We start from the raw sequence: 224269 nt of genomic DNA, 5'->3' as shown, positions 1-224269 counted from the left end.
GACCAAGAACATTCTCTCGCGGGCCAACCTGATGAAGACCAAGAAGGGCGTGCGCATCGTCAACTGCGCCCGTGGCGGCCTGGTCGACGAGCTGGCCGTCCGCGACTTGCTGGTCTCGGGCCATATCGCGGGCGCGGGCTTCGACGTGTTCGTGGAGGAGCCGGCCAAGGAGAACGTGCTGTTCGGTGCGCCGAACCTGGTCTGCACGCCGCACCTCGGCGCCTCGACGGTCGAGGCGCAGGAGAACGTGGCCCTTCAGGTCGCCGAGCAGATGGCCGACTACCTGCTGACGGGCGCCGTCACCAACTCGCTCAACATGCCGAACGTCTCGGCTGAGGACGCGCCGAAGCTGGCGCCGTTCCTCGACCTCGCCGAGAAGCTGGGCTCCTTCGCGGGCCAGCTGACCGACACGGACATCAAGGCCGTCTCGATCGAGTTCGAAGGCCAGGTGGCGAAGCTCAACGTCAAGCCGCTGACCCAGGTGGCGCTGATGGGCGTGCTGCGGCCGCAGCTCACGTCGGTCAACATGGTCAACGCCCCGGTGATCGCCCGCGAGCGCGGCATCGAGGTGGCGGAGGTCAAGCATGAGCGTGAGACCGATTACAATTCGATGATCCGCCTCTCGGTCACGACCGAGAAGTACACGCGCTCGGTCACGGGCACGCTTTTCGGCGGCAAGCATCCGCGCATCGTCGAGATCAAGGGCATCGAGATCGACGCCGAGTTCGCGCCGCACATGCTCTACATCACCAACGACGACAAGCCGGGCTTCATCGGCCGCCTCGGCACGCTGCTGGGCGAAGGCAAGGTCAACATCGCGACCTTCCATCTCGGCCGCGACAAGCCGGGCGGATCGGCCATCGCTCTTGTCCAGGTCGACCAGCCAATCTCGAGCGAGTTGATGGCCAAGATCAGCGGTATCGAAGGTGTGGTGCAGGCCAAGGCGCTGGGCTTCTAGCACTCGATTTCGGGACTATCCGGGATCAAGATGTGGCCGGACCGGCGATGAGCGGGTCCGGCCTTTTCTTTGGAGACGTCATGTCGTCTGCGCGCAACCGGGCCTATCGCACCGTGGGGGGATTTCTCGTCGCCCCGATGATGCCGGCGCTGATCCTTGCCGCGGTCGTCCTGGTTACCGGCGGCGATTCGCAGACCTTGGGCTACGCCGCCTTCGCCGGCTACATCTCCTATCCGTTTGCGCTGGTGGTCGGCCTGCCGTCGTTCCTGGTCATGCGCCGCAAGCACTGGGATGGCTGGCGCGCCTATGCAGCCGCCGGTTTCGTGCTGGGCTTCGTCTTCATTGCGCTGTTCGCTGCTCTGGTGGGCGCGGATGGCGAGAAGGCCGATTCGGCCTGGCTGGCGCTGCTGGCCAATCTGGCCTTTCTTCTGCCGTTCGTCCTGGCCTGTGCGCTCGCCTCGTCGATGGTCTTCTGGCTGTTGGTCCGGCCGGATCTCCATCGTCTCTAGTCCCGGGCTCCCGCCCTGGCCATCGGCGATTTCATCCGGACATGAGAAGATGTCCATCGTGGGACGGCCAACCGCGGCGCTAACGTCCGTTTCCCTGAAACGGAGAGGTGCTCCATGGCGCGGGTCAGCGAGATCGAGGAAGACGGTGGCGATCCCATCCTGAAGGCCACCTTCGAAAAGCAGCGCGAGATGTTCGGCGGCCTGCTCAATCCGACCAAGGTGATGGCGCACTGCCCGCCGATCCTGCGCGCCGCCGGCATGCTCGGCCAGTCAATCGAGCAGTCCGGTCTGCTGCCCAAGGGCCTGCCGGCGCTGCTCTATGTCCGCGTCGCGACGATCAACGGCTGCCCGTTTTGAATTGATATCAATTCCAGCCGTGTGCTGGAAACGACGGAAGGCGGGATGGAGAAGCTGGCGGACGTCACGACGTGGCGCGACAGCGCGCTTTTCAGCGAAGCCGAGCGGCTGGCGCTCGAGTACGCCGAACGGATCACCTATACGGACCGGAAAGTCGACGACGCGCTCGTCGAGCAACTCAAGCGGCACTACACCGAGGCCCAGATCGTCGAGCTGACGGCGGCCATCGCGATGGAGAATTTCCGCTCCAAGTTCAATCCAGCGCTCGGCATAGAGGCGCAGGGCTTCTGCATCGTGCCGAAGCGCGGTTAGACTGGCCGCAAGAAGAAGGCTGCCAAGGGGGGAGACGATGACCGAGACTGTCCGCTACATGGAGCGCACGAGGGATTACTACCGGGCGCTCGGCTATCCATCGGACTATGTCTGGGCCCACTTCGACGACGTAACGTTCGCACGCCTCGACAAGCCGCTGTCGCAGGCGCGGATTGGGCTTGTGACGACGGCAAGCCCACCTGACCTTGGGAATCGCGATGCCTCTGGCCAGCGTCGGGTCTGGTCGGAAGCGATCTCTGCCGCGCCTGCCAAACTCTTCACAGACAACCTCGCTTGGGACAAGGAATCGACCCACACAGACGACCGGGCCAGTTTCCTGCCGGTCGAGGCCCTGCAGGAGCGGATGGCGGAAGGTATGGTCGGTGGGCTGGCCGAGCGGTTTCATGGCGTACCGACCGAATACAGCCAGCGCAAGACGATGGAGATCGACGCGCCGCAGGTGCTCGAGAGACTGCGCGCCGACGGCGCCGACGCGGCCCTGCTCAGTCCCCTTTGACCCGTCTGCCACCAAACCGTGAGTTTGGTCGCCCGTCATCTCGAAGCCAACGGCATGCCGACGGTGATCGTCGGCTCCGCCCGCGACATCGTCGAATATTGCGGCGTGCCGCGTTTCCTGTTCACGGACTTTCCGCTCGGTAATCCGTGCGGTCCGCCGGGGCGCCGGGACCTCCAGCGCGTGATCGCCGGCCAGGCGCTCGATCTACTCGGGAGCGCACGGGCGCCGCGCACGATCAAGCGCTCCGAGGTCGTCTGGCCGTCCGACGACGACTGGCGGCCACGCTACGGGCGCGTGAAGCCGGAAGAGATCGAGCGCCTGAGGAAGCTGGGTGAGGAGAGGCGCGAAAGGCAGGCGCAATCGAAAAAGCCCGGGTAGGGGCCTCCTCGACGGCAGGATGATGGGCTGGGGGCGCCACCCCGGTGGCGCGTCTTCGCTGGCTGAGGAATGACGCGCGACCGGGGCTGTGCGCGCCCAGCGCTACTCCATCTGGATGTTGAGCTTCTTCAGGGTCGTCCCCCAGAAGGCATGTTCCTCGCCCACGAACTTGGCGAACTGCGCGCGCGTCCGTTCCGGCGGCATTTCCAGCCCGTCGCGGGCGAGGGCCTCTTCGTATTTCGGGTTCTTCATCCCTTCCTTGGCCGCCTTCTCGATCTTGTCGAGGATGTCGGGCGGGGTCTTGGCCGGGGCGAACAGGCCCTGCCAACTGGTGACCACCACGTCGATCCCCTGTTCCTTCAGGGTCGGCACGTCGGGCAGCGAGCTCACGCGCTTGTTGCCGGTCACCGCCAGCGCCTTGAGGTTGCCGCCCTTGACCTGGGAGACCGCCGGTGGCAGCGACGAGAAGTTCATGGTGATCTGGCCGCTGATCACATCGGCGACGGCCGGCCCTGTGCCCTTGTACGGCACGTGGGTGATCTTGATGCCGGCAGCATCCGCGAACAGCGCTCCCGCGAGGTGATTGTTGCCGCCCACGCCCGACGACGAATAGGTGAGCTTTTCCGGGTCCTTCTTCGCGAGGGCCACGAGTTCCGCCGCGTTCTTCACCGGAACCGTATTCCCGACCACCAGCACGTACTGGTAGTCGGTGATCTGGCAAATGGGCGCAAGGGCCGCGAGCGTGTCGATCATGCCCTTCTGGACATGCGGGTTGATGATCACGTTCGTGCCGACGGCGACGAACAGCGTCTGGCCGTCCGGCTTGGCGTTGGCGACGGCACGCAGGCCGATCGACCCTGCGGCGCCGCCCTTGTTGTCGATGATGATCTGCTGCCCGATGACCGGCGTCATGACGTGCGCCAGCTCGCGGGCGTTGATGTCGGTGCTGCCGCCGGCGGCATAGCCGACGACGAAGGTGACCGGGCCGGCCGGCCAGTTGGCCTGGGCGCGCACGGCCGACGGCAGCAACAGGGACGAGCCGCCGAGAGCCAGGGCGTGACGTCGGGTTACCTTGGACATCTTCTTCCTCCTGAGGCGCGCGCAGTTCCTCCGCGTCGCGCGAACTTCCCGGACCTTGAAGCCAATCCGGCTTTGCAGCAAGTGTGCTGCGAGTTGTTCAGCCTAGTTCTTGCCAGCGACGTACTTGCCGGCCCCGTCGCCCGCGAGCTTGCCCAGCACGGCGCCGGACACGAGGCCCGTCCCGCCGGGATAGTTGTGATAGAACAGCCCGCCGACGAGCTCGCCCGCGGCGAAAAGGCCGGGGATCGGCTGGCCGTCCGTATTCTCGACCTCGCCCTCGTTGGTGATCTTGAGGCCGCCGAACGTGAACGTAAGGCCGCAGGTCACGGCATAGGCCTCGAACGGAGCCTGGTCGATCGTGTTGGCCCAGTTGCTCTTCGGCACGGCGAGACCGCGCGTGCCTCGGCCATCCTTGACCGCCGGGTTGAACGGCACGTCTGTCATGACCGCGGCATTCCATTCCTTGATGGTCTTGAGGAACTGCTCCTGGTTCACGCCTTCGAGCTTTGTCGCCAGCTCCTCGATGGTGTCGGCGCGAACCTTGGTCATGCGCTTGATGCGATACTCGTCGCGCAGCTTGTCGAGCACCTTCGAATCGAAGATCTGCCACGCAAACTGCTGCGGCTGGGCGAGGATAACCGCCCCGTACTTGGCGTAGGTGTAGTTGCGGAAATCGGCGCCCTCGTCGACGAAGCGCAGTCCGTTGGCGTTGACCATGATGCCGAGCGGGTAGGAGTGCTTCTGGAAGTTGTCGCCGACATCGAGGTCGCCGAACTCAGGTGCATTCATGTCCCAGCCGACGGCATGGCCGCCCGACCAATTGCCGTGCGGCTTGGCGCCGATCGCCAGCGCCATGTTGATGCCGGCGCCGGTATTGAAGCGGGTGCCACGGACCTTGGCGAGATCCCAGGTCGGGCCGAGATAGCGCGTGCGCATCTCGGCGTTGCTCTCGAAGCCCCCGCAAGCCAGCACGACCGCCTTGGCGCCGATCCTGATCTTGCGGCCCTTGTGCCGGGCGATGACGCCGCGCACGACGCCATCCTCCTCGATCAGCGACACCGCTGCGGTCTCGTAGTGGATCGGGATGCCGGCCTTGATCGCAGCCTTGTGCTCGAGGTCGACGAGACCCGGTCCGCCACCCCACGCTTCGACGGCGAGGCCGCCCCAGAACTTGTATTTGCCGTTCACCTTGAAGGCCTGGCGGCCATAGGACGGCTGGAAGCGCACGCCCTTGGAGCGCATCCACTTCATCGTCTCGAAGCTGCGGCCGATCAGGATGTCGGTCAGCTCGGGGTCGCAGCGGTAGTTGGTCACGCGGCCCATGTCATCGAGATACTCGTCGGCCGTGTAGCTGCCGAAATCGACGTCGCGCTTCTCGTCCTCGGTCAGGTCGTAGAGCTGCACCAGATCGTCGACGCCGTGGAAGACGACGCGCATGGCGCCCGCTGTGTACGTGCTGTTGCCGCCGCGCTCGGCTTCCGGGGCCGCTTCCAGCATGGCGACCGAGGCGCCCGTCTCGCGAGCCGCCAGAGCCGCACAGGCTGCCGCGTTTCCGGCACCGACCACCAACACATCGACCTGAAAATCGTCCACGCCTCGCTCCTCGATTCCGGCATTAATTTTGCGGTACAATAGGCGCAATGGGTGATCGTTTCGACCGTCTTGCGACCCGGCACGCCAATGTCGAGGTCCTGCTACGCCGTCCCGGCATCGGGCACAACAACGGACCGACCTTCGACATGTCGTGGGAGGCTTGGGTGTGGCGTCGTGCCGCCGCCAAGGCGTGGAAGACGCCGAAGCCGGAAGTCGCGTTGATGCGCCTGAAGCGGGCCGAGCGGCTGGGCATCACCTATCGTGAACTCACCTCGGCCTTCATGGACTCGGGCTCCTATCTCAGCGCCGCGGTGATCCCGCTGTCGCTGGCAGCCCGCGTGCGCCGCGGTCCGAACCGCGAAATCATCGTCGAGCCGCGCAATTCGACCGCTGAGCTTGTGGCCAAGTTCCGGGGACGCCTGTTCGTCCTGGGCGACATCGACGCCGTTCCGGGGCTTTCCGAGGAGGAGCGCGCGGAATTCCTGTCCATCCTCAACCGTGCTTTCGACGGCAAGGTCGAGGCGGTGGGTTGGGGACACGACGGTGGGACGATCCGCTCGATGTTGAAGACCAACGCACTGCCGCATCAGGAGGCGTTCATGGTCGGGGCCGGCATGGGGCATCGCGTCCTCGCCGAGACGGCAGGCCTGCCGCTGACCAAGGACATCGACACGTGGCTCACCCCGGCGAGGTGAGGTATTGCATGAGGCATGACCTCATCCTTTGAACCGCCTCTCAAGGGCATCCGCGTCGTCGAACTCACGCACACCATCCTCGGCCCGTCCTGCGGCATGATCCTGGCCGACCTCGGCGCCGAGGTGATCAAGGTCGAGCCGGCCGACGGCGACCGCACGCGCAAGCTGCGCGGCTTCGGGGCCGGCTTTTTCGGCTACTTCAATCGCAACAAGAAGAGCCTGGCGCTCGATGCGGACTCGCCTGAGGGCCGCAAGGTGCTGGTGAAGCTGCTCGAGAAGGCCGACGTGCTGATCGAGAACTTCGCGCCGGGCTCGATGGCCAAGCGCAAGCTGGGACCCGCGGACCTGGAGAAGATCAACCCACGCCTCGTCTATTGCGCGCTCAAGGGTTTCCTGCCGGGCCCCTATGAGAAGCGGCCGGCGCTTGACGAGGTGGTGCAGATGATGGGCGGGCTTGCCTACATGACGGGCCCGAGCGGCCGGCCTCTGCGCGCCGGCACTTCCGTGATCGACATCGTCGGCGGCATGTTCGGCGCGTTCGGGACAGTGCTGGCGCTGAAGCAGCGCGACCGGACGGGGAAGGGCGGTCTGGTCGAGAGCGCGCTGTTCGAATCGGTCGTCTTTCTGATGGGGCAGCACCTCGCCATCACCGCGATCAACGGCGCCGCGCCGCCGCCGATGCCCGAACGCGTGAGCTCCTGGGCGGTCTACGAGATCTTCAATACCGCTGACGACCTGCAGGTCTTCGTCGGTATCACCAGCGACGGCCAGTGGAAGCGCTTCTGCGAGTTCTTCAATCAGCCCGAGCTGGCGGCCGATCCGAAGCTCGCGACCAACAACCAGCGCATCGAGGCGCGCCCGTGGCTGGTGCCGAGGGTCGCCAGCGTGTTCAAGGCCTACACCAAGGAGGCGCTGGAGAAGATGTGCCTGGAGGCCGACATCTCGTTCGCGCCGGTCGCGCGGCCGCAGGACCTGTTCGACCATCCGCACCTGCTGGCCAACGGCTCTCTGGCACCGACCACCCTGCCGGGAGGCGTGCAGACGCGCCTGCCGCTGCTGCCCTTCCAGATGATGGGCTGGCGGCCGCCACTGACGTCGAACCCGCCGGCAATCGGCGAGCACAATGACGAGGTGCTGGCGGAGATCGGTTACGACCCGGCGGGCATCGCGGGTTTGAAGACGGCCGGAGTTCTGGGACCACGGCACGGATGACGCTGCGGGCGTTCCGCCGGAGCGAGGTCGCCGATCAGTTGCGCGCGCTGGGCGTCCGGCGCGGCGGCGTTCTGCTGGTGCACACCTCGTTCCGGGCGGTGCGGCCGATCGAGGGCGGGCCCGAGGGCCTCATCGACGCTCTATGCGCCGCGCTCGGCCCGGCAGGGACGCTGGTCATGCCGTCATGGACCGGAGACGACGAGGCGCCGTTCGAGCCCGCGGCGACCGCCGCTGCCGAGGATCTCGGCGTGACGGCCGACCGCTTCTGGCGCCGGCCCGGCGTCGTGCGCTCCGACCATCTGCAGGCCTTCGCCGCCCTCGGACCGCGCGCCGAGGCGATCGTGAAGACGGCTCTGCCCTTGCCGCCGCATACGCCGGACAGTCCGGTGGGCCGCGTCCACGACCTCGACGGCCAGGTCCTGTTGTTGGGCGTGGGGCACGATGCCGACACCTCGCTCCATCTCGCCGAGCTGATGGCGAAGGTACCCTACGGTATCCCGAGGCATTGCTTCGTCCAACAGGGTGGCCATCGCGTGCGGATCGACTATCGCGAGAACGATCATTGCTGCCGGCGCTTCGCCCTGGCCGACGACTGGCTGCGGGCGAGGGGAGTGCAGGCGGAGGGACCCGTGGGCCACGGCACCGCTCGGCTGGCGCGGGCCCGGGACATCGTCGGTCTGGCGGTCGACGCGTTGCTGCGGCAGCCGACGCTTTTCCTGCACGACCCTGCCGAGGGCTGTGCCGACTGCGACGAGGCGAGGGCAAGCATGCGCGGAATTATCCCGAATTCGGGATAATCCACCGGGAACGTATCTAGAACTTGTGTCAAGAACATTAGTTCTTTCAGCAGCTTAATTGTTCCGTTGCCGAGTGGAACAAAATGGGTACATTGGCGCTCTCGGACGTTCCGACCCGCTGCGGACTTATCCGCATTGCCGCTCCTGACAGGGGCATGGGAAGAAGGAGAAAGCCAATGTCGGCGATGCTCAAGGTGGTCGAAAAAGAAGGCATGGAAAGCAAGAACAAGGCACTGGACGCCGCTCTCGCCCAGATCGAGCGCGCCTTCGGCAAGGGCTCCATCATGAAGCTGGGCCAGCGCGAGGCGCTGGAAATCGAGGCGATCTCGACCGGCTCGCTGGGCCTCGATATCGCGCTGGGCATCGGCGGCTTGCCCAAGGGCCGCATCGTCGAAATCTACGGGCCGGAAAGCTCGGGCAAGACGACGCTTGCGCTGCACGTCATCGCCGAGGCGCAGAAGAAGGGCGGTTCCTGCGCCTTCGTCGACGCCGAGCATGCGCTCGATCCGGGCTACGCCAAGAAGCTGGGCGTCGACATCGGCAACCTGCTGATCTCCCAGCCCGATGCCGGCGAGCAGGCGCTCGAGATCGCCGACACGCTGGTGCGTTCCGGCGCCATCGACGTGCTGGTGGTCGATTCGGTCGCCGCCCTGGTGCCGCGCGCCGAACTCGAAGGCGAGATGGGCGATTCGCTGCCGGGCCTGCATGCCCGCCTGATGAGCCAGGCGCTGCGCAAGCTCACCGCCTCGATCTCCAAGTCGAACACGCTGGTGATCTTCATCAACCAGATCCGCATGAAGATCGGCGTCATGTTCGGCAGCCCCGAGACGACGACGGGCGGCAACGCGCTGAAGTTCTACGCTTCGGTCCGCCTCGACATCCGCCGCATCGGCGCGCTCAAGGACAAGGACGAGGTCGTGGGCAATGCCACGCGCGTCAAGGTCGTGAAGAACAAGGTGGCGCCGCCGTTCAAGGTCGTCGAGTTCGACATCATGTACGGCGAGGGCGTCTCCAAGAGCGGCGAACTGATCGACCTGGGCGAGAAGGCCGGCGTCGTCGAGAAATCGGGCTCCTGGTACTCCTACGACGGCACCCGCATCGGCCAGGGCCGCGAGAACGCCAAGAACTACCTCAAGGAGCACCCCGAGGTCGCCAATGCGATCGAGAACAAGGTGCGCGCCAACGCCGGCATCCTCGCCAACGCGCTGATGGATGGCGGCAAGGAAGATGACGAGGACGACGAATAGGGAACCCCGATCCCCTGTCTCCGGGTCCCTAAGGGCGGTACCGCATCCCACGCGCGGTACCGCCCATTTTCTTTGCGCGAAGCGCAAAGAAAATGGGCGGGGCGGGCGGCAGCGTATTCGCGGCTACGCGAATGCGCGAGAGCCCGCAGGGTTCAGAAAGGATCCGGGCGTCGACCAAGGGCCTCTCACTTCGTTCGGGATGACAACGTTGCCGGGGATGGCGCAGTGCGCTCATCCGAAAACCGATGTCATCCCGAACGAAGGGAGGGCCCTTTCGCCCCCGTCGGATGGCCATCCTCAGCCTTTCCGCGACATCCCCTTCAGGAACTTCTGTATCCACTCCGGCCCCGTCCGCCGCGCGCCTCCCTTGGGGCGCGTCTTCGCCCAGTCCATCAGTAGGGCGAGCGGGAACCAGTCCTCGCTCTCGTCCTGCAGCCCGCGCGCGGCCAGCGAGATCTTAGGCACCGGCACCGGCGTCACACCCTCCTGTGCGGGGCCGGCACAGAGGTCGGCGGGCGAGGTGACCAAGTATTCCCGGCAGACCAGCGGCCGGTCGGGATGGATCGAGCAGCTTTCGTCCTCGAGGAACGGGCAGGGAATCCCGAGCCCGAAGTAGGCGGTTGACAGTTCCCGGTCGGGCCGGCCCTTGCGCTCCTTGAGGTCGGCGGCGGCCAGCGCGGCCTCGGCGGCTGCGAAACGGGCTTCGAGGACGGCGCGCCGTTCCGCCGGCAGGGCCGCCACGGTCTCGAGCAGGCGTTCAGCCTCCGTGCGCGAGATCGGAACGAGCTGGCGGCAGCAGGCGCCGCAGCCTTTGCGGCAGGATATCGCCTTGCCGGCTTCCGCGGCGGCGACCACCGCGTTCACCAGCCCCTGCAGCGCCGGGACGACGTCCGCGGCGGCCACCGGGCCGGTCGGAACGGTGATCGGATGGACGATCCGGAGGTCGCCCACGGAGAGGCGAAGAGTGGCGGTAGAATGGGCCTCGGCGGCCATTTCCCTTGGGTTCCCTGTTCTGGACTTGGCGGGCTGGCGCACGCTACAAGGCCGGCATGCAAAGCGTCAGCGAAATCCGTCGTACCTTCCTAGAGTACTTCCGCAAGAACGGCCACGAAGTCGTTGAGTCGAGCCCTCTGGTGCCTCGTAACGACCCGACGCTGATGTTCACCAACGCCGGCATGGTCCAGTTCAAGAACGTCTTCACCGGTCTGGAGACGCGTTCCTATTCGCGAGCCGCGACGTCGCAGAAGTGCGTGCGCGCGGGCGGCAAGCACAACGATCTCGAGAACGTGGGTTACACGGCCCGCCACCACACCTTCTTCGAGATGCTGGGCAATTTCTCGTTTGGTGACTACTTCAAGGAACACGCGATCGAGCTGGCCTGGAACCTCCTGACCAAGGACTACGGCCTCCCTAAGGAGAAGTTGCTGGTCACGGTGTTCCACACCGACGACGAGGCGGCCGGCCACTGGAAGAAGATCGCCGGCCTCTCCGACGACAGGATCATTCGCATCCCGACCTCGGACAATTTCTGGGCGATGGGCGACACCGGCCCCTGCGGCCCGTGTTCAGAGATTTTCTACGACCACGGCGAGGGCATCCCCGGCGGGCCGCCGGGCAGCGCCGACCAGGACGGCGACCGGTTCATCGAGATCTGGAACCTGGTCTTCATGCAGTTCGAGCAGGTGACCAAGGAAGAGCGCATCGCGCTGCCCAAGCCCTCGATCGACACCGGCATGGGCCTGGAGCGCCTCGCGGCCGTCCTGCAGCACAAGCACAACAACTACGACATCGACCTGTTCCGGGCCCTGATCGAGGCCACGGCACACGAGATCAACGTCGATCCCGACGGCAAGCAGAGCGCCTCGCTCAAGGTGATCGCCGACCATCTGCGCGCGACTTCCTTCCTGATCGCCGACGGCGTGCTGCCGTCGAACGAAGGCCGTGGCTATGTCCTCCGCCGCATCATGCGCCGGGCCATGCGTCACGCTCATATCCTTGGCGCGCAGGATCCGGTGATCTTCAAGCTGGTGCCGACGCTGGTGCGCGAGATGGGCGATGCCTATCCCGAACTGTCGCGCGCCCAGCCGCTGATCACCGAGACGCTGAAGCTCGAGGAGACGCGGTTCAAGAAGACGCTGGGCACCGGCCTCAAGCTGCTCGAGGACGAGACGAAGGACCTCGGCGCCGGCGGCACACTGAAGGGCGAGGTCGCGTTCAAGCTCTACGATACCTACGGGTTCCCGCTCGACCTCACGCAGGACGTGTTGCGTGCGCGCGACATCAAGGTCGACACGGCGGGCTTCGAGACCTCGATGGAGGAGCAGCGTGCCAAGGCGCGCGCGGCCTGGGCGGGCTCGGGCGAGACCGCCGACCAGGCGATCTGGTTCGACGTGCGTCAGAAGGCCGGCGCCACCGAGTTCCTGGGCTACGACACCGAGCGCGCTGAGGGGCAGATCAAGGCGATCCTGCTCGACGGCAAGGAAGTCTCTTCGCTCAAGGCCGGCCAGACCGGCTGGATCGTCACCAACCAGACTCCATTCTACGCCGAGTCGGGCGGCCAGCAGGGCGACGCGGGCAAGCTGGTGAGCGGTGTGAACGAGGCCGAGGTCAGCGACGTCCAGAAGATGGTGGGCGACCTTCATGCGCATCACGCGAAGGTCGCGAAAGGCGAGTTGAAGGTCGGCGACGACCTGGTCATGACCATCGACCCGGTCCGCCGCGCCCAGCTGCGCGCCCATCATTCCGCGACCCACCTGCTGCACGAGGCGCTGCGCCGTCATCTCGGCAAGCACGTGACGCAGAAGGGCTCGCTGGTCGCGCCCGACCGGCTGCGCTTCGACATCAGCCACACCAAGGCGATCTCGGCCGACGAGCTGCGCCGCATCGAGGATGAGGTGAACGATCGCATCCGCCACAATTCGGCGGTCGAGACGCGCCTCATGACTCCGGACGAGGCAATTGCCGCCGGCGCCATGGCGCTGTTCGGCGAGAAGTACGGCGACGAGGTGCGCGTGCTCTCGATGGGCGGCGACTCTGAGGTTCCGGGTAGCGAGCGGTATTCGGTCGAACTCTGCGGCGGCACGCATGCGCGCCGGACCGGCGACATCGGCCTGTTCAAGATCATCGGCGAGGGCGCGGTCGCGGCCGGCGTTCGCCGCATCGAGGCGCTGGCGGGACATGCCGCCGAGGCCCATGTCCGCCACCAGGCCGACTTGCTCGTCGAGGCGGCGGCGGCGCTCAAGGTGCGGCCCGAGGATCTGCCGGCGCGTCTGGCGGCGCTGGTCGAGGGCCAGAAGAAGATCGAGCGCGAACTGTCGGATGCCCGCAAGGCGCTGGCCCTGGCGGGCGGCGGCTCTGCCGGCGGTTCCGCGGCAGATGAGGTTCGCGACGTCGGTGGCGTCAAACTGATCGGCCGCGTGCTGAATGGTGTGCCGGGCAAGGACCTCAAGGGCATGGCCGACGAGTTCAAGAAGAAGCTGGGCTCGGGCGTCGTGGCGCTGATCGGTGTCGAGGACGGCAAGGCCTCGGCCGTGGTCGGCGTGACCGACGACCTGGCGAAGACCCACAGCGCGGTCGAGCTGGTTAAGGCGGGTGTCGCGGCGCTGGGCGGCAAGGGCGGCGGCGGACGGCCCGACATGGCGCAGGGTGGCGGCCCGGACGGGTCGAAGGCACCGGACGCCCTGAAGGCCATCGAGACGGCGCTGGCAGGCGGCCGATGAAGCCCGCCATCGCCCTCGTGATCGCGGCGGCGGCGATGTCGGCGTGTGCGCCCAAGGATTTCACCAAGGACGGCGCGACGGCCGATCAGTTCACCCGCGACGAGTCGCTGTGCCGCACCCAGGTGCGAGCCCAGGCCCAACAGGAACGCAACATCGACGATCAGCGTCGCGCCACCTTTTCGGCCGAACGCGAACGGTACGGCCAGCAGGGGCTGTACACCGACATGGCCAACCAGGGATACAAGTTCAGCTTCGAGCGCTCGATGGCCAGCTGCATGGAAGCGCGCGGCTGGGCGCCCAAGCAGAATGGGCCCATTCCCATGCCCAAGCTGACCTGGTGACGAAAGGGTATCTGACATGGGCGTGCTCAAGGTCGTCCTGCTCTACCTCGCCTGCGGGGCTGCGACCTTCCCGCTGACGCTGACGGCGGTGCGGGCCGCCGTTTCCGTGGCCGCGCCAGCGCGCGCCACGCCCGAGTTCCACAAGCGGCTGGACAGCGCCATGAGCTGGTCGATCACGGCCTGGATCCTCGGCGTGTTCGTCTTCTACTGGTCGGCGGTATTGATCGAGCGCCAGAAGCCGTGCAACGACCAGCGCACCAACCAACTCACGACCGAGTGCAAGATCGCGCTGGGCGCCATCCGCTAGAGCGGCAGCGCAGGCCGTGATGGTGCTCACCCGAAATCTCGCGGCCATTGCGTTCTCGATCCTCGCCATGGCGACGCTCGTGGGATGCGAGACGCGCGCGGAGCGCGAGGCCGCCTTCGACAGCCAGCTGCGCGCGATGTCGGGCGCCTCGGAGGCCGGGCTGCTGCGGAGCATGGGCCGCATTCCTGACAATACCTACCAGCTCGAGGACGGCACCCGGATCCTGCAATGGAAATGGGACACGTCCTACATCGATCCGGGCATGCCGCCCATTTACCAGCGCTTCGGCGGCTGGGGTTGGGGATGGGGCGGCGGTCTGTGGATCCCGATGGGAGGCTTCCCGCCGACGCTGGTGCGCCAGGGCTGCATCGTGGAGTGGACCATGGTCGGCGGAGCGGCGCAGGGCTATCGCTGGCAGGGAGCGGGCTGCCAGAAGGTCACGCCCTGAGAAAGGCGGCCGGCCGCCTCTTTCGGGGCGGCCGGCCGGTTTCTCCGGGCCCTCGGCGGGCTCTTACCAGTAGCTCGGCGCGTTGTAGTACCGGTCGACCTGACGGCCATAGTCCGGCGTCCAGCTGAAGGTCTCGGAATCGTCGAAGGTCGGTGCATCCTCCAGGACCTTCTTGTCGAGTGCCACGACGTATCCGCCCTGGCGCTCGTCGTACTTCAGGGTCGACCAGGGCAGCGGATGATGCTTCTCGCCGATGCCGAGGAAGCCGCCGAACGACATGACGGCATAGATCGCGCGTCCGCTTACCTTGTCGATCATGATGTCGGCGACGGTGCCGAGTTTGTCGCCCTGCAGATTGTAGACGTCGGTGCCGTTCACACGCTCGGCGGCGATCAGGTTTCGGGGCGTGATGGACAGATCGGTCATCGCTTTCTCCGTTCGATGGTGGGGGTGCCTCTGGAACGCGCGGCTCGCCCGGCCAGTTGCCGCGGATCGCGAAAAGGGATGCCGCAGAAGCGGCTAATCGGCGGTCTTGCCCGCCGTCTTGCGAAGTCGCTCGCCGACCGCCGCGATCATCGTCTCGTAGGAAGAGACGTCGTTGATGCTGCCGGCGCGGGGCAGGGACCTATAGCGCTGGCGGCCGACTTCGGTGAGGCGGGCGATGCCGGCGTCGATCTCGACCAGGGACAGCGCGATAAGTCGCGTGAGGTCGCGCGGGGCAAGGTCCTTCATCGGCGAAATCCCGAGCGCAACACGGCGCAACGTCACCTCTTCGTTCGGACTGAGTGGAGCATCCAGACTGCGTGACATCGTCGTCCCCCGGCACCACTAGACCCGCATTCGCGACCGATCGGCAAGGTCAACAGACCGCATCCGCGATGCGGTAACAGTCCGCGTTCGTCGGCGAACATATGCGGCTTGCGCTTATCTGGTTGTGACCAACCTGCGACTGACCTCATCGACGACGTGAGCGACGAGGCGCGGCGGCAGCGGGAAATTTGCGTGGACAAGGCGCAGACGGAAATCGGCAATGCGTTCGATCGTGAAGCCCTGTCGGCATCGCATCGGCCGTTGAGCGGGGGGAAGGCGACGTTCCGCGGTCATCGACTCGATCCGACGGGCCGTCGCGCTTCCGGCCCGTCGCCTATTTGCGGGGGGGGGGGGGGCCGCGTCACTCGGCGGCGCGCATACCTTGTGTCGCAGGCCGCTTTCCGGGCGCAATGCCCTTCATCGTGCCGCCGTACCGGTCGGTGAAGGCGGTGGTGTCGATCTCCTCCAGCTCGACCTCGCGGTTGAGCACGCGCTCCTTCCACTTCAGCAGCTCGGGGTGTGCGCCCTGGAACTCGGGCATCACCTCCTTCGCGAACAGCTCCAGCGATTCGCAGATATCCTCGTGGCGGTTCTTGCCGGCCTGGTTCAGCAGCACCACCTGGTCGATGTTGGAGGCCTGGAACTTCTTCAGCTTGCGCCGGATCGTGTCGGGCGAACCGATCAGGCCGCCGCGCAGCGCCGCGGCATGCTGCTCGGGATTGGCCTTCTTCCACTTCTGGTACTCGTCCCACATGTTGACCGTGCCGGCGGCCGGGCGCCGCCGGTCGGCCGACTGCCCGTAGAAGCGCAGCGCGAACTGGAAGAACGTGTCGCCGTCGGCACGCTCGCGCGCCTCTTCGTCCGTCTTGGCGCACATGAAGAAGCTGACCAGCGCGATGTTGGGATTGGTCTTGTAGTCGGCGAGCTTCTTCTGCCGCTTCACGAAGGCGTTGTAGTAGGCATGCACCCAGGCATGCGCGGCGTCGGCCGAAACGAACTGGAAGCCGAGCGCCCCCATGCCCCATTCGCCGGCCTTGGTCAGCGTCTGCAGCTGCGAGCAGGCGACCCAGAGCGGCGGGTGCGGCTTCTGCAGCGGCTTCGGCACGACCATGCGCAGCGGGATGTTCCAGACCTTGCCCGCGTGCTCGCTGGGCCCGTCCTTGAACATCGGCATGATGGCGCGGACCGCTTCCTCGAAGATCTCGCGCTTGTTCTCCATGGTGACACCAAACGGTTCGAGCTCGGTGATCGAGGCGCTCTCGCCCATGCCGAACTCGCAGCGCCCGTTCGACAGCAGGTCGAGCGTCGCGACCCGCTCGGCCACGCGCGTCGGATGGTTGGTCGTCACCTGGAAGATGCCGTGGCCCAGGCGGATGTTCTTGGTCCGCTGGCTCGCCGCCGCGAGGAAGGACTCAGGGGAGGGCGAGTGGGAATATTCTTCGAGGAAGTGATGCTCGACCTGCCACGCATGGTCGTAGCCCAGCCGGTCCGCCAACTCGACCTGGTCGAGCGCGTTCTGATAGAGACGATGCTCGTCGCCGGGCGCCCACGGGCGGGGCAGCTGCAGCTCGTAGAAGATGCCGAATTTCATGGCGTTCCCTCCTTTTGGGAGAGCATGACGCACAATGTCCCGACCGCAAGAGGCGCGGGATACCCATTCCGCTTGATGAGCGGACGGCTGGAGCGTTACTCAGCCGCCGCCTTCATCGCCTCCGGGTTGCGCCACTGGTGGAGCAGGTCGGCTTCCTTCTTTTTGGCCTTCGCCAGGTGCGCGTCCTTCACGTGGCCGTAGCCGCGGATGTCGTCGGGGATGGAGGCGAGCTTGATCGCCAGCGCGTGGTTTTGGGCGGACAGGCCCGCCAGCAGCTCCGCGATCAGCGCCTCGTAGTCGGCGATCAGGCGGCGCTCGGTCTTGCGCTCCTCGGTGTAGCCGAACACGTCAAAAGCGGTGCCGCGCAGGCCCTTGAGCTTGGCCAGCATCCGGAAGGCCGGGAGCATCCAGGCGCCGAACTCCTGCTTGATGAGCTGGCCGGTCTGCGGGTCGCGGCTGGAGAAGAGCGGCGGGGCGAGGTGGAACTTGAGCTTGTAGTCGCCCTCGAACTGCTTGCTGAGGCCGGCCTGGAAGGCGGCCTCGCTGTAGAGGCGAGCGACCTCGTATTCGTCCTTGTACGCCAGCAGCTTGGCGTAATAGAGCGCGACGGCTTCCGCGAGGCCGGTCTGGCCGATCTTCTGCTCGGCGGCGCGCACTTTGTCGACCAGCGCCTTGTAGCGCTGGGCCAGTGCCGCGTTCTGGTAGCCGGTCAGGTGCTTCGTGCGCGAGGCCACGATCTCGTCGAGCGTCTTGGGCTGGCTGCGCGTGAAGGCGACGACGTTGTCTTTCGTCGCCTTGGGTGCGACCAGCTTCTCGACGGCGGCGCGGTCGGCGGCGGCGCGGCGGCCCCAGCGGAAGGCGGCGAGGTTCATCGGCACAGCGGCGCCGTTCAGCTCGATGGCGCGCTCGATCGACTCATGGGCGAGGGGGATCAGGCCCTTTTGATAGGCGTAGCCCAGGACGAACATGTTGGTGGCGATCGAATCGCCCATCAGCGCCGTGGCGATGCCGGTCGCGTCGAGGAACTCGACCGCATCGGCGCCGGCCGCGGCTTCGACCGAGAGCTTCAAGGTGTTGGCCGGGAAGGCGAGGTCGGGATGGCGGGTGAACTCGCCGGTGATGGTCTCGTGCGTGTTGACGACGGCGCGCGAGACGCCGGGCTCGAGGCTCGCCAGCGCGTTGGGGCTGGCGCTGACGACCAGGTCGCAGCCTAAAAGCACGTTGGCGCCGCCGGCGGCCAGGCGCACGGCGTGCAGCGCCTCGGGGGTGGCGCCGATGCGCACGTGGCTGATCACCGCGCCGCCCTTCTGCGCCATGCCGAGTTGGTCGAGCACGGTCGCGCCCTTGCCCTCGATATGGGCGGCCATGCCCATGATGGCGCCGATGGTGACGACGCCGGTGCCGCCGATGCCGGTGATGAGGACGCCATAGGGCCTGTCCTCGACCGACGGCAGCGCCGGCGCGGCCGGCATCTCGGGTTCGGCAGGCTTGGCCGCGGCATCGGTCTTCTTCGCCGTGACCGCCTTGCCCTTGCGCAGCGATCCGCCCTCGACACTCACGAAGGAGGGGCAGAAGCCGTTCTGGCAGGAGAAGTCCTTGTTGCAGGAGGACTGGTCGATGGCGCGCTTGCGGCCGAACTCGGTCTCGACCGGCACGACCGAGAGGCAGTTCGACTTCACCGAGCAGTCGCCGCAGCCCTCGCACACCGCCTCGTTGATGAAGAGGCGCTTGTTGGGATCGGGGAAGGTGCCGCGCTTGCGGCGGCGGCGCTTCTCGGCGGCGCAGGTCTGGTCGTAGATCAGGACCGAGACGCCCTTGTAGTCGCGCAGCTCGCGCTGGACCTCGTCGAGCTGGTCGCGGTGATGGAAGCTGACATGCGGCGCCCATTCGGTGCCGAGCGGGTACTTGTCGGGCTCGTCGCTGACCAGCGCGATGCGGCGCACGCCCTCGGCGTAGACCTGCTGGCTGATGGTCCAGGGATGTACGTTTCCGTCGTGCGGCTGGCCGCCGGTCATGGCGACGGCGTCGTTGTAGAGGATCTTGTAGGTGATGTTGGTGTTGGTCGCGACCGCGTGCCGGATCGCGAGATAGCCCGAATGGAAATAGGTGCCGTCGCCCAGGTTCTGGAAGACGTGCGGCATGTCGGTGAAGTGGCTGGCGCCGACCCACGGCGCGCCCTCGGCGCCCATGTGGGTGAAGGTCTTGGTGTTGCGCTCCATGCCGATGGCCAGCGTATGGCAGCCGATGCCGGCCATGGCCATCGAGCCGTCCGGCACCTTGGTCGAGCTGTTGTGCGGGCAGCCGGAGCAGAAATAGGGGACGCGGGCGAGGCCGGCCTCGTTGCGCACCTGGCGGCCGGCGCGGCGCTTCAGCGCCTCGAAGCGCTCCTTCGTGCGGCCGCTGAAGGACTCGAGACCGAAGCGCGCGACGATCGCCGAGGCGATCTCGAACGGCGTGAGCTCGCCGTCGGTCCTGAGCAGCTTCTGGCCGCGCTCGTCGGTCTTGCCGACCACGACGGGGCGGCGGTCGGCCGGGGCGTTGAACAGCGCTTCCTTGAGCTGCTGCTCGATCAGGTTGCGCTTCTCCTCGATCACGAGGATCTCGCGCTTGCCCGTGGCGAAGGCGGTGGCGCCCTCGGTCTCGAGCGGCCAGACCATGCCGACCTTGTAGATGGCGAGGCCGAGCGCCTCGGCTTCCGCGTCGGCGATGCCCAGCTCGTCGAGCGCCTGGCGCACGTCGAGATAGGACTTGCCGACGGTGACGATGCCGAACCGGGCGTCGGGGCGGCCCAGCATCAGCCGGTCGAGCCGGTTGGCGCGCCAGTAGGCGAGCGCCGCGGGCTGCTTCACCGTGACGACGCGGCGCTCCTGGCCCAGCCAGTCGTCGGGCCAGCGGATATGCACGCCGTCGGGCGGCAGGACGAAGTCGGTAGGGGTGTGGATCTCGACCCGGTGCGGATCGATGTAGACCGAGGCCGAGCTGTCGACCGTCTCACTCAGCACCTTGAAGGCGACCCACAGGCCCGAATAGCGCGACATCGCGAAGGCGTGCAGGCCCCAGTCGAGATATTCCTGGACGCTGGCGGGGTGGATGACCGGCATGCCGGCCGACATGAAGGCCGGCTCGCTCTGATGGGCCACGGTCGAAGATTTCGCCATGTGGTCGTCGCCCGCGAGGGCCACGATGCCGCCATGCTTGGAGGTGCCGGCATAGTTGGCGTGCTTGAACACGTCGCCCGAGCGGTCGACGCCGGGGCCCTTGCCGTACCAGATGCCGAACACGCCATCGTAACGCGCGCCGGGGTAGAGGTGGATCTGCTGGGTGCCCCACAGGGCGGTGGCGGCCAGGTCCTCGTTGGTGCCCGGCTGAAACTCGATATGGCTTTTCTTGATGAATTTCTTGGCCTGCCACAGGGCCTGGTCGAAGCCGCCGAGCGGCGAACCGCGATAGCCGGAAATGTAGCCGCCTGTATTCAGCCCGGCGGCAACGTCCCGCTGGCGCTGCATCATGGGGAGGCGCACCAGCGCCTGCGTCCCGGTCAGGTAAACGCGACCTTTTTCAAGGATGTACTTGTCGTCCAGGGTCACCGCGAGGGGCATGGCAACCTCCCTGACATTTCAATATGGGGACGGTAGCGACGTTTGCACGCTGCGGGCAATGCGGAACGGAGCGGCGATCGAAAAACGACGTTTTACGTCCGCCCACCAGGGCCGAAGTGGCCTTGCCGTTTCACGGTGTCTCCTCCGGGTGAAATGTTGTAATCGTCCGCCGGCATGAGTTCAGTCCTCGTCACCGGCGTCGCCGGCTTCATCGGCTCGCATGTCGCCCGCGCCCTGCTCGCGCGAGGCGAGACCGTGATCGGCGTGGACAATTTCAGCGACTACTACGACCCGATCCTCAAGTTCGCCCGGCTGAAACCGCTGCGGGAGACGCCGGGATTCACTTTCCTCGAAGCGGATGTGTCGGACCGTGCGGCGATGGAGGGCCTGTCCGCCCGGCACGACGACATCGACCGGATCGTGCACCTCGCCGCGCAGCCCGGTGTCCGGCACTCCAAGGTCGATCCCTACATCTATGTCCAGACCAACCTGATGGGGCAGGTGATCCTGCTCGAACTGGCGCGCCGGCTGGGGCCCCGGCTCAGGCACTTGGTCTATGCCTCGTCTTCCTCGGTGTATGGCGGCAACACCAAAATCCCCTTCGCGGTGGAGGATCCGGTGGACCGTCCGGTCTCGCTCTATGCGGCGACCAAGCGGGCCGACGAGTTGATTACCGAGACCTACGTCCACCAGTACGGCCTGAAGGCCACCGGGCTGCGCTATTTCACGGTCTACGGGCCGTGGGGCCGGCCTGACATGTCGCCCTACATCTTCGCGCGGGCGATCCACGATGGCCGAAAGATCGACCTCTATCACCAAGGCAAGGTGAGGCGGGATTTCAGCTACATCGACGACATCGTCTCCGGGACGCTGGCGGCGCTCGACAGACCTCCCGGGGCAGCCGGCCACCGGCTCTACAATCTCGGCGCGTCGCGCAGCGAGGAGATCCTGCACGTCATCGGCCTGTTCGAGGCGGCGCTGGGCCGCAAGGCCACGATCGAGCTGAAGCCCGGCGAGCCGGGCGACATGCAGGAAACCGCGGCCGACATCGGAAGCACCGTGCGCGATCTCGGCTGGTCGCCCCAGGTGACCGTCGACCGGGGCATTCCGCTCTTCGTCGACTGGTTCAAGGCCTACAACCGGCTCTGATGCGCCGCTTCATCCTCACCGGCGCGCCGGGAGCGGGGAAGACGGCCCTGCTGCGGCAGCTCGAGGTCGACGGAATCGGGGTGGTGGAAGAGGCGGTGACCGACGTCATCGCCCTCGAACAGGCCAGGGGCGTTCCCGAGCCCTGGACCGATGCCGACTTCATCGACCGGATCGTGACCCTCCAGCGGCAAAGGCGGCGGCTCGCGGCGGGACTGACGCAGGTCCATGACCGGTCTGCCTTCTGCACCGAGGCACTGGCGGTCTTTCTCGGCCACGCTCCGTCAGCCCTGCTGCTGCAGGAGATCCAGGAACTGAAGCGCACGGGATTTTACGAGCGTCAGGTGTTCTTCGTGCGCCTCATGGGATTCATTCAGCCCACGGCGGCGCGGCGGATCGCCCTGGAAGACGCCCGGCGCTTCGAGGCGGTGCACGAGCGTGTCTACCGTGAGCATGGCTTCGAACTGGTGTCCGTCGAGCCGGCCAGCGTGATAGATCGGGCCGGCCTGGTCCGGCGCTGCCTCTAGGCACGTGGCCGGTCGCGCCCCATATCGGGAAGCGATGCAAGGAGTCAGTCGATGAACGTTGTGTTGGGCGACCTGCCGACCTGGAACCTGGGCGACCTTTATTCCAGCCCGACGGGGACGGACCTGGGCGCCGACCTGAAGCGCGCCGCCTCCGAGGCGGATGCGTTTTCGAAGGATTACGAGGGCCGGCTCGCCGGCCTCGACGGCAAGGGGCTGGGCGGGGCGATCGCCCGTCTCGAAACGATGAGCGACCTGCTGGGCCGCATCGGGTCCTATGCGCAGCTCTACTCGGCGCAGGACCAGTCCGACCCCGAGCGCAACCGCTTCGCGCAGGACATTTCCGAGAAGCTGAACGACATCGGCTCGAAGCTCCTGTTCTTCCGGCTGGAGATCAACAAGATCGAGGATGCCGATCTCGCCGAGAAACTGAAGGCGCCCGAGCTTGCCAAGTACGCGCCGTGGCTGCGCGACGCGCGCCTGTTCCGCCCGCATCAGCTGTCCGACGAACTGGAGAAGTTCCAGCACGACCAGTCGGTGGTCGGCAGCAGTGCCTGGTCGCGCCTGTTCGACGAGACGATCGCCCGGCTGCGCTATCCGTTCCGCAACGAAATGCTGAGCGAGCCGCAGATCCTCGACAAGCTGTCGAACAAGGACGCCACGGTGCGCAAGGAAGCCGCCAAGTCGTTCGGCAAGGTCCAGGGCGACAACATCGCGATCTTCTCGCTGATCACCAACACGCTGATCAAGGACAAGGAGATCGACGATCGCTGGCGCAGGTACGCGCGGCCGCAATCCTTCCGCAACCTGGCCAACGTGGTCGAGGACGAGGTGGTCGATGCGCTCGCGGAGTCGGTGAAGGCCGCTTATCCGAAACTCGCGCATCGCTACTACAAGCTCAAGGCGAAGTGGTTCGGCGTGGAGACGATGCCCTATTGGGACCGCAACGCGCCGCTGCCGGAGCACGACGACCGCACGATTCCCTGGCCCGAGGCCGAGAAGATCGTGCTCGACGCCTACAATGCCTTCTCTCCCGAGCTGGCCGATGTCGGCCGGAAGTTTTTCGGCACCGGCTGGATCGACGCGCCGGCGCGGCCCGGCAAGTCGCCCGGCGCCTTCGCCCATCCGACGGTGCCGTCGGCGCATCCCTATCTCCTGCTGAACTACCAGGGGAAGGTGCGGGATGTGATGACGCTCGCCCATGAGTTGGGCCATGGCGTGCATCAGGTCCTCGCGGCCAAGCAGGGCCCGCTGATGGCCGACACGCCGCTCACCCTGGCGGAGACGGCTTCGGTGTTCGGGGAGATGCTGACCTTCCAGTCGCTGCTCAAGACCGCGCCCGACAAGGCCACGCGCAAGGCGATGCTGGCGGGCAAGGTCGAGGACATGCTGAACACCGTCGTTCGCCAGATCGCCTTCTACGACTTCGAATCGCGCCTGCACATGGCGCGTCGCGAGGGCGAACTGACGCCCGACGCGATCGGCGAGATCTGGATGGCGGTGCAAAAGGAGAGCCTCGGTCCGGCGTTCACCTTCGACGACGAGTACAAGTACTATTGGTCCTACATCGGCCACTTCATCCATTCGCCGTTCTATGTGTACGCCTACGCGTTCGGCGACTGTCTGGTGAACTCGCTCTATGCGGCCTACCAGGCCAAGCCCGACGGCTTCCAGGAGAAGTATCTCGACATGCTGCGCTCAGGCGGCGTGAAGCGGCACAAGGAGCTGCTGGCGCCGTTCGGCCTCGACGCCTCGGATCCGGCTTTCTGGGACAGGGGCCTCGACGTGATCTCGGGCTTCATCGACGAGCTGGAGAAGCTGTAGGCAGCCATGGCGGATGAAGGCGACTCCCTGGGCGGAAGGCTCGGCCGCTACGCGCGCGTGGGCACCTCGGTTGGCGGACTGGCCGTCAAGCTGGCGGGCCAGCGCTATCTCGGCTTCGGTCTCGACCGCGACAAGCACGCCGGCGAACTGAAGGCGGCGCTGGGCGGGCTGAAGGGTCCGCTGATGAAAGCGGCGCAGTTGCTCGCGACCATCCCCGATGCGCTGCCGCCGGAATATGCGCGCGAGCTGGCGCAACTCCAGGCCAACGCGCCGGCCATGGGCTGGGCCTTCGTGCGCCGCCGCATGGCTTCGGAGCTGGGGCCCGACTGGCAGGCGAAGTTCGCGCGGTTCGACAAGGAGGCGTCATTCGCCGCCTCTTTGGGCCAGGTACACCGCGCGACGTTGCTCGACGGACGGGAGGTCGCCGCCAAGCTGCAGTATCCGGACATGTCCTCGGCGCTGGAGGCCGATCTCAACCAGCTGAAGGTGGTGTTTGCGATCGGCCAGCGCTTCGATCCCGCGATCCGCACCGACGAGATCCATGCCGAGATCGCCAACCGTTTGCGCGAGGAACTCGACTATCGCCGCGAGGCGCGGCACGCGGCGCTCTATCGCCACATGCTGCGCGACGAGAACCAGGTGCATGTGCCGGGTGTCATCGACTCCCACTCGACCGAGCGCCTCCTCACCATGGACTGGCTGAGCGGCGAGCCTCTGCTCAACTGGAAGAGCCGTTCGCAGGAAGAGCGTGACGCACTCGCCATCGCCATGTTCCGCGCCTGGTACGTGCCGTTTTATTTCTACGGCACCATCCACGGCGATCCGCATCTCGGGAACTACTCGGTGCGACCGGACGGTTCGGTGAACCTGATGGATTTCGGCTGCATCCGCATTTTCCCGCCGCGCTTCGTGCGCGGCTCCATCGAGCTCTATCGCGCGCTGATGACGGACGATGAGGCGCGCGCCGTGGCGGCCTACGAGGATTGGGGATTCACCGGCCTCAGCAGGGAGATGATCGCGATCCTCAACCGCTGGGCCGCGTTCCTCTACGGCCCGCTGATGGACGACCGGCCGCGTCGCCTGACCGAAGGCATGGCCGACGGCTACGGCCGTGAGATGGCGCAGAACGTCTTCGGCGAGTTGCGCAAGATGGGCGGCGTGCGGCCGCCGCGCGAGTTCGTCTTCATGGATCGCGCCGCGATCGGCCTCGGCTCGGTGTTCATCCACCTCCGGGCTTCGATCAACTGGCATCAGCTTTTCGAGACCTTGATCGACGGCTTCGACGCCGAGGCGCTGGCCGCGCGTCAGGAGGCGGCCCTGGCGGCGGCGGGCCTGAAGGACGCCAGCCGTCAGTGAAAGTCCTCGTCACCGGATCGTCGGGCTGGCTCGGCCGCAGCCTGGTCCCGAGGCTCGCACGTGAAGGTCACGAGGTGGTGGGGCTCGACCCGGAGCCGGGTGCGACGACCAGCGTGGTCGGCTCGGTGGTCGATCGTGCCCTGGTCCGGCGGGTGATCCGCGATGAGGGCATCACGGCCATCGTTCATGCGGCCGCGCGCCACAAGCCTCACATCGGGACCCATGACAATTCCGAGTTCGTCGCCGTCAACGTGCAGGGCACGCTGAACTTGCTCGAGGAAGCGGCAGCGCCGGGCTCGACCGTCGACCGGTTCGTCTTCACCTCCACGACCTCGCTCATGATCTCGCAGAAGATTCGCGACGGGAAGGCGGGCGGAGCGGACGAGGCGGTCTGGATCGACGAGACGATGGCACCATTCAGGCCGCGCAACATATACGGCGTCACCAAGCTTGCTGCCGAGGAGCTATGCCGCCTGTTCAATGACCTGCACCGGCTACCGGTCGTGGTGCTGCGCACCTCACGCTTCTTCCCGGAGGAAGACGACATGGCGCACGCCATCGCCCAGTCGGGGGAAAACACCAAGGCCAACGAGTTCCTGTTCCGCCGGCTCACCGTCGAGGATGCCGCTGAAGCGCATGTCGTGGCGCTGGCCAAGGCCACGGAGATTGGCTTCGACACCTTCATCGTCTCGGCGCCGACACCCTTCCGGCGCGAGGATTGCCGCGGGCTGATCGCGGACGCGCCCACCGTCGTGGACCGGCTGTTCCCAGAGTATCGGGCGCTCTATGCGAAGCGCGGCTGGACGATGTTCGACTCCATCGACCGTGTGTATGACGCGGGGCGGGCGGCGCGTGTGCTAGGTTTCACCTGTCGCACAGGCTTTCGAGAAGTCCTCGAGGCGCTGCGGTAGAGGGCAACTATTGCGGCGCGCGGGCGTTTTACCGCCATGATGACCTGCTTTCTTTCTCCCAGGCGCCTCGTGGCTGCCGCGATGCTCATGGGCGTCGCGACCGCTCTCTCCGGGTGTGGCGTCGCAGCATTCCCGGTCCGGGTGACCAGCGCCACGGCGAAGCTCGTACCGGTGGCCGGAGACGTCGTCGCCTACCCGCTCGACAAGACCGCGGACGCGATCGACTAGCGATCGCTGTCGTTCCCACGGGCTCCCGCGTGATAGATCATCTTCTGTCAGCGGCTCCTTGCGGAGCGGGGAGTGCGGTCGGGACGATGACATGCGTTTGATGCTCTACGCGGTGCTGGCCCTCGGCGCGCTTGCCCTGGTGCTTTCTCTTCTGTCCTGGGTGGCGGAGCGTCGTCTAGAGGCGCTCGCGGCTCCCTACATCGCCTCAGATCCGGCCCGCCTGCCCGAGATTCCGGTGGCCCTCGTGCTGGGCGCGGCGCCGATCGGTCCCGAAGGCGGTCCCAACCGCTACTTCGTGTATCGCCTGGACGCGGCCGCCGCCCTCTACAAGGCCGGCAGGGTGAAGTACCTGCTGGTGAGCGGCGACAACAGCCGCGCCGGCTATGACGAGCCGACAGCGATGCGCGCCGGGCTGATAGAGCGCGGCGTGCCGGCGGAAGCCATCTACCGGGACTTCGCGGGCCTTCGCACGCTGGACTCCGTGCTGCGGGCGGAATCGGTGTTCGGCCAGACTCGGCTGATCATCGTGTCGCAGCGCTTCCACCTGTCGCGGGCGATCTTCCTTGCTCGCGAGCAGGGCATCGAGGCCTGGGGCTTCGAAGCGCGGGACGTTGCGCGGGCTTACAGCCTCATCACCGAATTGCGGCGCTACCCCTCTGCCCTTCGTGCGTTTTTCGATGTCTGGTTCGACACTCCGGCGCGATATTTAGGCAAGCCCATCGTTGTCGGCACGGATCCGCCGAACTAAGGACGGTTTTCTATCGGGTAGGACTGTCTTCACCGGGACAGCGCCTTGCCGAGGATCTGCGGCAGCTCGGCGCCCCAGAAATCCATGAACCGCTCATAAGACAGCACCGGGCGTGGCTGCGCGCCGTCGAAGTATTCGAGGTGGCCGACGAGGGCGAAGACCATCAGCAGGCCGGCAACCGCCAGCACGACCGGCGCCGGCGAGGGCCTTGCGACGAACAGGAGAACGAAGAGGCCGGACAGCAGGGACAGGAAGACCCAGCGGAAGACGTCCCAGCCGAAGAACCCGAGAAGCAGAGGCGCCAGACACGCGCCGAGCACGCACAGGACGTTCAGCAGGCCGAACCAGCGATCGGAACGACGGTAGCAGGCCGCCGCCACCACGACCGATACGCAGCCTGCCAGCAGCAGCGACCGGGTCAGGTAGCGGGCCGGGGGCATGTAATAGTTGCGCATTCGCTCGCCGACGAAGTCGTTCCGGAACAGCTGGTAGTAGCTCTCGTCGATGGTGTAGCGGGCGACGGCGCGCACCCGTGCCAGCAGCGCCTCGATGGCCTCGGGCGGTACCGTCTGGAGGAACAGGTAGATAACGGCGAAAACCGCGACCAGGGCGGCGCCGTGCACGACGGCCCTTCCGAATTCACGGCGCAGAACGAGGCTCGTGATGTAGAGCGGGATGACGGTGAACGCCGCCAGCTCCTGGACGAAGAGCGTGGCCCCCATGATCAGGAGGGCTGGCAGGGGCGGCACGTGGATTGCTGCCAGCAGCGCCAGGTAGAGGACGTCCTCGGGATAGCCGGCGGTGTGAAAGAGATAGCCGCCGGTCGGTGCGACGAGGAAGGCGATCACCACCAGTTTCAGCGGGAGCGACGAATGCCACGCGCGCCAGAACAGGATCGCAATCAGCGTGTAGCGGACGGCCATCTGGAGCGCTGCCACGAAAACATACTCGAAGCGCAGGGGACCGAACGGGTAGAGCAGCGTCCCCACAAGACTGCGCCGGCCGAAGCCGTCGAAGAAGCTCGGGATGTAGTAGTTGATGGCCCAGAGGATCGGCACACCGAAGCCGACGTAGAATGCCAGGATCAGCGCGACGATCAGACCGGCATTGGCGGCCCGTTCGACGCCCTGCGGATACCCCGCGGTGCTTGTTCCCACCAGTCTGCCCGCTACGTCCAAGGGGCCGTCAGCGCGGCCGGGGAGCGTCAGGGGCGTTCGCCCATTCGCGCAGTTCCGGTACCGGCGAGACGACCGGCCTGCCGGAAAAGTGATTGTCGAGATTGCGGCAGACCAGATCGGTCATGCGGCGTTGGGCATGCTCCGTGCCGCCGCCGAAATGGGGCGTCATGACCAGCTTGTCGAGTTCCAGCAGTTCGGTGCCGGTGTAGGGCTCCTCGTCGAACACGTCGAGCGCCGCGCCTTCGATGACGTCGTTGCGCAGGGCGTCGGCCAGCGCCGCCTCGTCGACCGCCCAGCCGCGCGAGATGTTGACCAGGTGGCCGCGCGGACCCAGTGCCTTCAGTACCTCGGCGTTGATTATGTGCCGGTTCGAGGCATCGGAGCGCAGGCAGACGATCAGGTAGTCGCACCAGGTGGCGAGCGCCATCACGTTCGAAAAGTACCGGAAGTCGACATCGCTGCGCCGGTTACGATTGCAGTAGGCGACTTCGACGTCGAAACCCTTGAGGCGCCTGGCCACTTCCAGGCCGATGGCGCCGAGGCCCAGGATGCCCACCTTGCCGCCGCTCAGGCCGGCGATAGGGCCGAAGCGGTTGGGGATGCGCTGCTTCCACTCGCCGCGCCGGATCATCTTGTCGGCGCGGACCAGTCGGCGCGTCGAGGCGAGCAGGATGCCGACGGCCAGTTCCGCCACGTCGGGCGCATTCGCGTCGGCCCCGTGGGTGACCATGATGCCGCGCCGGCGGGCCGCTTCGAGGTCGACCCGTTCGTAGCCGGTGCCGTAGCAGCAGAACAGGGAGAGCCTTGGCAGAGCGGCCATCATGGCATCGGAAATGCCGACGCTGCCGGTGCTGACGATCGCCTGCACGGCACGGGCGACGCCCGGCGGGATGTCGGCGACCGTGGGCGTCGGACTGTCCATGTGGCCAACGATGTCGCCTCGCTCGGAGAAGGCGGCCAGTGTGGGCTTGGTGAAGTGAAAACCGGTGAGGAGGGCGGGACGGGAGCGAACGGGAGCGGCCATGGCCGCAAGTATGACGTGCGTTGCACCGCAGATAAATCGCCATGTCCGGCGCGGCGAAAAACCGGCTTGGCAAAGAACGGAACGCTGTGCAAGGTGGTTAACACGAAGCGTCCCGCCGCGTTCAAACGGATCTGAAGCGCTCCATGAAAATCGCCATTGTCAAAGAACGCAGGCCCCACGAAACCCGTGTGGCCGCCACGCCCGAGACCGTCAAGAAGCTGAAGGCGCTGGGTGCCGAGATCACGATTGAAGCTGGAGCGGGAACGGCGGCCGCCTACACCGACCAGGCCTACCAGGAGGCCGGTGCGACCATCGTGCCCGACGCGGCCTCGGCCGTCGCCGGCAGCGATATCGTCTTCAAGATCCAGCGGCCGATGTCGGCGGAAGAGGGGCTCGACGAACTCGGCCTGCTGCGGCAGGGCCAGACGCTCATGGCGCCGCTCGGAGCGCTCACCAACAAGGAGCTGGTGCAGGCCCTCGCGTCGCGCGGCGTGACCTCCTTCGCCCTCGAGCTCATTCCCCGCATTACGCGGGCCCAGTCGATGGACATTCTGTCCTCGCAGGCCAATCTCGCCGGTTACAAGGCCGTGTTGTTGGCCGCAAACAACTACGGTCGCATCTTCCCGCAGATGATGACACCGGGCGGCACGCTGGCGCCCTCGCGCAGCTTCATCATGGGTGTGGGCGTCGCCGGCCTTCAGGCGATCGCCACGGCCCGCCGTCTCGGCTCTGTCGTGACCGCGACCGACGTGCGTCCGGCCACCAAGGAGCAGGTCCAGTCTCTGGGCGCCAAGTTCGTGGCGGTCGAGGACGACGAGTTCAAGGCTGCCGAGACGGCCGGTGGCTATGCCAAGCAGATGAGCCCGGAGTACCAGGCCAAGCAGGCGGCGCTCGTGGCGGACCACATCCGGCAGCAGGACATCGTGATCACCACAGCCCTGATCCCCGGCCGCAAGGCGCCGGTGCTGGTCAGCGAGGAGATGGTGAAGACCATGAAGCCCGGCTCGGTGATCGTCGACATGGCGGTCGAGCAGGGCGGCAACTGCCCGCTGTCCGAATTCGGCAAGGTGGTCGAGAAGTACGGCGTGAAGATCGTCGGGCCGGCCAATCTGCCGGGCGAGCTGCCGACCGATGCCTCGGCGCTGTTCTCGCGCAACCTGCTCAACTTCATCACGCCGATGGTCGACAAGGAGACCAAGGCGCTCACGATCAATCTCGAGGATGAGGTCGTGAAGGGCACGCTGGTCACCCGCGACGGGCAGATCGTGCATCCCTCGCTGACCCAGGCTTAGGAGCGGCCCCATGGACGACAAGATCGCAGGCGAAGCCTCCAAGCTCGCGACCCAGGCACAGGACGTCGCGAGCCAGCTGAAGGCCCTGGCGCAGCAGATCACCGATGCGGCGGCGGCGAGCCCGGTCGCGGTGCCGGACGGTCACATGCCGTTCGTGGCGCTGCTGACAATCTTCGCGCTCTCGTGCTTCGTGGGCTACTACGTGGTCTGGCGGGTGACGCCGGCGCTGCATTCGCCGCTGATGGCCGTCACCAACGCCGTCTCCTCCGTCATCATCGTCGGCGCACTGCTGGCGGCCGGCCTCAAGGGGCTGGGCGCCGCCCAGCTCTTCGGCTTCATCGCGGTGGCGCTGGCCGCCGTGAACATCTTCGGCGGGTTCATCGTCACGCACCGCATGCTGTCGATGTTCAAGAAGAAGCCGGTCAAGAAGTAGGCGGGAGCAGCAGGGATGTTCACCCAGGAACTGGCCGCCTATGGCTATCTGATCGCCGCCATCTGCTTCATCATGGCGCTGCGCGGCCTGTCCTCGCCGACGACCTCGCGGCAGGGCAACCTGTTCGGCATCGTCGGAATGGTGATTGCCATCGGCGTCACCGTTCTGTCGCCGGGCGTCCTCTCGCCCTGGCTGATCATGGCCGGCCTGGTGATCGGCGGTGCGATCGGCACCTTCGTCGCCCTGCGCATCCAGATGACGGCCCTGCCGCAGCTCGTGGCGGCCTTCCATTCGCTGGTCGGCCTCGCTGCGGTGTTCGTGGCGGCGGCGGCCTTCATCTCGCCCGAAGCCTTCGGCCTCGGCGTCCCCGGCAAGATCAAGGTGCAGAGCCTGATCGAGATGGGCCTGGGCACTGCGATCGGCGCGATCACCTTCACCGGCTCGGTCGTGGCCTTCGCCAAGCTGCAGGGCCTGGTCTCGGGCTCGCCGCTGGTCTTCAAGGGCCAGCATCCGCTGAACGCGCTGCTGGGCATCGCGCTGGTCGTGCTGCTGGTCTGGTTCGCCATGCGCGGCCACACCTCGACCTTCGTCCTGCTGGTGGTGCTGTCGCTGGCGCTGGGCTTCCTGCTGATCCTGCCGATCGGCGGCGCCGATATGCCCGTCGTGGTGTCGATGCTCAATTCCTATTCGGGCTGGGCGGCGGCCGGCATCGGCTTCACCCTGGGCAACACGGCGCTGATCGTCACCGGCGCGCTGGTCGGCTCCTCGGGCGCGATCCTGAGCTACATCATGTGCAAGGGCATGAACCGCTCGATCTTCAACGTGATCCTGGGCGGCTTCGGCACTGACAGCGCGGCGGCCGGTGGCCCGGCGGCGAAGAACGACAAGCCGGTCAAGGCGGGGTCGGCCGAGGACGCGGCCTTCCTGATGAAGAACGCGCAGTCGGTCATCATCGTGCCGGGCTACGGCATGGCGGTGGCGCAGGCCCAGCACGCGCTGCGCGAGATGGCCGACCTGCTGAAGAAGGAGGGCGTGCAGGTTCGCTACGCCATTCATCCGGTGGCCGGCCGCATGCCGGGCCACATGAACGTGCTGCTGGCCGAGGCCAACGTGCCCTATGACGAGGTCTTCGAGCTCGACGACATCAACCGCGACTTCGCCTCGACCGACGTGGCCTTCGTGATCGGCGCCAACGACGTCACCAACCCGGCCGCCAAGACCGACCCCAAGAGCGCGATCTACGGCATGCCGATCCTCGACGTCGAGAAGGCCCAGACCGTTCTGTTCGTGAAGCGCGGCATGGCCTCGGGCTATGCCGGCGTCGACAACGAACTGTTCTTCCGCGACAACACGATGATGCTCTTCGCCGACGCCAAGGTGATGTGCGAGAACATCGTGAAGGCGCTCGAAGGCTCCGCGCACTGAGCCGCTATCGCGCCGTCATCTTCGACATCGGCGGCGCGGTCGATCTCGAATTCGCCTGGGAGATGGCGCTCGACGGCGCCATTGCCGCGGCCTGCGGACTGGAAGGCATCCGCGTCGATCCGACGACGGTCGAGGAAGCGTCCGAGCTGGCGGTGGCCGCCTTCGCGCCCGATATCGTACGCCACATGATCGAGACGCTGTGCGGCGGCGAGCCCGCAACGGTGGCGCGCGTGGCGCGTCGGGTCGAGGCGATGACGGGACAACTCGATGCCTTCCAGATCCGGCCCGAGATTGAGGGCTTGCTGGAGCGCCTCAAGGCGCGCGGGCTGACGCTCGGAGCGCGGGAGCCGCGCTGGGAACGGCTTGAGCGGGCCGGAATCGCCGACCTGTTCACGCGCGATCACGGCATACCGCCGGCTGACTGTGTTTTCGTCGGCGACCGGATCGACGCCGACGTCGCACCCGCCAAAGCGGCGGGCATGGCCACCATCCAGTTCCGCTCCGGCCGCTGGCGCCGGCAGCGGCCACGTTCGGCGGCTGAAACGCCCGATGCCGTCGTTACCGATGTGGCCGAGTTGGAAGCGGCAATCGCAGCGCTCATGGCTTGAAGCAGCGCGACGCCAGCCCTAGTATGACAGTGTCATATCATTGGGAGGAATATCCGTGCCCCGTGCGAGTCGTCCCATTACTGTCACGCTCGGCGAACTTCATGAGAGTGTCGAGAGTCGCGTGACATCCGGCGCGTACGCCTCGGCGAGCGAGGTGGTGCGTGCGGCTCTGCGGGCACTGGATCGGGAAGAGTCGGCTGTCGACGGCTGGTTACGACAGAAAGTGGAAGAAGCGTTCGCTGATCCGGCGCCGAGCGTCCCGGCCCACGAAGTTTTCCGTCGTTTGCGCGACCATCATGCGGCAGCAAGCAAGAGCCGCCGCCGCCGTGAAAAAATTTGAGGTCGTCTTTCGTCCTGCCGCAGAGGCCGATCTCCTTGCGTTGCACCGGCATATCGCTGAGGACGCGGGCTTGGAAATTGCCGGGGACTACATCGGCCGGATCGAAGAAGTGTGTCTCTCTCTGGAAACCTCTCCCAAGCGCGGAACGACGAGGGACGATATCCGGGGCGGACTTCGGATCATGGGCTTCGAGCGTCGGGTGACGATTGTCTTCCAAGTTGGAAAAGCGGAGGTGACGATCGTCCGGATTTTCTATGGTGGGCAGGATTATGAGCGGGCGTTGCGTGCACGCCGTTAGGCATTCGATACATAGGGCTATCGTTGTTGCCATGGTGGCGGCTCTTGGCTGGCCGTCTCATGCGGTGGCCCAGCCCGCGGCTCAGGAGATGCTGGGCACATGGGCCAAGAGCGGAAGGTGCTCGGTTCCAACGGAGCGGCTGGTCGTCACGCCGACGACGGTAGCGATGGGTGAGGGCAAGCCTGCGGCGATTGTCTTCTACACCCACGAAGTAAGTGGCCGGCCGACGTTACGCTGGGCCGCCCAAGGCGAGGTCGCAAACGTCCAGTATGTCGAGCCGGATACTTTGGCCTTCTACGGCATGGGCTGGGGCATGGGCGGGCCGACCGCTGCCTATCGTCGTTGTTCGCCTTGAACCAAACAAAAACCCCCGGGGATGCCGGGGGTTGTCGTCTCGTGCGAGGAGAGAGGACTAGTAGCCCTCGCGCTCCATGCGCTTGCGCATCAGCTTGCGGGTGCGGCGGATGGCCTCGGCGCGCTCACGGGCGCGGCGCTCGGAGGGCTTCTCGTAATTACGGCGGAGCTTCATCTCGCGGAAGATACCTTCGCGCTGCATCTTCTTCTTCAGGACGCGCAGCGCCTGATCGACGTTGTTTTCACGAACGAGAACCTGCACTTCGATCGCTTCCTTCCAATGCGGCTTGCCCCGCGGATTGACCGGGGCCTGAATTCAGAGGCGGCGTAGGTATCACAGGGCGATACCCTTGGGAACCCCCCGATTGACCCCTATATTCCACGTCATGGATGAGCAGAAAACCCCCGATTTTGCGGGAAATGACCCGGATGCCCTGCTGAGGGACCGCCTGGCCGACGCTCTTGCCTCCGAGGCGAGCTTCGACGGCTGGACGCGGGCGGCCCTCGCCAGCGCCGCGCGGGGCCTCGATCTGCCGGCCGGCGAGGGGGAGAGGCTGTTTCCCGGCGGGCCTCTCGATGTCCTCGCCTATCTCAGCCGGCGATCGGACATGCGCATGGTCGAGGATATGGAGAAGGAGGGCGTCATCGCCCTCAAGATCCGCGATCGCATCAAGGCCGCCGTCCGCATCCGCCTGGAGCGTCATGCCGGACAGCGCGAAGCGGCACGGCGGGCGCTTTCCCTGCTGTCGCTGCCCTTCAATGCCCCGCTGGCCATGAAGCTGCTCTACGGGACTGTGGACGCCATGTGGTACGCGGCGGGCGACACCAGCACCGACTTCAATTTCTACACCAAGCGCGCGACCCTGGCCGGCGTCTATTCCTCGACCCTGCTCTACTGGCTGAACGACCGCTCGCCCGACGCCGAGGCCACCTGGGCCTTCCTCGACCGACGCATCGACGACGTGATGCGGATCGAGAAGCTCAAGGGGCAGGTCAGGTCCTGGACGAACCCGAAGAGGGCGGCAGCACGCCCGGCAGCACGTAGGTGACGTGTCCCATCTTGCGGCCGGGGCGGGCTTCCGCCTTGCCGTAGAGATGCAGCCGGGCCGTCGGCTCGGCGAGGTAGCGGGGCCAGCCGTTGGCCTCGTCGCCGATCAGGTTCTCCATGCGCGACGGCGCCAGCACGTCGACCGGCCCCAGCGGCAGGCCGCAGATGGCGCGGACCAGCTGCTCGAACTGGCTGGTGGCGCAGGCGTCCATGGTCCAGTGACCGGAGTTGTGCGGCCGCGGCGCCATCTCGTTGGCCAGCACGCGTCCATCCTTCGTCACGAACATTTCCAGCGCCACCAGACCCACGAGATTGAGGCCCTGCGCCAGTTCGATTCCGAAGCGCTCGGCCGTGGCGAGCGTTGCCGCCGGCAGGCCTGACGGCACGGTGGTGGTGCGCAGGATCCCGTCGCGATGGCCGTTGATGCCGATCGGGAAGCAGCGCGTGGCGCCGTCGAGCCCCCGGGCGACGATGGCGGAGACCTCGCACTCGAAATCGACCATGGCTTCGAGGATGCATTCCCGCCGGCCGAGCTTGTCCCAGGCGGCGGCCAGTCCCGCCCTGTCCGTCACGCGCGCCTGGCCCTTGCCGTCATACCCCTCGGTGCAGGTCTTGAGGATGCCGGGCAGTGCGGTGGCGGCGGCGATGTCGGCCTCGGAGCGGATGGGCTGGTAGTCGGCCGTGCCGATCCCGAGCTTGCGCAGGAAATCCTTCTCACGGAGGCGATGCTGGGCGAAATGGATGGGCTTAACGCCCGGCCGGACCGGCTTCAGCTTCTCGCATTCCAGCACGGCGCCTTCGGGGACGTTCTCGAACTCATAGGTGACGACGTCCACCTGGGCCGCGAACCGGGCTAGGGCCTCGACGTCGTCGTAGGCCCCACGGACATGGCCGGCGCAGACCAGCGCGGCGATCGGATCTTCGTCCGGGGCATAGACGATGCAGCGGTAGCCCAGGCGGGCCGCGGCAAGCGCCGTCATGCGCCCCAACTGGCCGCCGCCCAGGATGCCGATGGTCGATCCCGGCGGGAGAGGAGGAGCGGCCGCCATCAGCGGTGGGCCGGGGAGTCGTCTGTGGGAAGCTTCGCGACAGCTGCCGTCTGGCGGGTCCGCCACGCTTCGACAGCGGCCATGATTTTGGCGTTGCCAAGACCGACGATGGAGGCTGCCAGAAGAGCCGAATTGATCGCTCCCGCGCGGCCGATGGCGAGTGTTCCGACCGGTATGCCCGCAGGCATCTGGACAATAGAAAGAAGGCTGTCCTGCCCCTTCAGGGCGGCGCTTTCCACCGGGACGCCCAGAACGGGCAGAGGAGTCATGGCGGCCGTCATGCCGGGAAGGTGGGCGGCACCGCCCGCGCCCGCGATGATGACCTGCAAGCCGCGCCCCTTGGCGCTGGCAGAGTAGTCCATCATGCGTTTCGGGGTCCGGTGCGCGGAAATAATGCGCGCTTCGAACGGGACGCCCAGCGCCTCCAGCGTCTCGGCGGCGTGACGCATGGTCGACCAGTCGGACTGGCTGCCCATGATGAGGCCGACCGCCGGCCTGGCGGCAGGGCGGCGTTTTGTTGTTTTCGTGGCCATGCTCTTCTCAGGCGATGATATCGGGAATGAGCCGGCTTTCCAGCCGCAGGATCTGGTCCTTCAGGCCGAGCTTGCGCTTCTTGAGCCGCTGGAGCTGCAGCTGGTCGAACGGCGGCTTTTCGATCAGGCGATCGATCACCTCGTCGAGGTCGCGATGCTCGCTCTTCAGGGCCTCCAGCTTGGCCTTGATGGTCTCGGCGTCCGGCGGGTCCGACGACGTCAGGTCATTCATGCGGGGCGCACTCGTCCAGGCAGGCTAGCCACGTCGCTCCCGGCCGTGTACCCCGTAGCCCGCGCAAAGGGAAGCGCCCAAAGGCCAACCAACCGTGTCGGACTTTCTCCCCCATCCGTTCTGGAACTTCTCGCTCGAGCTCTACGCCGGCGAGGGCGTGGCGGAAGCGTGCCTCGATCTGCAGGAGCGGCGCGGCTGCGACGTCAACGTCCTGCTGTTCTGCTGCTGGCTGGGCGCCTCGGGGCGGCCGACGCTGACGGCCGAGCGGCTGCGCTCGATCCTCGCCGCCAGCGATGCCTGGCAGTCGGAGGTCGTGAAGCCGCTGCGCGAGATGCGGCGCCGACTCAAGGACCGGAGCTGGCCGGGTGCCTTGCCCGAAACGGTGGATGCCGTGCGCCGGCGCGTTGCCGACGCGGAACTGGCGGCCGAGCACGCGGAGCAACTCAAGCTCGCCGGGCTGCACACGCCGCCGGCCGATCGCGATCGTTCGCCAGAGAAGCGCCTGCGGGCGGCCGTCGGCAATCTCGGCGTCTACGCCGTTTGTCTCGGCGTCATACCCGACGAGAAGGATCGCAAGGCTGTCGCGACCTTGATGCGCGCGACCTTTCCCGCGCTTGCGGCGCCCGAGGTGGCGGAGGCCGTGGGCCTCGCGGCCTGAGTTGCGGATCGTTGGCGGTCGCTGACCGAAGCGACGGTTATGCACAATCTTCGCCGGCCGGTCGCTTCACGGGTTGATTCGACGTGACTCCGCCCAATGTCAGAGTCAGACTTCTGCTGTCCTCGCAAACAAACTCGGAGGTATCCGACTATGAGCACCGTGGACCACATCGAAGCACTGAAGAACAAGCACGCTGTTCTCGAGCAGGCGATTCACAAGGAAAACGCGAGGCCGCATCCCGACGACGATGCAATCTGCAGCCTCAAGAAGCGGAAGCTCATGATCAAGGACGAGATTGTCCGTCTCAGCGAGCCCGACACGTCGCACTGACGTCCGTCGTCATCCAGCAGTTCAGGCGAGGCCCGCCCAGCGGGCCAGCGCCACGGCGCCGACGCCACCGAACAGGCCGGGGGTAAACCCTCCGACCTTGCGGGTGAGCACGGCGGCGACGACGGCTCCCACCACGAACGCGCCGCCCGTTTGTGCCAGCGGCACGACGGCGGCCGACACCAGCACCGCGCCCGGGGCGTGATCGAGCAGGGCGGTCACGAAGCGATGGCGGCCGAGCCATCGCATGGCGATGAAGCCGCCGCCCTTCGCCGCCATCGCCGCGAGGGCCATGACGAAGATGGCGATCAGGTTCTCAGGACTGGCGGACATCGTCTTTCCCGAGATCGCGCAGTGCGCCGAACACCCCGCCGGCCAGGCCGCCGATCACGATGTACCAGTTGCCGCCGATCAGCCATCTGGCGGCGAAGGCCGCGGCGATCGCCACCATCCACGGTGCAATGTCGCGCTTGCCGCGGAACAGGATCGTCGCCACCACGACGAACACGGCCACGCCCACGAAGTCGAGGCCCAGCCGCTTGGCCATCGTGGGATCGGAAAGGATACCGCCCGCGGCGAGATGGCCTGCGAGAGTCGAGCCCGACCAGATGCAGGCCATCACGCAACCGCCGCCGAGGAATTTGCCGAGGTCGCCGTGGCCGCGTCGATACTCCGCGATGTTGACCGCCCAGTTCTGGTCGACTGTCACGTACCAGACCGGCGGCTGCAGCCACCACGGAAGATGCGGAAGGTGAGGCTGCAGCGCGGCGCCCATCACGAAGTAGCGCAGGTTGGCCACGAACACCGAAACCGCGAGGGCCATCAGCGGCAGGGGCTGGGCCCAGATATCGAGCGCCACCATCTGGCTGGTGCCGGCCATGACGGTGAAGCTCATCAGCGTGGTCTCGAAGGCGCTGAGGCCCTTCTGCGCGGCGGCGACGCCGAAGCCAATTCCGAAAGGCAGGGATGCGAGGCCCGGCAGGATCATGCGCAGGGCGCCGGCCTGGAAACTGCGCCACGTCACGCGCGCGGAAAGGGACACTGAAACTGCCACCGGGTAATGAGGAAACGGCGCGCAATCTAGGGCAGGGGCGCTGCGGCAGGAACCGAGTTTAACTCAGTCGCGCATGAACTGGGTCAGTTCAGCTTGTGCAGGTTGACCGACCAGGTCACGGGCGCCCCGTAGGCATTGCGCGACTGGCCGCTGCACACGGCGACGTTGTCGGAGCCGCGATGGCAGACGAGCTGGTCCGAAAACCAGCGAGACCCGTCGTTGCAGGTCGAATCGGCGTCGCGCAGACGCAGCACCGTCCCCTCGAAGCGGGCCTGGGCGCGTGTCCGGCAGGCGGTGCGGCCGCGCCGCCATTCGAGCTGGCCCGCGCCGCTCGCATCGAAGCAGTAGGACGAGACTCCCGGCTGCAGCTGCAATGCCTCGTGACGGAAAGGGTCGGTTCGCCAGCAGCCCTGCATGAAGGAGTAGTCGTTTGTCGGAGCGTTCGGCAGGCGCAGACGATCGTCGCCGGGATTGCGCGGCTGCGGCGCGGGTTGGGGCGTGGCCTTGGGCGGCGCGGGCTTCGGGGCCGGCGGGATCATCGGCGGCGGCGCGGCGGCGACCTGCGGCGGCTTGGGCGGTTCCGGCGGCTTGCAGTCGGCGATGCGCTTCTTCAGTTCCGCCTCGGCTAGTGCGAGTTCCACCTTCAGCACCCGTTCGCGCGACTGCTCGGTCGAATAGGCGGCCTTCAGGGCCGGCACCGGATCCGGCGGCGCCTCGAGCGGCGGCGGCGCCGGCGGTCCCTCGCGCGTGGCGATGGCGACGTCGGGTGCCACCGGCAGCAGCCCGCGCAGCAACCAGGCTCCACCCAGCAGCAGGAGCAGCAGCGGCAGCGCCACGGCGAGGGTTCGCCACCATGGCACGCTGGCGGGAACGATGGCCGGGACGGTGCGGGGTGCCACCTGCGCGGCTTCCAGCACCGGGCGTCGCTCGGGTGCTCTCAACTCCGGTGCGGGTCGGTCGGGTACGCGCGGCAGCGCCAGCGGCAACAGCGCGCTGGCCGCTTCCTTTTCGTAGCCCCAGGCGACGATCACCGGACGGTCGCCGACCAGGAAAACAAAGGCCGGAGAAGGTGCGCGGGCCGCGAGCTTCAGGGAAAGGCCGACGACGCCGGTCTCTTCCTTCGGTCCATGCCCCGCCAGCATGTCGCCCAGGCGCCGGATCTCCGCGAGCGTGGCCTCGATCTTCGCTAGCACCGAGTCACGCTCGGCCGCGGGCAGCTCGGTGACGGGGCGGACGGGGCCGGACCAGTCCGCATACCAGTCGATGCCCTGATCGCTTTCATGGAGCTGCGGATCGGCCAGCAGGTCTGCAGCGGCATCGCCCAGCCGGCGGCGGACCACGCGTCGCAATTGCGGTGCCGCATTGTGCAGGGGCTCGCCGCGCACGCCGAGCGGGCGCACGCCGCTGCGGGTCGTCACGATGAGCGTTGCTTCGCCGGCCATGGGAACCAGAAACTAGCCCGCCGATTGTGGCGGCGCGATGGTTTGCGATGGCCGGCGCGAGTGCGGCGTCAGGCGGCCTTGGCCCATTCGCGCAGGACGAATTTCTGCACCTTGCCGGTCGATGTCATCGGCAGGTCGCGGAAGACGACATGACGGGGGCACTTGTAGCCGGCGAGATGGGCGCGGCAGTGGGCGATGATGTCCTGGACCGTCGCCGTCGCACCCGGCTTCAGCATGACGAAGGCGCAGGGCGTCTCGCCCCATTTCTCGTCGGGCTTGGCGACCACGGCGGCGTTGGCCACGGCGGGATGGGCGATGATCGCGCTCTCGACCTCGATGGTCGAGATGTTCTCACCGCCCGAGATGATGATGTCCTTCGAACGGTCGCGCAGTTCGATGTAGCCGTCCTCATGCAGGACGCCGAGGTCGCCTGAATGGAACCAGCCCTTGTCGAAGGCCTCCTTCGTGGCCGCCGGGTTCTTGAGATAGCCCTTCATCACCAGATTGCCGCGGAACATCACCTCGCCCATCGTGGTGCCGTCGCGCGGCACCTCCTTCATGGTCTTCGGGTTCATTACGGTGACGCCGTCCTCGGCCGTGTAGCGCACGCCTTGGCGCGCCTTGAGCCGTGCCCGCTCGTGCGACGGCAGCGAGTCCCAGGCCTCGTGCCACGCACAGATCGTCGCCGGGCCATAGACCTCGGTGAGGCCGTAGACATGGGTGACCCTGAAGTTTTCCTTCTCCAGCGCCTCGAGGACGGCGGCTGGCGGCGGGGCGGCGGCGGTCATGAACTCGACCCGCTGCTTCAACGTCCGCCGTTCGGCCGGCGTGGCGCCGATGATGAACTGCATGATGATCGGCGCGCCGCACATGTGGGTAACGCCGCTGTCGGCCAGGGCATCGAAGATCGTCTTGGCCGAAGCGCGGCGCAGGCAGACGCTGGTGCCCGCGACCAGCGCCAGCGTCCAGGGAAAGCACCAGCCGTTGCAGTGGAACATCGGCAGGGTCCAGAGATAGACCGGGTGCAGGCCGATGGGCCATTGCGTGGCGTTTCCGTAGGCCGACAGCGTGGCGCCGCGATGGCTGAAGACGACGCCCTTGGGATTGCCGGTGGTGCCCGACGTGTAGTTGAGCGTGATCGCGTTCCACTCGTCCGACGGATAGGCCCAGGCGAAATCGGGATCGCCGTCGGCGATGAACTCTTCCCAGGTCGTATCGCCGATCTGGGCGCGGTCGTCGCAAGCGGGATCGTCGATGTCGACGACCAGCGGCTGAACCTTGGCGATCGCCAGCGCCTCGGTGACGACGCGATGGTATTCGCGATCGACCAGCAGCACCTTGGTCTCGCTGTGGTCGAGGATGAAGGCGACCATCGCCGCATCGAGGCGGGTGTTCAGGGAGTTGAGCACGGCGCCCGTCATCGGCACGCCGAAATGCGCCTCGTACATCTCCGGGATGTTCGGTGCCATGATCGCGACCGTGTCGCCGATGCCAATGCCGACCTTGACCAGCGCCGAGGCGAGGCGGCGACAGCGTCCATAGGTCTCGGCCCAGCTCTGGCGACGCTCGCCGTGAACCAGGGCGACATGGTCGGGATAGACGCTCGCCGTGCGCTCGATGAACTGCAATGGCGTCAGTGCGGCGAAGTTCGCCGGCGTCCTGTCGAGGTCTCGCTCGTAGATGTTGTGCGCGGCAAGCGCGGTCCTGTGAGACACCGGACGGGGCGGCGCGAGGCGCGTGACGGAGGTCCGGCTCTTCACCGGCCGCCGCTGGCCGGGCCGGGCAAGGGGCTTCGGTGCGACGGCCTTCTTCGGGGAGGCGGCCTTCTTGGGAGCTGCCTTCTTCGCGACACGCCCGGCCGGCTTCTTCGCCTTGGCGGCGACCTTGCGCTTGGCCTGAGCCTTGGACTTGCCGTTGCCTTTTCCCGTCTTGCGCTTGGCCATGATCTTCCGTCTGTCTCCTGATACCGGCACTCTCTCACAGGGCGCCGCAGCTACTCCAGCCTGATATCGAGGTCCTTCAGCAGATTGGCGAAGTAGACCTGATCGTCCCGCACCTGACGCGCGAAGTCCGTGTAGGACTGATACTCCACGTTCTGCGCCACGAGGAGCAGTTTCTCCTTCATCTCGGGCAGGGCGGCAGCTTGGGCGGCAGCATCCGAGAGACGCTTGAGCACGGGCTCCGGCGTTCCCTTCGGCGCAAACAGGCCGAACCAGCTGCGCGCGCGGAAGCCCTTGAGGTCGAGCCCGACCTCTATTGCGGTTGGCGTGTCCGGCAGGTCCGCCATGCGCGTCGGCTGGTCGACGAATGCGGCGCGCACCTTGCCGGCCTTGGCATACGGTACGAAGGACGGATCGAAGACCATCTGGATGCGGCCGTCGAACACGTCGCCCGTCGCATCGACGATGGTCTTGTAGGGCGAATGCTGCATCTGGATTCCGGCCGCGCGCGTCAGCACTTCCCCTGTGAGATGGGTGATGGTTCCGAGGCCAGAGGAGCCGAACCAGTACTTACCGGGATTGGCCTCGGCCAGCGCCACGAATTCGGCCCAGCTCTTAGCGCCGAGCGCATTCGTGATCGTGACCACGAGGATTGGCGTCGAAAGCCGCGCGACAGCGACGAGTTCCTCCGGATTGTACGGCACCTTCCGCGCGGCCGGCGTGATCGCCATGATCGCGGTCGGCGAGAGCAGGAGCGTATAGCCGTCGGGTGGGGCCGTCGCGACCATCTGTGCGCCGACGCCGCCGGAGGCCCCCGGCTTGTCCTCGACGATGATCTGCTGGCCGAGAGAAGCGCTCATCTTTTCGGCGTAGAGGCGGGCGACCTGGTCGGCCGAGCCGCCGGGGCCGTAGGGCACGATCAGTCTGATCGGCTTGGCGGGCCAACTGGCAGTTTGAGCCTGCACACGCGTCGACGCCAGCGCGGCGAGCCCGCCCAGCGCCACCTCACGGCGACCGACCATCGTTCCCTCCCAGGAACATCTTCGTTGTCGGGAGGATAGCGGTCTGCGGCCGCCGGCGACAGCCGTTCCTAGATAAGAGCGAAGGAGTCGAGGAAATGGCGCGTCGCCGGCTGGTTCTCGATGCCGGCTTGACCGTCGACCACGAGCTGGAACAGCCGGCCGCGCGACCAGTAGATCCGGCTGACGGCAATGGTGCCGCCGGGCTGCACGACCGTGAACTCGCGGCCCTCGACACGACCGATCTGGAGCTTTTTCTCGTCGCGATGGGAGCCGCCGGATGCCGCGCCGTTGCGCACGGTGTTCAGGATCACGTCCGCGGCCGCACCCTTCGTCACGTTGGCGGGATAGTCGACATAGGAGGCGATGTAGGCGACCCGGGCAACGACGGCGGTCGCCTCCGTCATCGGCACCGTGTTGCCGTTCCCGATGGGCATCTGGACGATGGCGATCTTCGGGAGGGCGGGGAAGTCGACCCGGAAGCGTCCACCTTCGGGCTTGTATTCGATCCAGCCCTGGGCGCGGGCGGCGTCCGGCAGGAAAACCGCCACACCGAATGAACCGAGAAGGGCCGGCAGGGAACGTCTGCGCATCGAAATACTCCGTGAGACAACATGCTCCTGTATCCGGATACATCCGGATTGCCGCCGTCCATGCCGGGCGTTAATCCTGACTGTCAAAAGGGAGAAGAAACCTCATGACCGTCGGGAACAAGTACCGCGCCGTGCATGCACGCTCGCTGAGCGACCCGGAAGGTTTTTGGGCCGAGCAGGCTGCCTCCATCGACTGGAGCAAGCGCTGGGACAAGGTGCTCGATGGCACCAATCCGCCGTTCTACCGCTGGTTTGCGGGGGGCGAACTGAATGCGTGCCACAACGCGCTCGACCGGCATGTGGACGGCGGGCGCGCGGAGCAGGTGGCTCTGATCTACGATTCGCCGCTCACCGACACCAAGAAGAAATTCACCTATCGTGAACTGCGCGACCAGGTCGCGCGCATCGCCGGCATGATCGCCGCGCAGGGCGTGGGCAAGGGCGATCGCGTCATCCTCTACATGCCGATGATCCCCGAAGCGGTGATGGGGATGCTCGCCTGCGCGCGGCTGGGCGCCATCCATTCGGTGGTGTTCGGCGGCTTCGCGGCCAAGGAACTGTCGAGCCGCATCGACGACTGCGCACCCAAGCTGATCCTCACCGCTTCCTGCGGCATCGAGCCGACGCGCATCGTTCACTACAAGCCGCTGGTCGACCAGGCGATCGAGCAGGCGAAGCACAAGGTGCCACGGGTCGTCCTGCTGCAGCGGTCGCAAAGCGCGGCGACGATGGTGCCCGGCCGCGACCTCGACTGGAACGAGGCGCTTGCCAAGGCGCAGCCTGCTGCGTGCGTGCCCGTGAAGGCCACCGATCCGCTTTACATCCTTTATACGTCCGGCACGACAGGCCAGCCGAAGGGCGTGGTGCGCGACACCGGCGGCTACTGCGTGGCGCTCTCCTGGTCGATGAAGAACCTCTACGGCGTCGAGCCGGGCGAAGTGTACTGGTGCGCCTCGGACGTGGGCTGGGTCGTGGGCCACAGCTACATCGTCTACGGGCCACTTATCCATGGCGCGACCACGATCCTTTATGAAGGCAAGCCGGTGGGCACGCCCGACGCCGGCGCCTTCTGGCGCGTGATCTCCGAGCACAAGGCGATGGCGCTTTTCACAGCGCCGACGGCCTTCCGAGCGATCAAGCGCGAGGATCCCGACGGCAAGCTGCTGAAGAATTACGACCTGTCGAAGTTCCGCACGCTGTTCCTCGCCGGCGAACGCGGCGATCCGCCAACGGTCGAATGGGCGCAGAAGCTGCTGGGCGTGCCAGTGGTCGATCACTGGTGGCAGACCGAAACCGGCTGGGCGATCTGCGGCAACTTCCAGGGCCTCGAACCGATGCCAGTGAAGCTCGGCTCGACCTCGGTGCCGTCGCCGGGCTGGCATCTCGACGTGCTCGACGAGAACGGCCATCCGATGAAGCCGGGTGAAGTCGGTGCCCTGGCCGGCAAGCTGCCGCTGCCGCCGGGAACCTTCCCGACCCTGTGGAACGCCGACGAGCGCTACAGGCAGAGCTACATGAGCGAGTTCCCCGGCTACTACAAGACCGGCGACGCGGGCTTCATCGACGAGGACGGTTACGTTTCGGTCATGACGCGTGTCGACGACGTGATCAACGTCGCCGGCCATCGCCTGTCGACGGGCCAGATCGAGGAGGTGCTGGGCGCGCACAACGATGTCGCCGAGTGCGCCGTGATCGGCATTGCCGACGAGCTGAAGGGGCAGGTGCCGCTCGGTTTCCTGGTGCTGAAGGCCGGTGTCAACCGGCCGCCGCAGGAGATCACCGCTGAGGTCGTGCAGATGGTGCGCGACCGCATCGGCCCCGTCGCCTTCTTCAAGAGCGCGCTGGTCGTGCAGCGGCTGCCCAAGACGCGCTCCGGCAAAATCCTGCGCGGCACCATGCAGAAGATGGCCGACAGCCAGCCGTGGACGCTGCCGGCGACGATCGAGGATCCGGCGGTGCTGGATGAAATCAAGGACGGCCTGAAGACGGCCGGGTTCGCAAACAAGTAGGAGTTAAGATGAGTCTCGACATCAACCGTCCCGATCTGACCGTCGGCGTCGTGGGAACCGGCGCCATGGGCCGTGGCATCGCTCAGGTCACCGCACAGGGCGGCATGAAGGCCATCATGTTCGATGCCGCGCCGGGTGGAGCCGCAAAGGCGAAGGCTGCGATCCTCGAGACGCTGAAGGGTCTGGTCACGAAGGGCCGTCTGACCGATGCGGATCTCGCCAAGGCCGACGCCAATCTCGGCGTCGCGGAGAAGATCGAGGACCTGAAGGGCTGCCACGTCGTCGTCGAGGCGGTGTTCGAGAATCTCGAGGTGAAGCAGAAGCTGTTCGGCGAACTGGAAGCCGTGGTGTCGCCGGAGGCGATCCTGGCGTCCAACACCTCGTCGATCCGCATCGCCTCGATCGCGCGCTCGCTCAAGCACCGCAACCGCGTCTGCGGCATGCATTATTTCAACCCCGTGCCGCTGATGAAGCTGGTCGAGGTCATCCGCGCCGCCGACACCGCGCAGTGGGTGGTCGACGCCATGGTGGCGCTCGGCAAGCGCCAGACGCGCGTGCCCGTGGTGGTGGGCGACACGCCGGGCTTCCTCGTCAATCTCGGAGGCACCGCCATCGGCACCGAGGGCCTGCGCATCATGCAGGAGGGGCGGGCGACGCCGTCGCAGGTCGACGCCGTCATGCGCGACACCTGCGGCTTCCGCATGGGGCCCTTCGAGCTGATGGACCTGACGGGCATCGACGTGAACTTCCCGGCGCGCAAGATCATCTACGAGGGCTTCTTCCACGACCGGCGCATGACCCCCAGCCCCTATCACGAGAGCCTCTATGCGGCGGGCAAGCTCGGCCGCAAGACCGGCGGTGGCTGGTACGCCTACGACGAGAAGGGCACGAAGATCGACGCGGGCGCCGATCACCCGACCTCGCACGTGCCGGCGTCGAGCGTCGTCATCATGGACACGCACAATACCAAGCTGATGAGCCTGGTGAACGCGGACGGTGCAAAGATGCTGGCGGCCGACGACGGCAAGAGCCCGATCCTGGTGGCGCCGATCGGCAAGGACTGCACCACGACGGCGGTCGAACTGGGTCTCGACCCGAAGCGCACCGTCGCGGTCGACCTGACGGGCGACGTCTCCAAGCGCATCACCATCATGATGGCGCCGGGCTTCGATCCCGCCATCCGCGACGCGACTGTGGCGCTGCTCGCCAAGTCCGGCACCAAGGTGACCGTGATCAAGGACTCGCCCGGCTTCATCGCTCAACGCATGTGTTCGATGATCGCCAACCTCGGCTGCGAGATGGCGATGATCGGCATAGCTTCCGCCGCCGACGTCGACACGGCGATGACGCTCGGCCTCAACTATCCGCGCGGCCCGCTGGCGCTGGCCGACTGGCTGGGCGTCAAGGAGTGCCACGAGATACTGGTGCAGATCCAGGCGATCACCGGCGACGACCGCTACCGCCCCAGCCAGTGGCTGCGCCGCCGCGCGATGCTGGGCCTCAGCGCGACGACGGTCGAGTAGCGATCGCCAGGGAACAGGGCCACCGAACCGTCGTTCAATCCCCTGCAACCTTCTTGCAGGGGAATGCGATGACGAAGCGGAGCAAATGGATGGCGGCCGGTGGGGCCGTCCTATTTTGCCTGACCGCCGCTGGCGGGCAGGCACAACAATTGAAGAACGAAAACCTGCTCGTCGGCATGCCGCAGGGCTTCAAGGTTGGCTTCAAGGACTCCAAGAACGGCATGAACATGCAGGAGTTCGTGCCGGCCGCGGAGACAGTGCAGAACTGGACGGAGATGGTCACGGTCCAGGTCTTCCTGAGCCGCAAGGATCTCCAGCCGGGCCCGTTCCTCGCGGCGATGCAGAAGCAATGGTCGGATGGCTGCAAGGGCAGCACCTCCACCGCGGTCGCGACCGGCAAGGTGAAGGGCTACGAGTCCGCCTCGGTCCTGCTGAGCTGCCCGTTGCTTGCCTCGACGGGCAAACCCGAGACGGCGATGATCAAGGCCATCAAGGGCAACGACAGCTTCTACGTCGTGCAGCGCGCCGTGCGCTCGGTACCCACTCCCGAACGCCTGGAGAAGCTGAAGAAGTACGTCGAGGAGGTCAGCGTCTGCGATTCGCGTCTGACCAGCGTGCCTTGTCCCACCGTGCGGTAGCGCTCAGGCGAGCGTCAGGATCAACGGCCCGCGACGGGTCGCCACGAGCGTGTGCTCGTACTGCACGGTGGCTTCCTGGTGCGGGGGGCGCAGCGTCCAGCCATCGTCCATTTCCTCGACCCATTCCGCGCCAAGCGACAGGAATGGTTCGATCGTGAAGACGAGACCTTCGGTAATCCTGCGGCGATCGTTCTTCTCGTACCAGGTCGGGATCTCCGACGGCTCATCATGCAGCGACCGTCCGACACCGTGGCTCGCGAGATTGCGGACGAGGCTGTAGCCGTTCTTGTTTGCGAACGTCTCGATCGACCGGCCGACCTCGTTCAATCGGGCGCCCGGCTTCACGGCGCGGATACCAGCCCACATGGCCTTGCGGCCATCCTCGCACAGGCGCTGTATCCGCGGGCGGGTCGGGGGCACGGCGAAGCTGGCGCCGGTGTCGCCGAAGTAGCCGTCCAGTTCGGCCGAGACGTCGATGTTGATCAGGTCGCCCGCCTTGATGACGGTGTCGTCCGGAATGCCGTGAGCGCAGTCGGGGCCGATCGAAATGCAGGTTGCGCCGGGAAAGTCGTAGGTGAGTTCGGGGGCCGAGCGGGCGCCGGCCTGCTCCAGCAGGCCGCGGCCGAGATCGTCCAGTTCCCGGGTGGTCATGCCCGGTTCGAGCGCTTCGCCCATGGCGGTGAGGGTACGGGCCACGAGCTTGCCCACGATGCGCAGCTTTTCGAGCTGCTCTTCATTTTCGATGGTCATGGCCTGCTGCGTAACCGCCATGGCGCGGTGGCGCACCAAAAACTTCCGCGCACAATCGGGGCCGTAGGTTGACGTTTACGTAAAGGTAAACTACATCCGAAGCGCTGGCGCGTGGTTCGCAGCCGGCCCACAGTCCCTTCAAGAAGACTGACTGACCTGTTCGTTGGAGGACGACGCTCGTGACTGCTTTGGCCGCGCACTACACGCCCGAACACCAGATGTTCCGCGACACCTGCCGGCGCTTTTTCGAGAAGGAAGTGACGCCCTTCCACATGAAGTGGGAGGAGGAGGGGATCGTGCCGCGCGACCTGTGGCGCAAGGCCGGCGAGCAGGGCCTGCTGGGCATGACGATGCCGGAGGCCTATGGCGGCGTGGGCGCCGATTTCCTCTACAGCGCCATCATGATCGAGGAGCAGGGACGCGCGCTGGCCTCCGGTCCCGCCTTCTCGCTGCACAACGACATCGTGGTCCCCTACCTGCTCCACTACGGCACCGAGGAGCAGAAGAAGAAGTGGATTCCCAAGGCCTGCTCCGGCGAACTGGTCACGGCCATCGCCATGACCGAGCCGGGTACGGGCTCCGACCTGCAGGCGATCAAGACCACGGCCGTGATGGACGGCAACCATTGGGTCATCAACGGCTCCAAAACCTTCATCTCGAACGGCCAGCTCGCCGATCTCGTGATCGTGGTCGCCAAGACCGATCCCGCGCTCGGCGCCAAGGGCACCTCGCTGATCGCCGTCGAGACGAAGAGCGAAGGTTTCAAGCGCGGCCGCAATCTCGAGAAGATCGGCATGAAGGCGCAGGACACGTCGGAGCTGTTCTTCCAGGACGTGCGCGTGCCGGCCGATCATCTGCTGGGCGGGCCGGGCATGGGCTTCGTCCAGCTGATGCAGCAGCTGCCGCAGGAGCGGCTGGTGATCGCCATCCAGGCGGTGGCGGCCATCGAGGCGGCGCTGGAGCATACGCTGGCCTACGTGAAGGAGCGCAAGGCGTTCGGAAAACAGATCATCGATTTCCAGAACACGCGCTTCAAGCTGGCGGAACTCAAGACCAAGGCCCATATCGCCCGCGTCTTCGTTGATGATTGCGTGGCGAAGCATCTGAAAGGCGAGCTCGACGTCGCGACCGCGGCGATGGCCAAGTACTGGACCACGGAGCTGCAATGCGAGCTGATCGACGAATGCCTGCAGTTCCACGGCGGCTATGGCTACATGTGGGAATACCCGATCGCCCGCCTCTACGCCGACGCCCGTGTGCAGAAGATCTACGGCGGCACCAACGAGATCATGAAGGAACTCATTGGGCGAACGCTCTGATTCCTCTCCCCCGCCAGGGGCAGAGGTTAGGTGAGGGGGCTGAAGGGGTGTGCGCTACCCCCTCACCCATCCTCTCCCCCTAGCGGGGGAGAGGAGAATGAGAATTCGAGACGAAGGAGAAGACCATGACCGACGCATACATCTACGACGCCGTCCGCACGCCGCGTGGCAAGGGCCGCAAGGATGGCTCGCTGCACGAAGTGACGCCGGTTCGCCTGGCTGTCACCGCACTGCAGGCCGTGCGTGACCGCAACAATCTCGATACGCACCTGGTCGACGACATCGTGCTGGGCTGCGTCATGCCGATCGGCGAGCAGGGCGCCGACATCGCGCGCACCGCGTCGGTGATGGCGGGCTATGCCGAGACCGTCTCGGGCGTGCAGATCAACCGCTTCTGCGCGTCGGGCCTCGAAGCCACCAACATGGCGGCGGCGCAGGTCATGTCGGGCCAGAGCCAGGCCGCGATCGGCGGCGGTGTCGAGAGCATGAGCCGTGTGCCCATGGGCTCGGACGGCGGCGCCTGGGCGGTCGATCCGGCCGTGGCGATCCCGATGTACTTCGTGCCGCAGGGCGTTTCGGCCGACCTGATCGCGACCAAGTACGGCATGAGCCGCGACGACGTCGACAGCTATGCCGTCGAATCGCAGAGGCGTGCCAAGGCCGCCTGGGATGCCGGCTACTTCAAGAAGTCGATCGTCCCCGTCCGTGACCAGAACGGCGTCGAGCTGCTGGCGCACGACGAGTTCCTGCGCCCGACCACGACCATGCAGACGCTGGCGGCGCTGGAGCCCAGCTTCAAGATGCAGGGCGAGATGATGCCCGGCTTCAACGCGGTGGCGCAGCAGCGCTATCCGGAAGTCGAGAAGATCCATCACGTGCACCATGCCGGCAACTCGTCGGGTATCGTCGACGGCGCTGCCGCGATCCTGGTGGGGTCCAAGGAGTTCGGCGAGAAGGCGGGGCTCAAGCCGCGCGCCCGCATCCGCTCCTTCGCCTCGATCGGCTCGGAGCCGGCGATCATGCTGACCGGCCCGGCGCCGGCTTCGGAGAAGGCGCTGAAGCGCGCCGGCATGTCGGTGAGCGACATCGACCTGTTCGAGCTGAACGAGGCCTTCGCCGCCGTCGTGCTGCGCTACATGCAGGTTCTCAAGATGCCGCACGACAAGATTAACGTGAACGGCGGTGCGATTGCCATGGGCCATCCGCTGGGCGCCACCGGCGCGATGATCCTGGGCACGCTGCTCGACGAGCTCGAGCGCCGCAACCTCTCGACCGGCCTCGCCACGCTGTGCGTCGGCGGCGGCATGGGCACCGCCACCATCATCGAGCGCGTCTGATCATTGCTGGGAGCGCGCCACTCCAGTGGCGCATCTTCCCTGGCATTTCGACACACATGAGCGCCACTGGAGTGGCGCGCTCCCAGCGAAGAGGGATTGAAACATGATCAACTACAACGTCGACAGCGACGGCATCGCGACCATCACCTGGGACATGCCCAACCGCGCGATGAACGTGCTGAACGAGGCCTCGATGACGGCCTATGCCGGCGCGCTCGAGACCGCGCTGAAGGACGATAAGGTCAAGGGCATCATCATCACGTCGGGCAAGGACAGCTTCATTGCCGGCGCCGACCTGGAGATGATCCTCGCCCTCGACACGTCCGATGCGTCAAAGCTGATGGAACAATTCAGCCAGCTCCAGAAGATGTTTCGCCGGCAGGAGACCGGCGGTAAGCCGATCGTGGCCGCGATCAACGGCACGGCGCTGGGCGGCGGCTTCGAGATCTGCCTCGCCACGCACTACCGCATCGCCGCGGCCAACCCGAAGACCAAGGTCGGCCAGCCCGAGGTCAAGATCGGTCTGCTGCCGGGCGGTGGCGGTACGCAGCGCATTCCGCGCCTGATCGGCGTGCAGAATGCCGCGCCGATCCTGCTCGAAGGCAAGGACCTCACGGTCGATGCCGCCAAGGGTCTCGGCCTGATCCACGAGGTCGTGCCGGCCGGCGAGTTGCTGGCGAAGGCCAAGGCCTGGCTGATGGCGCCGGCGACCGAGCAGGTCGTGCCGGAATACGCTGGCAAGGGCGCCAAGGCGATCGACGGGCGCGCCGTGCAGCCGTGGGACCGCAAGGGCTTCAAGATCCCGGGCTTCCCCGGCGGCCAGGTGTGGAGCCCGCCGGGCGTCATGACCTTCATCGGTGGCAGCGCCATGGTGCGCGGCAAGACCAACGGCGTCTATCCGGCGCCGAAGGCGATCATGAGCTGCGTATATGAGGGCCTGCAGCTGCCGTTCGATGCCGGCCTCCGGGTCGAGACCCGTTACTTCGTCTCGCTGCTGCGCGACCCGGTCGCCAAGAGCATGATCCGCACGCTGTTCTTTGGCCTGCAGGAAGCCAACAAGCTGGTCCGCCGGCCAAAGGGCGTGCCGAAGCAGGAGTACAAGAAGATCGGCGTGCTGGGCGCCGGCCTGATGGGCGCGGGCATCGCCACCGTCTCGGTGCAGGCCGGGCTCGACATCGTGCTGATCGACCGCGACCAGACGGCGGCCGACAAGGGCAAGGCGCACATCGCCGACGAGCTGGCTAAGCTGGTGAAGCGCAAGCGCCTCGACCAGGCGAAGGCGGATGCGATGTTGGCCAAGGTCACGGCGACTCCGGACTTCGGCGCGCTCAAGGACTGCGACCTCGTGATCGAGGCGGTGTTCGAGAATCGCGAAGTGAAGGCCGAGGCCACCAAGAAGGCCGAGGCCGCGCTGCCGAAGACCGCGGTGTTCGCATCGAACACCTCGACCCTGCCGATCACCGGCCTCGCCGAGGCCTCGTCACGGCCCGACCAGTTCATCGGTCTCCATTTCTTCTCGCCGGTCGAGAAGATGCCGCTGGTCGAGATCATTGTCGGCCAGAAGACCTCGCAGGAGACGCTCGCGCGGGCGCTGGACTACGTGCAGAAGATCCGCAAGACGCCGATCGTCGTGAACGACAGCCGCGGCTTCTTCACCTCTCGCGTCTGCGGCGCCTTCATCAGCGAGGGCCATCGCATGCTGAAGGAGGGCATCCCGGCCGCCATGATCGAGAACTGCGCGCGTTACGCCGGCATGCCGGTGGGCCCGCTGTCGCTCAACGACGAGGTCGCCATCGACCTCAGCTGGAAGATCATGGACCAGACCCGGCGCGACGCCGAGGCCGCGGGCCAGAAGTTCGAGGGCGGCGGCACCGAGGACATCCTCGAGCTGATGGTCAAGAAGCTGGAGCGCTTCGGCCGCAAGAACGGCAAGGGCTTCTACGAGTATCCGGCCGACGGCAAGAAGCGCCTGTGGCCCGAGCTGGAGAAGTACTTCCCCGCCGATCCCAAGCTCCTCTATGGCGAGGGCGAGGACAAGCGCGCCAAGGAGGACGAGATCAAGAAGCGCCTGCTCTACGTGCAGGCGGTCGACACCGCCCGCTGCCTGGAAAGCAACGTGCTGACCAACCCGCAGGACGGCGACGTGGGCTCGATCATGGGCCTGGGTTTCGCGCCGCAGACCGGCGGGGCGATCAGCCTGATCGACCAGGTCGGGATCAAGAAGTTCGTCGCCGAGTGCGACGAGTTCGCCAAGAAGTACGGCCCTCAGTTCGAGGTACCGAAGCTGCTGCGCGACATGGCCGCGAAGGGCGAAAGCTTCTACGGCAAGTATCATCCGGCAAAGGCCGCCTAGTCAGGCCTGCACCTGAAGTCCTCTCCGCCCGCGAAGCGGGGGGAGAGGAAGGGGCCCCGCGCGCCAGCGTGGGGTAGGTGAGGTGGGTGTCTTCAGCCGGCGCACCTCGCCTCGGAATTCCGCATGACCCACTTCTCCTGGCCCCTCCCTCCGCTCGCGCGGGCGGAGAGGAACATGAGCTTTGAACTTGTGTCGCGGGGCAGTAAAAAGCCCGACGCCAGATCAAAGGGAGAAATGCCGTGGACGCCAAGGAAATCGCCGCACTCGCCGACCGTATCGTCGAAGGTCGCCGTTCGAAGACGACGATGGACTGGCTCGCCGACGCCACGGCCGGCCTCTCGGAAGCCGATGCCTACAAGGTCCAGTTCGCCGTCCACGACAAGCTCGAGGCCGCGGGCTGGAAGCTCGCCGGCTGGAAGGTCGCCTTCGCGGTCCCGGCGCAGTACGAGCCGCTGAAGCTGTCGGGCCCGGCCTTCGCCGGCCTCTACACCAGCGGCATCAAGCAGAGCGGCGTGGTGTTCGAGAAGGGCTGGCCGCTGAAGGCCGGCGTCGAATGCGAGATGGTGGCCCGCATGGGCAAGGACGTGCCGGCCGGGACCGAATACACCGCCCAGTCGATCATGGAATTCGTGTCGAATCTCTATTGCGGCATGGAGGTCGTCGAGAACCGCTATGGCGACGTCTCCAAGCTGGGTGGCCCGGGCCGCATCGTCGACGACGTGCTGCAGGCCGCCTGCGTCGTCGGCACCGAGATCAAGGACTGGCAGAAGACCGACTTCGTCAACGTGAAGGGCCGATCGGAATTCGAGGGCAAGGAGATCGGCGCCGGCCCCGGCAGCAACGTGATGGGCGGCGCGATGATCTCGCTCGCCTGGCTGGCCAACAAGCTGATCGCCAACGGAAAGCACCTCAAGGCCGGCGACATGATCCTGACCGGCTCGGTGCACCCGCCGCAGTTCCTGCCGGGCCCCGGCGTCGCGAAGACCGAGTTCGTCGGGCTGGGCGGCGCCGAGATCACCGTCAAGTAAGCTGCTGGCTCGCAACTTGCCCTGACCTGGCGGCACGGCAATTATCCGTCATCGATTCAGGAGGAATTGCCGTGGATGCCAGGGAAATCGCTGCGCTCGCCGAAAGGATCGCTGAGGGCCGGCGCGCGCTCAAGCCGATGGACATCATCGCGGAGACGGTCAACCTCTCCGAGGCCGATGCCTACAAGGTTCAGTTTGCCGTTCACGATCTCTACGCCGCCGCCGGGGACAGGTTCGCCGGCTGGAAAATCGCGCTGACTCTGCCGACGCAGTACGAGCCGTTGAAGCTCTCCGGGCCGGTTTTCGCCGGCGTCTATCAGAGTGGGCTGCGCCAGAGCGGCGCGGTGTTCGAAAAGGGATGGCCGCTGAAGCCCGGCATCGAGCCCGAGCTGGTGGCGCGTATCTCCACAGACGCGCCGGCCGGCGGTTCGCCCCACACCGCCGAGAGCATCCGCACCCATGTCGGCGCCCTCCATTGCGGCATGGAATTGGTCGACAACCGCTACCTTGACGTCACCAGGATGGGCGGCCCCGCGCGCATCGCCGACAACGTGCTGCAGGCGGCGCTGGTCGTCGGCACCGAGATCGAGGACTGGCAGAAGCTCGACTTCGCCAACCTGAAGGGCCGCTCCACGCTCGACGGCAAGGAGCTCGCGTCCGGCTCCGGCAGCGCCGTCATGGGCGGCGCGATGATCTCGCTCGCCTGGCTCGCCAATGCGCTGAACAAGCACGGACGCCACCTCAAGGCCGGCGACCTCGTGCTGACCGGCTCGGTCCATCCGCCGGCGTTCCTGCCGGGTCCGGGTGTCGCGAAGACCGAGTTCGAAGGGCTCGGCTCGACCGAGATCACGATCAAGTAGAGGCGCTGGATGCCCCGACGGATCTGGCAGGCGCTCGGTTGGCTGACAGCCATCGCGCTTGCCAGCTTTGTGCCGGCTTTTGCTTTCTGGTCCGCAATGGGCGGGGGCGTGGCCCTAAAGGCATTGAACGTGACCGCCTATCTCGCGCTCTACACTACGGTGGTCTTTGTTTTTCCAATTGTGATTGTCGCTGGCCTTCCGTTGATACTGCTTTGCAGGCGGTTCGGATGGACGGGGCCGATCGCGGCTGTCGTGGTGAGCTCGCTTGTCGGGGCCACGGGATTTTTTGTGTTCGGTCCGTTCTTCGGCGATGCCCCCATAAGGCACAGTTTGTCGGCGGACATGATCGAGAGCGTTATCCGCGCCGGGGCCTATGGGGCGCTTGGCGGTTTGGCCTTCTGGGCTACTTTGCGGTTCTGGCCGAAAGTCGCATTGAAATCGTAGGCCGTGGTGCTGGCCGCAACTTGGGAGCCTTAGATGAAGCAGTTTGGAGTTTTGCTCGCTGTCGCTGCCTTGTCGTTCGCACTCCCCGTGGCAGCGCAGACTCCGCCGCCGGCGGCGGCCGTACCCGGACCGGCGGCGACGCCGGCCGACTACATCCTGCTCACGGTCATCATGCGGCATGACCAGACGATGAACCTGGACGAGATCAACAGGATCCAGGCCGAGCAGGGCTTCTGGGGGAAGTTCCCGCCCGAGGGCATCCAGGTCGAGTCCTGGTACATCGCCATGGGCCTTGGCTACATCGTGACCCTGCGCGTGCCGCCGGCCCGCCTGCGCGAGGTCAATCGCGCGGTGGAGCAGGGCGCGTGGAAGGCATTCCGCACCGAGTTCTATCCGACCTACGACGCCAAGAAGATCGCCGAGACGCTGCGCGAGCAGGCGACGAAGAAGTAGCTCTCAGCCGGCGTCGCCCTGGAGAAGCAGGCGGTCGAGATGCGCCGTCTCGCCTGACCAACCGCCCGGCGGCCATGGCTCGTCTCCGGGGAGGGGCTCGCGCAGCGGCGCGGTCGGCAAGGCATCGCCCTCCAGCATCTCGACGTCGACCCTGAAATCCTCGTCCTGCTCGAAGCCGTGCCAGTGCAGGAACTCGGCATAGGCGTGGCGCCCGTCGCGCAGCTTCAGCACGAACCCGGCCGAGCTGTCATGCATGTCGCCGAAGGTCCAGAACCGGTCGACATGGGCGACGTCCGACGGCGCGAAGCCGTGGCTCTCGGCGTCGAGCACGTCGAGCGTATGGCCGAATTCATAGAAGCCGCGAATCTGCATGCTCCCATCGTATCAAATGTATCGGCCAGGGTCGGCGGTATTGCTTTATCCCCGACTGGAACATATCATGAACATATAGTTGAGGAGGCAAGCCGTGGCTGCACTTTTCGGATCGACCATCGAGGGTCTTGCAGGCCGCCATTCGCCGGCACTGCGGCCGGAGCAGGGGCTCTCCCGCCTCGCCGTCGACCGCCTGCGCCGGCGCCATGCCAGCCTGCGCCGGACCGGGCCGCGCTTTACCGACAGGTTGTTCTTCGCGGCGTTGCCGGACGCCGAGACGGCCGAGCGGATCGCGGAGCGCGCCGCTGCCTGGCGTGCCCGGTATGGCCTCACGGGCCGGCTGCTCAAGGCCGGGTACTTCCATGTCACGCTGTCGACGGTGCACGAATGCCACCGCCTGCCGGATGCCGAGGAGATCGATGGCTGGATGGCGCGCGCCGGCGGACTCTCGATGCCCTCGTTCCAGGTCGGCTTCGACCGGCTTATGAGCTTCGCCAATGGCGCGCTGGTCCTGACGGGCGACGATTCGACCGTCGGCCTGGAAGTACTGCAGCAACGCCTTTGCGATTCGCTCGACGACACGCCGCGGCCGGCCCGCCGCTACACGCCGCACGTGACTCTGCTCTACGACGGTCGCCACATCGAGGCCGAGCCGGTCGAACCCATCGCCTGGACGGTGCGGGAAGTCGTGCTGGTGCACAGTCGGGTCGGCCAGACGACGCATCGGCACATCGCGCGCATACCGCTCGGCTGAGCTCCACACCGCGCGAGGCTTTCGGGCAGACATGATTTCGGTGCGGGCGACCGATCGGCTGTTCTTCGCGCTGATCCCTGACGAGACGACGGTGGAAGCGATCTGCGAGGCGCGCCGCAAGCTCTGCAAGATGATGGGTTTGGTCGGCACGGGCGTTCTGCCGCACCATCTCCATGTCACGCTCTGGCATGTCGGTGACTACATCGTTCCGCCGACCGCCGGGGATATCGAGGCGATCCTCCGGCGCGCCAGCACAGTCGACATGCCGCCCGTGCGCGTCTCGTTCAGAAGTGCAAGGTCGCTCATCGGAGGCGCTTTCGTGTTGCATGGCGGCAGGACCGCCACCGATCTGGAAAGGCTCTCTGCCAGGCTTCGTGACGCTCTGTCTGAGCCCGGTGCCGAAGAGAAACGTCCGGTCATGCCGCACATGACGCTTCTCCGGAGTCCGACGATCGTGCCGTCGCGGAACGTCAGGCCCATCACGTGGACGGCGCGTGAGATTGTGCTCGTTCATGGCCGGCTCGGCCCGGCGACGCAGCATCAGGTCGGGCGGCTGCCGCTTCGGCCAGGCCCGCAACTATGGCTGCCGGGATTTGATCCCTGATCTGTCACGTTGGGCTATGATGGGCCCATGAAACCCTACGTCCTCTGCCATATGGTCTGCAGCGTCGATGGCCGCATCTGGGGCAGCCGCTGGCGGCCGAAGGCCAACGTCGTGCCCAACCTTTTCGAGCGGTTGCACGACCAAATGGGCGGGGGCTCGTGGCTGTGCGGGCGGGTGACGGCGCAAGAGTTCGCCAAGGCCAAGGAACCGCATTATCCCGACACCGATCAGACCTTCCCGCGAGAGAACTGGTTTGCGCAGCGCGAGGCGAAGGCGTGGGGGATCTTCCTCGACGGCAAAGGCAAAGCCGTCTGGGCGCGCCGCGACATCGGCGGCGATCCGATCCTCGTCATCCTGACCGAATCCGTGCCCGACCGACATCTGGCTGGCCTGCGCGCCGATGGCGTTTCATACGTCTTCGCCGGCAAGACCGAGATCGATCTCGCGGCGGCGCTGGAAACCCTGAACCGCGAGCTGGGCATCGAGCGGATCATGCTGGAAGGCGGAGGCGGGGCGAACGGTGCGCTGCTGCGGGCAGGGTTGATCGACGAGTTGAGTCTGGTGATCTGCCCGGTGATCGATGGCAGCACGGGGGGACCGATCGTGTTCAATTCCGGCGACACCGATCTTGGGCCGGCGCCGATCGAGAGCATGACGCTGGTAAGCCACGACGTGCTGGAGGGCGGGACGATGTGGCTACGCTATCGGCTGCGTTCGACACCGACCCAAGAACGGCCCGCATAAGCCATTGAATTAGAAGAGAAGCAGGCGGAGCTTGCGCTTGGTGGCAAAGAGAACATATAGAGAACAACGCTCTCGCGTTTCATGGAGGCGTTGTTGGACGAAAAACTCACCACCAAGCTCCGCATTCTCTCGGACGCCGCCAAGTACGACGCGTCGTGCGCCTCGTCGGGCGCCCCGAAACGCGCGGCCGGGCTCGACGGGATCGGCTCGACCAGCAACGGCATCTGCCATGCCTACACGCCGGACGGGCGCTGCGTGTCGCTGCTCAAGATCCTGCTGACCAACTATTGCCTGTTCGATTGCGCCTATTGCATCAACCGTCGTTCCTCGAACGTAGAGCGCGCGCGCTTTACGGTCGAAGAGGTCGTCTCGCTGACGCTCAACTTCTACAAGCGCAACTACATCGAGGGGCTGTTTCTTTCCTCGGGCATCATCCGCAATCCCGATCACACGATGGAACAGCTCGTGCTGGCGGCGAAGACGCTGCGGCGCGAGCACGGGTTCGCGGGCTACATCCATCTCAAGACGATCCCCGAAGCCAATCCCTGGCTGATCGAGCAGGCGGGCCTGTTCGCCGACCGGCTTTCGATCAACATCGAGCTTCCTTCCGCCGACAGCCTCGCGCGCTTCGCGCCGGAGAAGAAGGCCGCCTCGATCACCGGCGCCATGAGCCAGATGAAAGAGCGGATCGACGAGGCCAAGGAAGACCGCCGCAAGTTCTCGCCGGCCGGCCAGAGCACGCAGGTCATCGTCGGCGCCGATGCGACCACCGATGCGGCGCTCCTGAACACCAGCGCCGTGCTCTACAAGGACTACGCGCTGCGCCGCGTCTATCATTCCGCCTTCAGCCCGATTCCTTCGCCGAGTGCGGTGCTGCCGATGAAGGCGCCGCCGCTTCAGCGCGAGAACCGGCTCTATCAGGCGGACTGGCTGCTGCGCTTCTATGGCTTCACCGCCGACGAGGTCGCGAGCGCCAGCCGCGACGGCATGCTCGCGCTCGACATCGACCCCAAGGCCGCCTGGGCGTTGCAGAACCGCGAGCGCTTTCCGCTCGACGTGAACACGGCCGACCGCGAGATGCTGTTGCGCGTGCCAGGGCTGGGCGTGCGCTCGGTCAACAAGATCGTCGCGGCGCGGCGGCATACGCGCCTGCGTCTCGCCGACATCGGCCGGCTGGCGCGCAGCGTGAAGCGCCTGCTGCCATTCCTGATCACGGCCGACTATCGACCGACAAGGATCTCCGATCGCGCCAACCTTCGCCCCAACCTCGCGGACGCGCCGGTGCAGGGAAGTCTCTTTTGATCCGCGTTGGGCTGGGCGAAGGCGCCGACCTCGATGGCTTTCGTGCCGCCGTGCGCGGGCTCGTCGCGCGCCGGGCGCCGCCGGCGGAGGTTTCATGGTGTCCGGCCGGCCAGGCCGATCTGTTCGGGGAGGGTGAGCGGGGCGAGGAAAGCGCCGCACCGGTTGGCCTCCCGCGTGCGCTGAGTGAGTTGATCCGGCTGGTGGTCTGCCATTCCGATTGCGAGCGTTACGCTCTGCTCTATGCCGCGATCTGGCGGGTCTTGAACGGCGAGCGTGCGTTACTGGACATCCAGAGCGATCCGCTGGTGCACCGGCTCGAAGCCATGGCGAAATCGGTGCGCCGCGACCTGCACAAGATGCACGCCTTCGTGCGCTTCCGCGAGACTCGCGATCCCGACGGTACGGAGCGGTTCGTCTCCTGGTTCGAGCCGCAGCACTTCATCGTCGAGGCGTCCGCCGGTTTCTTCGTCGAGCGCTTTCGCAGCCTGGTCTGGTCGATCCTGACGCCGGTGGGCTCGCTGCACTGGGATTGTACGGCGTTGACCATCGGGCCGGCCGCGCAGCGCGGCGACGCGCCCGAGTCCGACGCCTTCGAGGATGCGTGGCGCTGCTACTACGAGAACGTCTTCAATCCGGCGCGGCTCAATCCCAAGGTCATGCGGCAGCACATGCCTGAGAAGTATTGGCGAAACCTGCCGGAAGCGGCGTCGATCGCCGGTCTGGTGCAGCAGGCGCCGAAACGGGCGCGCGAGATGATCGCGCGCGAGGCGGCCGAAAGGGAGAAGCGCGATCCGCTGAAGGCCGTGGCGGCGATGGCCGGGCAGGGACCGCAGACGCTGGAGGAACTGAACCGGCTGATCGCGGCCTCGGAGCCGCTGACACCGGGGGCCAATCGCGCCGTGCTGGGCGAGGGGCCGATGGAACCCGCGGTTGCCTTCATCGGCGAGCAGCCCGGCGATCAGGAAGAACGGGAAGGGCGGCCGTTCATCGGGCCGGCAGGGCAGCTCTTCGACAAGGCGCTGGGAGAGGCGGGAATCGACCGCTCAAGCGTCTATGTCACCAACGCGGTGAAGCATTTCAAGTACGAGCCACGGGGCAAGAAGCGCCTGCACAAGCGGCCCAATCCCGGCGAGGTGAAGCGCTATCGTTGGTGGTTGCAGAGGGAATTGTCGTTCGTGCGGCCCAAGCTCGTGGTCGCGATGGGGGGCACGGCGTTGTTAGGTCTGACCGGCAAGCCGCCGTCGGTTCTGAAAACGCGAGGTCCGATCGCCTTCGACGGCCAGCCGGGCTATGCTACGGTGCATCCGTCCTATCTGCTGCGCCTGCCGGACGACGCGGCACAACAAGAAGCCTATGCTGCGTTCCGAGAGGACCTCATCGCCGTCCGCCGCCTGATGGGCGGGAGCAGCTAGGCGCGCCCCCGTGACAAATCAGTCCGCGGCCTTCTGATCGAGGAATTCGAGCGTGCCGTCGCTGCGCTCGCCCTTCAGGTAACGGAAAGTGCCGGCGCCGGTGGCGAGCAACTCGTTCGCCTGGTTGTAGATCTCGGTCTCGGCGGCGAAGGTGCTCTGGCTGGTCGAGGGACGCCACGCGCCGAGGATCGTCAGTAGATCGCCCTCGCGGCCGGCCTTGATGAACTGGGTGGTGAAAGCCAATGTCACGGAAAGCCGCCGCGCCGTCGCCGTCTCGTTGAAGGTGCAGGCGAAGCCACTGGCGGAATCGAGCAGCGTCATCAGAACGCCGCCGTGCAGCAGGCCATTGGCATTGCACAGTTCCGGCCGCACCTTGAGTTGCATCTCGACGAAGCCGGGGCGCCACGCCACGACCTGGTGGCCGATCACGCCGTTGAAGCCGCGGAACTCATAAGGAGCGACCGGCCGAGCGTCGGCCGGTCGTTGGATCGCCATGTCTGGAAAGCCCTTGGGAGAAGGTGCGCCTAGCGGCGCACCATCGCCGACATCTGCGGCCGGTGGCCGTTGCCGTTCGCCATCATCGGCCGCAGGGCCGAGCCGGTCTGGGCGGTGACGGCGGGCTGGGCGGCCATGCCAGTACGAATGTCGCGCGCGACCTTGACCAGGCGCGGGCCCCAGTCGGCTTCGAGGCGGTCGCGGCTGATCTGGTAGATCGGCGCCGAGGCGTTGATCGCATAGGCGGCCGTACCGTCGGAGTTGCGCAGCGGGGCGCCGACGCCGCAGAGTTCCGGCAGCCACTCGCCCCAGGTGACGCAGAAGCCACGGTCGGTCAGTTCCTTGAACGAGCGCTCGAGACCGGTCTTCACCTTGGCCCAGTCGTCGCGCCAGCGGCGGCGGATGGCGTCGATCTGCTTGTTGCGGTCGACGTCGGGCAGCGAGAACAGGTAGGCGCGGCCCATCGCGGTGCTGGCCATCGGCACGCGGGTGCCGACATCGTGGGTGATGGCCACGACCGAGGGACCGCGGCAGGCTTCGAGATAGATCATCGAATGGCGGTCGCGGCCGCCCAGCGCCGTCGAGGCGTTCAAGGCATGAGCGAGCTGCTCCAGCGGCTGACGCGAGGCACGGCGGACGTCCATGCTCGAGATGGCGGCGTAGCCCAGCGCCAGGACCGAGGCGCCCAGCTCGTATTTGCGGAAACGGCGGATGTAGTTGAGGTAGCCCAGCTCGGTCAGCGTGTGGGTGAGGCGGGCGACCGTCGGCTTCGGCAGGCCTGTCCGGTGCGCGATTTCCTGGTTGCCCAGCATGCCTTCGCCGGCATGGAAGGCGCGCAGGATGTCGAGGCCACGCGCGAGCGCCGTGACGAACTGGCGGTCCTTGCTGCTCGACCCTTCTGCGAGGCCACTGTCGACCGAGCTCTGGAAGGCGGCGGTTCGCGTGACGAGATGGCTAACGTTACCCATAGGCGTCTGCTCCTGGTGAATGGCCGTTTATTTCTTTGCGGAGCGGAACCTGCCATTGGCTTAACCTTATCGCAATGCACGTCAGCGGATTTTGTCCTGCGAACATGCAAAGCGGCCATGTCATGGTTGCGTGTTTTGATTATCGATAGTTGCAGACGCGCTGCTCTGCTCTCGATTCGGGAATAACCGGCCTATTTTGATGACGCGAGCGGCATCTTTCGACATGTTCGCCGCGGCCGGCTACCATCCGGACCGACCCCTTCAAGAGGCAAAAATTGGCTAAAGAACCCACTCTGCCCAAGGATATTGCAGCGCTCTCGTTCGAGGACGCCCTCAAGGAATTGGAGGGCATCGTCCAGCAGCTCGAACGCGGTCAGGTGAAGCTCGACGAGGCGATTTCGGCTTACGAACGCGGTGCGCTGCTGAAGCGCCACTGTGAGCAACGGCTGGCCGAGGCCAAGATGAAGGTGGAAAAGATCGTCTTCTCCGCCGACGGCTCGGTTGCGACGCAACCCGCCGACCTGGGCTGAACGCCGCCTCATGCCCCTGTCGTCCCACAGACAGTTCGACACCGCGCTCGCGTTCGCCGCCGAATCGGTCGAGCGCACCATGGACCGCCTGCTGCCGTCCGGGACGGTGGGCGAGGCGCGCGTCTTCGAGGCGATGCGCTATTCGAGCCTGGGCGGCGGCAAGAGGCTGCGCGCCTTCTTCGTGCTGGCCGGCGCGACCCTGTTCAGGGTGGGGACGCTGTCCGCATTGCGAACGGCCTCGGCTATCGAGTTCGTGCACGCCTATTCACTGATCCATGACGATCTGCCCGCCATGGACGACGACGATCTGCGGCGCGGCAAGCCGACCTGTCACAAGCAGTTCGACGAGGCGACGGCGATCCTGGCGGGCGATGCGCTTCAGGCGCTGGCCTTCGAGGTCCTGGCACACGAGGATACGCATGGCGACCCGGCGGTGCGAACAGCGCTGGTGAGCGAACTGGCGAAGGCGGCCGGTGCGCGGGGCATGGTGGGCGGCCAGATGCTCGACCTGCTGGCCGAGCAGGAAGGCTCCGACCAGTCGATCGGCGCCATTACCCACCTGCAACGCCTGAAGACGGGGGCGCTGATCTCGTTCTCGTGCACGGCCGGCGCCATCCTCGGCAAGGCGAGCGATTCGTTGCGCATGGCGCTCGCGGGGTATGCGCACGATCTCGGCCTCGCCTTCCAGATCGTCGACGACCTGCTCGACATCGAGGGCAACGCCGCGGAACTGGGCAAGGCCACGCGCAAGGACGAAGCCGCCGGCAAGGCGACCTTCGTGTCAATCCTGGGCGTCGAACGAGCGAGGGCGCAGGCCGGCATGCTGGCGCGACAGGCGGCCGCGCATCTGGAGCCCTTCGGAGAAGCGGCGGATTTGCTAAGGCAAGCCACAGAATTCGTCGTGGCGCGCCGCACCTGAAGTTGGGGCGGAAGGCGCTGCCCAGGAGTATGATCGTTCAATGACCGGCCATAGTACGACGCCGCTGCTCGATACCGTCGACGTCCCCGCAGACATTCGCCGCCTGCGTGCAGAACAGCTGCGCCAGTTGGCCGACGAACTGCGCCAGGAGACGATCTCGGCCGTTTCTGTCACTGGCGGCCATCTCGGGGCCGGATTGGGCGTCGTCGAGCTCACCGTCGCGTTGCATTACGTGTTCGACACGCCGAACGATCGGTTGATCTGGGATGTGGGCCATCAGGCCTATCCGCACAAGATCGTCACCGGCCGGCGCAGCCGCATACGCACCCTGCGGCAGGAGGGCGGGCTGTCCGGGTTCACGCGCCGGTCGGAGAGCGAATACGACCCGTTCGGCGCGGCTCACTCCTCGACCTCGATCTCGGCCGGGCTCGGCATGGCCGTGGCGCGCGATCTGGCGGGTGGCTCCAACAACGTGATCGCCGTGATCGGCGACGGCGCGCTCAGCGCCGGCATGGCCTATGAGGCGATGAACAATGCGGGTGCCCTGCGCTCGCGCCTGATCGTGGTGCTGAACGACAACGACATGTCGATCGCGCCGCCCGTCGGGGCGCTGTCGGGCCATCTCTCGCGGCTTCTGTCGGGCCGCCCCTACGTCACCCTGCGCAACCTCGGGCGCACCTTTGCCGAGAACCTGCCCAAGCCGCTCGAACTCGCGGCCAAGCGTGCCGAGGAATTCGCGCGCGGCTTCGTGGCCGGCGGCACCCTGTTCGACGAGTTGGGCTTCTACTATGTCGGCCCGGTCGACGGTCACAATCTCGACCACCTGCTCCCGGTGCTGAAGAACGCGCGCGACAGCCAGCTCGACAAGCCCATCCTGGTCCATGTCGTCACCAAGAAGGGCAAGGGCTACGCGCCGGCCGAGGCGAGCGCGGACAAGTACCACGGCGTCGTCAAGTTCGACGTGATCACCGGCAAGCAGGCGAAGCCCATCGCCAACGCGCCGCAGTACACCGCGGTCTTCGCCAAGGCGCTGATCGCGGAGGCTGAAGCCGACAAGAAGATCGTGGCGGTCACGGCGGCGATGCCCTCGGGCACCGGGCTCGACAAGTTCGCCGAGCGTTTCCCGGAGCGTACCTTCGACGTGGCGATCGCCGAGCAGCATGGCGTCACCTTCGCCGCCGGCCTCGCGACCGAAGGTTTCAAGCCGTTCACGGCGATCTACTCGACCTTCCTGCAGCGCGCCTTCGACCAGGTCGTGCACGACGTCGCCCTGCAGAAGCTGCCGGTGCGCTTCGCCATCGACCGCGCCGGCCTGGTCGGCGCAGACGGTGCCACCCATGCCGGCTCCTTCGACGTGGCCTATCTCGGCTGCCTGCCGGACTTCGTCATCATGGCGGCGGCAGACGAGCTCGAACTGATGAACATGGTGGCCACCGCCGCGGCGATCGACGACCGTCCCTCCGCCTTCCGCTATCCCCGCGGCGAGGGCGTCGGTGTGGAATTGCCGGCCAAGGGCACGCCACTCGAGATCGGCAAGGGCCGGATCGTGCGCGAAGGCACCAAGATCGCCATCCTGAACTTCGGGGCACGCCTTCAGGAATGCCTGGTGGCGGCGGAGGATCTCGGTGCCAAGGGCCTGAGCACCACGGTCGCCGATGCCCGCTTCGCCAAGCCACTCGATACCGACCTGATCCGCCGACTGGCGCGGGAGCACGAAGTGCTCATCACCATCGAGGAGGGCTCGGTGGGAGGCTTCTCGAGCTTCGTGCTGCAGTATCTTGCGACCGCAGGCCTGCTCGACGGCGGGCTGAAGGTGCGGCCGATGGTTCTGCCCGACCGCTTCATCGATCACGCCTCGCCGGCCCGCCAGTACGAATGGGCCGGCCTCAATGCGCCGCAGATCGTGTCGACCGCGCTCGCCGCGCTCGGCCAGCAATCCGAACGCGCGCGCGGTTAGTCGCGAGGGTCGATGGGGGTGAGGCGCGGAGAATGCGCCTCGACAATCTCCGCCGCGTCGAGGCACAGGTCCTCGCGGAAGCGCCCTGAGATCACCTGAACGCCGACCGGGGTGCCGTCGGCAAGACCCGTCGGCACCGACACCGAGGGATAGCCGAGCACGGGCGTGGCAAGCAGGCAGTGCTGGGCCGCCATCATGCGATCGATTAGCGGCTGGTCCTGCAGGTCGAGCCCGTCGGGGAAGGGGAGCACGTGCGACACCGGCACGATCGCGACCGCATACTCCGCAAAGAATAGCGACCAGGCGCGCATGAGCGCGAGCCGTGAGCCGAACGTGTCGAGCAGACCGTCGGCATCGATCGCGGGCACGTAGCCGAGATGTCCCTCCACGTTGCGTTTGGCCGCTGCATCGCCCAGTGCCCGCACCGTGCCGACGAAGCCACGCCGCTCGTCGTTGACCACCATGCGATGCCACAGTTCGGCCGCCTCGCCGAGCCGCGGCGGCGCGACATGCTCGACCAGGTAGCCTGCCGACGCGAGGGCGCGACCTGCCTGCTCGACGGCGGCGCGAACCTCCGGGACCACGTCGTCGAACGGAGCGGGCGCTATGGCGGCGCGTAGCGGACGCGACGACGCGGCATGAGCGAAGGCGGCCGGCACCCAGTTGGGATCGCGGGCGTCGCCCACGGCCATGGCGGCGAAGGCGACGCGCAGATCGGCGACAGTACGGGCGAGCGGGCCCTGCACCGACATGAGCTGTGCGGTGATCGGCCGCTCGGCGGTGGCGGAGGGATTGAAGGCCGGCACACGACCGGGCGTCGGCCGCAATCCGGCAACGCCGCAGGCGTAGGCCGGGTAGCGGATCGATCCGCCATAGTCGTTGCCGTGCGCGATTGCACCCATGCCGGCGGCGAGCGCTGCAGCGGCGCCGCCGCTCGATCCGCCGGGTGTCAGACCCTTGCCCCAAGGGTTGCGCGTCGCCCCGTGAAGCTCGTTGTCGGTGAACCAGCGATGCGAGAAGGCCGGCGTGTTGGTGCGGCCGACGATGATCGCGCCCGCCTTGCGCAGGTTGGCGACGACCGGACTGTCCTCTTTCGCGATCAGATCGCGAAAGGCGACGACCCCATTGGTGGTGGCGCGGCCTTTCGTATCGACGTTGACCTTCACCGTGACCGGCACGCCGTGCAGCGGACCGCAGACTTCACCACCGCGTCGCGCCGCATCGGCCCGTCGTGCGGCCTGCAGCGCCTCGTCGGCCATGACGTCGACGACGGCATTGATCCTCGGATTCACCGCCTCGATGCGATTGAGGACGGAGCGCGTGGCGTCTTCGCTGGAGACGGCGCCATGCGTGATCGCCTGTGCCAGATCGGCGGCTGACCAGCGCCAGAGTTCGTTCGTCATCCACATCTCCCGCGATCCAACCAGCATAGGACAGCGAGGATAGAGCGGGATGAGGTTCGACGTCCGAATCTTTTGCCTCCCCCGTCTGAACGGGGGAGGGAGACTTGAACTGGGGCGCCCACGAGTGGGGCGTGTCTCCTTAGTCCTTGGGCTGGGGCACGATGCGCAGGTACGGTTTCGGCGCCTTCCAGCCGTTCGGGTACTTGGCCTTGGCGGCCTCGTCGGAAACGGCTGGGACGATGATCACGTCCTCGCCCTTCTTCCAGTTCACCGGCGTCGCCACCTGGTGTTTGGCCGTGAGCTGGCAGGATTCGAGAAGACGCAGCACCTCGTCGAAGTTGCGGCCGGTGCTCATCGGGTAAGTGAGCATCGCCTTGATCTTCTTGTCCGGGCCGATGATGAAAACCGAGCGCACGGTGGCATTGTCGGCGGCGCTGCGGCCTTCCGACGTCGTGCCCGCGCCTTCCGGCAACATGTCGTAGGCGGTCGCGACCTTCAGCTCCGGATCGCCGATCATCGGATAGGTGACGGCGTGACCCTGGGTCTCCTCGATGTCCTTCGCCCACTTCGAATGGTTGGCTACCGGGTCGACCGAGAGGCCGATGATCTTGGTGTTGAGCTTGTCGAACTGCGGCTTGAGGCCGGCCATGTAGCCGAGCTCGGTGGTGCAGACCGGGGTAAAGTCCTTCGGGTGGGAGAACAGGATCGCCCAGCCATCGCCGATCCACTTGTGGAACTCGATCGGTCCCTGGGTCGTCTCGGCCTTGAAGTCGGGGGCGGTCGAATTGATGCGAAGCGTCATAGGTGAAGTCCTCCTTTTGCGGACCGCACCTCAACCTTTCCGCCATTCGAGGTCAAGCCTTGGCAGGAATCCAGCTTGTGAGGCCCAATCCACCATCAACTTCTACGGTCGTACCCACCACATAGCGGCCAAATCTTTCCGACAGGATGGCGACGGCCACCTGCGCGATGTCGTCTGGCGTGCCGGCGCGACCCAGAGGGATCTGGGCCACGAGCGCGTCGAGGTTGCCGGCGACGAAACCGCCGCCCGGAATGGCACCCGGCGCGATGGCGTTGACGCGGATGCCGTCGGGCGCCAGAACGCGGGCCAGTTCCTTCATCACCATCGTCATGCCGGCCTTGGAGGCACTGTAGTGCGGCAGGTTGCGCGGCATCTCGCGATGCTGCGACGTGACGAGGATCATGCGGCCCTTGATGCGGTTGTCGCGCATGTGGCGGCCGACCTCGCGGCCGAGGAAGAAGCCGGAGCGCAGGTTGATGTCGGTCATTAGGTCCCATGTCTCCTCGCTGACCGACAGCGGCGTGTCGGCCTCCAACCGGCGCGGGCTGGCGGCGTGGACGAACAGCGAGATCGTTCCGAGTTTCTTGACGGCGCCGTCGAGGAGCTTCTTCCAGCCGTCGCGCTTCGAGAGATCGGCCGCAAGGAAGCCGATGCCGTCCTCGGCTGGCGGGGCGGCGATGTCGCTGCCGAGCACGATCGCGCCCTCGGCCTTGAGTGCGCGGGCGATGCCGCGGCCGATGCCGCCGGCGCAACCGGTGATCAGGGCGCGCTCGCCCTCCAGAAGTTTCATGCTCATGCCTGCCATGCTAGCAGGACAATCGAAGGGAGACAGTATTGGCGAAGATGCGGCTTGACGTGGCGCTGGTCGAACGCGGGCTCGTGGAAACACGCGCCGCCGCGCAACGGCTGGTCATGGCCGGGCTGGTCTTCTCGAACGACCGGCGCCTCGACAAGGCGGGGCAAGGGGTGTCGGCCGACACGCCGCTGGAGGTTCGCGGCCAGCTCCATCCCTATGTTTCCCGCGGCGGGCTGAAGCTCGAGAAGGCGCTCGACCACTTCGCGATTCCCGTTGAGGGTCGCATCGCCCTCGATGTCGGCTCCTCGACTGGCGGCTTCACCGACTGCCTGCTGCAGCGGGGAGCGGCCAGGGTTTACGCTGTCGACGTCGGCACGAACCAGCTGGCCTGGAAACTGCGCACCGATCCGCGGGTCGTGTCGATGGAGAAGACCAACATTCGCGACGTGACGCGCGCGGAAATCCCCGAGCCCGTCGATCTCGTGGTTTGCGACGCCTCCTTCGTTGGCCTTCGGCTGGTCCTGCCGGCGGCGCTCGCGCTGGCGGCGCCGGGCGCGTATCTCGCCGCGCTGATCAAGCCTCAGTTCGAGGTCGGCAAGGGCCGCGTCGGCAAGGGCGGCATCGTGCGCGAGCCGGATCTTCACGTGGAAATCGTGGAGACGATCTCGTCCTGGCTCGCGGGACAGGCCGGCTGGCAGGTGCTCGGTGTCACGGAAAGTCCGATCACGGGGGCGGAAGGCAACAAGGAGTTCCTGATTGCGGCCGTGTTCAGCGTCGCGCCAGCGTAACTCTGAACTTGTTGTTGTCGGCCAGCGTCTCGAACGACGTGAAGTTCGCCTTCAGCAGCGGCTCGTAGGGCAGACCGCGATTGGAAACCATGTAGAAGCGGCCGCCAGGCTTCAGCGCGCGGGCAGCGACGGCGATGAAGCCCTGGCCCAGCGCCGGCTCCGCGGCACGGCCGGCATGGAAGGGCGGATTGCAGACGATGGCGTCGTAGGTCGCGGGGGCAGCCTCGTTGATCAGGTCGAGCCAGTGGAAGCTCGCGCGCGGGTCGGTGACGTTCGCGCGGCTCGCCTCGACGGCGCGGTGCTCGGCATCGATGCCATCGAGCTTCGTGACGGCAGGACAGGTGGCGAGAACGTGACGCGTCAGGAAGCCCCAGCCGCAGCCGAAATCGGCGACGTGGCCTGCGAGGTCATCGGGGAGGAGCGCCGCCAGCAAGGCGGAGCCGTCGTCGATGTGATCCCACGAGAAGACGCCAGGCTGGCTCAGCCACGAACCGTCGCCGACCGGCTGCAGGGTCGCGAGCTGCCGCCAATAGTCGGGCGGCGTTCGCCCGGCCTTGGCGAACCAGAAGACCCGGCTGTGGAACTTCGAGAGCGTGTCGACGCCGCCGAAGGCCTTGCCGACATGCTTTTCGAGGCTCGCGGCACCGTCGTCGTTGGCGCCGGCGCAGACCAATGTGCCGCCGGGAGCCAGCAGGTCCCAGCCGCGGGCGATGTTGGCGAAGTTTTCTTCCTTGTGCTTGGTCAGCAAGATGAGGCCGAGCTCGTGCCCGCCGGTTCCCAGCCGCGGCACGGCCCGTTTCAGGCGCAGGAAGGCCGGCCTGAACGACTGCTCCGCATCGATCTCCGCGAAGGGCGGCTCTTCGGCGCGCAGGAAGAACGCCCGCCTTGCGGCGAGCGTTCCGGTGTCGAAGGCGTGGGCGAGGGCGCGTGTCGCCTGGCTCACGGAACGAGGACGGCCCGCCCCATGATCAGGCCCTTGCGCAGTTCCTGGAGCGTGGCGTCGGCCTCGTCGAGCTTGCGCGTGACGATCGGCACCGGCGTCACCTTGCCGGCCGTGACGAGGTCCATCATCTCTTTCATCTCGCCGGGGCTGCCGGTGACGGAGCCCACGATCTGGCAGCCGGTGAAGGCGAACATCGGCATCGGCAGCGAGAACGTGCCGCCGAACAGGCCGACGACGACAAGACGGCCACCGCGGGCCAGGGCCTTGACGCCGAACTGGGCGGTGCTGTCGGCGCCCACGAAGTCGATCGCGGCGCCGACGCCGGTGCCGTCGGTCAGTTCGAAGACCTTCTTGCGGGCGTCCTTGTCGCGCGGATCGATGGCGGCGATGGCGCCGTTGTCGAGCGCCAGCTTGCGCTTGCCCTCGTCGATGTCGGCCACGATCGGCGCGCGGCCCAGGACCGATTGGGCGAACTTCACGCCCATCAGACCGACGCCGCCGGCGCCGATCACCAGGATCGGCTTGCCGCCGTCCTCGCCGACCGTCTTCTTCACGGCGCTGAAGGCGGTGATGCCGGAGCAGGCGTACAGGCAGGCCAGATCGGTCGGGATGTCGCCGTAGGGATAGAGATACTTCGCGTCGGGCACGAGGACATGATCGGCGTAGCCGCCGTCCTTGTTGACCCCGAGCGCACGCGGGGCGGGGCAGAGGTGCTCGCGCCCGTTCGTGCAGTACCAGCAGGTGCCGCAGCCGATCCACGGATAGACGACGGCCTTGTCGCCGACCTTCGCGCCCTTGACGTCGGGACCCAGCGCCACGACTTCGCCGACAATCTCATGGCCCATGGTGCGCGGCGGGTTCATCGTCTTCTGTGTCGAGACCTTGTTGCCGCCGCCCATGTCGAAGAAGCCTTCCCACAGATGGACGTCGCTGTGGCAGACGCCGGCGGCCGTGACCTTCACCAGGACTTCGGCGCCCTGCGGCGCGGGATTGCTTTCCTCCACCTTCTGCAGCGGCTGGCCGAATTCGACGACCTTGTAGCTCTTCATTGGGACTCTCTCCGTTACGAAACCCGGGCGCAGAATAGGCCGAAAGACGCGCCGCGTCTGCGTTGCCGGCGACGCATGCAGAGGCGGAGAGGGTCTTATTCAATATTTTCGAAAGTTTCGAAAATCCCGTTTACTTACGAGGATCGATCCTCCACCATCGCGGGCAACGACGTTCAAAATCAAACAAGCGTCGAAGGAGGAAACGGATGCGCGAGCGCATGGGCTCATGGCGTCGTCGCCATGTCTTGGCGGGATTGTTGGGTTCGACGGCCGTGCTTGCGGCGCCGGCCATTCTGCGCGCGGCGCCTTCGGGCAAGCCAGTGCGGGTCGGCGGGACGCTTTCGCTGACGGGGTTCCTCGCGCAGACCGCGGTCATCCACAAGATCGCATCCGAGATCATGGTCGAGGACATCAACAGCCGGGACGGCTTCCTCGGCCGGCCGGTCGAGTATGTGCTGCTCGACGACCAGTCCAAGCCCGATGTAGCGCGCAGCCTCTACGAGAAGCTGATCACCGTCGACAAGGTCGATCTGATCCAGGGGCCCTATGCGACGGCGCCCATCCTGGCGGCGATGGGCGTGGCCCAGCGCTACGGCAAGGTAATCATACAGAGCAGCATGGGCATTCCCAAGCTGCAGACCTACGATATGGCCTTCCCCGCGACGCCCTTCGGTCCGGAGCCCGACAAGACCTATCCCAACGTGATCCTGGACGCGATGGCGAGCCTGCCGACGCCGCCCAAGAGCATGGTCATCCTCACCAGCAAGTTCCCGTCGGCGCAGTTCATGGCGCAGGGCATGAAGGTCGAGGCCGAGAAGCGCGGCGTGAAGGTGCCGCTCTATCTGGAATATGAGGCCGGCAACCGCGACTTTGGCGCCATCGCCGCACGGGTGAAGGAGGCGAACGCCGATTTCCTCTGGGTCGGTTCGCTGGGGCTGGAGAGCAACCAGATACTCGAAGCGCTGCGCAAGCTCGACTACACGCCGAAGGGCAGCTTTCACCTCTATCCGGCGCCGGGGCCGCTGGCGCTGTCGCCCGACGGCAACCTCGCCTGGTCGTCCACCTTCCTCGAGCCGGACGAGCCTTTCATGAGCCGTCCCGGGGTCGCCAAGATCGCTGCGGCCTACAAGGAGAGGGCCACCAAGGCGAACCTGCCATATCCCCTGATCGATGCCCAGGCCGCCGGCATGGTTTCGGAATGGCAAATACTCGAGCAGGGCGTGAACGGCGCCAAGAGCCTGGAGGACAAGCAGATCGCGGCGTTCCTGAAGAAGAACGTCGTGAACACGATCTATGGGCCGCTGAAGTTCGACGGACTCTACAATCACGGCGCCCCGGCCCAGCTCATCCGCCAGGTGCAGAACAAGGAGTGGAAGGTCGTCTGGCCCAAGGAGTTCGCGGCGCCCGGCGTGAAGCTGCTGCCTTAAGCGACGGATGCCGAGCGCAACACTACTTGGCCAGGCGCTGATCTCGGGCGTCCTGGCCGGCGGGATGTACGGATTGCTGGCGCTGGGGCTCAGCCTGAGCTGGGGCCTGTTGCGACTGGTCAATCTCAGCCATTTCGCACTGGCTTTCCTCGCGGCCTACCTGACCTACGAGCTGGGTACGACCTATCACGTCGCGCCATGGTGGTCGGTGCTGCTCATCGTGCCGTCGATGTTCGTGATCGGCCTCGCCCAGCACTGGATATTCGTGCGCTTCAAGGTGAACGAACTGGGCTCGCTGCTGATCACCTTCAGTTTCGCGGTCATGCTCGAGGTCGGCATCCAGCTCTACTGGACCGCGGACTATCGCCGCTTCGAGACCCACTATGCGACCTGGTCGCTGAAGGCGGGACCGTTCTACATCCCGGTACTGGAACTGATCCTCTGCCTGGTCGCGGGCGTGCTAGCGTGGGGCACCTGGCTCTGGTTGCGCAAGACCTATGTCGGCAAGGCCCTGCGCGCGAGCGCCGAGGATGCGGATATCGCCGCGGCGTACGGCGTCGATCACCGCAAACTTGCCTACCTGCTCTCTGGCGTCGGCGCCGCGTATGCCGGCGTGGCGGGGACCTTCATCGCCCTGATCGCGACCCTGGCGCCGGCCCAGATCTGGGCCTGGCTGGGAGTCGTGTTCGCGGTGGTGATCATCGGCCGGCTTGGCAATCCGCTGGGTGCTCTGGCTGCCGGCATGCTGATCGGCGCCAGCGAGTCCATCGCCATGGCGATCCTCAGTCCGGCCTGGGCGCCGGTCGTGTCGTTCTCTGTGCTGATCGCGATCCTCCTATGGGATCCGGAGTGGTCATGACGGTCGGGCGCACACTTCCCAAGGCCGCGGCTGCGCTCGGGATCCTGGCCTTCGCCATCCTGCCGACGGCCGGACTGCCGGCCTTCTACGATTCGTTCTTCTATCTGGTCTTCTTCTGGGTTTCGCTATCGACCAGCTGGGCGCTGCTCTCGGGCTTCGCAGGCTACTTCAGCCTCGGGCATGCGGCGTTCTTCGGCGTCGGCATGTACACGACCGCCACGCTGACCACGAAGGCGGGCGTGCCGTTCCTCGCGACGGTTCCGGTCGCCGCGGCGATGGCGGCCCTGCTGGGCGTCGGCATCGGAGCGGTCGTGTTCCGCATGAAGCGGCTGCGCGGCGAACTGTTCGCCCTGCTGACCCTTGCCGTTACCTTCGTCATTGCCACGATCATCCTCAACACACCGATCGACGGCGGCGCCGGCGTGTTCATGAGCGCCGTGCCAGTGCCGAACCTGATGCCGACGCAGACCGGCACGATATACATGCTGGGATTCGCGATGTGCGTGCTGACGCTGGGCATCGCCTGGTGGGTGGCGCATTCGCGTCTCGGCCTCGGCCTGTTCGCCATCCACGATGACGAGGATGTCGCCGAAGCCAAGGGCGTGCCGACATTCCGCTACAAGCTGATCGCCTTTGCCCTGTCGGCCGGCATTGCCGGCGCCGTCGGCGGCATCCACGCGATGTATGTCGGCTTTCTCACGGTGGCCGGGACGTTCGAACTCACCGTGCCACTCTACGTCGTTCTGATGAGCGTGCTGGGCGGCGCGCGCAGCTGGTTCGGCCCGGCGATCGGCGCCACCGTGATCACGGCTTTGCTCTATGCATTCATCAGCGGCGGCGAGGCGATGGTGGGCCGGGCGGTCGTCGGGCTGATTCTGGTCCTCGCGATCCTGTGGTTGCCCGACGGCGTAGTGCCGGCGATCCAGGCATGGCTGAAGCGCCGCCGGCCGGTCGAGGAGAGGGCACAGGCTGCCGTGGTGCCGGTGGTTCCAGCGACGCCGCACCGGATCGGGACCCGCAACATCCTGGAAGCCAAGGGCGCGGCCAAACGGTTCGGCGGCCTGCAGGCCCTGGCCGGCGTCGATCTCGACGTGCGCGAGGGCGAGATCCTGGGGCTGGTCGGGCCGAACGGCTCGGGAAAGACGACCCTCATCAACGTCATCTCGGGCTTCTATCCGTTGAGCGGCGGCACGATCACCGTCGACGGCGTGGAGATTGGCCATCTGCCGGCACACGAGATCGCCCGCCGCGGGGTGGCCCGCACCTATCAGATTCCAAGACCGTTCGTGAACATGACCGTGCTCGACAACGTGTCCATGGCCGCGACCTTCGGCGGATCTACACGCACGACCGCCGAGATCCGCGATGAGGCGTTGCACTGGATCGGCTTCACCGGCCTTGGCGGCAAGGAGGAGGCGCTTCCCTCGGAACTCAACCTGCATGAGCGCAAGTTCCTCGAACTGGCACGCGCGCTGGCGGCGAAACCGAAACTGCTCCTGCTCGACGAGGTCCTGTCGGGCCTCAATCCGACGGAAGTCGACAATGCCATTCGCCTGGTGCGGGCCATCCGCGCACAGGGCGCGACCATCGTCTTCGTGGAACACTTGATGCGGGCGGTGGTCGAACTTTCCGACCGGGTCGCCGTGCTCAACGAAGGCAAGCTCTTTGCCCTGGGCGAGCCGCGCGAGGTCATGCGCGACCCCCGCGTCGTCAGCATCTATCTCGGCAAGGCCTATGCTGCTTGAGATCCGCAACCTGCATGTCGGCTATGGCGACGCGCCCGCCGTCTGGGACGTCTCCATCGACGTCGATGCCGGGGAGATCGTTTCGGTCATCGGCCCCAACGGCGCCGGCAAGACAACGCTCATCAACGCGATCGCCGGGATGCTGCGCGCGCGGCAGGGACAGCTTCGCTTCGATGGCGCCGACATGACGCGCGTGCGCCCGCACGGGTTCTGTGAACGGGGGATCGCCCTGGTGCCCGAGGGACGCCGGCTTTTCACCAAGATGACTGTCGAGGAGAACCTGGAACTGGGCTGCTACCTGCCCCGGCCGCGGGCGGCGCGGGCCCAGTCGCTGGAGAGGGTCTACGAGCTGTTTCCGATCCTGCGCCAGAAGCGGGCGCAGGCGGCGGGGGAATTGTCCGGCGGACAGCAGCAGATGGTGGCGATCGGCCGGGCGCTGATGGCGCAGCCGCGGATTGTTCTGTTCGACGAGCCGTCGCTCGGTCTCGCGCCGACCATTGTCGACGACATGTTCGATATCATCGTCCGGGTGCGCGACGGCGGCGCCGCCGTGCTACTGGTCGAGCAGAACGTCATCAAGGCGCTGAGCGTGGCGGACCGGGCTTACGTGCTGGAACAGGGGCGCATCGTGGCGACCGGCCTTCCGGACGAACTCATGAAGCAGTCCCACATACGCGAAGCCTATCTGGGAGTTTGAGCCCGCATGCCCAAGACCCTGCCGACCGCCCCGTTCGAGGGCGCCAACGAGAACCTGTCGGCGACGACGGCGCCCCAGGACGTGAGCCGCGAGGACGCCGCCACGTTCGACGTCCTGCGCAAGATGCGCGAGGACATCCTCTGCTGCGTGCTGAAGCCCGACCAGAAGCTGAAATTCGGCGAACTGCGCCTGCGCTACGACACCAGCGTCGGTACCCTGCGGGAGGCGCTGTCGCATCTCGTATCGGAGGGGCTGGCGCGCACTGAGGCCGGCCGCGGCTTCCAGGTCGCGCCGATCTCGCTGGCGGACTTCCTCGATCTCTCGGAACTGCGCGTCTATCTGGAGACGAAGACGCTTGCCGACGCGATACGCCACGGCACCGACGCGTGGGAGGCGGAAATCGTGAGCTCCTACTTCCTGCTGAGCAAGCTGGCGGCGCCGCGCCCAGACGATCCGCTGTCCGTGAAGCAGGAATGGGGCAAGCGGCACAAGCGCTATCACGATGCGCTGGTGGCAACCTGCCGCTCGCCGTGGTCGCTGCACTATCGCAGCGAGCTGTTCGACCAAGCGCGCCGCTACCACTGGCTGACCATGATCCATAGCCGGCTGCATCGCCGCAACGAGCACCTGGAAATCCGCGACGCCGTGCTGGCGCGCGATTCCGATCTGGCTTGCTCGCTCATGGAGAAGCACATCCGCACGACCGTCGAGCAGGCCGTGTCAGACGTTCCGGGATTGATCCGCGGCAATGCCAGGGCCTTGAGGCCCGCCGGGCGCCGCAAGAGCTGAAGGGGAGAAGACCATGGACACGATTCAAAGACCGGCGACCTACGACGTCGGCGGCGTTCGCTATCCGCGGCCGTTCAAGATCCGGCGTCTTGGGCATTTCGGCTTCAACGTCGCGGACATGGGCAAGGGGCTCGACTTCTACTCCCGTCTCCTCGGGTTCCGGGTCACCGACACGCGCGACTTCTCCAAGGTGCCGGGCCGCGAGGAGATGGCGAAGCGCCTCCAGGATCCGCGCATCGTCTTCATGAGCCACAATGCCGACCACCATGCCTTCCTGCTGGCGCACAAGTCGCTGGGCGCCATCTTCGGAGACGACGCGGTCTCGCGCGATGTCACGGTGAACCAGATCACCTGGCAGGTCGGAACGATGGACGAGGTGTTCGCGGCGGCCGACTATTTCCGCCAGCACGACGTCGAGATCCGCCGGGTCGGGCGCGACATGCCGGGCAGCAACTGGCACACCTACATTCGCGATCCCGACGGCCATACGGTCGAACTCTATTACGGCATGGAACAGATCGGCTGGGACGGCCGCTCGAAGCCCGAGTCGATGTACTACCGCGCCTTCCGGGAGACGCCGGAACTGCCGCAGATTTCCGAGGAACAGGAAGTGCGCGACGCCATCGCAAAGGGCATCGACATCAATGCCGGCAACGTGATCCGGGACGAGACCGGCGAGGAATACGTCGTTGCCGGAACGCGCCTGCCGCGGCCGTTCAAGGTCACCAGCATCGGCCCGATGAGCCTGTTCGTCGCCGATGTCGGCGCGTCGGAAGCCTTCTACACGCAGACGATGGGCTTCATCCGCACCGAGGTCGTGACCTGGAAGGGCCATCGCTGCGTCTTCCTGCGCAACGGCAGCGAGCACCATTCGCTCTCGCTGTTCCCGAAGGCGCTGAGGGGCGAACTCGGGCTCAATCCCGATACGAGCTGCGCCTCCATGGGCATCGAGGTCGGCAGCTACCAGCAGCTTCGCGATGCAGTGAGCTACCTGAAGAAGAAGGGCGTGCCGTTCACCGACGTCATTCCGCCGGAGCTCTATCCCGGTGTGGATTATGCCGCGCACATTCTCGATCCGGCCGGCCACTGCCTGATGCTGCACTACTACATGGAGCGCATCGGCTGGGACGGCAAGCCGCGCCCGGCCGAGCTGCGCCGCAAGGTCGGCAAGGACTGGCCGGAGGCGATCGAGCCGCTGTCGGACACCTACGCCGATCAGACGTTCATGGGACCGTTGGGATAACGACGGCCCGAACAATGAAGAACAGGAGGAGGAAACATGAGACGCAGGACCTTGCTGATGTCTGCCGCGGCGGCGGCGGTTGGCGCACCCGCGATTGCGCGTGCGCAGGCCTATCCGTCGCAGACCATCAGGCTCATTCACGGCTACGACGCCGGTTCGAACCCTGACACCATCGCGCGCCATCTCAGCGGGCCGCTGACGGAGATTCTCGGTCAGCAGATCGTCATCGAGCCGCGGCCGGGTGCGGCAGAGCGGCTTGCCGCCAGCCAGGTCGCGCGCATGAAGCCCGATGGCTACGCGCTCTACCTCATGACGGGCGGGCAGGCCGTCGTCTCCGCAACCGACCGCAGCCTGAGCTACGATCTGCTCAAGGACTTCGACTTCATCTCGATCGTCACGCGCTTCCCCTTCGTTCTCACCGTCGGCCCCGATTCGCGCTTCAAGACGCTCCAGGCCTACATCGAGGAAGGCAAGCGCGATCCGGGTAAGCTGACCTACGGCACGTCTGGTGTCGGATCCACGCTCCATATGGCGATGGAGCTGATGCTCGAGAAGACCGGCGCGAAGATGACCCATGTACCCTACAAGGGCGGCATCGGGCAGCCTTACAACGATCTGGTCGCGGGCCGCCTCGACATGCATGTGGCGACCTTTTCGAGCGCGCAGCCGTTGATGAAGACCGACAAGCTTCGGGCGCTGGCCGTCACCTCCAAGGAGCGGCATCCGGGCTTTCCGGCCGTTCCCACGGTTTCGGAGACGGTGGTGCCGGATTACGACGTCGTGTCCTGGCTCGGCTTCACGTCGCCCGCCGGGCTGCCGCCCGCAATCCGCGACCGGCTGTATGCCGCGTTCCAGCAGGCAATGGCGCGGCCCGACGTCAAGGCCAAGCTGGAAGAGCTGGGCAACGACACGCGTGTCACGAGCCCGGCCGAGTTCCGGGCGCGGGTGGAAGCCGACATGGCTCGCTGGCGCCCGCTCGCCCACGTGGTCAACCAGTCCTAGAGTCAGATCGAGCGTTTGCAGGGGAGAGAGGGTGTCATGAGCAAGTACGGAATCGGCCAGCCGGTGTTGCGCTTCGAGGATCCGCGCCTGTTGCGGGGGCAGGGCCGCTTCGTCAACGACATCAATCTGCACGGGCAGACCTATGCGGTGTTCGTCCGCTCGCCGCATGCCCATGCGCATATCCGCTCGATCGATACCAAGACGGCGGCGGCGGCGCCCGGAGTCCTGGCTGTCTATACCGGCCACGACGTGGTGGCGGACGGGCTCGGCATGCCCAAGGCCAACATGCCGAGGAAGCGGCCTGACGGTAAGCCGATGTTCGCGCCGCAGCGGCCCGCTTTGGTCGTCGACCGCGTGCGCTATGTCGGCGACCCGGTGGCGATGGTGGTGGCCGAGACGCTGGCACAGGCCAAGGATGCCGCCGAACTGGTCGAGATCGACTATGAGCCGATCCCCTCGGTGACTCTCACCGAGGATACGGTGAAGCCCGGGGCGCCGGCCGTCTGGGACGACTGCCCCGACAACATTTCCAACTTCGTCGAGCGCGGCAACAAGGCGGCGACCGACGAAGCGATCAAGGGAGCGGCCAAGGTCATCAAGCGTCGCTACGTCATCACGCGCGTACATGCCCAGTACATGGAGCCGCGCGGCACGCTGGGCGTCTACGACCAGGGCGAAGACCGGATGACGCTCTACGCCGACGTGCAGTATCCCCACCGGGTCCGCAACATGCTGGCGCAGAACGTCTTCAAGGTGCCTGAAAGCAAGTTGCGGGTGATCACGGGCGATGTCGGAGGCGGTTTCGGCACCAAGGGATGGCAGTATGTCGAGCATCGTCTGACCCTTTGGGCGGCGCGAAAGCTGCTGCGGCCGGTCAAATGGTGCTGCGAGCGTTCCGAGGCGGTGATGGCCGACGAACACGGGCGCGACAACGTCGGCGAACTCGAGTTGGCGCTCGACGCCGACAACAGGTTCGTGGCGCTGCGCCTCAACATGCTGGCCAATATCGGCGCCTATGTCGGCTCCGACCGCAACCTGCTGTCGCCCTTCGGCATGATCGGCACGGTGCTGGGCGTCTATCTGATCCCGAAGGCCTACATCAACGTGGTGGGGGTTTTGTCCAACACCAATCCCACCGCGCCCTATCGCGGTGCGGGGCGGCCCGAGGCCATCTACCTTATCGAGCGACTGATCGACGATGCGGCGCGCGAACTGGGCATCGACCGGGTCGAACTGCGGCGCAAGAACATGCTGGGCGAGGCGGCGTTGCCGTACCAGAGCCCGGTCGGGCCGTTCTATGACTGCGGCGAGTTCGAGAAGAACATGGACATGGCCCTGAAGCTCGCCGATGTGGCGGGCTACCAGGCGCGCGCCGAAGAGTCGAAGAAGCGCGGCAAGCTGCGCGGGCTCGGCATCATCAATGCCATCGAGCAGGCCGCGGGGACGGCCCAGCCGGAGTACGCCGAGATCCGCTTCAATCCGGCCGGCACGGCGGCCCTGCTGATGGGCACGAAAGCCCAGGGGCAGGGACACGAGACCATGTTCAAGCAGATCCTGAACGAGCGTCTGGGCATCGATCCGCACGACGTGCAGTTCATCGATGGCGACACCGACCGCGTGGCCTTCGGCATGGGAACCAACGGCTCGCGTTCGACGGTGCTGGGAGGATCGGCGCTGTTCATGGCGGCCGAGAAGGTGATCGCCAAGGGCAAGCGGCTGGCCGGTCACCTGCTCGAAGCGGGCGAGCAGGACATCGAATTCGCCGAGGGCATCTTCAAGGTGAAGGGCACCGACAAGACGGTGTCTCTGAAGGCGGTCGCGATGGCGGCCTTCAATCCGACCAAGTGGCCCAAGAGCGGCTTCGAGGGCGGTCTCTACGAGAACGCGACCTATCTCGGCGAGAAGGACACCTATCCCAACGGCTGCCACATCTGCGAGGTCGAGGTCGATCCCGAGACCGGCGAGGTGAAGCTGGAGCGGTATGCCGTGGTCGACGATGTCGGCACCGTGATGAATCCGATCGGGTTGAAAGGCCAGATCCACGGCGGTGTGGCGCAGGGCGTCGGCCAGATCCTGGGCGAGCAGGTGGTTTGGGATCGCGAGAGTGGCCAGCTCCTGACCGCGAGCTTCCTCGATTACACGATGCCGCGCGCCGACATGATGTGCAGCATGGAGGTGAAGTCCAATCCGGTGCCGACCAAGTACAATCCGCTGGGCGCCAAGGGCGCGGGCGAGGCCGGTACGGTGGGCGCGATGCCCGTGCTGATGAACGCCGTGATCGATGCGCTGGCGCCGCTTGGCGTGCGCGATATGGTCATGCCCGCCACGGCGGAGAACGTCTGGCGAGCCATCCAGGCAGCGAAGGGAGCCTAGACCCATGGGACAGATTGTCGGCGCGGCCGTGGTCTCGCACCACCCCGGCCTGGTGCAACCCAAGGAAATTCGCGTGCAGCGCGGCAACGGCCGCGACTCCGACCTGGTCGAGGGCTTCGAGCGCGTGCGCGCGAAGATCGACGCGGTGAAGCCCGATACGTTCGTGCTCTTCGACACGCACTGGCTCACCACGTCGCTGCACCTCGTGGCCGGCGCCGCCCACTACAAGGGCAGCTACACGTCCGACGAACTGCCGTTCTCGATGACGCGATTTCCCTACGATCATGCCGGCGCCCCGGCGCTCGCCGCCGAGGTTGAGAAGGTGGCGCAGGAGAGGAAGGTCGCGGCGCGCAACGTCGTCGAGGAGACGTTGCCGCTGCACTACCCGACGATCAACGTCATCCACTATCTCGGCCGTGGCGAAAAGGTGCTGAGCGTCGGCACCTGCCAGACGGCCAGGTTCAAGCATTTCTTGGAGATGGGCGAGGTCGTGGGCGAGGCGATCCGCCGCTCCGATGCCCGCGTCGTGCTGCTGGCATCCGGCGCGATGAGCCACAAGTTCTACGACCTAGATCACGTCCCGCCCAATCCGCGCGTCTGGCATCCCGACAACGTCTCGGAGCCGAAGAACCGTGCGCTCGACATGGAGGTGCTGGAACTCTGGAAGCAGGGCCGGCACGACATCGTGCTCGACCGCTTCCCGGAACTGGAAGAAGCCAAGTACGAGGGTCGGGGCGCACACTACGCGCAGATGATGGGGGCGCTGGGCGGCAGGAGTTGCCGGGCCCGCGGCACGCAGCTCTCGGAATACGAGAACGCGGCCGGCACCGGCAATGTTCATGTCTGGTTCGATCTTCAGTAGGGGGAGTTGTTGAGATGAGCGTACTCGAGGGATCGCGCAAGGAAATCCGTCACGTCATCAAGGACGGCAGCGCCTATTGGGTGGAGTTCAAGGATGGAAAGATCGTCTTCGCCGACGGGCGCACGGCCGAGGAGAAGGACGTCGTTCATCTGCCACCCTGCAATCCGACCAAGATCCTGTGTGTCCACGTGAACTACATCTCGCGCTACTACGAGTTCAACAACACGCATACGCCACCCAAGACGCCGACTTATTTCCAGAAGCCCTTGACGGCCCTCAACGCTCACAAGGGCGAGCTGGTAAAGCCCAAGGGCTACAAGTACGTGAACTACGAGGGCGAGATGGCCGTGGTCTTCTCCAAGGTGACGAAGAACGTGACCCGGGAGGAGGCGTGGGCATGCATCGCGGGCTTCGCGCCGGCCAACGATTTCGGCTGCCATGATTTCCGCGACACCGATGCGGGCTCGATGCTGCGGGTGAAGGGCATGGACGGCTTCTGCCCGATCGGCCCTGGGCTCGTCTCCGGCGTCGATGTGCGGCAGTCGACGCTGCGCAGCTACAAGAATGGCAAGATGGTGCAGGAAGGTGCGGTCAGCGAGCAGATCTTCGACTGCGGCTACCTGATCGCCGACCTCGCGCGCCACATCACCTTCCTGCCGGGGGACATCCTGCTCACGGGCACACCGGCGAACTCCCGTCCGCTCGAGGCCGGCGACACGATCGACATCGAGGTCACGGGTGTCGGCCGTCTCTCCAACACCGTCGTGGAGACGCCCGCGCCGCGCGCGTCCGAGGGCTTCCCGCCCAGCCCCGACAGCGAGGGTGTGCGCCGGGTGGCGCTCGGCAATGAGGAGCGCCTGCCGGACAAGTTCAAGACGAAGTAGGTGACGGTCTCAGGGGCTGGCGTGGCCCAGGAAACGGTCGGGCGGCCGGTCGCCCCATTGCGACTGGAAGCCTTCCTCGGCACTGAGCAGGTTGCCGCCATTGGCTGCATTCAGCCGGTCGGTATCCGCCCAGCGTTCGTGGACGCGGCCCCACGGATCGCACCAGTAGTCGTAGACCTGGCTGCCCAGCAGGTGTCGGCCGATGCCCCACATGTGGTCGTACTTGCCCAGCCGCTTGATGTACTCGTGATCCTGGAAGACGCAGTCGATGTCCTGCACCTCGTAGGACACGTGGTTCAAGCCGGCCCGCGTGTTGTGATTGCAGAAGAAGACATGGTGATCGACATAGGCATCGCCGCGGTCGAGCCGGTTGAACGAGCCGATGATGTTGTCTTTTTCACCGACATAGACGTCGTCGGAGCGGATCATGCCCAGCGTTTCGCGAAACCAGGCCACGGTTTCGATCACCTTGGGCGAGGAAAGCACGCCGTGCCCGATGCGCTGGATCGACGTGGGCGACTTGCCGAGACGCATCACGCGCCCCACGCGGCGCCCCGGCTCGCGGGCCGTGTTGTGCTCGTCGCGGGCGACCTTGATCGGCTCGACGCGTTTCTGCCCGGCGACCACTTCGATCTGGTAGCCGTTGGGTTCGGTGAGGCGCACGCGCTTGCCACCGCCAGGCTCGTCCATCGTCTCGATCGCGGAAGCGCCCGGCAGCTTCGCCAGGCGCTTGAGGTCGTCTTCGTCGGCGGCGTGATAGGCGAAGCCGATGAACTTGGTGCCGCCTTTGTGCACGACATGCAGATGGTGGTGGTCGTCGGTGCCGCGCATGTAGAGCGCGTTGGGTGTGCGCTCCGCACGGATCAGACCGAAATGGGTGAGGAACTCCTCCATTCGGTCGAGATCGGGGGCCTCCATGCGGGGCCAGGCAAATTCCGCAGCCTTGATTACGGCCATTGTTTCCTCCGCTCTTTGGAGGAACGCTAGCCCGACCATGCGACCCTGAAAAGGAAAGAAACCATGTCCAAGCCGCCGGCTGCCAATCCACGCGACGCGCTGCGGTCCCTGGCCCCCAAATTGATCGAACTCACGGACGATGTCCTGTTCGGTGACGTTTGGGAGCGGCCGGGCCTCTCCAAGCGCGACCGCAGCCTCATAACGTGTGCAGCCCTGGTCGCGATGAATCGCACGGAGCAGCAGACGGGACACTTCGCCCGTGCCATCAACAATGGAGTGACCAAGGACGAGCTGATCGAGCTCATCACGCATCTCGCATTCTATTCCGGCTGGCCGACCGCCATGTCGGCCGCCAACGTCGCCAGGAAAGTGTTTGAAGAGGGAGAGAAGAAGTGAAGCTTTGCTATTTCAACGACTACCGGCTGGGCGTCATCAAGGGCGACCAGGTCGTCGACGTCACCGATGCCGTGAAGGACATCCCGCACCTGGAGGCGCGGGACCTCATGATCGGCCTGATCGCCCGCTGGGACGAGTACAAGGGCAAGGTCGAGAAGGCCGCCGCTGCGGGCAAGGGAGTGCCGGTCTCCGGAGTCAAGCTGCGCCCGCCAGTCCCGAAGCCGGGCAACATCGTCTGCATGGCCGTGAACTACATGGAAGACGGCACGCTGCCGGAGAAGCCCGCCATCAACGCCTTCCACAAGGCGGCGACAGCCGTGATCGGCGACGGCGACACGATGGTGCTGCCGGATGCCCCGGCCACCATCTTCGAGGGCGAGGCCGAGATGGCGCTGGTCATCGGCAAGCGGGCCACGAGGGCGACGCAGGCCGACGCGTTCAAGCACATCTTCGGCTATACCTGCTTCATCGACGGCTCGGCCCGTGGCCTGCCGCCGCCGGGCAACGTCTTTTTCCAGATGAAGTCGCGAGACACGTTCGCGCCGATCGGCCCCTGCATCGTCACCGCCGACGAGATCGCCGATCCGCAGAACCTGAACATCACGCTGACCAACAACGGTGAGGTCATGCAGAAGTTCAACACGTCCGACATGGCGCATCACATCCCGCGCATCATCGAGTGGGTCAGCTCGATCCATACGCTGGAGCCCGGCGACATCGTCGCCACCGGCACCAACCATCGCGGCCTCCACTCCTTCATGGACGGAGACAAGATCGAGCTGACGGTGGAGAAAATCGGCACGCTGAAGTTCAACGTGAAGGACGACCTGAAGCGCACCTGGGCTCGCACCACGCGCCTGCAGCACAAGGAGAAGGGCGGGGAGGGCCCGCACACGCCACAGCTCACCGGCAAGTACGCCAAGTAGTGTCTCTTACGGTCGCTCCGTCTCGGCGGAGCGACCCCCGCCATGGAGAGGAAGCCGTGACTCGATCGATTCAGGTGCCGGCCGGCCTCTTCGACAGTCGGGACTATGGCTTTGCCCAGGTAACGATAACGCAGACACCGACAGGCCGGGCCGTCCACGTGTCCGGTCAGGTTGCCTGGGATGCCGATCGCAATGTCGTCGGCCGCGACGATATCGGCCGCCAGCTCGAGAAGAGCCTCGAGAATCTGGCGACGGCGCTGGCGTCGGTCGGCGCCAGCCTCGATCAGGTCGGCGCATTGCGGCTCTACATCAAGCAAAGCCACATGCACGAAGGCAAAGCCATCGGTGGCGTTCTGAAGGCCATGTTCGGCGACAATCCGCCGTGTACGACCTGGATCGGCGTTCCGGCCCTGGCAGACGAGGCGTTTCTCGTCGAGGTCGAACCCTCAACCGTGTTCCTGACGCGTGCCTGAGACAAAGAAAGGGCGTCGCGGTTTCCCGCGGCGCCCCTCCGAGACAGCAGGCTGCTACCTGCTTAGTGGGTGAGGGCCGGCTGGCCCGCCTGGACGGGGATCGCGCGGGGCTTCTTCTCCTCCGGGATCTCGCGCTGCAGCTCGATCGTCAGCAGGCCGTTGGCGAGCTTCGCGCCGGTGACCTTCACATGATCGGCGAGCTGGAAGCGGCGCTCGAAGTTGCGGCCCGCGATGCCACGGTAGAGATACTGCTTCTCTTCCTGGCCTTCGCTCGGGGCGGCCTGGCCGGTGACCAGCAGCTCGTTTTCCTTCTGGGTCACGTTCAGCTCGGCTTCGGCGAAGCCCGCGACCGCCATCACGATCCGGTAGGCATTATCGCCGGCCTTCTCGATATTGTACGGCGGGTAGCCATTGGCGCCGGACTGGCTGGCCACCGAGTCGAGCAGGTCGAAGACCCGGTCGAAGCCGACGGTGGCACGATAGAACGGGGAATAGTCGACGGTACGCATTTGATCATCCTCTCCTGAGCGATGTTGGACGTTCCCGCCCCGGATGGGCGCGGGGAACGACGAGGATTTGGGGAGGGAAGGGCCGGCTTCAAGGGCAATAAAAATTTCCTTCGGAGCCTCTTGAACGGCAGGAATTGCTCCTCCGGCAACAACCTTCGGGAATTCACTTCGTGGCGGATGTGCGAGGAATCGCCAGATCAACGGCGGTTAGCAGCATGTCCAAGTTTCTTCCCAAGTCCGAAACGTCCCTCTGGGTCCTGTCGATCTCGCAGGCGGTCGGCATGCTCGCCCTCAACGTCGTGCTGCGCGCGGCCGTGTCGTGAAGCACCTGCCGCTTTTCTTCGATCTGGCCGGCCGACAGGTCGTGGTGGTCGGCGAAGGGCCGAAGGCCGACCTGCGCGCCGCTCTAGCCAACTCCGCGGGCGCGCACGTTCGGCGGCTCGACGCCAGGTCGCTTCGGCCAGACGACTTTGCAGGCGCAATCGCGGCGTTCGTGGCCACGGACAACGAGGGTAGCGACGCGGCGGCCCATCGCGTGGCCAAGGCCGCCGGCATACCTGTGAACGTGATGGACCGTCCCGCGCTTTGCGACTTCATCATGCCCGCGATCGTCGAGCGCGATGGTGTGTTGGTCGCGATCTCGACCGGTGGTGCTTCGCCCACGCTCGCCAGCGTGTTGCGTGCCCGGGTCGAGGCCGCTCTGCCGGAGCGCATCGGGGCGCTCGTCCGCTTGGCCGCCGGCTTTCGTGGCCGGGTGAACGATCTGATCGCCGACCCAGCTCGCCGCCGTGCATTTCTCCGCCGCCTGGTCGAAGGGCCAGCGTCGCGTCTCGCGCTTGCGGGGGACGAGGCCGGCGCCCGGCGTTTCGCGCTGGATGAACTTGATGCGCTTCGACGGCAGGCCACCTCCGCCGGCATCGCCCACATCGTGGGCGCCGGTCCCGGCGATCCCGACCTTCTCGCCCTGAGGGCCGCCCAGCTGCTGCAGGAAGCCGATGCGATCCTTCACGACGACCTTGTGCCGCAGGCGGTGCTGGCGCGGGCGCGTCGCGATGCCGAGGTCGTTTGCGTCGGCAAGCGCAAGGGCCGCCCGAGCTGGGCGCAGGCGGACATCGACGCCGAACTGGTGGGCCGCGTCCGTGCCGGCCAGACCGTGGTGCGGCTCAAGGCAGGGGACCCGTTCGTGTTCGGCCGCGGCGGCGAGGAAATCGACGCTCTACGGGCGGCGGGCCTTGCCTACACGATCGTGCCCGGCATCACGGCGGCGCTGGGTTGCGCCGCCGCCGCCGGTATCCCGCTCACCCATCGCCGGCATGCCTCCACCCTGACCTTCGTCAGCGGCCACAGCGCCGCCGACGGCAGGCCCGTGGCATGGCCGGCACTCTCCGCGCAGGGTCATACGCTGGCCGTCTACATGGGCACGACCGAAGCGCCCGCCGTACGGGATCGTCTGCTGGAGGCAGGGACTCCGCCGCACACGCCGGTGGCAATCATCGAGAATGGCACTCGGGCTGACCAGATCGTGACCACGGGCCGGCTCGTCGACCTGGCGCGGCTCGCGGCCGCGCATGCCCAGGCCGGTGGCCCCAGTCTCATCATCATCGGGGACGTGGCAGCCTACGCAGCCGCGGTCGAAACCCCGCCGCTCGTAAAGGTGTCCTGATGGCCAAGAATCTCATCGGCGACCTGCAGGTCGCGTCCGCCAATCGCCTGGTCGATGGCATGGTCGTCTGGCTCGACGAAGCCGGCCAGTGGACCGACCGGCTGGAGCGCGCGGCCGTGGCGCGCGACGCGCGGGGCGCGGAGATACTGCTTGAGCGTGCGCGAGCCGAGGGCTTTGCCGTGATCGATCCGTTCCTGGTGGCGGTGACGGAGGGCGAGGACGGCACGATCGAGCCGCTTTCCTTGCGCGAGAAGATCCGTGCCTCGGGGCTGACCTTCGATGCCATTGCGGCCGACGCGGTGCGTTATGCCTGATACCCATTTCTACCGGTACGACGACTACGACCGGACGCTCGTCTCGGAGCGCGTCGACCAGTTTCGCGACCAGGTGCGGCGTCGCCTCGCCGGCGAGCTCACCGAAGAACAGTTCAAGCCGCTGCGCCTGACCAACGGCCTGTATCTGCAGCTTCACGCCTACATGCTGCGAATCGCCATTCCCTATGGCACCCTGTCGTCGCGGCAACTGCGCAAGCTGGCGGACATCTCGCGCAGGTACGATCGCGGCTATGGCCACTTCACGACGCGCCAGAACCTGCAGCTGAACTGGATCAAGCTCGAAGATGCGCCGGATGCGCTCGCGGCGCTGGCCGAAGTCGACATGCATGCGATGCAGACGTCGGGGAACTGCATTCGCAACGTGACCGCCGATCACTATGCCGGCGCTGCCGTCGACGAAATCGAGGATCCGCGCATCTGGGCCGAGATCGTGCGGCAGTGGTCGACGCTGCATCCGGAATTCACCTTCCTGCCGCGCAAGTTCAAGATCGCCATCACGGGCTCGCCCAACGACCGCGCTGCCGTGCGGGTGCACGACATCGGATTGCGCCTTTGGCGCAACGAGAGGGGCGAGGAAGGTTTCGAGGTGATCGTCGGTGGCGGCCTCGGGCGCACCCCGATGATCGGCAAGACCCTGCGGGAATTCCTGCCGAAGGAAGAGCTTCTCGCTTATCTCCAGGCGACCTTGCGGGTCTACAACCGCTACGGTCGACGCGACAATCTCTACAAGGCGCGCATCAAGATCCTCGTGCACGAGGTGGGCGCCGAGAAGATGCGCGAGGAGGTGGAGGCCGAGTACGCCGCCATGCGTGACGATGCGCTGACCCTGCCGGCCGAGACGATCGAGGCGATCGCGCGCCAGTTCGCGCCGCCCGACCTGCCGGTGCGGCCGGCGATTTCCGGCGCGGTGGAAGCCCGGCGCCTCGAAGATCCGGACTTCGCGCTGTGGCTCAAGTCCAACGTCGCGCCGCATCGCGTGCCGGGCTATGCGATCGTCACTGCGTCCCTGAAGCCCGCCGGTGCGCCGCCGGGCGACGCGAGCGCCACCCAGATGGACGGTGTGGCCGACATCGCCGAGACCTACAGCCAGGCCGAACTGCGGGTCAGCCACGAGCAGAACCTTATCTTCCCGTACGTCGCGATCGAGGACCTGCCGCGCGTTTACGCTGCGCTCGCGGCCCTGGGCTTCGCGGAAGCCAACGTCGGCAAGATCACCGACATCATCGCCTGCCCGGGACTCGACTATTGCGCGCTGGCCAATGCGCGCTCAATCCCCGTGGCGCAGCGGATATCGGAGCATTTCGCGAGTCTCGCGCGCCAGCACGACATCGGCGACCTGAAGATCAAGATCTCGGGCTGCATCAACGCCTGCGGCCATCACCATGTCGGCCACATCGGCATCCTCGGCGTCGACAAGAACGGCGTCGAGCTCTACCAGATCAGCCTCGGCGGCGACGTCGACTTCGGCAGGACCGCCATCGGCGCGATCCTCGGGCCTGCGATCCCGGCCGACAGGGTTGTCGAGGCGGTCGATGCCCTGGTCGGCACGTATCTGGACGCCCGTCAGCCCGGCGAGCGCTTCGTCGAGACATACCGGCGCGTCGGCGCCGAGCCCTTCAAGGAGAGAGTCTATGGCTCTGTATAGCGAGTCCGGTCTGCCGGCATCCTACGTCACACTGCCATTCAAGGAGTGGCAGTCGCGTCCCGAATGGCCGGCGGTCTCGCTGGCCAATACCGATCCGGTCGAGGACCTTGCGCCGCAAGTCGGGCGCCTGCGTCTGATCGTGCTGGAGTTCCCGAAGTTCAGCGACGGACGCGCCTACAGCCAGGCCCGCCTCCTGCGCGGCCGCCTCGGCTATCGTGGCGAACTGCGTGCGACGGGCGGCGTGCTCCAGGACCAGCTGCCGTTCATGCTGCGCTGCGGGTTCGACTCGTTCGAAAGCGAGCAGAAGGGGTTCGGCGAGGCGCTCGCGAGGGCGCGGAAACTGTTCAGTGTCGTCTACCAGCCCGCCGAGGACGACAAGGTCCCGGCATCGCGGCGCAGGCTCGAGCGCGCGGTCCTCTGATCAGGTCTCCGAGGCGGGGGGCTTCGCCTGAGCCTCGAGCCATGCCAGGGCTTCGTCGGCGCCGTCGAAGATGCGGGCCTCGCCCGTGAACTTGCCGAGATTGATGTAGCGCTTGGCGAGTTCCGCTCCCACACCGGGACGGGGAATGAGCGCGAGGGGGCCGCGCTTGGCGAGCGTTGCGTAGGCTGCCGCGCGGGCGGCAAGCGCCATCACGTCCTCGTCGGTGTAGGTGCCGTCGCCCTTGCTCGCGTCGAAGAGCTTGCGATAGGTGAGCGCATCCTGCGCGACCACCCTGTCGGTGAACTCCTCGATGTCCTTCAGGGTGATCACGCCCAGGACCCGGGCGTGGACGAAGCGCTTTTCGTGATCGATCGTGAACTCGATGGGCATGACCGGACTTTAAGCAAACGCCACGGCGGCCGTCGAGGCGCTTGGCGGCTCTCTCAACCGGGGATAGGCTCTCTCCGCAGCCGGGAACACACCGGTGGGAGGAAGCGACATGATCAAGGGAGCAACGAGCGCCGTGCTGGCGCTCGCGCTGGGTTGGTGCGCGCTCGCGATCCCGGCTTCGGCACAAGTCTTCGTGAACATCCGCTCACAGGATGCTCCGAAGTACGACCCGCACAACAACACCTCGAGCGGCATGGGCCATCCCATGTTCATGATGGGCGACACGCTGGTCGCGCTCGACTGGGACCTGAAGAAGGTCCATCCGCTGCTCGCCAAGTCCTGGACGGTATCGGACGACCGGCTGACCTATACGTTCGCGCTTCGTGACGACGTCACCTTCTGCAGCGGCAAGAAATTTACCGCCGCCGACGTCATTTATTCCTTCACCCGCCTGGCCGATCCCTCGGCGCGCTGGCCCTTCTACTGGCGCCTGGGCGAGATCGACAGCCTGACCGCGCCCGATCCGTACACGCTCGTCTACAAGCTGAAGCGGCCGCATTCCGAACTGCTGGTCGACCTCGCGAACTTCGCCGCGACCATCATCAACAAGGACAATGTCGAGGCGCTCGGGGCGGATTTCGGAGTCAAAGGCTTCGACGGCACCGGCCCTCTCTGCTGGGAGAGCTGGCAGCCGCGCAAGGAACTCGTGCTGAAGCGGCACGATGCCTACAAGTGGGGGCCGACCGGCGTCTACGCCAACAAGGGCCCGGTGAAATACGAGAAGATGATCTGGCGCATCGTCCCGGAGGAAACGACGCGCATTGCCACGATGCTCTCGGGCCAGGCCGACTTCTGCCACTGGAACCCGCTGCAGGCGATCGAGAGCTTCAAGAAGGCGCCCAACCTCGCCGTCTACGAGCCGACGGCCGATTTCGCGATGTTCTACTGGGGCCTGAAGAGCACGCGCGAGAACCTGCAGGACAAGCGGGTCCGCCAGGCGCTCGCCCATCTCGTCGATCGTGAGGAGATCAACAAGGCGATCTTCTTCGGACAGGCGGAGACGGCGAGATCGCTGGTCCATCCCAAGGCGCTCGATTTCGAGCCGGCGACGCTCGACGTGCTGACCCGTCGGGATCCGGAGAGGTCCAGAAAGCTGCTCGACGAAGCAGGGTGGCTCATGGGATCGGATGGCTTCCGCCACAAGGACGGAAAGAAGCTCGAACTGCTGATGTACTCCTACACGGTGGGACAGAACCCCAAGCTGTCGGAGGTCCTGCAGGGCGCCGCGCGCACGGTCGGCATCGACATCAAGATCCAGACCTGGGATCCCACGGTCTTCTTCCAGAAGATCGCGCAGCAGGACTACGACATCTGGACACTCTCGGTGCCCTACACCTCGGCTGGAGACCAGATGTATCTCTACTACCATTCCAAGAACCGGCCGGTACCGAACCGCATGATGTGGAACGACGCGGAGACCGACCGGATCCTCGATGCCGGACGCACGGCAACGAACGACGCCGACCGCGAGAAGTACTTCAAGGAGATCCAGCGCCGCATGCACGACGAGGCGCTGATGATCCCGGCGGCGCATTCGAGGCTCTTCCTCGTGGCGAAGAAGAGCATCAAGAACGTCCGGGCTCACGGCATCTACAGCGCCGCCCTCTACAAGGGGCTGGACGTCCAGCCCTGACTTCGGGATCGTGGCCGCATGACCACGATCTACGGAATCAAGAACTGCGACACGATGAAAAAGGCGCGCGCCTGGCTCGAGGAGAGGGGCGTGGCCTACGACTTCCATGACTACAAGAAGGCGGGGATCGACCGCGGCCGGCTCGAGCGCTGGGTCGGTCAGGTCGGGTGGGAAGCGCTGCTGAACCGCTCCGGCACCACCTTCCGGAAGCTGGCGGATGCCGACAAGGAGGGACTGACCGAGGACAAGGCAATTGCCCTCATGCTCGCGCAACCTTCGATGATCAGGCGGCCCGTACTGGAGTGGAAGGGAAAGGTGATCGTCGGCTTCAAGCCGGGAAGTTATGAAGATCAGATAAAAATATAGTTAAATCAATATATTACACTAGATATTTGACAAATTGGACAAGATGGTCAAAGGTCACCGCATTAACGTCTCGAATCACTAACAAAATTGATTTCTGGCGGCGCGTTGCCTGCCCCTCTCAAGAGGCTGACCATGAAGACCACGTTCATTGCTGTCGTTCTTCTTCCGCTCGCCTTGTCGGTTTCTGCCTGTGGCGACACGTGGGGCGAGCGCGCCGTGACCGGCGGCGGCATCGGCGCCGGCACCGGCCTGGCCGTCGGCGCGATTGCCGGCTGGCCGTTGGTGGCGCCCGTGCTGGTCGGTACGGCGGTTGGCGCCGGCATCGGCGCGGCGACGACCCCGAAAAAGTAGCGTCACCCCAGCAGCAGCTTGAGCTTGCGCTCGAAGACGCGAAGCACGTCCTCGAGCGTCTCGCCGTGGGCGAGTTTGCGCGGGCCGTTGTAGACGATGTAGCCGCTGCCGCTCCCGCCCCCCGGGACCTTGGCAATGGCGAACAGCGGCTGTTCGGCGGTGTGGCGGAAAATGGAGAAAACCGCCATGCCTGGCCGGAAGTCGATGGCGTAGTCGCGCCATTCTCCGGAAGCCACACGCATGCTGTAGAGACCCAGGAGCCGCGACAGTTCCCGCTTGTCGAACGAGACAATCCGGCGCCGAGCCCGCTGATCGGCCAGACGGTACAAGTTGTTCATGCCACCGTGACTTCAAACATGTCGGTGATGTGAATACTTGCAGAACCGCCGGTGGGGGTAAAGCGTCGCCCCGACCCCATTCCGTTGTTTGCCAAAGCGAGGGTGGGGGGCTATGAACCGCCGCTGAAGCTGTTGATATTCCGCGATATTCCGGGAGCACCCTGTGTCCGACTCCGCCGCGTTCCATGAGATCGACGAGGCCGTCCGCAAGGACGAGATGAAGGAGTGGTGGAGCCGCTACGGGACTTGGGTCGTCGCGGGCGCCGTCGCCGTCGTCGTCGCAGTTACCGGATTCGTCGGCTGGCGCCAGTATGACCAGGCGCAGCGCGCAGCAGCGAGTGCGGCTTATTCGGCGGCTTTGGCCCAGATCGCGACGGATCCGGCGGCCGCGCGCGCCGAACTGGAGAAGCAGGGCGCGAACGCGCTCCAGCCCTACCGTTCTCTCGCCGCGATGGCGGCGGCCCAGCTGCTGCCGACGCTGGAGGAGCAGGTCGCCGCTCTTTCCGCCGTGGCGCCGAAACTTTCGGCCTCCGAACTCAGCGACCTCGCCATGGTGATCGCTGCCTTCAAGAGCATCGACACGCCGAAGGCCGAGGAGATGGTGGCGAAGCTAGAGCCGCTGGCGGGGGCAGACCGCCCATTCCGCCTGAGCGTTCGTGAACTCCAGGCGATGCTGGCAGCTCGCAAGGGCGACACCAAGCGTGCGAAGGAACTCTGGAACGAGATCGCCAAGGATCCCGCCGTACCGCAGGGTACGTCCCAGCGAGTCTCGGCGATGCTCAATCTCCACGGCGGCGCGGAGGCGAAGTAATCCGATGTCGAGCGTTATGCGTGCCGCCAACCCGCGTCTTCTTCTCGCCGCCGTCCTGATGGTGAGCGCCCTGTCGGGCTGCGATATCTTCGACAAGAAGAAAACCCCGCTTCCGGGCGAACGGGTTTCCGTGCTGGGCGACCGGAGGGATCTCGAGCCCGACAGCGACGTCGCCGGCTTGCAGGTCGTCCTGCCGCCGCCGACGGTCAACGACTCCTGGCCGCAGTCGGGAGGGTTCCCGAACAACGCCATGCACAATCTGGCGATCGGCGACTCGCCCCAGGTCATCTGGACGGCGGATGTGGGATCGGGCAGCGGCAGCACCCGCATCCTCACCACGCCTCCCGTCGTCGCCGAGGGCAAGGTGTTCGCCAAGGATGCCCAGGGAACGGTCTCGGCGTTCAATGCCGACACCGGCGCCCTGCTGTGGCGGGTTTCGCTCGCCCCGGAGAAAGCGCGCGATTCGGACGAGTTCGGTGGCGGCTTGGCCTATTATGGCGGCCGGCTGTTCGTCACGACCGGGTTCGCCGTGGTCTATTCGCTCGATCCGGCCACCGGCAAGGAAGACTGGAAGTCGACCGTCAGCGCGCCGGTGCGAGGCTCGCCGCTGGTGTTCGGCGACCGGGTCTTCGTGATCGCCATCGACAACAAGCTGCATGCGCTGGCCGCCTCGGATGGCTCGGATCTCTGGCAGTTCGCCGGCCTGCAGGAAACGGCAGGCTATGTCGGCGGCAACAGCCCGGCCGGGTCCGGCGACTATGTCGTCGCGCCGTTCACCTCGGGCGAACTGGTGGCGCTGCGCATCGACAATGGGCGGCCCGTCTGGAACGAATCGCTGATCGGCGCGCGCGCCGACATCCGTGCCTTCGGCAACCTCGCCGACATTCGCGGGCGCCCGGTGATCGACCGCGGCCTCGTGATCGCGATGGGCTCCGCCGGGCAGATCGCCGGCATCGATCTCCGCTCCGGCCAGCGCCAGTGGGACCGCAACATCGGCGGCAACCAGACGCCGTGGACGGCCGGGCGCTTCCTGTTCCTGATCACCGGCAACGCCGACGTCGTGGCCATGGTCCGCGACACCGGCAAGGTCCGCTGGGTCACGCCGCTCACGCGCTACGAGGACGTCAAGGCTCGCACGCCTGTCCTGTGGGGCGGCCCGGTGCTCGCGGGTGACCGTCTGCTTCTCACCAGCTCGCTGGGCGACCTGCTGGCCGTCTCCCCCTTCACGGGTGAGGTGCTGGGCAAGATCGACGTGCGCGACCGCGTCCGCCTCGGTCCCGTCATCGCCAACCGGACCATCTACGTCCTGACCGATTCCGGAAGACTCGTTGCCCTCCGCTGATCATCGCCCGCCGGGCCAGGGGCTTCGCCGGGTCGCCATCGTCGGCCGTCCGAATGTCGGCAAGTCCACGCTGTTCAACCGGCTGGTCGGACGCCGTCGCGCCATCGTGGACGACACGCCGGGCGTGACGCGCGACATTCGCGAGCAGCCCGCCCAGCTGGGCGATCTCGCGTTCATGCTGCTCGACACCGCGGGCTGGGAAACGGCCGGCGGCGAGGCGCTGGAGGCGCGGATGCGCCGCTTCACCGAGCGCGCTGTCGAGAGCGCCGACGTCGTTCTGTTCCTGATCGATGCCCGCTCGGGCATCCTGCCGCTCGACGAGAGCTTTGCGAGCTGGCTGCGCAAGCGTTCAGCCAAGGTGATCCTGGTCGCCAACAAGTGCGAAGGCCGCGCCGGACAGCAGGGGCTTGCCGAGGCGCACGGTCTCGGGTTGGGCGAGCCGATCCCGGTCTCGGCCGAGCATGGCGAAGGATTGAGCGACCTGCACGAGGCTCTGGGCCGTCACATCGAGCCGATGCCCGAAGAGGACGAGACGGCGGATGCGGAGGCGGTGGATCCCGATCTGGCCGACGTGCCGGAAGGACGCCCGCTGCTGCTGGCGATCGTCGGCCGTCCGAATGTCGGCAAGTCGACGCTGCTCAATCGCCTGGTGGGCGAGGAGCGAGTCCTCACCGGGCCCGAGGCCGGGATCACACGCGATTCCATTCGCGTCGAATGGGAGTGGAAGGGCCGTCCGGTTCGCCTGGTCGACACGGCCGGGATGCGCCGCCGCAGCCGCATCGAGGCCAAGCTCGAAGCCGCTTCGGTGGCCGATTCGCTCGACACGATCCGGCTCGCCGACGTGGTGGTCGTCGTGCTCGACGCGGCCGACATGGCCGAGAAGCAGGACCTCAACATCGCCGGCTGGGTGATCGAGGAGGGCCGGGCGCTCGTCATCGCGGTCAACAAGACTGACCTTCTGGCCGACGATCAGTCGGGCTCCGCGAAGCAGTGGCGCAAGCTGCGTGATCGCCTGGAAATGTCGTTCTCGCAGGTCAAGGACGTGGCCATCGTCGGCTTCTCGGCGCTGACCGGCCGCGGCGTTGAGCGGCTGCTGCCCAAGGTGTTCGAGACCTACGAAATCTGGAACAAGCGGGTCACGACGCCCAAGCTAAACCGTTGGCTGCGCGAGATGGAGACCCTGCATCCGCCGCCGCTGGCGAGCAACGGCCGCCGGATCCGGTTGCGCTTCATGACCCAGATCAAGCGCCGGCCGCCGACCTTCATCCTGTCGGTCAGCCAGCCGGACGAACTGGGCAACGACTATCTGCGGTTCCTGACGAACCGGCTGCGCGACGATTTCGACATGCCGGGCGTGCCGATCCGGCTCAGCATGCGCAAGCCGAAGAACCCCTACGAAGGGCGTCGCAAGCCCCAGCGGTAGCGCATTGGGGGGCTCCGAAGGCGTCCACCGGGCCGCATCGCGGCCGGTGGCAGAGACGCGCCTTGCCCGCGACCGACCTGCTGCCCTAGGCTTGCTTCCAACAAAGCCTAATAACGAGCTGCAGCGCAGCCGCCGACGGGATGAAGGGGTACCTGCAATGGATGTCCAATACGTAGCGCCGAAGACGCTGGACGAGGCGATTCGGGCATTTGCCGCCGCGGCCGGCTCAGGCCGGATCCTGGCCGGTGGCACCGACCTTCTGGTCCAGATGCGCAACGGCATCGTCTCGCCGGGCACGATCGTCGACATCAAGAAGATCGGCGAGCTGACCTCGATCGAGGAAACGAAGGACGGCGGTTTCCGGATCGGCGCGGCCGTCTCGGGCATGGTGCTGCGAGAGCATCCCAGGCTGAGCAAGGTCTGGCCGGGTGTTGTCGAGGCCGCCAACCTGATCGGCTCGACGCAGGTGCAGGGACGGGCCACGCCGGGTGGCAACCTGTGCAACGGCTCGCCGGCCGGCGACAGCGTGCCGGCCATGGTCGCGGCCGCGGCGACCGTTACCATTCAGGGACCGAACGGCCGACGCGAGATGGCCGTCGAGAAGGTGCCCAAGGGACCCGGCCGCCTCAACCTGGAGCCTGGTGAAATCGTCGTCTCCTTCAACCTGCCGCCGCGCGCCAAGGGGTCGAGCGATGCCTACCTGCGCATGATCCCGCGTACCGAGATGGACATTGCGGTGGTCGGTTGCGGCGTCAGCCTGACGATGGACAAGGGGACCTGCACAGCCGCGCGCGTCGGGCTCGGCGCCGTCGCGCCGACGGTGCTGCTGGTCGAGGAGGCCGCCAAGGCACTGATCGGCTCGAAGCTCGACGAGGCTGCATTGGCAAAGGCGGCTGCGGCCTGCAGTGCCGCCTGCCGTCCGATCGACGACAAGCGCGGCACCATCGCCTATCGCACCAAGGTGGCCGGCGTCCTGCTGAAGCGCACCGCACTCATTGCCGCCGAACGTGCGGGAGGAAAGTAAGACCATGGCGAAGCTCCACGTTTCCACGACCATCAACGGTGAGCCGCAGGAGTTCCTCTGCGACGCCGAGCAGAGCATGCTCGACGTGCTGCGCGGGCCGCTTGGCCTGACCGGCGCCAAGGAAGGCTGCGGCACCGGCGACTGCGGTGCCTGCACCATCACCCTGAACGGACGCATCGTCTGTTCCTGCTTGATGCTGGCAGCCGAGGCCGAGGGCCAGGAGATCGGTACCATCGAGGGCATGGCGGGCGAGGAACTGCATCCCCTGCAGCAGAAGTTCCTCGAATCGGCGGCGCTCCAGTGCGGTATCTGCACGCCGGGCGTCCTGATGGCGGCCAAGGCGCTGCTCGAGAAGAACCCGGACCCGACGGAGCATGAAGTCCGCTTCTGGCTGGCCGGCAACCTGTGCCGCTGCACCGGTTACGACAAGATCATCCGCGCCGTGATGGACACCGCCGCCGACATGAGGGCCGCCCGATGAGCACGACTGGGAGCACCAAGACCCCCGAGACCGCCAACGACAACAAGTGGATCGGCAAGCGCACGATCCGCCCGGACGGCGCCGACAAGGTAACGGGCCGCGCCGCCTACGCCGCCGACACCACGATGCCCGGCATGATCTGGGGCAAGGTCCTGCGCAGCCCGCACCCGCACGCGCGCATCAAGTCGATCGATACCAGCAAGGCGGAAGCTTATCCCGGCGTGAAGGCCGTGATGACGGCCAAGGACATCGTCAACTTCCCGATCGATAAGTCCGTTATGCTCGGCATTCAGGACATGCGTTGGATGTGCCGCAATGTCATGGCGCGCGAGAAGGCGCTGTTCGCCGGCCATCCGGTGGCGGCGGTCGCGGCGACCACCGAGAAGATCGCGGCGGAAGCCTGCAAGCTGATCGAGGTCGAGTACGAGGTGCTACCCTTCGTGATCGACGTCGAGGAGGCGATGAAGCCTGACGCACCGATCCTGCACGACTTCATCAAGTACAAGGACAAGCCGTCGAACATCGCCGGGACGCTGGAGCACAAGCTGGGCGACGTCGGCGAGGGCTTCGCCAAGGCCGACGTCGTCATCGAGCGCAGCTTCCGCACCCAGCCTGTCCACCAGGGCTACATCGAGCCGCATGCCTGTCTGGTCAGCGTCTCCGACGGCAAGGCCACGATCTGGAGCTCGAGCCAGGGCCAGTTCATGGTCCGCGCCATGTGTGCCTACCTGACGGGGCTGCCGCAGAACGACATCCGGGCCATCCCGGCCGAGATCGGTGGCGGCTTCGGGGGCAAGACCATCATCTATCTGGAGCCGCTGGCGCTGATCCTGGCCAAGAAGTCCGGCCGCCCGGTGAAGATGACGATGACGCGCGGCGAGGTGTTCCACGCCTCGGGCCCGACCTCGGGCTCCTACAGCACGGTCAAGCTGGGCGCGACCAAGGACGGCAAGCTCGTGGCCGCGCAGGGCACCTTCTGCCTGCAGGCCGGCGCGCTGCCGGGCTCGCCCATCCGGGGCGCCGCCGGCTGTGCCTTCGCGCCCTACGACATCCCGAACGTCCACTCGTTCGGCTACGACGTGGTGTCCAACCGCTCCAAGGTCGCGGCTTATCGCGCGCCGGGCGCACCGATCGGCGCTTACGGCGTCGAGTGTGTGATGGACGAGATGGCCGAGGCGCTGAAGATGGATCCGCTGGAGTTCCGTCTGAAGAATGCCGCCAAGCAGGGCACCAAGGCCGCGCACGGGCCGGTCTATCCGCGCATCGGCTTCGTCGAGACGATCGAGGAAGCGAAGAAGCACGCGCACTACACGACCCCGCTGCCCAAGGCGAAGAACGGCAAGCTCTACGGCCGCGGCGTGGCCTCGGGTTTCTGGTTCAATGCCGGCGGCGAGTCGAGCGCGCAGGTGAACGTCAACGAGGACGGCACCGTCGTCGTGATCACCGGCCATCCCGACATCGGCGGCTCGCGCGCCTCGACGGCCAACATCACCGCCGAAATACTGGGCATCGACTACAAGAAGGTTTCGGTGCTGATCGGCGACACCAGCGTCATCGGCTTCAGCAATCTGACCGGCGGCAGCCGCGTGACCTACGCCTCGGCCATGGTCGTGACGCAGTCGACGGAGAAGGTCATCACGCAGCTGCGTGAGCGGGCGGCCAAGATCTGGAAGATCGATCCCGACGCGGTCGTCTGGGAGAATGGCGAGGCCCGGCCAGCCGGCGACAATGCCGGCAAGTTCGAGCCGCTGAGCCTCGGCCAGATCGCGGCCCAGGCCAGCGCCACCGGCGGCCCGATCGGTGCCGGCCAGCAGCTCAACACGACGGGTGCCGAGGGCGGCTTCGCTACGCATGTCTGCGACGTCGAGGTCGATCCCGATCTCGGCATCGTACGGGTGCTGCGCTACACCGCCTTCCAGGATGTCGGCCGCGCGATCCATCCCAGCTATGTCGAGGGCCAGATCCAGGGCGGCGCCGCCCAGGGGATCGGCTGGGCGCTGAGCGAGGAGTACATCTACAACAAGGACGGCAAGCTCGATAATCCGAGCTTCCTCGACTACCGCATGCCGGTCAGCTCCGACCTGCCGATGCTCGATTCGGTGATCCTCGAGATTCCCAATCCGAAGCATCCGCAGGGTGTGCGAGGCGTGGGCGAGGTCCCGCTGGTGCCGCCGCTCGCGGCCATCTCGAACGCGGTCTACAACGCACTCGGCCGTCGTTTCTACAGCCTGCCGATGTCGCCGCCCAAGATCCTGGCGACCATGGATATGGCCGCGGATTAGAGTTTTTCCGCGCGACGTGGAACCACCTCCCCATTCCCAAGGGGAGGTGTCGACGTCTTGCGACGACGGAAGGGGCATGGGCTTAGCGATGCCCATAACCCCATCGCCCCCGTTGAAGGGAGATCAATGGCGCGTCAGTTGAGACCGGTGCGTTGCCGCACCGCTTCGTCGCCGGCGATCCACTCGCCGTTCATCGTGCAGCTGGGCATCGCGAGCTGGATCAGCGATTCGGCGTGCGCCTCGGGCGGAATCTGCAGGGACTCGTCCTCTCCCGGAAAGGCCTCGCGCCGCATGAAGGTTCGGGTCGGGCCGGGATTGAAGAGATTCACCTTCAGCGCGGTATGCGCGACCTCGGCGGCATAGACGCCGACCATCATGTCGAGCGCCGCCTTGCTGGCGGCATAGGCGCCCCAATAAGGCTGGATATGCCGGGACGCACCCGAGGTGACGAAGATGGCCCGGCCGGCGTCGGAACGGCGCAACAGCAGGTCCATCGACCGGATGAGGCGCCAGTTCGCGGTGACATTCACCGCCATCACCTGCTCGAAAATCTTGGGTTCGAAATGGCCCATCGGCGAGAGCGTGCCGAGAACGCCGGCATTGCCAAGCAGGATGTCGAGCCGGCCGAAGCGTTCGTAGAGAGCGAGGCCCAACCGGTCGATTCCCGGGCCGTCGGTAACGTCGAGAGGCACCAGCGTGGCCGAACCGCCGATCGCCTTGATCCGGTCATCGACCTCTTCGAGGCCACCGACCGTCCGCGCGACCAGGACGCAATGCGCGCCTTCCGATGCGTAGGCCAGTGCAGTGGCAGCACCGAGGCCGCGCGACGCGCCGGTGATCAGCGCGACGCGGCCGGCAAGACGGCCGACTTTGTCTTCGGTCATGGTGAAGGCCTCAGGCCGATTCGACGAGCAGGGAAAGCTGGCGATCCTCGACGCCGAGCACATCGTCGAGATCGATCGGATAGTCGCCGGTGAAGCAGGCGTCACAGAAGGCGGGGGAGGCGGCGTCGCGCCCGGGCAGTCCCATCGCGCGGTACAGGCCGTCGATCGAGACGAAGGCCAGCGAATCCACGCCGATGAACTTCGCCATGCCGGCAACGTCGTAGCGTGAGGCCAGCAGCTTGTCCTTGTCCGGCGTATCGATGCCGTAGAAGCAGGGATCGGTGGTCGGCGGCGCCGCGATGCGCATGTGCACTTCCTTGGCGCCGGCGTTGCGCACCATCTCGACGATCTTCATCGAGGTCGTGCCGCGGACGATCGAATCGTCGACCAGAATCACGCGCTTGCCCTCGATATGGGCGCGGTTGGCATTGTGCTTCAGGCGCACGCCGAGATGGCGGATGTGGTCGGCCGGCTCGATGAAGGTGCGGCCGACATAGTGGTTGCGGATGATGCCCAGCTCGAACGGCAGGCCCGACTGGGCGGCATAGCCGATCGCGGCCGGCACGCCGGAGTCCGGCACCGGGACCACGACGTCCGCGGGGATTGGGCTTTCCTTGGCCAGTTCCCGGCCGATGTTCTTGCGTGCGTCGTACACGCCGATACCCTCGACCTTGGAATCGGGCCGGGCGAAGTAGATGTGCTCGAAAACGCAGAAGCGGCGCTTCTGCTTGGCGAACGGCTTGATCGACCGAAGCCCGTTGCCGTCGGCGATGACGATTTCTCCGGGCTCGACATCGCGCACGAACCGCGCGCCGATGATGTCCAGCGCACAGCTCTCGGAGGTCAGGATCCAGGCATCGTCTAGGCGGCCGATTACCAGCGGGCGCACACCCATCGGATCGCGGACGCCGATCAGCGCCTCGTTGGTCAGCAGCAGGAGCGAGTAGGCGCCTTTGACCCTGCCCAGCGCGTCGATCAGCCGGTCGACGACGGTCGAGTAGTTGGACCGCGCGATCAGATGGTTGATCACCTCGGTATCGGTCGTCGACTGGAACAGGCAGCCGATGCGCACCAGTTCCTTGCGCAGCAGGTAGGCGTTGGTGAGATTGCCGTTATGGGCCAGCGCCAGCCCGCCGAAGTCGAAATCGGCGAAGATTGGCTGGATGTTGCGGTCCGAGGATCCGCCGGTCGTGGCGTAGCGGTTGTGGCCGATCGCGGAATAGCCGACCAGCTTTTCCATCACGGCCTGCGTGCCGAAAATGTCCCCGACCAAGCCGGCCGCGCGGTGATTGTGAAAGTGGCGGCCGTCGAAGGTGACGATGCCGGACGCTTCCTGGCCGCGATGCTGCAGGGCATGCAGGCCCAGCGCGCTGTGGGCGGCGGCATCTGACGTCCCGTAGATGCCGAACAGCGCACATTCCTCGTGAAACTTGTCGAGGCGGTCGTCGTCGTCGGAGCGTTTCGGGGTGCTTAGCACGGCGGGGTTATAGCTGGGGTGTCGCCCCGACGCCATCAAGGATAACTCACTGCGGCGGTTTGGTTTCGCCTGCGGGCGGCGAGGCAGCCGGCGCCGCGGCCGGAGCGGCGTTCGCAGGGGCCGAAGGAGCGGGCGCGGCCCGGTTGGCCGGCTGGATCACACCGCTTTCCATGCCCGGGCGTTGCAGCCGGGTGCGGAAGCCGGTGGGAAGCTGGGGCTCCACGAAGGTCGCCATCTCCCGGATCATGGGGAAACTGGCCGCGCCCTCGACCGCCGGCGGCAGCTGCCGCGGACCAAGATAGCCGTAGAACAGGAAGGCGGTACCCATGGCCACCCAAGCGCAGAGCACGCCGAAACCGGCGCCGAGGATCTTGTCGGGCTTGCCGAGCGGGCTGGCCCGGACCGAGCGGGACAGGACGCTGGTCAGCATGATCAGCACGATCAGGGCGGCGACGAAGACCGCCAGCATCGAGATAAAATAGGCCAGTTCCGTACTGCCGACGAGCTTCTCGACCTCCGGCTGAACGACGGCCGAAAAGCGCCAGGCGACCCAGCCGGCGCCGATCCAGGAGGCGATGAAGAGGACGGCATGAGCGAAGCCCGTGGACATGCCGATCACGGCCCCGAAAACGGCCACGGCAATTACGGCGACATCGAAAACGGTAATTCCCAGTTGCTCCATCGACCCCGTTCTCTCTGTGCCTAATCCTGATCCTGATCGCGCCTGCGATCCGACGCGCCTTCGCGGCGGCCCCGTTTTAGTGGCCGATCGGCCGGTTGGAAACGCGCCACAAGGTCCGATAGATGCTCAATTTCGTCAATGGCGATGCCCTCCGGCGGGCGCGGCGCCGGACCCGACCCGCCACGGGCCTGCGGTATCAGAGCGCTGCGAAAGCCGAGTTTGGCTGCTTCGCGCAAACGGGCCTCGCGTTGCCCGACTGGCCGTACCTCGCCGCCAAGGCCGATCTCGCCGAAAACCACCATGTCGCCCGGCACCTGCTCGTCGGCGAGCGAGGAGATGACGGCCGCCGCCACCGCGAGATCGGCGGCGGGCTCGCCGATCCGCAGACCCCCTGCAACGTTCAGGTAGACGTCGTTGGCGCCCACCGTGACGCCGCAGCGCGCCTCCAGCACGGCCAGGACCATCGCGAGACGGTTGGAATCCCAGCCCACCACGGCGCGCCTCGGAGTCGCCAGGGAGGAGGGGCTGACGAGGGCCTGGATCTCGACCAGGAGGGGGCGGGTGCCCTCGATACCGGCGAACACACAAGTGCCGGAGACGTGGCCCCGCCGGTCCGCCAGGAACAGCGCCGAGGGGTTGGCGACGTCGGCCAGGCCGCGGTCGGACATCTCGAAGACACCGATCTCGTCGGTTGGTCCGAAGCGGTTCTTCACCGTGCGAAGGATGCGGAACTGATGCCCGCGCTCGCCCTCGAAATAGAGCACCGTGTCGACCATGTGCTCGAGCACACGCGGTCCGGCGATGGCGCCGTCCTTGGTGACGTGGCCGACCAGCAGGACGGCGATGCCGCGCCGCTTGGCGAGTTCGACCAGCGCCTGCGCCGAGGCGCGGACCTGGGTAACGGTGCCGGGCGTCGAATCGACCGTGTCGAGCCACATCGTCTGGATCGAGTCGATCACCGCCACTTTCGGCGCGTCCGATCGCTCGAGCGACGCCACGATGTCGCGCACCGACGTGGCTGCAACCAGTTGTACCGGTGCATCGGCCAGCCCCAGGCGCTCGGCGCGCAGCCGCACCTGATCGACCGCTTCTTCGCCGGAGATGTAGGCGCAGGCGGTGTGCTGCCGGGCAAGGGCGGCAGCCATCTGGAGCAGCAGGGTCGATTTGCCGATGCCCGGATCGCCGCCGATCAGGAGCGCCGAGCCCACCACCAGCCCGCCGCCGCAGACGCGATCGAACTCGTTGATGCCGCTCTTCAGGCGGGGCGGCTGCGGGGTCGAGCCGGTGAGTCCGGTGAATTCGAGCAGCCTTCCGCGGCCGCCGCGTGTCAGGGCGCCGCCGGCGGGGCCCGGGGCGGGGGCCGCTTCCTCGACGATCGTGTTCCATTCGCCGCAGGATTCGCAGCGGCCGCTCCACTTGGTGGTGACGGCCCCGCAGGACTGGCAGACGTAGCGCTTGAGCGGGCGTGCCACGCTCAGAGCTTCCGCACCTGCATCCGGATCGGACCCTCGGCCCGGCCGTGGATGAACTGGTCGACATGGGCGTTGCCGGACCGGTCGATCTCGGCGACCGGTCCCTGCCAGATCAGCTTTCCTTCGTAGAGCATGCCGATGCGATGGCCGATCTTGCGGGCGCTCGCCATGTCGTGGGTGATCGACACGGCGGTAGCTCCGAGATCGCTGACGCACTTCACGATCAGGTCGTTGATGACGTCGGCCATGATCGGATCGAGGCCGGTGGTCGGTTCGTCGAAGAAGATGATCTCGGGTTCGCGGGCGATGGCGCGGGCGAGCGCGACGCGCTTCTGCATGCCGCCTGACAGTTCGGAGGGAAAGAGGTCGCCGATTTCCGGGCCGAGGCCGACGGCGCCAAGCTTTGCGATGGCGATCTCGCGGGCACGGGCGGGGGCCATGCCGTCGCTCTGGATGGGCCCGAAGGCGACGTTCTCCCAGACCCGCAGCGAGTCGAACAGCGCACCACCCTGGAACAGCATGCCGAACTTGCGCATGACGCGCGCCCGGTCGCGGCTGGAAAGGTCCGCAGTCTCCTCGCCGTCGATCTTGATGGAGCCGCTGTCGGGACGCATCAGGCCCAGGATGCACTTCAGCAGAACCGATTTTCCGGTGCCGGAGCCTCCGATCACGACCATCGATTCGCCGGGCGCGACGTCGAGCTCTATTCCCTGCAGCACCTTCTTGGGCCCGAAAGCCTTGTGGACGCCGCGCAGCGAGATCTTGGGAGACGCCATGGGAAAGGGCCGATCAGCGCGCGAAGAAGGCTTCGGTGATGAAGTAGTTGAACGTCAGGATCAGGATCGAGGCCGAGACCACCGCGCTGGTGGTCGCCATGCCGACACCCTGGGCGCCGCCGCGCGACGTGTAGCCGTGGTAGCAGCCCATCAGGGTGATCAGGAAGCCGAACACGGCCGCCTTAACCAGCCCGGAGAACACGTCCTGGAACTGCAGGAAGTCCATCGTGTTGCGCAGGTAGGCCACGTCGTTGAAGTCGAGCTTGTAGACGCCCACCAGGAAGCCGCCCAGCACGCCGATGATGTCGGCAATCAGCACCAGGAACGGCAGCGTGATGATGCCCGCGATGAGCCGCGGCACGACGAGATACTTGAACGGATCCGTCGACAGCGTGGTCAGCGCGTCGATCTGCTCGGTGACACGCATGGTGCCGATCTCGGCCGCCATCGCGGCGCCGACGCGGCCGGCGACCATCAGGCCGGCGAGCACCGGACCCAGTTCGCGGGTCAGCGAGACCACGACGACGTTGGGGATGGCGCTTTCAGCGGAGAAGCGCGCGAAGCCGGTGTAGCTCTGGAGCGCCAGCACCATGCCGGTGAAGATCGCCGTCAGCCCGACGACCGGCAACGAATAGTAGCCGATCTCCATGATCTGGCGGAGGATCTGCTGGCGATACCAGGGCGGCTGCAGCCCCTGGCGGATCGCCTGGAAGGCGAAGGACGAGACGCTGCCGATCGAGGCCAGGAAGGCCAGCGTCATCCGGCCGAGGACCGTGATCAGCGGGATGCTCACGGCGCCTCTCCTGTTTCTTCGGTCGGCGCATCGGCGTAGCCGTCGACATAGGCGCGGTGGTAGCGCCGGCCGAGCGCCGTCATGACTTCGTAGGCGTTGGTCCGGGCGTGATCGGCCAGGTCGTCCGGCGTCAGGTGAGGCCCCAGCACCTCGACCATCGAGCCGGCTTGGCACTCGGCCTCCGGCACGTCGGTCACGTCGATGGTCACGAGGTCCATGGAAATCCGGCCGATCACGGGCACCTTGCGTCCGGCAAGATGGACCTGGGTGCGGTTGATGAGGTTGCGGAAATAGCCGTCCGCATACCCCAGCGCAATCGTGGCGATACGGCTGGGCCGCGCCGACCGCCAGGCGCCGCCATAGCCGACGGTCTGGAAGGCATCGATGCGCCGGGTCTGCAGGATGTGTGCCCTGAGCGTCACGACACTCAGCATCGGGTTCGGCTGGCCGGGAAGCGGATTGATGCCGTAGAGCGCTGCGCCCGGGCGCAGCAGGTCGAAGTGGTAGTCAGGCCCGAGGAAGATGCCCGAGGAGTTGGCGAGGGAGGTCGGCGCACCCGGCATGGCACGCACGAAGGTGCGGAAGCGGGAAAGCTGCTCGCCGTTGATGGGATTGGAGGTTTCCTCGGCGGCGACGAGATGGCTCATGATCAGGGCGAGCCGCAGGCCGCGCAGGCGGCCGCGCTCGTTGATCAGGACCTGTGCATCCTCCGCGCCGAAACCCAGTCGGTGGAGGCCCGTGTCGAGATGGACCACCGCGTCGAGCGCCTGGTTGAGGCGCTGGGCCGCCGCCCGCCAGGCGTTGAGCTGACCCAGATGGTTGAGGACCGGAATCAGCCGGTGGGCCACGAAATCGCCCTCGGTGCCCGGCAGGAGGCCGTTCAGCACGTAGATGGGCGGCTCCGGCAGCACGCGCCGCAGGGCGATGCCCTCGTCTATTTGCGCCACGAAGAAATGACGACAGCCTTCCGCCGCCAGCCGGGGGCCGACCAGGGCCGCCCCGGTGCCATAGGCATCGGCCTTCAGGACCGCGGCGCAGTCGATCGGGCGGCCCGTCGCGCGGCCGGCATCGCGCAGACCGCGCCAGTTGGCGGCAATCGCACCAAGGTCGATCGAGAGGATTGCCCCGGCCCGTCGCGCGGCTTCTTCATCGGCAGGAATTGACACGAGGGGACCTTAGAACGCGGAGACGGGCTCGTCAGCAACGCCATCGAGGTTGCCGAACTTCGTGAACTGGCCTTCGAAGGACAGACGCACGATGCCCGTGGGACCATGACGCTGTTTGGCCACGATGACCTCGGCCTTGCCATAGGTCTCCTCGCAGCGCTGCTTCCAGGCGTCATGGCGCTCGTTGAACTTCTGGTCGCTCTCCTCGGCGCGCCGCGCCGGCTCGGTGCGGGTCAGGTAGTATTCCTCGCGATAGACGAACATCACGACGTCGGCATCCTGCTCGATCGATCCCGACTCACGGAGGTCGGCGAGCTGCGGTCGCTTGTCCTCGCGCTGTTCGACGGCGCGCGACAGCTGCGAGAGCGCGATCACCGGCACGTCCAATTCCTTGGCCAGAGTCTTGAGGCCGCGGGTGATCTCCGAGACCTCCTGAACGCGGTTCTCCTGCCGGCTCTTTCCCGAGGGATTCAGCAGCTGGAGGTAATCGACGATGATCAGGCCTAGTCCGTGCGTGCGCTTCAGTCGCCGGGCGCGCGTCCGCAGCGCGGCGATCGACAAAGCGGGCGTATCGTCGATGAAGAAGTTGAGGTGCTCGAGTTCGTGGCTGACGTTCATCACCCTGTCGAACTCGGTGCTGTTCATCTCGCCCTTGCGGATCTTCTCCGAGGACAGTTCCGCCTGTTCGGAAAGCATGCGGGTGGCCAGCTGTTCGGCCGACATTTCCAGCGAGAAGAAGCCGACAACCGCGCCATCGACCGCCTTGGGATGGCCGTCGACGATCTCCTCCCGATAGGCCTTCGCGGCATTGAAGGCGATGTTGGTGGCCAGCGCCGTCTTACCCATCGACGGACGACCGGCGAGGATCAGCAGGTCGGACCTGTGCAGGCCGCCCAACAACTGGTCGAGCTGGAACAGGCCCGTGGCCACGCCCGTCAGCTTGCCCTCACGGTGGAACGCGGCCTCCGCCGCCGTCATTGCTTCGGTGAGGGCGGTACGGAACGGCTTGAAGCCGCCCTCCGTCTGGCCGGTCGTGGCGAGGTCGTAGAGCTTCTTTTCGGCGACCTCGATCTGCTGCAGGGCGGTTTCATCGACGTCGCCCGAGAAGGCACCGTTGACGACGTTCTCGCCCAGATCGATCAGCTGGCGGCGCAGATAGAGATCGTGGACGGCCCGGCCGAAGGCGGCGGCGTCGATCACATGCACGGACGCGGCGGCCAGACGCGCGAGGTAGGCCGCACCGCCGGCTTCCTTCATCGCTGCGTCCTGCTCGACGTAGGTCTTGAGAGTGACGGCGCTCACGACCTGACCGCGCTCGATCAGGCGCATCAGCGAATCGTAGAGCTTGCCGTGAAGGGGGTCGGCGAAGTGCTCGGGACGCAGGAATTCGGCGACGCGCTGGTAGGCGGCGTTATTCACGAGAATCGCGCCCAGCAGCGCCTGTTCCGCTTCGAAATTGTGCGGCGGCTCGCGCAGGCGGGCATCGTCGGCGCCGGGCAGGCGGGTGACGTTCGAGGACTCTTTCAGCGGCTCCATCACATGTCTTTGCCCAAGTTGGCGGGGGGTTCACCAGCGCAAAGAAACTTGAGGGGGAGATATCCACGGCGAAAGGAGGATAGGTCCTCAGTCGGCAGCCATGGACCCTGGCATGTTCTCCAGCCGTTCTCCAGCGGCCATGTAATCTCGCGTCAGCGGCACGGCGTCCTGGCGGCGGGCGATCTGAATTTGGAACACCATCTGGTTCATGTACCGGAAGGCCACTTCGCAGCCCGCCAGATAGAATTCCCACATCCTGCAGAAACGATCGTCGTAGCCGGACAACTGCTTGATTCGCTCCCGGTTCTCGAGGAATCGCTCGCGCCACTGTCGCAGAGTCTCCGCATAGTGAAGGCGCAGCACCTCGATGTCGGTCACCCACAGGCCGGCTTTCTCGATCGCCGCCAGGACTTCCGACAGGGCAGGCGTGTAGCCACCGGGGAAAATGTACTTTCGCAGCCAGGTGTTGGTGCCGCCCGGCGGCTCCATGCGTCCTATGGAGTGCAGCAGCATGACACCGTCGTCGGCGAGGAGGTCCTTCACCTTCCTGAAGTATTCCAGGTAGTGGGCCGATCCGACATGCTCGAACATGCCGACCGAGACGATCCGGTCGTAACGGCCTGGCTCCTCGCGATAGTCCAGCAGCTTGAACCGAACCCTCTCGGCAGCACCTTCTTCGGCGGCGCGGCGGCTGGACACCGCGTGCTGTTCGCGCGAGAGGGTGACGCCGGTCACGTCGACACCGAAGTTGCGGGAGAGATAAAGCCCCATGCCGCCCCAGCCCGAGCCGATGTCCAGCACCCTCTGGCCGGGCTTCAGCAGCAGCTTGGCCGCGATGTGCATTTTCTTGTCCGTCTGGGCCTTCTCCAGTGGCTCGTCGCCGTTCCTGAAGTAGGCGCAGGAATACTGGCGGTCCCGGTCGAGGAAGAAGTCGTACAGTTCGCCGCGCAGGTCGTAGTGGTGGGCGACGTTCTTCTGCGCCTTTCCGACCGGATTGTACTGTTCGATGACGCGCAGCCATCGCTGGACCATGTAGGAGCAGCGCAGGACCGGTGTCGCTTCCACGGCGGCGATGTTGCGGCCGAGCAGGTCGAGAAGGTCGTAGAGATTGCCGTCCTCGACGGTCAGGCGGCCGTCCATGTAGGCCTCGCCCAAAGCCAGTCTCGGCCGGAGCGCGATCCTCAACCCCGTCCACCGATCGTGGAGACGGAGCGACACGACAGGGCCGGGTTTGGGGCCGGCAAGGCGATATGACCGGCCTGCCTCATCGATGATGGTCAGCCGGCCTTCGCCAATCACTTGGGAAAGGACCTGTGCGAGCAACACATCGTCACTCCAGCGATCACCTGACCAAATTTTAGCCCCAATAACTTTTGCGAGGCAAAGGGGAAGCGTCTGAAAATTGCACGCAGCGATGTGAATAATTCGCATTTGAATTGCGCGGGGAGTGCTGTGGTGTTATCGGGAATTGATACTTACTCGCAGCGGAGGAAAGCGTGAAAAGACGTGCGCTTATCAGGACCGGATTGGCCTTTGGAACCGGTGCGTTTCTCGCGCGACGCGCCTGGGCGCAGGGCGGCACGCTGAACATCTACTCCGCCCGTCACTACAACACCGACGAGGCGCTTTACGGAAATTTCACGGACCTGACTGGCGTCAAGATCAACCGGATCGACGCCGAACCCGACCCCCTCGTGCAGCGCCTGCGTACGGAAGGCGACAAGAGCCCCTGCGATCTCCTGATCACGACCGACGCCGGTCGCATCGAAAGGGCGCGCGAGATGGGCCTGCTGCAGCCCGTCAACTCGCCCGTTCTCCTGAGTGCTGTGCCCGCGCATCTGCGCGATCCTGACAACAACTGGTTCGGCTTCTCCAAGCGCGCCCGTGTGATCTTCTACAACAAGGAGAAGGTGACGGCGGCCGATGCGCCCAAGACCTACGAAGCGCTGGCCGACCCGAAGTGGAAGGGCCAGATCCTGATCCGCCCCTCGGGCCACATCTACAATCAGTCCCTGGTGGGCTCGCTTCTGGCCGCCCTCGGGCCCGAGAAGACCGAGGCGTGGGCCAAAGGCGTCGCGGCCAACCTCGCGCGTCCGCCGCGCGGCGGGGACACCGACCAGCTCAAGGGGGCCGCGGCGGGCGAGGCGATGCTCGCCGTGTCCAACACCTACTACTACGTGAACCTGCTGCGCTCGAAGAAGCCGGAGGATCGCGAAGTCGCTGCGAAGCTTGGAGTCGTGTTCCCCGACCAGGCCGGTCGCGGCACGCACGTGAACATCAGCGGCGGCGCCGTGGCCAAGTACGCGCCCAACAAGGAAGCCGCCGTCAAGTTCCTCGAGTATCTCGTGTCGGTGCCGGCGCAGCGCTACTTCGCAGAAGGCAACTCGGAGTTCCCGGTGGTGGCCGGCGTCGAGATGTCGCCGGAGCTGAAGTCGCTCGGCACCTTCAAGGAGGACCAGCTCAATGCCCGGGTCTTCGCGCAGAACAATGCCGAGGCCCTGAAGATCATGGACCGGGCGGGCTGGAAGTAGGCTGTCCGCCGGCCGGCGATCCGGCAGCCACGGCGCGGCTGAGCAGGATCACCGGCGCCAGCGAGACGAGAACGATCACGATCGCGCCGACGGCCGCCTGGGCAAGGCGCTCGTCGGACGCGAAGCGGAAGACGCCGATCGCCAGCGTGTCGAAATTGAATGGGCGAATCAGCAGCGTTGCGGGCAACTCCTTCAGGACTTCCACGAATGCGACGATCCCTGCCGTGAGAGCTGGGGTGCGCAGCAGCGGAAGATGGATGTATCGCATCACCTGATTGGGCCGCGCGCCCAGTACCCGTGCACTTGCATCCATCGCCGGATCGATTGCGGCCAGCCCGGGCGCGACGTTGGCCATGCCGACGGCGAGGAAACGAACTGTATAGGCGAGCAGGAGGGCGAACGCGGTTCCGCTCAGGAGTAGCCCCGTCGGCACTCCGAACAGTGCTCGTGACATCAGATCGATGCCGCGGTCGGCGACGGCCAGCGGCAGCAGAACGCCGACGGCGATGACGGCACCGGGAATGGCGTAGCCCAGCGAGGCGAACTCGATCGTCCGATTGAGTGCGCGGCGACGCACCAGTCGCCCCGCGTAGCTCAGGAAAAGCGCCAGCCCGACGATGATGACAGCCGCTACGGAGGCGAGAACGAGGCTGTTGACGGCATCTCCGAGGAAACGGTGGTCCGCCACCGTCGCGCCGGATCTCAGGGCCAGCTGCGCCAGATGAAACGTCGGCAGGGCGAAGCCCAGCAGGACCGGGAGGCTGCAGGCGATCAGGGCTGCGATCCCGCGACCGACGGTCAGGCTGGCCGGTTCGGCGCGATGGCGAAGCCCCGAGGCGATGGCGAAGCTCGCGCGCCCGCGCGAATGCCGTTCGAGCAGGATCAGAGCGATGGCGATGGCGATCAGCACAATCGATATCTGCGCTGCGCCCTCGCGATTTCCCATGCCGTACCAGGTCCGATAGATCGCCGTCGTGAAAGTGTGAACGCCGTAATATTGAACGGTGCCGAAATCGGCCAGCGTCTCAAGTAAGGCCAGCGCCGCGCCCGCCGCCACGGCCGGGCGAGCCATCGGCAGGCCGATGTGCAGGAAGGTGCGCCAGGGGCCGTTGCCCAGGATGCGGCTGGCTTCGAGCAGCGCGTGCGACTGGGTCAGGAACGCCGCCCGGGCGGCAAGGTAGACGTAGGGATACAGGACCAGCGTGAACAGGAAGGCGACGCCCGCCGCGGAGCCGAAGTCGGGGAACCAGTACTCGGTCCGCGACCAGCCGGTCGCGGCCCGCAGGCCGGACTGCAGAGGGCCGGCGAAAGCCATCAGATCGGCATAGGCGTAGCCGATGATGTAGGTCGGCAGGACGAGGGGCAGCAACAATGCCCATTGCAGCACGCCGACGCCGGGAAAGCGGCACATCGTCACCAGCCACGCCGTGCCGGTGCCTAGCACGACGGTTCCCACGCCGACTCCGAACAGCAGGACCACAGTGTTGCCGACGATGTCGGCGAGCTGCGTCTCGGCGAGGTGGCGCCAGAGATCCGTCTGATCGGTGAACAGGCTGGAGCCGATGCCAAACAGCGGCAACGCCACGATCGCTGCCACCGCCAGGGCGCCCAGCCGCCAGATCACGGACGCACCAAAAGAAAACGCATGCCATCGCGGTGCGATGGCATGCGTTCGAAGAGATGCGCGGTGCCTGTCGGCACGCGCGTTACTTCTGGTCGGCCGGCGCTTCCTCGGCCGCAGCCTCGGCGGCCTCGCCCTCGGCGCCTTCGGCAGCCTTGGCTTCGAACAGCGCGGCGGCCTGGTCGGCCGCACGCTGCGCGGCTTCCGCCGCCTCCATCTGCGCACGCTCGGTCTCGGCGACGAGCCTGCCGCCCTTGGCCAGGAACTCGGCCTCGTCGGCGGAGCGGGCGACCAGCACCGAGATCTCGACCACGACTTCCGGATGGAGGTGGATCTTGATCTTGTGCTCGCCCAGCGCCTTGATCGGCTTGTCCAGTTCGACCTGGCTGCGCTCGATCTTGACGCCCTGGGCAGCGGCGCCGTCGGCGATGTCGCGCGAGGTGACCGAACCGTAGAGTTGCAGCGCCTCGGAGGCCTGGCGGATGATGGTGACCTTGAGGTCGCTCATCTTCGCGCCGACGGCTTCCGCTTCCTGACGGCGCTCGAGGTTCTGAGCCTCGAGAACCTTACGCTGCGACTCGAAGTAGGTGATGTTGTCCTTGGTCGCGCGCAGTGCCTTCTTCTGCGGCAGGAGGAAGTTGCGGGCGAAGCCGGGCTTCACCTTCACAACGTCGCCCATCTGGCCGAGCTTCGGCACGCGTTCGAGCAGGATGACGTTCATCGGCATGATTGCGTCTCCCGACTAGGCGATGAGGTAGGGCAGGAGCGCCAGGAAGCGGGCGCGCTTGATCGCCTGGGCGAGTTCGCGCTGCTTCTTGGACGAGACCGCCGAGATGCGGCTCGGAACGATCTTGCCTCGTTCGGAGACGAAGCGCTGCAGAAGGCGCACGTCCTTGTAGTCGATCTTCGGGGCGTTGGCGCCGGAGAACGGGCAGCTCTTGCGGCGGCGGGTAAACGGACGACGCTGGGCGCTCATGCTTCTTCTCCCGTGTCAGAGGCGGGGGCAGCGCCGCCCTCATCGCCGAAGCGCGGACGCTCGCGACGCGGCGGGCGATCGCCCCAGCGGTCGCCACGATCGCCACCCGGACGGTCGGACTTCTCGGCGCTGCGAACCATGATGGCCGACGGGCCTTCCTCGAGTTCGTCGACGCGCACGGTCATGTAGCGGATGATGTCTTCGTTGATCGACATCGTGCGCTCCAGCTCCTTCACCGCCGCCGCGGGGGCGTCGATGTTGAGCAGGGTGTAGTGACCCTTGCGGTTCTTCTTGATGCGGTAGGTCAGCGAACGCAGGCCCCAGTACTCCTTCTTGGAGACGGTGCCGCCCAGGCTGGCGACCAGTTCTGAGAACTGGGTGGTCAGAGCCTCCACCTGCGTCGTCGCAACGTCCTGACGCGCAATGAAGACATTCTCGTAGAGTGCCATGTAGATTCGGCTCCTTATGGCTGTTAGCGACCCGGAGTTCCGAGGAACCGGCCGGATCTAGCCGCCCCATCGCGGAATGCACCGGGGCGGCAAGGAGATCGGAGCCGATTTAGGCCCCGAAGAGCGGCGGTTATACAGGCACGCGTCTTGAAAGCAAGGCATTCCGGTGCGGCTTGACTGCGCCCGGCACCCCGGTATGACTGCGCCAATTCTAGCCGAAATCGGGGGAAAACGCGCATGAGTCGGGCTTTTGTCTTTCCGGGACAGGGATCGCAGGCTGTCGGCATGGGAGCCGACCTTGCCGGCGCCTTCGCCACGGCCCGGGAGGTTTTCGGGGAAGTCGACGAGGCGCTGAAGCAGAACCTCTCCAAACTGATGCGGGAGGGGCCCGAAAGCGACCTCGTCCTGACCGAGAATGCCCAGCCGGCCCTGATGGCTGTCAGCGTGGCGGTCGCACGGATCCTGGAGAAGGACGGCGGCAAGCCCCTGTCGTCGCTCGCGACCCACGTCGCCGGCCACTCGCTCGGCGAATACTCGGCGCTGTCCGCGGCCGGCGCCCTGACGCTGTCGGACGCCGCTCGGCTCCTGAAGCTGCGCGGTCAGTCGATGCAGAAGGCCGTGCCGGTCGGCGTCGGCGCCATGGCGGCCCTGCTCGGCATCGAGCTGGAGCCTGCCCAGGAAGCCTGCAAGGAAGCGGCCCAAGGCGAGGTCGTCGCGGTCGCCAACGACAATGGCGGTGGCCAGGTCGTGGTCAGCGGCCACAAGGAAGCCGTCGAGCGCACCATCGAGGCGGCCAAGGCCAAGGGCTGCAAGCGCGGCATGCTGCTGCCGGTGAGCGCGCCTTTCCATTGCCCGCTGATGCAGCCGGCCGCCGATGCAATGAGGATCGCGCTAGAGGGTGTGACCTTGATGCCGCCGCGCGTGCCGCTCGTTTCCAACGTGCTGGCGTCCGAACTCAGCGATCCCGACTCGATCAAGCAGCGGCTTGTGGAACAGGTCACCGGGCTCGTGCGTTGGCGCGAAAGCGTGCAGTACATGAAGACCAGGGGTGTGGAAGTGCTCGTCGAATGCGGCACGGGCAAGGTCCTGTCGGGCCTGGTGAAGCGCATCGACAAGGACATGACGGGCATGGCGCTCAACACGCCGGCCGACATCGAAGCCTTCCTGAAGACGGTTTGAGGGGAAAAGCCATGTTCGACCTGACCGGCAAGGCTGCTCTCGTCACGGGTGCATCGGGCGGTATCGGCGGTGCGATCGCGCGCGCACTTCACAAGCAGGGCGCGACGGTAACGCTTTCGGGCACGCGCGCCGAAGCGCTGGAGCAGCTCAAGGCTTCGCTCGGCGATCGGGCTCATGTCGTGGCTGCACGGATGGACGATCCGGCCGACATCGATCGGCTCGCGAAGGAGGCCGAGGCCGCGATGGGCGGCAAGCTCGACATCCTGGTGAACAATGCCGGCATCACGCGCGACAACATCTCGATGCGGATGAAGGACGAGGAGTGGGAAAAGGTCCTGCAGGTAAATCTCACCGGCACCTTTCGTCTCACGCGCGCAGCTATGCGCGGAATGATGAAGCGGCGGTTCGGTCGCGTGATCAACATCACCTCGATCGTCGGCGTCACCGGCAATCCGGGCCAGGCGAACTACGCAGCTGCCAAGGCCGGCCTGATCGGCATGTCGAAGTCGCTGGCGCAGGAACTGGCGTCGCGTGGCATCACCGTGAACTGCCTGGCACCCGGTTTCATCGCCACGCCGATGACCGACGTGCTGACCGACGACCAGAAGAAGGCCATTCTGGGACGCGTGCCGGCCGATCGGCTCGGCACGCCGGACGAGATTGCCGCCGGCGTGGTCTACCTCGCCAGCGACGAGGCCGCCTATGTCACGGGTCAGACCCTGCACATCAACGGCGGGATGGCGATGATCTGAGGGTAAAGCCTGCAAGTGCCTGATTTCGTGGGCTTTTCGGTTCTAGCCAATGGCCGGGAAGCTATGTTAATAGCGCGGCATCCGCCGGACCCCCTTCGGCGACCGGGATTTTTGGATACACGGGAAGGACAAGACAATGAGCGATATTGCCGAGCGCGTTAAGAAGATCGTCGTTGAGCATCTCGGCGTCGAAGCCGCTCAGGTCAAGGAAGAGGCCAAGTTCATCGACGACCTCGGCGCGGACAGCCTCGACACGGTCGAGCTTGTGATGGCGTTTGAGGAAGAATTCGGCATCGAGATTCCCGATGACGCCGCCGAGAAGATCCAGACCGTTGGCGACGCGATCGGCTTCATCAAGGGCAACGCGAAGTCCTGATCTTCACCGTTTCCTGCAAGAGGGACGTCGGAAGATGAGGCGAGTCGTCGTAACCGGCATGGGTATGGTGACGCCGTTGGGTGACGGCGTCGACACGAACTGGCGCCGCCTCATGGCGGCGGAGTCGGGCATTCGCCCCATCCAGGCTTTCGATACGGCCGATCTCGCGACGCGAATCGCGGGTGAGGTGCCCCAGGGCGACAAGGCAAACGGCCACTTCAATGTGGACGGCTACCTTGCGCCCAAGGAGCAGCGGAAGCTCGACAAGTTCATCGTGTTCGGACTCGCGGCCGCCCAGCAGGCGGTCGAGGATTCGGGCTGGATGCCGCAGGACGAGGAAGGTCTGACCCGGACCGGCGTCATGATCGGCTCCGGCATCGGTGGTCTCCAGACCATCTACGAGACCTCGCTCGTGCTTAAGGAGCGGGGACCTCGTCGAGTGAGTCCCTTTTTTATTCCCTCGGCGCTGATCAACCTCGTCTCCGGCCAGGTTTCCATCAAGTACGGCTTCAAGGGACCGAACCACGCGGTCGTCACCGCCTGCGCCACCGGTGCGCACGCGATCGGCGATGCCGCGCGGCTGATCCAGTTCGAGGATGCCGATGTGATGGTGGCGGGCGGTGCCGAAGCCGCGATCTGCCGCATCGGCATCGCGGGCTTCAACGCCTGCAAGGCATTGTCGACCGACTTCAACGACACCCCGACACAGGCGTCGCGGCCCTGGGACAGGAAGCGCGACGGCTTCGTAATGGGCGAGGGCGCCGGCTGTCTTGTGCTCGAGGAGTACGAGCACGCGAAGAAGCGCGGTGCGAAGATCTACGCCGAGATCCTCGGCTACGGCCTGTCGGGCGACGCCTATCACATTACCGCTCCGTCGGAAGACGGCGACGGTGCGATGCGCGCCATGAAGGCCGCTCTCAAGCGCGCCAACCTCGGCACGGACCAGATCGACTACGTCAACGCCCATGGCACGTCGACCATGGCCGACGTCATCGAACTCGGTGCGGTCAAGCGGACCTTTGGCGCCGATGCCTACAAGCTGTCGATGTCCTCGACGAAGTCGGCAACCGGCCATCTGCTGGGCGCCGCCGGAGCGATCGAGGCAATCTATGCGATCAAGTCGCTGAACGAGCAGGCGGTTCCGCCGACGCTCAACCTCGACGAACCGGACGAGGGTTGCGACATCGACCTGGTCCCGAAACAGGCCAAGCAGCGCAAGGTTCGCTTCGCACTCAGCAATTCGTTCGGATTCGGCGGCACCAACGCGAGCCTGATCGTCGGGCCTGCCTGAACTCAGGGAGCTGAGTCATGCTCAGCTACTTCCGCTGGGTCCTGTTCTTCATCGCGTTGTTCGCCACCGTCATGGGCGGGTCGATCTATGTCGGCCACGTGATCCTCACCGCCCAGGGGCCCCTCGAGAAGACCAAGAACGTCGTCATCCCGCGCGGGGCCGGACCGACCACCATGGCCAAGCTGCTGGAGGAGGAGGGCGTCATCGCCCACCCGCGGCTGTTCCGCGTGGCCCTGATGATCGATCCGTCGCCCAAGCCGATCAAGGCGGGCGAGTACGAAGTACCGGCCCACACCTCGATGCAGGCTCTGGTCGAGCTCTTGCAGTCCGGAAAGGTCGTGCAACGCCGTCTCACGATTCCCGAGGGCATGACGACGCCCGAGGTGCTGGAGCTGGTGCGGAAGACGGAGGCGCTCACCGGGGACATCACGCTCGACGTGAAGGAGGGCGACCTCCTGCCCGAGACCTACTTCTATTCACGCGATGACACCCGCGACGGGCTGCTGCTGCGCATGAAGGAGGCGATGGAGAAGGCTCTGGACGAGGCCTGGCGCAAGCGCGCCGCCGGCCTGCCGCTGGCCAACAAGCGAGAAGCCCTGATCCTGGCGTCGATGATCGAGAAGGAAACCGCGGTGCCGGCGGAACGCACGCGGGTCGCGGCGGTGTTCATCAACCGGCTGCGCCGGCGCATGAAGCTCGAGAGCGATCCCACCACAATCTACGGACTCACCGAAGGCAAGGCGCCGCTGGGCCGCGACCTCACGCGCGCCGATCTGCAATCGAACACGCCCTTCAATACCTATGTGATCGCCGCCCTGCCGCGCGGACCGATCTGCAATCCCGGACGCGCCTCGATCGTCGCGGCGACCAATCCGGCACGCGACCGGTCGCTTTACTTCGTTGCCGACGGGCAGGGCGGGCACGCCTTTGCCACCACGCTTCTCGAGCACAACCGCAATGTCGAGCGTTGGCGCCAGATCCAGCGCGAGAAGGCGGAATCCCAGTCGCAGACACAGCCGCAAGCGCCGGCGCCCCAGGCGCCGACGACGCGGCAGTAGGCCATGCCGGCGCTTCTCCTGGCGCTGCTGTCCTTCGCCGCTATCGCTTTGGCCGTCGCATGGCTACTACGCGCCAATCCGTCGTCCCTCGCGCGCGCGATACGCGTGATGATGGTGATACTGGGCGGCGTCGGCGTTGGCGCCATGCTGATCTTCGGACTTCGCTTTCTCCCCGGACTGCTCCCGGAGCTCATGGGCCTAGCGGGGATCGCGATCACGGCGCTCATTGCGCGCGCCGTCCGTAACCGCCCGTCGGGCGGCTTCAGCGCTCCCGGGGCCGGCCAACGTACCGAAGTGAAGACGACGTTCCTGCAGGCCTGGATCGACCACGCGACCGGCGATGTCGGCGGCACCGTACTGGCAGGTCGCTTCGCCGGCCGGACTCTAGACCTCCTGAGCGACGCGGAACTTCTCACCCTGCAGGCGGAATGCGCAGCGGACGCCGATTCGCTGCGCGTTCTGGAAGCCTATCTCGACCGTCGCCTGGGGGCGGACTGGCGCAATGCGCGAAGCGCGCCTCCGCCCCGAGGGCCCGGCTCCGATATGAGTCGTGACGAGGCGCTGGCTGTGCTTGGGCTCTCCGCGGGAGCGACCGAAGAAGAGATCAAGGCGGCGCATCGGCGCCTGATTCAGCGCATGCATCCCGATGTCGGAGGGTCGGCTGAACTCGCCGCCCGTATCAACCGGGCCAAGGACGTGCTGCTCGGCGGATGACCTTGCCACGGCGCGCGCCCGCGTGGCATCTAGCGCTCCCGCGGGGCCTCTTGCCTTGATCCTGTCAAATCATTGATTTTCATATACAATCCGGTTCCTGAGAGAGGTCGATGAGCATGCCGCAGCGAGTCCGAAAAGCCGTTCTTCCGGTTGCCGGTCTGGGAACCCGCTTCCTCCCCGCGACCAAGGCGATGCCGAAGGAGATGCTGACGGTCGTCGACCGTCCTCTCATCCAGTACGCGGTGCAGGAGTGCCTTGCCGCCGGGATCGAGGAATTCGTCTTCGTGTCCGGTCGCAACAAGGGCGCGCTGGAAGATCATTTCGACCATGCCTACGAACTCGAGGCAACGCTCGAGCAACGCAAGAAGGCAGCGGAGCTGAAGCAGACGCAGGACGCCACGATCAAGCCGGGAAACGCGATCTTCACCCGCCAGCAGAAGCCGCTGGGGCTTGGGCACGCCGTGTGGTGCGCGCGTCACTGGATCGGGCAGGAGCCTTTCGCCGTCCTGCTGCCCGACGAGCTGACGATCGACGAGCCGAGCTGCATCGGCCAACTCGTGCAGGCGCACGAGAAGACCGGCGGCAGCGTGGTCGCCGTGATGGACGTGCCGCGCGAGCAGACCAAGAGCTATGGCATCGCGGCCGTGAAGAACGAGGACGGAAACCTGTCCGAGATCACGGGGATGGTCGAGAAGCCCAAGCCCGAGGAGGCGCCGTCGACGCTGGCCCTGATCGGACGCTATGTGCTGATGCCGGAAGTGTTCGAGCACCTCGATCGTCACGAGACCGGCGCCGGCGGCGAGATCCAGCTCACCGACGCGATGGCAAAGATGATCGGGCGCTCGCCCTTCCATGCCTTGAAGTATGCCGGTCAGCGCTACGATTGCGGCAGCCGCATCGGCTTCCTCGAAGCCAATGTCGCCGTGGCGCTGCACCGCGCGGACACGGCTGCCGAAACCCGGGCTCTTCTGGGCCGCTTGCTGAAGGCCTGATCGCCATGCGCATCGCCATGATCGGTTCCGGCTACGTGGGACTGGTGTCCGGAGCCTGCTTCGCACAATTCGGGCACGACGTGGCGTGCGTCGACAAGGAAGCCGCTAAGATCGAGCGGCTCCGCAGGGGCGAGATCCCGATCTACGAGCCGGGCCTCGATCGCCTCGTGGCCGACAACGTGCGGTCCGGACGCCTGACCTTCAGCACCCATCTTGCGGACGCCGTCGGCAATGCCGACGCGGTGTTCATCGCCGTCGGCACCCCGACGCGGCGCGGCGACGGGCATGCCGACCTGTCCTACGTCTACGCCGCGGCGGCCGAGATCGCCCAGGCCATCACCGGCTACACCGTGATCGTGACCAAATCGACCGTTCCGGTCGGTACTGGCCGGGAGGTCGCCCGCATCATCCGGGAGTCCCGCCCGGCGGCGGAATTCGACGTGGCGTCGAACCCGGAGTTCCTGCGCGAAGGCGCGGCGATCGAGGACTTCATGAAGCCGGACCGCGTCGTGATCGGCGTCGAAAGCCAGCGGGCGCGCGATGTGATGGCGGCGATCTATCGGCCGCTCAACTTGATCCAGACACCGATGGTGTTCACCAACATCGAGACCGCCGAGGTCACCAAGTACGCGGGCAACGCCTTCCTCGCGACCAAGATCACCTTCATCAACGAGATCGCCGACCTGTGCGAGAAGGTCGGTGCCGACGTGCACGACGTGGCGCGCGGCATCGGCCTCGACGGGCGGATCGGGCGCAAGTTCCTGCATCCTGGACCGGGCTTCGGCGGATCATGCTTCCCGAAGGACACGCTGGCGCTCGCCTATACGGCGCGCGAGGCCAATGCGCCGCAGACCATCGTCGAGCAGGTGATCCAGGTGAACAACGGGCGCAAGAAGCGGATGGCCCGGAAGGTCATCGACTTCTGCGGCGGTTCCGTCGCCGGGCTGACGGTCGGTGTGCTGGGTCTCACCTTCAAGCCGAACACCGACGACATGCGCGATGCGCCATCGCTCGATATCGTCCCGGCGCTGCAGGCGGCCGGTGCCCGGATCGTGGCCTTCGATCCTGAAGGCATGGAGGAGGCGGGACGGTTGCTGAAGGACGTGACCTTCACGCGAACCGCCTACGAGGCGGCGACCGGCGCCGACGTGCTGCTCGTCATTACGGAGTGGCACGAGTTCCGTGGGCTTGACCCGCGGCGCATCAAGGAGCTGATGCGCCAGCCGCGCATCGTCGACCTGCGCAACATCTTCGATCCGGGTGAAATGCGCGCGCTTGGCTTTACCTACGAGGGCGTCGGCCGGCCTGGCCCGCGTTCCTGAATTTCTGACGGTTTTCTGCGGAGTTCATTCCATGAGCCACAAGTTCGATTCCAGCATCCTGCGCGAGTACGACATCCGCGGCATCGTGGGCGGCACCGTCCATGCCGCCGACGCCCGCGCGATCGGCCGCACGCTGGGCACGCTGGTGAAGCGCAAGGGCGGCAAGCGCGTGGCGCTGGGCTACGACGGCCGGCTGAGTTCGCCGGAACTCGCGGCGGCCTGCATCGAGGGGCTGACCGCTGCCGGTATCGACGTGCTGGACATCGGACTGGCGGCGACTCCGATGCTTTATTTTGCCGTCTACCATCTCGAGGCCGACGGCGGCATCCAGATCACCGGGTCGCACAATCCGCCGGACTACAACGGCTTCAAGATGATGATGGGCAAGAAGTCCTTCTTCGGGGCCGACATCCAGACGCTGGGCGCGATGGCCGGGAAAGGCGACTGGGAGACGGGGCAGGGCAAGGTCGAGAAGCGTCCGATCCTCGCCGACTATGCGGCCCGTCTGCTGCGCGACGTGAAGCCCGGCAAGAAGCTCAAGGTTGCCTGGGATACCGGCAACGGAGCCGTCGGCGTGTCGATCCGCGCGGTGGTCGACAAGCTCGAAGGCGAGCATTTCGTGCTCAACGAGAAGGTCGACGGCACCTTCCCGGCGCATCATCCCGATCCGACAGTGCCGAAGAACCTCGAGCAACTGATCGCCGAGGTGAAGAAGCAGGGCTGCGATCTGGGCATCGCCTTCGACGGCGACGGCGATCGCATCGGCGCCGTGGACGGCAAGGGCCGCATCCTGTGGGGCGATCAGCTTCTCGTCCTGTGGTCGCGCGACGTGCTGAAGAGCAGGCCGGGCGCCACCATCATCGCGGACGTGAAGGCGAGCCAGGTGCTTTTCGACGAGATCGCCAAGGCCGGCGGCAAGCCGATGATGTTCAAGACCGGTCACTCTCTCATCAAGAGCAAGATGGCCGAGGTCGGTGCGCCGCTCGCGGGCGAGATGAGCGGTCACGTCTTCTTTGCCGACACCTTCTACGGTTTCGACGATGCGCTCTATTGCGGCCTGCGCCTGCTCAACATCGTCGCCAACTCGAAGGAGACCCTGGCAGACATGCGCGACGGGCTTCCCCAGCCGGTCAATACGCCCGAGCTGCGCTTCGATTGTCCGGACGATCAGAAGTTCGGCGTGGTGGAGAAGGTGAAGGCGCGCCTGCAGAAGGACGGTGCCAACTTCTCGGACATCGACGGCGTCCGGGTGAGCACGAAGGACGGCTGGTGGCTGCTGCGGGCGTCGAACACGCAGCCCGTTCTCGTGGCGCGGTGCGAGGCCACCGACGATGCGGGACTGGAGCGGTTGATGGCCGACCTGAAGGCTGCGCTCGCCGCATGCGGTGTCGAGCTGCCGGACGACGCCAGCTCCGGCCATCACTGATGCGCTTCTTCTTCTACGGCACGCTGCTCGATCGTGACGTGACGGCTCTTGTCCTGGCACGGCGCCTGCCGCCACAGGCCTATACGGAGGCACGCCTGCCGGGCCATGCGCGGCGGCGGGTGCAGGGCGGCACGTATCCCATCGTGATTGCCGATGCACGCGGGGAGGTTTCGGGCGCGATCGTCGGCGGTCTTAGCGCGCGCGATGTGGCGCGCCTCGCGGCTTACGAAGGTCCCGGCTATCGAGTGGTGCCGCTCAGGGTGAAAGTTCGCGGGAGGATGACCGTGGTGTCGGTCTTCGAGCCCATCCAGTCGCGCCTAAAGCCCAGTCGCGAACTGTGGGACCTGAGCCTCTGGCAGCGCCGTCACAAGCGGCTGTTCGTCGAGCGCCTGAAGCGGGCGCTCAGCGGGCGCCCGGCGTATTCCAGGCCGTGACCTGCAGGGCCGAGCAGTAGATCTTCCGCTTCTCCAGCCGCTTGCAGCCTTCGGTGGCCTGTTCCTGCGACAGGTTGATGAGGCGTGCCCGGTGGAAGACGCGGTTGGCCATCTGGACTTCGTCGACGATCGCCGATGCCTGACGGGCGTTGGGCAGCGCGGCGGTCGCGCGCTCGAGCGCTGCCTGGGCCGCCTGAGGCTCGCTGAAGGAGCCGACCTGGATGACCCAGCTACCAAGAGCGGGCGTGTCCGACATTGCAGGGGCAGGCGCGGCCGGGGGCGGCGCCGCGGCGAATGACGTCTGCGCAGCCGGTGGCGCGGCCGGCGCGGGCGGCACGAAGCCGGCATACTTCGGGCTGACCTGCTGCGGTGCTGCCTGGGGCGGCCGGTAAGCCTCCGCGAAGCTGCTGCCCGGATCGAATTGAGCGGCGGTGTAGCGGGCCGACGGCGGTTTGCGCTGCGACGTCCAGGGCGAGAGCTGCATCGCGGCGGCAAGCGCGAAGCCCCGGTCCATCAGGGCTGCCATCGTCCGGTCGCGCTGGGCCGCGCTCGTGCCGCCCATGACCACGCCGATCAGGCGGCGATTGTCGCGCACGGCGGACATCACGAGGTTGAACCCGGACGCGTTCGTGTAGCCGGTCTTCAGGCCGTCGGCGCCATCGTAGTTGCCGAGCATGCGGTTATGGTTCTCGAGCGTGCGGCCGCGATAGGCGTAGCTCTGAACGGAGAAGATTGCATAGTAGTGCGGATAGTCACGCAGCAGCGCGTTGGCGAGCTTGGCGAGATCGCGCGCCGTCGTGACCTGCTCGCTGTTGGGAAGGCCGGAGGCATTGCGGAACACCGTCGACGTCATGCCGAGCTGGCGCGCCTTCTGCGTCATCAGCCGGGCAAACGCCTCTTCGCTGCCGGCGAGCGCCTCGGCCAGCAGCACGGCGGCGTCGTTTGCCGACCGCGTAACCAGCGCCATCGTGGCATCACGCACGTTCACCGTGCCGCCCGGCGTCATGCCCATCTTGGTCGGCGGGGCATTGAGCGCGTTGACCGACACCTGCAGCCCGTCGCCCAGCGACAGACGGCCCGAATCGAGGGCCGAGAAGGTGAGGTAGATGGTCATCAGCTTGGTGAGAGACGCAGGATGGCGCAGCTCGTCGGGGCGGTCAGATGCGAGCTCGCGGCCGCTCGTGGCATCTACGATCAGGTAGGATTCGCGGGCATTGACGCCTGGATTGGGAACCCAGGAGGAGGACGTATTGCGCGATGAAGCCTTGGCGCGGGCCTTGGCCGGCGGCGCGGCGCGCTTGACCGACGTCGTCTGCGCGTCGACGGGCGCGGGCGTCAGGGTCGCGCCGATGAACACAGCACCGACGGCAAACCAGGAAAGACTGACCGCAATTCGCCTGAACCGGAAAATCATTGCGAATACGCCACACGCAAAATTCTGATTTTTGTGCCCAGCCAATACGTTATGGGCAATTCCTGTTACTCTACTAAAGTTCGGTTTGCTCTGCAACTTTGCACATGCCGCTCTGCTGCCCTAGTTCGCGCCGATCATGCGGCTGTCCATAGGAGACCGTGATGAAGGCTTTTTTCGCGACCATGGCCGCCGTGACGCTCCTCGCGGCCGGGCCGGCGACCGCCCAGCGGCCCGATCGCAACGTCGAGAAGCCCGTCGTGCGCAGCTTCCACTGGTTCGATTTCGTCGCTGCCAACGACATCCGGGCCGCGTGCGTCCCGGGCGGTCGCAGCCGTCTGCGGCTGATCTACAACGCCCTCTGGGAGGAGCAGGTCCGCGCCTACGAGATCTTCCTGCAGCCCGACGGGACAGCGGGCATGAACATCGGCGTGCTGGAGGGGCAGGGCAATGTCACCACCGGCATCACCAACATGCTGATCTCGACCCCCTCCGACATCTTCGCGCCCTGGAGCATGAAGGGGGGGCAGCGCCTCCTGAATGCCGCGGAAACCCGTGATCTGGTGGGGTTGCTCGAAGAGAGCCGGGCGTTCGGTCCACCGCGGGACGGAATGCGACTGCCGGACAACGACTTCTGGTGGGCGGTCGCCTCCTGCCGCAACGGTGTCTGGGGCTTTCAGGCCTACCACTACCCGACGGATGGTTTTGCGAACGTCAAATTCTCGGCCAGGCTATTCTCGTGGGATGCCGTGCCGATCCCGGTCAATCCGCCACGCAAGCTCGAGCCTGCGGAGCTGCGGCGCGACATGAACGCCCCGATCCACCGCGCCCGGGCCGACCGCTGGATGCTGGTCGTGGGCAAGGACGGGCTCCGACCGAGGTAGCGGAATCGTCCGGGCTCCCTATATAATTCTTGTGTGGCTTGGCTTTGGAGTGTGGCTAGGGCAATGAATTTTCTGCGCAGCGCAAGCGAAGTGCGGCTCGGCGGGCCCAGCGAGCCGCCGAACGGTCCGCCCCAGCAGCCGCCGCGCCGCGACGACGGCGAGGGCGGCGACGACGGTCGTACCGGTGCCCTTACGCTGACGCGGACCCGCACCAAGAAGCCGTCGATGTACAAGGTGCTGATGCTGAACGACGACTACACGCCGATGGAGTTCGTCGTCGACGTTCTGCAGAACATCTTCCAGAAGAATCGCGAGGAGGCCACCGAGGTCATGCTGCACGTCCATCAGAAGGGCGTGGGAGTCTGCGGCGTCTACACCTACGAGATCGCCGAGACGAAAGTGACCCAGACGGTGGACTACGCGCGTAAGAACCAGCACCCTCTCCAGTGCACCTTGGAGAAAGAGTAACGACGACCAAGAGTAGTTTGTTTTTCCTGTCGAGGTGGTCCGATGTCCATGTTGTCCAAGAACCTCGAGAAGTCCCTGCATCGCGCCTTCGGGTTGGCAGGTGAACGTCGTCACGAGTACGCGACGCTGGAGCACCTGCTGCTGGCGATGACCGAGGACGAGGACGCGGTCCCCGTCCTCAAGGCCTGCGGCGTCGACATCGATCGGTTGCGCCACGACCTCGAAACCTTCGTCGATAATCGTCTCAAAGGCATAATCACGCAGAGCGCCAGCGAGCCGCTGCCGACTGCGGGCTTCCAGCGCGTCGTTCAGCGGGCGGCGGTCCACGTGCAGTCTTCCGGTCGCAACGAGGTAACCGGCGCCAACGTGCTGGTGGCGCTCTTCTCGGAGCGCGACAGCCATGCCGTGTCGTTCCTCGAGAACCAGGGCATGACCCGTCTCGACGCGGTCGATTACATCAGTCACGGCAAGGCCAAGGTGCCGGGCCGTTCGCGCACCCGCCGCGTCAGCGGCTCCGAGGAGGAAGCAGGCGGCGGCGAGGGCGCGGCAAAGCAGGGCAACGAGGCGCTGGCCGCCTACTGTGTCGACCTGAACCAGAAGGCCCGCGAGGGCCGCGTCGATCCGCTCATTGGGCGCGATCACGAGGTCGAGCGGACCATTCAGGTGTTGTGCCGCCGCACCAAGAACAACCCGCTCTATGTCGGCGAACCCGGCGTCGGCAAGACGGCGATCGCCGAGGGTCTTGCCCGCAAGATCATCGACGGCGAGGTCCCGGAAGTCCTCAAGGAAGCGATCATCTACTCGCTCGACATGGGTGCCCTGCTGGCCGGCACGCGCTATCGCGGCGACTTCGAGGAGCGGCTGAAGGCGGTCCTGGGCGAACTCAAGAAGAAGCCGAATTCGGTCCTCTTCATCGACGAGATCCACACGATCATCGGAGCCGGCGCCACGTCGGGCGGCTCGATGGACGCGTCCAATCTGCTGAAGCCCTCGCTCCAGTCGGGCGAACTCCGCTGCATCGGCTCGACGACGTACAAGGAGTACCGCAACTACTTCGAGAAGGACCGCGCGCTGGTGCGTCGCTTCCAGAAGATCGACGTGCCCGAGCCCACGATCAGCGATGCCGTCGAGATCATGAAGGGGTTGAAGCCGGTCTACGAGAAGCATCATCATGTGAGCTTCACCGACGATGCGATCAAGGCGGCTGTCGAATTGTCGGCGCGCTACATCCATGACCGCAAGCTGCCGGACAAGGCGATCGACGTGATCGACGAGGTCGGTGCTGCGCAGATGCTTCGCGCGCCCGACCAGCGCAAGAGCACGATCGAGGTCTCGGACATCGAGGAAATCGTCGCCAAGATCGCGCGCATCCCGCCGAAGTCGGTGTCCAAGGACGATACCGAGATGCTGCGCACGATCGACCGCGACCTGAAGACGGTCGTGTTCGGCCAGGATCACGCCATCGACCAGCTCGCGGCTTCCATCAAGCTCGCCCGCGCGGGCCTGCGGTCGCCGGAAAAGCCGATCGGCAGCTATCTGCTGGCGGGACCGACCGGCGTCGGCAAGACCGAGGTGACGCGCCAACTGGCTCGCCTGCTCGGCCTCGAGGTCATCCGCTTCGACATGTCGGAGTACATGGAGCGCCACAGCGTCTCGCGCCTGATCGGCGCCCCGCCGGGCTATGTCGGTTTCGACCAGGGCGGACTGCTCACCGACAAGGTCAACCAGCATCCGCACTGCGTCGTGCTGTTCGACGAGATCGAAAAGGCCCATCCGGACGTCTTCAACGTCCTTCTGCAGGTCATGGATTACGGCAAGCTCACCGACCACAACGGCCGGACGGTGGACTTCCGCAACGTGATCCTTTGCATGACGACCAACGCCGGTGCTGCCGACATCGCCAAGCCGGCTCTGGGCTTCGGCCGGGAGCAGCGGCACGACGAGGACAACGAGGCGATCAACCGACTGTTCGCGCCGGAGTTCCGCAACCGGCTGGACGCGATCATCAAGTTCGCCAACCTCGGCCCCGAATCGATGGGCAAGGTGGTGGACAAGTTCGTGGCCGAGCTCGAAGTCCAGCTCGCCGACCGCAAGGTCTTCATCGAGCTGACGGATGGCGCACGTCGCTGGCTGGCGGAGAAGGGCTACGACAAGCTGTTCGGCGCCCGGCCGCTCGCACGCGTGATCCAAGAGTACGTGAAGAAACCGCTGGCGGAAGAGGTGCTGTTCGGCAGGCTCTCCGACGGGGGCACGGTGCGCGTCGACGTCGACGGGCCGGGCGAAACCGCCAAGCTCGCCTTCACCTTCCTGCCGCCTGAACGCGGTGCCCTGCCGCCGGCCAGCCAAGAGCCGGTGCTCGCCGGCTAGTGAGCGCCTTCAAGCCGCTCTGGGTCGCCCTGCGCGCCTCGGTGCTTGCCACCGCGGTGTTCTGGGTCGTCCTGTTCATCGTCGATAAGGCCGGGTGGCAGGCGCCGCTCGGCCTTACCGAGCAGGCGGTCTTCTTCGTTGTCTTCTTCTTCGGGGTGCTGATGGCCAAATAGGCCGTCAGCCCTCGTTTTCCCTGCGGAAGGGCGAGTACTGCATCAGCCCTTCGATCTCCTGTTCGACGGCGCGACGCTCCCGCTTGAGGTACTCGTCGACGGCGTGACGGAAGCTCGCATCGACGATCCAGTGGGCCGAATAGGTGGGTACCGGAAGGTAGCCGCGCTGGATCTTGTGATCCCCCTGGGCGCCTGCTTCGACGCGCGCAAGGCCGTGGGCGATCGCATAGTCGATGGCCTGGTAGTAGCAGGCCTCGAAATGCAGGAAGGCGTGGCTTTCGAGGCACCCCCAGTAGCGGCCGTAGAGCGTGTCGTCGCCCTTGAGGTTCAGGGCGCCTCCCACGGGGCGTCCGTCGGCCTCGGCCATGACCAGCACGACCTTGTCGGCCATTGTCGCGCCGAGGATATCGAAGAAGGATCGCGTCAGGTATGGCGTTCCCCACTTGCGCCCGCCCGTATCCATGTAGAAGGCGAAGAAGGCGTCCCAGTGCTCGGGGCGGATCTCGTCGCCGCTCAGCGTCCGCATGATGATGCTGTCGCGCTTCACCGCCTCACGCTCCTTGCGGATCGCCTTGCGCTTGCGTGATGAGAGCGCCGCCAGGAAATCGTCGAAGGTCCGGTAGCCGTCGTTGCGCCAGTGATACTGCTGGCCAAGCCTCAGCAGCCAGCCGCGCTCGCCGAAGCGCTTCCAGTCGTCTTCGGTGCAAAAGGTGGCGTGGACGGAGCTGATGTTGTTGTCGCCGGCGATCTTGGACAGCATGTCGATTAGCGCGTCCTTCACCGGAGCGGCGAGGGGACCAGGGCGGGCGAACAGGCGAGGGCCAGGGACCGGCGTGAAGGGCACGGCGACCTGGAGCTTGGGATAGTAGCGGCCGCCGGCGCGTTCCAGCGCCTGGGCCCAGCCGTGGTCGAACACGTACTCGCCCTGGGAATGGCTCTTCACGTAGAGCGGAGCCGCGCCCTGCAGCAGGCCATCGTCGGACTCGGCCAGCAGATACTGCGGCTGCCAGCCGGTGCGCCGCCCGACCGATTTCGAATCCTCCAGCGTCTTCAGGAAGCGATGGCTGAGGAAGGGGTTGCCTGCCGATCCGGGGGCAAGGGCGCAGGCATCCCACTGTTCGGCGTCGATCGCGGCGAGCGAATCGACGACGCGCAGACCGATGGTCGAGGCATCATCCGGCATGAGGCCAGCATAGCGCGAATCGTGCCAGTACGATGGCCATTCGTTCCCGCAATCCTACTCGGCTGGCTTGTGAGCGCGGGCCACCTGGTCGGGCGAGCGGCTGAAACGCGCCTTGGCCCACAGGCTCAGCCGGTCGATGTAGACCAGCACGACCGGCACCACGACCAGGGTGAGCAGCGTCGAACTGATCAGGCCGCCGATGACGGCATGCGCCATCGGCGCGCGCTGGGTGGCGCCTTCGCCCAGCCCAAGGGCCAGGGGCATCATGCCGAACACCATGGCGAGGGTGGTCATCAGGATCGGCCGAAGGCGGATCGAGCCTGCCTCGAGCAGCGCCTCGTGGACCGGAGTCCCGCGCTCGCGCGACTGATTGAAGAAATCGACCAGCAGGATGGCGTTCTTGGTGACCAGGCCCATCAGCATGATGAAGCCGATGGCCGAGAAGATGTTCAGTGTCGTGCCGGCGACCAGCAGGCCGAGGAACACGCCAATCAGCGACATCGGCAGCGACATCATGATGGCGATGGGCTGCAGGAAGCTGCCGAACTGCGACGCCAGGATCAGGTAGATCAGGATGACGGCCATCAGAAGCGCCTGCCCGGCATAGGCTGCGCTCTCGGCGATGTCCTTGGTCGAGCCACCGAACACGAAACGGTAGCCGGGCGGCAGCTTCATCTCGGTAAGGATCTTCTGCAGCTCGCTCGAGACCTCGCCGGCCGAGCGGCCATACACGTTGGCGGTGATCTGGACCTCGCGGTTGAGGTCGCGGCGGTTGATCTGCGAGGCGCCGACATCGGTCACGACGTCCGCGATCTGGGCGATGTGGACCATGCGCGGCAGACCGTTGGGCTCGGTGCCGGCGGTGAACCAGATGCGCTGCAGGTCCGCTACGCCGGTACGGTCGTCGGTGGGCAGGCGGACCATGACCATGTAGTTCTCGCCGTCCGGCGCACGCCACAGGCTGGTCTCGTCGCCGGCGAAGAGGGGACGCAGCGACTGGGCGACGGCGGCGGTGCCGAGGCCGAGATCCGACGCGGCATCGCGGCGCAGGCGAACCGACAGGATCGGCTTGGCGGCCTTGAGGTTGCGGTCGAGATCGACGACGCCCCGGATGTCGGCGGCGCGCTTCATCACGTCCTGCGACAGCGAATCGAGGACGTTGGTGTCGGGACCCTGCAGCGAAAGTTGCAGTTGCTTCTGGACACCGCCGCCCGGGCCACCCGGGATGTTGATCGAGACGAGAATGCCCGGGATGCTGGCCAGCCGCTCGCGGATCGGCTGGGCGAGCTGCTCGGGCGAGCGGGTCCGTTGCTTTAGTGGTTTCAGCTTCAGATAGAGGCTGCCCTGATTTTTGCCGTTGGCGTAGCCGGTGTTGACCGTGCCGTAGGTGTAGTCGATCTCCGGAAATTCACGCAGCGCGGTATCGACCTGGCGCAGCTTGGCTTCGGTGTACTCCAGCGAGGAGCCGACCGGCGTCTCGATGCTCACGACCTGCTCGCCGAGATCGGCCTGTGGCACGAACTCGAAGCCGATGTACTTCGGCAGCGCGAAGCTGCCGAGGAACGTACCGAGCGCAATCAGCAGGGTCAGCTTGGGCCAGCGCAGCGCCCAGCCGAGGACCACGCGATAGACGCCGTTCGCCTTCTCCTGCGTGCTGTTGACGATGCGGGCGAAGCGGCCGTTGCCGTGGGCCTGGGGGTCGTACCACACCGAAGACAGCATCGGGTCGAGGGTGAACGAGACGAACAGCGAGATCAGCACCGCGGCCGAGACCATGACGCCGAACTGGAAGAAGAAGCGGCCAATGATGCCGCCCATGAAGGCGACCGGGAGGAACACCGCCACGATGCAGAAGGTGGTCGCGAGGACCGCGAGACCGATCTCGTTGGTGCCGTCGATCGCAGCCTGGCGATGCGTCTTGCCGAAGCCGATGTGGCGCATGATGTTCTCGCGAACCACGATGGCGTCGTCGATCAGAATGCCGATGGCGAGGCTGAGCGCCATCAGGGTGAGCACGTTGAGCGTGAACCCGAAGGCCGCCATCACCATGAAGGCGCCGAACACCGAGATCGGCAGGGCAAGGCCCGTGATGACGGTGCTACGCCATGAGTGCAGGAAAAGGAAGACGATGGCGATCGTTAGGATGCCACCCTCGATCATCGTCTGCTGGACGTTGTCGACCGAGTTCTGGATGCCCCGCGAGCTGTCGCGCACGATCTCCAGCTTGACGTCGGGGGGCAGGGACGATTGCAGCTCGGCGACGGCGCGGCGGACGCCGCGCGCCACCTCGATGGTGTTCGACCCCTGGGTCTTCACCACGTCGATGGCGAGAGCCCGCTCGCCGTTCAGCATGGCGACGTTTTCCAGCTCCTGCTGGCCGTCGACCACGTTGGCGACCTGGCGCAGATAGACAGGTGCCTGGCCACGCCGTGCCACGATCAGGTCGGCGAAGTCGCCCGGCTCTGCAACGCGGCCCGTGACCTCAATGACGCGGTCGTCGTTGCCGCGCTGAACGTTGCCGGCGGGGAAATTCTGGTTCTCGTCCTTGATCGCCCGCATGATGTCGTTCACGCCGACGCGAAGAGCGTGCATGCGGCCGGGATCGAGTTCGATGTTGATCTGGCGCTTGAGGCCGCCGGCGATGGTGGCGCGGCCGACGTCGCGCACCGTCTGCAGGCGCTTGATGATGATCTGGTCGGCCAATGTCGTGAGGTCGCGCACGGACCGCACGTCCGAGCGCACGGCGATCGACACGATCGGCTGGTCGTCCGGATTGAAGCGCTGGATCAGCGGTTCCTTGATCTCCGGCCGGAAGGACGCCCGGACCATCTGCACCTTCTCGCGGACGTCCTGCATGGCGACCGCGGAGGGGACCGACAGTTCGAACTCGGCGATGACGATCGACCTGCCCTCGAGCGAGCGCGATGTGAGAGTCTTGAGGCCGGCGATGGCGTTGACCGATTCCTCGATCTTGCGGCTGATCTCGCTCTCGACCGTCTCGGGTGAGGCGCCGGGATAGTCGGTGGTGACGACGACGATGGGAAAATCGACGTTGGGGAACTGGTCGATGCCGAGCGTGCGGTACGAGAACAGGCCCATGACCAGCAACGCCACCATCATCATGGTGGCGAAGACCGGATTGTCGACCGCGATCTGGGTGAGCTTCATGGGGTGTCCTAGCGGGTCTCGACGAGTTTGACCCGTTGGCCGGCCTGCAGGCCGGGCAGGGGGGCGGAGACGACGGTCATGCCCGATTCCAGGCCCTTTACCTCGACGAGCTCGCCGCGCGACCAGGTGCGCACGGCGCCGACCGGCTTGCGCACCAACACGCCGTTCTCGACCGCCAGCACGTAGTCGCCCTGGTCGTCCTTGCGCATGGCGGAGGCCGGGACCGCGAGTGCGTGTCCCTTCTCCTGGACCGTAACGCTGCCCGTGCCGAAGAGGCCGCCGCGCAGCGCCTCGTGCCGGTCGGTGATCTCGACATAGACGGGAATGGAGCGCGAGCCGGCCTGCGTGGTCGGGCTGATCCGGGTGATCTTGCCGTTGAAGACGCGGTCGCCGAAGCCCTCCAGCGTGACGGTGGCCGCCTGGCCGACCTTCATGCGGATCACGTCCGCGGCCGGCATCTGGGCGGCGATCTCGACATGACTGGTGTCGAGCAAGGCGAGGATCTTGCCGTCGATGGGCAGCGACTCGCCCTGGTTGGCGAGGCGCTCGCCGACCACGCCGTCGAACGGCGCCTTCACCTCGGCATCGGCGAGGTTCTTGCGGGCCACGTCGAGCTGGGCCTCGGCAACGGCCACCATGGACGCGCGGTTCTCGGCGGTCGCGCGCGCCTGGTCGGCGGCGGATTGCGAGACGATGTTGCGATTGGCCAGCGTCTCCTTGTCGGAGCGGTCACGGGCCGTCCAGCGCGCGTCGGCGCGTGCTGCCTCGAGCGCGGACTGACGTTCGTTCAGCTTGGCCTGCAGCTCGGTGGTTTCGAAGCGGGCCAGCACCTGGCCTTCCGTGACACGGTCACCCTCGCGGACGAGCACTTCTGCGAGACGGCCGGCGACACGGCTCTTCACGATCGTCTGGTCGATCGGCTGCGTGGTGCCGGTGAAGCGGACGACGTCGAGCAGGCCGCGCGGCTTGATTGTGTGGACCTCGGCGGGGATCAGCTCCAGGGGGCGATCGTTGGCCTTTGCGACCGCGGCGCCATTGCCGACGGGGGGCGCGACCTTGCCGCTCTTCCAGGCGAACGCGCCGCCGCCCAACAGCAACGCGGCGCCGACGGCGACGAGGACGATCTTGCGATTGCTATTCATGGCCGGAGCCCTTTGAGAACGAAGTCGAGATAGGCGGCGTAGAACTGGTCGCTGTCGACCCTGCCGGGATCGAACGGCGCCAGGGCACGCTTCCACACGGAGAACATGGCGAGCGGCTGGACGAGGACCATGGCGGTGGAGTCGAGGTCCGAGATGGGGCGAAACTCGCCGCTGTCTACGCCGCGGCGGAGGACTCGGATGAAGAGGTCGCGACCGCGCCGGTTGAACTGGTTGCAGAAGCGGGCGACCTCCGGAAAGTTGCCGGCTTCCGCCAGGATCAGTTTGACGACCCCGCCGGCGGGGCTTTCCTCGAAGGCGCGGAAACCGTCGATCATCTGGCGGAGCAGGTCTTCCGTCGTTCCCTCGAAGCCCTCGATGACCTGGTTGGCGTCGGAGAGGGGGCCGCCCATCGCCTCGCTGATCACGGTCTTGAAGAGTTCTTCCTTGTTCTTGAAGTAGACGTAGGGAAGTCCCTTGCTGACCGACGCTGCCCGGGCGACGTCCTCGAGCTTGGTCGCGGCGAATCCCCGAGTGACGAACAGGTCGAGCGCGGCGCGCGCGATTTCCGACGCGCGATCCTGCGGCCGCCTCAATCTGGAAGGCGACGTTGGGTCGTTATTGACTGACCGGTCAGTATTCATGGGCGCCATGTAATACCGAAATCACGTATCTTCAAGGCGGAAAGAAAAAAGTCCGGCAGACCCTGAGGTCGCCGGACGCTTTGGTAGTTTCGCCTTTCCGCCTCCGTAAACGAAGGCGTCGGATCGGCTTTGTGCTCGTCTTCTGTTAGGTGGCCTCCGGTGGGGCCCCCAGAAGGGGGCGCCCACACGGAAGCCGAAAGGCGTTGGTTAGAGGGGTCAAAGTGAACTTTGACCTACGCCCTTTCCTGATTACTGCTTCTTCTTCTTAGCAGCCTTCTTCTTCGCAGCCTTTTTCTTAGCAGCCATAACTGTCTCCTATGGTTAGCTATGAGGTCCCCAACCGTGAGGCCCCCGGGGTACGCGGGTACGCTACGCCACGCATGCTCAACTGCAGCCGGTGGTGCCGCCGCAGGTCGTGCATTTGAGGCACGTCCCGTTGCGAACCATGGTGAAGTTGCCGCACTCCGGACAGGCATCGCCCTCGAATCCCTTGAGCTTCGCCACGAGGGCTTGTCCCAGGGGGGAGGGAGACGCTTCTCCGACCGCGACGCCGACGGCGGCCGCCTTGGCGATGTGCGCCGAAGCGACGGCTGGTCCGTCCGTCAGTCCGTGGGGCAGGGCGGCGCCAGCGATCGCTTCATGGGCGATCGCGGCATTGCCGGCAGTCCTGCCGTTCAAAACGTAGAGGTTGCTGCGCATGTAGCCGACACTGGCGATCCGGCTCACCGCCGCCGCCGCCGCCTGTGCGGCATCCGTACCGGGAACGGGCAACTCGCCCTGGACCTCGCCGCGGCCTACCCCGTCGGGATGCAGGTCGGCCTGTTCGACATGCGCGAGGTCGTTGCGCCCGAGATAGGAGATCGCGAGCTCGCGGAAGATATAGTCGAGCACCGAAGTCGACATCTTGATCGCGTCGTTGCCCTCGACCATTCCCGACGGCTCGAAGCGCGTGAACGTATAGGCCTCAACGAACTCCTCGAGCGGCACCCCGTACTGCAGGCCGATCGAGATCGCGATGGCGAAGTTGTTCATCAGGCTGCGGAACGCCGCGCCTTCCTTGTGCATGTCGATGAAGATCTCGCCGACCCGGCCATCCTCGTATTCGCCGGTCCGCAGGTAGACCTTGTGGCCGCCCACGTTGGCCTTCTGCGTGTATCCCTTGCGGCGTTGCGGCATGCGCTCGCGGCCGGCGCGGACCTCGCGCTCGACGATGCGCTCCACGATCCGCTCGGCGATGATCGGCGCACGCGCGGCGGGTGACAGGTCAGCCAGATCGTCGTTAGCAGCAATATCGTCGCCAAGGACCATGGCAGACAGGGGCTGCGATAGCTTGGAGCCGTCACGATAGAGAGCGTTCGCTTTCAAGCCGAGCTTCCAGGACATCTCGTAGGCCTTGCGGCAATCCTCGACCGTCGCTGCGTTTGGCATGTTGATGGTCTTGGAGATGGCGCCCGATACGAAGGGTTGTGCTGCAGCCATCATGCGTATGTGACTCTCTGCAGACAAGCAGCCCTTGCCATCTCGTCCACAGGGATTCGCACAATCGAACACGGAAAGATGTTCGCGCCTGAGATCGGGAGCACTCTCGATGCTCATCGTGCCGCACGCGTGGACGTTCGCGGCGGCAATGTCACTGCGAGAGAAGCCGAGATGAGAGAGGATATCGAGCTTCGGATCGGCCAGTGCCTGCTCGTCGAGACCGAGGACCTCACGGCAGAACGCCTCGCCCAGCGTGTAGCGCGAGAAGGCGAATCTGATATCGAAAGCGGTTGCGATAGCCTGGTCGACCCGGGCCAATGCCGCGGCATCGAAGCCACGCGACGCCAGGCTCTCATGGTTGATGGCCGGCGCCGATGCGAGCGAACCGTGACCCACGGCATGGTCGACGATCCGCCGTATCGCGGGCTCGTCGTAGCCCAGGGTGCGCAGCGCCAGCGGGACGGTCTGGTTGATGATCTTGAAATACCCGCCGCCGGCCAGCTTCTTGAACTTCACCAGCGCGAAGTCGGGCTCGATGCCCGTCGTGTCGCAGTCCATCACCAGGCCGATCGTGCCGGTGGGCGCGATGACGGAGACCTGTGCGTTGCGATAGCCATGACGTTCGCCCAAGACCAAGGCGCGATCCCATACACGGCGGGCGGCCTCGACGAGGCGGGAGTCGCTGCAGTTGGCGGCATCCAGTGCCTGCGGGCGAATGGAGAGTCCCTCGTAGGCCTCGCCCGACCCGAATGCCGCGCGACGATGGTTGCGGATGACCCGCAGCATGGCTTGGCGGTTGGCCGCGAAGCCCGGGAACGCGCCCATGAGGCCCGCCAGCTCGGCCGACGTGGCGTAGGCGGTGCCGGTCATGATGGCGGTCAGGGCCCCTGCGATCGCGCGGCCCTGAGCGCTGTCGTAGCCGAGGCCGGAGGCCATCAGCAACGCGCCGAAATTGGCGTAGCCGAGACCCAGCGTACGGTACCGGTAGGAGAGCTCGGCGATCCGGCGCGACGGATACTGCGCCATCATCACCGAGATCTCGAGCACGACTGTCCACAGGCGGCTGGCATGTTCCAGGGCCTCGACGTCGATCGAGCCGTCGTCGCGCCGGAACCGCATGAGGTTCAGCGAGGCGAGATTGCACGCCGTGTCGTCGAGGAACATATACTCGGAACACGGGTTCGAGGCGTTGATGCGGCCCGACTCCGGGCAGGTATGCCAGTCGTTGATCGTGGTGTCGTACTGCACGCCGGGATCGGCGGAGTGCCAGGCGGCCTCGGCGACCTGATCCCAGAGGAGGCGGGCGCCCACCGTCTTCGACACCTTGCCGGTCGTCCGCTCGGTCAGCGCCCACTGCCGGTCTTCCTCGACCGCCCGCAGGAAGGCATCGGTGACGCGCACGGAGTTGTTGGCGTTCTGGCCGGAGACGGACGCGTAGGCTTCCGATTCCCAGTCCGTATCGAAGGTCGGGAATTCGATGTGCCGGTAACCCTGGCGCGCAAACTGGATGACGCGCTGAATGTAGTTTTCGGGCAGCTCGACCTGTCGGGCCGCCACGATCGCCTGACGCAGTTCCGGGTTCCGGCGGGGATCGAATGCGGCATCGCCGTCGCCATCGAGACAGGCCTGCATCACGGCATTGAGATGGCGGTTCGCGAGCTTGGATCCCGCGACGAGTGCGGCGACCTTCTGTTCTTCCAGCGACTTCCAGGAGATGAACTCCTCGATGTCGGGATGATCGATGTCGACGGTCACCATCTTCGCGGCGCGGCGGGTGGTGCCGCCCGACTTGATGGCGCCGGCTGCCCGATCGCCGATCTTGAGGAACGACATCAGGCCGGAGGAGGAGCCGCCGCCGGAAAGCTTTTCGCCCTCTCCGCGGACCCTGGAGAAATTGGACCCGGTGCCGGAGCCGTACTTGAAAAGACGCGCTTCGCGGATCCACAGATCCATGATGCCGCCTTCGTTCACCAGATCGTCGGAAACACTCTGGATGAAACAGGCATGGGGCTGCGGCCGCTCGTAGGCCGAGGCGGACGGATACGCCTTGCCGTCTTCATGGTCGACGAACCAATGGCCCTGACCGGGACCGTCGATGCCATAGGCCCAGTGCAGACCGGTGTTGAACCATTGCGGCGAGTTGGGTGCGCAGATCTGGGCGGCAAGCATGAAGCAATGCTCGTCATAGAAGGAGCGCGCATCCTCTTCGCTGTCGAAGTAGCCGCCCTTCCATCCCCAGTAGGTCCAGGCGCCGGCCATTCGATGGAACACCTGACGTGCGCTGGTCTCGCTGCCGAAACGATCTGCCTCGGGCATCGCCGCCAGAGCGGCCTCGTCGGGCACCGAGCGCCACAGGAACTCGGGCAGGTCATCGTCGCGGACGCGGATCAGGCGGGCCGGCACTCCGGCGCGACGGAAATACTTCTGGGCGAGAACGTCCGAGGCGACCTGCGACCAGTCGGCCGGTACGTCGACGTTCTTCAGCTGGAAGACGATAGAGCCGTCGGGGTTGCGGATTTCGGAGTCGGCAGCACGAAACGCCATTCCCGCGAATGGCGATTTTCCTGCTTGCGTATACCGACGCTCGAAGCGCATCGACGATCCCCCGTGCCTGTTCCCGCCATTCTGGTTCCCTGTCGCGGGGGCTGTTCGATCGAGATCGAACACGCACATGTGGGCACGCGATGATAGTAAATTACAAAATCTTGTGTGCGCAACTACATTTTGTAGACCACCATGTTGATGGTACTAGATGATGCAACTGCGCAACAGAGGCTCCGAATCGCTCGCTTCGTGCGTCGTTCAACGACACGAATCGGGAGGCTCACGCGTCGCGTTGCACGCATTGAAGCGCCCGCGTACAAGCGGCGCAGTCACCATCAACGTGGTTGGTTCATGATCATCGGCACCTGGCTCTTCACCAAGATGCGCGGCGAACTCGTCGGCACCGATGCGGAAGGCAACCGCTACTTCCAGGACAAGCGCGTGGTCGCCGGCACGCGGCGCAAGCGATGGGTGATGTACAACGGAGTCGCCGAAGCGTCGCGCGTTCCACCCGAATGGCATGGCTGGCTGCATCACATGCTGGCGGATCCGCCGCCGGCCGGCGGTGCGCCGCGCAAGCCCTGGCAGAAGGATCATCAGCCGAATCTCACGGGTACGGATCTGGCCTACCGGCCTCCGGGCCACACGCTATCCACAGGCGAGAAGCCGAAGCCTCCCTATGAGGCGTGGCGTCCAGGCTGACGCTGCGAGCAGCGGGGGAGGCGCGCGTGGGCCGCAATATTGTCGAGACGATCGTGGGCGCGCTGGTGCTGGTGGTGGCCGGCCTGTTCGTCTTCTACGCTTTTTCCAAGTCGGACCGGACCGGACCGGACGGCTATGAATTGGTGGCCCGCTTCGGCCGCATCGACGGGTTGAAGCGCGGCGCCGACGTGACGCTGAGCGGCGTCAAGGTGGGCAGTGTCACCGGCTTCAGCCTCGATCCCAAGACCTATCAGGCGGTGGTGCGCCTCGCGGTCGCGGCGAACGTCAATCTGCCCGCCGACACACACGCCAAGATCGTGAGCGAATCGCTGCTGGGCGGGATGGTGGTCGTCCTCGAACCCGGCAACGACAAGCAGATGCTCAAGAACGGCGGCGAGATCGAACATACGCAGGACTCGATCCCGCTCACGGAACTGATCGCCAAGTTCATGTTCGGCAGTACGGGAAGCAAGTAATGGATTCGCGGTCCCCGAAGGAGCCGCCGGTCTGGCGGCAGCCGGACGGCAAGCCGGTGTCGTGCCTCGAAAAGATCAAAGTCCTGAACCAGAACATCCAGGAGATCGAAACCCTCTGCGCCGATGCGCTGGAGGACGGAGTCCTGATGGGATGCGATGCGACTCAGATCAAGCAGGCGCTTCACGAACTGATCGACGGGTTGACGACGCCTCACGCCAAGGATTGAGCATGCGTCTATCGCTCGCTCTTGCGCTTCTGGCGACGAGTATCGGCGTGGCCTCTGCGCAGACGCAGCCCGCGCCGCAACAGCCGCAGCGCCCGGGCAATGCCAATTTGAGGCCGGTGCCCGATGGCCCGGGAATCCGCTCCGCCGAGTTGCAGGGTCTGGACAAGGTGACGGCACGCACCCAGCGCTTCTACGTGCCGGTCGGCAAGTCGACGCGATTCGGCACGCTCGAGATCACCGTGGGCGATTGCCTGGTCAATGTGCCCGAAGCGCCGCCCGAATCGGTGGCCTACCTCACCATCGTCGATCACAAGCCCGGGCAGGCGGAAGAAAAGCTCTTCTCCGGCTGGATGTTCGCCTCGACGCCGTCTCTGTCGGCGCTCGACCACGGCGTTTACGACGTGCGTGTGCTCTCCTGCACGATGGCGCAGGGATCCGCTCCCTCCAGTTCCCGCTGAAACGTCGCCGGCCGGTCGATCGCCTTGGCCAGCCGCTCCTTGAAGTCATCGCGCGGGATTTCGACGGCACCGAAGCTGCGCAGATGCTCGGTCATGAACTGGCAATCGAGCACTCTGAAGCCGCCACGGATCAGTCGCGCCACCAGGTGGACCAGCGCCACCTTAGAGGCGTCGCGCTCGCGGCTGAACATGCTCTCGCCGAAGAAGGCGGCGCCCACCGAGACGCCGTACAGGCCGCCGACCAGCCTGCCGTCGAGGCGGCACTCAAGGCTGTGGGCGTGGCCGCGAGCATGAAGTTCGCAGTAGAGAGCGACGATCGGCTCGTTGATCCAGCTTTCCGGATGGCCGGGCCGCGGCTCGGCGCAGGCCCGCATCGTCTCTGCAAAGGCCGTGTCGGCGGTCACCTCGAAACGGCCGCTTCGCACCGTGCGCGCCAGTCGATGCGACAGGTGGAAGCCATCGAGCGGCAGCACGGCGCGCAAGCGCGGATCGAGCCAGTAGAGCTTGGGATCGTCGCGGCTCTCCCCCATGGGGAAGACGCCGATGCGGTAGGCCTGGAGCAGGAGGTCGGGCGTGATCTCCAGCATCGGGGCGCTACTTCTTCAGGCCGACCAGCTTCTCCAGCCAGTGGATGTCGTAGTCGCCGTCGATGAAGGCCTGCTCGCCGATGATGCGACGGTGCAGCGGGATGGTGGTGTCGATGCCGCCGACGACGAATTCCTCGAGCGAGCGGCGCAGGCGCATCAGGCACTCGTTGCGGCTGCTGCCGTTCACGATCAGCTTGGCGACCATCGAATCGTAGTAGGGCGGGATCGAGTAGCCGGCATAGAGGCCCGAATCGACACGCACGCCGAGGCCGCCCGGCGCATGATAGTCGGTGACCAGACCCGGGCAGGGCACGAAGGTCTCCGGATTCTCGGCATTGATGCGGCACTCGATGGCGTGGCCCTGGATGACGATATCGTCCTGCGTGAGGCCGAGCGGGGCGCCGGAGGCGATCCGGATCTGCTCGCGCACGAGGTCGATGCCCGTCACCGCCTCGGTGATCGGATGCTCGACCTGCAGGCGCGTGTTCATCTCGATGAAATAGAACTCGCCGTCCTGGAACAGGAATTCCATCGTGCCGGCGCCGCGATACTTGAGCTTGCGCACCGCGTCGGCCGCCAGTTCGCCGATCCGGCTGCGCTGCTCGGCGTTCAACGCGGGCGAGGGGGCCTCTTCCAGCACCTTCTGGTGCCGGCGCTGCAGCGAACAGTCTCGCTCCCCGAGATGGATGCCAGCGCCAAGCCCGTCGCCCAGCACCTGTATCTCAATATGGCGTGGCCGGCCGAGATACTTCTCGACGTAGACGGAATCGTTGTTGAAGGCGGCCTTGGCTTCGGTACGCGCCAGCGAGAATGCTTCTGATGCGGCCTCGGCGTTCTGCACGACCTTCATGCCGCGACCGCCGCCGCCGGCCACAGCCTTGATCAGCACGGGCCAGCCGATCTTGTTGCCGAGTTCGATGACTTCTTCGACCGATTCCACGGGGCCGGGCGATCCCGGCACCAGCGGCAGGCCGAGTTCGAGTGCGGTCTGCTTGGCGACGATCTTGTCGCCCATCATCGAGATGTGCTGCGGCGTGGGGCCGATGAAGGTGAAGCCGTGCGCCTCCACCGCTTCGGCGAAGCGCGCATTCTCCGACAGGAAGCCGTAACCCGGATGGATGGCGTCTGCGCCGGCGATCGTGGCGGCTGACAGGATCGCGGGAATGTTGAGGTAGCTCTCGCGAGCCGGGGGCGGGCCGATGCAGACCGATTCGTCGGCCAGCCGGACATGCATCGCGTCGCTGTCGGCGGTCGAATGGACAGCTACGGTCTGGATGCCCATCTCGCGGCAGGCGCGGTGGATACGGAGCGCGATCTCGCCGCGGTTGGCGATGAGGACCTTGTCGAACATCGGCGGCGACGCCCTTACTCGACGATCATCAGTGGTTCGCCGAACTCCACCGGTCGCGCATTCTCGATCAGGACCTGCATGACCGTGCCGGCCTTGGGCGCCTTGATCGGATTGAAGGTCTTCATCGCCTCGATGATCAGCAGCGTCTGTCCGGCGGCGACCTTGTCGCCGACGGACACGAAATTGGGCTTGCCGGGCTCGGGCGCGAGATAGGCGGTGCCGACCATCGGCGACTTTACCGCGCCCGGATGCTTCGACGGATCGCCGGACGCAGCGGCGGGAACGGCGCTGGGTGCCTGGGCCGCCTGAGCGGCCGCGGGAGCCGGCGCCGCGGCCATCACGAGGGGAGCCGCCGGTGCGACGGGGGCGGTCGGACGGGCGACGCGGATGCGCCGCTCGCCATCGGCCAGCTCGATTTCACCGAGTTTGGTCTCCTCGAGGATCGCCGCCAGCTTGCGCACGAACTCGGTATCCAGCTCGAACTTTGCCATGGAGAAAAGCTCCCGATGTTGGTCAGCGTGCCAGCAGGCGCGCCAGCGCCTGAAGGGCAAGGAGGTAGCCTTGAGTGCCGAGGCCCGCGATCACGCCGACTGCAGCCGGGCTGATGTACGAATGATGGCGGAAGCTCTCACGCTTGTAGATGTTGGAGAGATGGACCTCGATGGCCGGCAGCTCGGCGGCGTTCAGCGCGTCGAGCAGGGCCACCGACGTGTGGGTGTAGGCGCCGGCGTTGATGACGATGCCCGAGTTGTCCTCGCGCGCCGCCTGGATGCGGTCGACCAGCACACCTTCGTGGTTGCTCTGGGCGAACTCCACCGCAAGGCCGAGGCGCTTGGCTTCGGCGCGGCACAAGGATTCCACGTCCGCCAGTGTTTCGCGGCCGTAGATCTCGGGCTGACGCTTGCCCAGCATGTTGAGGTTGGGCCCGTTGAGCACCAGCACCGGCTTGAGAGCCGATGGGCGCCGGGCGGCCTTTGCGGCCAATCCTGCCTCCCAAATTCACCAGAGGCGGGCGTTATAGCATGGGGAGTCGGGCCGACAAGGCGGGCTCAGGCGCCGTTTCTCAACAGTTTGGCGTGGGCGAACAGCCTGTCACACAAGCTGTTGAGGGTCTCACGCTCCGCCGCTGACAGGGCCCGGTAGAGGTCGGCCTCGTATCCGAGTGCCAGCGGGACGATCTGTGCGTGGACCGTGCGTCCCTTGGGGGTCAGTCGCAACGGTGCCCGGCGGCGATCTTCGCGGTCGGTCGCGCGCTCGACCATGCCGCGTTGCATCAGGCCGGCGACGGCCCGGCTGACGGCCACCTTGTCCATCACGATCCGCTGACCCACCTCGGAAGCCGTAAGCGGCGCAAAGCGGCCCAGCGCGGCCATCACCCGCCACTGGGTGACGCTCAGTTCGAAGGGGCCGGCATAGAGGTCATGCAGCGATTCGCTGACGAGCTGGGACAGGACAGACAGCCGGTAGGGGAGGAATTTCTCGAGCTCAAGGGCTTGCGCCTCGACAGTCATGATAGTTACATTTGAAACTAATTGAGCCGGGAGGTCAAACATGGCGAGCGTCACCGACCGAAGCGTTCTGGAGATCGACGAGATCAATCCGATGGGGACCGACGGCTTCGAGTTCGTCGAGTACACCGCCCCCGATCCGGCCGCGCTTGGCGCCCTGTTCGAGAGCATGGGCTTCACCAAAGTGGCGAAACATCGCTCCAAGGACGTCTCGCTCTATCGGCAGGGCGACGTGAACTTCATCGTCAATGCCGAGAAGGAAAGCTTTGCCCAGGGATTCGCGCGCGTGCATGGACCGAGCGTCTGCGCCATCGCGCTGCGCGTGAAGAACGCGGGTGCCGCCTACAAGCGGGCCCTGTCGCTGGGCGCCTGGGGCGTCGAGGGCAAGGTCGGGCCGATGGAACTCAACATCCCGGCCATCAAGGGCATCGGCGATTCGCTGCTCTACCTCGTGGACCGCTACGGCGAGCGCGGCTCGATCTACGACGTGGACTTCGAATGGCTGCCGGGCGTCGAACGAAATCCGAAGGGCGTAGGGCTAACCTATATCGACCACCTGACGCATAACGTTCATCGCGGCCGCATGGCCGAGTGGGCGGACTTCTACGAACGCCTCTTCAATTTTCGCGAGATCCGCTACTTCGACATCGAGGGCAAGCTCACCGGCCTCAAGTCGAAGGCGATGACCAGCCCGTGCGGCAAGATCCGCATCCCGATCAACGAAAGCACCGACGACAAGTCTCAGATCCAGGAGTATCTCGCCGCCTATCACGGCGAAGGCATCCAGCACATCGCGCTCGGTACCGGCGACATCTACGAGACGGTCGAGACGCTTAAGGGGAAGGGCGTTCCCTTCCAGACCGTCCCCGACACCTACTACGAGCAGGTCGATGAGCGCCTGCCGGGGCACGGCGAGGACCTCGCGCGCCTGGCGGCCGACCGTATCCTGATCGACGGAGCCCCGACCAAGGGCGGCGGCCTGCTGTTGCAGATCTTCACCCAGACGGTAATCGGCCCGATCTTCTTCGAGATCATCCAGCGCCGCGGCAACGAGGGCTTCGGCGAAGGCAATTTCCGCGCGCTGTTCGAATCCATCGAACTGGATCAGATCCGCCGCGGCGTCCTGAAGGCCTAAGAATACAGATCGACGGAGGAAACCATGGCCAAGAACTGGATTCCGCTGCGCCAGGTGGAAGGTACTGCCTCGCGCCAGGCGCATGTGCGGCTGCCGGAGGGAACCTACGAGCGCGAGATCAGCAAGGAGGGCTTTTTCGGCCCGTCCGCGCAGTTCCATCATCGCCACAAGCCGACCGACTGGGTCGAGTTCGACGGCCCCATCCGGCCGCGTGCTCTGGACCTCAACAAGCTGGCAACGGTGCAGGCCAATCCGTGGAACGCGGACCTGGTCATGGGTAACAATCACCTGCAGATGCGCTACTGGCGCCTCGACAAGGCGATGCCCGAACTCGCGCGAAACAGCGACGGTGACCAACTCCTCTTCATCCACGAGGGCAACGGTGCGCTGTTCTGCGACTACGGTCATCTCGACTATGCCGGGGGTGACTATCTCGTGATCCCGCGCGGCACCATGTGGCGACTGGAGCCGGCGAAGCCCACCACGTCGCTGATGATCGAGGCGACCAACGATCACTTCACCTTGCCGGACAAGGGCCTCGTCGGCCGTCACGCCATCTTCGATCCTGCGATGCTCGATACGCCGCGCATCGACGAGGCCTTCCTCGCCCAGCAGGACGAGCGCACCTGGAGAGTTTCGGTCAAGCGGCGCAACGCGCTCTCGACCGTGACCTATCCCTTCAATCCGCTCGACGCGATCGGCTGGCATGGCGACCTGAGCGTCGTGCGCATCAACTGGCGCGATCTGCGGCCGCTGATGAGCCATCGCTTCCATCTGCCGCCGTCGGCCCATACGACCTGGGCCACCGGCCGCTTCGTCGTGTGCACCTTCGTGCCGCGTCCGCTGGAAAGCGATCCGGAGGCGCTGCGCCTGCCGTTCTTCCATAACAACGACGATTTCGAGGAAGTGATCTTCTATCACAAGGGCAGCTTCTTCAGCCGCGACAACATCCACCCGGGCATGATGACGGTGCACCCCACCGGCTTCACGCACGGCCCGCATCCCAAGGCCTTCAATGCGGCAACCAAGGGCGGCAAGACCGAGACCGACGAGGTGGCGGTGATGATCGACACGCGGGACGCGATCGATGTCGCGGCCATGCCGGCCGGCGTGGAGTTCGAGGGTTACGTGAAGTCCTGGCGGCCCCAGGAAATGAAGCAGGCAGCGGAGTAGGGAAGCGCACAATGAAGCTGGGATCGCTCAAGGAAGGCGGCCGCGACGGCACGCTGATCGTGGTGAACCGTGACCTGACGCGCGGCGTGCGAGCCACGACCGTGGCGCCCACCCTGCAGAAAGCGCTCGAAGACTGGAGCTCGATCGCGCCGAGGCTGCGTGCGCTGGCCGAGCAGCTCGAGGATGACAAGGCAGTGGGCTCGTTCGAACTCGACACCACGGCCCTGGCGGCGCCGCTGCCGCGCGCCTACCAGTGGGCCGACGGCTCGGCCTACGTCGTGCACGTGGAGCTGGTGCGCAAGGCGCGCGGCGTCGAGATGCCGCCGTCCTTCTGGACCGATCCGCTGATGTACCAGGGCGGGTCGGACTCGTTCATTGGGCCCAACGACGAAATCGAGATGGCCGACGAGGCCTGGGGTATCGATTTCGAGGGGGAGATCGGCGTGATGGTCGACGACGTGCCGATGGGTATTTCACCGCAAGCCGCCCGCAAGCACATCAAGCTGGTGACGATCCTGAACGACGTCTCGCTGCGCAACGTCATCGTGGGCGAGCTCGCGAAGGGCTTCGGCTTCTTCCATGGCAAACCTGCGACGGCCTTCGCACCGGTCGCCGTGACGCCGGACGAGCTTGGCGACGACTGGAACGGGGCGCGGCTCGACCGGCCCCTGATCTCGACGTTGAACGGCAAGGAGTTCGGTCATCCGAACGCGGCCACCGACCTCACCTTCGATTTCGGCCAGCTGATTGCGCACGCCGCACGCACCCGTCACCTGGAGGCTGGTACCATCGTCGGGTCGGGAACCGTGGCGAACCGCGATCCGGCTGTCGGCTGCTCATGCATCGCCGAGCGCCGAGTCCGCGAGACCCTCGAGGGCGGCAAGCCGCTGACGCCCTTCATGAGCTTCGGCGATCACATCCGGATCGAGATGTTCAATCGGGCCGGCAAGTCCATCTTCGGCGCCATCGACCAGAAGGTCGTCCGCTACACGCCACCCGCCTGAGCCGTGCTAGAGTGGCCGCGGAGGCGGTCATGAAGCTCATTGGCTATTTTCGGTCCTCGGCGGCGTTTCGTGTCCGCATTGCCCTGAACCTCAAGGGCATTGCGGTCGAGCACGCGTCGCGGCACCTGCGCCGGGGCGAGCAATCGTCGGCCGACTATGCCGCGATCAATCCTCAGAAGCTTGTTCCTGCGCTGGTCCTCGATGATGGGCAGGTGCTGACCCAGTCGCTGGCGATCCTGGAGTATCTGGAGGAGACGCATCCCGAGCCTGCCATCCTCCCGAAGGATCCGGTTGCCCGGGCGCGGGTGCGAGCGCTGTCGCTGATCGTGAGCGCCGACATCCATCCCATCCAGAATCTCCGCGTTATGGCCTATCTCCGCCAGAAGTTCGGGCAGACCGAGGAAAGCGCCTTCACCTGGTCGCGGCACTGGATCGAGACGGGCTTCGATGCCTACGAAGCGACGCTGAAGCAGGGCGGTGCCGGCACGTACAGCCACGGCGACCGGCCCACGATGGCCGACCTGTGCCTCGTGCCGCAGGTCTTCAACGCCGCCCGCTTCAAGGTCGATATGCAGCGCTATCCGCTGATCGGGCGAATCCACGAAGCCTGCATGAAGCTCCCCGCGTTCGACGCGGCACAGCCCTCGAAACAGCCGGACGCAGAACCGTGAGAAAGTCCTTCGTCGCGATCGCTGCCGTCGTTTTCCTGCTGGGGGGCGCAGCCGCATCCCTTCCAGCTGCCGAGGGCTATGCCGCGACCCGCCTGCGCGCCGCCCTCGAACAGGGAGGGCTTAAGGCGGAGACGGTCAAGGTCGGCCTGCTCGATCGCACCATCACGTTGCGCGGCATTTCGGGAGGGGCGCACGGCGAACTGACGATCGACGAATGGGAAGCCGGCGGACTCGCCTGGCCTCTGGGCGAACTGGTCCGGGGAAGGGTGCCGCTGGGAGGATTGAGCTGGGGGGATCCGCTCAGGGTGGCGCGGTTCCATATGCGCAACTTCCGGCTGGCCACCCCCGATACGGGCGATTCGTGGTCGATCGGCGAACTGACGGCGGCCAATTTCGACCTTCCCCGCTACGACGCGGCGTACGAGGGCCCGTTCCGCAACGAGGTGATGTTTGCACGCTTGCTCGGCGCGTTGTCGGTCGAGCGGCTCGAGCAGAGAGATGCCAGCCACATTACCTTCGAGCAGACGAGATACTCGGCGGCGCGCCTGTCCGTCGCCGGCTATGACCGCGGCCTCGTCGCCTCCGTCGAAGTGAAGGACTTCCAGGTGAAGCCGGGCAGCGCCCGCATGGCCGGCCTCACGATCGCCGACGTCACGGCGCGCGGCGTCGATGTGCGCCGGCCGATCGCCGTGGGGTCCTCGCTCGATTGGGAGCCGGGCACGCCGATCGGGCGGGTTCCCGTTGCCGAGGGTCGGATGACGGGCTTCGGCGGGGATCTCATGGCCCGCTATGGCTTGTCCTTGGGTAGCGTATCGACCGAGACGGTGAGCGAAGGGCCGGATTCGAGCCGCTCACGGTTCAGGATCGAGGACCTCGTGCTCGCCCCGTCCTTGCGCAGTGTCGAAGCCGTGGGGATGCGCATGGTTATGCAGTCGATGAACCTCAGGGAGGTGCGTGTGGGCTTCGACTGCAGCACCGTCGAGGATCGGGTCCGCCATGTGGTGCGGGTCGAGAATTGCAGCCTGGGCGGTCGCGACCTGGCCGACGTCTCCCTGGCCGCGCAGGTGGTCGACACGGATGACGAATTCTGGCGCGCCCTCGATTCGGCCGATTTCTTCGCGCTGCTGGGGACGAAGGCTGCCCTCAAGTCGGCCAAGCTCGTCATCGCCGACAAGAGCTTGCTGCAGCGGAGCCTTCAGGCCAAATCGCGACTGAGCGGCCAGCCGGCCGCGGCCGAGCGCGCGGCACTGGCGGCCGAAATCCGCCGCTACCAGCCGCCCGGCGTCCTGATCACCCAGGACCTGTCGAAGCTGCTCGATTCGATCGCCCGCTTCGTGGAGCAGGGCGGGACCCTGACCGTAGAGGCAGCACCTCAACCGGCGCTCGGCCTCGAAAAGATCGACTACCTGCTGAAGCCGGGCGCGGACCTCGTCAATGCGCTCGGTCTCACCGCGACGGTGTCGCGTTAGCTCTTGCGGGCGTCCGCGATCAGGGCCTTCAGGGCTTCGGCGTCGACCGCGCCCGGGACGAACTGCTTGCCGATGACGAATGCCGGCGTGCCACGCACGCCGAGCGCCCCGGCTAGCGCCATGTTGCGTTCGATGATCTGCTTCAGCTTCGGATCGTCCATGTCCTTCTGGAGTTGGGCGATGTCGAGGCCGACCGCGGTGGCCACCTCGAGGATCTTCTCGCGGTCGAGCTTGCCGTTGAACTCCATCAGTGCGTTGTGGAGTTCCTTGTGCTTGCCCTGCTTGATCGAGGCGAGCGCCGCCAGGGCGGCGATCCGGGAGGCCTCGCCGAGGATCGGCAGGTCCTTGTAGACGATCTTCACCTTGCCGTCGGTGCCCGTGACCGACTTCACGGCCTGGTAGGCGCGCTTGCAGTAGGGGCACTGATAGTCGTTGAACTCGACGATCGTGACGTCGCCGGCGGGATTGCCGCCCACCGGGCTTTCAGGGTCGCGGAACAACTCGGCCTCGTTCTGCGCGATCGCTTTGAGGGCGACGGCGTCGCGCTGACTGTCCTGCTTGCGCTCCAGTTCCTGCATCGCCTCGACCAGGACCTCCGGATTGGCCATCAGATACGCCCGGATGCTCTTGCCGAGGTCGGCCGGGACCGGCGGGTCGGTGGCGGCGGCAGCGGACATCGGCGCCTCCTTGATCCGGGGGAGGGAGGTCCGACTCGCAACGGCGGCGCCGATGACGATCAGACCGACGAGGGTCGCCAGTAGAAGGGAACGCATCCTGATTTTCTCCCGGGCCGGCTACTTGCGGGGCCGGCTGTTGATGTAGGCCTTGAGATCCTGCGCGCGTTGCCAGGCCGGCGTTCCGGCAGGGAGCTGACGCGATGCAGCCTCGGCGTGTGTCTGTGCCTCGCTGCGCTGCCCTCGTAGGGCCGCCATCTCGGCTCGAGCCAGCGACGTCATACCCGGATTGTTGAGCTTGGAGTAGCCCGATGCCATCAGGCGCCAGAGTTCGAAACTTCCCGCTTCCTGCTGCGTCGCCAGTTCCAGGTTGCGCACCGCTTCGCGGTCGTTATCGGGGGTGTTCACATCGAGCAGTGCCCGGGCGAGGTCGATCTTCAGGATCGCCGCCGACGGGGCGAGTTGCACGGCTCGTCGATAGGAGGCGATCGACTCGGCCGCGCGCCCGTTCTCATAGAGCATCTGGCCCCGAACTTCGTGGAAGTAGGGATCGTTCGGAAATTCCTTGAGCAGCCCGTCGATCGTCAGCAACGCCGAGCCCAGCGCGCCCTTTCTGTAGAGCGCGATGGCACGGGCGTAGCGGGCCGGCACCGATCGGTCGGCTTCCGTGTAGCGCTGCAGTGCGGCGTCGGGCGCGATGAAGCCGTACAGCTTGGCCACCATGCGCTGATGCAGCATGAGGAATTGCGGCGTGTCGGGTGTGTTGGCGTAGGGCGAATTTGCCGCCGCCTGCTCGAACGCTGAAATCCGTTCCGGTGTCAAAGGATGCGTCGTCAGATAAGGATCGCGCCGGTTGATCGCGAGCTTCTCCTCGCGCTGCATGTAGCGCAGGAATTCGATCGTGCCCTTGGGCGACTGGCCGGTGCGCTGCAGGTAGGTGATGGCAGCCTGATCAGCGGCGCTTTCCTGGGTCTGCGTGTACTTCAGGAACGACATCAGGGAGCCGGGCGCCATCGGACGTCCCGTGCCGCCGCTGTGGCCGCCGCTACCGCCTGCCGCGCCTCCCAGTGCGCCTCCTGCCATGGCGCCGCCCGCAAGGATCGTCTCCAGGATCTGCAGCGTCGAGAGGCCGCGCAGCTCCTCCTGCATACGGGCCAGGTGGCCGCCGGCGATGTGGCCGCTTTCATGGGCCATGACGCCGATCAGCTGGTTCGGCCGCTCGGTACGCATGATCAAGCCGGTATTGATGAAGATGCGCTGGCCACCCGCCACGAAGGCATTGAGCGAACCATCCTGGACGATCATGATCTCGACGCCATTGGGATCGAGACCTGCGGCCTTCCAGATTGGAACGGTGAAGGTGCGGATCGTGCTCTCGATCTCGGCGTCGCGGATCAGATTGAGGCGTTGACCTTGCTGAGCCGTCGCGGCACGAAACGGTGCCAGCGCGAACAGCGTCAGACAGAAGAGGGTGGCGATGCGTTTGAACAAGGTCGGCACAGGGCTGAGACAGGCTATGAACGGTCGTTGGCCGCGTCAATTGTGCAACGCAGCCTTCGTTGGCCTCTTTCTGGTCACGGGTTGTGGCTTTAGTGAGACGGACCGTCAGCGCGACCGCGACGAGAACGCGACCAACCCGGCCGGATTGCCGGCCAACAGGCGGGGCCTGTCGCCGGTCACCAAGGGTACGTCGTTCGCGGCCGTCACCGCCGAGGAGGGGCGCGCGGCCGAAGTCGGTCGAGATATCCTCCTGGCGGGAGGCAATGCGACCGATGCCGCGGTTGCGATGTATTTTGCACTGGCCGTGACGCTGCCGTCGGCGGCGTCGCTCGGCGCATCAGGCGCCTGCGTTGTCCACAACGAGAAGACCAAGAAGGCCGAGGCGTTCGTCTTTCCGCCGATCGCGGCGCCGGGCGGTGTGAGGGGTACTCCCTTTTCGGTACCGGGCGGGGTTCGGGCCATTACGCTGATGCATGTGCGGCATGGGCAGCTGCGCTGGGAGCAGACCGTCTCGCCGGCCGAACGGCTTGCGCGGTTCGGCTTCCCTGTGTCGCGCGCGCTCGCCCGAGACCTTCAGGCAGGGGGTGCGCTCCTCGGCGGGGATTCGGAGGCGCGACGCATCTTGGGTTCGGCCGGTGAGGGCTCGTCGCTGGTTCAGCCCGAACTCGCGACGGTGCTGGGCGGCATCCGCCAGCGGGGCGGCGCCGAGTTCTTCCAGGGCGCATTGGCGCGCACCTTCTCGGAACAGGTGTCGCAGGCGGGCGGCAGTCTGCCGGTGGATACGTTGCGCAACACGATCCCCATTTCCGCGGCGCCCCAGTCCGTGAGCCAATATCGCAGCCGGGTCTACGTCGCGCCGGCGCCGGCCGCCGGTGCGGCCGCGCTGGCGGGCTGGAACGGCGCCGCGCCGAGCGGCGGCACGCCTGCCGATTCCGGGGGCTTTGCCGGGTTCGCAGCGGTCGATTCCAAGGGTGGAGCCGCGGCCTGCGAGTTGTCGATGGGCCAGCTTTTCGGCGCCCGCGTGATGGTTCCCGGCAGCGGCATCCTGCTGGGATCGCCGAACCCGGAGGCCGCTTCGGTCAGTCCGCTGATCATCGCGAATCCCGGCAATGGCGAATTCACCTTTGCAGGCGCCGGCGGCGGTGGTCCGGGCGCGGCCCAGGCGACGGGCTTCGTCGCGCGGGAGGTGATCGACAACGACAAGAACCTCGCGACGGTGCTGGCCAACAGGCGGGCGCAGGGAGGCTTCGTGAACGCGATCGCCTGCCCGTCGGGCCTGCGCGGCAAGCCGGAAGCCTGCCGGACCGGGGCCGATCCAGCGGGCGCGGGCCTGTCGACGCTCGCCACCGAATAGAGCGCGATATGTCGGGCAAGCTCTCGCGCCGTTCCGGCGGCGTCGACCCGTTCATCGTCATGGACGTGATGGCGGCGGCCGCGGAGAAGGAGGCGGCGGGCGACGTCGTGATCCATCTCGAGGTCGGGCAACCCAGTACGCCCGCGCCCAAGGCCGCGCTGGCGGCCGCGCATGCAGCGCTCGATGCCGACCGGCTGGGCTACGTGGCGGCGCTCGGCATGCCGGCGCTGCGGGAACGCATCGCGCGGCACTATCGAGAGACCTATGGCGCCGACGTGTCGGCCGAGCGCGTCGTGGTCACGACCGGATCGTCGGGCGGCTTTCCTCTGGCGTTCCTGGCGAGCTTCGATGCCGGTGATCGCGTGGCTCTCGCCGCGCCCGGCTATCCGGCCTATCGCAATATCCTGGCCGCTCTCAATCTTGAGGCGGTCGATCTGCCGACCTCGGCGGCTGACCGATTCCAGCCGACCGTCGCGGCGCTGGAGAAGGCCGGTCATCTCGACGGGCTGATCGTGGCGAGCCCGTCCAACCCGACGGGCACGATGGTGACGCGCGACGAACTGAAGGCGCTGGCCGACTGGTGCAACGCCAACGGTGTGCGGTTGATTTCCGACGAGATCTATCACGGCATCGTCTATGAGGGCGAAACCCACTCGGCGGCCGAGGTGTCGGACACCGCGATCGTTGTGAACAGCTTCTCGAAGTACTTCTCGATGACGGGCTGGCGGGTGGGCTGGTTGGTCGTGCCGGCCGACATGGTGCGATCGATCGAGCGGCTGACGCAGAACTTCTTCATCTCGGTGCCGACGCTCAGCCAGCATGCCGCGCTGGCCGCCTTCGACTGCCGGGAAGAACTCGACGGCCACGTGGAGCGGTACCGCGCCAATCGCGACCTGCTGATGGCCGGCCTGCCGGACGCCGGCCTCGACCGGCTCACGCCTGCGCAGGGCGCCTTCTACATCTACGCCGACGTCTCTCACCTCACCAACGACAGCCGCGAGTTCTGCAGCCGCATGCTGCGCGAGGCCGGCGTGGCGACGACGCCGGGGATCGATTTCGACCGGGCGAGGGGCGCAGGCACATTGCGCATCTCGTTCGCCGGCTCGACCGCGGAGATGGAGGAGGCGGTCCGCCGCCTCAAGGCGTGGAGGCGGGGATGACGAGGTTCGGCATCGCGGCGTTGGTCGCGCTCCTTCCGGTGGCGGCGGCGGCCCAGGGCGCTCCGAGCTTCGATTGCGCCAAAGCGTCAAACGCCTCCGAGCGCGCGGTCTGCAAGTCGCCGGAACTGGCGAAGGCCGACCGGGAACTGGCTGGCCTCTATGCCGCCTTGGCGGCCAAGCTCACGGGGCCGGCCAAGGAGAGTCTCGAGAAGAGCCAGATCCGCTGGATCGTCGGTCGAAACCGCGCCTGCCGGACGAACGAAGATCCGGATGTGATCGAGCGCTGCCTGACGACGCGGTATGCCGACCGGATCGCCGATCTCAAGGCCTCCGCCGCCGGTCCCTATCCTTTCGTCGAGGACCAGGCGATCGAGAAGACGGGCAAGGTCGGCAAGGTGACGTACACGCTCGACCTTCGGTATCCGAGGTTCGCCGGTAATACGGCGGACTTTTCGGCTCTCAACCGCGCCTATGCCGATTCGGCGGCGAAGGCTGCCAAGGAGACGACGCCGGGCGTCGATGCCGGCGTCGATCGGGAAGAGCAGTGGGAGGCGATGCAGAGCTACGCGCTCTATCGGCCGGGACCCGACTCGATCACCGTGGCGCTGACGTTCTGGGCCTACACCGGCGGTGCCCATGGCTATGGGAGCCTGACCTGTGCGCTGGTCGACCTGCACACTGGCAAGCCTGTTCCGCCGTCCGGCGTCTTTGCCGAAGGTGCGCCCTGGCTGAAAGAGGTGACAGCGATCGTCGGGGCCGACCTTAAGAAGCAGTTTGTCGAGAACCCCGGGTTCGAGGATGCGCTGGAGCCGCGAAAGCTCACCAAGACGGTCAACAGCGCCGAGCGCTTCTGCTGGCAGAGCGACAGGCTCCAGGTCTACTTCAACCAGTACGAAGTCGGCCCGTACTCAGCCGGCCCCTATACTGTCGACATTCCCTACAGCCGGTTGAAGCCGCTGCTCCGACCCGGAAGTCTGGTCGCTCGCTGAACCTCGCCTAGTGCAGCTTGCGCCGGTCGCGCGCGCCGACCGCGGTGCCGGCAGGTGTCGGGCGCTCGGTCGCGACGGGCGGGACCGGCCCGGAATGATGGCTCGCCATGTGCCAGCCGTCGGTCATGCGGACATAGAGATTGCTCGCCATGAGCTGACCGTTGGGCAGGATCTCGCGGCAGGTCACCAGCGCGAGGCCCGGACGTCCCAGCACCCATTCTTCGGTGCAGCGCACGCGCGGCGCCTCGGGATGCTTCATGATGGCGCGCCAGCTCGCCATGATCTCCGCCCGATCGTAGAGCGCCGGCTGCCCGGGATGGAGGCAGACGACCGCGCCGGTCGGCGCCCAGATCAGGTCCATGGCGGCGTCGTCGCGCTCGTTGAACGCCCGGTAGAAGGCGCGGTTGGCGGCCAGGACGGCATCGCGCTCGTCATCGTCGAATTCCGCCAAGAGTGGCGGCAGGCGTGGGGCACGGCGGGGCATTCGACCCTCGAAACTCACGGGTTGCGCGTTACAGGATTAGCCGACACAGATGGTGCATCCAACCATCGAGATCATGATGTCCATCCCCAAGCTCGAGTTTCCGCCGTTCCATCTGCCCGCCGAGGCCGAGGCCTTGCGCGAGGAAGTCCGCGCGTTCCTCAAGGAAACGCTGCCCAAGATCAAGACCGAGGACCGCTTCGCAAGCTGGAACACGGCGTCGCCCGAGTTCAGCCGGGCGCTGGGCGCCAAGGGCTGGCTCGGCATCACCTGGCCCAAGCAGTATGGCGGCGCCGAGCGCACCTTCCTCGACCGTCTTGTCGTGACCGAGGAACTGCTCGGCAACAGTGCGCCGGCCGGTTCGCACTGGGTGGCGGACCGCCAGTCCGGTCCGTTGCTTCTCAAGTTCGGCACCGAGCAGCAGCGTCAGGCGATCCTGCCGCGCATCGTCAAGGGCGAGTGCTATTTCAGCATCGGCATGTCCGAGCCGGATTCGGGATCGGATCTAGCTTCAGTGCGCACCCGCGCCGAGCCGGTGCCGGGCGGTTTTCGTGTGAACGGCACCAAGGTCTGGACCTCGGGCGCGCACCGCAACCATTACTGCATCACGCTGGTCCGCACGTCCGGCCAGCACGGCGACCGTCACAAGGGGCTGAGCCAGCTTCTGGTCGATCTCAAGACTCCGGGCATTACGATCCGTCCGATCATCAACCTCGCCGGTCGTCACGACTGGAACGAGGTGACGTTCTCCGATGCATTCATCCCCGAGGATTGCCTGATCGGCAACGAGGGTGACGGCTGGCTTCAGGTCACGAGCGAGCTGGCCTTCGAGCGCTCCGGGCCCGAGCGCTTCATGCAGAACGTCTACGTGCTGCGCGAACTGGTGCGCGTGCTCGGCCGCCAGCCGGCGAAGCGCGCCAGCGCCATCCTCGGCCGCCTGATCGCGCGCCTGTGGACCCTGCGCCAGATGTCGACGGCCGTCGCCGGCATGATGCAGGGCGGCAAGTCGCCGGCCATCGAAGCGTCGCTCGTGAAGGATCTTGGGACCATCTACCAGCAGGACCTGCCGGAGATCGCGCGCACGCTGGCCGAATCCGACGCCACGACGGAGGACGATCTCGCCGACTTCCTCGATGTCGCCCAATACGCGACGATGATGGCGCCGAGCTACACCATCCAGGGCGGCACCACCCAGGTCCTGCGCGGCATCGTCGCCCGCGGCCTTGGTCTGCGCTGAAGGAGGAAGATCATGGACCGTGATACCCGTGACATGCTGCTGGAGACCGCCACCCGCTTCTTCGCGGAGCGTTCGGCCAAGGACGTCGTCAACGGCGTCGAGAAGGGCGTGTGGCCCGCCGATCTCTGGAAGGAGATCGAGGAGATGGGCCTGCCGCTGATCGCCGTTCCGGAGGAACTGGAAGGTGTCGGTGGAACGCTTGCCGACCTGATGGCGCTGCTGCGCGTGGCCGGCGAACACGCCGTGCCCGTGCCGGTCGCCGAGACAGCGCTGGCCAACCTGTTGGTGGCCGCCGCCGGCGGCAAGCCCGCGACCGGCCCCTCGACACTGGCGCTCGGAGACCTGTCCCTCCAGGGCGGACGCGTGAGCGGCAAGGTCGCGCGCGTGCCGTTCGCCGGCGTCGCCGAACGCTTCGTGTCGATCGTGACGACGGGCGGCAAGTCGACGCTGGTCGTGGTTCCCCGCGATGCGGCGACGATCGAGGATGCGCCGAGCCATGCCGGCGAGCCCTATGGTTCGGTGTCGTTCGACGGCGCCACGCCGGAATTCTCGGCGGCCTCTACGGTCAGTGCCGACCGTGCGCTCGAACTGGCGGCACTCGCCCGCTCGATGCAGATGGCGGGTGCCGCCGACAAGGTACTGGTGACGGCGACCGAATACTGCAAGCAGCGCGTGCAGTTCGGCCGGCCGATCTCGACCTTCCAGGCGGTTCAGCACATGCTGGCGGAACTCGCGAGCTACGTCGCCGCGACCATCGCCGCGGCGGAAGCGGCCGCGCGCGATGCCGACGAGGGCGGCCTTGCCGATGGTGGCAGTTTCTCGATCGCCGCCGCCAAGACCCAGTGTTCGGACTTCGCGCACCGGATCGCCGCCATCTCGCACCAGTCGATGGGCGCGATGGGTTTCACCCACGAGCACATCCTGCATCACTACACGCGCAGGCTCTGGGTGTGGCGCCGCGATTTCGGCAGCGAAAGCTTCTGGGGCGAGAAGATCGGTCAGTCCTTCGCCCGCGCCGGCAAGGACGATCTCTGGCCGGCGCTGTCGGAGAGCCGCTACGCCGCCTGAGACGGCACGGCCTCTCGCGACCGATCCGGTCGCGAGAGATCCGGTCCGTCCGGGCACTCCCCACGGTCACGGCTAAGCGCCTGATGTATTCCGCTTGAGTCGGCGCGGGCGACAATCCCCGCGATCCGATTCTGGTGGACTATCGCTATATCTAATGAGATATAGCGCCCTTGTGCAAGGGAGGCGGCATGCTGCGCTTTCGCGGAACATTCGTACTGGTATCGACGCTCACCGCCTTGTTCGTGGCATCGGCGGGGATCGCTCATCAGGCGATGGCGCAGGGCAAGGACGTCGTCGTCCTCGCTGCCGCCAGCCTCAAGAACGCGCTGGACGAGGCCTCGGCCGACTGGGCGAGGAAGACAGGCAAGACGACCAGAATCTCCTACGCGGCGAGTTCAGCGCTGGCCAGGCAGATCGAGGCGGGCATTCCCGCCGACATCTTCATCTCGGCCGACGTGCCGTGGATGGACCATGTCGCGGAACGCAAGCTGATCAAGCCGGCCAGCCGCTCGGACTATCTCGGCAACCAGATCGTCCTGATCGCCGGCAAGGATTCCAGGATCGATCTCAGGATCGGCAAGGGCTTCGACCTGCGCGGTGCATTGGGCAGCGACGGCCGGCTCGCGATGGGCAGCGTCGAGGCGGTGCCGGCGGGCAAGTACGGCAAGGCGGCGCTGGAGTATCTCGGCGTGTGGTCGTCGGTCGCCGACCGCGTCGCGCAGGCCGAAAACGTCCGGATGGCACTGACCCTGGTCTCGCGCGGAGAGGCGCCGCTCGGCATCGTCTACCGGACCGACGCGGCCTCCGACCCGGCGGTGCGCATCGTCGGCGCTTTCCCAGCCGATTCGCATCCGGCGATCATCTATCCGATGGCGCTGCTGTCGACCTCGGCCAATCCGGACGCGCAGGCCTTCGTCGACTATCTGAAGTCGCCGGCTGCGAAGCCCTTCTTCGAAAGGCAGGGCTTCGCCGTACTGAACTAGCCCACGATCGACGTGCCCTATATCCAGCAGGACATAGAGAGGATGAAGAACGCGATTGTCGAACGGCTTCGCGGGTTTCTAGTGCGGGCTGCCGTCCTGCGGTGTGAGCAGGCGGGCCAGCGATCGGATCTCCGATGAGGCGGCGTCATAGGCACGGCGCTCCATCTCGCGATAGAGCCGCACGATGTCGTTGCCCGTCTCGGTCACCGTTGTCCCGCCACCACCGCCGCCGCCTGTCTGCGCGGCGACCACGGGATCGCGGAACATCTGGTTCATCTCGTCGACCAGGAGCCATGCCTGCCGGTAGGACATCGCGAGGGCGCGGCCGGCCGCCGAGATGGATCCGGTCTCGTTGATCAGCTCCAGCAATCGCACTTTGCCCGGACCGATCGAACGTTCACTGCCGAAATCGATCCGGAGATGCAGGGAGGATTTCCCGGTCGGTCTGGCTGGCTTCTTGGCAGGTCCGCGTCCCATGGCCGGAGTATGATGCGGCGCCGTACCCGACGCCAGATCGCTATCTCAGCGCGGCGATGAGGCCCTTGGCCACGTCCGCAGCCTGCAGCCGGATGTCCGGGATCGCCACGATCTCGGTGTACCGCCCCCGCGTCGGCGGTCCGAGGACGTAGAGGCGGTCGGACGGCGTGCCATCGCGTCCGATCAGCGCCTCGTCGACCGCCACGTCGAGGCCCTGATTGAGCGAATCGGGGCGCAGCTTACCGTCCTTCACCAACTGCGCATGCAGCGGCACGTGCACGTCGACCTCGTTGCGCGGTCCGCGGCAGTCCACCACGCGATCGAAGCTGCGCGTTTCGCGGACGTCCGAGCCGCGCCGCACGATGGTGACCTCGACCTTGTCGTCCGTCGCCTGTCCGATCTCGATACGGCCGGAGACGATCGAAAGCTGTCCGCGCGCCTTGGCGGCATCGATCTGCTCGCCGATCTGCGGCGCGACGCGATGGCGATGGATGTCCCACCAGGGTCTCAGATGGCGCAGGAAGCGTTTGCGCTGGTCGAGGTTCAGCCCGTGCCACAGCTCGTTGTTGTGCGGCCGCAGAAGTTGCATCAGCCCCGGCCAGCCGAGCCCATCGCGCAGCTTGGCCCGGAAACGGTGCGTGCGTTGCGAGAGGCTGCCTTCGAAGAGATCGCTGGTGTCGACCTTGGGCGAGGGCAGCGGCGCGGGCGGATGACGGTGGGGCACCAGTCCGCGGCGGGAGAGGGCGACGATCGGGCCCGCGTGGCCTTGCTCCAGCAGCGAGAGCAGCACGTCGATCATCGTCAGGCTGGTGCCGATCAGCAGGATCGACCCCTCGGGCGCGAGGCCGGCGATGGCCTCGTCGCGCCAGGGATTGCCGTGATAGGCGCCGGAGTCCTTCGACGGCGGGCGATGGCCGGTCGCCAGCACGGCCTTGCGGGCGCGCAGCGGAGGCTGGCCTTCGATGTCGAGTTCAACGCCGATCTGCCGGTCGTGGATGGCCGTGACGTCGCCCGTGACGACCCGGAGGCGCCCGTCGGAGCGCTGGATCGATTCGGCGAGCAGATCCTGAAGGTAGCTGCCATAGATCGCGCGGGGAACGAAATCGGCGCGGCCGTAGCCGCGCCCGTCGCGCGCCAGCCAGTCCACGAAGTGCTCGGGCTCGTCGGCCAAGGCCGTCATGTCGCTGGCGCGAACGTTGAGGAGATGATGCAGGCAGTGGGTCGAATAGGCGACCCCGAGGCCCGGATGGTTGCCGCGCTCGACGAGAGCGACGCGGAGCCGGCTCTTGCGCACGAGCTGGGCGGCCAGCAGCACGCCGCTGGCGCCGCCGCCGACGATCGCGATGTCGACCGGCGAGGAAGACGACTCCGAATGCTGCATTGCCGAAGTATGGCAGAGGCGTTGCGGCGAACGCCAGCAATCGAGGTGCGACGCCTCGGCGCTGGGCGATCTGGATCGGCAGCGCCCGACACCGTTACGATGCCTGGCGCGTCGGTGGTGACGGACGCCCGGGAGAGACTCATGCAGAATACGAAGTTTGGCCGCACCGGCCTACGCGTCTCGAAGCTCTGCCTCGGCACGATGACGTTCGGCCTGCAATGCGATGCGGGGCAGAGCAATGCCATTCTCGACGCCGCGGCGGCGGGCGGCATCAATTTCCTCGACACCGCCAATGTGTACCCGCTGGGCGGCCGGCGCGACACGGTGGGCCGCACCGAGCAGATCGTCGGCGACTGGCTGAAGGGCAAGCGTCATCAATACGTCATCGCCACCAAGTGCGCGGGGGCTATGGGGCGCAACCCCTGGGACCAGGGCACCTCGCGCAAGCACGTGCTGGAAGCGATCGAGGCGTCGCTGAAGCGGCTCGGCACCGACTATGTCGACCTCTACCAGCTTCATCGTTACGACCCGGACACGCCGCTCGACGAGACGATGGACGCACTCGACACGGTCGTGCGGCAGGGCAAGGCGCGCTATGTCGGCGTCTCCAACTGGCCGGCGCACAAGGTGGCACGCGGGATCGGTCGCGCCGAGGTGAAGAACACCGCTCGCATCGATTCGGTACAGCCGCGGTACAATCTCCTTTTTCGCAGCTACGAGCGCGATCTGCTGCCGTTGTGCGAGGAGGAGGGGATTGCGGTGATTCCCTACAATCCGCTGGCCGGTGGTCTCCTTACCGGCAAGTATAACGGCGCGGTCCCGCCGCCGGACGGCTCGCGGTTCCAGTTCGGCACGGCCGGTGCACGCTACCAGGAGCGCTACTGGCACCAACGCGAATTCGAGACCATCGAGGCGATCCGCGGTGTCGCCGTCGAGGCGGGCATGAGCATGGCGGTGATGGCAATGCGCTGGACACTTTCGAACCAGGCGATCACCGCGCCGATCATCGGCGCGTCGAAGCCCGAGCAGCTCGCCGACAGTTTCGCCGCGGCTGAGCAGGGACCGCTGCCGAACGACATCAAGACCAGGCTCGACCAACTCACGCACGAATGGCGCGCCGTTGATGTCGAGCGCTGAAAGGCGAGGGGATCCGAAAGAGTAAGGCCGGCCAGATCGTGTATCGAGCCGGCCGCTCCGTCGATCGACAAGAATCGAACAGGGCTCTATTCCGGCTCGATGCCGGCGACCTTCATCATCTCGCGATAGAGTTCGATCTCGGCGACCATGATGCGCCGCATCTCCTCGGGCGTGCAGGGCGCGATTTCCGAGCCGCCCTGGGCCTGGCGCTCGACATAGGCGGGATCGGTAATGGCCCTGAGCATGGCCTCGCGCAGCTTCGCCATGACGGGTTGCGGCACGCCACGCGGCATCAGGATGCCGGTCCAGGTCATCAACCCGAAATCGGGGATGCCCTGCTCGATCAGCGTCGGGATGTCGGGCGTGAGAGGATAGCGGCCGCGACTGCCGACGCCGAGGCAGCGCACCGTGCCGGCCTTGACCTGCGGCAGGCTTGTGACCGGATCGGCGAAGCACATCTGCACGTGGCCGGCCATCGTGTCCTGAAGGGCGGCGGGCGTGCTCTTGTAGGGCACGTGCAGCATGTCGATGCCGGCTTTGGCTTTGAGCAACTCGCCCGAGATACGCGTCGAGGCGCTGCCCGAGCCGAAGTTGATCTTGCCCGGCTGGCGCTTGCAAAGGGCGACGAACTCGCCGGCTGTCTTCGCCTCGATCTTCGGGTTCACGATCATGAACACCGGCGCACGGCCTATGATGGTGACGGGATCGAAGTCCTTCAGAGGGTCGTAGGGCAGGGACTTCATCAGCGCGACGTTCGAGGCCGCAGCGGTGTTGGAGCAGACGAAGATGGTCTGTCCATCGGGCTTGGCCTTGGCTGCGACGTCGGCGGCAATCGCGCCGTTGGCCCCCGGCTTGTTCTCGACGACGGCCGGGACACCGAAGGCCTTGTTCAGGCCTTCGGCGACGTTGCGGGCGCTCTGGTCGGTGGCCGAGCCCGGACCGAACGGCACGATGATGCGGAACGGGCCATTCGGAAACGCATCCGCCTTCGCCGCGCTGGCGAAGGGCAGCGCAGCAGCGCCGACGATCAGGGAACGGCGGCGCATGCTGGGTTCCTGCCTACCGGCGCCACCAGCCGCGCTTGGGCTTCTCCGGCGGCGCCTCGATCACGGGCACCGGTGGCGGGGCCGGGGCAGCGGCGGGCGCGGGCTCCGGTTCCGGCATCACGATCGGCTGCGGCGCTGATGCGACTACCGGCGGGGCCGGGGGAGGCGGTGGCGGAGCAGCTTCGACGTTGGCTGGCGCGCCCGTATCGAAGGGCACGCGTTCCGGCGGCGTGAGCTCGACAGGCATGGCCTCCAGCGGAGTCGGCGGCGAAGCCGGCGCCTCGAAGCTGCCGTTCACTTCCGTCGTATCATGGCCGTTCTCGGCAGGCTCCTCGCCGTAGGACCCGGACTGAGCGTCGGCATTGCCTTCGCCCTGCATCGGCTCGCCTTCGCCGTTCTCGCGGCGCCGGCGGCGGCCCCCGCGGCGACCGCGTCGACGGCGGCGGTCGCCGTTCGCATCGCCACGATCTTCTCCGTTGCGCTCTCCGTCCGGACGATCACCGTCGGCGCCGTCATCGTCGGCCCGGGCGGTATCGCGCTCTCCATCCGGCGCATCGCCTTCGGCGTCGTCTTCGGCCGCGCCGTTGGAGCGCCCTTCCTCGCCCTCGCGAGCCTCGCCGTTGACCTGGGGCCCCTCGGCGCCCTCGCCATCCTCGCGGCGGCCACCCCGACGGCGGCGCCGGCGACGGCGACGGCCGCGGCCCTCGCCGCCTTCATCGTCCGAACCGCGCTCTTCGCCGCGCTCGTCGCCCTCGCGGGCCTCGACGATCTCGCCCTCGTCTGACGAGACCTCGTCGCTGGAAGCCTCATCGTAGCTGGCGCGCGCCAGTTCCGGCGCGGGGCGGCTGTCGTTGCGATGGTCGTCGCGGCGCGACCGCACGCGCTCGATCTCGCAATCGGCGGCGTGCAGTTCCTCGTCGGCCTCGACGATCACCGTGAAGCCGTAGCGCTGCTCGATTTCCGAGAGCGAATGGCGTTTCTGGTTGAGCAGGTAGAGTGCCACGTTCGGCGGGACGCTGACGGCGATCTCGCTGGCGCGGCGCCGTACGCCTTCCTCCTCGATGGCACGCAGCGCGTGCAGCGACGCCGATTCGAGCGAGCGGATCCGGCCGGTGCCGGCGCAATGCGGGCAGACCTCGGTCGAGTGTTCGAGCAGGCTGGGACGCAGCCGCTGGCGCGACATCTCGAGCAGGCCGAAGGCGGAGATGCGGCCGATCTGGATGCGCGCACGATCGGTGCGCATCGAGTCCTTCACCTTGTGCTCGACCTGGCGCTGGTGACGCGTCTCCTCCATGTCGATGAAGTCGATCACGATCAGGCCGGCGAGGTCGCGCAGGCGGACCTGGCGGGCGATTTCCTCGGCCGCTTCGAGGTTGGTGCGCAACGCCGTCTCCTCGATGTTCCGCTCCTTGGTGGAACGGCCGGAGTTGACGTCGATGGCGACCAGCGCTTCGGTCGGATTGATGACGATGTATCCGCCGGAGCGCAGCTGCACCGTCGGCGAATGCATGGCGTCGAACTGGCTCTCCACCTGGTAGCGGTGGAAGAGGGGGATCGGCTCCTTGTACAGCTCGACCTTGTTGGCCTGGTGTGGCACCAGCTGGCGCATGAACTCGGCGGCGCCCTGGAAGCCCGCCTCGCCCTCGACGAGAACCTGCGCGATGTCGGTGTCGTAGATGTCGCGCAGCGAGCGCTTGATGAGATCGCCTTCCTCGTAGATCAGCGCCGGCGCCGTCGAGCGCATGGTGATCTCGCGGATCGAATCCCACAGTCGCGACAGGTATTCGTAGTCGCGCTTGATGTCGATGTTGGAACGCTCGAGGCCCGCTGTGCGCAGGATCACGCCCATGCCCTGCGGCACGTCGAGATCGCTCAGGATCTCCTTCATGCGCTTGCGATCGGCGGGGTTGGAGATCTTGCGTGAGATGCCGCCGCCGCGACCGGCGTTGGGCATCAGCACGCAATAGCGGCCGGCCAGCGAGAGGTAGGTGGTCAGCGCCGCGCCCTTGTTGCCACGCTCTTCCTTGACGACCTGCACCAGCAGGATCTGCCGGCGCTTGATGACTTCCTGGATCTTGTACTGGCGGATCGGGTTGCGGCGACGACGCTCGCGCGTCTCACGCTCCTCGACGACCTCGTCGCCGCCCAGCGTCTCGACCGTGACGTCGGGCTGCGGCGCGTCGGCCGGATCGGTCGAAACCTCGCCGTTCGTCTCGGCGGGCTGCTCGGTGCCTTCGGTGGCCGCGACGGCATCGCCTTCGCCGGCGGGAGCCGTCTCCACCGTCTCTACAGGCGCAGCTTCTGCCGTGGCGGTTTCGGCCACGCTGTCGCCAGGGGGCGGTTCGACGTGAACCGGTCCGTCGAGGCGCTCGACGGGGATTTCAGCAGGCTGGGCCTGCGGTTCCGGCTCGCGGGCGGTCGTCTCGACTGCCGAGGATTCCGTGCCGACCGTTTCGGCGGGAACCGCCTCAGGAGCGGCGGCCTCGAAACCCGGCGCCTCGGGGCCGGGTTCGCCTGCGACGACATCTGTCGAACTGGCATCGGCCGCAGCGTCGGGGATTGTGCCGGCTTCGGCCACGACAGCCTCGCGGGCCTCCTCGATATCGGTACGATCGACGCGATCGCGCCGGCGAGGCTCGTCCTCTTCGGCCTCGGCGTGCAGGCGATGCTGCTCGGCGATCAGCCGTTCGCGGTCCGCGACAGGGATCTGATAGTAGTCCGGATGGATTTCCGAGAAGGCCAGGAAGCCGTGCCGGTTGCCGCCGTACTCGACGAACGCCGCCTGGAGCGACGGTTCGATGCGGATGACCTTCGCGAGATAGATATTGCCCTTGAGGGGCTTGCGGCTCGCGGTTTCGAAGTCGAATTCTTCAAGTCTCGTTCCATCGACCACAACGACCCGGGTTTCTTCCGGGTGACTTGCATCGATGAGCATACGCCTTGCCATGGGCTCGCTCCGAGGCGTCCGATCCCAACCAGCGCGAGCGACCGGCGGCCATGTCGCCTCCGTCGTGCGAGGGGAGCGGTGCGTCATCGACCCGCCGAACGGCCAACTCTGGCCAAGACGGGGAAGCTTCGCGCCGCCGGACCACGACTGGGTCCTGCCAACCTCGAGTTTCCTGATAGCCACCGCCTGCCTGACAGTCTCTCCGCAGACCCGCCGCGCCCCCATTTCTGCAAGGGCGCGAGCCCGGTCTGGCTCGGAAACTGCCGTCGGAGCGCGACCCGAAGGCGCGCTACGAACGACGGCGACTGCTCGCGGAACGCAACATACGGGGTTGGCAACTGACGGACAATCAAAAGATTGTGTCGTCTGAAATTGATCTTTTAAGACATTGAAATTATTTGGAATTACCGGCGTTTTTCTGATACTACTTTAACAATATTCAATCAATTTTCTCCCTCTTTCATCCTTGGCGTTCGCCATGTCCGATTTCCGCCGTCGCCATCTGCTCGCCGTTCTGGCCGGCGTGAGCGTGCTTGGGATGACGACGGGCGGCGCTCTGGCCGCGCCGTCCAAGCGTCAGAAATCCGTCAAGAAGCCAACGCCGACCGTGCCGATGGACAAGCCCAAGCTGGTGTTCCTCGACCCCGGCCACGGCGGCCGAGATCCAGGGGCTCTGGGCGGCCGCGGAACCCAGGAAAAGACCGTTGTACTCGCGATTGCCCGCGAACTGCAGCGGGAGCTGCTGGCCGGGAACCGGTATCGGGTGCTGCTGTCGCGGAACACCGACAACTACGTCGCGTTACGCGAACGTGTGGCTCGTGCCCAGGCCGCCAAGGCCGACCTCTTCCTGTCCCTGCATGCGGATGCGCACAGCGACCACGACGTGCGCGGCGCCTCCGTCTACACCCTGTCGGAGGAGGCGACGGATCGCGAGGCGGCTGCCTTGGCCGCGCGGGAAAACCGGGCCGGCATGGTCGGACTGGGGATGAAGTTTTCGGAGCAACCGGACAACGTGGCCCAGACTCTCGTTGCCATGAGCCAGCGCGGGACGGTGAACGATTCACGCCGGCTGGCCGACACGGTGGTCGCCACCTTCGCGCGCAACGGCGTGCGGCTGCTGCCGCGCACCCACAGGCAGGCTGGGTTCGCCGTTCTGACGTCTCCGGACATTCCGGCGGCGCTGGTCGAGCTTGGCTATCTTTCGAATTCGCAGGACGAGAAACTGTTGACCGTCCGCCAGCACCAATTGGCCCTTGCCCGGGCGCTCAGGGCGTCGGTGGACGCCTATTTCGGCGCCACAAGAAAGGCATAAGTCCGGGCCATTCTGCGACATTGAAGGCCCTGTGGGTGCCGCGTAGAAAGTGACCGTGCTAAACTTCATCAAGATCAGCCTGGCGTTCGCCACCGCCGCCCTCATTGTCGGTACCGGCACCGTCGCAGGCCTTTTCTGGCATTTCAGCCACGGGCTGCCGGACCACAAGCAACTGGCCGACTACCAACCGGCGACGCTGACCCGCCTTTACGCCTCGGACGGCAAGTTGCTCGCGGAGTATGCCCGCGAAAAGCGCGTGTTCGTGCCGGTCGCCGCCATGCCCAAGCGGGTGCTCGAAGCCTTCGTCGCGGCCGAGGACCAGCGCTTCTTCACCCATCCGGGCATCGACTTCATCGGCGTGGTCCGCGCCATGGTCGCCAACGTGGCCAACCCGGGCAAGCGGCCCGAGGGCGCGTCCGGCCTGACGCAGCAGGTCGCCAAGAACTTCCTGCTCACCAACCAGGCCACGCTGTCGCGCAAGATCCGCGAGGCCATCCTCGCGTTCCGGATCGAGGAGACCTACTCCAAGGAACGCATTCTCGAGCTCTACCTGAACGAGATCTACCTCGGCTCGGGCAACTACGGCGTGGCGCAGGCCGCGCTGAACTACTTCGACCGCTCGCTCGACGAACTCTCGCTGTCGGAGATCGCCTATCTCGCGGCGCTGCCGAAGGCACCGAACCGCTACAACATCGTGCGCAACGAGAAGGAGGCCTACGCCCGGCGCGACTACGTGCTTCATCGCATGATGGAGGATGGCTACATCACGGCCGCCGAGGCGCAGGCCGCCAAGGCCGAAAAGCTCCAGTACCGCCGCCGCAGTGCCACCGAAGTGGCGCAGGCCGACTTCTTCGCCGAGGAAGTGCGCCGCAACCTGATGGCCGCCTATGGCGAGAAGGGCCTCTACGAAGGCGGCCTGACCGTCAGCACGACGCTCGATCCGGCCATCCAGAACGTCGCCGACAACGCGCTGCGCGATGGGCTGATCGCCTACGACCGCCGCCACGGCTGGCGCGGTCCATACGCCAAGATCCCCGACATGACGGTCTGGGAGGAGGAATTTGCCCGCATTGCCCAGCGACGACCGCTGGCGGGACCGGCCGGGTGGCAACTCGCCGTCGTGAACAAGGTCGACGCCCAGTCGGTCCAGATCGTCGGCCTGCCGGACGGGGAGGGAACGGTCCCTTTTGCGGAGATGTCATGGGCGCGCCCAACGCTGCAGAATCAGACGGTGGGCGCCGCGCCACGCGGTCCCCGCGACGTGGTGTCGGTGGGCGACGTTATCGTCGTGGAGAAGGTCGAGAAGCCCGCGGGTGCCGGCGCCAAGCCCTATCCGCCGAAGACCTATGCCTTGCGCCAGGTGCCCAACGTCGAGGGCGGTGTTGTGGTGATGGACACCCAGACGGGCCGCGTGCTCGCGATGTCCGGCGGATGGTCCTACGGCCGCAGCCAGTTCAATCGTGCCGTCCAGGCCGCGCGACAGCCTGGCTCGGCCTTCAAGCCTTTCGTCTACCTGGCGGCGATGGACGCCGGCTTTACGCCGGGCTCGATCGTGCTCGATGCCCCGTTCGTCTACGATCCCGGCCACGGCCAGCCGCTTTGGACGCCGAAGAACTACGGCGGCGACATGTTGGGACCGACCACGGTACGGCGTGGCCTCGAACTGTCGCGCAACCTGATGACGGTGCGCATGGCCCAGCAGATCGGCATGAAGCGCGTTGTCGACGTGGCCAAGGAATTCGGCGTCACGGACAGTATGGGCGCCTACCTGCCGATGGCGCTGGGTGCCGGCGAAACGACGCTGCTGCGCATGACGATGGCCTACGCGATGCTGGCCAACGGCGCGCTGGAGATCACGCCGTCGCTGGTCGACCGCGTCCAGGACCGTAATGGGAAGACAGTCTATCGCCACGAGCCGCGCGCCTGTCGCGGCTGCGGCGAGGCGGTGGGTAATGCCCGGCCGGCGGCGCCCGAACTCATCGATTCGCGCAAGCCGTTCCACGATCCCGCGTCCGTCTATCAGGTCGTCAGCATGATGCAGGGCGTCACGACGCGGGGCACCGCCGGACGCCTGGGCGCGCTCGGCCGTCCGATCGCGGGCAAGACGGGCACAACGAACGATGCCCACGACAACTGGTTCCTCGGATCGACGCCCGACATCACAATCGGCGTCTATATCGGATTCGACGAACCGCGCACGCTGGGTTCGCAGGAGACCGGCGGCAGCAACTCGGTGCCGATCTACGAGGCGATCGCCAAGGAGATCTTCAAGGGCAAGCCGCCGACACCGTTCCGCGTGCCGCCGGGCCTGCGCATGGTCCGCTTCAGCTACGAGGGCGGCACGATCGACGAGGTCTTCAAGCCCGGCACCGAGCCCGGTTCGGAAGGCTATATGGTCACACCGCTTGACGGATCGGCCCCATATTCCGCTATAGACCCCACGCAGGGCCCGCAGCAGGCGGGCAGCCCCCGGCGTCCGGGTCTCTCGGGCACTGGCGAGACGTACTAGTCAGCTGAAACGGATCCGTCATGCGCGCCGAAGCCCAAGCAATGGTCAACGAGATCGAGGAGTCGCTCGCACTCCTCAGGAGGCGTCTTTGACTACGACCGCGCGGTCGTCCGTCTCGATGAACTGAACGCGCGCGCCGAGGATTCGGCGCTGTGGAACGATCCCAAGGAAGCCGAGAAGGTGATGCGCGAGCGCACCCGGCTCGAAGCATCGATCGGCGCGATCAGGCGTCTGCGGGCGGCGGTCGACGACAATGTCGGCCTGATCGAGATGGCCGAGGCCGAGAAGGACGAGGCCACCATCGCCGAGTGCGAGAAGTCGCTGCGCGAGGCCACCGCCGAAGCCAAGGCGGCGCGGCTCGAGACGCTGCTTTCGGGCGAGGCCGACGCCAACAACGCCTATATCGAGATCAACGCCGGCGCCGGCGGCACCGAGGCCCAGGACTGGGCGGAGATGCTGGCGCGCATGTACACGCGCTGGGCCGAGCGCCGCGGCTACAAGGTGAGCTGGCTCGAGGAGAGCGCCGGCGAAGAAGCCGGGATCAAATCCTGCGCCTACAAGGTCGAGGGCCCGAACGCCTATGGCTGGCTGAAAACCGAGAGCGGCGTGCACCGGCTGGTCCGCATCTCGCCGTTCGACGGCAACGCACGCCGACAGACTTCGTTCGCGTCGGTCTGGGTCTATCCAGAGGTCGACGACAACATCGAGATCGAGCTGGTCGACAAGGATCTCCGGGTCGATACCTATCGCGCGTCGGGCGCGGGCGGGCAGCACGTCAACAAGACCGATTCCGCCGTGCGCATCACCCACCTGCCGACCGGCATCGCCGTCGCCGTGCAGCAGGAGCGTTCGCAGCATCAGAATCGCGCCAAGGCGATCCAGATGCTGAAGGCGCGCCTCTACGAGGTCGAGTTGCAGAAGCGCGAGGCCGAGCGCCTCGAGGCCGAGGCCAACAAGACCGATATCGGCTGGGGCCACCAGATCCGCTCCTACGTGCTGCAGCCCTACCAGATGGTGAAGGACCTGCGCACCAACGTGGAGCGCTCCGACCCGCAGAAGGTGCTGGACGGCGATCTCGACGAGTTCATGGCCGCCTCGCTCGCCGCCCGTGTGGGCGAGGGCAATGACAAGGAAGCCGCTTAGGGAGTGGGCTGCCATGTGGTTCGTGTTCGAAGCCGAGTATGAGATCGAGGATCGTCGCGCCAACTGGAACAAGCCGGTGCGCGAGACGATGGCCTGGCACGGCCCCTTCGAGACCGAGAAGGAGGCAGACGAGGTCGCGCTGGCCCGCATGTGGGCCAAGATCGACCTCTATGCCCACAAGGCGCGTACCGTCGACATGACGGTGAAGGACTGAATCTCGTTGGAGCGCGCCACTCCAGTGGCGCTCGAGTTTTGCCGGTAAGCAACGGATGAGCGCCACTGGAGTGGCGCGCTCCATTGCTGCTTTCTTCGCCTGAGCTGGCCCCTCGATTGCATCTCCGCCGGGGGCAATGGCGGAGGGGCGCGACGTGGCGGTACGGCAATTCCATCTGGGCTGGTTCCTCGGCAACAGTTTCGGCGTACACGGCTGGAACCAGCCCTGGTCCGGTGTGGATGCGAGGGACTGGGCGCAGCCCGACCTGCATGTAGACCTCGCAAAGGCACTGGAGCGCGCCTGCTTCGACTGCCTGCTGCTCGAGGATTCGCTCTTCGTCCCCGACAACTACGGGGGCTCGATGGACTTCTATCTCCGGCGCGCCCTGCGTGCGCCGAAGAACGATCCGCTGCCGCTGGTCCCGTTGATCGCCCAGGCCACCAAGCATCTCGGGATCGTACCGACCATCTCCACGAGCTTCTATCCGCCCTATCTCCTCGCACGCCTGATCGCGACGCTGGACCTGATGTCGAAGGGACGCGTCGGTTGTAACTTCGTCACGTCGACCGCCGAGCACGCGGCACAGAATTTCGGTCTCGATGCCCATCTCGAGCACGACCTGCGCTACGAGATGGCCGACGAATTCGTGGACCTCGTGACGAAGCTCTGGTCGTCCTGGGATGCCGATGCCGTCGTTGCCGACCGCGAGACCGGGATGTTCGTCGATCCCGCGAAGGTCCGGCCCATCGACTTCAAGGGACGGTTCTTCTCGTCCCGCGGTCCGCTCAACACCGCGCAGCCCCCGCAGGGACGGCCGGTGCTGGTGCAGGCCGGCGGTTCGCCGCAGGGCAAGGCCTTCGCCGCCCGGCACATGGATATCGTTATCGCGGCTCTGGGCACGGTCGCGGAGATGAAGGCGTTTCGTGACGATATGCGCAGCCGCGTTGCTGCGGCAGGAAGGGACCCCGACAGCTGCAAGGTCCTGTTCGTCGTGTCGCCGACGCTGGGGGAGACCAACGACGAGGCGGAGGATCGCGCCGCACGTCGGCAGGCCCAGCGCGAGGCCTCGCCGGAGATAGCCCTGGCGATGATGGGCAGCCTGACGGACATCGACTTCTCGACCTTCGATCTCGATGCGCCGCTGGCCAACCTCACGACCAACGGCCAGCAGGGAACCCTGAAGCGCTTCATGGCGCAGGGGCGCACGCTGCGCGAGGTCGCGGCGAACTACCGCTTCGGATTCGAGGATGCCGTCGTCGGAACTGTCGAGCGTGTCGCGGACGTGATGGCGGAGACGATGGAACAGGTAGGCGGCGACGGCTTCATGTTCAACGGGCCGCTCAGCCGTCGCTACGTCGCCGACGTCACCGACGGGCTGGTGCCGGGGCTGCAGAAGCGTGGCCTGGTTCGCACTGCGTACGTGCACGCGCATTTTCGCGACAATCTGTTTGCATTCTGATTCCAGACGGCCACTCTCGATCGAGGAATTACCGGAGCCCCGTCATCGCCAGCCCCCTCTACGTCGCGCTCGGCGCCATGACGATCCAGCAGACCTTCGCCACGCTGGGACGCTCGACCGTTCCGCTGATCGCCGCCGCCATCGTGGTCGATCTCGGCATCGAGGCCGCGCTGGTGGGCGTCTATCTGGCGATTGGCTCGGTCGCGGCGTTTCTCACGACCATCGGCTGCGGCGGCTTCATCCTGCGCTACGGCGCGGTGCGCATGACGCAGGTCGGCATGCTGGCGCTGGGCCTGGGGCTCGCCATCACCACGGCCGGTTGGCTACCGCTGTTCGCGGCGGGCGCCTTCATCGGTGGGTTGGGGCAGGCGGTCTCGACACCCTCGAGCTCGCATCTGCTCGGCCGGCTCGCTCCCCGTAACCTCGCGCCGCTGGTTTTCTCGATCAAGCAATGCGGCGTGCCGGTCGGCCTGATGCTCGCGGGCGTCGTTGCGCCGGCGCTGGTCGTCGAAGCGGGGTGGCGCGTGGCGCTGCTGGTCATCGCCCTGTCGTGCGTGCTCATCGTGCTGGCCTTGCAGCCGCTGCGCGCGGGCTTCGATGTCGACCGCAATCCCGCCCAGCCGTTGTCGCCTGCGGATATCCGCGCGAACGTTGTGGGCGTGCTGAAGGATCCGGCGCTGCGGATAATGTGCGTGGCGATGTTCAGCTTCGTGGGCCTCCAGTCGCTCTTCACCGGCTTCTTCGTGCTCTACCTCGTCCGCGGCCTTGGCTACGACCTCGAGCGGGCGGGGCAGGTCTTTGCCATCGCCATCGTCGTGGCGGTGCCGGCGCGCATCGGCTGGGGCCTGCTCGCCTCGCGCTTCGTGGCGCCGGCGACGCTGCTGGCCTTCCTGGGGATCGGGATGGCCGCCGCGGCGGTTCTCACGGCCTCTATCTCTCCCGACTGGCCGACTTGGGCGGCGGCCGCGATCGCCACGGCGTTGAGCGTGACCGGGGTGAGCTGGCACGGCGTGCTGCTGGCTGAGGTGGCGCGCCTTTCGCCGGTCGGCCGCATCGGCGCCACCACGGGCGCGGTGCTGGCATTCGGCGATGCCGGCGCCCTCGTGCTGCCGCTGCTCTTCAGCGCGGCGCTGTCTCTCACGGGTGGTTACGCCACCGGCTTCCTGATCGGCGCGGCCCTGGCGCTCGGCGTCGGCCTGTTCGGCCTGTGGCGGCAGGTCAACCGGCGGCGTTAGGCGCAACGACGGAGAACTGGCTGGCGAACCAGTTGGCGTACCAGCGCATCGCCCAAGGGATCGGGATGATCAGGACGAACATCAGGAGCAAAAGGCATACGCGGCCGAGGATCGCCAGTCCGGTCGCGTTGAAGGTAAAGCCGACGGTGCCGCTGGTGTTGCGGCACATCCACTGCATCATCGCCCTGAGGACCCAGGCCCAGCCGATGACGGTGAGCACGGAGACGACCAGCAGGATGTTCCATCCGAGAAAGGCCAGCGTCTCGCCGTCGAACGAGAGCCTGATGCTTCCGTCCTCGGTGCGGACACTGGCGCAGAACCACCGCAGGACTGGAAAGGAGAGGAGAATGGTCGCCAGTGTCACCGCGCCGCTCACGCCGGCATGGTGGACATTGTGCAGCCACCCCAGAGCGGCGAGCCCGATCAGGATGTACCAGATATCCGCGGGCTGGCCGGCGAAGCGGAGGCGCCTCCCATCGGGCAGCGAGACGTGCTCGCAGAGGAACCGGTAGAAGCCGGTGACGGTCCACGGCGCCGGGATGATCAGCATCTGGCCGATGACGTAGAGCAGCGCACGCCCGAACAGGCCCCAGACGGGAAAGTCGGGACGGAGGGGGCCGATGGACGAACGGCTCGGCACGCGTCCTTCGGATTGGAAAGTCATGCCGTTTCCTCCCATATCGCTTGCCTCGCCTGGCATCCCCGCGAGTGCTGCGGGCGTTGTGCCCACATGCCGTCGACCGTGATCCGCTCCTACCGTTACGATCATGGGCGGCGCGCGCTCGAGATCGTCTTCCAGTCGCGGCGACGCTACACCTATCTCGGTGTACCGGAGCAGACCTATGATGCGATGAAGGCAGCCTTTTCGAAAGGCGAGTTCTTCAATCGACACATCCGCGACCGGTTCACGTTCGAACCCAACGGCGAAGAAGCCTCGGCTGGCCTTTCCCGGCACATGGTGTAGCCTTCCCGGCAAAACAAGCGCCTGGGAGGGCAAACGGCCATGGGCATGCGCAGGAAAACTCCGGCGAAGGTCGGACGGCGTGTATTTCTCGGCGGCACGGCGGCGGGATTCATTGCGGCGCCGTCGATCGTGTCGGCGCAGAACGACTGGCCCAACAAGCAAATCCGCGTCGTCATTCCCTACCCGCCGGGCGGGCCGTCCGACGTCACGACCCGCATCGTCCTGGAGCGCGCGGGATCGATCCTGGGACAGAGCATCCTGTTCGACAACAAGGCCGGCGCCAGCGGCGCGATCGGCGCGGAGCACGTCGTCAAGAGCGCGCCGGCCGATGGCTACACCTTCCTGACTACGACCACTGCGATGGTCTGCATCACCGAGCACCTGCAGCCGCTGCCCTACGACACCTCGAAGGACCTCGTGCCCGTGGCGCGCACGGCGACCTCGTGGATGGGCATGGGCATCAACCAGCAGGTTCCGGCCAACAATCTCCAGGAGTTCATCGCCTACGCCAAGGCGAATCCCGGCAAGATCAACTTCGGCTCGGCGGGCCTCGCCACCATCACCCAGCTTTACGGCGAGATCTTCAATATCGAAGCCGGCGTGAAGATGGTGCATGTGCCCTACAAGGGCAGTGCGCCGGCCACCAACGACCTGCTGGCGGGCCAGATCCAGGTGCAGTTCGATCCGACCACCTTGCCGCATATCGCCGCCGGGCGGCTGAAGTGCTTCGCCGTGTTGGGCGAGAAACGTTGGCCGGGCAAGCCGGACGTGCCGACCCTGAAGGAGCAGGGTCTGGGTAAGATCGGCGGTGATGCCTGGTACGGCATCCTCGCCGCCAAGGGCACGCCGCAAGCCGCGATTGACAGGATGTCGGCGGCGATCGGCGAGGCCGTAAAGGATTTCGCACTGAACGAGAGATTGGTGGCCAGCGGCAACTATTCGAGCTTCCAGGACACGAAGACGTTCCAGGCGACGATCGAGCGCGAGCGCGTGTCGTTCGGCGAGATCATCCGGAAGGCGGACATCAAGGTCTGAGGCAACACCGTCTGACAGGCATGCATCCGGCGCCTATACTGCTGCCGGTTGAGGAGGGCAGGTCATGACCAAGCCGAAAGCCGGCAAGTACGACCGCAGCGCCGAGGACCTCGGCAACGTCGTGGCGCTGGAGCACGTCAATCTCGGGATCGCCGACCAAGGGCTGGGGACGGTCTTCTATATGAGCGGGCTCGGCCTCACGCGCGATCCCTACATGATGACCAGTATCGACAATATGTGGGTCAATGTCGGGCGGAGCCAGTTCCACCTGCCGACGATGGCCAAGGCTCAGCGTCTGCGCGGACGGGTCGGGCTTGTGATCCCTGACCGCGAGGCCCTGCTGCAGCGGCTCGGCCGTGTGACGGGCATGCTGGGCGACACGCGCTTTGCCTTCGTGGAGCACGAGGACCATGTCGAGACGACCTGTCCCTGGGGCAATCGTATTCTCTGTCACGCTCCGTCTTCGCGCTTCGAGGGCATGGCGCTGGGCATGGCCTATGTCGAATTCGACGTGCCCGCAGGTACTGCCCAAGGGATCGCCGACTTCTATCGCGAGGTCTTCGCGACCGGTGCGCGGGTCGAGGGAGATGCGGCGCATGTGGCTGTCGGCATCGGGCAGGAGTTGATCTTCCGCGAGAGCGACGCCGCGGCCGAGGCCTATGACGGGCACCACATCCAGCTCTATGTCGCGAACTTCTCCGGGCCGCATGCGCGGCTGCTCGAACGCGGCCTGCTGACCGAAGAAAGCAACCAGCACCAGTATCGTTTCCAGCAGATCACCGAGCCGGCCACCTGCCGGACGCTGTTCGAAATCGAGCACGAGATTCGCAGCCTGCGCCATCCGATGTATGCGCGGCCGCTGGTCAACCGCAATCCGCTGCAGACCAATCGTGCCTACGTTCCCGGGCGGGACGGCTGGGTACCCGAACCGACCCGGGCGGAGATGGACGATCCCCGGGTCGAGATGCGCCGCGAGCGTTTCGAGGAAGCGACGCGGCGGGCGGCCGGCTGATGCTGGGACTGGTCCTGCGGATCGTGGGCTTCGGCCTGCTCGGCCTCGTCGTGACGCCGATCGCGGTCGGGATCACGGGGCTCGTCCTGGCCTACAGCCTGGATTCCCGTTGCGGTACGCCGGGCGATTCCGGCGGCTGCGAGATGGGTATCGCCTCCATTGCCATCGCCTCGTCACTGCCGGGGCTGGCGATGGGCATCGCTTTCGCGCTGTACCTTCATTTCAGGAAGAAGCGCGCCGCGTCCGCCTCCACACCCAACGTGCGAACGTGACGACAAGCGATCCGTCGGCTTTCGACAGGCTCAGAACGCGCATCCAGGCGCTGCGTGCCAAGACCATCGACAATGGCTGCACCGAGGGCGAGGCGCTCGCCGCGGCCGCAAAGGTGGCGGAACTGCTCGACCGGTACGAACTGTCGCTCACGGACATCGAGATCCGCGAGACGCAGTGCGAGGAGCGGGTCTACGAGACCCATCTCAAGAAGCGGATCCCGATCGACGAATGCATCGGCGCCATTGCCGCCTTCTGCGATTGCCGAGTCTGGCGCCAGAAGAATCCGGCCGGGGAGGCGCGCTACGTTTTCTTCGGCCTGCCTGCCGACGTTGAGGTGGCGCACTACCTGACGGAGCTGATCGATGGCGCCGTCCGGGCCGAACTCGGCCGCTACAAGGTCTCTATGGAATACAGGCGCTTCCGTCACCAGGAGCGGCACCTCGCCAATGCGTCCTTCGCGCTCGGCATGTGTGCCTCCATCGCCGACCGGCTGGTGGCAATGAAGGCGGAGCGGGACGGGGTGATCCGGAGCACTGGCCGCGGGCTCGTGGTGCTCAAGGCCGCCGTCGTCGATACCGAACTCGCGAGGCTCGGAGTGAAATTGCGGACCGTGGAAGCGGGGCCGGGGCGCTTCATCTCGCCCGACGCCTACGATGCCGGCGGTGTCGCGGGGGAAGCTGTGTCCCTCAATCCGGCGATCCGCCGCCGGTAGCTCCACTTAAGCCGTTGCTGCGGTGCGGACCATGTCGGCGCACTTTTCGCCGATCATGATGGCGGGTGCATTTGTGTTGCCCGCCACGATCGACGGCATGATCGAGGCGTCGGCGACGCGCAGGCCGGCGATGCCATGGACCCGGAGTTGCGGGTCGACCACGGCATCGACCTCGCGGCCCATGCGACAGGTGCCGACCGGGTGCAGGTTCGAGACGCCGCGGGCACGGATGTCGGCCTTGAGGTCCGCGTCGCTGGTGACGCTCGCGCCGGGCAGGATCTCCTCGACGATGAAGGGCTTCAGCGCCGGCTGGCGGGCGATCTCGCGGCAGATCCGCATGCCGTGCAGCAGGGCGTCGAAGTCCGAGGCATTCTTCAGGAAGTTGAACCTGATCTCCGGCGCGGCCATGGGATCGGCAGACTTGAGGCGAACCGTGCCGCGACCGGACGGCGTCAGGTGCACGGGGCTGAGCCCAAACGCCGAGAAGGGCTGCGGGACAATGCCATCCTTGTTCCGGTCCTTGATCGCCCAGGCGAACATGTTGATCTGCAGGTCGGGCCGCTCCAGCCGCTTGTCGCTGCGCACCAGCGCGCCGACGAACAGGCCCATGCTGGCGAGGGGGCCGGTGCGGCCGAATGCGTACTGCGCCGCCGCCATCAGCCGGCGTGGCAGGCTGAGCGTCAGGTCGTTCATGGTGACGGGCTGGCTGCAGCGATAGGCGATATAGGTGTTGAAATGGTCGTGCAGGTGGCTGCCGACGCCCGGCATGTCGCGCACGACCTCGATGCCGTGCTGTTTCAGGTGATCGGCCGGACCAAGGCCGGACAGCATCAGCAATTGCGGCGAGCCGTACACGCCGCCCGAGACGATGACCTCGCGGCTCGCGCGGGCACGGACGAGCCCCTTGGGCGTGCGGTATTCGATTCCGGTGGCGCGGCCGTTCTCGATCAGGACTCTGGTCGCATGCGCGGACGTGACAACGGTCAGATTGCTGCGGCCCTTGGCGGCGCCGAGATAGGCGCGGGCCGAGGACCAGCGCCGCGCGCGGTTGATGGTGGTCTGGTAGAATCCGACGCCGTCCTGCGTGGCGCCGTTGAAATCTGGATTGGCGGGGATGCCGGCCTGTACGGCGGCATCGTGCATCGCGCGGGCGAGGGTCGGCTGCCAGCGATGGTCCTGGACCTTGAGGGGCCCGCCGGTACCGTGGAATTCGTCGGCGCCGCGCTCTTGGTCCTCGGCGCGCTTGAAGTACGGCAGGACGGACGCATAGTCCCAGCCCTCGCAGCCGCGCTGGCGCCATTCGTCGTAGTCGGCGGCATTGCCGCGCATGTAGACCATGCCGTTGATCGAACTTGTGCCGCCCAGCACCTTGCCGCGCGGCTGGTACATGATGCGGTTGTTGAGTTCGGCCTCGGGCTCGCTGTCGAACATCCAGTTGACCTTCGGGTTGTTGAAGGTCTTGTGGTAGCCCAGTGGCACGTGGATCCACGGATAGGTGTCGCGCGGCCCGGCTTCGAGCAGGAGGACCGAAAAGCGGCCATCCTCGCTGAGGCGTCCGGCGACGGCGCAACCGGCCGAGCCCGCGCCGGTGACGATGAAGTCGTACGAAGCCTCGCCCTGCACGCCGTTTCCCCCGTTCGTTTCGGGGAGCGTAGCGCGCCCCCGTCAGCCGAGATAGGCCCTTACCAGCCGCTCGTCCGTGAGGAAGGACTGCCATTCGCCCGGACCGATCTCGTGCACGATACTGCCGACCGACATGACGTAGGCGCGGTCGGTGATCTCCGAGGCGATGCCGACGTTCTGCTCGATGAGCAGCAGGCCCATGCCGCGCTCGCGCAGCGCCTTGATGACCAGCAGGATGTCCTTCACGACCTTGGGCGCGAGGCCTGTCGAGGGCTCGTCCATGATCAGCAGGTCGGGCTGCAGCAGCAGCGCGCGTGCGATCGCAACCATCTGCTGCTGGCCGCCGCTCAGCAGCTCGACCGGGGACGCCATGCGCTCCTTCACGACGGGAAAGAGCGCCGTCACCTCGTCCCAGGAGAACCGCATGTCGGCACCGCGCGCCTTGCGGCCGACGGTCTCGGCGAGGATCAGGTTCTCCCGCACCGATAGCTCGCCGAACAGGCGGCGGTTCTCGAGCACGACGGCCAGACCATGCTGGGCGAGATCGTGCGCTGGCGTCGCGGTGATGTCGCTGCCGTTCTTGACGATGCGTCCGCCACGGGCACGCAGCAGGCCGCAGACGGTGCGGACGAGCGTGGTCTTGCCCGCGCCGTTGGCGCCGACCAGGGCCACGGCCTCGCCGTCGCCGACCTTTAGAGAGACGTCCCGCAGGACGGTGAGGGCGCCGTAGCCGGCGGAAAGGGAGGTCACTTCCAGCACGGCTCAGACCCCGAGATAGACTTCGCGGACCCGCGGGTCGCGCTGGATGGCGGCCATGTCGCCGCTGGCGATGATCTCGCCGAAATAGAGTGTGTGGACGGTACGGGCCACGGTCATCAGGCCCATGTCGTGCGACACCAGCAGGATGGTGATGCCTTCCTCGTTCAGCCGCACGATCCACTCACGCAGACCGTCGATCTCCTGGACGTTGAGGCCGGAGGAGGGCTCGTCGAGCAGCAGCAGGCGCGGCTCGCCGATGACGGCGCGGGCGATCTCGAGGATGCGGCGCTGGCCGGCGGTGAGGCTTGCCGCGGGCAGTTCGCGCAAGGCGGTGAGTCCGAAGCGCTCGCAGGCCGCTTCCGCGCGGGCGCGGATCTCGCGCATCTGGCCACGCGCGGCGGGCGTGCGCAGCAGGTCCTGCAGCATGGTGGTGCGGGTCAGCTTAGTGCAGCCGACCATGACGTTCTCCAGCACGGTCATCTGCTCGAAGACCTGCGGGGTCTGGAAGGTGCGGACGAGTCCCTGCAGGCCGCGCTGCTGGATGGTTTCGCGGACCAGCGGCGCGCCGCGATAGGTGATCGTCCCGGCCAGCGGGCGAATGTACCCGGTCACGATGTTGAAGAGCGTGGTCTTGCCCGAGCCGTTGGGACCGATGAGACCGATGATGCCGCCCTCGGGCACGTCGAAGGTGACGGAGCGCAGCACGGAGAGGCCGCCGAACGAGTGGCCGACTTCCCGGAGGGCGAGGAGGGGCTCAGCCATGGCTGCCTCCCTTGCGGGCGAACCGGGTGCGCAACTTGGCGAACGCGCCGACCAACCCCTCGGGCATCAGGACGACGACCGCGACCAGCGCGAGGCCGAACAGGATCTGGTGGATGTCTCCCAGCTTGCTCAGCAGTTCGGGCAGGAAGGTGACGAACAGGGCGCCGACGACGATGCCGGGGATCGACGTCGCGCCGCCGATCACCGGGATCAGCAGGAAGCTGATCGAACGGTCGACGGTGAAGCTCTGCGTGCTGACGAACGAGGCGTGGTGCGCGAACAGGCTGCCCGCGAGACTGCCGAACAGGGCGCAGACGACAAAGACCTTGGTGCGCAGCGCCTGAAGATCGATCGAGAGGGCCGCGGCCGCGGTGCTGGAATCGCGCATGGCGCGCAGCATCAGGCCGGTCCGGCTGTCGATCAGATTGTGTGCCACCGCCATGCAGGCGAAGGCCACGATCCAGACGAAGAAGTAGTAGCGCGAGGGTCGGTCGAGCAGGAAGCCGAACAGGTCGAGCTTGGGAATGCCGCCGATCCCCAGCGTGCCGCCGGTCAGCCAGTCCCATTCGAAGAACAGCGCGCTGGCGATGGCGCTGAGGGCCAGCGTTCCCAGCGCGAGGAAGTAGCCGGTGAGACGCAGGATCGGCCGGCCGATCACATAGGCCAGCGCCATGCTGATCGCCGCGCCGGCGAGGAAGCCCACGATGCTGGGCAGGCCCATCATCACCGTGCAGTAGGCGCTGGCATAGGCGCCGAGTCCGTAGAAGGTGGCCTGCGCCAGGTTGACGATGCCGCAATGGCCGAGCAGGAGGCCGATGCCGAGGCCGGCCACGGTGTAGATGCCGGTGAACACCAGCAGGTCGGCGATGTTGCGCGGCACGACGAAGGGCAAGACGGCCCAGACGATCAGGCAGGGGACCAGCCAGAGGAGGGTGCGCGGGTTCATGCGCTCAGCCTCCCCGCCGGCCGGCCCGGCCGAGGATGCCCTGCGGCATCAGGATCATGATGACGATGAGCACGGAGAAGGCGACGACGTCCTTGTAGCTCGAGGAGATGCCGATGATGGCGAGCGATTCGACGAGGCCCAGGGTGATGCCGCCGACGGCCGCGCCCAGCGGATTGGTGAGCCCGCCAAGCACGGCGGCGGCGAAGCCCTTGAGCGTCAGGTTGAGGCCGAGCTGGTAGTCGACGGCGATCAGCGGCGTCACGAGGATGCCGCCCAGCGCGCCCAGCAAGCCGCCCAGTACGAAGGTGAAGGTGCGCATGCGCGCGACATTGATACCGGTCGTGGCAGCGCCGTCCGCGTCGATCGAGGCCGCCATCATCGACAGGCCGATCGTGGTGCGGTGATAGAAGGCGCGCAGCGCCAGGGTGGCGCCGATGCCGATGGCGATCAGCCAAAGTGCATGAAACTGGATGACGGCGTCCATGACGATCAGAACGCCCTCGCCGCCGAGCGGAGGGAGCAGATGGCCGTCGCGGCCCACGAAATAGAGGATGCTGGCGGAAAGGGAGAGGGCGAGACCGATGGTCAGCAGCAGGAAGCTGTCCTCGCTCGCATTCTTTTTTGCCATGAAACGGACGAACGCGACTTCGATGAAGGCGCCGACCAGCGCACCCGCGATCGCGCCCCCGGCGATGGCTGCCGCATAGGGCCAGCCCGCCTTCGTCAGCAGCAGCACGGTCGTCATGGCGCCGATGACGGCGAACTCGCCCTGCATGGCGTTGATCACGCGGCTGCCCTTGAAGATGGCGGACAGGCCCATGCCGACGAGCGCGTAGACGATACCGTTCGTCACGCCGGCAAAGAGGGCCTGAAGGACCAGGCTCAGTGTCATGAGGGATTGTTTCCGCGCGAAAAGAGAGAGGGCGGCACGGGACTCCCGAGGAGACCCGCGCCGCCGTCGATCGCTACTGGGCGACGCGGAACGGCGTACGCGTGTACTTGCCGCCGACCAGCTTGGAGAACACGAAGCTGGTGATCGGAATGCCCGTCATGTCGTCGGCGGAAAAGTCGTAGTTGGCCAGAACGCCGGCGTAGGGGGCCTTCATCGCCTCGCACAGCTTCTCGCCGGTGGCGTCGGCACCGGCCTTGTTCAGGGCCGCGGCGATGATGTGGGCCGCGTCCCAGGCCGCCGCCTCGTAGTTCTTCGGCGTCGAGTTGTAGGCCTGCTTGTAGAGTTCGACGAAGGCCTTCTGATGCGGCAGCGGGTCCTCACCGACCACGAATTCGGGAATCACGATGTTGTCCGCGGCCGGTCCCATGGCGTTGACGTACTCGTAGGACGAGGAACCGATCGCGGCGATTACCGGTTGGGTGATCTGGATCTGCTTGACGTTGCGGAACGGCGTGGCGGAGGTGGCGATGATGAATACCGCCTCCGGCTGGGCCGCCTTGACCTTGGCCGCCTGCGTCGTGGTGTCGGTCGCGCCGATCTCGAACTTCTCGACGGCGACCAGCTTGACGCCGTACTTGTCGGCAAGCGGCTTGAGTTCGGCCATGACCACGTTGCCGTAGCCTGCATCGTGCAGCACGCCGATCTTGGTTGCCTTGATGCTCTTGGCGTATTCGAGCAGCGCGGTGGCGTTGAGACGCTGCGGTGGCAGAACGTGGGCGACGCACTTGCGGTCGCGCTCCACGGCCGGACCGATGCCGGTGAAGGCGATCTGCGGGATCTTGTTGGCGTGGGTGACGCCGCCCACGGCAACGGTGCTGGCGGTGAGGGAGGGGCCGAGCAGCGCCTGGACCTTCTGCCCGAAGATCAGGTCGTTGGCCTTGCTGAGCGCAGTGTCGGGATTGGAGGCGTCGTCCTCCACGATGATCTTGATCGGCCGACCCTTGATGCCGCCCTTGGCGTTGATGTCCTTTTCGGCCAGCAGTAGGCCGTTGCGCTCGGGCACGCCGAGGCCGGCGCCCGCACCGGTGACGGAAACGATGGCGCCGATCTTGATCGCCTCGCCCGAGGTTTGCGCCTGGACGCCGAAGGCCGACAGGCCGACCAGCGCCGTGGCGCCCGCTAGTTTCGCGATGAACGATGACAGTGACATTCTTCTTTCCTCCCGCTCGTTGAACTTCTTGGTGGCCGTCTACTCGATCAGAGAAGCGGCGGCGGCCCGGCCATACCGAGTGCGTGTTGTCCGAACAATGCACCCTGGACGTCGGTCGAGAACATGACATGCGCATTGGCAGCATGCGCATCGCGAAACAGGCGCTGCATCGATCCGCTTAGGTAGAGCCCGCTCGAACCCGCGATGCCCATCAGAATGTCGACCGCCTCCAGACAGAGGCGCGCGGAGAAGAACGCGTCGCGCCTATAGCGCAGCTTGTCCTCGTGCGCGGCATCGGCGCCCGACCGTGCCACGGCCATCGCATGCTCGCAGGCGCGGCGCATCATCACTTCGGCAGTGTCGATCCGGACGCTCGCCTCGGCGACCTTGATCTGTACCGGCTGGCTCGCACCGAAAGGCTGGCCGGTGGTGGTGGCGTTGCGGGTACGGGCGGCGCCGACCACCGTGTCATAGGCCCCCTGGGCGCAGCCGAGCAGCACGCCCGACAGGACGTATGGGCCCAGTGCCAGCATGGGCAGGCGAAACAGCGGAGAGGTGTTGACGGCCGACCCGGCGTGCGGCTTGCCGTTCATCGACCGGGCGGAAATCGTGTGGACGTCGGGGACGAACAGGCTCCTGATCTCGACGTCCTTGGAGCCGGTGCCCGCGAGTCCCACCGCGTGCCACGTATCGATGATCTCGTACTGCGAGCGGTGGACCAGGGCGAAGCGCTGGTCCACTGGCGGGCCGTCCTCGTGCTCGCGCAGCATGAAGCCGAGCATGTTCCAATCGGAATTGTCGACACCAGAGGAGAGCGGCCAGCGCCCCGATACCTCGTAGCCGCCGTCGACCTTGCGGCCGCGACCGTTGGGGAAAATGAGCGAGGTGGCGATCAGCACGTCAGGCGAGGCGTCCCAGATCTCGTCCTGCGCCTCCGGATGGAAGTAGCCCAGCATCCAATGGTGGCTGCTGAGGTTGCCGAGGTTCCAGGCGGTCGACGGACACGCGCGCGCGATCTCCGCGCAGGTATCGACCAGGATGCCGATATCGAGATCCGCGCCGCCGACGCGCGCCGGCTGGACCATGCGGAAGAGGCCGGTGCGGTGAAGGTCGCGCTCGGTATCGTCGGGAAGGCGTCGCAGCTTCTCGCACTTCTCGGCGCGCGCGGCGATCGCCGGCACGAGTGCCCGCGCCCGGTCGAGCATTTCCGCGTAGGTGACCCCGGCGAACGAGACCGGCGTCTGGGGCAACGTCGCCGACGGTGTCCAGTCGGCGGCCCGCTTGGTCCGCATATCGATTTTTCCTCCCGGTGACCGTCGCTGCCGCGACCGCCTGTTCTTGGCATGACGATGCTTGCGCCACGCGATCAGGTCAAGTGACCTAATTTGTTGGTCGATTGACCAGCCCGGAAGTGAGCCCGATACTTGGGCACAACGAAAGCAGCTCTTCGGGAGGAGCGGAGATGGCCATCAAAGTGCTCGAGATCCATCACCACGGCATACGTATCGACGCCGGTGAAAAGACGATCGAAGACCTGAAGAATTTCTATACCGGCGTGCTGGGCCTCGAGCACGATACTGGCCGGCCGGACATCCCGGGCATTCCCGGCATGTGGATCAACATCGGCGAGGTGGGCCAGATCCATCTGATTGGCGGCGACCTGCCTTCGCGCTTTGCCCAGGGGCCGGACAAGGACCCGACATTGCCGCACGTCGCACTGGCGGTGGAGAACATCGTAGAGACCAAGGCCGAACTCGACCGGCTCGGAGCAGACTACTGGTCGCTCAAGGGCGCGACCGGCCCCGATGCGGAGCAACTTTTCCTGAAAGATCCGTGCGGCAACATGGTGGAGCTCCACCAATACGACAAATGCCGCTGCCGGCTGAAGAGCCGCGTGAAGGCCGCGTAGCGATCAAAGGAGGGCGCCTAGCGAGCCACCGGCGCGGCGAGGCCGGCGCAGACGAAGGGCACGATCTCGCGGATGGCGGTTTCCATGTCCGCGGGATCGCACCGGCCCTGGGAGATCGATTCCAGGCGACCGGGCTGCAGCAGCGTCCAGACATAGGCGCCCATCATGAAGTAGTAGCGCCAGTAGAGCGTCTTCGCCGGGATCTTCGGCAGGGCGCGCTGGATGGCCTCGACATAGAGCGCATTGGTCTCGTCGTAGATGTCGGCACGCACGATGCTCGCGGTGTCGTCGGGATCGGTGAAGAGGCGGGCATGCATCTGCATCGAGGCGCGCCGCTGGCCGCCGACGCGCGGCTCGGCCATCAGCAGGGGGCGGACCAGCGCGTCGACCAGCACCTCGAGCGGAACGATGCCGCGCGGATAGCGGGCCTTGGCCTCCACCAGCAGCTGCCGTCGCCGTTCCGTGACCTCCGTGCCGTGCCGGGCGACAACCGCCTCGAAGATCGCGCGCTTGGACTCGAAGTAGTAGTGGAGCTGCCCGACGTTCACGCGGGCGCGGCTGGCGATGGCGCGCGTGGTCGTGCCGCCATAGCCGACGCGCCCGAACAGTTCCTCCGCCACATCCAGGATTCGTTCCGTCAGGTTGGGGCGGCTCGCCTTCCGGCGAGGCGCGGCCGGCTTCGGCTTCTTGCTGATCGACTTTCTCGCCACGAGACATCCTGCTGGAAATTGCCGGGCCCCTCATAATGCGAAGCCCGACCGTTTTCCATCGCGGCTGCGGACCGGTGCTTCGGCGTGCTAGAGATCCCGCATGAAAACCAAGCTCCTCGGCCGGACCGGCATCCACGTCTCGCAACTCTGCTTCGGCACCATGTCCTTCGGCGGCGACGCCGACGAGGCTACCTCGGCGTCGATGTACAAGGCGGTCCGCGACGCCGGCATCAACTTCTTCGATACGGCCAACGAGTACAACAAGGGCAAGTCCGAGGAGATCCTGGGGCGGCTGGCGAAGGACCATCGCGACGAACTGGTGATCACCACCAAGTGCTTCAACAAGACGGCTCCGGACGTGAATGCGGGCGGCGCCAACCGGCGGCATGTCGTGAAGGCCGTCGAAGCCAGCCTGCGCCGGCTGCAGACCGACCGCATCGACGTACTTTTCCTGCATCGCTTCGACCCGGTGACGCCGATCGACGAGATGATGCGCGGTCTGGAAGACCTCGTGCGGTCGGGCAAGGTGATCTACCCGGCGGTCAGCAACTGGTCGGCCTGGCAGACCCAGCGGGCGGTCGACATCCAGGAGCGCAACAACTGGGCGCGCCTGCAGGTCATCCAGCCGATGTACAACCTCGTGAAGCGCCAGGCCGAGGTGGAACTCCTGCCGATGGCGGCGGCCAACGGCATCGGCGTGATCCCCTACAGCCCGGCGGCGGCGGGACTCCTTTCAGGCAAGTATTCCGGCGAGGCCACGGGACGGCTCAAGACCAACAAGATGTACGAGGCCCGCTACGGCGAGGAATGGGCCTTCGAGACCGCCGACAAGTTCGTGGCGCTGTGCAAGCAGAAGGGCCTGCATCCGGTCAGTGCGGCCATCGCGTGGGTGGGCGCGCATCCCGCCGTCACCGCGCCCATCATCGGCGCGCGCAACCTCGACCAGCTGAAGGCCTCCCTGGATTCGGTGAACGTCTCCATGACACCGGAGCTTCACGCCGAAATGGCCGCCCTGTCGCGCACGCCGCCGCCGGCTACCGACCGGCTGGAAGAGCAGAAGTCCGCGAAGCCTTAGCCTGGGTCCAGCCCTTTCGCACGGAACAGCGCCCTGGCCTCTGCCGTGCGAAGGCTTTCGATCAGGGCTCTGGCCCGCGCGGGCTGCGCGCTGTCCGTGGGGATACCCGCGACAAACACCGTGACCATGTGCAGGTCGCCGGGCAGGGGACCGACGATCTCGATACCCGGGACGTGCAGCAGTTCCGGCACCTGCTGGACGGCGAGATCGACGTCCCCGGTCGGCAGAAACATCCCAGAATAGCCCGAGGGCGGCGGGAACTTCGTCTTGGCATTGATCTCCACCGCGATGCCCATCCGCTCCAGCAGCTTTGCAAAGTAAATGCCGCTGGCGCCGCCGGCCGCTGGATCGGTGTACGAGATGGCGCGCGCGTTCAGCAGCGTCTGCCTGAGGGCCTCGGGGGTGGAGATGTCGGGTTTCGGCGCACCTGCCTTCACGGCGATGGCGGTGGCCGAGCGGGCGATCACGACATCCGATCCCGCGACGATGCCGCCTGAGGTGAGGAGCGTGTCGGCGACGGCCCGGTTGAGGATCAATGCGTCGGCCTTTTCGCCGGACTGGAGCCGCTTCAGGAGCAGCGGCGCGGTGGCCCAGGTGAAGTCGAGTTTGCAGCCATGGTCTCGTTCGAAGGCCGGCACGAGTTGCTCGACCACGCCCTGGACGGCGATCGCGCTGAAGACCTTCATGTCAAGATCACCACTCGTCACCTTTCAGAGGGAGGGCCGCCGCAACGCGGCGGAACGATAGCGCAGTCAGGCATCTGCGGTGACGCTGGCGGTACTGCCGCAATGCTCACAGCGCGGACTGTTCACCAGGCGCAGGCCACGACAGCCCGGGCAAACCCCGAGGTCGAACCGGGTGAATCGCGGAGACGCACTTGCTTTCGGGATCGGCGGGGCCGCGAACAGGTCGCGCAGGATGTCCCGCCATCTCATGGTTGCGCGCGCTCCGGAGTGCCAGCCGGGCGCTCGCATACGTCGATCCACTCGGCACCCACGAGCGTTGCCATGCGGTCCGGCGCGATGCGGACCGCCGAATTCGTCGAGCCTGCAGCCGGCACGACTTCATCGAATGCCCGCAGCGAGATGTCACAGTAGACGGGAAGGGGCGTCGCGAGGCCGAACGGGCAGACGCCGCCGACGGGGTGGCCGGTGAGCGCCACGACCTCGTCGGCACCCAGCATGCGCGGCTTGCCGCCCAGCACGTCCTTGATCTTGCGATTGTTCAGCCGTGCATCGCCGGAGGTCACGATCAGCACCGTGCGATCCTTGACGCGCAGCGACAGGGTCTTGGCGATCTGCGCCGGCGTTACGCCATGGCCGCGTGCAGCCATTTCGACGGTGGCGGTGCTGGCTTCGAGTTCCACGACTTCCAGATCCGGTGCGTGAAGGGCGAGAAAGCCCCGCACCGCTTCGACGGTCATGCGACCTTCTCCGCGCAAAGATGGTTGCGATTGCCTCCTGATTGGTACGGGAGCGCGGTCCGCCGCGCCATGGGGAACTCGTATCGCATGGTGGGTGGCGTCCTCGAATTTCGATGACAAAAGGCACCGCGGCGCTACCGTTCGCCAACTCACCAGGGGAGAAGCGCATGCCGACGATCGACGCCCAGGTTCACTGCTACGAGCGCAACCATCCGGGCCGTCCGTGGACCGCCGTGCTTGCAGGGCCGCCCGAGGTGACCGCCGAGGACATGATCAAGGCGATGGATGCCGTCGGCGTCGACGGCGCGCTGCTGGTTTCCGTCTACACGATGTACCGCTGGGACGAGAGCTATGCCGTCGGTGTCCAGAAGGCCCATCCCGGCCGGTTCGGCGTCATCAAGCCGGTCAACGCCAACGATCCCAAGGTCGAGGGCACGATCGCGGACTGGGCGGCGATGGACGGTACGGTCGCAATCCGCATCATGTTCACGCCCGAGATTTCGACCGACGCCGCCGATCCCGGCATCAACCGCGTGCTCGCAGCCGCCGCCCGGCACGACCTGCCGGTCAACCTGATGGCGCGCGGGCGCCTGCCGCAGGTCGGCGAACTGGCGAAGCGCAATCCCAACACGACGCTGGTGATCGACCATCTCGGCCTCGAACAACCGATGGCGCCGCCGCCGCCGAAGGAACCGTGGCATGAACTGCCGCTGCTGCTGGATTTGGCGAAGCACCCGAACGTCGTGGTGAAGATCACGGGCGCCTGCACGCTCAGCCACGAGAAGTTCCCTTATAGGGACATCTGGGATCCGCTGGGTCGCATCTTCGACGCCTTCACGCTGGATCGCTGCATGTGGGGCACCGACTGGACCCGCGCCGTGGCGCTGCTCACCTACAAGGAAGGCGTGGATGCCTTCCGGGTCACCGATCGCCTCTCCGACAGCGATCGCGAGATCCTGATGGGCGGTTCCCTGCAGAAGATCTACGGCTGGTCGCCGGCGAAGAAGTAGCGCCGCTGCGGCTCAGGGAAGGTCGTCGCCGCTCTTCCCGAGAGGCCCGTCTCTGGCCACGCCAGCATCGACCGCCAAGGAGATTTCTCGCAGCGCTCGATCGACGCGAGCCCGATAGTTCGCGACCGATGCCGTGTCCTCGCGCCCGTCACGCATACAGGTCGAATTTCCCGGAAGGGCCTCGCTAGAGAGCCTTTAGGGCTTCCTGGACCTCATCGACGTGCCCGGCGACCTTGACCTTGCGCCAGATCCTGCGGACCGCGCCTTCACCGTCGATCAGGAAAGTGGCTCGATCGATGCCCATGTACTTGCGGCCATAGAGGCTCTTCTCGATCCAGGTCCCGTACTTTTCGCAGACCTTGCCGTCCTCGTCGGAAACCAGCGGGAAGTTGAGCTCGTACTTGGCCTTGAACTTGTCGTGCCGCGCTACGCTGTCCTTCGAGACGCCGACCACCTGGGCCTTCAGCTTCTTGAAGGCGGCGGCACCGTCGCGAAAGCCGCAGGCCTCGGTCGTACAGCCGGGCGTGTCGTCCTTCGGATAGAAGTAGAGGACGACCGGCTTGCCGCGCAGGTCCGACAGTTTCAGCTTGCCGCCGCCATCGGTCGGGGCGGTGAAATCGGGGGCCTTCTTGCCTTCAGCGACGCTCATTTCCTGCTCCTCGGTTGCCAGCCCGCAGCCTGGGCCGGCGCCTCAATGATCCGTTCGTAGATACCACGAACCATTCCGGTTTCGGTCTCGATACGCGCTCGAAGTTCCGACAGATCAGCCGCGCCCTCGGTGGCAGCGATCAGGCGCTGCTGGCCTTCCGGCGCCTTGTTCGCGTCGAAGGCGGCCTCGTCCCCGTTCAGCGTGAGGCGCAGCAGGCTCTGGACGTCCGAGAGCAGGGTCCGGGTGGCGCAAAGCCTTTCGGCATCGGCCCGCTCGATCAGTCCTGCCGCCGCCATGCGGCGCAGCATCTCCGCCGGATGCGGGTCGAGGATGCCGGGATGGGCGCAGGCGTGACGCAGTGCGAGGTACTGCGCCACGAAGTCGATGTCGAACAGGCCGCCGGACAGGTGCTTGAAGTCCCACAGGCTCTTGGGCGGTGCGTGCTGGGCAATGCGGTCGCGCATGTCGGCGACGTCGCGGACCAGCGTCCCGGGATCGCGCGTGCGGCAGAGCGTTGCCCGCACTGTCTCGGTCAGACGCTCGACCAGCGCCTGTGGACCGTGGATCACGCGCATGCGTGTCAACGCCATGTGCTCCCATGTCCAGGAGGACTGCGCATGATAGGTCTCGAAGCCCTCCAGCGAGTTTGCGAGCGGGCCGGAGCGGCCGGACGGCCGCAGGCGCATGTCGACCTCGTAGAGAGCGCCCTCGTTGGTGTGGGCGGTCAGGGCCGTCACCATCTTCTGGCTGAGCCGCGTGTAGTACTGGATGGGCGAGAGTGGCTTGGCGCCGTCGGACGCCTCCATGCCGGCTGGAATGTCGTAGACGAAGATCAGGTCGAGATCGGACGTCGCTGACATCTCGCGGCTGCCGAGCTTGCCGAGGCCCAGTACCGCGAGCCGCTGGCCGTGGAAGCCGCCATGGATCTCGGCGAAGCGCTGTTCGACGCGCTCGCAGAGGGCGGCGATCGTCGCCGCAGCGATATCCGAATAGGCGAGGCCGGCGTCGGCCGGTGTCACGATCCGCTTCAGCTGCTGCACACCGACCTGGAAGCGCCGGTCGTTGGCCCAGCGGCGGGCCAGATCGAGGATGTCCTGCTCGTGCTCGACGCCGGCCAGGATCGTGGCCAGTTCCGCCGTCATTTCAGCTGCGGGCGGCAGGCTCCGATAGAAATCCGGCGACAGCACCGAGTCGAGAAGCAGCGTCCGCCGCGCAAGGTGGGCCGCTAGCCCCGGTGCGCTGCCCATGATGGTAGCTAGCAGCTCGAGCAGCGCGGGGTTGGCCTTGAACAGGGAAAAGAGCTGAACGCCGGCCGGCAGGTTGCTGAGGAAGAGGTCGAAGTTCAGCAGTGCCTGGTCGGGAGCCGCCGTGCTTCCAAGCTCCTTGAGCAGGCCGGGCATCAGTTCCGTGAGCAACTCGCGGGCGCGCGCCGTCGCGGTCGAGCGGAAGCGGCCGTGATGCCAGCGGCGCACGATGCCCGCGGCTGCGGACGGATCGCGGAAGCCCAGCGACTTCAGGGTCTCGAGCGTACCCGGATCGTCGTCGGTACCCGTGAAGACGAGGTTGCCCCCAGGCCCGGCGAGGCTCGGAGCCTCCTCGAAGAGGTTGGCATAGTGGCTTTCCACGAGGCGCAGCGTCTCGAGTAGCGCCGCCTGGAACGCTTCCGACGTCTCGTAGCCGAGGAAGGTCGCGAGAGCGGCCACGCCCGCCTCGTCTGCCGGTATGGAATGGGTCTGGCGATCGTCGATCATCTGCAGCCGGTGCTCGACGCGGCGCAGGAATCCGTAGGCTGCGGTCAGCTCGTCCGCGGCCTTCACGGTAATGTGACCAGCGGCCGCGAGCGCCTGTAGGGTCCTGCAGGTGACGCGGCCGCGCAGAGAGGGATTGCGGCCACCGAAGATGAGCTGCTGCGTCTGGGCGAAGAACTCGATCTCCCGGATGCCGCCGCGCCCCAGCTTCACGTTGTGCCCGAGCACCTTGATCGTTCCGCCGCCGCGATGGGCGTCGATCTGCCGCTTGATCGAATGGATGTCGTGGATCGCCGCAAAATCGAGATGCTTGCGCCAGATGTACGGCGTCATGCCCGCGACGAAGGCAGCCCCCACGGTTTCATTGCCGGCGACGGGGTGCGCCTTGATCATGGCGGCACGCTCCCAGTTCTGCCCAACGCTCTCGTAGTAGAGTTCTGCCGCCTGGACCGACATTGCGAGCGGCGTCGAGCCCGGGTCCGGGCGCAGACGCAGATCGGTGCGGAAGATGTAGCCGTCGGCCGACGTCTCGGACATCAGCTGGACCAGCAGCCGGGCGGCGCGGACGAAATGCCGCGACAGCTGCTCGTTTCCGGCCAGTGCGGGGGCATCGCGGTCGTAGAGAAGGATGAGGTCGATGTCGCTCGAGTAGTTGAGTTCGCCGGCGCCCAGCTTGCCCATGCCCAGCACCGTGAAGGCCGCTGCGTCCGCCCTGCCGCCGAGGGAGAGCTGCCCGTCGCGCTCCAACTGGAGCAGTATGGAATCGGTGAGGGCGCGCAGGCACCGGGACGCGAAATCACTGAGTTCGCCGGTGATGCGCTCGAGCGGCCAGGCGTCAGCGATGTCGGCGACCGCGACACCCAGCGCCACGCGGCGCTTCAGGCGACGCAGCCTCGCGGCGATGTCGTCGGGTACGGCGCCGCTCGTCGCGTCCTGCTGGACCGACGCGACTTCAGCCGTGAGATCCGTCATGACGGCGTCCGGTCCTCGACGCCATAGATCGGTCATAAAACCCGGGTTCTGTAGGGCCGTCTCGGTCAGGTAGGGGCTGTTGCCGAACAGAGAGTCGAGAAGCGCGATGCCCGAGGAATCGTCGGGTCGCGCGGCACGCTCATCCCAGCGCGTCCATGCCACGGCTTGTCGGTCCCGATCGTGCGGACGAGGAAGGCGGGCGGTCGAAAACCAAGACATTCAATGTGTCGGCGGGTAAATTCTCATGATCGGCGGCACGCTTGCCCAAGCGCGCGCCCATCGTCAAGGAACGGAAAGAGTAGAGTTTGGTCAGGCGGACCTACCGGTTAGTGGTGCGTGTGACGGCCGGTGTCGTGCTGGTGCTGGCCGCGCTCGTTGTCGTGGCGTCGCTCCGGCTGATGGCCGGGCCCGTCGATCTCGACTTCCTGAAGCCCCGCATCGCCCGTCTGATCGACGTGCCGGGGAACGAGATCCATCCCGACTTCGACCGCATCTCCTTCGAATGGAGCGGTCTCAGCCGGCCCATCAGGCTCGCGTTCGCCGGCCTGCGTTTCACCAACAATCAGGGGCAGGTGATCGCGACCGTCCCTGAGGCCGCGCTCACCTTCGAACCACGCTCGTTCGTGCGTGGCATGTTGCTCCCGACGTCAATCGTCATCTCGCGCCCGGAGATCGAGGCGAACATCGCGCGCGAGGGCGGCATGCTCCAGCGCATCTTCACCTCGCAGGAAGGCGGGGCGCAGGGGGCAGCGGTGTCGATCCTCGTCGACCAACTGCTGGCCGAGCCGAACTACAAATCCCTGATCGGCCAGCTCGACTCGGTGCTGATCGAACGAGCGAACGTCATCCTGCGCGATTTGAAGACCGGGCTCACCTGGACGGCGCCCAGCGCCAACGCTCAACTCCGTCGCGACACCGCAGGCGTCTTCATCACGGCCGATGCGCGCTTCGAAGGGCACGGCGACCCGGTCGACCTGTCTCTCGCCGGCACCTACACGCGGGATCGCAGTCGCATCTCGCTCGAGGCCCGGATCGGCGGCTTCAAGCCTTGGATCTTCGCGGATCTTTCGCCGGATCTGGCGATCCTGCGCGGGGTCGACATCGCCTTGTCGGGGCGCCTCCAGATCGACGGGAGCGGCGATGGGGAGATCAGGAACGTTGCCGTCGACATCAGTGGCAACAACGGCAGCGTGACGCTGCCGGGTATCCTGCCGGCGACCCACCAGGTCCATGCCATGGCGGCGCAGTTCATCATCGACAACGTCGACCATACGTCCAGGATCGAACGAGTCGACTTCGATTTCGGCGCCGCCCGAGTGGTCGTCACAGGCACCGGGCGACGGGCGGAAGAGCGTCGACATTTCGTCGGCCGCGCGGAGGTCCGGCAGATCCCCGTCGACAAGCTGGGCGACTATTGGCCCCTCGGCTTCGCGGAAGGAGGCCGGCAGTGGGCGCTCGCCAACGTGAGCAAGGGCACTGTCGACCTGGCGGCTGAATTCGCCACGAGTGCTCCCGTCGGCGACCTGTCGGAGATGCAGGTCGACCGGATGGTCGCCTTCCTCGACTATGGCGGGCTGAGCGTTCGCTACATGCCGCACATGCCCGAGATCCAGGACGTGTCGGGCAAGGCGCGTTACGAGGGCGGAACGCTGCATTTCGACGTGAAGCGCGGCAACGCGGTCAACCTCACGGTCACGGACGGCACGATCGACCTCACGGGGCTGGACAAGCCCTCTCCGCAGATGGCGGCGATCCGGCTGCCCATCACCGGCTCGGCGCAGGATGTTATCCGTTTCCTCGCTCGGCCCAAGCTCGGCCTGCCGCGGGAGGTGCTCTACGATCATCGGCGATTGGGCGGCAACGTCGCGGTCGACGTGTCGCTGAGCTTCCCGCTGATCGATGCCCTGACGGTGGCCGAGATCGACATCGCGGCCGACGCGCAACTCACCGGTTTCTCCCTGAAGGACGTACTGGGCGAGGTCGACCTGACCGACGCGACAGCGCGCGTAAAGTACGGAAACTCCGAGCTGAGCGTGGTCGGCCAGGGCAAGCTGGACGGCAACACGGTCGACGTGACCTGGCGCGAGATGTTTGCCGCGAAGGCTCCCTTCCGCCGGCGCTACGATGTGCGGGGGACGATCCCCTCGGCGATCATCGAGAAGGCGGGCTTCCCGTCGGTCGAGCCTTTCGTCGTCGGTCCGATCGGCACCATGCTCCTCTACCAGGTGGCGCCCAACGGTACGGGCGAGGTCTCCGGCCGCTTCGACATGAAGGCGGCGAAAGTTGCCGTGCCGCCCCTGGCTTGGACCAAGGAGGCGGGCGGTGACGCGCTCGCGACCATGACGCTGAAGCTTGCGGCCGGAGGAAAGATCACCACCGCGGACTTCGACGCGAGGGCCGCGACACTGCAGACGAAGGGGCAGGTTCGGTTCGGCGCCGACAGCAGTGTCCAGCAGATTGCTCTGCAGCAGGTGAAGCTCGGCCTGACCGACATATCCGTCGACTGGCGTCGTCATCCGGGCGGAATCGACATCGCGGTGCGGGGGCCGTCGCTCGAGATGCAGCGCGTTCGCGACGCGATGAACGCGCGCAACGAGGCCGCGGCCCGTGAACCGAAGGGCGCGGCGTCGGTTTCGCGCACGAGCACCAAGGCGACCGTTCAAATCCAGAACATCGTCCTGAAGCGGGGCACGCTCGGTTATCTCAATGGCCGAATGGAGTTCGTCGGTGACCGTGTGGCCTCTGCCGATCTCACCATGGGCGGAGGAAAGGGGGCGACCCTGCGCATTGGCCCGGCGGCGCAGGGGCGCTCGCTCTCGTTCTACGTGGCCGATTTCGGCCAGTTGCTCAGCGAGGCCGGCTGGATCGACGGGCTGGTCGGCGGCTATCTCAGCATCGACGGCAAGTTCAACGATACCTGGGCCGATCCGCCACTCGACGCGACGCTGAAGATGGGGCCGTACCGGCTCCAGCGCGTGATGACCCGGCGCGACATCGGGACCCTCAATTCGGCGATCGACGGGCTGAACAGCGCGGGCAACGCCCTGCAGCAGTTCGACAGTCTGAGCGCCAACCTCGTCAAGGCAGGCGACAAGATCCAGGTTCGCAACGGACGCACCAGCGGCCAGTCGATCGGACTCACGACCCAGGGCGTCATCGACATCGGTCAGGACACTGCGCTGCTGAACGGCGTCGTCGTGCCGGCCTTCGCGCTCAACAACCTTCTGTCCAACGTCCCCCTGTTGGGGCCACTGCTGACGGGAGGCAAGGACGGCGGCCTGTTCGCCGTTACCTACCAGCTTCACGGCCCGTTCGACGATCTCAAGACCGACGTGAACATGATGTCCGCCGTCACGCCGGGTGCGCTGCGCGACCTGTTCAACTCGCAGCCGAATACAGGCACCGCCCCCACGACTCCGCCCTCGGGCGCCCAGGAGATGAAGCGGGCACCCTGACGGCGCAGGGATCCTCATCGGCCGTTATCGTCAGGCGGGTTGTCCTGGGATTGCGCCGCTCACCCATGGACTGCGACCTGCGCCGCATGGCGTTGACTGCGAGGTTCGCCGTGTCGTGGTCGATGCCAAGGCTCACCCGGCGAGCACTCTCGCCGATATCGTGGACACCGTAGGATCCTCATGTCCGGATGAGCCGCTGAACTCAGACGAACCTGGCAAGCTTCGGGATTGAAAGGCCGCCTTCGGAAGCGTCGGCCGCGAACTCGTGGCCGGGGTATGACGTCTCCGGGATCAGACAGCGCGGACCAGCACGTGCCGCTTGCGGCCGGCCGAGAGCTTCAACGTTCCTTCGGAATCGAGATCGGCTTCGCCCACCGTCGTGGTGTCGCTGGCGATCGGCTTGTCGTTCAGCCGGCCGCCGCCGCCCTTGATGAGCTTGCGTGCCTCGTTCTTGCTGTCGGCGAGCCCGGCCTCGTGCAGCAGTTCGAACGCCGAGATGCCGGCTTTGAGCCGGGCGCGCGGCAGTTCGACGGTCGGCAGCGTGTCGGCCTTGGCGCCTTCCTCGAAGGTGCGGCGCGCCGTCTCGGCGGCGCTCTCGGCGGCCTGCTTGCCGTGGGCGAGGGTGGTCACTTCGGTGGCGAGAATCTTCTTCGCCTCGTTGATCTCCTGGCCCTGCAATGCCTCAAGGCGCGCCACTTCGGACAGTGGCAGGTCGGTGAAGAGCTTCAGGAAGCGGCCGACGTCGGCGTCCTCGGTGTTCCGCCAGTACTGCCAGAAGTCGTAGGGCGACAGGCGGTCGGGATTGAGCCAGACGGCCCCGGCGGCGGTCTTGCCCATCTTGGCGCCGGAGGCGGTGGTGAGCAGCGGCGAGGTCAGCGCGAACAGTTCGGCGCCCTGCATGCGGCGGCCGAGATCGGCCCCCATGACGATGTTGCCCCACTGGTCCGAGCCGCCCATCTGCACGATGCAGTTGTGGCGCTTGTGCAGTTCCACGAAATCGTACGACTGCAGGATCATGTAGTTGAATTCGAGGAAGGTCAGCGGCTGGTCGCGCTCGAGCCGCAACCGCACCGAGTCCATCGTCAGCATGCGGTTGACCGAGAAGTGGCGGCCGACGTCGCGCAGCAGCGGGATGTAGAGCAGGTCGTCCAGCCACTCGGCGTTGTTCGCCATCACCGCGTCGGTCGCGCCGGTGCCGAAGGCGAGGTAGTTGGCGAAGCTCTTCTTGATGCTCGCCATGTTGTCGTCGATCTGCGCCGGCGTGAGAAGCTGGCGGGTCTCGTCGCGGCCGGAGGGGTCGCCGACCTTGGTCGTGCCGCCGCCCATCAGCGCGATCGGCTTGTGACCGCTCTTTTGCCACCAGCGCAGCAGCATGATCTGCAGCAGGTGGCCGACATGCAGCGAGTCGGCGGTGCAGTCGAAGCCGATATAGGCGGTGCGGGTGCCGCTCGACAGCAACTCGTCGAGGCGCGCGGTATCGCTGCACTGATGAACCATGCCGCGCTCGTGCACGATACGCATGAAATCCGACTTGAAACCCGACATCTTCCGCTCGGTCCGTTGCTTGGCTGATTGTCCCCGAAGGCGCCGGGGGTGTAACACATTCCCCCCATGGCTTCATCTTTCCTGCGGGCCCTCGGCCTGATGAGCGGCACTTCTGTGGACGGTGTCGACGTGGCGCTGATCGAGACCGACGGCGAGCGGGTGGCCTCGTTCGGCCCGACCCTGACCTTGGCGTATCCGGATGAAGCGCGTCGCATCATCCGTGCGGCGTTCGGCGCCACCGCCGAAACCGACGCGACGCGGGCGGCCGAACGGCTGGTCACTGAGTTGCATATCGAGGCAGTAAGGGCCTGGGCGGCCGAGAGCGGCATAGCGCCGGAGAAGCTCGACCTCGTGGGTTTCCACGGCCAGACGATCACCCATCAGCCCGACCGCCGCTTCACCTGGCAGATCGGCAACGGCGCGGCACTCGCGCAGGCGCTGGGTGTGCGGGTCGTGAGCGACCTGCGCTCGGCCGACGTCGCGGCCGGCGGCCAGGGCGCGCCCCTGGTACCGGTCTATCACGCCGCCCTGGCCGCCGATCTGCCGCGGCCGCTCGCGGTCGTGAACGTCGGCGGCGTGGGCAATGTCACATGGATCGGCGCCGACGGTTCGCTGCTCGCCTTCGACACGGGCCCGGGCAACGCGCCGATCGACGACTGGTGCGCCCGCCGCGCCGGTCAGCGCTACGACAGGGACGGGGCGCTGGCGGCCGCCGGCAAGGTCGATCGCGGCCGGGTGCTGCGCTTCGCCGAGCACCGCTTCTTCGCAAAGCTGCCGCCCAAGTCGCTCGACCGCGGCGACTTCAACGATGGCTGGGCCGAGGGGCTGAGTGTCGTCGACGGCGCGGCCACGCTGACGCGCGGCACGGCCCGCGCCATTGCACTCGCGTCGAAGCATTTTCCCGCGCCGGTTGTGCAATGGGTGATCTGCGGCGGCGGTGCGCGCAATCCGACTCTGCTGCGTGCGATCGCCGAGGAGACGAACAGCAAGGTCGTGACGGCGGCTGACCTCGGATGGGACGGCGATGCGCTCGAAGCGCAGGCCTTCGCGTTCCTCGCGGTGCGCTCCCTGCGAGGCCTGCCGCTGACGTTTCCCGGGACCACCGGTGCGCCGCGTCCGATGACGGGCGGCCGGCTCAGTAAGCCCTAGCTAGGGCTCTTTGTTGCTGGTCGCGCGGCCCGGCGGATTGAGCAGGCTCTTGGCGACATACTTGTCGACGTCGACCGCGAGCTTGTCGAGCGAGTCGTGGAAGAAGTGGTTGGCGCCCTTGATGGTGCGTGACTCGACCGTGATGCCCTTCTGGAGCGACAGGCGTGCCACCAGCTTCTGGATGTCGGCCTGCGGCACGACCTCGTCCTTCTCCGCGCCGACGATGAGGCCGGAGGAGGGGCAGGGCGCAAGGAAGGCGAAGTCGTAGGAGTTGGCGGGCGGCGCGACCGAAACGAAGCAGTCGATCTCAGGCCGGCGCATCAGGAGCTGCATGCCGATCCACGCGCCGAACGAATAGCCGGCGATCCAGCACGACTTGGCGTTGGCATTCATGCCCTGCAGCCAGTCGAGTGCGGCCGCGGCATCGGACAACTCGCCCATGCCATTGTCGAAGCGTCCCTGGCTGCGGCCGACGCCGCGCGTGTTGAAGCGCAGCACGGAGAAGCCGCGGTTCACGAAAACATGGAACAGCGAGAAGACGACCTTGTGGTTCATCGTCCCGCCATACTGCGGGTGCGGATGCAGGATCAGCGCGATCGGCGCGCGTTCTTCCTTGCTCTGGTGATAGCGACCCTCGAGGCGACCTTCGGGGCCGGTGAACATCACGTCAGGCATCGAGACTCCGGTTCTTCACCCTGATCGACACTCCGGTCGTAACCGATCTGGCGGTTGTTTCGTGGGGATTCTCTATACTTGACCAACCCGCTGGGATTAATTAAATCCGAGCCACACGGTTGGTTTTTGCCCAGAGCCCCTGTCTGGGGCGCTGGCATATCGTAGTAACGCCTTGGTTTTCAAGAACTTTAGGCGCTTCGAGGGCGAAGACTGGCTGATTTTGGCCGCGAGGAGGATGCTGTGAAGCTCAGCACCAAGGGACGTTACGCCGTCATGGCGATGGTCGATCTGGCCCGGCACGCGCAGGCGAAGCCTGTTTCCCTGTCGGATATCGCCACGCGCCAGGAAATCTCCCTATCATATCTCGAACAGCTTTTCGCCCGCCTGCGCCGGGCTGGCCTGGTCAAGAGCGTGCGCGGTCCGGGCGGCGGTTATCGCCTCGCCCGCGGTTCGGCCGATACCCGCGTTTCCGACATCATCCTGGCGGTCGACGAGCCGATCAGCGCCACCCGCTGCACCGAAATGGGGGCCACCGGATGCCGTGCCGACCGCAGCAAGTGCCTGACCCACGATCTTTGGGAAGAGCTCGGTAACCAAATCCATATCTTCCTGAGTTCGGTGACCCTGCTCGACGTGCTCGAGCGCAAGCTCGCGTCGCGCCTGCTGGAGGCACCGGCGCCCGCCAACTCCGACACGATGGCCGCGGCCAGCTAGTACGGGTTCCCCAATCCATGTCGGCCGTCGCCTACCTCGATCACAACGCCACAAGCCCGCTGAGGCCGGCCGCGTTTGACGCCATGGTCGAGGCGATGCGCGTGGGCGGAAACCCGTCGTCGGTCCATGCCGCCGGCCGGAAGGCGCGGGCGATCGTGGACAAGGCGCGGCGCGAAGTGGCTTCGCTGGTTGGTGCGTCGCCGGGCGAGACGGTTTTTACGTCGGGCGGGACCGAAGCCAACAACCTCGCCTTGTTGGGCGCCGGGCGCCGGCGGGTGCTGGTTTCGGCCGTGGAACACGACAGCGTGCGCCGTGCGGCGCCTCGGGCGGAAACCCTGCCGGTCGATGGCGAGGGCGTTGTCGATCTTGGAGCGCTCGAAGTAGCACTTGCGGCATCGCCCGAACCTGCACTCGTTTCGGTGATGCTGGCCAACAACGAGACCGGGGTTCTCCAGCCGATCGGAGAGGTCGTGCGCCTTGCGCGCGCTGCGGGCGCGCTCGTCCACTGCGACGCTGTGCAGGGGGCCGGCAAGGTGCCGGTCGACATGCGGGAACTTGGCGTCGACTATCTGAGCGTCTCGGCTCACAAGCTGGGCGGTCCGACCGGCGTCGGCGCGCTGATCGTACGCAAGGCAGCGCCGCTCGTGCCGGATCGGCGGGGTGGCGGACAGGAGTCCAATCGCCGGGCCGGCACGGAGAACGTCGCCGGCATCGCAGGTTTCGCCGCCGCTGCCCAGGCTTCTGGTCGGGTGCTCGATGTCGTGGAAATGCGCGACCGTCTGGAACTTGCTCTCGTCCAGACCGCGCGCGACGCGAGGATCTACGGCGCGAACGCGCCTCGTCTCGGCAATACGACCTGCATTTCCATGCCCGGCGTCCCGGCTGAAACGCAGGTCATGGCGCTGGATCTTGCCGGTGTCTGCATCAGTGCGGGGGCGGCTTGTTCGTCCGGCAAGGTGCAACAGTCGCCTGTTCTCACGGCTATGGGCGTCCCGGCCGCAGAAGCGGCGTCGGCGATTAGGGTCAGCCTCGGCTGGAACAGCGAGGCAGGCGACATCGAGCGCTTGATCACCGCGTGGCAGAGCCTATATATCCGAGTAACAAAGTCGGATATTTCCCACACACCGTCTAGGGCCAGGGCAGCGTAGGAGTTTCAAGGGGTTAGCATGACAGCCATTACCCAAATCCGGCGCAACGACCAGCCGATCTACCTCGATTACCAGGCCACCACGCCGATGGACCCGCGGGTTCTGGAGGCGATGATGCCGTACTTCACACACAAGTTCGGCAACTCGGGCTCCCGCAGCCACGCCTACGGCTGGGAGGCGGAGGAGGGCACCGAGAAGGCGCGCGCCCAGGTCGCGAAGCTGATCGGTGCGGACGAGAAGGAGGTCATTTTCACCTCGGGTGCCACCGAGTCGAACAACCTCGCCATCCGTGGCGTGGCCGAGTTCTACAAGGACCGGAAGAACCACATCATTACGACGGTGACGGAGCACAAGTGCGTGCTCGATACATGCCGCCATCTAGAGCAGCAGGGCTTCGAGGTCACGTACCTGCCGGTCCGCCAGGACGGTCTCCTCGACCTCGACGTGCTGCGCGCGGCGATCACCGACAAGACGGTGCTGGTCTCTGTCATGGCCGTGAACAACGAGATCGGCGTGATTCAGCCGCTGGCCGAGATCGGGCGGATCTGCCGGGAGAAGAAGGTCTTCTTTCACACCGACGCGGCGCAGGCTGCCGGCAAGATCCCTCTCGATGTCGAGGCGCTCAACATCGACCTGATGAGCATCTCGGGCCACAAGATCTACGGGCCGAAGGGCATCGGCGCGCTCTACGTCCGCCGCAAGCCGCGCGTGCGTCTGGTGCCGATGATCGTCGGCGGCGGGCAGGAGCGCGGCTTCCGGTCGGGCACTCTGCCGACGCCGCTCTGCGTCGGCCTCGGCGAGGCGGCCGAGATCTGCATGAAGGAAATGGACGCCGAGGCCAAGCGGCTGAAGAAGCTGCAGGAGCGGATGCTGAACGGCCTGCGCGCGAAGCTGACCGACATCGTCGTCAACGGCGACCTCGAGCAGCGCATTCCGGGCAATCTCAACATCAGCTTCGCCTATGTGGAAGGCGAATCGCTGATGATGGGCATCAAGAACCTCGCGGTCTCGTCCGGCTCGGCCTGCACCTCGGCCTCGCTCGAGCCCAGCTACGTGCTGCGTGCGCTCGGCGTTGAGGAGGAGATGGCCCACACGTCGCTGCGCATCGGCCTCGGTCGCTTCACGACGGAGCATGAGATCGATACCGCGGTCGACGAACTGGTGCGCCACGTCACCAAGCTGCGCGAAATGAGCCCTCTCTGGGAAATGGCCCAGGAAGGAATCGATCTCAAGTCCATCGAGTGGGCCGCCCACTAGGGGCGCCGCTTCAAGGTTCGAGGAGAGTGTCATGGCCTACAGTGAAAAGCTGATCGATCACTACGAGAATCCCCGCAACATCGGTTCGCTCGACAAGTCGGCCGACGATGTCGGCACGGGCCTGGTCGGCGCGCCGGCCTGCGGCGACGTGATGAAGCTGCAGATCAAGGTCGGTCCCGACGGGCTGATCGAGGACGCCAAGTTCAAGACCTTCGGCTGCGGCTCGGCGATCGCCTCCAGCTCGCTCGTCACCGAGTGGGTCAAGGGCAAGACGATCGATGAGGCCGAAGCCATCAAGAACACCGACATCGCCAAGCACCTCGCGCTGCCGCCGGTGAAGATCCACTGTTCCGTCCTGGCCGAGGACGCGATCAAGGCGGCGATCGCCGACTATCGCGCCAAGGCGACCCGGAAGGACGACAAGGCGGCCGAGTAGGCCATTTCGGAGCCCAGCGTATGACCACGACCACCGAGACCCCGAAGCCGGCGGCCCCCGCAGCAGCCCCGGCTGCGCCGCGCCCGCGTCGTCCCCGTCCCCAGCTCATGACGGTGACGCCGCTCGCCGCCGAGCGCGTGAAGGCGCTGATCGACGGTCGTGGCAAGCCGACGGCGGGCATCCGCATCGGCGTACGGACCAAGGGCTGTTCGGGTCTCAGCTATACGCTGGAATTCGCCGACAAGCAGGAGCCGATGGACGAGGTGATCGAAAGCGGCGGCGTCAGGCTGCTGGTCGATCCGAAGGCCTCGCTGTTCCTCATCGGCACCGAGATGGACTACGAGGAAGAGAAGCTGAAGTCGGGCTTCGTTTTCAGGAACCCGAACGAGAAGGGCCGCTGCGGCTGCGGCGAATCCTTCCACGTCTGAAGTCGATCATGGATCATTTTGCGCGGCTGGGGCTGCCGGCGGCGCTCGATCTCGATGCCGCGGCGCTGGACCGTGCCTATTTCGCGCTCCAGCGACAGTGGCATCCCGACCGGTTCGTCTCCCGGGGGCCCGAGGAGCGCGCCAGGGCCTCGGCCGAAGCCGCATCGCTCAATGAAGCCTACCGTACCCTGAAGGATCCGCTCAGCCGTGCCTTCTACATGGCCAGCCGCGCAGGGGTCGAAATGCCCGGCGACGGCAAGACGATCGACGACCCGGAACTTCTGATGGAAGCCATGGAAGCACGCGAGGCGCTGCACGAGGCCGGTACGGTCGAAGCGGTGGACGCGCTCGCCGCGGAAGCCCGTCGGGGCGTACAGAAAGCACTGGCGGGGCTCGCCAGTTTGTTCTTGGCAAACGACAGGGCCGCCATCAGAAAGGCGCTCCTTCGCCTGCGCTACCTCGACAAGTTTGCCGAGGAGGCGCGGGCGCGACGCATGAACATCGAACGGTCGAACGCATGACCTTGCTGGAGATCCACGAGCCGGGCGAGACGCCGCTGCCGCATGCCGGCGAGGGCTCGCTGGCGGTCGGCATCGATCTCGGCACGACCAACTCGGTGGTCGCCATCGCCCGCGACGGCAAGCCGGCGGCGCTGCACGACGAGACCGGCAAGGCGCTGGTGCCGTCGGTCGTGGCCTATCCGGGAGCGGGGGGCGTGCTGGTCGGCGAAGAGGCGCGTGCTGTCATGGCCGCCGAGCCGCGCAATGTCGTCGCTTCCATCAAGCGCCTGATGGGCCGAGGCGCGGGCGATCTCCATACCGTGGCCGGCGTGCTTCCCTACGAGGTCGAGCCGGGCACCGGCGAGACCGACATGGTGAAGCTGCGCATCGGCGGCAAGGCGCGCTCGCCGGTCGAAATCTCGGCCGAGATTCTGAAGGCCCTGCGTGCCCGCGCCGAGGCGGCGCTGGAGAAGCCGGTCGAGCGGGCGGTCATCACCGTCCCGGCCTATTTCGACGACGCCGCTCGCACGGCGACCCGCGATGCCGCCCGCGTGGCGGGCCTCGAGGTACTTCGGCTGGTCAACGAACCGACAGCAGCCGCCCTCGCTTACGGTCTCGATAAGGGCTCCGAAGGCCTGTACGCGGTTTACGATCTTGGGGGCGGCACCTTCGACTTCTCGCTGCTGCGCCTGGAGAAGGGCGTGTTCCAGGTCCTCGCCACCGGCGGCGACACCGCACTGGGCGGCGACGATTTCGACCGCGCCATTGCTGAACGCATGCTGGCCGAGCGCAAGCGGGATGGGCTGCCGGACGAGGTCGACGAAGCCGCGGTGAAGGCCGCGCTGGCGCTGGCGCGCCACATGAAGGAACAGCTTTCCGATCGCGACCAGACGTCGGGCCGGCTCGAGGTCGCGGGCGTGCCGTCGTTCCATACGCTCACCATCGCCGAGTTCGACGCCATGATCGACGCTTTCGTCGACCGCACACTCGCGATCAGCCGCAACGTCCTGGCCGATGCCGGCATGGCCGCGTCCGACATCGAGGGCGTGGTTCTGGTCGGCGGTTCGACGCGCGTGCCGCTGGTCCGCACGAAGGTCGCGGGGATGATCGGCAAGCCGCCGCTCACCGACATCGACCCGGATGAGGTCGTGGCGCTTGGCGCCGCACTGCAGGCCGAGGCCCTGACGGGCGGTGGGGACACGCTGCTGCTCGACGTGACGCCGTTGTCGCTCGGCCTCGAGACCATGGGCGGCATCGTAGAGAAGATCGTGCCGCGCAATACGCCGATTCCCTCGCAGCTCGCGCAGGACTTCACGACCTACCAGGACGGCCAGAGCGCCATGGCGATCCACGTCGTCCAGGGCGAGCGCGAGATGGTCGCCGACTGCCGCAGCCTGGCACGCTTCGAACTGCTGGGGATTCCGCCAATGACCGCCGGTGCGGCCCGCATCCGCGTGACCTTCGCGGTCGATGCCGATGGGCTGCTGACGGTCTCGGCCGAGGAGCGAACCACCGGCGTGGCGCAGCGGGTCGAGGTGAAGCCCTCCTATGGGCTGAGCCACGAAGACATGGCCGACATGCTGTACGACAGCATGGACAATGCCGAGGCCGACATGAACCTGCGCCTTCTCACCGAGGCGCGGGTCGAGGCGCGGCGAAGCCTGCTGGCACTGGAAGCGGCGCTCGCGAAGGATGGGGGCCTCCTGTCGGGCGAGGAGCGCGCCGACATCGATGCCGCGCGCACCCGCCTCGAAGCGGCGATGGCCGGCGAAAGCCGGGATGAAATCAATGCGGCGGCCGAGGCGCTCGAAGCCTTGTCCAAGCCCTTTGCGGAGCGACGGATGGACCGCGGCATCCGCCAGGCGCTCTCGGGCATGTCGATGGGCGAACTGGAAAGCCGGGTTGGCGAGTAAGCGGAGCGAGAGCAAGAGATGCCGAAGATGACATTCATTCTGAGGGATGGGACGCGCAAGGAAGTCGATGCGCCGCTCGGTCTCTCCGTGCTCGAGATCGCGCATCGCAACCACGTCGACATCGAGGGAGCCTGCGAAGGCTCGCTTGCCTGTTCGACCTGCCACGTGGTGGTGGAGACCGGTTGGTTCGACAAGCTCGGACCGGCCAGCGACGACGAGGAGGACATGCTCGACCTCGCGTTCGGCCTCACGCACACCTCGCGCCTGGGCTGCCAGATCCGCATGACCGAGGCGCTCGATGGGCTTGTGGTGAAGCTGCCGGCCGCCACGCGCAACATGATGGTCGACAAGTAGGAGAGTGCGATGGCCCGCAAGTTGCGCTGGACCGACGTGCAGGACATCGCGATCGAACTCGAGGAGCGCCATCCCGACGTCGACAACGTGAACCTGCGCTTCACCGACCTGCATCGCTGGGTGATGGAGCTGCCGGATTTCGAGGACGATGCCTCGCGCTCCAACGAGAAGATTCTTGAGGCCATCCAGGCGGCCTGGATCGACGAGCGGGATTAGGGGCCTGCGGGCCCGAGAAGGAGCGGCAAGGCTCGCGAACCCCGCAGTGTTTACGCGCCCTTCGAGACGTTTGCAGCCCGTGCTGCGCAGAATGAGATATCGGTGCGCGAACTTGGCACGGAAGAACCCCGGCCGCAGGTGTCGGCGGACGCCGTAATTCGGCCGGAAACATGGGCGACAAGCCAATTATCCGGGAGGGGTCCCTCATCATGATCGCGACGAGAGTTCGTCCTCTGCTGCTGCCGCTCTTGCTGGCCGCAGGGCTGGGTGCTTGTGCGTCGAATGGCATCCAGCCCGGCATCGTGAGTTCGAGCGTGCCGATCGCCGGCGGACCGGTCGCGGGGCAGTCGCCAGGCTCTCCGACCCAGGTCGCCTACAGTGCTCCCGTGGGCGCCGGCCGCGTGGTTTCCATCCGGGAGGTCGGGCTGGCCGGTACCGGCGGCAGCTACGGGAGCGGCAACGGCAACGGTGCCCTGATGGGTGGCATCATCGGTGGTGGTATCGGGGCGACCCTCGGGGCGATCACCAGCAACACGGTGGGAGGCGGCCTTGTCGGTCTTCTCCTCGGCAGCGTGGGCGGCGCGATCGCCGGTACGATCGCTGACGGTCAGCGCAGCGGCGGCCGAGGTATCGAAGTGACGGTCCAGCGCGACGACGGGCAAAGCGTGACCGTGGCCCAGCGCGACGACGGGGACGTCCAGCTGGGTGACCGCGTACAGATCGTGCAGGATGGCCGGGGTGTGGCGAAGGTCGTGCGCGACACCTCGCGCAACCCGGACTGAAGGCTGTCGTTTGATTGGATCGAGAGTGCGAAAGGCTTCCCTTCACATGTTCGGCAAGTGGTTCCTCGGCCTGCTGGTCCCCGCGGTTCTCGTTACCGGTCTGAGTGCCTGCACGGGTACCGGCGGCGGTGTCCAGCCGGGCGTCGTCAACACATCTTCCCAAGGTCCGAGCTATCGCGGCGAGAACGGGCGGGTCGTTTCCATTCGCGAGGTTCCGGTCCGCGGCAGCCGAGGCTCGGGCATGAGCGACGGAACCCTGATCGGTGGCGGCATCGGCGCGGCCGGCGGCGCAGTGGCCGGTGGGGCGATCACGAACTCGGTCGGCGGCGCGGTGGTCGGCGGCCTGCTGGGTGCCGTCGCGGGAGGGATCGCCGGCACGGCGATCGACCAGAATTCGACCCGTCGCGGCATCGAGGTCACCGTCCAGCGCGACGACGGCCAGCGGGTGACAGTGGCACAGTACGACGACGGCGACATCCAGATGGGCGACCGCGTGTCGATCGTTTACGACCGCAACGGCGTCGCCAAGGTGGTACGGGACACGGGCCGCCGCCGCGACTAGCGGGCATGGTGCTGCGCTGGCCGAAGCAGGGACCGCGGCCTATATAGGCCCGGCCATGGCCCGCACATCCTCCCTCAATTCCCTCGGCATCGCCAAGGCGCCAGTTGATACCCGCGTGGTGGTCGCCATGTCGGGCGGCGTCGATTCGTCGGTGACCGCGGCGCTGCTCAAGGAGCAGGGCTACGATGTCGTGGGCGTCACCCTCCAGCTCTACGACCACGGCGTGGCGATCGGAAAGTCGGGCGCCTGCTGCGCCGGCCAGGATATCCAGGACGCCCGGCAGGTGGCCGAGCGCCTGTCGATCCCGCACTACATTCTGGACTACGAGAGTCGATTTCGCGCCGAAGTGATGGATAGCTTCGCCGACGCCTATGCGCGCGGCGAGACGCCGGTGCCCTGCATCGCCTGCAATCGCACCGTCAAGTTTCGCGACCTGCTGAAGACCGCGCGCGAACTGGGCGCCGAAGCGCTGGCGACCGGTCACTATGTCCGGCGCGTGATGGGGCCGGCGGGGCCTGAACTGCATCGCGGTGCCGACCCGGCGCGCGACCAGAGCTATTTCCTGTTCGGCACGACGCGCGAGCAGCTCGGTTTCCTGCGCTTCCCTCTGGGCGACCTGCCCAAGAGCGAGACGCGGGCGCTGGCCAGCCGCTTCGGTCTCACCGTCGCCGACAAGCCCGACAGCCAGGACATCTGCTTCGTGCCGGGCGGCAACTACGCGTCGGTCGTCCAGAAGCTGCGGCCGGAGGCGGTGGAGCCGGGCGAGATCGTGGACATGGCGGGTACGGTGGTCGGCCATCACGAAGGCATCGTGCGCTACACCGTCGGCCAGCGCCGCGGGCTGGCGCTGGGTGGACGCGACGGCACCGACAACGATCCCCTATACGTCGTGAGACTAGAGCCCGAGACCCGCCGCGTCGTCGTCGGTCCTCGCGCGGCACTCGGGCGCGGAGAGATAGAGCTCTACGACGTGAACTGGCTGGATGCGCCGCACGCGGGCAGTCTGTCCGTGCTGGTGCGCGTGAGGTCGAGCCAAGCGCTTCGGCCGGCCGAGATCGAACTGACGGGCGAGGGCGCGGTGGTGAGGTTCCCTGAACCCGAGATCGGCGTGTCCCCGGGGCAAGCCTGCGTGGCCTATGACCGTTCGACCGGGAGCCGTGTGCTGGGCGGCGGCTTCATCCGCCGTTTCGCCTGAGCCTGTCATCGCGGAGTCACGCGATCCGGCCATAAGGCCGGCATGTCACATGACGGCCCCCAAAGACCCTTTTCGCGTCGCGACTCGCTGGCGGCGCTCCTTCTGGCTTTCTCCACGCCTCTGGCGGCGCGCGCGGACGGCTATCCCGCCAGGACGATCCGTCTCGTCATCCCGTATCCCCCGGGTGGCGGCACCGACATCACCGGACGGGCGATGGCGCAGCGCCTCGCCGAGACGCTCGGCCAATCTGTTGTCATTGAGAACAAGCCCGGTGCCACCGGCATGATCGGCGCGGCGGGCGTCGCGAAGAGCCCGGCGGACGGCTACACGGTGCTCTTCGGCGCGGCCAGCGAGATGGCCATCAACGCCAGCCTCTTCAGGAACATGACCTACGATCCGCGCACGGACTTCGAGCCGGTGATGCTGGTCGCGACCTTCCCGCTGGTCTTCGTCGCGCCGGCATCGCCGTCGAAGTCGCTCGCGACACTGATCGCAGCGGCGAACTCCAAGCCCGACTCCGTGAGCTACGGATCGATCGGCAGCGGCAGCCCTCAGCATCTCGCGGCCGAACTCCTGTCGAGCATGGCGCAGGTGAAACTGGTCCACATTCCGTACAAGGGTTCCGGGCCTCTGGTGCAGGACGCGGTCGGCGGGCACATCGACATGGCCGTGAGCAGCGTGCCGGCCGCCGTGCCGCTGGTCCGCTCGGGCAAGCTGCGGGCGCTCGCCGTGACCTCGTCGCAACGGTCCAACGCGCTGCCCGACGTGCCGACGATGGCCGAGCTGGGCTTCGCGGGCTACGAGTTCAATACATGGGTGGGTGTGGCGGTCCCGAAGGGCACGCCGCGCGACATCGTCGATCGCCTTCGGAGCGGACTGGTGGCCGCGCTGGCGGCGCCCGACGTGCAGGGTGCCTTGCGTGACCAGGGAGCCGTGCCCGTCGGATCCACGCCGGAGCAGTTCCGCCAGTTCGTGCTGGACGAGGTGGCCAAGAGCGACCGCATCGTGGCACAGGCAGGCCTCCAGCCGGAATGACGATTGGCCGGTGGCGGACATGGTCTATCATGGCTTGATGAACCCTCCGCGCCGCCGGGCGATCCTGATCATCTGCGACGGCCTCGGCGCCGAATGGATTTCCGAGGCCCGCACGCCCACGCTCGCCCGCCTGATGGCGAACCATCTGCGCGCTGGCGATCATCGCGCCGTCTTTCCGTCGGTAACGCGCGTTTCCGCGGCCTCGATAGCGACCGGCTGCTTCCCGGGCCGCCACGGGCTGGAAGGCAACCAGATGGCGCTGGTCGAGGATGGCCGAATCGTCGTCCACAATGTCGGCGCGCCGTCGTTCCGCGAGACAATGCGCCGCGTCACCGGTCGAACCTTGCGGGTGCCAACCATGGCGGAACGGCTGGCGCCACACGGCGGGCAGATCGCCTACTCCAACGTCTCGCCTGGCGCCGCGTATTTCCTCGATCCCGATCATTTCGGGACTGTCCTGCATCGCGCCGGCTCGTTCGGCCCCGGTGGCGTCTCGCTCACGGGTGACGCACATCTCGACGTTACCCACGATCTCGATGGCGACATCGAGATGACGCGGCGCTTCTGCGACGAGGTCGTTCCCGCGGACGGTTTCGGGCTGGCCATTCTCTGGCTCGCCAACCCCGATCTCACGCTGCACCACGATCCGCTGGGCTCGCCGCAGCATCTTCATGCGCTTGAGGTCACGGACCGGCTGGTGGCGCAGGTCATTGCGGCGGTGGAGGCCCATGCTGACCGCTTCGACACGTTGCTCGTCGTCGGATCGGACCATGGACACGAGACGATCGCCCGCTCGGTGCATGTCGGCCAATGGCTGGCGACGCAGGGGCTGGAAGCCGACCTGAAGGCGGGACGCATCGGCGTCGCCTCGCAGGGCACCTCGGCGCTGATCTACGCCGCCGCCGGGACGAGGAGGGCGCTGGCCGATCTGCTGCCGGCGATGGCGCGGCAGCCGTGGGCCGGTTCGATCCTGACGGGCGATGCGCTGGCGGCCACCGGCCTCACCGGCGAGACGCTGTTTGCCGCCGTGGACACGACGCGGCACGACGAGCCGAACGAGTTCGGTGTTCCCGGAACACGCTGGCTGGTCGAGGACGGCGAGGGGACGCCGGACATCGGCTGTGGCCACCATGGCGGGCTCGGGCCGAGCGAAACCCGGCCGTTCCTCGCCTTCATCCACCCGGATTTTGCCCCAGGCGAAGCCGGGCGCGCGACCAGCCTGGTCGACATCGCGCCCACCGTCCTGGGTTTTCTCGGGATACGCGCGGAAGGCATGGACGGCACCCCGATTTCGACCTGAAACGGGCATCCGCTTTTCTTGACAGCGAGCGGCCCCGCCGCTTAATAGCGCCCACCCGTGGCTGGGTAGCTCAGCTGGTTAGAGCACGGCACTCATAATGCCGGGGTCGGCGGTTCAAGTCCGCCCCCAGCTACCATTTCCTCGCCAACCTCCCGGGATGCCCCTAGGTTGGCGGGGAAATGCTCCCACGCTGGCGTGGGGCCGTTGATCTCCCCATACATCGCGCCACCGAATGCGCTGCCTGAGTGCGCGAACACGCCTCAGTCTCCGCGCCGTTGCCGGTGCAGGCTCCGGCTTGACGCACATCAAGGAACCAACTGCCGGCTCATCTGCATGATCGGCGCGGGTCGGCGCCCACCGGCAACCGGCCGCTTCCGCGCACTCGGTGAGGAAAACATGAAAAGGGCCCTCGTGCTCCTGTCGCTGCTGGCTTCGTTTCCCGTCGCCGCCCAGACCCTCGAGACCGGCAGTGCGCTGGCGAAGCGCTGGTGCACGGGCTGCCATGTCGTCGAGGCCAATCAGCGTCTCGCCACGGACAGCGCGCCGAGTTTCCGGGCGATCGCCGCCCGGCCCGACACGACGGCGGCCACGATCGACCGGTATCTGTCGCGGGGACACACGCTCATGCCCGATTTCAGCCTGAGCACCCCCGAGCGCGATGCCCTGGTGGCCTACATCCTCAGCCTGCGTTAGCCGTCGGCGAATCCCGTTTCAGGTCCGGGGCGAAGCGCGCCGGGGCTTTCATTTGCCCAGCGACTGCGTCAATTTGGGATCATGGCCAACGGACAGACTCAACAGACCGACGTCATCATAGTAGGGGCGGGGCCGGTGGGCCTGTTCACCGTGTTCGAGTGCGGCATGGTCCGCCTCAACTGCCACGTCGTCGACGTGCTCGACGATGCCGGCGGGCAGTGCACGGCGCTGTACCCCGAGAAGCCGATCTACGACATTCCGGGTTTTCCCCGCATCGAGGCGGCCGAACTGATCGTCCGGCTCAAGGCTCAGGCGGCCGCGTTCCGCCCGGTCTATCACCTGGGGGAGCAGGTCCAGACTCTGGAGCCGCGAACCGGTGGATTCTGGCGGCTGACGACGTCGAAAGGCACCGTGCTGCAAGCCAAGGCGGTGATCATCGCCGCCGGCGTCGGCGCGTTTGGTCCCAACCGGCCGCCCTTGCCGGGTATCGAGGCCTACGAGGGCAAGAGCGTCTTCTACTATGTGACCCAGCGCGAGACCTTCCGCGGCAAGCGCATCGTGATCGCGGGCGGCGGCGACACCGCCGTCGACTGGGCGCTCTCGCTCGCCGAGATCGCGGGCCGCGTGTCGGTCATCCATCGCCGCGACCGTTTCCGCGCCGCGCCCGACAGCGAAGCGCGCCTCAAGGCACTGGCGAAGGAAGGGCGGATCGACCTCGTCGTGCCGTACCAGCTCCACGGTCTGGAAGGCGACGACGGCAAGCTTACGGCGGTGACGGTCGCGACGCTCGACGGTCAGACGAGGCGCATCGAGGCGGACATCCTGCTGCCGTTCTTCGGCCTCTCGATGTCGCTGGGACCGATCGCCGACTGGGGGCTGGCGCTCGAACGCAACCAGGTCGAAGTCGATCCCGCGACCGGGGCGACGAACAAGGCCGGCATCTTCGGCGTGGGCGACGTCGTCACCTATCCTGGCAAGCTGAAGCTGATCCTCACGGGCTTCGCGGAGGCAGCGATTGCGGCCCGCTCGGCCTACGCGCTGATCCATCCCGAGACGCCGCTCCACTTCGAATACTCGACAACGTCGGGTGTTCCGGATGCCTGAAGCCCATCGCGTGGTCGATCTCTGCACCGATTCCGAACTCGGCTATCTGCAGAGCCGGACGCGGTTCGCGCCCGGAGCGAAGCTCCGTCTGGACGAGGCCTACCGCCTCGCGCACCTGCCCCTGATCGTGCCGGATCATCCCGACGTTATCCGGTCGCGACCCGACGGCGCCTATCGCATGGGCCGGCACGATCGCATCTTCTCGCTGGTGCTACCGGTTCCTCCGGACGCACTCGAGAGGTCGGCCGCCTATCGGGAATTGGAGGCCGACCTCAGGCGTGCACCCTTCGCACACAAGATCGCTTGGGATCTCCTGGCCAAGCGCCGGGCGAGGCTGCACGCGACGATCTGCGGCTCCCTCTCGAAGCAGATACCGTACCGCGTTTCCGACGAAGAGCGGGCGGCTTTCAGGCGAATGGGACCTTTGCACGTCGAGTTGCGGGGCCTGTTCTCCGGCAACATCAACATCGGCCGCCTCTATTTGCGCGTCTATCCAGAGTGTCGGGATGGTGAGAACCTGCTGCGCCAAGCCCAGCGCATTATCGGCAGGCCCGAGACGAACCTTTACCTCGTGGGCCTTTTCAACTTCGTCGATCACCTGGGGGGGGCGGAAGCGGAGGTGCTGCAGGACCTCATCCAGCGCTGGTGGGACCGGTCCATCCTAACGCTCGACGTGAGCGCTCTCTGGCTCCTCAGCGCCTCCGACGACCTCGTCTTGGATGCTATGGTCGAGGAAGTGATTCCCCTGGCGTGAGCCGCCTTCAGGCCACCGCCGAGAGCTTGCGGAGCGCCGCCAGCCGGCGCGCGTAGGGCGGATCGTTCTCGGGCACGAGAGCGGGCGGCACGATGCTCTCGGCGAAGTGGCAGGCGACGACCTGGCCTTTCGCGCCGTCGCCGTCCTGAAGCGGCCGCAACAGGGGCTCTTCCTGGCGGCAGCGATCCTGGGCGTGCGCGCAGCGTGTGTGGAAGCGGCAGCCCTTGGGCGGGTTGAGCGGGCTTGGCACGTCGCCGGCCAGCCGGATGCGGGCGCGCTGGGCGGTGGGATCGGGTACCGGCACGGCGGACAGGAGCGCCTGGGTGTAGGGATGGCGCGGGCGGGCGAACAGGCTGCGCTTCGGTGCCAACTCGACGATCTTGCCGAGGTACATCACCGCGACGCGGTCGGAGATGTGTCGCACGACGGCGAGATCGTGGGCGATGAAGATGTAGGAGAGGCCGAGTTTGGCCTTCAGGTCCTGCAGCAGGTTGATCACCTGCGCCTGGATCGAGACGTCGAGGGCCGACACCGGCTCGTCGCAGACGATCAATTTGGGCTGCGAGGCGAGCGCGCGGGCGATGCCGATGCGCTGGCGCTGGCCGCCGGAGAATTCGTGCGGGTAGCGCAGCGCATGCCAGGCGGAGAGGCCGACCTCGCCCAGCAACTCGTCGATGCGCCGGCGCAGCGCTTCGCCGGTGGCGATGCCGTGCAGCTTGAGCGGCTCGGCCAGCGTCTCGCCCACGGTGAGGCGCGGGTTCAGCGACGCGTAGGGATCCTGGAAGATGATCTGCATGTCGCGGCGCAGGTCGCGCAGCGCGCCGCGGGACAGCGTTCGCACGTCGCGGCCAGCAAACCGGATCGTACCTTGCGTGGCCTCGATCAGGCGCAGCACCAGCCGGCCGGTCGTCGACTTGCCGCAGCCCGATTCGCCGACCAGCGCCAGCGTCTCGCCCGGCGCCACGTCGAAGGTGAGGCCATCGACGGCGCGCACGGTGCCGACGGCGCTCTGGAAGACGATACCGCGCTTCACGGGGAAGTGCTTGGTGAGGCCGGTGACGGAAAGCAGGGGCTCGGTGCTCATGCCGCGGCCTCGGCGAGGGCGATATCGAGTGGCGCCTTCCAACAGGCCGAGCGATGGCCGGGCGCGATTTCGCGCAAGGTGGGTTGTTCGGCGCGGCACTGCGCATCGGCGAGCGCGCAACGCGGGCTGAAGCGGCACCCGGGCGGCGGGGCATAGGGATTGGGCACCACGCCCTCGATGGCGGTGAGGCGCTCGTCGCCGTCGCTGCCCAAACGCGGGATAGAGCCCAGGAGACCGAGCGTGTAGGGATGCTGCGGGTCGCTGAACAGGAGCCCAACCGGCGCCTCCTCGACGATGCGGCCGGCATACATGACGATCACGCGATGGGCGAGTTCCGCCACCACGCCGAGATCGTGGGTGATCAGCATGATGGCGGCGCCGGTGCGCTCGCGCAGGTCGCGCAGCAGGTCGAGGATCTGCGCCTGGATGGTGACGTCGAGCGCCGTGGTCGGCTCGTCGGCGATCAGCAGCTTCGGGTCGCAGGCCAGCGCCATGGCGATCATCACGCGCTGGCGCATGCCGCCGGAGAGTTGGTGTGGATACTCGTCGAGGCGGGTTTCGGGCGAGGGAATCTTGACCAGCCGCAGCATCTCCAGTGCGCGCGCCCGGGCCTCCGCCGCGGAGAGCGGGCGATGGAGCTGGACGGCCTCGACGATCTGCTCGCCCACGGTCTGCACCGGGTTGAGGCTGGTCATCGGCTCCTGGAAGATCATCGCGATGTCGTCGCCGCGCACCGCGCGCATCTCGCTTTCCGGCAGGTCGAGCAGGTTGCGGCCCTCAAGCCTGATCTCGCCGGCGGTGACACGGCCCGGCGGATTGGGCACCAGCCGCATGATCGACAGCGACGTCACCGACTTGCCGCAGCCCGACTCGCCCACGATTCCAAGCGTCTCCCCGGGCGCGAGTGAGAAGCTGATTCCGTCGACCGCCGCGAACGAACTGCCGCCGGAGCGGAACTCGGTGCGCAGGCCCTTCACGTCGAGGAGCGCACCCCCGTCATCCCGAGGCTGCAGGCCGAGGGACCTTTCCTGTTGCTTCAAAGGTCCCTCGCTTCGCTCGGGATGACAGCCTGCACCACGGCTAGGTCACCGGCCGCGACTGCGGCAGGCGATCGCGCGTGGCATAGACCGGCGGGGCGAGCTGGTCGGCGGTGCGGCCGGCCCAGTCGCGCTGGCTCACGGTTTCGAGCCGCTTGCGCTGGCCTTCGACCAGGCCGGCGGTCGCGGCCTCGACGTCGACCGTGAGGACCTTGCCGTCTTTCACGACCTGCGTGCCGTCGACATAGACGTGGCGGATGGCGCGGTCGCCCGCCGAGTAGATCAGGCTGCGCACCGGCTCGTGGGCCGGCTGCATGTAGGGATGGCTCATGTCGACCAGCGAGAAGTCGGCCTTGCAGCCCGGCGCCAGCCGGCCGAGGTCGGGCCGGCGCAGCATCTTCGCGCCGCCGATCGTGGCCGCCTCGAAGGCGTGCCGCGTGGTGCCCATCTTGTAGTTCATAGTGATGGCCCGGGCGAGGTAGCAGACCAACCGCATCTCATCGAGCATGTTGTGCGGGAAAGTATCGGTGCCGATGCCGACCGTGATGCCGGCATCCATGTAGCGGCCGATCGAGTTCATCACCATGCCGCGCCTCGCGAACACGGTCGGGCAGTGCGCGACCGAGGCGCCGGAATCGCGCAGCCGCTTGAAATCGTTGGCGTGCGGATAGTGGATCTGCGGATGGTCGTTCAGGAAGATGCCGTGGCCGATGATCAGGTCGGGTCCCAGCACGCCGATCGCGTCCAGCCATTCGATCGGCGTCTTGCCGTGGCGATGGACCATCTCGTGGAATTCGACGACGGCCTGGCAGGCATGGGTCTGCATCGGCAGGCCGCGCCGCTTGGCTTCCTGCAGGGCCTCCTTGAAGAAGCCCTCGCGGCAGGTGTCGATCTGCGCCGGGCCCACCATGCCGGAGAGCCGGCCGCTCGGATGCTTCGCGGCCTCGTCGAGCGTCTTCATCGACGCTTCAAAGGCTTTCTCGCCGGCCTTTTCGTCCCAGGCATATTCGACCGTATGGCCGTTCTTCGTGTACCAGACTCCCTGGCGCATCATCGGGCAGACCACGGCGCGAATGCCCGTCGCGGCGAGATCGTCCGCCCAGCCGGGACGGGCCATCGACAGATCCGTGATCGTCGTGACGCCGCTCTTCAGCAGTTCCGAGACCGCAACCTTGGACGAGGGGCCGGCATCCTCGGGATTGAGGCCGAACACCGTCAGGTATTCGTAGAGCGAGCTCTGGCCGAGCTTGTCGCTGCCGTACTCCTCGGTCAGGCCCTTGTTGGCCGGCTCCGAGAAGGGATGGCTGTGCACGTTGACGAGGCCGGGGATGGCCATCATCCCCTTGCCGTCGATGGTGACGTCGACCGGGCCCGTGTAGCCCGGTCCGACATGGGCGATCTCGTTGCCTTTGAACACGAGATCGGCGTTTTCGAGATAGACGTGTCGCCCTTCGGCCTCGTCCCATCCGACGAGATGGTCGAGGCCGGCGATCTTGGTCGTCTTCATGGACGTTTCACTCCGCTTGCTGACTGCTTGCTACTTGAACGCGATTCCCAGTCCCTTGTAGAGGCCGCATCCGTAGTTGCCGTGCGCCTTGATGGGCTTCAGCTTCGATCCCGCGACCACGAACAGCGGCTCATGGAACAGCGGGATCCAGACGAAGGCGTCGTGCACCTTCTGCTGCACCGCCTGGTAGGAGGCCGTGCGCGTGGCTTCGTCGGTCGCGGTCGAACCCTTGTCGAGCAGCTCGTCCGTCTCCTTGTCCTTCCAGTTCATGCGGTTGGGCGTCGGCGTGTTGGCCGAGCGGAAGTAGAGGTTCAGTGCATCGCCGGCGCTCACATAGGGGAAGCTCATGCCGAAGGCGTCGAACTCCTGGGTGGCAAGCTTGCCCCATGCGACGGTGGAGTCGAAGAGCTGGATCTGCAGATCGACGCCGACCTTGCGGAGGTCGCCCTGAACCGCCTCGGCAATCTCCTTGAAGGCGCCGGAGATGCCGTAGATGAGGGGAGCGAGCTTCTTGCCGTCCTTGTAGCGGAAGCCGTCGGGGCCCTTCTTCCAGCCGGCTTCGTCGAGGAGTTTCTCGGCTTCCTTGACGTTCTCACCGTAGGCCGCCCGGTTCAGCTTGGCATTGAAGTCCAGGACGTTGGGCATGAGCATCGTCGACGCCGGCTCGGCGAAACCGAAGGTCACGGCCTCGGTGATCGCCTTCTGGTCGACGGCGAGGTTCATGGCCTGTCGCACGCGCACGTCGCTGACCAGCTCCTTGTCGACCTTGAAGCCGATGAAGTAGGTCCAGAAGAAGTTCTCGGCCTTGGTCACCGAGAGGTTCTTGTTGGCCTGCAGCTCCTTGATCGACCAGTAGGGGACGTACTGGCTGGCATCCGCCTGGCCGGCCTGCAACGCGGTCACACGGGTGTTCTCCTCAGGGACCACCTTCCAGATCACTTTGTCGACCTGAGCCTCGGTATAGTCGTAGATCGGCGGCCCCCACTTGTAGCCCTTGTGCTTGGTCAGCACGGTCGAATCGCGCGGCGTCCAGCTCTCGAAGCAGTAGGGACCGGTGCCGTCAAAGCCCTTCACGCCAAAGTCGGCGCCGAGCTGCTTGGCTTGGTCGACGTTCAGGACCGTGTGGAAATACTGGGTCATCTGGTAGAGCAGCTCGGAGAACGGCTTTTTGAGCTTGTACTCGACCGTGACGTCGTCGGGCGCCGTCACCTTGTCGACGTCGCCCATGCGCCACTTCACGAGGCCCTTGGTCTCGGGGTCGAGCCAGCGCTCGTAGGTGGCCACCACGTCCTTGGCCGTCATCTTCTTGCCGCTGCAGAAGGTGACGTCGTCGCGCAGCTTGAAGGTATAGGTGAGGCCGTCGGGCGAGACCGTCCAGCTCGTGGCGAGGCCCGGCTTCAAAGTCTTCATGTCGAAGTCGAGGTTCACCATCGTGTCGCCCATCATGTAGATGACTTCGGCGCCCGACCGGGAGGTCGATTTGTGCGGGTCGTAGCGATCGGTGTCGATCTCGCGCACGATCGTCACGTTCTTCTGCGCCATGGCCGGTGCTGCAAGCCCCGTCCAGGCCACCGCGGCCAATGCCGCCAACGTCAGTTTCCCGTTCATGCCCACACCTCCTCTTGCCTCATCTCATTGCCGCAGCTTCGGATCGAGAGCGTCGCGCAGGGCGTCGCCCAGCACGTTGAATGCCAGAACCACGAGAAAGATGGCCGCGCAGGGCAGGGTCGAAACCTGCGGCGCGATCGACAGGAACTTGCGGCCGTCGGCGGCCATGCTGCCCAGTTCGGCGGTCGGCGGCTGGGCGCCCAGGCCCAGGAAGGAGAGCGCAGCGCCCAGGAGGATCGCCTGGCCGAGCTGCAGGGTCATGTAGATCAGGATGGTCGGCCAGCAGTTGAGCGCCAGGTAGCGCCAGATCAGCGCGCCGTCGCCGAGGCCGACGGCGCGGCCGGCCTCCATGTATTCCTGCTGCATGATCGATTGCGCCGCGCCGCGCGCGATGCGGGCGATGGAGGGGATCGAGGCGATGCTGAGGGCGACGACCAGCGAGAACAGGCCGGTGCCCATCACCGCCGCGATGGCGAGGCCGAACAGGATCGAGGGAAAGGACAGCAACACATCGACCAGACGCATCAGCGGCTGGTCGAGCCGCTTGAAGTAGGCGGCACACAAGCCGATCAGGGCGCCGAGACCACCGCCCACCAGGACGGCGGCGATGCCGATGCCCAGGGTGGCGCGCAGGCCGAACAGGATGCGGCTCAGCATGTCGCGGCCCTGGTTGTCCGCGCCCAGCAGGAAGTCGGGGCAGCGCGCACCGCCGATCGGGCAGAGGCGCAGGCGCATGTTGGAGGCGTAGGGATCGAACGGCGCGATCCAGGGCGCGAGAAGCGCGGAGCCCACGATCACGATCAGGAACAGCGCCGCGATGGCGGCCGGAGGATCGCGCAGGATGCGGCGCCAGACCGCATTCTTGCGCCGGATCGCGGCAATGGCACGCTGGTCGGCTTCGCTTTGCAGGGGCAGGGCCGCGTCGGTCATCCGCGGGCAATCCTTGGATCGAGATAGGCGTAGAGCACATCGACCGCGAGGTTGATCGCCATGAAGCCGACGGCGAGGATCAGGATGGCGCCCTGCGCCAGCGGGAAGTCGCTCGAGGTGATGGCGCCCACCGCCATGCGGCCGACCCCCGGCCAGGCGAACATGGTTTCGGTCACGATCGAGCCGCCCAGCAGGAAGCCGATCTGCAGCCCGACCAGGGTCACCACGGGGATCATGGCGTTGCGCAGCGCGTGGCGCACCGTGACCCGCCAGTCGGAGGCGCCCTTGGCGCGGGCGGTGCGGACGTAATCGGCGCCGAGGGTTTCGAGCAGTGACGTGCGCGTCATGCGCGCGACGGGGCCCACGAAGACGGCCCCCAGCGTGACGGCCGGGAGGATGATGCTGAGTAAGCCATCGAGGGTCCAGATCGGGCCGTTGCGTCCTTGGAACGGCAGGA

At 66.3% G+C, this 224269-nt stretch carries 224 protein-coding genes, 1 tRNA gene and 1 pseudogene (2 of these 226 cut by a window edge); 141 read left to right on the top strand and 85 right to left on the bottom strand.

Features of this window, described 5'->3' with window-relative positions; translation table 11 throughout:
- From serA to LJ725_RS03835, 6 genes are all read left to right on the top strand, one after another.
- Positions 1-958, top strand: partial view of a phosphoglycerate dehydrogenase gene (serA, locus tag LJ725_RS03860; RefSeq protein WP_230549290.1) — the 3' portion only. 626 nt of this gene lie to the left of the window's left edge; only the last 958 of its 1584 coding nucleotides appear in the window; the start codon falls outside the window, past its left edge; it ends in the stop codon at positions 956-958.
- An 80-nt stretch (positions 959-1038) separates the two neighbouring features.
- The gene (locus LJ725_RS03855) at positions 1039-1467 is read left to right on the top strand and encodes a hypothetical protein (protein WP_230549289.1); all 429 of its coding nucleotides are present in this window, start codon (positions 1039-1041) and stop codon (positions 1465-1467) included.
- Positions 1468-1581: 114 nt separating this feature from the next.
- Positions 1582-1824: a carboxymuconolactone decarboxylase family protein gene (locus LJ725_RS03850; RefSeq protein WP_230549288.1), complete on the top strand. Its 243-nt coding sequence runs from the start codon at positions 1582-1584 to the stop codon at positions 1822-1824.
- A 45-nt stretch (positions 1825-1869) separates the two neighbouring features.
- Positions 1870-2136, top strand: coding sequence for a carboxymuconolactone decarboxylase family protein (locus tag LJ725_RS03845; RefSeq protein ID WP_230549287.1), 267 nt, complete (start codon positions 1870-1872; stop codon positions 2134-2136).
- A gap of 37 nt (positions 2137-2173) precedes the next feature.
- On the top strand, positions 2174-2653 hold the full coding sequence (locus LJ725_RS03840; protein WP_230549286.1) for a hypothetical protein: 480 nt from the start codon (positions 2174-2176) through the stop codon (positions 2651-2653).
- A gap of 54 nt (positions 2654-2707) precedes the next feature.
- Positions 2708-3031, top strand: coding sequence for a hypothetical protein (locus LJ725_RS03835; protein WP_230549285.1), 324 nt, complete (start codon positions 2708-2710; stop codon positions 3029-3031).
- 102 nt (positions 3032-3133) lie between these two features.
- On the opposite strand, the gene LJ725_RS03830 is transcribed toward LJ725_RS03835, so the two are convergent.
- Positions 3134-4111 carry a Bug family tripartite tricarboxylate transporter substrate binding protein gene (locus tag LJ725_RS03830; protein WP_230549284.1) on the bottom strand — a complete coding sequence of 326 codons (978 nt, stop codon included), beginning with the start codon at positions 4109-4111 and terminating at the stop codon, positions 3134-3136.
- A 102-nt stretch (positions 4112-4213) separates the two neighbouring features.
- A complete protein-coding gene (tcuA, locus tag LJ725_RS03825; protein WP_230549283.1) occupies positions 4214-5704 on the bottom strand; it encodes an FAD-dependent tricarballylate dehydrogenase TcuA in 1491 nt (496 codons plus the stop codon).
- A gap of 47 nt (positions 5705-5751) precedes the next feature.
- Here tcuA and LJ725_RS03820 point away from each other — a divergent pair, with 47 nt between their 5' ends.
- The 4 genes from LJ725_RS03820 to recA all read left to right on the top strand — a co-directional run bounded on the left by LJ725_RS03820 (position 5752) and on the right by recA (position 9655).
- Positions 5752-6399, top strand: a complete 648-nt coding sequence (locus LJ725_RS03820; RefSeq protein ID WP_230549282.1) for a hypothetical protein — start codon at positions 5752-5754, stop codon at positions 6397-6399.
- A 15-nt stretch (positions 6400-6414) separates the two neighbouring features.
- Positions 6415-7611: a CaiB/BaiF CoA transferase family protein gene (locus LJ725_RS03815; RefSeq protein ID WP_230549281.1), complete on the top strand. Its 1197-nt coding sequence runs from the start codon at positions 6415-6417 to the stop codon at positions 7609-7611.
- Complete coding sequence (aac(3)-IV, locus tag LJ725_RS03810) at positions 7608-8408, top strand: AAC(3)-IV family aminoglycoside N-acetyltransferase (protein WP_230549280.1); 801 nt, start codon at positions 7608-7610, stop codon at positions 8406-8408. The genes LJ725_RS03815 and aac(3)-IV overlap by 4 nt, the downstream gene beginning before the upstream one ends.
- 176 nt (positions 8409-8584) lie before the next feature.
- A complete protein-coding gene (gene recA, locus LJ725_RS03805) occupies positions 8585-9655 on the top strand; it encodes a recombinase RecA (RefSeq protein WP_289294570.1) in 1071 nt (356 codons plus the stop codon).
- Positions 9656-9952: 297 nt separating this feature from the next.
- Here the strand turns inward: recA and LJ725_RS03800 are convergent, their stop codons facing one another.
- Complete coding sequence (locus LJ725_RS03800; protein WP_230549279.1) at positions 9953-10648, bottom strand: YkgJ family cysteine cluster protein; 696 nt, start codon at positions 10646-10648, stop codon at positions 9953-9955.
- Between the two features lie 56 nt (positions 10649-10704).
- Between LJ725_RS03800 and alaS the strand changes: the two genes are divergently transcribed.
- From alaS to LJ725_RS03780, 4 genes are read left to right on the top strand one after another with little or no spacing between them, the layout of a single operon-like run.
- Positions 10705-13374 (top strand): alanine--tRNA ligase, encoded by a 2670-nt coding sequence (alaS, locus tag LJ725_RS03795; RefSeq protein WP_230549278.1) that lies wholly within the window; start codon positions 10705-10707, stop codon positions 13372-13374.
- Entirely contained in the window at positions 13371-13715 is a 345-nt protein-coding gene (locus LJ725_RS03790; protein ID WP_230549277.1) for a hypothetical protein, read from the top strand. The genes alaS and LJ725_RS03790 overlap by 4 nt, the downstream gene beginning before the upstream one ends.
- A gap of 16 nt (positions 13716-13731) precedes the next feature.
- Positions 13732-14022 carry a hypothetical protein gene (locus LJ725_RS03785; RefSeq protein ID WP_230549276.1) on the top strand — a complete coding sequence of 97 codons (291 nt, stop codon included), beginning with the start codon at positions 13732-13734 and terminating at the stop codon, positions 14020-14022.
- Positions 14023-14041: 19 nt separating this feature from the next.
- Complete coding sequence (locus tag LJ725_RS03780; RefSeq protein ID WP_230549275.1) at positions 14042-14470, top strand: hypothetical protein; 429 nt, start codon at positions 14042-14044, stop codon at positions 14468-14470.
- A 63-nt stretch (positions 14471-14533) separates the two neighbouring features.
- Here the strand turns inward: LJ725_RS03780 and LJ725_RS03775 are convergent, their stop codons facing one another.
- The 4 genes from LJ725_RS03775 to LJ725_RS03760 form a co-directional block, all read right to left on the bottom strand.
- Positions 14534-14896, bottom strand: coding sequence for a PRC-barrel domain-containing protein (locus LJ725_RS03775; protein WP_230549274.1), 363 nt, complete (start codon positions 14894-14896; stop codon positions 14534-14536).
- A 93-nt stretch (positions 14897-14989) separates the two neighbouring features.
- On the bottom strand, positions 14990-15202 hold the full coding sequence (locus LJ725_RS03770; protein ID WP_230549273.1) for a hypothetical protein: 213 nt from the start codon (positions 15200-15202) through the stop codon (positions 14990-14992).
- A gap of 439 nt (positions 15203-15641) precedes the next feature.
- The gene (locus LJ725_RS03765; RefSeq protein WP_230549272.1) at positions 15642-16871 is read right to left on the bottom strand and encodes an LLM class flavin-dependent oxidoreductase; all 1230 of its coding nucleotides are present in this window, start codon (positions 16869-16871) and stop codon (positions 15642-15644) included.
- A gap of 95 nt (positions 16872-16966) precedes the next feature.
- A complete protein-coding gene (locus tag LJ725_RS03760) occupies positions 16967-20470 on the bottom strand; it encodes an indolepyruvate ferredoxin oxidoreductase family protein (protein ID WP_230549271.1) in 3504 nt (1167 codons plus the stop codon).
- 174 nt (positions 20471-20644) lie between these two features.
- Between LJ725_RS03760 and LJ725_RS03755 the strand changes: the two genes are divergently transcribed.
- The 7 genes from LJ725_RS03755 to LJ725_RS03725 all read left to right on the top strand — a co-directional run bounded on the left by LJ725_RS03755 (position 20645) and on the right by LJ725_RS03725 (position 27207).
- A complete protein-coding gene (locus tag LJ725_RS03755; protein WP_230549270.1) occupies positions 20645-21619 on the top strand; it encodes an NAD-dependent epimerase/dehydratase family protein in 975 nt (324 codons plus the stop codon).
- On the top strand, positions 21619-22143 hold the full coding sequence (locus LJ725_RS03750) for an AAA family ATPase (protein ID WP_230549269.1): 525 nt from the start codon (positions 21619-21621) through the stop codon (positions 22141-22143). Before LJ725_RS03755 ends, LJ725_RS03750 begins: the two co-directional genes overlap by 1 nt.
- Positions 22144-22194: 51 nt before the next feature.
- Positions 22195-23964 (top strand): M3 family oligoendopeptidase, encoded by a 1770-nt coding sequence (locus LJ725_RS03745; RefSeq protein WP_230549268.1) that lies wholly within the window; start codon positions 22195-22197, stop codon positions 23962-23964.
- A 6-nt stretch (positions 23965-23970) separates the two neighbouring features.
- Entirely contained in the window at positions 23971-25320 is a 1350-nt protein-coding gene (locus LJ725_RS03740) for an ABC1 kinase family protein (RefSeq protein ID WP_230549267.1), read from the top strand.
- On the top strand, positions 25317-26231 hold the full coding sequence (locus LJ725_RS03735; RefSeq protein ID WP_230549266.1) for an NAD-dependent epimerase/dehydratase family protein: 915 nt from the start codon (positions 25317-25319) through the stop codon (positions 26229-26231). Before LJ725_RS03740 ends, LJ725_RS03735 begins: the two co-directional genes overlap by 4 nt.
- 36 nt (positions 26232-26267) lie before the next feature.
- Complete coding sequence (locus LJ725_RS03730; protein WP_230549265.1) at positions 26268-26459, top strand: DUF6726 family protein; 192 nt, start codon at positions 26268-26270, stop codon at positions 26457-26459.
- Positions 26460-26550: 91 nt separating this feature from the next.
- Positions 26551-27207 carry a SanA/YdcF family protein gene (locus tag LJ725_RS03725; RefSeq protein ID WP_230549264.1) on the top strand — a complete coding sequence of 219 codons (657 nt, stop codon included), beginning with the start codon at positions 26551-26553 and terminating at the stop codon, positions 27205-27207.
- Between the two features lie 29 nt (positions 27208-27236).
- On the opposite strand, the gene LJ725_RS03720 is transcribed toward LJ725_RS03725, so the two are convergent.
- Both LJ725_RS03720 and LJ725_RS03715 read right to left on the bottom strand, forming a co-directional pair.
- Positions 27237-28364 (bottom strand): hypothetical protein, encoded by a 1128-nt coding sequence (locus tag LJ725_RS03720; protein ID WP_230549263.1) that lies wholly within the window; start codon positions 28362-28364, stop codon positions 27237-27239.
- 28 nt (positions 28365-28392) lie between these two features.
- Entirely contained in the window at positions 28393-29409 is a 1017-nt protein-coding gene (locus LJ725_RS03715) for a 2-hydroxyacid dehydrogenase (protein ID WP_230549262.1), read from the bottom strand.
- Positions 29410-29552: 143 nt separating this feature from the next.
- On the opposite strand from LJ725_RS03715, the gene LJ725_RS03710 reads away from it, so the two are divergent.
- The 7 genes from LJ725_RS03710 (at position 29553) to LJ725_RS03680 (ending at position 34160) form a co-directional block, all read left to right on the top strand.
- Complete coding sequence (locus LJ725_RS03710) at positions 29553-30701, top strand: Re/Si-specific NAD(P)(+) transhydrogenase subunit alpha (RefSeq protein ID WP_230549261.1); 1149 nt, start codon at positions 29553-29555, stop codon at positions 30699-30701.
- 10 nt (positions 30702-30711) lie between these two features.
- Entirely contained in the window at positions 30712-31134 is a 423-nt protein-coding gene (locus LJ725_RS03705; RefSeq protein ID WP_068196072.1) for an NAD(P) transhydrogenase subunit alpha, read from the top strand.
- Positions 31135-31149: 15 nt separating this feature from the next.
- On the top strand, positions 31150-32559 hold the full coding sequence (locus LJ725_RS03700) for an NAD(P)(+) transhydrogenase (Re/Si-specific) subunit beta (protein ID WP_230549260.1): 1410 nt from the start codon (positions 31150-31152) through the stop codon (positions 32557-32559).
- A 62-nt stretch (positions 32560-32621) separates the two neighbouring features.
- Complete coding sequence (locus LJ725_RS03695; RefSeq protein WP_230549259.1) at positions 32622-33167, top strand: HAD family hydrolase; 546 nt, start codon at positions 32622-32624, stop codon at positions 33165-33167.
- Between the two features lie 55 nt (positions 33168-33222).
- A complete protein-coding gene (locus LJ725_RS03690; RefSeq protein ID WP_230549258.1) occupies positions 33223-33507 on the top strand; it encodes a type II toxin-antitoxin system ParD family antitoxin in 285 nt (94 codons plus the stop codon).
- Entirely contained in the window at positions 33464-33805 is a 342-nt protein-coding gene (locus LJ725_RS03685) for a type II toxin-antitoxin system RelE/ParE family toxin (RefSeq protein ID WP_230549257.1), read from the top strand. The genes LJ725_RS03690 and LJ725_RS03685 overlap by 44 nt, the downstream gene beginning before the upstream one ends.
- Before the next feature lie 31 nt (positions 33806-33836).
- Positions 33837-34160 carry a hypothetical protein gene (locus LJ725_RS03680; RefSeq protein WP_230549256.1) on the top strand — a complete coding sequence of 108 codons (324 nt, stop codon included), beginning with the start codon at positions 33837-33839 and terminating at the stop codon, positions 34158-34160.
- Between the two features lie 57 nt (positions 34161-34217).
- On the opposite strand, the gene rpsU is transcribed toward LJ725_RS03680, so the two are convergent.
- Positions 34218-34421 (bottom strand): 30S ribosomal protein S21, encoded by a 204-nt coding sequence (gene rpsU, locus LJ725_RS03675; protein ID WP_020696578.1) that lies wholly within the window; start codon positions 34419-34421, stop codon positions 34218-34220.
- Between the two features lie 124 nt (positions 34422-34545).
- Here rpsU and LJ725_RS03670 point away from each other — a divergent pair, with 124 nt between their 5' ends.
- On the top strand, positions 34546-35208 hold the full coding sequence (locus LJ725_RS03670) for a COQ9 family protein (protein WP_230549255.1): 663 nt from the start codon (positions 34546-34548) through the stop codon (positions 35206-35208).
- On the opposite strand, the gene LJ725_RS03665 is transcribed toward LJ725_RS03670, so the two are convergent.
- From LJ725_RS03665 to LJ725_RS03655, 3 genes are read right to left on the bottom strand one after another with little or no spacing between them, the layout of a single operon-like run.
- The gene (locus LJ725_RS03665; protein WP_230549254.1) at positions 35153-36256 is read right to left on the bottom strand and encodes a 5-(carboxyamino)imidazole ribonucleotide synthase; all 1104 of its coding nucleotides are present in this window, start codon (positions 36254-36256) and stop codon (positions 35153-35155) included. The two genes, LJ725_RS03670 and LJ725_RS03665, sit on opposite strands and share 56 nt — an antisense overlap.
- The gene (gene purE, locus LJ725_RS03660) at positions 36256-36789 is read right to left on the bottom strand and encodes a 5-(carboxyamino)imidazole ribonucleotide mutase (RefSeq protein WP_230549253.1); all 534 of its coding nucleotides are present in this window, start codon (positions 36787-36789) and stop codon (positions 36256-36258) included. The genes LJ725_RS03665 and purE overlap by 1 nt, the downstream gene beginning before the upstream one ends.
- Before the next feature lie 7 nt (positions 36790-36796).
- Entirely contained in the window at positions 36797-37021 is a 225-nt protein-coding gene (locus tag LJ725_RS03655; RefSeq protein WP_230549252.1) for a YdcH family protein, read from the bottom strand.
- A gap of 94 nt (positions 37022-37115) precedes the next feature.
- Here LJ725_RS03655 and LJ725_RS03650 point away from each other — a divergent pair, with 94 nt between their 5' ends.
- Positions 37116-37679 (top strand): TIGR02444 family protein, encoded by a 564-nt coding sequence (locus LJ725_RS03650; RefSeq protein WP_230549251.1) that lies wholly within the window; start codon positions 37116-37118, stop codon positions 37677-37679.
- Positions 37680-37829: 150 nt separating this feature from the next.
- Positions 37830-38009, top strand: coding sequence for a YdcH family protein (locus LJ725_RS03645; protein ID WP_230549250.1), 180 nt, complete (start codon positions 37830-37832; stop codon positions 38007-38009).
- Between the two features lie 21 nt (positions 38010-38030).
- Here the strand turns inward: LJ725_RS03645 and LJ725_RS03640 are convergent, their stop codons facing one another.
- The 6 genes from LJ725_RS03640 to LJ725_RS03615 form a co-directional block, all read right to left on the bottom strand.
- Positions 38031-38339 (bottom strand): hypothetical protein, encoded by a 309-nt coding sequence (locus LJ725_RS03640; protein ID WP_230549249.1) that lies wholly within the window; start codon positions 38337-38339, stop codon positions 38031-38033.
- Positions 38323-39048 (bottom strand): AzlC family ABC transporter permease, encoded by a 726-nt coding sequence (locus tag LJ725_RS03635; RefSeq protein ID WP_230549248.1) that lies wholly within the window; start codon positions 39046-39048, stop codon positions 38323-38325. The genes LJ725_RS03640 and LJ725_RS03635 overlap by 17 nt, the downstream gene beginning before the upstream one ends.
- A 95-nt stretch (positions 39049-39143) precedes the next feature.
- On the bottom strand, positions 39144-40502 hold the full coding sequence (locus tag LJ725_RS03630) for an SrfA family protein (RefSeq protein WP_230549247.1): 1359 nt from the start codon (positions 40500-40502) through the stop codon (positions 39144-39146).
- Positions 40503-40570: 68 nt separating this feature from the next.
- Positions 40571-42445 carry an acyl-CoA synthetase gene (locus LJ725_RS03625; protein WP_230549246.1) on the bottom strand — a complete coding sequence of 625 codons (1875 nt, stop codon included), beginning with the start codon at positions 42443-42445 and terminating at the stop codon, positions 40571-40573.
- A gap of 50 nt (positions 42446-42495) precedes the next feature.
- The gene (locus LJ725_RS03620; RefSeq protein WP_230549245.1) at positions 42496-43464 is read right to left on the bottom strand and encodes a Bug family tripartite tricarboxylate transporter substrate binding protein; all 969 of its coding nucleotides are present in this window, start codon (positions 43462-43464) and stop codon (positions 42496-42498) included.
- A 68-nt stretch (positions 43465-43532) separates the two neighbouring features.
- Positions 43533-44054: a hypothetical protein gene (locus LJ725_RS03615; RefSeq protein WP_230549244.1), complete on the bottom strand. Its 522-nt coding sequence runs from the start codon at positions 44052-44054 to the stop codon at positions 43533-43535.
- Between the two features lie 104 nt (positions 44055-44158).
- On the opposite strand from LJ725_RS03615, the gene LJ725_RS03610 reads away from it, so the two are divergent.
- The 3 genes from LJ725_RS03610 to LJ725_RS03600 all read left to right on the top strand — a co-directional run bounded on the left by LJ725_RS03610 (position 44159) and on the right by LJ725_RS03600 (position 48224).
- Positions 44159-46063 (top strand): propionyl-CoA synthetase, encoded by a 1905-nt coding sequence (locus tag LJ725_RS03610; RefSeq protein ID WP_230549243.1) that lies wholly within the window; start codon positions 44159-44161, stop codon positions 46061-46063.
- Positions 46064-46071: 8 nt separating this feature from the next.
- Positions 46072-47586, top strand: a complete 1515-nt coding sequence (locus tag LJ725_RS03605) for a 3-hydroxyacyl-CoA dehydrogenase (protein ID WP_230549242.1) — start codon at positions 46072-46074, stop codon at positions 47584-47586.
- A 68-nt stretch (positions 47587-47654) separates the two neighbouring features.
- A complete protein-coding gene (locus tag LJ725_RS03600; RefSeq protein WP_230549241.1) occupies positions 47655-48224 on the top strand; it encodes a hypothetical protein in 570 nt (189 codons plus the stop codon).
- 3 nt (positions 48225-48227) lie between these two features.
- Here the strand turns inward: LJ725_RS03600 and map are convergent, their stop codons facing one another.
- On the bottom strand, positions 48228-48974 hold the full coding sequence (gene map / locus LJ725_RS03595) for a type I methionyl aminopeptidase (protein ID WP_230549240.1): 747 nt from the start codon (positions 48972-48974) through the stop codon (positions 48228-48230).
- A gap of 179 nt (positions 48975-49153) precedes the next feature.
- On the opposite strand from map, the gene LJ725_RS03590 reads away from it, so the two are divergent.
- From LJ725_RS03590 to LJ725_RS03560, 7 genes are all read left to right on the top strand, one after another.
- On the top strand, positions 49154-50293 hold the full coding sequence (locus LJ725_RS03590) for an acyl-CoA dehydrogenase family protein (RefSeq protein ID WP_289294606.1): 1140 nt from the start codon (positions 49154-49156) through the stop codon (positions 50291-50293).
- A gap of 125 nt (positions 50294-50418) precedes the next feature.
- Entirely contained in the window at positions 50419-51630 is a 1212-nt protein-coding gene (locus LJ725_RS03585; RefSeq protein WP_230549239.1) for an acetyl-CoA C-acetyltransferase, read from the top strand.
- A 103-nt stretch (positions 51631-51733) separates the two neighbouring features.
- A complete protein-coding gene (locus LJ725_RS03580) occupies positions 51734-53983 on the top strand; it encodes a 3-hydroxyacyl-CoA dehydrogenase NAD-binding domain-containing protein (protein ID WP_230549238.1) in 2250 nt (749 codons plus the stop codon).
- 239 nt (positions 53984-54222) lie between these two features.
- A complete protein-coding gene (locus LJ725_RS03575; RefSeq protein ID WP_230549237.1) occupies positions 54223-55011 on the top strand; it encodes a 2-keto-4-pentenoate hydratase in 789 nt (262 codons plus the stop codon).
- A 71-nt stretch (positions 55012-55082) separates the two neighbouring features.
- Positions 55083-55871, top strand: coding sequence for a 2-keto-4-pentenoate hydratase (locus LJ725_RS03570; RefSeq protein WP_230549236.1), 789 nt, complete (start codon positions 55083-55085; stop codon positions 55869-55871).
- Positions 55872-55880: 9 nt separating this feature from the next.
- Positions 55881-56315 carry a hypothetical protein gene (locus LJ725_RS03565; protein ID WP_230549235.1) on the top strand — a complete coding sequence of 145 codons (435 nt, stop codon included), beginning with the start codon at positions 55881-55883 and terminating at the stop codon, positions 56313-56315.
- A gap of 33 nt (positions 56316-56348) precedes the next feature.
- The gene (locus LJ725_RS03560; protein ID WP_230549234.1) at positions 56349-56768 is read left to right on the top strand and encodes a hypothetical protein; all 420 of its coding nucleotides are present in this window, start codon (positions 56349-56351) and stop codon (positions 56766-56768) included.
- Positions 56769-56771: 3 nt separating this feature from the next.
- Here the strand turns inward: LJ725_RS03560 and LJ725_RS03555 are convergent, their stop codons facing one another.
- Positions 56772-57140, bottom strand: a complete 369-nt coding sequence (locus LJ725_RS03555) for a hypothetical protein (protein ID WP_230549233.1) — start codon at positions 57138-57140, stop codon at positions 56772-56774.
- A 94-nt stretch (positions 57141-57234) separates the two neighbouring features.
- Here LJ725_RS03555 and LJ725_RS03550 point away from each other — a divergent pair, with 94 nt between their 5' ends.
- The 5 genes from LJ725_RS03550 to LJ725_RS03530 all read left to right on the top strand — a co-directional run bounded on the left by LJ725_RS03550 (position 57235) and on the right by LJ725_RS03530 (position 61956).
- Complete coding sequence (locus LJ725_RS03550) at positions 57235-57894, top strand: 2'-5' RNA ligase family protein (protein WP_230549232.1); 660 nt, start codon at positions 57235-57237, stop codon at positions 57892-57894.
- A gap of 31 nt (positions 57895-57925) precedes the next feature.
- Entirely contained in the window at positions 57926-58498 is a 573-nt protein-coding gene (locus LJ725_RS03545) for a 2'-5' RNA ligase family protein (RefSeq protein ID WP_230549231.1), read from the top strand.
- 27 nt (positions 58499-58525) lie between these two features.
- On the top strand, positions 58526-59242 hold the full coding sequence (locus LJ725_RS03540; protein ID WP_230549230.1) for a dihydrofolate reductase family protein: 717 nt from the start codon (positions 58526-58528) through the stop codon (positions 59240-59242).
- A gap of 93 nt (positions 59243-59335) precedes the next feature.
- Positions 59336-60544, top strand: coding sequence for a putative DNA modification/repair radical SAM protein (locus tag LJ725_RS03535; protein ID WP_230549229.1), 1209 nt, complete (start codon positions 59336-59338; stop codon positions 60542-60544).
- The gene (locus LJ725_RS03530; protein WP_230549228.1) at positions 60541-61956 is read left to right on the top strand and encodes a UdgX family uracil-DNA binding protein; all 1416 of its coding nucleotides are present in this window, start codon (positions 60541-60543) and stop codon (positions 61954-61956) included. Before LJ725_RS03535 ends, LJ725_RS03530 begins: the two co-directional genes overlap by 4 nt.
- An 18-nt stretch (positions 61957-61974) precedes the next feature.
- On the opposite strand, the gene LJ725_RS03525 is transcribed toward LJ725_RS03530, so the two are convergent.
- Together LJ725_RS03525 and LJ725_RS03520 are read right to left on the bottom strand one after the other, a co-directional pair.
- The gene (locus LJ725_RS03525; protein ID WP_230549227.1) at positions 61975-62451 is read right to left on the bottom strand and encodes a PaaI family thioesterase; all 477 of its coding nucleotides are present in this window, start codon (positions 62449-62451) and stop codon (positions 61975-61977) included.
- 29 nt (positions 62452-62480) lie between these two features.
- A complete protein-coding gene (locus LJ725_RS03520; protein ID WP_230549226.1) occupies positions 62481-63419 on the bottom strand; it encodes an IclR family transcriptional regulator in 939 nt (312 codons plus the stop codon).
- A gap of 275 nt (positions 63420-63694) precedes the next feature.
- Between LJ725_RS03520 and LJ725_RS03515 the strand changes: the two genes are divergently transcribed.
- Genes LJ725_RS03515 through dxs form a run of 3 tightly spaced genes read left to right on the top strand, consistent with a single transcriptional unit; the run spans position 63695 to position 66825 of the window.
- Entirely contained in the window at positions 63695-63949 is a 255-nt protein-coding gene (locus tag LJ725_RS03515) for an exodeoxyribonuclease VII small subunit (protein WP_216965523.1), read from the top strand.
- A 10-nt stretch (positions 63950-63959) separates the two neighbouring features.
- Positions 63960-64868, top strand: coding sequence for a polyprenyl synthetase family protein (locus tag LJ725_RS03510; RefSeq protein ID WP_230549225.1), 909 nt, complete (start codon positions 63960-63962; stop codon positions 64866-64868).
- Between the two features lie 40 nt (positions 64869-64908).
- Positions 64909-66825 (top strand): 1-deoxy-D-xylulose-5-phosphate synthase, encoded by a 1917-nt coding sequence (dxs, locus tag LJ725_RS03505; RefSeq protein WP_230549224.1) that lies wholly within the window; start codon positions 64909-64911, stop codon positions 66823-66825.
- On the opposite strand, the gene LJ725_RS03500 is transcribed toward dxs, so the two are convergent.
- The 3 genes from LJ725_RS03500 to LJ725_RS03490 form a co-directional block, all read right to left on the bottom strand.
- Positions 66822-68228: an amidase family protein gene (locus tag LJ725_RS03500; protein WP_230549223.1), complete on the bottom strand. Its 1407-nt coding sequence runs from the start codon at positions 68226-68228 to the stop codon at positions 66822-66824. The genes dxs and LJ725_RS03500 overlap by 4 nt on opposite strands.
- Before the next feature lie 139 nt (positions 68229-68367).
- Positions 68368-69030 (bottom strand): peroxiredoxin, encoded by a 663-nt coding sequence (locus tag LJ725_RS03495; protein WP_230549222.1) that lies wholly within the window; start codon positions 69028-69030, stop codon positions 68368-68370.
- A gap of 52 nt (positions 69031-69082) precedes the next feature.
- The gene (locus LJ725_RS03490) at positions 69083-69826 is read right to left on the bottom strand and encodes an SDR family NAD(P)-dependent oxidoreductase (protein ID WP_230549221.1); all 744 of its coding nucleotides are present in this window, start codon (positions 69824-69826) and stop codon (positions 69083-69085) included.
- Positions 69827-69873: 47 nt separating this feature from the next.
- Between LJ725_RS03490 and LJ725_RS03485 the strand changes: the two genes are divergently transcribed.
- A complete protein-coding gene (locus LJ725_RS03485; protein WP_230549696.1) occupies positions 69874-70614 on the top strand; it encodes a TlyA family RNA methyltransferase in 741 nt (246 codons plus the stop codon).
- On the opposite strand, the gene LJ725_RS03480 is transcribed toward LJ725_RS03485, so the two are convergent.
- Positions 70595-71557 (bottom strand): class I SAM-dependent methyltransferase, encoded by a 963-nt coding sequence (locus LJ725_RS03480; RefSeq protein WP_230549220.1) that lies wholly within the window; start codon positions 71555-71557, stop codon positions 70595-70597. The genes LJ725_RS03485 and LJ725_RS03480 overlap by 20 nt on opposite strands.
- Entirely contained in the window at positions 71554-72606 is a 1053-nt protein-coding gene (locus LJ725_RS03475) for an alcohol dehydrogenase (protein WP_230549219.1), read from the bottom strand. Before LJ725_RS03475 ends, LJ725_RS03480 begins: the two co-directional genes overlap by 4 nt.
- A gap of 206 nt (positions 72607-72812) precedes the next feature.
- Between LJ725_RS03475 and LJ725_RS03470 the strand changes: the two genes are divergently transcribed.
- The 10 genes from LJ725_RS03470 to LJ725_RS03425 are packed head-to-tail and all read left to right on the top strand — an operon-like array spanning position 72813 to position 84487.
- Entirely contained in the window at positions 72813-74033 is a 1221-nt protein-coding gene (locus LJ725_RS03470) for an amino acid ABC transporter substrate-binding protein (protein ID WP_230549218.1), read from the top strand.
- A 7-nt stretch (positions 74034-74040) separates the two neighbouring features.
- On the top strand, positions 74041-74892 hold the full coding sequence (locus tag LJ725_RS03465) for a branched-chain amino acid ABC transporter permease (RefSeq protein ID WP_230549217.1): 852 nt from the start codon (positions 74041-74043) through the stop codon (positions 74890-74892).
- Positions 74889-76637, top strand: a complete 1749-nt coding sequence (locus LJ725_RS03460) for a branched-chain amino acid ABC transporter ATP-binding protein/permease (protein WP_230549216.1) — start codon at positions 74889-74891, stop codon at positions 76635-76637. Before LJ725_RS03465 ends, LJ725_RS03460 begins: the two co-directional genes overlap by 4 nt.
- The gene (locus LJ725_RS03455) at positions 76627-77334 is read left to right on the top strand and encodes an ABC transporter ATP-binding protein (RefSeq protein ID WP_230549215.1); all 708 of its coding nucleotides are present in this window, start codon (positions 76627-76629) and stop codon (positions 77332-77334) included. The genes LJ725_RS03460 and LJ725_RS03455 overlap by 11 nt, the downstream gene beginning before the upstream one ends.
- 6 nt (positions 77335-77340) lie before the next feature.
- On the top strand, positions 77341-78123 hold the full coding sequence (locus tag LJ725_RS03450; protein WP_230549214.1) for an FCD domain-containing protein: 783 nt from the start codon (positions 77341-77343) through the stop codon (positions 78121-78123).
- A 13-nt stretch (positions 78124-78136) separates the two neighbouring features.
- A complete protein-coding gene (locus tag LJ725_RS03445; RefSeq protein WP_230549213.1) occupies positions 78137-79366 on the top strand; it encodes a VOC family protein in 1230 nt (409 codons plus the stop codon).
- 36 nt (positions 79367-79402) lie between these two features.
- On the top strand, positions 79403-80368 hold the full coding sequence (locus tag LJ725_RS03440) for a Bug family tripartite tricarboxylate transporter substrate binding protein (protein WP_230549212.1): 966 nt from the start codon (positions 79403-79405) through the stop codon (positions 80366-80368).
- 36 nt (positions 80369-80404) lie between these two features.
- Complete coding sequence (locus LJ725_RS03435) at positions 80405-82741, top strand: xanthine dehydrogenase family protein molybdopterin-binding subunit (RefSeq protein ID WP_230549211.1); 2337 nt, start codon at positions 80405-80407, stop codon at positions 82739-82741.
- Positions 82742-82745: 4 nt separating this feature from the next.
- Positions 82746-83603 carry a DODA-type extradiol aromatic ring-opening family dioxygenase gene (locus LJ725_RS03430; RefSeq protein ID WP_230549210.1) on the top strand — a complete coding sequence of 286 codons (858 nt, stop codon included), beginning with the start codon at positions 82746-82748 and terminating at the stop codon, positions 83601-83603.
- Between the two features lie 14 nt (positions 83604-83617).
- Positions 83618-84487 carry a fumarylacetoacetate hydrolase family protein gene (locus tag LJ725_RS03425; RefSeq protein ID WP_230549209.1) on the top strand — a complete coding sequence of 290 codons (870 nt, stop codon included), beginning with the start codon at positions 83618-83620 and terminating at the stop codon, positions 84485-84487.
- Between the two features lie 9 nt (positions 84488-84496).
- Here the strand turns inward: LJ725_RS03425 and LJ725_RS03420 are convergent, their stop codons facing one another.
- The gene (locus tag LJ725_RS03420; RefSeq protein WP_230549208.1) at positions 84497-85444 is read right to left on the bottom strand and encodes a VOC family protein; all 948 of its coding nucleotides are present in this window, start codon (positions 85442-85444) and stop codon (positions 84497-84499) included.
- Positions 85445-85507: 63 nt separating this feature from the next.
- Between LJ725_RS03420 and LJ725_RS03415 the strand changes: the two genes are divergently transcribed.
- From LJ725_RS03415 to LJ725_RS03405, 3 genes are read left to right on the top strand one after another with little or no spacing between them, the layout of a single operon-like run.
- Positions 85508-85840, top strand: a complete 333-nt coding sequence (locus LJ725_RS03415) for a carboxymuconolactone decarboxylase family protein (RefSeq protein WP_230549207.1) — start codon at positions 85508-85510, stop codon at positions 85838-85840.
- Entirely contained in the window at positions 85837-86766 is a 930-nt protein-coding gene (locus tag LJ725_RS03410; RefSeq protein WP_230549206.1) for a fumarylacetoacetate hydrolase family protein, read from the top strand. Before LJ725_RS03415 ends, LJ725_RS03410 begins: the two co-directional genes overlap by 4 nt.
- A gap of 56 nt (positions 86767-86822) precedes the next feature.
- Positions 86823-87239: a RidA family protein gene (locus LJ725_RS03405; protein ID WP_230549205.1), complete on the top strand. Its 417-nt coding sequence runs from the start codon at positions 86823-86825 to the stop codon at positions 87237-87239.
- Between the two features lie 62 nt (positions 87240-87301).
- Here the strand turns inward: LJ725_RS03405 and LJ725_RS03400 are convergent, their stop codons facing one another.
- A complete protein-coding gene (locus tag LJ725_RS03400) occupies positions 87302-87748 on the bottom strand; it encodes an Hsp20 family protein (protein WP_230549204.1) in 447 nt (148 codons plus the stop codon).
- Between the two features lie 319 nt (positions 87749-88067).
- Here LJ725_RS03400 and cysG point away from each other — a divergent pair, with 319 nt between their 5' ends.
- From cysG to LJ725_RS03380, 4 genes are read left to right on the top strand one after another with little or no spacing between them, the layout of a single operon-like run.
- Positions 88068-89411, top strand: a complete 1344-nt coding sequence (gene cysG / locus LJ725_RS03395) for a siroheme synthase CysG (RefSeq protein WP_230549203.1) — start codon at positions 88068-88070, stop codon at positions 89409-89411.
- Positions 89411-89725: a DUF2849 domain-containing protein gene (locus LJ725_RS03390; protein ID WP_230549202.1), complete on the top strand. Its 315-nt coding sequence runs from the start codon at positions 89411-89413 to the stop codon at positions 89723-89725. Before cysG ends, LJ725_RS03390 begins: the two co-directional genes overlap by 1 nt.
- On the top strand, positions 89718-91391 hold the full coding sequence (locus tag LJ725_RS03385) for a nitrite/sulfite reductase (RefSeq protein WP_230549201.1): 1674 nt from the start codon (positions 89718-89720) through the stop codon (positions 91389-91391). The genes LJ725_RS03390 and LJ725_RS03385 overlap by 8 nt, the downstream gene beginning before the upstream one ends.
- The gene (locus LJ725_RS03380; protein WP_230549200.1) at positions 91378-91812 is read left to right on the top strand and encodes a DUF934 domain-containing protein; all 435 of its coding nucleotides are present in this window, start codon (positions 91378-91380) and stop codon (positions 91810-91812) included. Before LJ725_RS03385 ends, LJ725_RS03380 begins: the two co-directional genes overlap by 14 nt.
- Here the strand turns inward: LJ725_RS03380 and LJ725_RS03375 are convergent, their stop codons facing one another.
- Positions 91813-92202 carry a hypothetical protein gene (locus LJ725_RS03375; protein WP_230549199.1) on the bottom strand — a complete coding sequence of 130 codons (390 nt, stop codon included), beginning with the start codon at positions 92200-92202 and terminating at the stop codon, positions 91813-91815.
- A 109-nt stretch (positions 92203-92311) separates the two neighbouring features.
- Here LJ725_RS03375 and LJ725_RS03370 point away from each other — a divergent pair, with 109 nt between their 5' ends.
- The 3 genes from LJ725_RS03370 to LJ725_RS03360 all read left to right on the top strand — a co-directional run bounded on the left by LJ725_RS03370 (position 92312) and on the right by LJ725_RS03360 (position 94612).
- Positions 92312-93895, top strand: a complete 1584-nt coding sequence (locus LJ725_RS03370) for an ABC transporter substrate-binding protein (protein WP_230549198.1) — start codon at positions 92312-92314, stop codon at positions 93893-93895.
- 18 nt (positions 93896-93913) lie between these two features.
- Positions 93914-94261: an ArsC family reductase gene (locus tag LJ725_RS03365; protein WP_230549197.1), complete on the top strand. Its 348-nt coding sequence runs from the start codon at positions 93914-93916 to the stop codon at positions 94259-94261.
- Between the two features lie 132 nt (positions 94262-94393).
- Positions 94394-94612: a bacteriocin gene (locus tag LJ725_RS03360; RefSeq protein WP_230549196.1), complete on the top strand. Its 219-nt coding sequence runs from the start codon at positions 94394-94396 to the stop codon at positions 94610-94612.
- Between the two features lie 2 nt (positions 94613-94614).
- Here LJ725_RS03360 and LJ725_RS03355 read toward each other — a convergent pair whose 3' ends face one another.
- Positions 94615-94950: a DUF2794 domain-containing protein gene (locus LJ725_RS03355; RefSeq protein ID WP_230549195.1), complete on the bottom strand. Its 336-nt coding sequence runs from the start codon at positions 94948-94950 to the stop codon at positions 94615-94617.
- A 163-nt stretch (positions 94951-95113) separates the two neighbouring features.
- On the opposite strand from LJ725_RS03355, the gene LJ725_RS03350 reads away from it, so the two are divergent.
- From LJ725_RS03350 to LJ725_RS03325, 6 genes are all read left to right on the top strand, one after another.
- Positions 95114-95761, top strand: coding sequence for a tetratricopeptide repeat protein (locus LJ725_RS03350; protein ID WP_230549194.1), 648 nt, complete (start codon positions 95114-95116; stop codon positions 95759-95761).
- A 4-nt stretch (positions 95762-95765) separates the two neighbouring features.
- Positions 95766-97103: an outer membrane protein assembly factor BamB family protein gene (locus tag LJ725_RS03345; protein ID WP_230549193.1), complete on the top strand. Its 1338-nt coding sequence runs from the start codon at positions 95766-95768 to the stop codon at positions 97101-97103.
- Entirely contained in the window at positions 97090-98526 is a 1437-nt protein-coding gene (der, locus tag LJ725_RS03340; protein ID WP_230549192.1) for a ribosome biogenesis GTPase Der, read from the top strand. The genes LJ725_RS03345 and der overlap by 14 nt, the downstream gene beginning before the upstream one ends.
- A gap of 157 nt (positions 98527-98683) precedes the next feature.
- Entirely contained in the window at positions 98684-99550 is an 867-nt protein-coding gene (locus tag LJ725_RS03335) for an FAD binding domain-containing protein (protein ID WP_230549191.1), read from the top strand.
- 4 nt (positions 99551-99554) lie between these two features.
- Positions 99555-100031, top strand: coding sequence for a (2Fe-2S)-binding protein (locus tag LJ725_RS03330; protein WP_230549190.1), 477 nt, complete (start codon positions 99555-99557; stop codon positions 100029-100031).
- Positions 100028-102313, top strand: a complete 2286-nt coding sequence (locus tag LJ725_RS03325; RefSeq protein WP_230549189.1) for a xanthine dehydrogenase family protein molybdopterin-binding subunit — start codon at positions 100028-100030, stop codon at positions 102311-102313. Before LJ725_RS03330 ends, LJ725_RS03325 begins: the two co-directional genes overlap by 4 nt.
- A 134-nt stretch (positions 102314-102447) precedes the next feature.
- On the opposite strand, the gene LJ725_RS03320 is transcribed toward LJ725_RS03325, so the two are convergent.
- The 9 genes from LJ725_RS03320 to LJ725_RS03280 all read right to left on the bottom strand — a co-directional run bounded on the left by LJ725_RS03320 (position 102448) and on the right by LJ725_RS03280 (position 112239).
- Positions 102448-103197 (bottom strand): SDR family NAD(P)-dependent oxidoreductase, encoded by a 750-nt coding sequence (locus tag LJ725_RS03320; RefSeq protein WP_230549188.1) that lies wholly within the window; start codon positions 103195-103197, stop codon positions 102448-102450.
- 10 nt (positions 103198-103207) lie between these two features.
- On the bottom strand, positions 103208-104710 hold the full coding sequence (gene purF / locus LJ725_RS03315) for an amidophosphoribosyltransferase (RefSeq protein WP_230549187.1): 1503 nt from the start codon (positions 104708-104710) through the stop codon (positions 103208-103210).
- Between the two features lie 10 nt (positions 104711-104720).
- Entirely contained in the window at positions 104721-105356 is a 636-nt protein-coding gene (locus LJ725_RS03310) for a CvpA family protein (RefSeq protein WP_230549186.1), read from the bottom strand.
- A gap of 20 nt (positions 105357-105376) precedes the next feature.
- Entirely contained in the window at positions 105377-106828 is a 1452-nt protein-coding gene (gene radA / locus LJ725_RS03305) for a DNA repair protein RadA (RefSeq protein WP_230549185.1), read from the bottom strand.
- A gap of 2 nt (positions 106829-106830) precedes the next feature.
- The gene (locus LJ725_RS03300) at positions 106831-107604 is read right to left on the bottom strand and encodes an ABC transporter ATP-binding protein (RefSeq protein WP_230549184.1); all 774 of its coding nucleotides are present in this window, start codon (positions 107602-107604) and stop codon (positions 106831-106833) included.
- 13 nt (positions 107605-107617) lie between these two features.
- Positions 107618-108397: an MlaE family ABC transporter permease gene (locus LJ725_RS03295; protein WP_230549183.1), complete on the bottom strand. Its 780-nt coding sequence runs from the start codon at positions 108395-108397 to the stop codon at positions 107618-107620.
- The gene (gene alr / locus LJ725_RS03290) at positions 108394-109563 is read right to left on the bottom strand and encodes an alanine racemase (protein ID WP_230549182.1); all 1170 of its coding nucleotides are present in this window, start codon (positions 109561-109563) and stop codon (positions 108394-108396) included. Before alr ends, LJ725_RS03295 begins: the two co-directional genes overlap by 4 nt.
- A gap of 9 nt (positions 109564-109572) precedes the next feature.
- On the bottom strand, positions 109573-111099 hold the full coding sequence (locus LJ725_RS03285) for a replicative DNA helicase (RefSeq protein WP_230549181.1): 1527 nt from the start codon (positions 111097-111099) through the stop codon (positions 109573-109575).
- Between the two features lie 87 nt (positions 111100-111186).
- Complete coding sequence (locus LJ725_RS03280; RefSeq protein WP_329958336.1) at positions 111187-112239, bottom strand: cyclopropane-fatty-acyl-phospholipid synthase family protein; 1053 nt, start codon at positions 112237-112239, stop codon at positions 111187-111189.
- A gap of 356 nt (positions 112240-112595) precedes the next feature.
- Between LJ725_RS03280 and LJ725_RS03275 the strand changes: the two genes are divergently transcribed.
- Positions 112596-113630 carry a Fe(3+) ABC transporter substrate-binding protein gene (locus LJ725_RS03275; RefSeq protein ID WP_230549179.1) on the top strand — a complete coding sequence of 345 codons (1035 nt, stop codon included), beginning with the start codon at positions 112596-112598 and terminating at the stop codon, positions 113628-113630.
- Here LJ725_RS03275 and LJ725_RS03270 read toward each other — a convergent pair.
- The 4 genes from LJ725_RS03270 to rpsF form a co-directional block, all read right to left on the bottom strand.
- Positions 113605-115254: an ABC transporter permease gene (locus LJ725_RS03270; RefSeq protein WP_230549178.1), complete on the bottom strand. Its 1650-nt coding sequence runs from the start codon at positions 115252-115254 to the stop codon at positions 113605-113607. The genes LJ725_RS03275 and LJ725_RS03270 overlap by 26 nt on opposite strands.
- Positions 115255-115336: 82 nt before the next feature.
- Positions 115337-115972 carry a 50S ribosomal protein L9 gene (rplI, locus tag LJ725_RS03265; protein ID WP_230549695.1) on the bottom strand — a complete coding sequence of 212 codons (636 nt, stop codon included), beginning with the start codon at positions 115970-115972 and terminating at the stop codon, positions 115337-115339.
- Between the two features lie 21 nt (positions 115973-115993).
- The gene (gene rpsR / locus LJ725_RS03260; RefSeq protein WP_068191954.1) at positions 115994-116227 is read right to left on the bottom strand and encodes a 30S ribosomal protein S18; all 234 of its coding nucleotides are present in this window, start codon (positions 116225-116227) and stop codon (positions 115994-115996) included.
- Positions 116224-116676 carry a 30S ribosomal protein S6 gene (rpsF, locus tag LJ725_RS03255; RefSeq protein WP_230549177.1) on the bottom strand — a complete coding sequence of 151 codons (453 nt, stop codon included), beginning with the start codon at positions 116674-116676 and terminating at the stop codon, positions 116224-116226. The genes rpsR and rpsF overlap by 4 nt, the downstream gene beginning before the upstream one ends.
- A 237-nt stretch (positions 116677-116913) precedes the next feature.
- On the opposite strand from rpsF, the gene fabD reads away from it, so the two are divergent.
- From fabD to LJ725_RS03205, 10 genes are all read left to right on the top strand, one after another.
- Positions 116914-117855, top strand: a complete 942-nt coding sequence (gene fabD, locus LJ725_RS03250; RefSeq protein WP_230549176.1) for an ACP S-malonyltransferase — start codon at positions 116914-116916, stop codon at positions 117853-117855.
- An 11-nt stretch (positions 117856-117866) separates the two neighbouring features.
- On the top strand, positions 117867-118607 hold the full coding sequence (gene fabG, locus LJ725_RS03245) for a 3-oxoacyl-[acyl-carrier-protein] reductase (RefSeq protein WP_230549175.1): 741 nt from the start codon (positions 117867-117869) through the stop codon (positions 118605-118607).
- A 136-nt stretch (positions 118608-118743) separates the two neighbouring features.
- On the top strand, positions 118744-118983 hold the full coding sequence (locus LJ725_RS03240) for an acyl carrier protein (RefSeq protein ID WP_068191947.1): 240 nt from the start codon (positions 118744-118746) through the stop codon (positions 118981-118983).
- A 34-nt stretch (positions 118984-119017) separates the two neighbouring features.
- Positions 119018-120274, top strand: coding sequence for a beta-ketoacyl-ACP synthase II (gene fabF, locus LJ725_RS03235; protein ID WP_230549174.1), 1257 nt, complete (start codon positions 119018-119020; stop codon positions 120272-120274).
- A 17-nt stretch (positions 120275-120291) separates the two neighbouring features.
- On the top strand, positions 120292-121332 hold the full coding sequence (gene mltG / locus LJ725_RS03230; protein WP_230549173.1) for an endolytic transglycosylase MltG: 1041 nt from the start codon (positions 120292-120294) through the stop codon (positions 121330-121332).
- Between the two features lie 3 nt (positions 121333-121335).
- Positions 121336-122046, top strand: a complete 711-nt coding sequence (locus LJ725_RS03225; RefSeq protein ID WP_230549172.1) for a DnaJ domain-containing protein — start codon at positions 121336-121338, stop codon at positions 122044-122046.
- A gap of 110 nt (positions 122047-122156) precedes the next feature.
- On the top strand, positions 122157-123038 hold the full coding sequence (galU, locus tag LJ725_RS03220) for a UTP--glucose-1-phosphate uridylyltransferase GalU (RefSeq protein WP_230549171.1): 882 nt from the start codon (positions 122157-122159) through the stop codon (positions 123036-123038).
- A gap of 5 nt (positions 123039-123043) precedes the next feature.
- Positions 123044-124360 carry a UDP-glucose dehydrogenase family protein gene (locus LJ725_RS03215; RefSeq protein WP_230549170.1) on the top strand — a complete coding sequence of 439 codons (1317 nt, stop codon included), beginning with the start codon at positions 123044-123046 and terminating at the stop codon, positions 124358-124360.
- A gap of 31 nt (positions 124361-124391) precedes the next feature.
- The gene (gene pgmG, locus LJ725_RS03210) at positions 124392-125786 is read left to right on the top strand and encodes a phosphoglucomutase/phosphomannomutase PgmG (protein WP_230549169.1); all 1395 of its coding nucleotides are present in this window, start codon (positions 124392-124394) and stop codon (positions 125784-125786) included.
- Positions 125786-126220: a gamma-glutamylcyclotransferase family protein gene (locus LJ725_RS03205; RefSeq protein ID WP_230549168.1), complete on the top strand. Its 435-nt coding sequence runs from the start codon at positions 125786-125788 to the stop codon at positions 126218-126220. Before pgmG ends, LJ725_RS03205 begins: the two co-directional genes overlap by 1 nt.
- Here the strand turns inward: LJ725_RS03205 and LJ725_RS03200 are convergent.
- On the bottom strand, positions 126189-127634 hold the full coding sequence (locus LJ725_RS03200; protein WP_230549167.1) for a D-alanyl-D-alanine carboxypeptidase family protein: 1446 nt from the start codon (positions 127632-127634) through the stop codon (positions 126189-126191). The two genes, LJ725_RS03205 and LJ725_RS03200, sit on opposite strands and share 32 nt — an antisense overlap.
- 161 nt (positions 127635-127795) lie before the next feature.
- Here LJ725_RS03200 and LJ725_RS03195 point away from each other — a divergent pair, with 161 nt between their 5' ends.
- The 4 genes from LJ725_RS03195 (at position 127796) to LJ725_RS03180 (ending at position 131523) form a co-directional block, all read left to right on the top strand.
- A complete protein-coding gene (locus LJ725_RS03195; protein ID WP_230549166.1) occupies positions 127796-128515 on the top strand; it encodes a hypothetical protein in 720 nt (239 codons plus the stop codon).
- Positions 128516-128578: 63 nt separating this feature from the next.
- Positions 128579-128983 (top strand): ATP-dependent Clp protease adapter ClpS, encoded by a 405-nt coding sequence (gene clpS, locus LJ725_RS03190; protein WP_230549165.1) that lies wholly within the window; start codon positions 128579-128581, stop codon positions 128981-128983.
- A 42-nt stretch (positions 128984-129025) separates the two neighbouring features.
- A complete protein-coding gene (clpA, locus tag LJ725_RS03185) occupies positions 129026-131350 on the top strand; it encodes an ATP-dependent Clp protease ATP-binding subunit ClpA (RefSeq protein WP_230549164.1) in 2325 nt (774 codons plus the stop codon).
- Entirely contained in the window at positions 131350-131523 is a 174-nt protein-coding gene (locus LJ725_RS03180; RefSeq protein ID WP_230549163.1) for a hypothetical protein, read from the top strand. The genes clpA and LJ725_RS03180 overlap by 1 nt, the downstream gene beginning before the upstream one ends.
- A gap of 4 nt (positions 131524-131527) precedes the next feature.
- Here LJ725_RS03180 and LJ725_RS03175 read toward each other — a convergent pair whose 3' ends face one another.
- From LJ725_RS03175 to LJ725_RS03155, 5 genes are all read right to left on the bottom strand, one after another.
- Positions 131528-132706 (bottom strand): GNAT family N-acetyltransferase, encoded by a 1179-nt coding sequence (locus LJ725_RS03175; protein ID WP_230549162.1) that lies wholly within the window; start codon positions 132704-132706, stop codon positions 131528-131530.
- Between the two features lie 54 nt (positions 132707-132760).
- Complete coding sequence (locus LJ725_RS03170) at positions 132761-135874, bottom strand: efflux RND transporter permease subunit (RefSeq protein WP_230549161.1); 3114 nt, start codon at positions 135872-135874, stop codon at positions 132761-132763.
- Positions 135875-135882: 8 nt separating this feature from the next.
- Positions 135883-137016: an efflux RND transporter periplasmic adaptor subunit gene (locus LJ725_RS03165; protein WP_230549160.1), complete on the bottom strand. Its 1134-nt coding sequence runs from the start codon at positions 137014-137016 to the stop codon at positions 135883-135885.
- Complete coding sequence (locus tag LJ725_RS03160; protein WP_230549159.1) at positions 137013-137609, bottom strand: TetR/AcrR family transcriptional regulator; 597 nt, start codon at positions 137607-137609, stop codon at positions 137013-137015. Before LJ725_RS03160 ends, LJ725_RS03165 begins: the two co-directional genes overlap by 4 nt.
- 432 nt (positions 137610-138041) lie before the next feature.
- Positions 138042-141731, bottom strand: a complete 3690-nt coding sequence (locus tag LJ725_RS03155; protein ID WP_230549158.1) for a vitamin B12-dependent ribonucleotide reductase — start codon at positions 141729-141731, stop codon at positions 138042-138044.
- A 300-nt stretch (positions 141732-142031) separates the two neighbouring features.
- Here LJ725_RS03155 and LJ725_RS03150 point away from each other — a divergent pair, with 300 nt between their 5' ends.
- Genes LJ725_RS03150 through LJ725_RS03135 form a run of 4 tightly spaced genes read left to right on the top strand, consistent with a single transcriptional unit; the run spans position 142032 to position 143543 of the window.
- Complete coding sequence (locus tag LJ725_RS03150) at positions 142032-142382, top strand: NADH:ubiquinone oxidoreductase subunit NDUFA12 (protein WP_230549157.1); 351 nt, start codon at positions 142032-142034, stop codon at positions 142380-142382.
- A 26-nt stretch (positions 142383-142408) separates the two neighbouring features.
- Positions 142409-142858, top strand: a complete 450-nt coding sequence (mlaD, locus tag LJ725_RS03145) for an outer membrane lipid asymmetry maintenance protein MlaD (protein ID WP_230549156.1) — start codon at positions 142409-142411, stop codon at positions 142856-142858.
- Positions 142858-143085, top strand: a complete 228-nt coding sequence (locus LJ725_RS03140; RefSeq protein WP_230549155.1) for a hypothetical protein — start codon at positions 142858-142860, stop codon at positions 143083-143085. Before mlaD ends, LJ725_RS03140 begins: the two co-directional genes overlap by 1 nt.
- Before the next feature lie 2 nt (positions 143086-143087).
- Positions 143088-143543, top strand: coding sequence for a DUF2155 domain-containing protein (locus LJ725_RS03135; protein WP_230549154.1), 456 nt, complete (start codon positions 143088-143090; stop codon positions 143541-143543).
- Here the strand turns inward: LJ725_RS03135 and aat are convergent.
- The 5 genes from aat to LJ725_RS03110 all read right to left on the bottom strand — a co-directional run bounded on the left by aat (position 143480) and on the right by LJ725_RS03110 (position 146992).
- Positions 143480-144130: a leucyl/phenylalanyl-tRNA--protein transferase gene (gene aat, locus LJ725_RS03130; protein WP_230549153.1), complete on the bottom strand. Its 651-nt coding sequence runs from the start codon at positions 144128-144130 to the stop codon at positions 143480-143482. The genes LJ725_RS03135 and aat overlap by 64 nt on opposite strands.
- Positions 144131-144137: 7 nt before the next feature.
- Positions 144138-145481 (bottom strand): acetyl-CoA carboxylase biotin carboxylase subunit, encoded by a 1344-nt coding sequence (gene accC / locus LJ725_RS03125; RefSeq protein WP_230549152.1) that lies wholly within the window; start codon positions 145479-145481, stop codon positions 144138-144140.
- 14 nt (positions 145482-145495) lie between these two features.
- Complete coding sequence (gene accB / locus LJ725_RS03120; protein ID WP_230549151.1) at positions 145496-145972, bottom strand: acetyl-CoA carboxylase biotin carboxyl carrier protein; 477 nt, start codon at positions 145970-145972, stop codon at positions 145496-145498.
- Positions 145973-145994: 22 nt separating this feature from the next.
- Positions 145995-146465 carry a type II 3-dehydroquinate dehydratase gene (aroQ, locus tag LJ725_RS03115; RefSeq protein WP_268990379.1) on the bottom strand — a complete coding sequence of 157 codons (471 nt, stop codon included), beginning with the start codon at positions 146463-146465 and terminating at the stop codon, positions 145995-145997.
- Positions 146466-146530: 65 nt separating this feature from the next.
- On the bottom strand, positions 146531-146992 hold the full coding sequence (locus LJ725_RS03110; protein WP_230549150.1) for a MarR family winged helix-turn-helix transcriptional regulator: 462 nt from the start codon (positions 146990-146992) through the stop codon (positions 146531-146533).
- A gap of 40 nt (positions 146993-147032) precedes the next feature.
- Here LJ725_RS03110 and hppD point away from each other — a divergent pair, with 40 nt between their 5' ends.
- Genes hppD through LJ725_RS03085 form a run of 5 tightly spaced genes read left to right on the top strand, consistent with a single transcriptional unit; the run spans position 147033 to position 152441 of the window.
- Positions 147033-148124 carry a 4-hydroxyphenylpyruvate dioxygenase gene (gene hppD / locus LJ725_RS03105; protein WP_230549149.1) on the top strand — a complete coding sequence of 364 codons (1092 nt, stop codon included), beginning with the start codon at positions 147033-147035 and terminating at the stop codon, positions 148122-148124.
- Positions 148125-148148: 24 nt separating this feature from the next.
- The gene (locus tag LJ725_RS03100) at positions 148149-149297 is read left to right on the top strand and encodes a homogentisate 1,2-dioxygenase (RefSeq protein WP_230549148.1); all 1149 of its coding nucleotides are present in this window, start codon (positions 148149-148151) and stop codon (positions 149295-149297) included.
- A gap of 11 nt (positions 149298-149308) precedes the next feature.
- Positions 149309-150301, top strand: a complete 993-nt coding sequence (locus tag LJ725_RS03095) for a fumarylacetoacetate hydrolase family protein (protein WP_230549147.1) — start codon at positions 149309-149311, stop codon at positions 150299-150301.
- A 29-nt stretch (positions 150302-150330) separates the two neighbouring features.
- On the top strand, positions 150331-150972 hold the full coding sequence (maiA, locus tag LJ725_RS03090) for a maleylacetoacetate isomerase (protein WP_230549146.1): 642 nt from the start codon (positions 150331-150333) through the stop codon (positions 150970-150972).
- Positions 150969-152441 (top strand): hypothetical protein, encoded by a 1473-nt coding sequence (locus LJ725_RS03085; protein WP_230549145.1) that lies wholly within the window; start codon positions 150969-150971, stop codon positions 152439-152441. Before maiA ends, LJ725_RS03085 begins: the two co-directional genes overlap by 4 nt.
- On the opposite strand, the gene LJ725_RS03080 is transcribed toward LJ725_RS03085, so the two are convergent.
- Complete coding sequence (locus LJ725_RS03080; RefSeq protein ID WP_230549144.1) at positions 152438-153214, bottom strand: DsbA family protein; 777 nt, start codon at positions 153212-153214, stop codon at positions 152438-152440. The two genes, LJ725_RS03085 and LJ725_RS03080, sit on opposite strands and share 4 nt — an antisense overlap.
- Before the next feature lie 21 nt (positions 153215-153235).
- On the bottom strand, positions 153236-154606 hold the full coding sequence (locus LJ725_RS03075; protein ID WP_230549143.1) for a M48 family metalloprotease: 1371 nt from the start codon (positions 154604-154606) through the stop codon (positions 153236-153238).
- On the opposite strand from LJ725_RS03075, the gene LJ725_RS03070 reads away from it, so the two are divergent.
- From LJ725_RS03070 to LJ725_RS03060, 3 genes are read left to right on the top strand one after another with little or no spacing between them, the layout of a single operon-like run.
- On the top strand, positions 154593-155969 hold the full coding sequence (locus LJ725_RS03070; protein ID WP_230549142.1) for a gamma-glutamyltransferase: 1377 nt from the start codon (positions 154593-154595) through the stop codon (positions 155967-155969). The genes LJ725_RS03075 and LJ725_RS03070 overlap by 14 nt on opposite strands.
- A gap of 8 nt (positions 155970-155977) precedes the next feature.
- Positions 155978-157129 carry a pyridoxal phosphate-dependent aminotransferase gene (locus LJ725_RS03065; RefSeq protein WP_230549141.1) on the top strand — a complete coding sequence of 384 codons (1152 nt, stop codon included), beginning with the start codon at positions 155978-155980 and terminating at the stop codon, positions 157127-157129.
- A complete protein-coding gene (locus tag LJ725_RS03060) occupies positions 157126-158118 on the top strand; it encodes a DUF3298 domain-containing protein (protein ID WP_230549140.1) in 993 nt (330 codons plus the stop codon). The genes LJ725_RS03065 and LJ725_RS03060 overlap by 4 nt, the downstream gene beginning before the upstream one ends.
- A 7-nt stretch (positions 158119-158125) precedes the next feature.
- Here LJ725_RS03060 and LJ725_RS03055 read toward each other — a convergent pair whose 3' ends face one another.
- The gene (locus LJ725_RS03055; protein WP_230549139.1) at positions 158126-158602 is read right to left on the bottom strand and encodes a nuclear transport factor 2 family protein; all 477 of its coding nucleotides are present in this window, start codon (positions 158600-158602) and stop codon (positions 158126-158128) included.
- A 49-nt stretch (positions 158603-158651) separates the two neighbouring features.
- Here LJ725_RS03055 and LJ725_RS03050 point away from each other — a divergent pair, with 49 nt between their 5' ends.
- The 3 genes from LJ725_RS03050 (at position 158652) to modA (ending at position 161887) form a co-directional block, all read left to right on the top strand.
- Positions 158652-159836: an acyl-CoA dehydrogenase family protein gene (locus LJ725_RS03050; protein WP_408015715.1), complete on the top strand. Its 1185-nt coding sequence runs from the start codon at positions 158652-158654 to the stop codon at positions 159834-159836.
- Positions 159837-159848: 12 nt separating this feature from the next.
- Positions 159849-160904, top strand: coding sequence for an acyl-CoA dehydrogenase family protein (locus LJ725_RS03045; RefSeq protein ID WP_230549138.1), 1056 nt, complete (start codon positions 159849-159851; stop codon positions 160902-160904).
- Positions 160905-161092: 188 nt separating this feature from the next.
- Positions 161093-161887, top strand: a complete 795-nt coding sequence (modA, locus tag LJ725_RS03040; protein ID WP_230549137.1) for a molybdate ABC transporter substrate-binding protein — start codon at positions 161093-161095, stop codon at positions 161885-161887.
- 78 nt (positions 161888-161965) lie between these two features.
- Here modA and LJ725_RS03035 read toward each other — a convergent pair whose 3' ends face one another.
- Together LJ725_RS03035 and LJ725_RS03030 are read right to left on the bottom strand one after the other, a co-directional pair.
- Positions 161966-162262: a winged helix-turn-helix domain-containing protein gene (locus LJ725_RS03035; protein WP_230549692.1), complete on the bottom strand. Its 297-nt coding sequence runs from the start codon at positions 162260-162262 to the stop codon at positions 161966-161968.
- A gap of 142 nt (positions 162263-162404) precedes the next feature.
- Entirely contained in the window at positions 162405-163745 is a 1341-nt protein-coding gene (locus LJ725_RS03030) for an FAD/NAD(P)-binding protein (RefSeq protein ID WP_230549136.1), read from the bottom strand.
- A gap of 141 nt (positions 163746-163886) precedes the next feature.
- On the opposite strand from LJ725_RS03030, the gene LJ725_RS03025 reads away from it, so the two are divergent.
- The gene (locus LJ725_RS03025) at positions 163887-164882 is read left to right on the top strand and encodes an aldo/keto reductase (RefSeq protein WP_230549135.1); all 996 of its coding nucleotides are present in this window, start codon (positions 163887-163889) and stop codon (positions 164880-164882) included.
- 86 nt (positions 164883-164968) lie between these two features.
- On the opposite strand, the gene LJ725_RS03020 is transcribed toward LJ725_RS03025, so the two are convergent.
- A complete protein-coding gene (locus tag LJ725_RS03020; RefSeq protein WP_230549134.1) occupies positions 164969-165928 on the bottom strand; it encodes a Bug family tripartite tricarboxylate transporter substrate binding protein in 960 nt (319 codons plus the stop codon).
- Positions 165929-165941: 13 nt separating this feature from the next.
- Positions 165942-168875, bottom strand: coding sequence for an Rne/Rng family ribonuclease (locus LJ725_RS03015; RefSeq protein ID WP_230549133.1), 2934 nt, complete (start codon positions 168873-168875; stop codon positions 165942-165944).
- Between the two features lie 478 nt (positions 168876-169353).
- On the opposite strand from LJ725_RS03015, the gene LJ725_RS03010 reads away from it, so the two are divergent.
- The 6 genes from LJ725_RS03010 (at position 169354) to LJ725_RS02985 (ending at position 176747) form a co-directional block, all read left to right on the top strand.
- A complete protein-coding gene (locus LJ725_RS03010) occupies positions 169354-170187 on the top strand; it encodes an N-acetylmuramoyl-L-alanine amidase family protein (RefSeq protein ID WP_230549132.1) in 834 nt (277 codons plus the stop codon).
- Between the two features lie 55 nt (positions 170188-170242).
- Positions 170243-172696: a penicillin-binding protein 1A gene (locus LJ725_RS03005; RefSeq protein WP_230549131.1), complete on the top strand. Its 2454-nt coding sequence runs from the start codon at positions 170243-170245 to the stop codon at positions 172694-172696.
- Positions 172697-172716: 20 nt separating this feature from the next.
- Positions 172717-173839, top strand: a protein-coding gene (gene prfB, locus LJ725_RS03000; protein WP_230549130.1) for a peptide chain release factor 2 whose coding sequence is annotated in 2 segments (ribosomal slippage) — positions 172717-172785 and positions 172787-173839 — 1122 coding nt in all. Because the reading frame shifts where the segments join, the coding sequence is not laid out codon by codon here.
- A 13-nt stretch (positions 173840-173852) separates the two neighbouring features.
- Positions 173853-174053 carry a hypothetical protein gene (locus LJ725_RS02995; protein ID WP_230549129.1) on the top strand — a complete coding sequence of 67 codons (201 nt, stop codon included), beginning with the start codon at positions 173853-173855 and terminating at the stop codon, positions 174051-174053.
- A gap of 154 nt (positions 174054-174207) precedes the next feature.
- Entirely contained in the window at positions 174208-175512 is a 1305-nt protein-coding gene (locus LJ725_RS02990) for an NtaA/DmoA family FMN-dependent monooxygenase (protein ID WP_230549128.1), read from the top strand.
- Positions 175513-175589: 77 nt separating this feature from the next.
- The gene (locus LJ725_RS02985; RefSeq protein ID WP_230549127.1) at positions 175590-176747 is read left to right on the top strand and encodes an MFS transporter; all 1158 of its coding nucleotides are present in this window, start codon (positions 175590-175592) and stop codon (positions 176745-176747) included.
- Here LJ725_RS02985 and LJ725_RS02980 read toward each other — a convergent pair.
- On the bottom strand, positions 176731-177411 hold the full coding sequence (locus LJ725_RS02980) for a DUF898 domain-containing protein (protein ID WP_230549126.1): 681 nt from the start codon (positions 177409-177411) through the stop codon (positions 176731-176733). The genes LJ725_RS02985 and LJ725_RS02980 overlap by 17 nt on opposite strands.
- Before the next feature lie 66 nt (positions 177412-177477).
- Between LJ725_RS02980 and LJ725_RS02975 the strand changes: the two genes are divergently transcribed.
- The 5 genes from LJ725_RS02975 (at position 177478) to LJ725_RS02955 (ending at position 180743) form a co-directional block, all read left to right on the top strand.
- Entirely contained in the window at positions 177478-177711 is a 234-nt protein-coding gene (locus LJ725_RS02975) for a KTSC domain-containing protein (protein ID WP_230549125.1), read from the top strand.
- A gap of 45 nt (positions 177712-177756) precedes the next feature.
- A complete protein-coding gene (locus LJ725_RS02970) occupies positions 177757-178746 on the top strand; it encodes a Bug family tripartite tricarboxylate transporter substrate binding protein (RefSeq protein WP_230549124.1) in 990 nt (329 codons plus the stop codon).
- A gap of 64 nt (positions 178747-178810) precedes the next feature.
- A complete protein-coding gene (locus tag LJ725_RS02965; protein ID WP_230549123.1) occupies positions 178811-179758 on the top strand; it encodes a hypothetical protein in 948 nt (315 codons plus the stop codon).
- Positions 179758-180030: a hypothetical protein gene (locus tag LJ725_RS02960; protein WP_230549122.1), complete on the top strand. Its 273-nt coding sequence runs from the start codon at positions 179758-179760 to the stop codon at positions 180028-180030. The genes LJ725_RS02965 and LJ725_RS02960 overlap by 1 nt, the downstream gene beginning before the upstream one ends.
- Entirely contained in the window at positions 180027-180743 is a 717-nt protein-coding gene (locus LJ725_RS02955) for a DUF7168 domain-containing protein (protein WP_230549121.1), read from the top strand. The genes LJ725_RS02960 and LJ725_RS02955 overlap by 4 nt, the downstream gene beginning before the upstream one ends.
- A gap of 6 nt (positions 180744-180749) precedes the next feature.
- Here the strand turns inward: LJ725_RS02955 and LJ725_RS02950 are convergent, their stop codons facing one another.
- The 7 genes from LJ725_RS02950 to LJ725_RS02920 form a co-directional block, all read right to left on the bottom strand.
- Positions 180750-182366: a GMC family oxidoreductase gene (locus LJ725_RS02950; RefSeq protein WP_230549120.1), complete on the bottom strand. Its 1617-nt coding sequence runs from the start codon at positions 182364-182366 to the stop codon at positions 180750-180752.
- A 42-nt stretch (positions 182367-182408) separates the two neighbouring features.
- Positions 182409-183116: an ABC transporter ATP-binding protein gene (locus LJ725_RS02945; RefSeq protein WP_230549119.1), complete on the bottom strand. Its 708-nt coding sequence runs from the start codon at positions 183114-183116 to the stop codon at positions 182409-182411.
- A gap of 12 nt (positions 183117-183128) precedes the next feature.
- Positions 183129-183887: an ABC transporter ATP-binding protein gene (locus LJ725_RS02940; RefSeq protein ID WP_230549118.1), complete on the bottom strand. Its 759-nt coding sequence runs from the start codon at positions 183885-183887 to the stop codon at positions 183129-183131.
- The gene (locus LJ725_RS02935; protein WP_230549117.1) at positions 183880-184833 is read right to left on the bottom strand and encodes a branched-chain amino acid ABC transporter permease; all 954 of its coding nucleotides are present in this window, start codon (positions 184831-184833) and stop codon (positions 183880-183882) included. Before LJ725_RS02935 ends, LJ725_RS02940 begins: the two co-directional genes overlap by 8 nt.
- A gap of 4 nt (positions 184834-184837) precedes the next feature.
- The gene (locus LJ725_RS02930) at positions 184838-185725 is read right to left on the bottom strand and encodes a branched-chain amino acid ABC transporter permease (protein ID WP_230549116.1); all 888 of its coding nucleotides are present in this window, start codon (positions 185723-185725) and stop codon (positions 184838-184840) included.
- A gap of 73 nt (positions 185726-185798) precedes the next feature.
- A complete protein-coding gene (locus tag LJ725_RS02925; RefSeq protein WP_230549115.1) occupies positions 185799-186935 on the bottom strand; it encodes an ABC transporter substrate-binding protein in 1137 nt (378 codons plus the stop codon).
- A 47-nt stretch (positions 186936-186982) separates the two neighbouring features.
- Positions 186983-188227: an acyl-CoA dehydrogenase family protein gene (locus LJ725_RS02920; RefSeq protein WP_230549114.1), complete on the bottom strand. Its 1245-nt coding sequence runs from the start codon at positions 188225-188227 to the stop codon at positions 186983-186985.
- A 170-nt stretch (positions 188228-188397) separates the two neighbouring features.
- On the opposite strand from LJ725_RS02920, the gene LJ725_RS02915 reads away from it, so the two are divergent.
- A complete protein-coding gene (locus tag LJ725_RS02915; protein ID WP_230549113.1) occupies positions 188398-188844 on the top strand; it encodes a VOC family protein in 447 nt (148 codons plus the stop codon).
- 17 nt (positions 188845-188861) lie between these two features.
- On the opposite strand, the gene LJ725_RS02910 is transcribed toward LJ725_RS02915, so the two are convergent.
- Positions 188862-189554, bottom strand: a complete 693-nt coding sequence (locus tag LJ725_RS02910) for a TetR/AcrR family transcriptional regulator (protein WP_230549112.1) — start codon at positions 189552-189554, stop codon at positions 188862-188864.
- 100 nt (positions 189555-189654) lie between these two features.
- Between LJ725_RS02910 and LJ725_RS02905 the strand changes: the two genes are divergently transcribed.
- The gene (locus LJ725_RS02905) at positions 189655-190629 is read left to right on the top strand and encodes an aldo/keto reductase (protein WP_230549111.1); all 975 of its coding nucleotides are present in this window, start codon (positions 189655-189657) and stop codon (positions 190627-190629) included.
- Here LJ725_RS02905 and LJ725_RS02900 read toward each other — a convergent pair.
- Positions 190626-191315 (bottom strand): substrate-binding domain-containing protein, encoded by a 690-nt coding sequence (locus tag LJ725_RS02900; protein ID WP_230549110.1) that lies wholly within the window; start codon positions 191313-191315, stop codon positions 190626-190628. The two genes, LJ725_RS02905 and LJ725_RS02900, sit on opposite strands and share 4 nt — an antisense overlap.
- 245 nt (positions 191316-191560) lie before the next feature.
- Positions 191561-192052: a YbaK/EbsC family protein gene (locus tag LJ725_RS02895; RefSeq protein ID WP_230549109.1), complete on the bottom strand. Its 492-nt coding sequence runs from the start codon at positions 192050-192052 to the stop codon at positions 191561-191563.
- A gap of 167 nt (positions 192053-192219) precedes the next feature.
- Here LJ725_RS02895 and LJ725_RS02890 point away from each other — a divergent pair, with 167 nt between their 5' ends.
- On the top strand, positions 192220-193062 hold the full coding sequence (locus LJ725_RS02890) for an amidohydrolase family protein (RefSeq protein WP_230549108.1): 843 nt from the start codon (positions 192220-192222) through the stop codon (positions 193060-193062).
- A gap of 184 nt (positions 193063-193246) precedes the next feature.
- Here LJ725_RS02890 and bcp read toward each other — a convergent pair whose 3' ends face one another.
- Both bcp and LJ725_RS02880 read right to left on the bottom strand, forming a co-directional pair.
- Complete coding sequence (bcp, locus tag LJ725_RS02885) at positions 193247-193711, bottom strand: thioredoxin-dependent thiol peroxidase (protein WP_230549107.1); 465 nt, start codon at positions 193709-193711, stop codon at positions 193247-193249.
- A complete protein-coding gene (locus tag LJ725_RS02880; RefSeq protein WP_230549106.1) occupies positions 193708-196650 on the bottom strand; it encodes a bifunctional [glutamine synthetase] adenylyltransferase/[glutamine synthetase]-adenylyl-L-tyrosine phosphorylase in 2943 nt (980 codons plus the stop codon). The genes bcp and LJ725_RS02880 overlap by 4 nt, the downstream gene beginning before the upstream one ends.
- 86 nt (positions 196651-196736) lie before the next feature.
- Here LJ725_RS02880 and LJ725_RS02875 point away from each other — a divergent pair, with 86 nt between their 5' ends.
- Positions 196737-199886, top strand: a complete 3150-nt coding sequence (locus tag LJ725_RS02875) for a DUF3971 domain-containing protein (RefSeq protein ID WP_230549105.1) — start codon at positions 196737-196739, stop codon at positions 199884-199886.
- On the opposite strand, the pseudogene LJ725_RS29290 reads toward LJ725_RS02875, so the two are convergent.
- Both LJ725_RS29290 and tyrS read right to left on the bottom strand, forming a co-directional pair.
- Positions 199810-200049: pseudogene (locus tag LJ725_RS29290) on the bottom strand (ISAzo13-like element transposase-related protein); the annotation flags it as partial. The gene LJ725_RS02875 and the pseudogene LJ725_RS29290 overlap by 77 nt on opposite strands.
- Before the next feature lie 128 nt (positions 200050-200177).
- Positions 200178-201431, bottom strand: a complete 1254-nt coding sequence (tyrS, locus tag LJ725_RS02870; protein ID WP_230549104.1) for a tyrosine--tRNA ligase — start codon at positions 201429-201431, stop codon at positions 200178-200180.
- 66 nt (positions 201432-201497) lie between these two features.
- On the opposite strand from tyrS, the gene LJ725_RS02865 reads away from it, so the two are divergent.
- The gene (locus tag LJ725_RS02865) at positions 201498-202580 is read left to right on the top strand and encodes an anhydro-N-acetylmuramic acid kinase (RefSeq protein WP_230549103.1); all 1083 of its coding nucleotides are present in this window, start codon (positions 201498-201500) and stop codon (positions 202578-202580) included.
- On the opposite strand, the gene LJ725_RS02860 is transcribed toward LJ725_RS02865, so the two are convergent.
- Positions 202581-203255 (bottom strand): alpha/beta hydrolase, encoded by a 675-nt coding sequence (locus tag LJ725_RS02860; protein ID WP_230549102.1) that lies wholly within the window; start codon positions 203253-203255, stop codon positions 202581-202583.
- Between the two features lie 273 nt (positions 203256-203528).
- Between LJ725_RS02860 and LJ725_RS02855 the strand changes: the two genes are divergently transcribed.
- From LJ725_RS02855 to LJ725_RS02770, 18 genes are all read left to right on the top strand, one after another.
- Positions 203529-203969 carry an Rrf2 family transcriptional regulator gene (locus LJ725_RS02855; RefSeq protein WP_230549101.1) on the top strand — a complete coding sequence of 147 codons (441 nt, stop codon included), beginning with the start codon at positions 203529-203531 and terminating at the stop codon, positions 203967-203969.
- A gap of 17 nt (positions 203970-203986) precedes the next feature.
- On the top strand, positions 203987-205117 hold the full coding sequence (locus LJ725_RS02850) for a cysteine desulfurase family protein (RefSeq protein WP_230549100.1): 1131 nt from the start codon (positions 203987-203989) through the stop codon (positions 205115-205117).
- An 18-nt stretch (positions 205118-205135) separates the two neighbouring features.
- Positions 205136-206374, top strand: coding sequence for an IscS subfamily cysteine desulfurase (locus LJ725_RS02845; protein ID WP_230549099.1), 1239 nt, complete (start codon positions 205136-205138; stop codon positions 206372-206374).
- A gap of 31 nt (positions 206375-206405) precedes the next feature.
- Positions 206406-206810 (top strand): Fe-S cluster assembly scaffold IscU, encoded by a 405-nt coding sequence (gene iscU, locus LJ725_RS02840; RefSeq protein ID WP_230549098.1) that lies wholly within the window; start codon positions 206406-206408, stop codon positions 206808-206810.
- A 20-nt stretch (positions 206811-206830) separates the two neighbouring features.
- On the top strand, positions 206831-207238 hold the full coding sequence (locus LJ725_RS02835) for a HesB/IscA family protein (protein WP_230549097.1): 408 nt from the start codon (positions 206831-206833) through the stop codon (positions 207236-207238).
- Between the two features lie 8 nt (positions 207239-207246).
- Positions 207247-207759 carry a Fe-S protein assembly co-chaperone HscB gene (hscB, locus tag LJ725_RS02830; RefSeq protein WP_230549096.1) on the top strand — a complete coding sequence of 171 codons (513 nt, stop codon included), beginning with the start codon at positions 207247-207249 and terminating at the stop codon, positions 207757-207759.
- Positions 207756-209651 (top strand): Fe-S protein assembly chaperone HscA, encoded by a 1896-nt coding sequence (gene hscA / locus LJ725_RS02825; RefSeq protein ID WP_230549095.1) that lies wholly within the window; start codon positions 207756-207758, stop codon positions 209649-209651. The genes hscB and hscA overlap by 4 nt, the downstream gene beginning before the upstream one ends.
- Before the next feature lie 27 nt (positions 209652-209678).
- On the top strand, positions 209679-210005 hold the full coding sequence (locus tag LJ725_RS02820) for a ferredoxin family 2Fe-2S iron-sulfur cluster binding protein (protein ID WP_408015714.1): 327 nt from the start codon (positions 209679-209681) through the stop codon (positions 210003-210005).
- A gap of 9 nt (positions 210006-210014) precedes the next feature.
- Positions 210015-210221 carry a Fe-S cluster assembly protein IscX gene (gene iscX, locus LJ725_RS02815; protein ID WP_216965895.1) on the top strand — a complete coding sequence of 69 codons (207 nt, stop codon included), beginning with the start codon at positions 210015-210017 and terminating at the stop codon, positions 210219-210221.
- Between the two features lie 209 nt (positions 210222-210430).
- Entirely contained in the window at positions 210431-211003 is a 573-nt protein-coding gene (locus LJ725_RS02810) for a hypothetical protein (RefSeq protein WP_230549094.1), read from the top strand.
- Positions 211004-211028: 25 nt separating this feature from the next.
- The gene (locus LJ725_RS02805; protein ID WP_230549093.1) at positions 211029-211565 is read left to right on the top strand and encodes a hypothetical protein; all 537 of its coding nucleotides are present in this window, start codon (positions 211029-211031) and stop codon (positions 211563-211565) included.
- A gap of 55 nt (positions 211566-211620) precedes the next feature.
- The gene (mnmA, locus tag LJ725_RS02800; protein ID WP_230549092.1) at positions 211621-212760 is read left to right on the top strand and encodes a tRNA 2-thiouridine(34) synthase MnmA; all 1140 of its coding nucleotides are present in this window, start codon (positions 211621-211623) and stop codon (positions 212758-212760) included.
- Positions 212761-212802: 42 nt separating this feature from the next.
- Positions 212803-213795, top strand: coding sequence for a Bug family tripartite tricarboxylate transporter substrate binding protein (locus tag LJ725_RS02795; RefSeq protein WP_230549091.1), 993 nt, complete (start codon positions 212803-212805; stop codon positions 213793-213795).
- 19 nt (positions 213796-213814) lie between these two features.
- Positions 213815-215095, top strand: coding sequence for an alkaline phosphatase family protein (locus LJ725_RS02790; RefSeq protein WP_230549090.1), 1281 nt, complete (start codon positions 213815-213817; stop codon positions 215093-215095).
- Between the two features lie 59 nt (positions 215096-215154).
- A tRNA-Met gene (locus tag LJ725_RS02785) sits at positions 215155-215231 on the top strand.
- A 260-nt stretch (positions 215232-215491) separates the two neighbouring features.
- Positions 215492-215788, top strand: a complete 297-nt coding sequence (locus tag LJ725_RS02780) for a c-type cytochrome (protein ID WP_230549089.1) — start codon at positions 215492-215494, stop codon at positions 215786-215788.
- An 81-nt stretch (positions 215789-215869) separates the two neighbouring features.
- Positions 215870-216892 carry an NAD(P)/FAD-dependent oxidoreductase gene (locus LJ725_RS02775; protein WP_230549088.1) on the top strand — a complete coding sequence of 341 codons (1023 nt, stop codon included), beginning with the start codon at positions 215870-215872 and terminating at the stop codon, positions 216890-216892.
- Positions 216893-216902: 10 nt separating this feature from the next.
- Positions 216903-217646: a hypothetical protein gene (locus LJ725_RS02770; protein WP_230549087.1), complete on the top strand. Its 744-nt coding sequence runs from the start codon at positions 216903-216905 to the stop codon at positions 217644-217646.
- 7 nt (positions 217647-217653) lie between these two features.
- On the opposite strand, the gene LJ725_RS02765 is transcribed toward LJ725_RS02770, so the two are convergent.
- The 6 genes in view from LJ725_RS02765 to LJ725_RS02740 are tightly spaced (at most 40 nt apart) and all read right to left on the bottom strand, a layout consistent with a single transcriptional unit that may run on beyond the window.
- Positions 217654-218730 (bottom strand): ABC transporter ATP-binding protein, encoded by a 1077-nt coding sequence (locus LJ725_RS02765; RefSeq protein ID WP_230549086.1) that lies wholly within the window; start codon positions 218728-218730, stop codon positions 217654-217656.
- Complete coding sequence (locus LJ725_RS02760; protein WP_230549085.1) at positions 218727-219770, bottom strand: ABC transporter ATP-binding protein; 1044 nt, start codon at positions 219768-219770, stop codon at positions 218727-218729. The genes LJ725_RS02765 and LJ725_RS02760 overlap by 4 nt, the downstream gene beginning before the upstream one ends.
- Positions 219771-219810: 40 nt before the next feature.
- On the bottom strand, positions 219811-221274 hold the full coding sequence (locus LJ725_RS02755; RefSeq protein ID WP_230549084.1) for an amidohydrolase family protein: 1464 nt from the start codon (positions 221272-221274) through the stop codon (positions 219811-219813).
- Between the two features lie 30 nt (positions 221275-221304).
- On the bottom strand, positions 221305-222882 hold the full coding sequence (locus LJ725_RS02750) for an ABC transporter substrate-binding protein (RefSeq protein WP_230549083.1): 1578 nt from the start codon (positions 222880-222882) through the stop codon (positions 221305-221307).
- 24 nt (positions 222883-222906) lie between these two features.
- Entirely contained in the window at positions 222907-223812 is a 906-nt protein-coding gene (locus LJ725_RS02745) for an ABC transporter permease (protein WP_230549082.1), read from the bottom strand.
- On the bottom strand, positions 223809-224269 hold the 3' end of the coding sequence (locus tag LJ725_RS02740; RefSeq protein ID WP_230549081.1) for an ABC transporter permease. The gene runs 478 nt beyond the window's last position; 461 of the gene's 939 nt are visible here — the last part of the coding sequence; the start codon falls outside the window, past its right edge; the stop codon is at positions 223809-223811. Before LJ725_RS02740 ends, LJ725_RS02745 begins: the two co-directional genes overlap by 4 nt.

This window comes from Reyranella aquatilis (genome assembly GCF_020880995.1).
GTDB lineage: Bacteria > Pseudomonadota > Alphaproteobacteria > Reyranellales > Reyranellaceae > Reyranella > Reyranella aquatilis.
This window is presented reverse-complemented; position numbering and strand designations above follow the sequence as displayed.

Excerpts from the sequence above, each read along its gene's own strand:
- LJ725_RS02860 (WP_230549102.1), bottom strand. The coding sequence starts at position 203,255 with ATGCCTGACGTGATGTTCACCGGCCCCGAAGGTCGCCTCGAGGGTCGC.
- LJ725_RS03240 (WP_068191947.1), top strand. The coding sequence starts at position 118,744 with ATGAGCGATATTGCCGAGCGCGTTAAGAAGATCGTCGTTGAGCATCTC.
- LJ725_RS03165 (WP_230549160.1), bottom strand. The coding sequence starts at position 137,016 with ATGAATAGCAATCGCAAGATCGTCCTCGTCGCCGTCGGCGCCGCGTTG.
- LJ725_RS03705 (WP_068196072.1), top strand. The coding sequence starts at position 30,712 with ATGGACGACAAGATCGCAGGCGAAGCCTCCAAGCTCGCGACCCAGGCA.
- LJ725_RS02755 (WP_230549084.1), bottom strand. The coding sequence starts at position 221,274 with ATGAAGACGACCAAGATCGCCGGCCTCGACCATCTCGTCGGATGGGAC.
- LJ725_RS03630 (WP_230549247.1), bottom strand. The coding sequence starts at position 40,502 with ATGGCCGGCGAAGCAACGCTCATCGTGACGACCCGCAGCGGCGTGCGC.
- LJ725_RS03510 (WP_230549225.1), top strand. The coding sequence starts at position 63,960 with ATGCCCCTGTCGTCCCACAGACAGTTCGACACCGCGCTCGCGTTCGCC.
- LJ725_RS03640 (WP_230549249.1), bottom strand. The coding sequence starts at position 38,339 with ATGTCCGCCAGTCCTGAGAACCTGATCGCCATCTTCGTCATGGCCCTC.
- LJ725_RS03100 (WP_230549148.1), top strand. The coding sequence starts at position 148,149 with ATGGCCAAGAACTGGATTCCGCTGCGCCAGGTGGAAGGTACTGCCTCG.
- LJ725_RS03525 (WP_230549227.1), bottom strand. The coding sequence starts at position 62,451 with ATGGCGATCCAACGACCGGCCGACGCTCGGCCGGTCGCTCCTTATGAG.
- LJ725_RS03225 (WP_230549172.1), top strand. The coding sequence starts at position 121,336 with ATGCCGGCGCTTCTCCTGGCGCTGCTGTCCTTCGCCGCTATCGCTTTG.
- LJ725_RS03320 (WP_230549188.1), bottom strand. The coding sequence starts at position 103,197 with ATGACCGAAGACAAAGTCGGCCGTCTTGCCGGCCGCGTCGCGCTGATC.
- LJ725_RS03465 (WP_230549217.1), top strand. The coding sequence starts at position 74,041 with ATGCCGAGCGCAACACTACTTGGCCAGGCGCTGATCTCGGGCGTCCTG.
- LJ725_RS03390 (WP_230549202.1), top strand. The coding sequence starts at position 89,411 with ATGGCCAAGAATCTCATCGGCGACCTGCAGGTCGCGTCCGCCAATCGC.
- LJ725_RS03380 (WP_230549200.1), top strand. The coding sequence starts at position 91,378 with ATGGCTCTGTATAGCGAGTCCGGTCTGCCGGCATCCTACGTCACACTG.
- LJ725_RS03655 (WP_230549252.1), bottom strand. The coding sequence starts at position 37,021 with ATGAATGACCTGACGTCGTCGGACCCGCCGGACGCCGAGACCATCAAG.
- rpsR (WP_068191954.1), bottom strand. The coding sequence starts at position 116,227 with ATGAGCGCCCAGCGTCGTCCGTTTACCCGCCGCCGCAAGAGCTGCCCG.
- LJ725_RS03365 (WP_230549197.1), top strand. The coding sequence starts at position 93,914 with ATGACCACGATCTACGGAATCAAGAACTGCGACACGATGAAAAAGGCG.
- purF (WP_230549187.1), bottom strand. The coding sequence starts at position 104,710 with ATGGCGTCGGGGCGACACCCCAGCTATAACCCCGCCGTGCTAAGCACC.
- bcp (WP_230549107.1), bottom strand. The coding sequence starts at position 193,711 with ATGAGCGTCGCTGAAGGCAAGAAGGCCCCCGATTTCACCGCCCCGACC.
- LJ725_RS02905 (WP_230549111.1), top strand. The coding sequence starts at position 189,655 with ATGAAAACCAAGCTCCTCGGCCGGACCGGCATCCACGTCTCGCAACTC.
- accC (WP_230549152.1), bottom strand. The coding sequence starts at position 145,481 with ATGTTCGACAAGGTCCTCATCGCCAACCGCGGCGAGATCGCGCTCCGT.
- aat (WP_230549153.1), bottom strand. The coding sequence starts at position 144,130 with ATGCTGGAGATCACGCCCGACCTCCTGCTCCAGGCCTACCGCATCGGC.
- LJ725_RS03755 (WP_230549270.1), top strand. The coding sequence starts at position 20,645 with ATGAGTTCAGTCCTCGTCACCGGCGTCGCCGGCTTCATCGGCTCGCAT.
- LJ725_RS03820 (WP_230549282.1), top strand. The coding sequence starts at position 5,752 with ATGGGTGATCGTTTCGACCGTCTTGCGACCCGGCACGCCAATGTCGAG.
- LJ725_RS02835 (WP_230549097.1), top strand. The coding sequence starts at position 206,831 with ATGACCACGACCACCGAGACCCCGAAGCCGGCGGCCCCCGCAGCAGCC.
- LJ725_RS03135 (WP_230549154.1), top strand. The coding sequence starts at position 143,088 with ATGCGTCTATCGCTCGCTCTTGCGCTTCTGGCGACGAGTATCGGCGTG.
- LJ725_RS03540 (WP_230549230.1), top strand. The coding sequence starts at position 58,526 with ATGAAACCCTACGTCCTCTGCCATATGGTCTGCAGCGTCGATGGCCGC.
- LJ725_RS03310 (WP_230549186.1), bottom strand. The coding sequence starts at position 105,356 with ATGGAGCAACTGGGAATTACCGTTTTCGATGTCGCCGTAATTGCCGTG.
- iscU (WP_230549098.1), top strand. The coding sequence starts at position 206,406 with ATGGCCTACAGTGAAAAGCTGATCGATCACTACGAGAATCCCCGCAAC.
- LJ725_RS03415 (WP_230549207.1), top strand. The coding sequence starts at position 85,508 with ATGTCCAAGCCGCCGGCTGCCAATCCACGCGACGCGCTGCGGTCCCTG.
- LJ725_RS03645 (WP_230549250.1), top strand. The coding sequence starts at position 37,830 with ATGAGCACCGTGGACCACATCGAAGCACTGAAGAACAAGCACGCTGTT.
- LJ725_RS03370 (WP_230549198.1), top strand. The coding sequence starts at position 92,312 with ATGATCAAGGGAGCAACGAGCGCCGTGCTGGCGCTCGCGCTGGGTTGG.
- LJ725_RS03455 (WP_230549215.1), top strand. The coding sequence starts at position 76,627 with ATGCTGCTTGAGATCCGCAACCTGCATGTCGGCTATGGCGACGCGCCC.
- mnmA (WP_230549092.1), top strand. The coding sequence starts at position 211,621 with ATGGCCCGCACATCCTCCCTCAATTCCCTCGGCATCGCCAAGGCGCCA.
- LJ725_RS02900 (WP_230549110.1), bottom strand. The coding sequence starts at position 191,315 with ATGAAGGTCTTCAGCGCGATCGCCGTCCAGGGCGTGGTCGAGCAACTC.
- LJ725_RS02925 (WP_230549115.1), bottom strand. The coding sequence starts at position 186,935 with ATGTCACTGTCATCGTTCATCGCGAAACTAGCGGGCGCCACGGCGCTG.
- LJ725_RS03140 (WP_230549155.1), top strand. The coding sequence starts at position 142,858 with ATGGATTCGCGGTCCCCGAAGGAGCCGCCGGTCTGGCGGCAGCCGGAC.
- LJ725_RS03430 (WP_230549210.1), top strand. The coding sequence starts at position 82,746 with ATGGGACAGATTGTCGGCGCGGCCGTGGTCTCGCACCACCCCGGCCTG.
- LJ725_RS03560 (WP_230549234.1), top strand. The coding sequence starts at position 56,349 with ATGAAGCAGTTTGGAGTTTTGCTCGCTGTCGCTGCCTTGTCGTTCGCA.
- iscX (WP_216965895.1), top strand. The coding sequence starts at position 210,015 with ATGGCCCGCAAGTTGCGCTGGACCGACGTGCAGGACATCGCGATCGAA.
- LJ725_RS03850 (WP_230549288.1), top strand. The coding sequence starts at position 1,582 with ATGGCGCGGGTCAGCGAGATCGAGGAAGACGGTGGCGATCCCATCCTG.
- maiA (WP_230549146.1), top strand. The coding sequence starts at position 150,331 with ATGAAGCTCATTGGCTATTTTCGGTCCTCGGCGGCGTTTCGTGTCCGC.
- LJ725_RS03045 (WP_230549138.1), top strand. The coding sequence starts at position 159,849 with ATGGACCGTGATACCCGTGACATGCTGCTGGAGACCGCCACCCGCTTC.
- LJ725_RS03195 (WP_230549166.1), top strand. The coding sequence starts at position 127,796 with ATGAAGGCTTTTTTCGCGACCATGGCCGCCGTGACGCTCCTCGCGGCC.
- LJ725_RS02975 (WP_230549125.1), top strand. The coding sequence starts at position 177,478 with ATGCCGTCGACCGTGATCCGCTCCTACCGTTACGATCATGGGCGGCGC.
- LJ725_RS02865 (WP_230549103.1), top strand. The coding sequence starts at position 201,498 with ATGGCTTCATCTTTCCTGCGGGCCCTCGGCCTGATGAGCGGCACTTCT.
- LJ725_RS03765 (WP_230549272.1), bottom strand. The coding sequence starts at position 16,871 with ATGAAATTCGGCATCTTCTACGAGCTGCAGCTGCCCCGCCCGTGGGCG.
- LJ725_RS02895 (WP_230549109.1), bottom strand. The coding sequence starts at position 192,052 with ATGACCGTCGAAGCGGTGCGGGGCTTTCTCGCCCTTCACGCACCGGAT.
- LJ725_RS03790 (WP_230549277.1), top strand. The coding sequence starts at position 13,371 with ATGAAGCCCGCCATCGCCCTCGTGATCGCGGCGGCGGCGATGTCGGCG.
- LJ725_RS03775 (WP_230549274.1), bottom strand. The coding sequence starts at position 14,896 with ATGACCGATCTGTCCATCACGCCCCGAAACCTGATCGCCGCCGAGCGT.
- hscA (WP_230549095.1), top strand. The coding sequence starts at position 207,756 with ATGACCTTGCTGGAGATCCACGAGCCGGGCGAGACGCCGCTGCCGCAT.
- LJ725_RS03435 (WP_230549211.1), top strand. The coding sequence starts at position 80,405 with ATGAGCAAGTACGGAATCGGCCAGCCGGTGTTGCGCTTCGAGGATCCG.
- LJ725_RS03740 (WP_230549267.1), top strand. The coding sequence starts at position 23,971 with ATGGCGGATGAAGGCGACTCCCTGGGCGGAAGGCTCGGCCGCTACGCG.
- LJ725_RS02960 (WP_230549122.1), top strand. The coding sequence starts at position 179,758 with ATGCTGGGACTGGTCCTGCGGATCGTGGGCTTCGGCCTGCTCGGCCTC.
- LJ725_RS03050 (WP_408015715.1), top strand. The coding sequence starts at position 158,652 with ATGGTGCATCCAACCATCGAGATCATGATGTCCATCCCCAAGCTCGAG.
- LJ725_RS03840 (WP_230549286.1), top strand. The coding sequence starts at position 2,174 with ATGACCGAGACTGTCCGCTACATGGAGCGCACGAGGGATTACTACCGG.
- LJ725_RS02935 (WP_230549117.1), bottom strand. The coding sequence starts at position 184,833 with ATGAACCCGCGCACCCTCCTCTGGCTGGTCCCCTGCCTGATCGTCTGG.
- LJ725_RS03695 (WP_230549259.1), top strand. The coding sequence starts at position 32,622 with ATGGCGCTCGACGGCGCCATTGCCGCGGCCTGCGGACTGGAAGGCATC.
- LJ725_RS02765 (WP_230549086.1), bottom strand. The coding sequence starts at position 218,730 with ATGAGCACCGAGCCCCTGCTTTCCGTCACCGGCCTCACCAAGCACTTC.
- LJ725_RS03030 (WP_230549136.1), bottom strand. The coding sequence starts at position 163,745 with ATGCAGCATTCGGAGTCGTCTTCCTCGCCGGTCGACATCGCGATCGTC.
- LJ725_RS03010 (WP_230549132.1), top strand. The coding sequence starts at position 169,354 with ATGTCCGATTTCCGCCGTCGCCATCTGCTCGCCGTTCTGGCCGGCGTG.
- LJ725_RS03155 (WP_230549158.1), bottom strand. The coding sequence starts at position 141,731 with ATGCGCTTCGAGCGTCGGTATACGCAAGCAGGAAAATCGCCATTCGCG.
- LJ725_RS03420 (WP_230549208.1), bottom strand. The coding sequence starts at position 85,444 with ATGGCCGTAATCAAGGCTGCGGAATTTGCCTGGCCCCGCATGGAGGCC.
- dxs (WP_230549224.1), top strand. The coding sequence starts at position 64,909 with ATGACCGGCCATAGTACGACGCCGCTGCTCGATACCGTCGACGTCCCC.
- pgmG (WP_230549169.1), top strand. The coding sequence starts at position 124,392 with ATGAGCCACAAGTTCGATTCCAGCATCCTGCGCGAGTACGACATCCGC.
- LJ725_RS03450 (WP_230549214.1), top strand. The coding sequence starts at position 77,341 with ATGCCCAAGACCCTGCCGACCGCCCCGTTCGAGGGCGCCAACGAGAAC.
- LJ725_RS03215 (WP_230549170.1), top strand. The coding sequence starts at position 123,044 with ATGCGCATCGCCATGATCGGTTCCGGCTACGTGGGACTGGTGTCCGGA.
- LJ725_RS03665 (WP_230549254.1), bottom strand. The coding sequence starts at position 36,256 with ATGGCGGCCGCTCCTCCTCTCCCGCCGGGATCGACCATCGGCATCCTG.
- LJ725_RS03745 (WP_230549268.1), top strand. The coding sequence starts at position 22,195 with ATGAACGTTGTGTTGGGCGACCTGCCGACCTGGAACCTGGGCGACCTT.
- LJ725_RS02980 (WP_230549126.1), bottom strand. The coding sequence starts at position 177,411 with ATGACTTTCCAATCCGAAGGACGCGTGCCGAGCCGTTCGTCCATCGGC.
- LJ725_RS03015 (WP_230549133.1), bottom strand. The coding sequence starts at position 168,875 with ATGGCAAGGCGTATGCTCATCGATGCAAGTCACCCGGAAGAAACCCGG.
- rplI (WP_230549695.1), bottom strand. The coding sequence starts at position 115,972 with ATGAACGTCATCCTGCTCGAACGCGTGCCGAAGCTCGGCCAGATGGGC.
- LJ725_RS03495 (WP_230549222.1), bottom strand. The coding sequence starts at position 69,030 with ATGACGCTTCGCATCAATTCGACCGCCCCCGACTTCAAGGCCGAGACG.
- clpA (WP_230549164.1), top strand. The coding sequence starts at position 129,026 with ATGTCCATGTTGTCCAAGAACCTCGAGAAGTCCCTGCATCGCGCCTTC.
- LJ725_RS03060 (WP_230549140.1), top strand. The coding sequence starts at position 157,126 with ATGACGAGGTTCGGCATCGCGGCGTTGGTCGCGCTCCTTCCGGTGGCG.
- LJ725_RS03325 (WP_230549189.1), top strand. The coding sequence starts at position 100,028 with ATGAGCACGACTGGGAGCACCAAGACCCCCGAGACCGCCAACGACAAC.
- LJ725_RS02995 (WP_230549129.1), top strand. The coding sequence starts at position 173,853 with ATGTGGTTCGTGTTCGAAGCCGAGTATGAGATCGAGGATCGTCGCGCC.
- LJ725_RS03280 (WP_329958336.1), bottom strand. The coding sequence starts at position 112,239 with ATGGACGGCCGCCTGACCGTCGAGGACGGCAATCTCTACGACCTTCTC.
- rpsF (WP_230549177.1), bottom strand. The coding sequence starts at position 116,676 with ATGGCACTCTACGAGAATGTCTTCATTGCGCGTCAGGACGTTGCGACG.
- LJ725_RS03830 (WP_230549284.1), bottom strand. The coding sequence starts at position 4,111 with ATGTCCAAGGTAACCCGACGTCACGCCCTGGCTCTCGGCGGCTCGTCC.
- LJ725_RS03070 (WP_230549142.1), top strand. The coding sequence starts at position 154,593 with ATGCGTTTGAACAAGGTCGGCACAGGGCTGAGACAGGCTATGAACGGT.
- LJ725_RS03680 (WP_230549256.1), top strand. The coding sequence starts at position 33,837 with ATGGTGGCGGCTCTTGGCTGGCCGTCTCATGCGGTGGCCCAGCCCGCG.
- LJ725_RS03020 (WP_230549134.1), bottom strand. The coding sequence starts at position 165,928 with ATGCGCCGCCGTTCCCTGATCGTCGGCGCTGCTGCGCTGCCCTTCGCC.
- LJ725_RS02850 (WP_230549100.1), top strand. The coding sequence starts at position 203,987 with ATGTCGGCCGTCGCCTACCTCGATCACAACGCCACAAGCCCGCTGAGG.
- LJ725_RS03725 (WP_230549264.1), top strand. The coding sequence starts at position 26,551 with ATGCGTTTGATGCTCTACGCGGTGCTGGCCCTCGGCGCGCTTGCCCTG.
- LJ725_RS03845 (WP_230549287.1), top strand. The coding sequence starts at position 1,870 with ATGGAGAAGCTGGCGGACGTCACGACGTGGCGCGACAGCGCGCTTTTC.
- LJ725_RS03345 (WP_230549193.1), top strand. The coding sequence starts at position 95,766 with ATGTCGAGCGTTATGCGTGCCGCCAACCCGCGTCTTCTTCTCGCCGCC.
- LJ725_RS02820 (WP_408015714.1), top strand. The coding sequence starts at position 209,679 with ATGACATTCATTCTGAGGGATGGGACGCGCAAGGAAGTCGATGCGCCG.
- LJ725_RS02940 (WP_230549118.1), bottom strand. The coding sequence starts at position 183,887 with ATGGCTGAGCCCCTCCTCGCCCTCCGGGAAGTCGGCCACTCGTTCGGC.
- LJ725_RS03625 (WP_230549246.1), bottom strand. The coding sequence starts at position 42,445 with ATGGCCAAGCGCAAGACGGGAAAAGGCAACGGCAAGTCCAAGGCTCAG.
- LJ725_RS03460 (WP_230549216.1), top strand. The coding sequence starts at position 74,889 with ATGACGGTCGGGCGCACACTTCCCAAGGCCGCGGCTGCGCTCGGGATC.
- LJ725_RS03835 (WP_230549285.1), top strand. The coding sequence starts at position 2,708 with ATGCCGACGGTGATCGTCGGCTCCGCCCGCGACATCGTCGAATATTGC.
- LJ725_RS03620 (WP_230549245.1), bottom strand. The coding sequence starts at position 43,464 with ATGGTCGGTCGCCGTGAGGTGGCGCTGGGCGGGCTCGCCGCGCTGGCG.
- fabF (WP_230549174.1), top strand. The coding sequence starts at position 119,018 with ATGAGGCGAGTCGTCGTAACCGGCATGGGTATGGTGACGCCGTTGGGT.
- LJ725_RS03610 (WP_230549243.1), top strand. The coding sequence starts at position 44,159 with ATGACCGTCGGGAACAAGTACCGCGCCGTGCATGCACGCTCGCTGAGC.
- LJ725_RS02890 (WP_230549108.1), top strand. The coding sequence starts at position 192,220 with ATGCCGACGATCGACGCCCAGGTTCACTGCTACGAGCGCAACCATCCG.
- LJ725_RS02985 (WP_230549127.1), top strand. The coding sequence starts at position 175,590 with ATGACGATCCAGCAGACCTTCGCCACGCTGGGACGCTCGACCGTTCCG.
- LJ725_RS03545 (WP_230549231.1), top strand. The coding sequence starts at position 57,926 with ATGATTTCGGTGCGGGCGACCGATCGGCTGTTCTTCGCGCTGATCCCT.
- LJ725_RS03615 (WP_230549244.1), bottom strand. The coding sequence starts at position 44,054 with ATGCGCAGACGTTCCCTGCCGGCCCTTCTCGGTTCATTCGGTGTGGCG.
- modA (WP_230549137.1), top strand. The coding sequence starts at position 161,093 with ATGCTGCGCTTTCGCGGAACATTCGTACTGGTATCGACGCTCACCGCC.
- LJ725_RS03080 (WP_230549144.1), bottom strand. The coding sequence starts at position 153,214 with ATGCGTTCCCTTCTACTGGCGACCCTCGTCGGTCTGATCGTCATCGGC.
- LJ725_RS03205 (WP_230549168.1), top strand. The coding sequence starts at position 125,786 with ATGCGCTTCTTCTTCTACGGCACGCTGCTCGATCGTGACGTGACGGCT.
- LJ725_RS03715 (WP_230549262.1), bottom strand. The coding sequence starts at position 29,409 with ATGGCCGCTCCCGTTCGCTCCCGTCCCGCCCTCCTCACCGGTTTTCAC.
- LJ725_RS03750 (WP_230549269.1), top strand. The coding sequence starts at position 21,619 with ATGCGCCGCTTCATCCTCACCGGCGCGCCGGGAGCGGGGAAGACGGCC.
- LJ725_RS03285 (WP_230549181.1), bottom strand. The coding sequence starts at position 111,099 with ATGGAGCCGCTGAAAGAGTCCTCGAACGTCACCCGCCTGCCCGGCGCC.
- recA (WP_289294570.1), top strand. The coding sequence starts at position 8,585 with ATGTCGGCGATGCTCAAGGTGGTCGAAAAAGAAGGCATGGAAAGCAAG.
- fabD (WP_230549176.1), top strand. The coding sequence starts at position 116,914 with ATGAGTCGGGCTTTTGTCTTTCCGGGACAGGGATCGCAGGCTGTCGGC.
- purE (WP_230549253.1), bottom strand. The coding sequence starts at position 36,789 with ATGGCCACGAAAACAACAAAACGCCGCCCTGCCGCCAGGCCGGCGGTC.
- map (WP_230549240.1), bottom strand. The coding sequence starts at position 48,974 with ATGACCATCGAAAATGAAGAGCAGCTCGAAAAGCTGCGCATCGTGGGC.
- alaS (WP_230549278.1), top strand. The coding sequence starts at position 10,705 with ATGCAAAGCGTCAGCGAAATCCGTCGTACCTTCCTAGAGTACTTCCGC.
- LJ725_RS03785 (WP_230549276.1), top strand. The coding sequence starts at position 13,732 with ATGGGCGTGCTCAAGGTCGTCCTGCTCTACCTCGCCTGCGGGGCTGCG.
- LJ725_RS03360 (WP_230549196.1), top strand. The coding sequence starts at position 94,394 with ATGAAGACCACGTTCATTGCTGTCGTTCTTCTTCCGCTCGCCTTGTCG.
- LJ725_RS03375 (WP_230549199.1), bottom strand. The coding sequence starts at position 92,202 with ATGCCCATCGAGTTCACGATCGATCACGAAAAGCGCTTCGTCCACGCC.
- tyrS (WP_230549104.1), bottom strand. The coding sequence starts at position 201,431 with ATGTCGGGTTTCAAGTCGGATTTCATGCGTATCGTGCACGAGCGCGGC.
- LJ725_RS02880 (WP_230549106.1), bottom strand. The coding sequence starts at position 196,650 with ATGTCTTGGTTTTCGACCGCCCGCCTTCCTCGTCCGCACGATCGGGAC.
- hppD (WP_230549149.1), top strand. The coding sequence starts at position 147,033 with ATGGCGAGCGTCACCGACCGAAGCGTTCTGGAGATCGACGAGATCAAT.
- LJ725_RS02930 (WP_230549116.1), bottom strand. The coding sequence starts at position 185,725 with ATGACACTGAGCCTGGTCCTTCAGGCCCTCTTTGCCGGCGTGACGAAC.
- LJ725_RS03170 (WP_230549161.1), bottom strand. The coding sequence starts at position 135,874 with ATGAAGCTCACCCAGATCGCGGTCGACAATCCGGTCTTCGCCACCATG.
- LJ725_RS03175 (WP_230549162.1), bottom strand. The coding sequence starts at position 132,706 with ATGCCGGATGATGCCTCGACCATCGGTCTGCGCGTCGTCGATTCGCTC.
- hscB (WP_230549096.1), top strand. The coding sequence starts at position 207,247 with ATGGATCATTTTGCGCGGCTGGGGCTGCCGGCGGCGCTCGATCTCGAT.
- LJ725_RS03475 (WP_230549219.1), bottom strand. The coding sequence starts at position 72,606 with ATGAAGAGCTACAAGGTCGTCGAATTCGGCCAGCCGCTGCAGAAGGTG.
- LJ725_RS03600 (WP_230549241.1), top strand. The coding sequence starts at position 47,655 with ATGACGAAGCGGAGCAAATGGATGGCGGCCGGTGGGGCCGTCCTATTT.
- LJ725_RS03335 (WP_230549191.1), top strand. The coding sequence starts at position 98,684 with ATGGATGTCCAATACGTAGCGCCGAAGACGCTGGACGAGGCGATTCGG.
- LJ725_RS03425 (WP_230549209.1), top strand. The coding sequence starts at position 83,618 with ATGAGCGTACTCGAGGGATCGCGCAAGGAAATCCGTCACGTCATCAAG.
- LJ725_RS03565 (WP_230549235.1), top strand. The coding sequence starts at position 55,881 with ATGCCCCGACGGATCTGGCAGGCGCTCGGTTGGCTGACAGCCATCGCG.
- LJ725_RS03065 (WP_230549141.1), top strand. The coding sequence starts at position 155,978 with ATGTCGGGCAAGCTCTCGCGCCGTTCCGGCGGCGTCGACCCGTTCATC.
- LJ725_RS03025 (WP_230549135.1), top strand. The coding sequence starts at position 163,887 with ATGCAGAATACGAAGTTTGGCCGCACCGGCCTACGCGTCTCGAAGCTC.
- LJ725_RS03605 (WP_230549242.1), top strand. The coding sequence starts at position 46,072 with ATGAGTCTCGACATCAACCGTCCCGATCTGACCGTCGGCGTCGTGGGA.
- LJ725_RS02920 (WP_230549114.1), bottom strand. The coding sequence starts at position 188,227 with ATGCGGACCAAGCGGGCCGCCGACTGGACACCGTCGGCGACGTTGCCC.
- LJ725_RS03710 (WP_230549261.1), top strand. The coding sequence starts at position 29,553 with ATGAAAATCGCCATTGTCAAAGAACGCAGGCCCCACGAAACCCGTGTG.
- LJ725_RS02780 (WP_230549089.1), top strand. The coding sequence starts at position 215,492 with ATGAAAAGGGCCCTCGTGCTCCTGTCGCTGCTGGCTTCGTTTCCCGTC.
- mltG (WP_230549173.1), top strand. The coding sequence starts at position 120,292 with ATGCTCAGCTACTTCCGCTGGGTCCTGTTCTTCATCGCGTTGTTCGCC.
- LJ725_RS03670 (WP_230549255.1), top strand. The coding sequence starts at position 34,546 with ATGGATGAGCAGAAAACCCCCGATTTTGCGGGAAATGACCCGGATGCC.
- LJ725_RS03520 (WP_230549226.1), bottom strand. The coding sequence starts at position 63,419 with ATGGGTAACGTTAGCCATCTCGTCACGCGAACCGCCGCCTTCCAGAGC.
- LJ725_RS03730 (WP_230549265.1), top strand. The coding sequence starts at position 26,268 with ATGATGACCTGCTTTCTTTCTCCCAGGCGCCTCGTGGCTGCCGCGATG.
- LJ725_RS03445 (WP_230549213.1), top strand. The coding sequence starts at position 78,137 with ATGGACACGATTCAAAGACCGGCGACCTACGACGTCGGCGGCGTTCGC.
- LJ725_RS02915 (WP_230549113.1), top strand. The coding sequence starts at position 188,398 with ATGGCCATCAAAGTGCTCGAGATCCATCACCACGGCATACGTATCGAC.
- LJ725_RS03470 (WP_230549218.1), top strand. The coding sequence starts at position 72,813 with ATGCGCGAGCGCATGGGCTCATGGCGTCGTCGCCATGTCTTGGCGGGA.
- LJ725_RS03485 (WP_230549696.1), top strand. The coding sequence starts at position 69,874 with ATGCGGCTTGACGTGGCGCTGGTCGAACGCGGGCTCGTGGAAACACGC.
- clpS (WP_230549165.1), top strand. The coding sequence starts at position 128,579 with ATGAATTTTCTGCGCAGCGCAAGCGAAGTGCGGCTCGGCGGGCCCAGC.
- LJ725_RS03330 (WP_230549190.1), top strand. The coding sequence starts at position 99,555 with ATGGCGAAGCTCCACGTTTCCACGACCATCAACGGTGAGCCGCAGGAG.
- LJ725_RS03685 (WP_230549257.1), top strand. The coding sequence starts at position 33,464 with ATGCGGCAGCAAGCAAGAGCCGCCGCCGCCGTGAAAAAATTTGAGGTC.
- fabG (WP_230549175.1), top strand. The coding sequence starts at position 117,867 with ATGTTCGACCTGACCGGCAAGGCTGCTCTCGTCACGGGTGCATCGGGC.
- LJ725_RS03095 (WP_230549147.1), top strand. The coding sequence starts at position 149,309 with ATGAAGCTGGGATCGCTCAAGGAAGGCGGCCGCGACGGCACGCTGATC.
- LJ725_RS02970 (WP_230549124.1), top strand. The coding sequence starts at position 177,757 with ATGCGCAGGAAAACTCCGGCGAAGGTCGGACGGCGTGTATTTCTCGGC.
- LJ725_RS02745 (WP_230549082.1), bottom strand. The coding sequence starts at position 223,812 with ATGACCGACGCGGCCCTGCCCCTGCAAAGCGAAGCCGACCAGCGTGCC.
- LJ725_RS03355 (WP_230549195.1), bottom strand. The coding sequence starts at position 94,950 with ATGAACAACTTGTACCGTCTGGCCGATCAGCGGGCTCGGCGCCGGATT.
- LJ725_RS03110 (WP_230549150.1), bottom strand. The coding sequence starts at position 146,992 with ATGACTGTCGAGGCGCAAGCCCTTGAGCTCGAGAAATTCCTCCCCTAC.
- LJ725_RS03585 (WP_230549239.1), top strand. The coding sequence starts at position 50,419 with ATGACCGACGCATACATCTACGACGCCGTCCGCACGCCGCGTGGCAAG.
- LJ725_RS03500 (WP_230549223.1), bottom strand. The coding sequence starts at position 68,228 with ATGACGAACGAACTCTGGCGCTGGTCAGCCGCCGATCTGGCACAGGCG.
- LJ725_RS03780 (WP_230549275.1), top strand. The coding sequence starts at position 14,042 with ATGGTGCTCACCCGAAATCTCGCGGCCATTGCGTTCTCGATCCTCGCC.
- LJ725_RS03700 (WP_230549260.1), top strand. The coding sequence starts at position 31,150 with ATGTTCACCCAGGAACTGGCCGCCTATGGCTATCTGATCGCCGCCATC.
- LJ725_RS02790 (WP_230549090.1), top strand. The coding sequence starts at position 213,815 with ATGGTCTATCATGGCTTGATGAACCCTCCGCGCCGCCGGGCGATCCTG.
- LJ725_RS03760 (WP_230549271.1), bottom strand. The coding sequence starts at position 20,470 with ATGCCCCTCGCGGTGACCCTGGACGACAAGTACATCCTTGAAAAAGGT.
- LJ725_RS03580 (WP_230549238.1), top strand. The coding sequence starts at position 51,734 with ATGATCAACTACAACGTCGACAGCGACGGCATCGCGACCATCACCTGG.
- LJ725_RS03440 (WP_230549212.1), top strand. The coding sequence starts at position 79,403 with ATGAGACGCAGGACCTTGCTGATGTCTGCCGCGGCGGCGGCGGTTGGC.
- LJ725_RS02855 (WP_230549101.1), top strand. The coding sequence starts at position 203,529 with ATGGCGATGGTCGATCTGGCCCGGCACGCGCAGGCGAAGCCTGTTTCC.
- galU (WP_230549171.1), top strand. The coding sequence starts at position 122,157 with ATGAGCATGCCGCAGCGAGTCCGAAAAGCCGTTCTTCCGGTTGCCGGT.
- LJ725_RS03400 (WP_230549204.1), bottom strand. The coding sequence starts at position 87,748 with ATGCGTACCGTCGACTATTCCCCGTTCTATCGTGCCACCGTCGGCTTC.
- LJ725_RS03055 (WP_230549139.1), bottom strand. The coding sequence starts at position 158,602 with ATGCCCCGCCGTGCCCCACGCCTGCCGCCACTCTTGGCGGAATTCGAC.
- LJ725_RS02845 (WP_230549099.1), top strand. The coding sequence starts at position 205,136 with ATGACAGCCATTACCCAAATCCGGCGCAACGACCAGCCGATCTACCTC.
- LJ725_RS03385 (WP_230549201.1), top strand. The coding sequence starts at position 89,718 with ATGCCTGATACCCATTTCTACCGGTACGACGACTACGACCGGACGCTC.
- LJ725_RS03855 (WP_230549289.1), top strand. The coding sequence starts at position 1,039 with ATGTCGTCTGCGCGCAACCGGGCCTATCGCACCGTGGGGGGATTTCTC.
- LJ725_RS02795 (WP_230549091.1), top strand. The coding sequence starts at position 212,803 with ATGTCACATGACGGCCCCCAAAGACCCTTTTCGCGTCGCGACTCGCTG.
- LJ725_RS03490 (WP_230549221.1), bottom strand. The coding sequence starts at position 69,826 with ATGAGCATGAAACTTCTGGAGGGCGAGCGCGCCCTGATCACCGGTTGC.
- LJ725_RS03555 (WP_230549233.1), bottom strand. The coding sequence starts at position 57,140 with ATGCAGATTCGCGGCTTCTATGAATTCGGCCATACGCTCGACGTGCTC.
- LJ725_RS03300 (WP_230549184.1), bottom strand. The coding sequence starts at position 107,604 with ATGGCGTCTCCCAAGATCTCGCTGCGCGGCGTCCACAAGGCTTTCGGG.
- LJ725_RS03200 (WP_230549167.1), bottom strand. The coding sequence starts at position 127,634 with ATGATTTTCCGGTTCAGGCGAATTGCGGTCAGTCTTTCCTGGTTTGCC.
- accB (WP_230549151.1), bottom strand. The coding sequence starts at position 145,972 with ATGGCAAAGTTCGAGCTGGATACCGAGTTCGTGCGCAAGCTGGCGGCG.
- LJ725_RS02775 (WP_230549088.1), top strand. The coding sequence starts at position 215,870 with ATGGCCAACGGACAGACTCAACAGACCGACGTCATCATAGTAGGGGCG.
- LJ725_RS03800 (WP_230549279.1), bottom strand. The coding sequence starts at position 10,648 with ATGGCCGCCGAGGCCCATTCTACCGCCACTCTTCGCCTCTCCGTGGGC.
- LJ725_RS03815 (WP_230549281.1), top strand. The coding sequence starts at position 6,415 with ATGACCTCATCCTTTGAACCGCCTCTCAAGGGCATCCGCGTCGTCGAA.
- LJ725_RS03770 (WP_230549273.1), bottom strand. The coding sequence starts at position 15,202 with ATGAAGGACCTTGCCCCGCGCGACCTCACGCGACTTATCGCGCTGTCC.
- LJ725_RS02810 (WP_230549094.1), top strand. The coding sequence starts at position 210,431 with ATGATCGCGACGAGAGTTCGTCCTCTGCTGCTGCCGCTCTTGCTGGCC.
- LJ725_RS02750 (WP_230549083.1), bottom strand. The coding sequence starts at position 222,882 with ATGAACGGGAAACTGACGTTGGCGGCATTGGCCGCGGTGGCCTGGACG.
- LJ725_RS03150 (WP_230549157.1), top strand. The coding sequence starts at position 142,032 with ATGATCATCGGCACCTGGCTCTTCACCAAGATGCGCGGCGAACTCGTC.
- LJ725_RS02965 (WP_230549123.1), top strand. The coding sequence starts at position 178,811 with ATGACCAAGCCGAAAGCCGGCAAGTACGACCGCAGCGCCGAGGACCTC.